The organism is Rhizobium sp. S152, assembly GCF_030380735.1.
Lineage (GTDB): Bacteria > Pseudomonadota > Alphaproteobacteria > Rhizobiales > Rhizobiaceae > Rhizobium.
Genome location: NZ_JAUDRZ010000001.1, coordinates 1 through 227195, shown reverse-complemented (window position 1 = coordinate 227195; position 227195 = coordinate 1). Strand labels below are relative to the sequence as shown.

The following is a 227195-nucleotide window of genomic DNA, read 5'->3' as shown; positions in this document are numbered from 1 at the left end:
TCGCGAACGATAGAGTCGTATTCCTCGCGTGGGACATAGACGATCACGGAAACGAACCGGTCGAAATGATCGATGCGTGGCAGCACTCGTACGCGAGGCCGATCGGCAAGTTCGTTAATCTGTTCGGCGAAGGTCGCGAGCTGCATGGTGTCAATCTGGAACAGGTCGTCGCGAGGGTAGGACTCGAGCGTATTGTCGAGCATACGGCCGGAATGGCTCATCGGGTCGAAGCCGAAATGCTCCTTCACCTTCTCCACCTTCGAGCGTAGTAGCGGAATTTCGCTGGCCAGGGATGTGTACGCGGTCGAAGTGAAAAGCCCGACAATGCGCAGTTCTCCCGTGACGTTGCCCTCCGCGTCGAAGCGCTTGACGCCGACATAGTCCATATAACCGCGGCGATGGACGACCGATTTAACGTTAGCCTTCGTAACGATCAGGAAATCCGGCCCGTCTAGGAAGGCGAGGATCTCAGGCGTGGTGGTGACGGCGTCTTTTCCGGTGCGCAATACGAGGACATCGGGATTGGATAGGATGCCAAGCCCGGTGCCCTTGTCGCGTTCGATCCTGGCATCGGCGCCCTTGCCGGAGTAGACATATTCGCGCATGCCCAAGAAGGTGAAATTGGCGTCGCGCAGCCATGTGAGAAAGGCCAGAGCCTCGTCGCGATCCGACTTTCTGCGGTTTACGCCGTATGTCGACAACTCATTGATCACGGTGTCGAGCTTGGCAAGCATCGGCTTCCAATCCGACACCGCAAGTTCGACCTGTTTCACGACGATATCGAGGCGTTGGATAAGATCGGTGGCTTGGGCAGCCGAAAGCGGGGCGAGATGCAACTGTATGTGGCTGATGCGGCTTTGCTGGTCGCTTGCCTGGTCGGCGGACAGGAATTCAGCCGCCTTGCCTTTGTCGGCTACAAGGATCGGGTGCACCGCCATATAGAGATCGCGGTAGCTGCTGGTCACTTCCCCCATGACCGACTCGTACAGAAACGGCATGTTATGGGCGGTTACGGAAAGGACCGATACCGGCATGCCGCCCGGCTCGACGTGCGCGATTGACGCTATGTTGATACGCGCATCCCTGCCTTTCCATGCTGCCAATTCGCTCGCGGAGTGCACAGCCGAAATTGCCAGCATTTCAGGAGTGTATCGTTCAAGATCGTCGCCACTGGCTCGGCCGAATAGAATTTCCGGATCAATGTAGTTATCACCCGTTGATGCAGCGACCTTGGCGGCGCCCTCCAGCTGCTTTTCGCGTTTTGGATTGTTTCGGCTGGCCATAGCAGATGCTCCCTCGCGTGCTTTGATTTGCAGACGTTAGCAGAAGAATTTACGAAAAAGTCTCTAAAATAAGGCGCCTGCCTATAGCTTTCGTACGTTTTTGCTCGATCGAGCGCAGTCATCGGAAAGAACTCGCAGTTGCTTACATGGCAATTTGCTCAATGATGCGACAGTTCCAAATTATGTCGGGACTGTTGACAGCAACCCGACACAGAGACGATCAAGACGCAACGAAATCGAGCCAGCACCATGTCGCAAGAAACAGGAACAGTGATCGTCATTTCGAGCCATGTGGTTCGCGGTTCGGTCGGGAATCGCGGGGCGGTATTCGCACTTGAAACACTCGGCCATCAGGTCTGGGCTTTGCCGACGATTGTCCTGCCCTGGCACCCGGGTCACGGGCGGTCTACCCGGCTAACTTTCGGCGAGGCCGATTTCGACAAAGCGATCGACGATCTGATCGGTGCTCCCTGGATCGGCGAGGTGAAGGCAGTGTTGACCGGGTACTTCGGCGACGCGGCGCAGGTGCGCTCGGTTGCCCGGCTGATTGCTGCGCTCAGGGAACGCGATCCTGACATTTTCTATCTCTGCGATCCCGTCATGGGCGACCTGGGCGGCCTGTATGTGCCGGAAGCAACAGCGGAGGCGATCCGCGACAATCTGCTGCCACTGGCGTCGTTGGCCACGCCCAATCGCTACGAACTTGCTTGGCTCGCCGGCGCGTCGCTTGATGATAACACGGCGATCATGGATGCAGCGCTTTCCCTTGGCCCTTCCCGCATGTTGGTTACCTCGGCGGTGGCGATGATGGCCGGCGGCACGGGAAACCTCTATCTATCCGGCCGGCATGCGCTGCTGGCCGAGCACCGCGCGATCGAGAAGCCGCCGAATGGCTTGGGTGACCTCTTGGCCGCCGTTTTTCTCTCACGGCTAATGTCCGGCATCGATGACGAGAAGGCACTCCAGTTGGCTACGGCGAGCGTCTACGAGGTGCTTGCGCGCGCGGTCAAGCGCGGAAGTGATGAATTGACACTGGCAAGCGACGCATCGAGCCTGTCTACGCCGATGGCCATGGTGCAGATGCGACGGCTTATTCATCCGGCCCAGAGACGCAAAGGCTGAGCCGGCATTTTGCTGCAGATGGTTGATCTTGTCGATTGCTCGCTGTAATCGAAGGGTATGCAACATTTTCCAAATACACTGCTGGACGGCTATCGCAACTTCATGAACGGGCGCTACGCCGACGCCCGCGAGCGCTACAGGATGCTGGCTGAGAACGGCCAAAGCCCAAGCACTCTCGTCGTCGCATGTTCGGACTCGCGTGCGGCTCCGGAGCTGATCTTCGATGCCGGACCGGGTGAACTATTCGTCATCCGCAACGTTGCGAATATGGTACCGCCTTACGAGCCGGATGGTCATTTTCACGCTACGTCCGCAGCGATCGAGTTCGCGGTCCAAGCGCTGAAGGTTTCCGACATCGTCGTTATGGGACATGGTCGCTGTGGCGGCATCCGCGCGGCGCTCGATCCCGATGTTGAACCTTTGTCCCCGGGCAATTTCATTGGACGTTGGATGTCGCTGGTCAAGCCGGCCGCAGAGCAGATCCAGAGCAATAACGTCATGACTCCGGCAGAACGGCAGACGGCGCTCGAGCGGGTCTCGATCCGCAATTCGATCGAGAATCTCAGAACCTTCCCCGAGATCAAGACGCTCGAGGAAGCGGGTGACATTCACCTTCATGGTGCCTGGTTCGATATCTCGACAGGTGAGCTATGGGTCATGGATTCAGTCAGCCGGGATTTCATTCGTCCCGAAATCTGAGCACAAAAAAAGCGCCCGACAAGGCGCTTTTTTCTTATCCCTGATGTGTCTGGCCTCAGCCGCCGTCGATCTGCTGACCTATATAAGCAATCGCTTGCTGGTAGACGGTTGCGGCATTCCAGCCCGCAATGGCCGAGAAATTCGGTTGGCCGGGCTGATAGCCGGCGCCGGGCTGCCAGCCGTGACCCCGGAGGAAGTTTGCCGTGGAGGCGAGTGCGTCGGCGCGCGAGCCGACCATGTCGACACGCCCGTCGCCATCACCATCCGCGCCGAAGCGCACGACGTTGCGCGGCAGGAACTGCGTCTGGCCGATCTCGCCGTGGGCAGCCCCGCGCGCCTGCGGGCTCAGGAAGCCTTCGCCGACGAGTTGGAGTGCAGCATAGAGCTGATCGGTGAAGTAATCCGAGCGGCGGCAGTCGTAGGCCAGCGTGGACACGGCTGACATGGTGTGTTGATTGCCCATATAGCTACCGAAGCCGGTCTCCATGCCCCAGATCGCGATCAGCGGTCCGGCCGGAACGCCGTACTTGCGTTCGATCGAGGCAAACAGCGCTGCATTGGCGCGCTTGACGCCCTTGCCGCGGGAAATGATCGTCTGGCCGCCACGCTTCTGCATGAAGGCATCGAAGGAGAGCTTGAAGCTCTTCTGGCCACGGTCGGCAGCAATCGTCGGCTTGTTGTAGACGACGTTGGCGAAGGCACGGTCCAGAACAGAACGGCTTACGCCGTTGGCTGCCGCCTCCTGCTTGAATTCGCTGACCCAGGCAGCGAAACCGGCGCCGTTGTTGCCACATTGCGGCGCGGCATTCGCCGTCATCGGAACTGCATGGAAAACTGCTGCAGCCAGAAGAAGTCTAGTGATACGCATGGAATACCCCGATCCCGATCAGCCCAGCCTCAAAGCGGGCTCAGCCCGTTATCGGCGATATTGTCTCGACCATCCGTTTGACAAGCGCGGAATGCCATATGTGGCGTCCCGCGCTTCTGAATAAGCCTTAACTGAAGTAACGGGCTTAACAAGACATGGTTAACAAAATACTCAGGCGGCCTGCTTGCGAGGCTTCACAAGTCCGCGATTAACAAGCAGTTCGGCAATCTGGATCGCGTTCAGTGCCGCGCCCTTGCGCAGGTTGTCGGAAACGACCCAGAGGTTCAGGCCGTTCTCGACGGTAGCATCTTCGCGGATGCGCGAGATGAAGGTCGCATCCTCGCCAGCGGATTCATAAGGTGTGATGTAGCCGCCGTTTTCATGCTTATCGATCACCTGGCAACCCGGTGCGTCGCGCAGGATATCGCGGGCCTGATCGGCGGTGATCTCGTTTTCGAACTCGATGTTGACCGATTCCGAATGGCCGATGAAGACCGGCACGCGCACGGCCGTGCAGGTCACCTTGATCTTCGGGTCGAGCATTTTCTTGGTTTCGGCCAGAACCTTCCACTCTTCCTTCGTGTAGCCGTCTTCCATGAAGCTATCGATATGCGGAATGACGTTGAAGGCGATGCGCTTGGTGAACTTCTTGTTCTCGATCGGATCGGCGACGAAGACCGCGCGCGTCTGGTTGAAGAGTTCGTCCATGCCGTCCTTGCCGGCGCCGGAGACGGACTGGTAGGTCGAGACGACAACGCGCTTGATCTTGGCTGCGTCATGTAGTGGCTTCAATGCCACGACAAGCTGCGCCGTCGAGCAATTCGGATTGGCGATGATGTTGCGCTTGGTGAACTGCTCGATCGCATCAGGGTTCACTTCCGGCACGATCAGCGGCACGTCTTGGTCGTAGCGCCAAGCCGACGAGTTATCGATGACGACGCAGCCCTGAGCACCGATCTTCGGCGACCACTTCTTGGAAACGTCGCCGCCAGCCGACATCAGGCATATATCGGTGTCGGAGAAATCGTAGTTTTCAAGGTTCATGACCTTGAGCGTCTTGTCGCCGTAGGAAACCTCAAGGCCCTGCGAGCGCGCGGATGCGAGCGCTACGACTTCTTCCGCGGGAAAACCGCGTTCCGACAGGATATTGAGCATTTCCCGGCCAACATTTCCGGTCGCTCCCGCAACTGCAACTTTAAAACCCATTTCTCAAGCTCTCTTTCTCTTCTCTCCTCTGTTCGGTGAGGGGGGAAGGCGCGCAACGATCGCGGCTTCCTGTCCCCAGCCGAGCCGGGGAGAGAGCGGCAGGCCAGAGACGTCAGACGGTTTTCGTCGTCGTTTTGGCCTTGGTTTTGGAAGAAACCGGAACAAGAAAATCCACCCCGGCAATCAATGCCCGGTCATTGCATGCGGCAATGGCGTGTTCTCGACGAACCATGGGTGTTCCTTTTCCAACGTTGCTCATAAGATGTTTTCCACAGGAGTCAAGGTTTTTGCGCACGTCTCGTGAGTGCCTGCGGTTGATCCTTATTTTCTGTTCGTGCCGCGGCTATTGTTGGCGCGTATCGCTACCGGTTGAGCCATAGCCTGCTGCGGGCGCTTTGCTATGCTTGCGGCGCGACCCTGCAGGCGTTTGCGTTCCAGGTGATAGGCGTACGCAAACTGAACAGCGAGGCCAAGAGCGACGAAGATCGGACCGACGACCTTGTCGCCGTTGTTGATGTAGAGAAGGACCTGGCCGATCATTGCAAGGATGGTGCCCGCCACGAAGATATTCAGCGAGTGGCGACCGAAAATGACCAGCGGGTTTGTTTCCGGACGTCGCAGCAGCGCCGATAGCGCCCCAATATTGAGCACGAGATAGCTCAACGCCAGCACATGTAGCAGACGCGGCAATGACAGGAAGGTCTTGTCGAAGCCTGTTATCACAGGTGGCAGGCCAAGCGACGCAAGCGTATTGCCGATGCCCCAAAACTGGCCCACGACCCAAACGAATGAGAGGAGTACATAACCGACGGCGAGCACGAGCAGCAGGGGATGCCTTGGCAGCTTGCCGCCGCGTCGAACGTGCATCATGCCGACGATGCCGATCGTGAATAGGAACTGCCACGAAAGCGGGTTCAGGAACCAGTAGCCTTCGATCAGCATATTGTGGGGAGCTATTTCATAGATACCCGAGACGAGCCAGACTGCGCCTGAAACCGCGAGCGCGAGCAATGGGCTTCTCGCTTCAAGCAGGAGAATGATCGGCACCATAAGCATCAGCGCGCCATACATGGGCAAGATATTGTTATAGCCGATCTGATGACCAAGCAGCATCAGCGACGGGATGCCGGCATGCGGATTGGTAAGCACCGCCAGAATGTTGATCTCGCACAAAAGCCCTGGGCGATGAAACAGCCAGGCACCCGTTATGAACAGCGCGAGCGTCATGAAGGTCGTGATCATGTGGGCGAGATAGAGCGTGAAGGCACGTTTGGTTGATTTTTTGGCCGTCTCGAACCAGGTGCCGACCTTGAAGCGCGCACCGTAAGCGATGCCGACAGCAATGCCCGAAATCAGTACGAAAGCTTCGGCCGCGTCGGAGAAGCCGTAGTTCTTCGTCGTCAGATGCTCGAAAATCTGGCCGGGGACGTGATTGATGAAAATGGTGATTAGCGCCAATCCGCGCAAAACGTCCAAGCGCGTATCGCGCTTCGACGCTGTCGGGACCGCAATACTACGGCCTTCGCCGAAGGCTCTCTCGGGCGTCGTTACCATTGACCTCTCCTGCTTCCATTTTGCAAACGCAGTTGCGGCCAAAAAGTTTCCCTTTTGGCCGCAACGAATCGCCGGATGGTTGGCCTGAAAAGTGCTGCTATCCGACCGGATATCCCTGATCGGGATCGGTGACTTCACGTCCGTTGACGGTCAGATCGTAGCCTCTCGGATGGGACGATTTTGAGACCGAAATGAGGTATTTAACCCCCGCGTGTTCAATCTCCGCCGAGAAGCCTTCCCATGTGCTCGGCAGCGCCGGTTGCACGTGGAGATGACCGTTCTTCACGCGGATACCGAGGATGCCTTCGACGGCGGCTCGGTAGAGCCAGCCGGCCGAACCGGTGTACCAGGTCCAGCCCCCTCGCCCGGCCAAGTCGCCTTCGCCATAGACGTCGGCGGCGATGACATAGGGCTCGACACGGTAGCGCTCGGCCGATACCGGGTCGCTTGCATGGCTGATCGGGTTGAGCAGATCGAAGCAGCGCAGAGCGTCATCGCCACGATTGAGCTCGGCAAGCGCCATCACCACCCACGTCGCAGCATGCGTGTACTGGCCGCCGTTTTCGCGGACACCCGGCGGATAGGCCTTGATGTATCCGGGATCCTTAGCCGAGTTCGCGAAAGGCGGTGTGAACAGCCGTATGATCCTGCTGTCGGCGTCCACGAGCTTGCCGAGGACTGAATCCATCGCCTGTTTGGCATGTGCCGGATCGCCCTCGCCCGACAGCACGCTCCACGATTGCGCGATCGAGTCGATCTGGCATTCGAGGCTCTCCTTGGAACCCAGCAGCGAGCCGTCGTCGAAGGTGCCGCGCCGGTAATAGGCGCCGTCCCAGGCCGAGGTTTCGAGCGCTGCCTTGAGTTCGGCGAGATGCTTCGTCCAGCGTTCGACACGTTCCGTATCGCCGCGTTCCTCGGCATAGGCCGTGAACGAGCGCAAAGCGCCGGCCAGGAACCAGCCGAGCCAGACGCTCGTACCCTTGCCGCCGATACCGACACGGTTCATGCCGTCGTTCCAGTCGCCGCCGAGGAAGAGGGGCAGGCCGTTGCCTCCCTTGCGTGCAATAGCGAGATCGAGAGCGATGGCGGCATGTTCGTAGATGCTCACCTTGTCCTCGGACGTCTCCGGTCGATAGAAGGAGTCGTGCTGGCCCTCTAGGAGTGCCGGACCTTCGATAAAGGCAAGCTGCTCGTCGAGAATACTCTTGTCGCTGGTGACGCTGCAATAGTGGTGGATCGCATAAGCAAGCCAAACCACGTCGTCCGAAATCAGCGTGCGGACGCCGGCACCCGTGCCGGGCAGCCACCAATGCTGGACGTCGCCTTCACGGAACTGGCGCGAAGCCGCGTTGACGATCTGCTTGCGGGCGATCGACGGCTCGTGCACCACGAAGGCCAACGTGTCCTGCAGCTGGTCGCGGAAGCCGAAGGCGCCGCTTGCCTGGTAGAAGGCTGTACGGGCCATGATGCGGCAGCCGAGGCTTTGGTATGGCAGCCAGGCGTTGACCAAGGTGTTCATGGCCTGGTCAGGCGTGGAGATCTGCAGCTTGCCGGTGAAGCCCTGCCAGAAGTCGCGGTTGGCTTGGACGGAGTCGTCGAACGATGCCTTCCTGATATCGGCGATCACGGCGCGCGCTTCGGCCTTGGTTGCGGTGTCGCCGAGATAGAACACGACGTCGCGTTCCTCGCCCGCGGCGATCTCGATATCGACCGCCAGCACCGCCGCCGGATCACCGTCGAGATCGGTCGCACCGGAGAGAGTGGTTGCTTGGCTCAAGGCTTGCGGCGACTGCACGGTGCCGGTCTTACCGATGAACTCGCGACGGCTGGTCGTAAAGCTGGATGGCTTTTCGCTGGCGACAAAGAAAGCGGTGCGACCGGAATAGTCGATACTGTAATTGTTGCCGGCGAATAGCGCACCGGTTTCGTCGTCGTGCTCGGAGAGAACGAAAGGCGCCGTCTTCTGCGCGTTGTTGCCGAGGATCCATTCGACATAGCCATAGAGCCGCAGTTTACGCGGCTTGGAGCCGGTGTTGCGCAGTCTGAGACGTTGAAGCTTGACCGGCTTTTCGCGGTGTACCGTCTGCGTCAGTTCGAGGCTGATTTCGTCCTGGATGCTGGAGAACGACGAATAGCCAAGACCGTGACGCGCTTCGAAGCGGGTGTCCGCCCGAAGGGAGAGGCCGGCGAACGGTGTCATGACAGCGCCGCTGTCGCGGTCGACCACGTAGATCGCTTCGCCGGGACGGTTGATCACGGCGTCGTTCGACCATGAGGTCAGCTGGTAGTCACGCGAGTTGGTGCTCCAGGTGAAGCCGGCACCCTCCGCAGATACGTGGAAGCCGAATTTCTCGTTGGAGATCACGTTGATCCACGGCTGCGGTGTGGCATGACCGCCCGCCAAGCGCACGACATATTCGCGGCCGTCGCCGGAGAAGCCGCCGATGCCGTTCCAGAAGTTGAGGTCGCCCTCCTCCTCGATAACGATCCTCGGCGTCGGTGCCAGCACTGCCGGGGCGACGCGCTTGGCGATCGCCTTCGGCCGATCGCCGCGTTCCAGGGCCTGCTGTTCCTCCTTGGAGGGAGCAAACAGGGCGGCGGCGCGATTGATCTGGTCGATGATCTTGCCGTTCTTGGCGTGGAAGGTCACGCGCGAGGCGGAGATCAGGGCGTGATAGGTCGCCTCTTCCATCAGATCCTTGCGGACCGTGAAGATGTGCTGGCGCAGGCCGTCGGCCTGGCCCATGCGGCGCACGTTTTCTGCCATCTGATCGACGGCATGCTGCATGTCCTGGGCATAGGACGAGGCGCGCTCGTTCATGATGACGAGATCGGCCGTGACGCCGCGCGAGCGCAGATATTCCTGCGCGAGCAAGGCTTCGCGCGCGATATCCAGGTCCATGTCGTCATTGATGCGTAGCGTGAAGATCGGGAAATCGCCCGAGATCGCCAGCGGCCAAAGCGAGGATTGCGACTGCATGCCGGACTGGACCGTGGCGGCATCGGCCCGCAAATGCATGTCGGGATAGACGAGATGGCGGCCGAGATACTGGAAGGCGGCCGCCTGCTGCGAGGTGACGCCGACGTGGCGCATCTGCACCTGCGTACGCGTCCATGCCTGGACGAGTTCGTGGTTGAACGCATCGGCGTGACGATAGCGATCAACGGCCTGGTCCACTTCGTTGCGACTAGGAGCGGCGATCGTCCAGAAAATGACGGTGACCTTCTTGCCGGCAGGCACGCGAACGGTACGGCGCAGAGACAGCACGGGGTCGAGGACGAAGCCGTCGGTGCCGGACAGGGTAGCGCCCGGATCGAAAGCAGCGGCATTGGCAAGGCTGCGGCCGCGGCCGAGGAACTTGCGACGATCGGTTTCGAATTCGGTGTGGCGCGAGGAGCCCGCGCTGTCGACGATCAGATGGGCGACCGCCATGCTCGGCTCGTTCGGGTCGCGCTTGTTGCGCTCGACGCGAATGACGTCGCCGCGCTTGCCGATCTCCGTCTTGACGAACATGCGGGCAAAGGCCGGATGCGCGTTGTCGACGTCGTCTGACGCAAGTACCGGTTCGAGGTATGACGTCACTTCGATGAAGCGATCCTCGTTGCCGGTATTGACCAGCGTCAGTCGGCGACCCTCGGCGTCGTGCTCGGTCGCGACAATGCACTCGACTTCGCTGGTGAGGTCGCCGACCGTCTTCGTGAACTCCGCCTTTTCGTCGGCGAAGAGAACCTTGACCTCTTCGCCTTCGACGCTCTTCGGTTCCGCCGTCGCGGACCACCACTCATTGGTCGTGGTGTCGCGCAGGAAGATGAAGTTGCCCCAGCGGTCTTCCGTCGGGTCCGCCTTCCAGCGGGAAACGGAGAGGCCGTTCCAGCGGGCATAGCCGGCGCCGGTGGCGGTGAGCATCATCGAGTAATGGCCGTTCGACAGGAACACGAGTTCGCGGTCGCGCGAGGCGGGGTCGAAGATCTTGCGCAGTTCCGGCCGCAGCAGGTCGTCCTGGATGCTGGCGGGCGTGTCGGATTCATGCTTGCCGCTCATGACCGGGATGTCACGCGGGGCCTTTTCCTGCAACAGCAGTTCGGCGGCCTCGATGACGGGATCCGAGTGGAAGAGTTCGCGCAGGTGGCCGTTGAAGGCGACGTTGGCGACAGCGGCGATCGACATGCCGTGGTGGTGGGCATAGTAGTTATAGACCACCGCGCAGGTCTTGCCTTCCGGCACGCGGGTCGGCGTGAAGTCCACGGCATCGTGGAAGCCGTACTTGCCGAGCGCGCCGAGCTTGCGCAGACGGCCGAGGTTTTCGAGTGCCGCTGGCGGGTTGTATTGGCTGGCGAGGATCGATGCGTATGGCGCGATGACGGCATTGTGGCCGAGGCCACGCTTGAGGCCGAGCGTCGGTACGCCGAAGTTCGTGTACTGATAGTTGAGGTTATGGTCGCGGGCGTTGAACGCAGCTTCCGAGATGCCCCACGGAATGCCCAGCTTGCGGGCGTAGTTCATCTGCTCGACCACAACGAGGTTGTTGGTCTGGTTCAAGATGCCGCCGCCACGCTCCTGCATTACGAGAGGCGGCATCAGATATTCGAACATGGAGCCGGACCAGGAGACCAGTGCGCCGCGCGAGCCGACAGGCACGACCTGGCGGCCAAGGCGGTACCAATGCTCCGTCGGCAGATCGCCCTTGGCGATGCCGAAGAGGCTGGTCAGGCGGCATTCCGAGGCGAGAAGATCGTAGCAGGCCTGGTCGAGCTCGCCGCTTTCAACGCGATAACCGATCGACAGCAGGCGGCGCTCCGGCCGGAACAGGAAGCCGAAGTCCATCGAGAAGGCAAGATCACGAGCCTTGTCGCGCAGCGCGATCAGGCGCGGACGCAGCGCATCGATGTTCGAGAGATCGAACGTGCTGTCCGAAATATGAGCTTCGCAGACCCTCACCAGCGATTCCGCCCAGCGGGTGATCTCGTTGCTCAGAGCCGACTTCACCTCGTGGTCCAGATTGGCGGCGAGCTTCTGGATGTCGCGCGCGAGAACCGTGAGGTTGATGATGCGGATTGAGGCGAACTCATGTTCGCGCTTGACGGCGGTGAGCGCGTTCTGGAAGCCGATGATACGTTCTTCCAGGCGACGGCGCAGCGGGCGAACGGTCTTGCGGTCGTCGGGCAGTTCCGCAAGCACTTCGGCCAAAATTCCGGCGGTATCGCCAATGCCATCCAGATTCCCCTGCATGTGCGCGGAGGGCGCTTCCGCCCAGTTGCGGCAGGCAGAGGAAATCGCGATCAGATGGCCGGCGAGGTTGCCGCTATCGACGGCCGAGACATAGCGCGGTCCGAGCGTTTCCAACGTATCGGTGTGGTACCAGTTGAACAGATGGCCGCGGAACTTCTCCATCTTGTCGATGGTGGCGATCGTCTGTTCGAGGCGTTCGATGGTCTCTTCGAAGGAGAACCAGCCGAAGTGGCGACCGGAAACGACGGAGAGGAGATAGACGCCGATATTGGTCGGTGAAGTACGCGTCGCGACGATGACGTGCGGCGTTTCCTGAACGTTATCGGGCGGCAGATAGTTCTGCTCCGGCGTCGTGAACGTCTCGAAGTAACGCCAGGTACGGCGTGCGATCTTGCGCAGCTCGATGGAGACGGAATCGGCGACTTCGAGCCGGTCCTCGGTCTCGGCAGACTGGCTGACGTAGTAGGCGACGAGAGGCGACAGGATCCATAGCAGAGTGAACGGAATGCCGACCAGATAGGCATTGTCGCCGGAGACGACCGCAAAACTCAGCGCCAGCAGCGCCAGAACCGGCGCGTGCCACATGGCCCTGTAGTAGGATAGGATCGTTCCCTGCTTGCCAGCCTGGACGCTGGCCGCGGTGCGCCACTGCAGCATCAGCTTGTGGCTGAAGAAGAGACGATAGAGCGACCGACCGATCGCGTCGGCCATCATGCAGGCGGCATCGGCGATGAAGACGATACGCAGGGCCACCTGCGCGTTGGCGGCGCGGATGTCCGACCAGACGGTATAGAGGTGCGCACGGGCTACGATATCGCTGGTACGCGGGATGATGCCGTTGATGAGCGAAAGCGTCGGGGCAACGAAGAGGCAGAAGATCAGCAGGATCTGCCAGACAAGCGCGCCGAGCGGGCTCATGAAATACCAGCCGAGCACCGATGCGAAGAACCAGGCAACCGGCGTCAGCGAGCGGCGAAGGTTATCGAACATCTTCCAGCGACCGAGTGCGGTGACGCCGTATTTCGGATTGAACATGTAAGGCAGCAGCTGCCAGTCGCCACGCGCCCAGCGATGCTGGCGGGAGGTTTCGACTTCGTAGCGGATCGGAAAATCCTCGACAAGCTCAAGGTCGGTTACCAGCGCGCAGCGCGCCATCGAGCCTTCGAGAAGGTCGTGGCTGAGAACCGAGTTCTCCTCGATGCGACCCTTAAGCGAAGCCTCGAAGGCATCGACATGGTAGAGGCCCTTGCCGGTAAAGGTGCCCTCGCCCGCGAGGTCCTGATACACGTCGGAAACGGTAAAGACATAGGGGTCGAGGCCGCGGTTGATCGAGAAGACGCGCTGGAACACGGAGGCGTCCTTGCCTGTCGTGAGCGATGGGGTGACGCGCGGCTGAAGAACGCCGTAGCCGCTTTCGACACGGCCGGTTGCCGGGTTGATGACCGGGCGGTTGATGGGGTGATAAAGCTTGCCGACGAGCTTGGTCACGGCATCGCGCATCAGACGCGTGTCGGCGTCGAGGGTCATGACATACTGCACATCGGCGGGAACCGTGTTGGCGCCCGGCAGATAGGTGGTGTCGCGGTCTCCGCGCAGAAGCATGTTCAGCTCGTGCAGCTTGCCACGCTTGCGCTCCCAGCCCATCCAGGCGCCTTCGCTCGGATTGTAGAGTCGGCGGCGATGCAGGAGGTAGAAGCGGGTCTTGCCGTCGAAAGCATAACGCGAGGACAGGTTGGCGACTTCGCGGCGGGCGTAGTCGAGAACCTCGAGGTCGGCCGCCGTTTCTTCCTCCTGGCTGTCCGGCCAGTCGCTGAGAAGCGCGAAGTAGATCTCGCCGCGCGGGTTTGCGAGATAGTGGACCTCGAGGTTGCGAACGAGCTCATCGACGCTGTCGCGGTTCGAGATCAGGCATGGAACGACGAGAAGCGTTCTGGCGTCTTCAGGAATGCCTTCCTTGAACTCGTAGCCGACCAGTCTTGATGGCGTGACGAAGAAGGAGAGAACGGTGTTGAAGAGGCCGGTGGCACCTTCCGATGCGGGCAGCGCGAACAGGACAAGAAAAAGAATGATCTCCAGCGGTCCCATGCCGGCACCGGCCATGAAGCGGCCGACGACGACCATTGCGAGAATGGTCAGCAGCAGAACGGGAACAGCGATCGAGAGCCAGTTGAACTTGCGCACGGCGCGGACGAAATGCTGCGTCAGCGTCGGGCGATAATTGGCGCGCGCTTCCAGCTTCGGCCGCTGGGCGCCGGTGAGGAAACCGCCGACATTCGGCTCATGCGGCTGCGGCTCCTCGGAGGCCTTCGCATCCGCCGTCATGTCGAGGGCGAGTTGGGCGATCTCCATTTCCGTGAGCAGCGAGCGCTTGGCCAGTTTTTCGATTTGCTTGCGGTACTTGTTGCGCGAACCGGAATCGAGAATCCCATAGTCGGAATTGTCCCAGAGCAGCTTGTCGACATGGCTGACCTGCTCGACCCAGACCGACCATTCGGTGTCGTCGATCTCGCGCAGGCTGCGGATGATGTTGCCCATCGTGACATTGCCGGAAGAGAGGCGGCTGTGCTCCGCCATCGTCGTCTCTTCACTGTCGCGGCCAAGCGCCTCGAGGCGTTCATCGAGCCAGGCGATCGCGGCGCTCGAGGACTGAGACCCATCGCGCATGCGATAGAGAAACTGCGTGGCGAAGGTGTTGTCTTCGGCGAGTGGCTCCAGCGTCTTCAGATATTCCGCTGTCTTGGCCGGATCATTCAGCCGCACCAGTTCGTCGGCGGCCTCGTTGGCGCGGCGGCGCACGCGGCGGCTGCGTTCCACACGGCTCGAGATGCGGCGCAGGTTTTCGACGAGGACGTAGCGCACGAGCGATGGCAGCGCCCAGAGTTCGCCGATTCTCAGCGTTTCATGCTGCTGGAAGCCATCGACCAGCGCCGTCAGGCTTTCCTGCGAAATCGTGCTGTGGGTGTGGGCGACGTAGAGCCAAGCAAGTGCCAGAGTGCGGGGGACCTGCGTACCGCCGAGGTTGATGGTCGGCAGTTCACGGTAGAACTTCTTCGGGAAATCGCGACGGACCTCCTGGATCGCTTCCTCGACGATGTAGTGGTTGTCGAGCAGCCATTCGGCCGCCGGCGTTATGGTTTCACCGGCTTCCACATCGGTGGCCGTGGTACGATAGACCCGAAGGATTTCCTTCTCGTTTTCCTTGTGCCGTGCGAAGAAATCGAACGGCGTGAAAGCAGGAAGCGCATCGACGCCATTGCTGGCGACTGAAGCGCCCATCGCCTTGATGTCTTCGATCGAGAGGTAGGTGGAGCGGATCGAATCGTTGTGATCGATCTGCTTTGCTTCGGACTCGCGGGACGGCGACGGAGACGTGACTGAAATGGTCATGGGTTCGGTTCTGGATCCAACGAAGTTATGATGATTTTGCTTAGCCTTTTGCACTGCCAAATATGACTGCCGCATGAACAGCGGGCAGGTCGTGAAGGGCTATGCGAAACGGTTTAAACGCGATTGCCTGTGTATTGCATGGGGATATGGCCATGGCGCGCCCTCAATCCTCGCAAAGCCATCCGTGAAAGTTGGACAGTATCGGGATAATTCAAGTGAAGCACTTCCAAACGCGATGGGCGATCACGCGAAAAGGCAGGAATATCGCGGTTTTTCGACGCGAAAAAGCCAACTCCCTCCCGGGAGTCGGCTTATCGCTCCTATATGGCTAGTTGTCAGGCTCGACGGAACAGACGAGCGACGAGCGAGACGACGAACAGCACCAGGAAAATGAAGAAGAGGACCTGTGCGATCGACGCCGAAGCGCCGGCGATGCCGCCAAATCCGAGCACTCCCGCAATCAGCGCTACGACAAGAAATACAAGGGCATAATAAAGCATGGCGATCTCCTTGGTCTTTACAGACCGGATAACGAGACGCCCGGCTTTTTGGTTCCATCGTGTATGAGTGCAGACCCTAGCTTACCGAAATGTGTCTTCCGTATGAAAAACGCCCCGCCCCGGAAACCCGGCGACGGGGCGTTTGGGAAACATTGGTCAATTAGGCAATGACGCCGCAAACGACAGCCGCGACAAAAACGAAGGCTGCAGCCACAAGAGCCGTATTGATTGCAAAGTGGAACTTGCCACGAGCAGTCAGCTGCCTTTTCACTCGAGCGGAACCGTACTGGTCCGCGTGAGTATGCGAGATACCCAAGTCTGCCATCTGTTGCCTCCGCCTGTTCAATGCCCTTCAATGGGCTTATTTTCCGATATTCTCTATCAGGTAGGTAGAGATAAAATTCTTTCCAGTGTCGATGGAATAGAAAATCCGTCCCGACACTTTGGCGCGCTGAAAGAAGCGCCTAGAAGAGCGTGCGCCAGGCCCACAACACCGAGCGTTCTATGGCGCTGTCGTTATCGTGAGACGGCGGCGTATCGAGATGACGCCGGTCCTTTTCGGACGGGATCGATGCGGAAGCAGCTTTCGCTTCCGCCTTGCGCGGGGGATGCAGATAACCCATGGTCATGCCGCCGAGAAAGAACATCGCTCATCTCCATGATCACGAAACCTAACGGTCGTTAACGGGATCATGACAGAAGTAAGGCAGCTGTCAATAGTCTAGTCGATTGGTCGTGTTTTAAGAATGCGTCAACCAAGCGCGGTTGACGCCTCTCAATATTTTCAAGGAGTTGAAAAGGCTGGACTTCAGGCTCTGACAAAGCCCTTGCTCGCGACCATCAAATTTTTCGTGTAGTCCTCGTGAACAGCGGCGCGTGCCAACTCAGCCGCGGTCAGCATTTCCACGACCGCGCCATTACGCATGACGGCCAGCCGTTCGCACATGTGGGTGATAACGCCGAGGTCATGGCTGACCATCGCGAAGGTCAGCTTCCGATCCCGCCGGACCTGTTCCAGAAGGTTCAAAACTTCTGCCTGCACCGATGCGTCAAGCGCGGAAGTCGGCTCGTCGAGAAGCAGGATGGAGGGCTCCACGATCAATGCGCGCGCAATGGCGACGCGCTGCCGCTGGCCGCCCGACAGCTGGTGTGGGTAGCGGAAGCGAAAGCCGTTGCCGAGACCGACCTCATCAAGTGCGCGCGCGATCCTTGCATCGCTGTCTCCAATGCCGTGTATGGCAAGCGGCTCCAGGAGAAGGCGATCTATCGTCTGGCGCGGATGCAGGGATCCGTATGGATCCTGGAAGACCATCTGAACCTGGCGATAGAAATCCTTGCTTCGCTTCGAACCGCTCAGCGGCTCACCATGGATGTTGATGGTGCCGCTCTTGACGGGCGCGAGGCCGGCGACGGCGCGCAGGAGCGTCGACTTTCCCGATCCGGATTCGCCCACGAGCCCGAAAGATTCCCCGGTTGCGATCTCGATGGTCACATCCTTCAGCGCGTAGAAGTGGTCGTAGACAACGCTGAGGCTTTCGACGGAAAATGCTGCGGTCATTCGGCCCACTCCGGTTTGCGGTCCAGGACAGGAAGCGGATGCCTGCTTTCGCCGATCAGCGGCATGCAGTTCAAAAGTCCTTGCGTATAAGGATGCTGCGCATTCTTCAGTTCGGACGCCTTCAGTTCTTCCACGACCTTTCCCGCATACATGACGATGACGCGGTCGCAGAAGGAAGAGACCAGACGCAGGTCATGGGAGACGAAGATCAGGCCCATGCCACGTTCGGCGACGAGGCGATCCAGGATGCGCAAGACGTCGAGCTGGACGGTGACGTCGAGCGCTGATGTCGGTTCATCGGCGATCAGGAGTTCGGGATCGGCAATCAACATCATGGCGATCATGGCGCGCTGGCCCATGCCGCCGGATATCTCATGCGGGTAGAGATCGAAGACGCGCTTCGGTTCGCGTATCTGCACGGCCTCAAGCATGGCAAGCGCGCGATCCCTCGCCTCGCGCTTGCCGATCTTCTCGTGCGCTCGAAGCGTCTCGCAAATCTGCTTACCGATGGTCACGACCGGATCGAGCGAATATTTCGGGTCCTGCAGCACCATGGCGATACGCTTGCCGCGCATCAGGCGGCGCTGCTTGGCGGAAAGTGAGAGCAGGTCGGTGCCATTGAAGTCGAGCTTATCCGCCGTCACGATGCCGTGCGGCGGTGTCAGGCCCATGATGGCGCGACCAGTCTGCGATTTTCCTGAGCCGGATTCGCCAACGATGCCGAGACGCTCCTTGCCGAGCGTGAACGACACGCCACGGACGGCCTCGATGACACCCGTACGGGTGGGATAGCTGACTTTCAGGTTTTCTACGGTGAGGAGCGCACTCATTGGCCGCTCTCCTTCGGGTCGAGCGCGTCGCGCAGACCATCGCCGAGCAGGTTGAAGCCGAGGCTGACGATCAGGATGGCGATGCCGGGCATGGCGGCAACCCACCATTGGTCGAGGATGAAGCGACGACCGGACGCGATCATCGCGCCCCATTCCGGCAGCGGCGGTTGCGCGCCGAGACCGAGGAAGCCGAGACCGGCCGCGGTCAGAATAATGCCCGCCATATCGAGCGTCACGCGCACGATCAGCGAGGAAATGCAGAGCGGCATGACATGGCGCACGACGATGCGTAGCGGCGACGCACCCATCAGCTTCACAGCCGAGATGTAGTCGGAGCGCCGTACTGTCAGCGTTTCCGCACGCGCAATACGGGCATAGGGCGGCCAGGAGGTGATGGCGATGGCGATGATGGCGTTCTGGATGCCGGGCCCAAGTGCTGCGACGAAGGCGAGCGCCAGTACCAGCTTCGGGAAGGCGAGGAAGATGTCGGTGATACGCATGAGCACCGCATCGACCCAGCCGCCGGCATAGCCGGAAATGGTGCCGACCAGCAGGCCGATGGGCGCCGAGATGATGGCGACGAGGACGACCACCATCAGTGTCAGGCGGGAGCCGTAGATCAGGCGCGAATAGATATCACGACCCTGGTCGTCGGTGCCGAGCAGATAACCGTCCGCGCCCGGCGGTAGCAGCCGGGCATTGCGGAGATCGCCGACAACGGGCGAGTGCGTCGCCAGCACATCGGCGAAGGCGGCCATGAGCAGCAGCGCGATGATGATCAGCAGGCCGACCACGGCAAGCCGATTGGCGGTGAATTGCCGCCATGTCACGTAGGCGCGCCCAAGGCGGGCCTGGGTGCGCGACTGTGGCCGGTCGGAAAGAAGCCATTCGCGGCGGCTCATGGGTCTTATTTGGTTCGCTTGCATCGTCATCGGCTTCGTGTCCTGGGATCGAGGGTCCGATAGAGAAGATCAGACAAGAGGTTGATGCCGATGAAGACGGTGCCGATGACGATCGTGCCGCCGAGAACGGCGTTCATATCGGCATTCTGCAGCGAATTGGTGATGTAGAGGCCGATGCCGGGCCAGGAGAACACAGTCTCGGTCAGCACCGAGCCTTCGAGCAGGCCGGCATAGGATAGCGCGATGACGGTGACGAGAGGCACCGCGGCATTACGCAAGGCGTGGCCCCAGATCACCCGGGTCTCCGAAAGACCCTTGGCGCGCGCCGCCACGACATATTCCTGGCTGAGTTCGTTCAGCATGAAGCTACGAGTCATACGGCTGATATAGGCGAGCGAGAAATAACCGAGCAGCGAGGCTGGCAGGATGATATGGCGGAAGACGTCGTAGAAGACATCCCACTGGCCCTGCATGGCGCTGTCGAGCAGGTAGAAGCCGGTGACCGGCGTAAACGTGTATTCGAAGACGATGTCGATGCGGCCTGGAAAGGCCACCCAGCGCAGCTTGGCGTAAAAGATGACGAGCGAAATCAGCGACAGCCAGAAGATCGGCACGGAATAGCCGATCAGGCCAATGACACGAACAATCTGGTCGGCGAAGGAGCCGCGCTTGACGGCGGCAAGGACGCCGAGCGGCACGCCGATCACCGAGCCGATGATCGTGCCGAGCGTGGCGAGTTCGATCGTCGCCGGGAAGACGCGCTTGATATCGACCATGACGGGATTGGTGGTCAACACCGAGGTGCCGAAATCGCCGGCCAGGATCCCTTTGAGGTAGATGTAGAACTGCTGGTAGAGCGGCAGATCGAAGCCCATTTCGCGACGGACGCGCTCGACCACGTGCGCGGGCGCGCGATCGCCCAGAATGGCGAGCACGGGATCGATCGGAACGACGCGGCCGATGAAGAAGGTCACGGCCAGAAGGCCGAGATAGGTTGTGACGGCGGCTACCAGAAAGCGGCCGACAGCCTTTGCAACAGGAAGAGCACGGCCGGGTTTCGGCCGTGCTTCCGTCTTTGTTTCGACGATGCTCAATCTATCAGTCCTGTCGGAATCATTCCTTGCCGATCATACCGACATAGTTGGTGTCGAAGCTCGGGCCGAGCTTGAAGTTGCTGATACCTTTGCGGTAGCCGGCGACTTCGGTCTGCTGAAAGATGAAGACGAACGGGCTGTTGGCCAGGTACTTTTTCTGGATGTCCTGGTACATGGCCGCACGCTTGTCGTTGTCGCGCTCGAGAAGAGCGGCCTTGGCTTCCTTGTCCAGTTCCGGCGCTTCGAAAGTGTTGCGCCAGGCGAGCGTCTTCACCGTGCCGGCATCCGAGTTGTCGGGGTTGCTGGTGAAGGTGTCGGCGTTGGAGTTCGGGTCGAAGTAGTCCGAGCCCCACTGGCCGATGTAGATGTCGTGCGTGCGGGCGCGGAACTTGGTCAGCGTCTGCTTGCCGTCACCCGGGATGATGTCCATCTTGATGCCAGCCTGGGCGACCGACTGCTGGATAGACTCGGCGATGCCCGTTACCGGCTGAGTGTTGCGCACGTCGATCGTGACCGAGAAACCGTCCTTCAGGCCGGCCTTGGCAAGCAGTTCCTTGGCCTTTGCGACGTCGAGCTTGTAGGGGTTCTCGTCGAGTGCGCCGAGCTGGCCCTTCGGCAGGAAGGTCTGGTGGATTTCGCCGATACCCTTGATCAGGGTGGCGCCAATCGCGTCGTAGTCGACCAGGTACTTGAAGGCTTCCTGGACTTCCGGCTTCTTCAGGTTCTCGTTCTTGGAGTTGAGGCTGATGAAGTACACGGTGCCCTTTGGCGCACTTTCGCTGGCGAGGTCGGCGTTCTTGGCAACGGCGTCGAGGTCGCCCGGCTCCAGGTTGCGGGCGATGTCGATGTCACCGGCTTCCAGCGCCAGGCGCTGAGCCGAGCTTTCCTTCATGAAGCGATAAATGACGCGGGCGAGCTTGGCCTTTTCGCCGTAGTAGTTGTCGTTGCGCTCGAGCACGACCACTTCGTTGGCGCGCCATTCGCGCAGCTTGAAGGCGCCGGAGCCGGCGTAGCCGGTTTTCAGCCACTCATTGCCGAAATCGTTGTCGTACTTGTAGTCGGCCGACGGGGTGACCGGCTTGACGTGGTCGAGAACCAGCTTCTTGTCGACGACGGAAGCAACCGTTGCCGTGAGGCAGTTCAGGACGAAGCTTGGCGCGTAGGGCTTGTCGACGGTAAAGGTGAAGGTGTTCTCGTCTGTCGCCTTGGCCTTCTCGGTTACGTTGTCGCCCGTGATGCCGAACTGGGTGATGATGAAGGCGGGGCTCTTGTCGAGCTTGACGGCACGCTCGAAGGACCATGCGACGTCTTCGGCAGTGATCGGGTTGCCGGAGGCGAACTTCATGCCGGGTTTCAGCTTGAAGGTATAGGTCAGGCCGTCATCCGAAACGGTCCAGCTTTCCGCGAGGTCGCCCTTGACCTTGGACGTGTCGGCCATGTCGAGGCGCACGAGCAGGCTGTAGGTGTTGCTGGTCATTTCCGCGGTCGAGAGCTCGAATGCTTCGCCCGGATCCATGGTGATGATGTCGTCGATCGCAAAGCCTTCGACGAGCGTGTCCTTCGGCGTTTCCGCGAAGGCGGCCGGAGCGGCAATCATTAGGAGGGAGAGGGCCGCGCCTGCGGAGAGGGCACGGAAGCTGCGGTTGAATTTGCTGATTATCATGATTTGTTCCCCTGTTCATGAACTAAACTGCAGTCTCGAAAGCTGGTTAGACGCGCTCTTCCCTCCACGCCGAAGCCAGAATTCTCAGCCAGTTCTCGCTGGCCAATTTCGTCAGATCGTCTGCACCATATCCAGCGTGCTGTAGGGCGGCAATCAGCTTTTGGTTGCCGGCAGCATCGCCAATCTCGTCAGGTATGGTTGCACCGTCGAAGTCTGATCCCAGCGCCACGCAATCGATGCCGACACGGCCGACCAGATAGTCGATGTGGCGGACCATGTCGCTGAGCGGCGTATCGCCGTCGGATCGGCCGTCATCACGCAGCATGGCGGTGGCGTAATTGACGCCCACGAGGCCACGGCTGTCCTTGATCGCGTCAAGCTGCTTGTCGGTGAGATTGCGCGCAACCGGTGTCAGCGCGTGTGCGTTGGAGTGGCTGGCGACCAGCGGCTGGTCGGTGATCTTGGCCACTTCCCAAAAGCCCTTTTCGGTGATGTGGGCGAGATCGATCATGATGCCGAGGCGATTGCACTCGCGCACCAGTTCGAAACCGGCGCCGGTGAGGCCGGGTGCGGTGTCCGGCGACATCGGGAACGCGAATGGCACGCCGTGGCCGAAGATGTTGTGTCGGCTCCAGACCGGGCCGAGAGAGCGCAGGCCGGCGGCATAGAACACTTCGAGCGCAGCCAGATCGGCGCCTATCGCCTCGCAGCCTTCGATATGCATGACGGCCGCAAATACGCCGTCGGCCATCGCCTTGCGAATGTCCTTTACGGTATGGCATAGCCGCCAGGCGCCGGCACGGTGCAGACGCAGCGCGATCGACGCCATCTCGGTCGTGATCCTGAGCGACGGCAGCGGATCGAGCGGTGCCGCAAGCGGCGTCACATAGTGACCGTCGCTGTCGGGCTCGGCGAAAACCAGATCGCCCGAGGGAACATAGATCGCGCAGAGCCCGCCTGCGAGCCCGCCGGCCTTGGCGCGCGGCGCATCAATATGACCGCTCGCTATTCCGTTGGCGAACTCGGCGACCGGATCGCCGCCCTCCCGTTCATGTGTCCATAGCCGGAGAAGAACGTCGTTGTGGCCGTCGAATACTGGTAGCATCTGTGTTCCTGTGCGCCCGTTGGGCATTATGAAGCGCGCAGAATAGAAAAGCTGGCGGATTACGCCACCCCTTCTGTGCAAATTATTTTCGGCGTTTTCCGAAAACGCGAGGTATCCCGCAGGCCGCCGCCATCTACCGATGAAAACGCCGCTTTTGCTTCCTATGTAGGCTCGGACGATCACAGTCGTCCGAGGCGTTCCAAGGAGGGACAGATGCCGATTTCAATGTACCGTCTAACCGTTCCGGTATTCCAGCGAGGGCTGGCCACGCTGGAAACCTACCTCGGCAAGGTCGAGGCTTTCGTCGGAGAGAAAGGGGTCGCGTCGAAGGACTTGATCGCCCAGCGGCTGTCGCCCGATATGCTGCCGTTCACCGGCCAGTATCAGCGCGCGACGGATAGCGCCAAGCTTGCGATCGCCCGGCTGACGGGCATCGATGCGCCGAAATTCGAAGACAACGAATCAACGATCGAAGAACTCTACGAGCGGGTGGCAAAGACCCGCCGTTATCTCGATGGAATTTCGCCTGATGCGATCGAGGGAGCGGAAGAGCGCGAGGTCGTGATCTCGCCCGGCGGCAATAAGGTGACGTTCCGCGGGGAGGACTATCTCCTGCAGTTCGCGCTACCGAATTTCTATTTCCATATTGCCACCGCTCACGCCATTCTGCGCAATCAGGGCGTTCCTGTCGGTAAGCTCGATTATCTCGGCCGCTTGTCCTAATCGGATCAGGGCCGGCGCGTGACCGGCCCTTTTTCCGTCAGTTCGGTATAGGCAAGCGTCTGGTCAAGATGGCGCGCCCGTTGTGATAGCAATTTCTCGGCATAGGCGAGACGCACGGACACGTAGGCTGGGTCCTCCGCGACATTCTCAAGCTCGTGCGGGTCTTTCGATAGATCGAAGAGCAGCGGCGGCAGCGCCGTAAAGTGGACGAACTTGAAGTGCCTGTCACGGATAACGGCAAGATTGCATTCGTTCGATTCGATCCCGAAATGACGCTCCGCATCGCCATGCGCGATGTCGCGAAAGTCGAATTCCCAGAATGCCGCCGTACGCCAGTCCTTCGGATCGTGGCCGGCTAGGAACGGCAGCAGCGAGCGCCCATCCAGACCATTTCTTGGCTCGACGCCGAGCCGCTCGCACAGGGTCGGAAATATATCCGCAGCACTCGTAAAGCGCTCGATGGTCGTGCCTGTCGCGGCCGCTTTCGGGTCGCGAATGACGAGGGGGACATGGTAGCTGCCGTCAAAGAAGCCGCCTTTGCCCAACATCCAGTGGTCGCCGGCCATTTCGGCGTGGTCGGAGGTGAAGACGATGATCGTGCTTTCCCAATCGCCCGATGCCCGCAATGCATCCCATATGCGACCAAGCTGCGCATCGACTTCGGCGATCATGCCGTAATAGATTGCCCGGATCGCGGCGAAATCCGTTTCGCTCCAATCGCTCACCCTTCCTTCGGCGCCTTGGATGAAGCTGCTCTTCTCGGCTCGCGGCATGGCGAAGGCGAGATACGGATGCGACGCTTCTTCCTGTTGACGGCTAGGCTGGCGGGCTCTCGTTGCTCCGTCATTGGCACCGAACATCGTGTTGTAGGGTTCGGGGACGGAAAAGGGCGGGTGCGGCCGCAGGAAGGAGACGTGCGCGAACCACGGCGCATCCTGTTCGCCCAGCCAACGGATGAATTCGCCGGTGAGGAAGGCGGTTTGCGTCTCGTCCTTCGAATAGGACGTCGGAGCGTTCGATATCTGGCCGCGCCGTGCTCCCTTGGGGATATGGATATCGCGGCTGGTCGCATTTTCATGACCCCGCGTCTTCAGCCAGGAAAGCCAGGGCTTCTCGTGCTCCGGCAGCAGCTGTCGGGTGCTGAAGCCGGGGAGGACACCTTCATAGGTCGTCAGGTGTGGATCGTTGGGATCCATGCCGCGCGGATCCGGCGCGGTGTCGGTGTAGCCGAAGAGGGTGGGATCGTAGCCTGCGCGCCTCGCGGCAAGCGCCAGATTGTCGAAGCGCGCGTCCAGCGGGGAGCCGTTGCGGCAGACGCGATGGTTCATCTGGTAGAGGCCGGTGTAAAGGCTGGCGCGGGCCGGCGAGCAGGGCGCCGCGCCGGCGTAATGCCGTGAAAACAGGACGCCTTGCGCGGCCAGCGCATCGACATTGGGCGTCCTGACATAGGGATGGCCAGCGGCCGAAAGGCAATCACCGCGCCACTGGTCCGCGGTGATCAGGAGTACGTTCGGTTTGATGGCCATGATCGCTCAGTGGTGGTTGGATTTCGTGTGCCAGTTCCACGCCGAGCTGATGATCTGCGAGAGATCGTATCTCGGCACCCAACCAAGTGTTTCGCGAGCCTTGTCATTGTTGGCGACCAGCGTGTGCGAATCACCTTCGCGGCGTCCGACATATTCGACGGGGAAGGGGCGTGCGGATACCTCCTCGATGGAGGTCAGCAGTTCCTTGACTGTGGTGCCGGTGCCGGTGCCAAGATTGAGGGCAACGGATTCACCACCCCTCAGCAGATATTCCACCGCGCGTACATGCGCGTCGGCGAGATCGAGCACGTGGATGTAATCGCGTACGCAGGTACCATCGCGGGTTTCATAGTCGCTGCCGAACACCTTGAAGCCGTCGCGGCGGCCAAGCGCGGCGTCGATCGCGAGCGGAATGGCGTGGGTTTCCGGCTGATGCCACTCGCCGATCCTGCCTTCGAAATCGGCGCCGGCCGCATTAAAGTAGCGCAGCATGACCGAGCGGAAGCTGGTGTACTGGTCGTAATCCGAAAGCGCCTGCTCGACGATGTACTTCGTGCGCCCATAGGGGTTGATCGGCACCTGGCGGTGCGTCTCGTCCAGCGGCACGCTTTGCGGCAGGCCGTAGGTCGCGCAGGTGGAAGAGAAGACGAAGGCCTTGATGCCGGCATCCTGGGCGGCCGCCAGAAGGGTCAGTGTGCCGATGACGTTGTTTTCGTAGAAAGCGACCGGATCCTTGACGGATTCACCGACTTCGATGAGGGCCGCGAAATGCAGGATGGCGGCGGGCTTGTGCTTTGCCAGAACTTCGTCAAGCCGGGCGCGATCACGGATATCACCCTCTTCGGCGGGACCCCATTTTACGAATTCCCGATGCCCGTTGGAGAAGTTGTCGAAGACAACCGGCTTATAGCCTTTGTTCGCCAGATCGAGGCACGTATGCGAGCCGATATAACCAGCACCACCGACGACCAGAACCGTTTCACCTGCCATGCACCACCTTTATTGCGTTACAAGATTCTCGCGAAACTAGAGCAGCTAAATGGCGAGAGAAAGAAGGAAACGCACGTTGTGCGACCCTTCATTCATTTTGTTGTAACGGCATTAGCGATTTCAAGAGTGCCATGCTGCGTTGCAGCATTCTGTTGTATCGTGTCGATACTGAATGGTTGTGCATAAAGTGTATTTCGCGTTTATATGGAGGAGATTGAGTATAAATTCGAACATTTCGTAATAAATGTTTGATATTGGTGAGTTGAAATTATCAAAACGTGATTATAACCTTTTCACAGAGGTGGAGATAAATTACCGAATTTCGAAAGAGAAGAAATAATGGATTTTCCTATCAGGAAGTTCATATTTCATGATCTTCAGTCAATTGACGGATATATCGATCCGCCGGATGCGCTCGTGTTCCTTTCGCTGCTGCGCACGCAGCAATCCGCTGGACTGGAAGGCGGTGTGGCGGAGATCGGAGTTTACTACGGCCGCTCCTACTTTCTGTTTCGCAAGATCTGCGGCGACCAGGAAAAGATCATCGCCATCGACTTGTTCGATGTCGATCAGAATGGCCGAGGGACAACTCAGTACGATCGCTTTCTAGACAATGGCCGGTCGCTCGATCTGCTCGTCGACGAGGAGCTGGTGATAAAGGGCGACAGCACGCTGCTCGCGGCCGAGGATATTACCGACAGGGCAGGGGTGATTCGCTTCTTCAGCATCGACGGTGGCCACATGCTGAACCACGTCGCGTCGGATAGCCGCCTTGCGGCCATGTCGCTTGCGGAGCACGGTATCATCGCCTTCGACGATACATTCAATCCTGCATGGCCCGAGGTGACGGTTGGTGTGGCGGATTTCCTGCGTGAGCAGGATGGCCAATTCGCTGTGTTCTGTCTCACCAAGTACAAGACCTACGTCTGCCGGCAAAGCTTCCATATGTTCTATTCGCGCGTGATAGAACAGTCGGAGGACCTGAAGGCCTTTGACCATGCCGAGACCGATTTTCTCGGGTCGAAAGCCGTGCGGCTGAACAATCCCGTGGGACGCCGGATCGTTCACGAGCTGCTGGCGCGTTCGGGTTTGGGATCGCTGTCCGAGCGCGTCTACCGGTAGGTCTATTATGTCTGCGGCGCGTCAGCCTCCCTCAGCCTGTATCCCACGCCGGTTTCGGTGGTGATATATTGCGGCTGATCCGGGCTCTGCTCGATCTTCTGCCGTAACTGGCGGACATAGACCCTGAGATATTGCACGTCCGCCGCCGGTCCCCAGATCTGCTTCAGCATGAATTGGTGCGTCAGAACCTTGCCGGCATGCTGGGCGAGTACGCGCAAGATGTCATACTCCTTCGGCGAGAGCTTTACCTCCCGGCCATCCACCTTGACGATGCGCTTGACGAGATCGATCGACAGTCCGCCCGCCTGAAAGATCGCCCGCTCGCCCTGCTGCTGCAGGCGGTGACGCAGGGCAACGCGGATGCGGGCGCCGAGCTCGTTCATTCCGAAAGGCTTGGTGACATAGTCGTCCGCGCCCGCCTCGAGCGCCTTGACGATGCCGCCTTCGTCGGTTCGGCTGGAGAGGATGACCACCGGTACCGTGAATCCGGCATCGCGCCATGCCTGTAGCAGCTCGTGGCCAGATGTGTCGGGCAGGCCGAGATCGAGCAGGATCAGGTCGGGCGGGTTGTCTCTTGCTGACTGTTCGGCAGTTGCGCCGTTTGTCGCCTCCAGCACGTCGTAGCCTTGGGCGGTCAGGCCGACGCGCAGCAATTTTCTGATCGGCGGTTCGTCGTCGACGACAAGGATTTTTACGGTCGAGCCGGTCATGTGAGTTCATCCATTTTCGGAATGTCGTTCGGCCGGGGTAGGCTGATGGTGAAGATCGCCCCTGCTCGGTCGGTACGGTTGCCGGCGGCAATGGTGCCGCCCATCGCTTCGATAAAGCCGCGGCAGATGGAAAGGCCGAGCCCGGTCCCGGCGCGCACCTGATCGCCCTTGCGGGCACGGTAGAAGGTGTCGAAGACTCGCTCCAGATCGTTGGGCGGGATGCCTGGCCCTTCGTCCGATACCTGCATGACGACCGTCTCGTGGTTTGCAGAGCCGCTTATGCTGATGGTCGAGCCCGAAGGCGCGTACTTGGCGGCATTGTCGATGAGGTTGAACAGCACCTGCTCGAACAGCACGGGATCGACGCGGATCATCGGAAGATCGGCGGGGATGGCCATGGCCGTCTTGTGGTCGGCGACGATCTTCGCGGCGCGGCGCAAGGCGCTTCCGGCAATATCGCCCGGATAGTGCAGGGCGTAGTTCGGCTCCATGGCGCCGGATTCTATCTTCGTCATGTCGAGCAGATTGGCGATGAAGCGGTTCAGCCGCTCCGATTCATCGACAACGGTCGACAGGAGATCGATGCGGTCTTCCGGGGACATCGAATCCAGCGTGTCGCGCAACATGCCGGCGGCGCCGAGAATGGCGGCGAGCGGTGTCTTCAGGTCGTGCGAGATCGAGGTGAGGAGCGCCGATCGCAGCCGGTCCGCTTCCGCGGCGAGCCTTGCGCGATCGACGTCGGCCACGAGCTGCACCCGTTCGATCGCCAGCGCGGCCTGATCGGCCAGGGCATCCAGCAGGCGTTGCTGCTCGGGCGTCAGAAGCGGTCCTTCGCCGCGATCGTTGTCGAGGCCAATGACGCCAACAGCGGTTCGGCCGGTGCGCAACGGGACATAGAGTCGCTTTGCCCCCGGCAGGGTATCGGCGCCGCGGCCGGCGGCGTGGTTGTGTTCCCAGGCCCAACGCGCGGCGGCGATATCGGCGTCGTCGAGCGTGTCGTCCGGCGGATAGCCGGCCTTGACGGAGATCGTGCCGTCTTCCGGCAATAGCAGGACGACGCGGACTTTCAGCATCGAGGCAAGCTGGAAGGCAGTCGCCCACAGCACGTCGTCAAGCGTGCCGGTGCCGGCCAGTTTCCTGGAGAAGAGGTAGAGATCCTCGGTCGTGCGGGCGCGCTGGCGAGCGAAGGCCGCCTGCCGCTGAACGGTTGCCGTCAAATTACTGGCGATCACCGCCACGCCAAGGAAGAAGAACAGCGCAAGCACGCTCTCGGGGTCGTTGATGGTCAGCGTGTAACGCGGCGGCAGGAAGAAGAAATTGAAGGAGAATGCGCTGAGGACGCAGGTGAAGAGAGCAGGGCGCAGACCATGGATCACGGCCGATGTCAGCACCGCCATCAGAAAGACGAGCGCGAGGTTACGCACATCGAGCACCTGATCGAGCACCACGCCGGCGCAGAGCGCGATCGCAACATAGACGGTCGCGAGAGCATAGGCTCGAAGGTTGAGGGGAGCAAAATCCGGCGCTGCCTTTACGCCACGCGGCGAGGCTCCATCCGTTTCGTTACCCGAGATGACGTGAACGCTGATATTGCCTGCGCTTCTGATCAGCTCATCGGCCGTGGAGCGCTGAAACCACTCCCGCCAGGTCGGCCGGCGGGGGGCACCGATCACGATGTGGGTGACATTGCTTGCAGCCGCATGACGAACAAGCTCCTCGGCAATCTCGCGGCCGGGAATGGTCAGTGCTTCGCCGCCCAGCTGTTCGGCGAGCCGCAACGTGCCGGCGACGGCATCGCGCTCAGCCTCCGACATGTTGATCGCGCGGTTGGTTTCGACATAGACGGCGGTCCAGGGCGCGCGCAGGCGCGCGGCCATCCTAGAGGCATAGCGCACCAGCGATGCCGAGCGGGGGTGATGGTCGACCGAGACGAGGACCCGCTCGCCAGCGGCCCAGGGTCCCGAGATTGCGTGCGCCTGCATGTGCGTCAGCAACTGGTCGTCGACGCGCTGCGCCGTCTTGCGGAGCGCCAGTTCGCGAAGGGCCGTCAGATTGCCTGAAGTGAAATAATTGGTCAGTGCGCGCTCGGCGGTTTTTGGCACGTAGACCTTGCCGTCGCGAAGCCGGCGGATGAGATCATCGGGGGTCAGGTCGATGATTTCGACATCGTCGGCCATGTCGATGATGGAATCCGGCACAGTCTCACGCACTCTGATGCGGGTGATCTGGGAGACGACATCGTTCAAGCTCTCGACATGCTGTATATTCAGGGTCGTATAAACGTCGATGCCGCGCGCCAGCAGTTCCTTGACGTCGAGATAGCGCTTGGGATGACGGCTGCCATCGGCATTTGTATGGGCGAGTTCATCGACGAGGACGAGGTCGGGCCTGCGGACCAGGATCGCGTCCAGATCCATCTCCTCCAGTCGCCGACCCTTGTAGTCCACGACAAGGCGCGGAACGATCTCGAAGCCATCGACGAGCGCCTGCGTTTCCCGGCGGCCATGGGTTTCGACGACGCCGATGACCACGTCGCAGCCGTCCGAGATCTTGGCGCGTCCGGATACCAGCATCTCGTAGGTCTTGCCGACGCCGGGGGCGGCGCCGAGAAATATCTTCAGACGACCGCGCGTTTCCTGACGTGCCCTCTCAAGCAGCGCGTCGGGCGATGGTCTGGCGACCTGATCACGGTTGTCGTCGGGCATGCGTGCGGACTTTCTTCACGAGCAAATCCCCGAGTACGCAGGCACCCGGGGACTTTCAGCCTAGTCAGACATAGAAGCATCGAGCGAGCGGTTCAATGCCAGAACATTGACGGTCGGTTCGCCCAGAATACCGAGTTCACGGTGGTGCGTGGCGGCGTCGACAAGCGATCTCACCTTTGTCTCATCCAGGCCGCGGGCCTTGGCGACGCGGGATATCTGGAAGTAAGCGGCGTCAGGGGAGATGTGTGGGTCGAGGCCGCTGCCGGATGCCGTGACGAGATCGATCGGAACGTCTGCCGTCGGGTTCGACGCCATGGCGGCTTCGTAGTCGGTTCTGACGCGGTCAATCAGCTTCTGGCTGGTCGGGCCTAGGTTAGAACCGCTGGAGGCGGCGGCGTTATATCCGTCACCGGCGGCCGATGGGCGCCCATGGAAATATTTTTCACTGGTGAAGGCTTGGCCTATGAGAGCCGACCCGATGACCTTGCCATCCTGCTCTATCAGACTGCCGCTCGCCTGGGTCGGAAACAGCGCCTGGGCGGCGCCAGTCATTGCGATGGGATAGAGGAGGCCCGTGATGGCGGTGGTGGCGAGGATCATCACGACTGCCGGGCGAAGTTCTTTCAACATTGTGGGTACTCCTTAGGCGAGGCCAATGGTGGTGATCAGCATGTCGATCGCCTTGATGAAGACGAACGGGACGATGATGCCGCCAAGGCCGTAGATCAGCAGGTTGCGGGACAGAAGCGCGCCGGCGCCGATCGGCCGATAGCGTACGCCTCTCAGCGACAGCGGGATCAGCGCGATGATGACAAGCGCATTGAAGATGATGGCCGAGAGGATGGCGCTTTGCGGCGACGAGAGACCCATGACGTTCAGGGCCGACAGCTGCGGGTAGAAGGTCAGGAACATCGCCGGAATGATCGCGAAATATTTGGCGATGTCGTTGGCGATCGAGAACGTCGTCAGCGCCCCGCGGGTCATCAGCAACTGCTTGCCGATCTCGACGATCTCGATGAGCTTTGTCGGATCACTGTCCAAATCGACCATGTTGCCGGCTTCTCGGGCCGCGACCGTGCCGGTGTTCATGGCGACACCGACGTCGGCCTGCGCCAGGGCCGGCGCATCGTTGGTCCCGTCGCCGCACATGGCGACCAGCTTGCCCTTGGCCTGCTCCTCGCGGATCAGCGATAGCTTGTTCTCGGGTGTCGCCTGCGCCAGGAAGTCGTCGACGCCGGCCTCGGCAGCGATCGCCGCGGCGGTCATAGGGTTGTCGCCGGTGATCATCACGGTTCGGATGCCCATGCGGCGTAGTTCCACGAAGCGCTCGCGGATGCCGCCCTTGACCACGTCCTTGAGCTGGATGACGCCGAGCAAGCGTCCGTCGCGGGCGACAGCGAGCGGCGTACCGCCCGACTTGGCGATCTCGTCGGAAATGGCCTGCAGTTCCCTGATCGTGTCGGTGTTTGCGCGAAGGGCGATGGCGGTGTTGCCTGATGTCGCCGTGGAGCCGGCGCCGACATAAGCGAGGACGGCATCGACCGCGCCCTTGCGGATGGAGGAGCCTTCGATATCGACGCCGCTCATGCGCGTCTGCGCGGTGAAGGGCACGAAGGCGGCCTTGATGCTTGCCATGTCGCGGCCGCGGATCGCGTATTTCTCCTTGGCGAGAACGACGATCGAGCGGCCTTCCGGCGTCTCGTCGGCCAGCGATGCCAGCTGCGCGGCATCTGCCAGTTCCTGCTCGCTCACACCGGCAACGGGACGGAAGGAGGTTGCCTGGCGGTTGCCGAGTGTAATCGTGCCGGTCTTGTCGAGCAGCAGAGTGTCGACGTCACCGGCTGCCTCGACCGAGCGGCCGGACATGGCGAGGACGTTGAAACGAACGAGACGATTCATGCCGGCGATGCCGATCGCGGAGAGAAGTGCGCCGATCGTCGTCGGGATAAGCGTGACGAAGAGGGCGACGAGGATGATGATCGGGATCGATCCGCCGGCATAGATTGCAAAGCTCGGGATGGTCGCCGTGGCGAGCACGAAGATCAGCGTCATTCCCGACAGCAGGATGTTCAGGGCGATCTCGTTCGGGGTCTTTTGGCGTTCGGCGCCTTCGACAAGCGAGATCATCCGGTCGAGGAAGGTCGAGCCCGCGGCGGCGGTGATGCGAACCTTGATCCAGTCGGAGAGCACCTGCGTGCCGCCGGTGACGGCGGAACGGTCTCCGCCCGACTCTCGGATGACAGGCGCCGATTCACCCGTTATCGCCGCTTCGTTGACTGACGCCACGCCTTCTATCACTTCACCGTCGGACGGGATGATGTCGCCCGCCTCGACGAGCACGAGATCGCCGACCTTCAGGCTTGTGCCGGGAACGAGCCGGTGGCCGCTGCCATTGTTGGCGGTCAGAAGTTTCGCCTGCGTCTCGGTGCGGGCCTTGCGCAAAGAATCTGCCTGCGCCTTGCCGCGACCTTCGGCAACGGCTTCGGCGAAGTTGGCGAACAACACCGTGAACCAGAGCCAGAGGTTGATCTGAAACGAGAAGCCCAGATTGCCGCTGCCGGTTAAGAGGTCGCGGATGAAAAGGATGGTCGTGAGCGTCGAAACCGTGGCAACCACGAACATGACGGGGTTTCTGGCAAGTGTGCGTGGATCGAGCTTTTTGAAGGCGGCGCCCACGGCGGGAATGAGGATGCGAGAATCAAGGATGCTCGCGGATTGTGCCTGGCTCATAAGAGGCTCCAGCTTGAATAGAGGAGGGTGATCGGTCTGCGATCAGCCGTGTAGAATCCTGAAGGCGGCGAGGATGACGAGGAGGCCGGCCATCATGATCAGAATGATGTCGGAGCCGCGCGTCATCCTTCCGGCGTCACGCCCCGGCGAACCGGGACGTGCGTTGAGGGATTTGCGAAGTCGGTGACGAAGGATCATGCTTCACCTCAAAAGGTTTGGCCGGCGATCATGACGAGGTGCTCGATCACGGGTCCGAGCGCCAGGGCCGGGAAGAATGTCAGGCCGCCGACGATGACGATCGTGCCGGTCAGCAGGCCGACGAACAGCATGCCGTCGGTCGGGAAGGTGCCTGCCGAAGCCGGGACCGTTTTCTTGGCGACCAGCGAGCCGGCGATTGCGAGCGCCGGAATGATCACCAGGAAACGACCGGCCAGCATGCCGATGCCGAGCGTGATATTGTACCAGGGCGTGTTGCCGGTAAGGCCGCCGAAGGCCGAACCGTTGTTGGCTGCCGCCGAGGCGTAGGCGTAAAGGATTTCCGAGAAGCCGTGCGGGCCAGCGGTCCCGATCGAAGCGACGGCGGAGGGAAGCACGGTTGCGATCGCCGTGAAGATCAGCATCGCGGCCGGAAGGCAGAGAATGGCGAGAACGGCCATCTTCATTTCCTTGGCCTCGATTTTCTTGCCAAGATATTCCGGCGTGCGCCCGACCATGAGACCGGCAACGAAGATGGCGATGATGACGAACAGCAGGATGCCGTAGAAGCCGGCGCCGACGCCACCGACGATCACTTCGCCGAGCTGCATGTTGATCAGCGGGATAAGACCGCCGAGCGCGGTGAAGCTTCCATGCATGGCATTCACGGCGCCGCAGGACGCGGCCGTGGTGATGACGGCGAACAGCGACGACATCGAAATACCGAACCGGACTTCCTTGCCTTCCATGTTGCCCCCCTGCAGGCCAAAAGCGTGCATCAGCGGATTACCTGCGGCTTCCGCCCAATAGGTCACGCCGACGCCGATGACGAACAGAATGCCCATCGTGGCGAGGATCGCCCAGCCTTGGCGCTGGTTGCCGACCATGCGGCCGAAGACGTTGGTGAACGCGGCGCCGATCGCGAAGATCGAGAGCATCTGGATCATGTTCGAGATCGCGTCCGGATTTTCGAAGGGGTGAGCCGAATTCGCGTTGAAGAAGCCGCCACCGTTGGTGCCGAGCATCTTGATGGCAAGCTGCGAGGCGACGGGCCCCAGTGCGATCGTCTGCCTGGCGCCCTCGAGCGTGGTCGCATCGACATAAGGACCGAAGGTCTGAGGGACACCGAGATAGACGTAGACTAGTGTCAGCACGATGCAGATCGGAAGCAGCACATAGAGCGTGCTCCTGAACATATCGACCCAGAAATTGCCGATGGCCTTGCCCGATGCGCGTGAAAAGGCGCGGATGAGCCCGATGGCGATGGCCATACCGGTTGCTGCGGAAACGAAGTTCTGCACGGTCAGGCCGGCCATCTGGGTCAGATAGGACATGGTGCCTTCGCCGCCGTAGTTCTGCCAGTTGGTATTGCTGACGAAACTGACGGCGGTGTTGAAGGAGAGCTCCGGCGGAACGGCCGCCATGCCTGCCGGATTATAGGGCAGCACGGCCTGCAGGCGCATCAGCGCGTACAGGAAGAGGACGCCGAGCAGATTGAACATGAGCATCGCGAATGCATAGGACGTCCAATGCTGCTCTTCGCGTTCGCTGGTGCCCGCCAGCTTGTAAAGTCCGCGTTCGATCGGAACGAGGACGGGTGAGAGAAATGTGCGCTCGCCTGTAAAGACGCGTGTCATGTAACCGCCGAGCGGTTTGACGAGCATGATGAGGATCCCGCAAAACAGCAGGATCTGGAGCCATCCGTTGAGGGTCATGGGAAGTAACTTTCAATACCCGATTGATTCAGCTGCGCTCGGCGCCGGTCAGAAGCGTTCGGGACGAACGAGAGCGTAGGTGAGGTACACCGCGAGGAAGGCGGTGACGGCACCACTGATGATATAGTCGAATGTCATGGTGCTTCTCCGGTTAGAGCCGGTCGCAAGCTTTGGCGTAAGCAAAGCATGCCGCGAAAAATAGGATCGCCGTGGCGAGGAGAATGATGTCCATCATGATCGTGACTCCGGTTTGTTGACGTTGGAGTCAGACAAGACGAAGGGCGCCATCGCTGGGATGGCACCATTCATGCTTTCTGGCGCGGAGAGTGGAAGTTTCTCTCGGACATCAATATGCGGCCGAAGCGCATAAGCGTTCGAGACCGACCGCGGCGCGCGGATATAAAAATCTTATAAATGAAGGGAAGAGAAAAATGCCTCGCCGAAGCGAGGCTAGTCCAGGGTCGCTTCGGGGAAAACAGAAGCGACGCGGCCTTTTCTATTGTCGACATCACCGTCTGCAAAGCGCACTTTTGTCATTTCCGGTACGCCTTTGTCACATAGGCGTGCCGCAGATCCGGAATTTGCTACCTTTGTGAACCGGCATCCTTGAGGCGCGCGACAAGATTGCCCCCGCGTCGCAGGGCTGTGAAGCCGGCGCCGATCGCGATAATCCAAAGCGCGACGGTCAGGATCTCGTTGCGGCCATTCCAGAGAGGCTCCAGCAAAGAAATGACGGCGGCGGCCGTGATCGTCGCCATGCGATGCTGCTTGGCCATCGGGCCGGAAAAATCACTCGGGTTGCCGGTGGCGCGTCCCAGTTCCCTGGTGTAGGCGGTCAGCACGGCGAAGGTCGCTGCCGCCCAACCCAAACCGGGCAACCCGATGCCATAGCCTGCGCCGGCCAGGATCAGGATATCGGCGATACGATCAGGGAACTCGTTCCAGAAGGGCCCATCCGCGGCGCCCTTTCCGCCTTCCACCGCAACCATGCCATCGAACAGATTGCAGAGCAGGCGCATCTGGCAGAACGCGGCCGCGAGCACGAGCAGCAGAATACGGGCAAGGCCATATTGCTGCCCGGCGAGAAAGAAGGCACCGCCGCCAGCGCCGCGGCGACCATGCTCGCCTGCGAAATCTGGTTCGGCGTCACGGATCGCGTTGCCAGCCATTGGGCGATGCGTCTTGCCCATTGCGTGTCTCGGCTTGCCAGCGGTCGGCGATCTCCGGATTCGGTCATTGTCTGCGCCTCCTTCGGGTCAGGGAATAGCTGTAGGCCGTTGCGTAGCTGGTGGAAACGGCGAGCGGCACGGCGATCGTTTTGAGGATCTCGGGCGTTCCGCTCAATGCATGGATCAGCACCAGGATGGTGGTGGAAGCGATGCAGGCGATCAGCGGTGGCGCCCAAAAGGGGGCGGATCCATCAAATTTTCCAGCGAGGAATTCGACCGCCTTCTTGAGGAACAGAGTGAGGCAGGCCGACAGTCCACCTTGGACAAGGCCCGCCAATCCGGCGCGCAAGGCTGAATGATCGCGGTTGGCGAAGACGGCCCAGCCGCCCATCGCGACGAAGGCAAAGAGCACATGGGTGATGCTGCTGGCCGCAATGCGCCTTATCGTTTCCATCAGGCGGCCGACCACCAATAGCGCACGATATGGAAGAAGATCGGTGCGGAGAAGACGACCGAGTCCAGACGGTCGATCAACCCTCCATGTCCCTCGATCAGATGGCCCCAATCCTTGACGCCCCGATCGCGCTTGATGGCGGACATGACGAGGCCGCCGAAAAAGCCCATCAACGTGATGATCAGCGCGAGAAGGCCGGCCTGGAAGGGCGTGAAAGGCGTTATCCACCAGAGTGCGGCACCAATCAGCGTGGCGCTTGCGATTCCTCCGACGAAACCCTCCACCGTTTTCGAGGGCGAAAGGTTGGGAGCGATCTTGGTTTTGCCGAACAGCTTGCCCCAGACATATTGTAACACGTCGCTCATCTGCACGATAATGACGAGAAAGGCGATCAAGAGCACGTTCCGACCTTCATAGCCGGCGATTTCAAGCGTCAGCAGCGCCGGCACGTGCGAGGCGCAGAAGACGCAGATCATCAGGGCCCACTGCACCTCGGCGATGCGCACGAGAAAGCGCTCGGTATCGCCGCGCAGAACCGAGATGATCGGCATCAGCAGGAAGGCGTAGACGGGGATGAAGATCGAGAAGATGCCATACTGCTTGAACCAGAGCAGTCCGTACTGGATCGGCAGCACAACGAAGAAGGCGGCGGCGAGGGCCCAGTGATCGGCCCGCTTGGTGTTGGTAAGCGTGATGAATTCGCGCAGCGCCGCGAAGGAGCAAAATCCGAACAGGACAAGAATTCCGACGCGGCCGGCGATAAAGGCAAGTCCGATCAGGATGACCATGACCCACCACGCCTTGATACGCGCATTCAGGTTTTCGATGGCGGAGTTCGCGTGATCCGGAGACAGACGCCGTTGCAGGACAAAGCCGATCGCCGAGGCGACCACGAGGACCGCGACTATGCCGAGGACCAGTGTCCAGAGATCGGAGTCTGCCGCGTTCATTCGCCACCGCCTGCGTGCTTGGGGGATAGATGCAGCAGCGCCTGCCGCGTTCTTTCGAGAAAGGCTTCCTTGGTTTCGCCGGACGCGATCGTCATCGGGCTGCCGAAGGTGACGGTGCAGATAAGCGGGATCGGTACGATCTCGCCCTTCGGCATGACCCGGTTGAGATTGTCGATCCAGACGGGAACAAGCTGGATATCGGGCCGTGCGGATGCCAGGTGAAACAGCCCGCTCTTGAATGGCAACAGCAGTGCATCAGTCTGATTGCGCGTGCCTTCGGGAAAGAGGATGAGCGAGGAGCCGGCATCGATCGCGTCCGTCATGACGGTAATCGGATCGGCCGTGCGCTTGTCGCGGTCGCGCTCGATCAGCACCGCGCGAAAAACGTCGCGGCCGATGAATCGGTTGATCGACGACTTCAGCCAATATTCGGCACCCGCGACCGGCCGCGTGCTCTTGCGCAAGGCCGGAGGCAGAACCGCCCAAACCAGGATGAAGTCGCCGTGGCTGCAGTGATTGGCGAAATACACGCAGCGCCCCGACGGCGCACCTTCGCCCGGCCATATCGCGCGCACGGCCGTTATCGCCCGCGCGAAAATCACGATAGCCGCCCCAACCGGCTTCGCCAGCAGTCTCTGCATTCCCAGCAACCCCCACCAACAGATTAAAATGTTAGCGGCAATCGCCGAACTTCGAAAGTCCCCGCGACCTGTGGATGCAATTTCCCTGCGGCGCCTCTCTCGATTTGGCACGGCATCCTAGGTTTCGTGGCGCGACGGAGGAAAGCGTTAACCATGGTCCGGTACTGATGAGGTCAGTGTAACGGAACGAGTCGATGTCAGTACAGTCAAACAAAGCCCCGAAGACAATGACCTCAAGCGGAATCGTCCTTTTCCCGGTCGCTTCGCGCGCCGGCGATATCGAGCGCTGCGCCGCCGAGCTGGACAGCCGGCACGGCGAAGAAGCCGTTCGTTTCTGGAAGACGGAATGCCGCCGCTTGGCCGACGAGTTGACAGGGCTCGGTCTCTCGGAAGCTGATATGCGTCGTCAGGTCATGACGTTTCAGGCCGAGGTGCAGACCGCACTGGTGCATCGCCATCAGGCGCGCGCCATCGCCGAAAGCCGCAGCGGCCGCGCCGTCAAGCGTTGATACACAGCTGTCGATTGAGTCTGTCGGGATGGTGGGCCGACGGAACTCGGCAAAACGGGCTCATGTCTCCCCAACATTCATGATCGACGGACTTGCGCCGCCCGACATGAACTGCGGTGATGCCATGGAGGCTTGGACCGAGAAGCTGATTTAGGCCGGATTGGAGACGTTTGTAGCCCTTCGAGCGCGGGTCTAAGCGCGGTCTGCGGAAACTTGGAAAATGGCGGAGAGGGTGGGATTCGAACCCACGATACGGTTGCCCGTATGCCGCATTTCGAGTGCGGTGCTTTCGACCACTCAGCCACCTCTCCGCTTGAGCATGATGACGCGTTGGTCAGCGCGGGCTGTCTCATAGCGAGAGTTTGCCGGGCTGGCAAGTCGGAATCTCAAGGCATTTCATCCTTTTGTCATCCTTTTACCTTGACAGTTTTTTTGCGCTCGCGTATCTGCGCAACCCAATAGGTGTGGATAAGTCTGCGCCTTGTCCGTCCTGCGCCTGCGTGGGACATCACCGGCAGCCAGAATTCCTGGGCAAAAGCCCTGAAATCCCTGCTCAACACAGACTGATAAAAAGACGGCCGCCTGTTTTGACGCGGGCCGAGCCGGAACGAACATGAAAGGATAAAAAATGTTCGCAGTCATCAAGACCGGCGGTAAGCAGTACCGTGTGGCGGCAAACGACGTGCTGACCATCGAGAAGCTTGAAGCAACCGCTGGCGACGCAATTGAATTCACCGAAGTCCTGGTCATCGGCGAAGGCGCCGACGCTGCGATCGGTGCTCCCTTCGTCAAGGGCGCTTCCGTCAAGGCCGAAGTGGTCGAGCACAACCGCGGCAAGAAGGTCATCGCCTTCAAGAAGCGCCGTCGTCAGAACTCGAAGCGCTCGCGCGGCCATCGTCAGCACCACACCGTTGTCCGTATCACGGACATCGTGGCTGCCAAGTAAGATCACGGGACTTAAGGTTTAAAGGAGAACTCCAATGGCACACAAAAAAGCTGGCGGTTCGTCGCGCAACGGTCGTGATTCCGAATCCAAGCGCCTTGGCGTGAAGAAGTTCGGCGGCGAAGCCGTCATCGCAGGCAACATTATCGTGCGTCAGCGCGGTACGCAGTGGCACCCGGGTTCCAACGTCGGCCTCGGCAAGGATCACACGATCTTTGCTCTCACCGCCGGCAATGTGAACTACCGTACGAAGGCCAACGGCCGCGTATACGTATCCGTGATGCCGAAAGCGGAAGCAGCGGAATAAGCCGGTAGCGCTTTATAGCAGCCGGTGTCTCATCGACCCGGCTGAGCGTACCAGGTTCAGTCAAGAAAAAAGGGGAGATGGGGCACCACCCATCTCCCCTTTTTCTTTACCTTCAAGGAGGACTGAACCATGCAAGGCGAATTGTTACGGAGAGACCAGAGGTCTCCCGAAGAACGGCTGAGGCCGGAACGGTTAAGGACCGATTGCCCCGTCTTACTGTCGGAAAGGCTCGTCATGCGCGCGCCGCACGAAGAAGACATCGACGCCCTTGCCCATCTCGCCAACAACGCCAAAGTCGCCACAATGGTGTCGCGCATGCCGCACCCGTATACGGCCAATGATGCCGCCGACTTCGTGCGACGCACGAAAAATGGCGAGATTGGCAAGTGCGTCTATGCGATTACCAAAGCCGAAAACGGCGCCTTCATCGGTTGCTGCGGGATCGAGCCGCATCTGGACGGTCGCACCGTCGAGATCGGTTACTGGCTGGGGGAACGTTTCTGGAATCAGGGCTATATGACCGAGGCATGCCATGCCCTGGTCGACATGGTCTTCCGCACGCGGCAGGATATCGAGCAGATCGATGCCCGTTGCCGGGTGATGAACATTGCGTCGCGGCGGGTCATCCAGAAGTGCGGCTTCCAGTTTCAGGGATCGGGCCTTGCCGCCTCGCTCGCGCTTGGCAGCAACGTTCCAGTCGAATGGTATCGGCTTGATCGCAAGACCTGGATGTCGCTCAGAAGCTGGGGGAGTGTCTTATGAACGCCCTCGATCTTCAGCGACCCCGGGTCCAGGCCGCAACGGCCGGCAGTCTGCCTGCCATCGTCACCGAACGGCTGACGCTGCGGCCGCACCGGCTCTCCGATGCCGATGCCATCGCGGAATCGCTCTCCGATTTCGCGGTGACGCGGATGCTTGCGCGGGTGCCCGCACCCTACGACAGGCAGGATGCGCTGGACTGGCTGGTGCCGGTTACCGCGCGCGGTGCACGTGACTGGCAGTTTGCGATTACTGATGGCGACGACGCCCATATCGGCGTCGTTTCGATCGAGCTGCGGCACGGCCGCTGGCACCTTGGCTACTGGCTGAACCGCTACTATTGGCGGCGCGGCTACATGAGCGAGGCTGTCGCGGCGACGCTGGAGCGGTTTTCACGCCGGATGCCCGAGACCACGGTGCATTCGGGCGTGTTCGCCGACAATCCCGCGTCGCTCCGGCTTCAGGAGAAGCTCGGCTTTCGCATGACCGGTTGCAGCGAGGTCTACAGTTTTGCGCGCAACACCATGGTCACGCATGTCGAGACGATGCTGAAACCTGGCGCCCTGCAGCTGCCAAGGAGCGCCTGACGAAACAAGAGCGTCTCCGGCTTTTGCTGGGGGCGCTTTTCTCAACCGTCGATTTCAAGCCAGACGGGAAAATGGTCGGATCCCATTGCTGTGGTATCGACGCTTGCGGATTTCAGCCGGCGCTCGAGGCCACAACTGACAAAGATGTAATCGAGATGCATGCGTTTGCCGGGATCCACGGGATCCATCCAGCTATAGCTATCAGGGGCGTAAGCCATCAGCGCCGCAAGCGCGTCGATCGGGGTGCCGATCCGTGCGGTGCGGCCGTAGTAGCCGTCGCTGGCGCCGGCGAAGCTGCAATATTCGGGCGATTCCGGCAGCATGTTGAAATCGCCCATGACGACATAGTCTTCCGGCAGCGGCAGGTCTTCGATGCCGAACTCCGTGGCTCCGGTGACCGATCCGCCTTCATGCGTGAAGGCGTTGATGCGGTCGTTCAGATAGGCGAGTTGCCGGATACGCTCGTCGTTGGAAACATGGTCGAGGTGGACGGAGTAGACACGAAGCGCGCCGCCGGGAACATCGATCACCGCCTCGGTCGCGCCGCGCTGCAGGTTGAGCTTGGAGATGGTGCGGCTGCGCGGCAGGAGCAGGGTTCTGGTCGACAGGATCGGCCAGCGCGACAGGATCATATTGCCGAACTGCATGCGGGTGTTGCGTGGTGCCGGTGCATCGCCCATCCTGTCCACGTGCAGATCGCAGGCGGGTCCATACACCCAGAAATAGTCGGGGAACAGGGCCGCGAGGTCGGCCACCATGTCCGCATGGCGGTTTTTGGAGAAGCCGCGCGTCACCTCCTGCAACGCGATCACGTCGGCGCTTCGCACACTGTCGGCGATTCGTGCGAGATCGTAGAACCCGTCGAGACCGAAGCCGTACTGTATGTTATAGCTCGCAAACCTAACGATAATCTTTGACCTCCGGCTGAACGGCCTATATCGATCAGGCCGAGACGGGCGTCCAACTGACACCGAATGATGGAAGTAAAATGAAATTTCTCGACGAAGCAAAGGTCTATATCAAGTCCGGGAGCGGTGGCGCGGGTGCCGTCTCGTTCAGGCGCGAGAAGTTCATCGAATTCGGCGGTCCTGACGGAGGTGACGGCGGACGCGGCGGTGACGTCTGGGTTGAGACCGTCAACGGTCTCAACACGCTGATCGATTTCCGTTTCCAGCAGCACTTCAAAGCGACGATCGGCACCCACGGCATGGGCCGGAACCGAACCGGCGCCAATGGCGAGCATGTGACGCTGAAGGTTCCGGTTGGAACGCAGATATTCGAGGAAGACCAAGAGACGCTGATCTGCGACCTGACGGAGGAGGGGCAGCGCTATTGCCTAGCCCGAGGCGGCAATGGCGGCTTCGGTAACGCCCACTTCAAGACCTCCGTCAATCAGGCGCCGGATTGGGCCAATCCTGGCCTCGAGGGCGAAGAAAAGACGATCTGGCTGCGCCTGAAGCTGATCGCCGATGCCGGTCTGGTCGGTCTGCCGAATGCCGGCAAGTCGACGTTCCTCGCGGCCGTTACCCGCGCGCGTCCGAAGATCGCCAATTATCCCTTCACGACGCTGCATCCCAATCTTGGTGTTGCGACGATCGACGAGCGCGAATTCATTCTCGCCGACATTCCCGGCCTGATCGAAGGCGCGCATGAGGGCGTCGGCATTGGTGACCGGTTCCTCGGCCATGTCGAGCGTACGCGCGTTCTGCTTCATCTCGTTTCCGCGCAGGAAGAGAATGTCGGCAAGGCCTACAAAACGGTTAAGCACGAGCTCAGGGCCTATAGCGACGAGATTGGCGACAAGCCGGAGATCGTGGCGCTGTCGCAGATCGATATTCTCGACAAGGCGACGCTGACGAAGAAGACTAAGGAACTGGCCAAGGCCTGCGGCAGCACGCCTTACCAGATCTCCGCGGCAACGGGCATGGGCATGACCGAAGTGCTGCGCGCGCTGCGCGATATCATCGTCGAGGCCAATGCCGAGGCGAATATCCAGGAAAAGCCGGCCAGAGCGCCTAAGCTGCGTCATCGCGATATCGTCGCTGATGAGGATGAGGCCAATGACTAGCCTCAAAGCGCTTGGTAGCTATCGCAGGATCGTCATCAAGATCGGTTCCGCGCTTCTCGTCGATCGCAAAGCCGGCCTGAAGAAAGTTTGGCTGGACGCGATGTGCGCCGATATCGCGAAGTTGAAGGCCAAGGGTGTCGATATTCTCGTCGTGTCATCGGGTGCGATTGCGCTTGGTCGCTCGGTGCTCGATCTGCCGTCGGGCGCGTTGAAGCTCGAAGAAAGCCAGGCGGCCGCAGCGGTGGGCCAGATTGCCTTGGCGCGCGACTGGTCGGAGAGCTTGTCACGCGACAAGATCGTGGCTGGTCAAATCCTTCTGACGCTCGGAGATACTGAAGAGCGTCGCCGCTACCTCAATGCGCGCGCCACGATCAATCAGTTGCTCAAGATCGGTGCGGTGCCGATCATCAACGAGAACGATACCGTCGCCACGAGCGAAATCCGGTATGGCGATAATGATCGCCTGGCGGCGCGCGTGGCAACGATGACCGGCGCGGACCTGCTGATCCTGCTTTCCGATATCGACGGCCTTTATACGGCGCCGCCGCATCTCGACCCCCAGGCGCGGTTCCTGGAAACGATCGCCGAGATCACGCCCGAGATCGAGGCGATGGCGGGCGGTGCGGCCTCCGAGCTTTCCAGGGGCGGCATGCGCACCAAGATCGATGCCGGCAAGATCGCAACGACCTCGGGCTGCGCAATGATCATCGCATCGGGCAAAACGGACGGCCCGCTTTCAGCCATCGAAAACGGCGCGCGCTCGTCGTGGTTCGCGCCTTCTGGCACGCCTGTGACCGCACGGAAGACCTGGATCGCCGGACAGTTGCAGCCTGCGGGCGAATTGCATGTCGACGATGGCGCCGTGACCGCGCTTGGAGCCGGCAAGAGCCTGCTTCCCGCAGGCGTGCGTAAGGTCGTCGGCTTGTTCAGCCGCGGCGACACCGTTGCCATCGTTGCGCCAAACGGGCGCGAGATTGCGCGGGGCCTCGCCGGCTATGACGCGGACGAAGCACGGCAGATTACCGGCCGCAAATCGGCGGAGATCGAGGCGATCCTCGGTTATGCCGGACGCGCCGCCATGATCCATCGCGACGACATGGTGATGACGTCGCAAGGAAAATCGAAATCGGAAAGGCCCAAGAAGGACGCAGCCCATGCTTGATACCGTTGCCCAGAGCCCTGATGTTGACGCGCTGATGAACGACATCGGCCGCAAGGCCAAGGCTGCTGCGCGACCGTTGGCCTTTGCCTCCACCGATGCGAAGAACCGAGCGCTGAACGCCATGGCGGACGCAATCCTTGCAAACAAGGACCGGATTCTCGCTGAAAATGCAAAAGATCTAGCCGACGTCTCCGGCACGGACATGCTCGCTTCCTTCATCGACCGTCTGACACTTAACGACGGGCGGGTGATCGATATGGCCGAGGGTATTCGCGCCATCGCGGCGCTGCCCGATCCCGTCGGCGAGATGATCGCCGCATGGGATCGTCCGAACGGGCTTAAGATCGAGCGGGTCCGCACGCCGCTCGGCGTCATCGGCGTGATTTTTGAAAGCCGGCCGAACGTGACGGCGGATGCGGGTGCGCTTTGCCTCAAGGCGGGCAACGCGGTCATCCTGCGCTGCGGTTCGGATTCGCGACGGTCTTCGCAGGCGATCCACGATTGCCTTGTCGAGGGGCTGAAGGTTGCCGGCCTACCCGAGCATGCGATCCAGTTGGTGCCGGTCGCCGACCGGGCTGCCGTCGGCGCCATGCTGCGCGGACTGGATGGTGCCATCGATGTCATCGTTCCGCGCGGCGGCAAGAGCCTTGTCGCGCGCGTTCAGAACGAGGCGCGGGTGCCTGTTTTTGCCCATCTCGAGGGACTGTGCCATATCTATATCGACGCTTCGGCGGATCTTGCGATGGCGCGTGATATCATCGTCAACGCCAAGATGCGCCGTACAGGCGTTTGCGGCGCCGTTGAGACGATCCTTGTCGATAGTTCTCTCGCAGAAGTCGATCTCTTGCCGCTTCTGGACGCGCTCTCGGGCGCCGGCTGCGAGGTTCGCGGCTCTGCCGCCGTGTTGAATGTGGCGCCTTCGGCAACACCGGCGACGGAAGAGGACTGGTCGACGGAATATCTGGATGCCATCGTTTCCGTTGCCATCGTGGACGGCATCTCGGGAGCCATCGCGCATATTCAGAAGTATTCCTCCAATCACACCGAAGCTGTCATCGCCGAGGATGCCGCCGTGGTGGCGCGCTTCTTCAACGAACTCGACTCCGCCATCCTGCTCCACAATGCCTCGACCCAGTTCGCCGATGGCGGGGAGTTCGGCATGGGGGCGGAAATCGGTATCGCAACCGGCAAAATGCATGCGCGCGGCCCGGTGGGCGTGGAGCAACTGACCTCGTTCAATTACCGCGTACACGGTACGGGGCAGACCCGGCGCTGATTTGACCAATATCGAAACCGACCGACTCTATCTTCGAATGCCGCATGCCGAGCGGGGGATGGTCGTCGGTCTGTTCGGTGGCTCGTTCAATCCGCCTCATCAGGGCCATGCGCTGGTCGCCGAGATCGCTATCAAGCGGCTGGGGCTCGACCAGCTCTGGTGGATGGTCACCCCCGGCAATCCGCTCAAGGAGCGCCGGGACCTGCTGCCGCTTGCCGAACGCATTGCACTGAGCGAGCGGCTGGCAAGGCACCCGGCGATCAAGATCACGGCTTTCGAACGCAATTTCGAAACGAGCTTCACTGCCGATACGCTGGCGCGCGTCAAGGCTCGCAATCCGCATGTGCATTTCATCTGGATCATGGGCGCGGACAGCCTGAAGACGTTTCACCGCTGGCAGAAATGGCAGGAGATCGCGCGGACTTTCCCGATTGCTGTCATCGACCGTCCTGGTTCGACCCTGTCGTTCCTCTCGTCGAAGATGGCCAAGACCTTCGATTTCGCGCGCGTCGACGAGGATGATTCCCGCGCTCTGTGGAAACGCCGGGCTCCGGCGTGGACTTTCATCCATGGGCCGAGATCCCGTCTGAGCTCGACCGCGATCCGCGCCAAAAACGTCGCTTCCAACTAAACTTGCTGATTGTTCATAAAGCAAAAGCCCGACGGGGGAGGATCCGTCGGGCTTTCTAAACTTGATCGACAACTGGGAGGAGGAGTGTTGCCGATCCATATCGAACGACTTTGGGAGGAGGAGATCGTCGTTCGATGAAGATGTTGTACCACAGATTCGGCGAGGAGAAACCCGTTGTGCTGCATTGCAGCAATGCGCTCGGTGCATGGTGGCCGCACCAGTCAGGCTAATCTGCTCGTTCTGTTGGCATTTCGACCTCTCGCGCTCCCCTATTCACAACTATGTGAACGGCGCGCAAGCGGTTTCGGTTGTGTTGTATTTCGTTGAACATATCGCTGGCCAAGTCGACGATCACGTTATATTTCTGAGAATATTTCGAAAATGGGGACTGAGGTATGATCAATCGTCGTCACTGGGTGAAGTTCGCGGCTGCGGCCGTATCGGTCGCGTTTCTGGGCACGGCTGCACTGCCTGCCATGGCTGCGGAAAAGGTCACAATCTTCGCCGCCGCCAGCTTGAAGAATGCGCTTGATTCCGCCAATGCGGCTTGGGCCAAGGAAAGCGGTAAGGAAGCCACCGCCTCTTACGCGGCGAGTTCGGCGCTTGCCAAGCAGATAGAAGGCGGCGCACCGGCCGATGTGTTCATCTCGGCGGATCTCGACTGGATGGACTACGTCGCCAAGAAGGACCTGATCAAGGCCGATACGCGCTCCAATCTTCTCGGAAATCGCATCGTGCTCGTTGCCGCCAAGGACAAGGCAAAGCCCGTCGATATCAAGCAGGACTTCGATCTCGCCGGCCTGCTCGGCGATGGGAAGCTGGCGATGGGCGAAGTCAAGTCGGTGCCCGCGGGCAAATACGGCAAGGCCGCGCTGGAAAAGCTTGGCGTCTGGTCCTCGGTCGAATCCAAGGTTGCCGGTGCGGAAAGTGTTCGCGCGGCGCTCGCGCTCGTCTCGCGCGGCGAGGCGCCCTACGGCATCGTCTACCAGACCGACGTGACGGCCGACCCCGGCGTCGCGATCGTCGGCACCTTCCCGGCTGAATCGCATGCGCCGATCATCTACCCGATCGCTATCCTTGCCGAGAGCAAGAACCCCGATGCCGCGGGCTATCTCGAATTCCTGAAATCGGAAAAGGCCGCGCATTTCTTCACCGAGCAGGGCTTCACCGTTCTGAAATGATTGCGCTTTCCCGGCCGGCATCCTAGCGTGGTGCCGGTCGGGGATGCTTTTACATGTGGGGATGATGGGCTTGGATGCACTTGGCCTGAGCAGCGACGAATGGACGGCAATTCTGCTCAGTCTGCGTGTTTCCGTTGTGGCGATGCTGGCTAGCCTCCCGTTCGGGATTGCGGTCGCCTTTTTGCTGGCTCGTGGACGCTTCTGGGGCAAGTCCGTTCTGAATGGCATCGTTCACCTGCCGCTGATCCTGCCGCCTGTCGTGACAGGCTTTATTCTGCTGGTTCTATTTGGTCGCCGCGGGCCGATCGGCGCCTTTCTTGACCAGTATTTCGGGATCGTCTTTTCGTTTCGCTGGACCGGCGCGGCGCTCGCCTGCGCGGTCATGGCATTTCCGCTGATGGTGCGCAGCATCCGCCTGTCGATCGAGGCGATCGATCGGAAGCTCGAGGAAGCGGCGGGAACGCTCGGCGCGGCGCCTCTTTGGGTTTTTTTGACTATTACGCTGCCTCTCGCCCTGCCGGGCATCATCGCCGGGATGATCCTCGCTTTCGCCAAGGCCATGGGCGAGTTCGGTGCGACGATTACCTTTGTTTCCAATATTCCCGGGGAGACACAGACCCTGTCGGCGGCGATCTATTCCTTCACCCAGGTTCCTGGTGGCGATGCCGGCGCTCTGCGACTGACGCTGGTCGCGGTCGCGATCTCCATGGCGGCTCTCCTGGCCTCGGAGTTCATGTCACGCGTCGTTGGCCGAAGGATCGAGCCTGAATGACGCTCGATGTCTTTGTAAAGCACAAGCTCGGGGCGTTTTCGCTCGATGCCGCCTTTACCTCGGAGCGCGGCATCACCGCGCTGTTCGGGCGCTCGGGATCTGGGAAGACGTCGATGATCAGGATCATTGCCGGTCTGACGAAACCCGACGAAGGACGCGTGGTGCTTGATGGTGAGGTGCTGACCGACACTACAAAGCGAACCATCGTGGCTAAGCACCGCCGGCGCTTCGGTTATGTCTTCCAGGAAGCGCGGCTGTTTCCGCACCTGAGCGTCCGCCAGAACCTCTCCTACGGGCGGTGGTTCGCTCCCCGCGGCAGTGCGACCGAAAGTCTGGACCGGATCGTTGGTCTGCTCGGCATCGAGGCCCTTCTGGAGCGCAAACCGCACCGTCTCTCCGGCGGCGAAAAGCAGCGTGTGGCGATTGGGCGGGCGCTGCTGTCATCCCCAAGGCTGCTGTTGATGGACGAACCGCTGGCGGCGCTTGATGATGCGCGCAAGGCCGAGGTGATGCCCTATTTGGAACGGCTGCGCGACGAGATGGATATTCCGATCGTCTATGTCAGCCACTCCATCGCCGAGGTCGTGCGCCTGGCCGATCAGGTCGTCGTCATGCGCGACGGCAAGGTCGAAGCGATCGGCGCGGCCACCGATGTGCTCAGCCATCCGCTCGCCGCGCTGGATCGCCGCGAAGCCGGGGCAGTGCTGACGGGGCGGGTGGAAAGCGTCGATGATCGCTTGGGGTTGACGACGATTGCCTTGAAGAGAGACAGCCTGCTTCTCCCTGGCGCGGTGGCACTCCCGGGAGCGCCGGTGCGCGTGCGCATTCCCTCGCGCGATGTCATGCTGGCGACCAAAAGGCCGGAAGGATTGAGTGCTCTCAATGTGCTGGAGGGCATAATTCTCGAGCTGACGCCGGCGGGCGATGCGACCGTCGATGTCAGAGTCGATTGCGGCGGCGATACGATTTCCGCGCGGATCACGGCCTTCTCTGCCGAGCGGTTGGCGCTGGTTGCCGGCATGCCCGTCTTCGCCGTCATCAAGACGGTGGCGCTCGAGCAGTAATCAGTCTTTGCCGTTTCCGTCGGGCGACTGATTGGCCCGCAGCCATGTCAGATCCTCCGCGAGCGCGACCCGTAGTGTCTGCTCCATATGCCTGAAACGGGCGAGCAGATCCTCGCCGAACGGCGTGACAGCGGCGCCGCCGCCTTTCTGGCCGCCGCGCTGGGAGGAGACGACGGGTTCCTTGAACATGGCGTTCATGTCGCTGACCAGCAGCCATGCACGGCGATAGGACATGTCCATGGCGCGGCCGGCAGCGGAGATCGAGCCGGTTTCCCTGATATGCTCCAGCAGTTCCATCTTGCCACGGCCAAGACGGTTGTCGTGCGGGAAGTCGATTCTCAAAATGGGTGACAGGCTTTTGTCTGCGGCGGTCTTCATGGGCGGCTCTTCGGACTTCTGGATGGCGCCGACACTTTACGCACCGGCGGATCGGCTGTACACAGCCCGCACCCGCGGAGTCGCACCGGCAATGCCTGTTCTCCGCCCAAATACGGCATTCATGCTTTGTGATCGGCAGCGTCTTGAAACGTTGATGATTCGGTGCCTATCTTAATCACGATCCGGTTCGCCGGATCAGTGATGTGCATAGTTTGTCATTCCGAGAAAGGGAAAGCACTGACAACAGTACACGCCAAGGGAAGAACGCCTGCCGTTGTTGTCCCGAAGAGCCCGGAACGTGGCGACGATGCCGCTGCCCGCGCCTTGCACGCCGTCCTCGTCAGCCTCGAGGACTCCAAAGCTGAAGATATCGTTTCCATCGACATTGCCGGAAAATCGGCGCTCGGCGACTTCATGGTAGTCGTCTCCGGCCGTTCGAGCAGGCATGTCATGGCGATTGCCGACCATCTGCTCACCGACCTGAAGGACGAGGGTTTCGGCTCCGCCCGTGTGGAGGGCAAGGATGCCGGTGATTGGATCCTCATCGATACCGGCGATGTCATCGTGCATGTCTTCCGTCCTGAAATTCGCGAGTTCTACAACATCGAAAAGATGTGGGCGGCTCCGGATCTGGACGAAACGCTGCACTGACACCCGTCTGGACGCTTTGACCGGCGACTGATACACGGCGGCCCGATGAGCCGGAGCTGATGCTCCGCTCGCAGCTGCGGCTGTGTCAACGGAATCGATGGCGGGAGCGGACGGATGCGCATTGGTCTTTTTGCCGTGGGGCGGTTGAAATCCGGCCCCGAGAAGGATCTTGCGGCGCGCTATTTCGACCGCTTCGCCAAGGCCGGCCCGGCCGTCGGGCTTGAATTCACCCGCGTTGCCGAGGTGGCGGAAAGCCGTGCTTCGAACGGCGAGACCCGCAAACGCGATGAAGCGGCTATGCTGCAAAAGTCTCTCGCCGAGGGAAGTATTCTCATCCTGCTCGACGAGCGCGGCAAGGCGCTCGACAGTGAGGCCTTCGCCACCCTTCTTGGAAACTATCGCGATCAGGGCAAGCGTGACCTGACGATTGCGATCGGCGGCGCGGACGGACTGGATCCGACGCTTTATGATCGCGCGGACGCCACGATTTGCCTGGGCAAGATGACGTGGCCGCACCAGCTGGTGCGAACGCTGATCGCCGAACAGCTCTATCGCGCCGTCACTATTCTTTCCGGCCACCCCTATCACCGTGTTTGATGCCATCTTGTTTCGGGTTGGGCCGTTCACGCAGACTTGCCTTGCGCGTGTGGGCGCGATCCCGCAATGCTTCTGGAAAAGCATGTCAAATCAGCTTAATCTTCGCGCGATTTGAGAGGACTTTCGGACGGCATGCCGAGCACAGCGTTCAAGCGTCGATACGTGATCCCGCCCGTCGTGGCGTTGGGTGTTGGCGCGTGCGTTCTCGGCTTATCCGGTCGCATCGTCGGACCTGAGGCCTTCGCGCAGGATGCGCCGGCACCGGTTGCGACGCCCGGGGTCGCCGAGCAGCAGCCACCCGATCCTGCAGCCGATCTGGCCAGGAAGCGTGACGAGACGCGGCTGGAACTGGAAACGCTGTCGAAGACGATCAACCTGTCCTCCGACAAGATGGCCGAACTTGAGAAAAGCATCGCCGACGTGCAGAAGGATACCAGCAGCATCCGGCAGGCGCTGATCGATTCCGCCGCCCGCCGGAAATCGCTGGAAAAGCAGATACTCGACGGCGAAAAGAAGCTGGCGGAACTCGGCGTCAAGGAAGATGCCGCCCGCCGGTCGCTGCACGAGCGACGCGGCCTGCTGGCCGAAGTTCTGGCTGCCCTGCAGCGCATGGGGCGTAATCCACCGCCTGCCCTGCTCGTGACGCCGGATGATGCGCTTGGCTCCGTCCGCAGCGCCATCCTGCTTGGTGCCGTGGTGCCGGGCATTCGCAAGGAGACCGACAAGCTCGCGGCCGATCTCGCCAACCTTTCCGCTCTTCAGGCCGCAAGCGCTGCGGAGAAAAGTAGCCTGACGACGACGGTAACGAACAGTCTCGAAGAAGAGCGGCGGATGAACCTGCTGCTCGCGGAGAACGAAAAGCTCAGCCAGAGCAATAACGCAGAGCTCGAAACCGAAAGAAAGCGTTCCGAGGAACTCGCCAGTAAGGCGACGAGCCTGGAAAGCCTTGTCGCCTCGATGGAAACAGAAATTTCATCGGTGCGCAACGCGGCTGCCGCAGCCCGTCAGGCCGAGGAAAACCGCAAGCTTCTGACCGACGAGCAGCGAGCCCAGGCCAGGGCCCTAGCCGAGAGTGGCGTGCCTGATAAAAACCGCATTGCCCCCGCATATCCGTTCGGAGATTTGAAGGCGAAGCTCGAGTTGCCAGTGGCAGGCGATGTGCTTCGCCAGTTCGGCGATGCCGATGGAACCGGGCACGAGGCCATGGGAATGACGCTTGCCACCAATCCGGAAACAGTGGTTACCGCGCCGGCGGACGGGCATGTGGTCTATGCCGGCGCTTTCCGTAGTTATGGACAGATGATCATTCTTGATACCGGGGATGGATATCATCTCGTTCTCTCGGGAATGGAGACCATTAGCACCCGCCAAGGCAAGTTTGTTTTCGCCGGTGAGCCGCTCGCCGTGATGGGCGCAAAAAGAGTGGCAAGCGCGACTGCATTGGCGCTGGAAACAAACCGACCAACGCTTTACATTGAATTTCGAAAAGACGGTAAACCGGTCGATTCCCGACCATGGTGGACCGCCAAAGACACCGGAAAGGCACGCAATGATTCGTAGGGCTTCTCTTGTTCTGGTTGGCGCATTGATGGGTGCGACTGCCATGAGCGTCATTTATTCCGCCGGCGTGCCCGCGGAAGCCGCCGGGGCCTCGACCTACAAGGAGCTTTCCGTATTTGGTGACGTCTTCGAACGCGTTCGCGCCCAGTACGTGACGCCACCGGCTGAGGACAAGCTGATCGAGAATGCCATCAACGGCATGCTCTCCTCGCTCGATCCGCATTCCAGCTACATGAACGCCAAGGACGCTGCGGACATGCAGACCCAGACGCGTGGCGAATTCGGTGGTCTCGGCATCGAGGTCACGATGGAAGACGAGCTGGTCAAGGTCATCACCCCCATCGACGACACGCCCGCTGCCAAGGCCGGCGTTCTGGCCGGAGACTATATCTCCGAGATCGATGGCCAGTCCGTGCGTGGCCTGAAGCTGGAAGATGCCGTCGAAAAGATGCGCGGTCCGGTCAACACGCCGATCAAGCTCACGCTCATCCGCAAGGGTGCGGACAAGCCGATCGAGCTGACGGTTGTTCGCGATGTCGTCGCCGTTCAGGCGGTCAAGTCCCGCGTCGAGGATGACGTCGGCTACCTCCGTGTCATCTCGTTTACGGAGAAGACCTATCCAGACCTCGAAAAGGCGATCGAGAAGATCAAGAAGACTGTGCCGGCTGATAAGCTGAAGGGTTATGTCCTCGACCTGCGCCTCAACCCGGGCGGCCTGCTCGATCAGGCTATCCAGGTTTCCGACGCGCTTCTGCAGCGTGGTGAAGTGGTTTCGACACGCGGCCGCAACGCTGATGAAACCCGTCGCTGGAACGCCGGTCCGGGTGACCTGACCGATGGCAAGCCGGTTATCGTGCTCATCAACGGTGGCTCGGCCTCGGCTTCGGAAATCGTTGCCGGCGCCCTGCAGGATCTGCGCCGCGCGACGGTTCTCGGGACGCGTTCGTTCGGCAAGGGGTCGGTCCAGACGATCATCCCGCTTGGCGAGAACGGTGCCCTGCGCCTGACGACCGCGCTCTACTACACGCCGTCGGGCCGCTCGATCCAGGGTACGGGGATCACGCCCGATATCAAGGTGGAGGAGCCGCTGCCGGATGACCTGAAGGGCAAGATGGTGACGGAAGGCGAATCCAGCCTGCGCGGCCATATCAAGGGCCAGAGCGAGACTGACGAGGGCTCCGGCTCCGTCGCCTATGTCCCGCCGGATCCGAAGGATGACGTCCAGCTGAACTACGCGCTCGACCTTTTGCGCGGCAAGAAGACGGACCCGTCTTTCCCGCCGAACCCCGACAAGGCGGTCAGCAGCGCCAAGTAATCGACGAATGAGGCGTCAGGCCGGATCGTGCATCCGGCCTGACGCCTTTTTGCTGCCTAGAGCTCCGGACCAGGAAAGACAATTGAACAGCGATCTCCACGCGCCCCTGGGACAGAACCGCAAGCCTGATGGCCAGCGGCCGGGTATTCTGCGCATCGGTCGCGTGGTCGCTGGCCTCTGCCTCGTGCTGATCGGCGGCTTCTCGCTCTATACGGCTTTTAGAGACGACGGCTTGTCTCGCAAGGAGCCCGCGCCGCAGGCGCAGACGGCGCCGCCGCCTTCCGGTGCTCCCAAGGTCCCTACCGCAGCCGAGCAGGATACACAGGCCAACGGCATGCCGCGATCGGATCCGCATTCGGGCGCCAACGTGCAGAAGATGGTGGCGCCAGATGGCTCGGTGGTCACGAAATTCAGTCCCAAGGGGCGCGACGGCAGCGGTCCCGTACTCGTCGATGCCATGCAGACTGGACAGGACCCGCGCATGGCGGCTCTGCCCAACGAGGCCCTGCTCGAGACCACGCCTGCCGGTCGCCTGCCGATCGTCGGCCCTGACGGGCGGCGGCCGATGGATCAATATGCTCGCCCTTGGTCCGGCGCGCGCGGCACGCGGGTTGCGATCGTTGTCAGCGGGCTAGGGCTCAGCCAGACCGGCACACAGCGCGCCATCAAGCAGTTGCCTGAAGAGATCACCTTCGCCTTTGCCGCCAGCGGCAATAGCCTGCAGCGCTGGATGCAGGACGCGCGTCGCGGCGGGCATGAGATACTACTGCAGGTTCCGCTTGAGCCATTCGATTATCCGGCGAACGATCCCGGCCCCGACACGCTGCTGACGTCAAAATCCGCCGCCAACAACATCCAGAGCCTGCACCGCTCGATGGCCGAGATCACCAACTATACCGGCATCATGAACTATCAGGGCGGCCGCTTCCTGTCTGATCCAAAGGCGATGGAGCCGGTTTTGCGGGATATCAGCCAGCGCGGGCTACTTTTTCTCGACGATGGAAGCTCGGCGCAATCGAAGACCTCGGTGATCGCCAAGGGGACCGAACTGCCTTATGCATTTGCAGACGTGCAGCTCGACAAGCAGCTTGATGTGAACGCCATTCTACAGAAGCTGGATGAGCTCGAGCGCGTTGCCAAACGCAATGGCCAGGCGATCGGCGTGGCGTCCGCGTTCGACGAGAGTATCGACGCAATTTCCCGATGGACGGAAGAGGCGGCTATGCGTGGGATAGAGATCGTCGGTGTTTCGGCTTTGGCCAACGACCCCAAGAAACCGTGAGCGAGGAAGGTATGAGTGAGATGACCGTGAAGGCCGAGGACCTGCCTTACCGCCCATGTGTCGGCGTGATGATCCTCAATCGCCAGGGGCTCGTCTGGGCGGGGCGGCGCATTCCCGAGGAGAATTCCGAATATGACGGTTCGCCGCAGCTTTGGCAGATGCCGCAGGGCGGGATCGACAAGGGCGAAGACGCGCTGGATGCCGCTTATCGTGAGCTCTATGAGGAGACGGGCATGCGCTCCGTGACCCTGCTTGCAGAGGCGCGGGACTGGATCAATTACGACCTGCCGTCGCAGCTGATCGGCATCGGACTGAAGGGAAAGTATCGCGGCCAGACGCAGCGCTGGTTCGCCTTCCGGTTCGATGGCGACGAGAGCGAGATCGCCATCAATCCGCCGCCCGGTGGGCATTCCGCGGAGTTCGATGCCTGGGAGTGGAAGCCGATGGAGACGCTTCCCGGCCTGATCGTGTCGTTCAAACGTGGCGTCTACGAGCAGGTGGTCGCCGAGTTTCGGCATCTTGCGGACTTGAGCGCCACTTAGGCTGGAAGCCGGCCGCACGTTGCGGCCGGAAACGCAAAAGCAGTGTTACTCGGCTTCGTTGGCCGAGTCGGCGTTCAGCTGGCCATACTTGGCTTCGCCGATCTTGCCGAGCAGCTCGAGCTGGGTTTCGAGGAAGTCGATATGGCCTTCCTCGTCCATGAGCAGCTCTTCGAACAGCTTCATGGAGACGTAGTCGCCTGCCTCATGACAGATGTCGCGGGACTTCTTGTAGGCCGTGCGGGCATCATATTCGCCGGCGAGATCAGCTTCCAGGACTTCCTTGACGTTCTGGCCGATGCGCAACGGCGCGAGGGTCTGCAGGTTGGGATGACCTTCGAGGAAAATGATGCGCGCGACGAGCTTGTCGGCATGCTGCATCTCTTCAATGGATTCAGCACGTTCTTTCTTGGCGAGCTTGGTGTAGCCCCAATCCTCGAGCAAACGATAATGAACCCAGTACTGGTTCACAGCACCGAGTTCCAAAAAGAGGGCCTCGTTAAGCCGCTCGATGACTTTTTTGTCGCCTTTCAATGTCCGCTCTCCTGTTTTCTTCATGGAAGTTTCTGAGGCGGGACATGAAATCAAATATTTCGGCGTCCGTCGAGTCGCGACGGGCGTGATATTCCTCGGTGGTCTGGATGATTATGTCGACTACATTGGGGAAACAACCGCAGCAACGACCGCGTTTTTCCATGGCGTGGTAGACTTTTGCGGGCACGATAAGCTGCCAACAGTCTTCATCGAGAAGGCTGTTGATAACCTCCCGGATTTCCGTGTCCGTTATGTAGTTGCAGCTGCAGACAAGCACGTCTTCATTCCAAACATGACAATCACTATCGTCTTTTGTGCTAAAGAAGACGCTCCTTGTCAAGAAAGATTCACATGTGAGTCCGGTTTGGATTTTCGACGTTCGCAGCATGGTCTCATCCCGCGGCCCCCTCCATTGGCCTTCCATCAGGCTGCTCGGCATTGCGCGGGACTGAAAATCAATGGAAATTTCGCCCCTTTGGCATCACCTCGGCAGTGCCGACGACGTTCTTTCTGGTGTCCTGCGACAACATACGTTTTTCCATAGCTGTCTTCTCCAGATGGTCAGCCAACTTTCGTTGCCTTGGATCGGCGGTCGGCCTCAGCGCTTCGTCTGACCGGTCGCAGACGCCGAACCTCTGGGCTTCCTTCTGCAGCAGTCCGAGAGCCGGCGTCATATCCTCGATGTGATCGACGACGGTGTGGATCACCCCGTTCTGGCTCTGCAGCTTGCCGCGGATCTTGACCAAGCGGGCACCCATGACGGTGGCGCGGTATTTCTCGAAAGCTTTTGGCCATACGATGGCATTGGCAACGCCGGTCTCGTCCTCCAGCGTCATGAAGATGACGCCCTTGGCCGAGCCGGGGCGCTGGCGCACCAGAACCAGACCGGCAATGGTCACCCGCCTGCCGTTTTCGACCCTGAGCAGATCGACATTGCGGGTAATGCCGATGCCGCGCAGTTCGTCTCGCAGGAAGGAGACGGGATGCGCCTTCAGCGACAGGGAAAGATACCGGTAGTCCTCGACCACCTGCTCTCCCGGCAACATTTCGGGGAGCTTGGTCCGCGGTTCCACTTGCAGGTCGGCATGGCCTGCCTGCTCGAACAGCGGCAGGCGCTCGGCCGCGCTTTTCACATCAAGCGCGCGGACCGCCCATAGCGCCTCACGCCGTGACAGGCCGATGCTGTTGAAGGCGTCCGCATCCGCCAGGCGTTCTATCTCGGCCTTGTCGAGACCGGACCGCAGCCATAGATCGCGGATCGAAGTGTAGCCCCCTCCCCGGTTCACCATCAGCCTCTCCTTGACCGCTGTCTCCGACAACCCCTTGACCTGGCGAAAACCCAGGCGCACTGACCGCTTCGCCTTGATGACATCGCTCATCTCGCGATGGCGGAAATCGATGCGGCGGCTGTCGAAGCGGCCGTCCTCCAGAAGGCAATCCCAATCCGAACTGTTGATGTCGACCGGTCGAATTTCGACGCCGTGTTCCCTGGCATCGCGGACCAACTGCGCCGGTGCATAGAAGCCCATCGGTTGCGAATTCAGCATCGCCGCGCAGAAGACGTCGGGATAATAGGCCTTCACCCAGGAGGACGCGTAGACAAGCAGCGCAAAAGACGCCGCGTGGCTTTCCGGGAAGCCGTATTCGCCAAATCCCTTGATCTGGTTGAAGCATTGCTGGGCAAATTCTTTGGAGTAAATCTCCTTGGCCATCATGCCATTGATGAACCGCTGCTCGAAATTGCCGATGGTGCCGGTCCGCTTGAAGGTTGCCATCGCTCGCCGCAGTTGGTCGGCCTCAGCAGGTTCAAAGCCCGCTGCAGTGATGGCAATCTGCATCGCCTGTTCTTGGAAGAGCGGAACGCCCAGTGTTCGCTCCAGGACACTTTCCAACTCCTTGCTGGGATAGATCGCCGGGATTCCTCGTCTCCGCTCTTCCCGGCGTTTCAAATAGGGGTGAACCATGTCACCCTGGATAGGTCCGGGCCGGACGATTGCGACCTCGATGACGAGATCGTAGAACACTCTCGGACGCAGGCGCGGCAGCATGCTCATCTGCACGCGGCTCTCGATCTGGAAGACTCCCAGCGTATCGGCCCGGCACATCATGTCGTAGACCGGTGCTTCGTCTTCGTGCGTGTCATTGCCAAGATCGGCCAGCGTCTTCTTCACGTCGTAGTGCAACAGCAGCAGATCGAAGGCCTTGCGCAGGCAGGTCAGCATACCGAGCGCCAGGACATCGACCTTGAGGATTTTCAGGTTGTCGAGATCGTCCTTGTCCCATTCAATCATATAGCGATCCGGCATGGCCGTATTCATGATCGGGACGACCTCGTCGAGGCGGTCGCGGGTGATGACGAAGCCGCCGACATGCTGCGTAAGATGGCGGGGAAAGCTCAGCAGTTCGGAAGCGTATTGCAGGACGTGGTTGGTTACCGGGTTTCCAGTGTCGAGGCCGGCGGCCCTTGCCTCCCGTTCAGATAGTTTGTCATCCGACCAGCCCCAGACCAGACTGCCGATCGCCGATTGCACATCTTCCGATAGGCCGAATGCCTTTGCGACCTCGCGACCTGCGGAACGGGTGCGGTAGCTGGTGACGGCGGCCGTCAGTCCAGCGTGCTCCTTGCCATAGCGCTGGTAGATATGCTGGATCACCTCCTCGCGCCGATCATGTTCGAAATCGACATCGATATCGGGTGGCTCGTCGCGGTCCGTAGACATGAAGCGATCGAACAGCAACACGCTTTTTTCAGGGTTAACCTCCGTGACCTCAAGACAGTAGCAGATCACCGAGTTGGCGGCTGAGCCGCGTCCCTGGCAGAGGATCTCGAGCTCATACCTGGCATGCATGATGATCCGGTGGACCGTCAGGAAATAGGGCGCGTATTGCTTCTGTTTTACGAGTTCCAGTTCGTAGACGATCTGCTCCCGCGTCTTCTTCCCGATGCCCTTCGGAAAACGCCGCGCCGCTCCCGCCCATGTCAGGCGCTCCAAAGTTTCGTAAGGCGTTTCACCCGCGTCGTTCTCATCCGGATAATTGTGTTTCAGTTCGTCCAGGCAAAAGGTCAGCCTGGCGAAGAACTTCTCCGTGTTTTCGACTGCGTCGGGAAAGTCGCGGAAGAGACGCCGCATCTCGCGCTCATCTTTCAAATAGCGCTCGGCATTCGGTGCCAGCAGGAAGCCGGCCTCGGGGATTGCTACATGCTCTCGGATCGACGTGACGATGTCGGAGAGAGGGCGGCGAGCGGTATCGTGGTACAGCGGTTGGTTGGTGGCGATAAGAGGCACGCGGCTGCGGTCAGCCAGCATGGAGATGGTTGCAAACATGCGCTTGTCGCGACCATCGTAGGCGGGGACGAGTGCCATATAGATGTCTTTCCGGAAGCGCTTTCTCAAGCGCTCCAGGCAGGCTTCGAAGGTCGCGTGGTTGTCATTGTCGGCAACAGACGGGTGGGGAAGGACCGCAAGCATCATATCGTCGCCCCATTGCATCAGATCCTCTTCCGACAGGATGCACTTACCCTTGTCGGCTCTCAGGTTTCCGGCGCTCAGCAAACGGCAGAGATGCGCCCAGCCTTGACGATTTCGGGGGTAGGCAAGAATGTCGGGCGTTCCATCCGTAAAGACGAGGCGGGCTCCGGGTTGAAAACGGATGGGATCGGGAATGATGTCGTTCTTTTCACGTTCCTCCAGAAGCCCGGCTTTCATTCGCTCGAATTTCTTCTGGATCGCCTTCGACTGCGCATGCGCTCGGACGACACCTGCAACTGAATTGCGATCGGCAATTCCAAGGCCTCCAAGCTTGAGAAGAGCAGCTTGAAAGACCATTTCCTCGGGCTTTGACGCGCCTTCCAGAAAGGTGAAATTGGTCTTGGCGCCGATTTCGAAGAAGGCGGACATCAGCCGATGATCCCGTGCATGAACCACCTTTGCGCCGTGTCTCGCTCATAATGGCCTTGGCGAAAGATCCAGAAACGTCGCCCCTTGTCGTCCTCTATCCGGAAGTAATCCCGATCCCTAGCGTCCATTCCCTCCACGCCGTCGATCCACCATTCCATTGCCAGCCGCTCCGGCCCCTCGCTCTTCAAGACACGGTGCTGCATGCGCCGCCAGTGAAAGCTCGCCGGTGCGCCATCCGGGATTTCGACGGCAAAGGCATCCATCGGCTCCGCTTTCTGCAATAGCCGGATGGGGCGCTCGCTCCTGGCCGGTGGCGGATGTCCTTCCCTGGTTTTCGGGGCAGACAGGTGATCGATTGCCGGCACTGGAACAGACGCTCTTTCCGGTACGTGGCTCTCCCGCAATTGGAAGGTTTGCAGGCAGTCTTCTCCGAGGCGGGCTGAAACCCGCTCCACGAAGGCGGCAAGAGATGCGTCTTTCTGCTGGCGGCTTTCGAAATCGCCTTGCGAGTTTACGAAGGTTTCGTGTCGCAGGACGTTGAGGCGCAGAATTTCAAATCCGTAGCCGGCATCGAGGTCGTCATATACGGCCTGCAGCCGCTCGGCGAAGAGGGTGGCGATGCGCCGGGGATCGCGCAGCGGCTGGGCAGTACCGGCGGAAATGCGGAAAACCCGGCCATCGACGCGGAAGAGGACGAGCTCGAAAACGCGTCCGCCGGCGCCGCGGGCCTCGAGCGAGGGCTTCAGCGAGACCGCGATCTGATCGGTGATTGCAAGGATGTCCTCCTCGGCGCCGACCGGTTCCATCAGGCGGCGCTCGGCCGAGAGGCTGGCGACCGGAAGGCGGGGCGAGATCGGCTCCTCGTCGGTTCCAAGCATCTGGCCCAGTCGCAAGAGCACGCTTGCGCCGAAACGGCGGGCAAGCGGCGCGCGTGGCGCTTCCATGAGGTCTCCGACATATTTCAGGCCCATCTTGCGAAGCGAAGCGACGGTGTCGTCGGCAAGGCGAAGCGATGCGACCGGGAGAGGGGCGGCTACTCGCTCTGCCTCACCCTCATCGATGACGCCCCCGTGGGCGAAGCGACTGACCGCCCAGGAAAGACCGGGCGAGGAGGTGATGGCGCCACGGGCATCGAGACCCATCTGCATCAGCCGCGGCAGAATATCCTCGAGGAGAGCCTCTTCGCCGCCGAAGAGATGGGCGCAGCCGGTGATGTCGAGAAACAGGCCGTCGTTTCCGTCGAGTGCGACCAGCGGCGTATAGCGGTCGCACCAGTCGGCAATGGCCTCGAGAAAGCGCAGGTCGGCGGCAGGATCTTCCTCGATTACCTCAAGCGTCGGAAAGATGGCGCGGGCTTCGGCAACTCCCATGCTTTTCTTCAGGTTGATCGCCTCGGCCGCTTCATCGAGTGCGGTCAGTCGCATGGTGTTGGCGTGGCGACCGGAACAGACGATCGGCGGTTTCCTAGGACGATCGCGCAAACGCCAGGAGAGGCCCCACTTCTTCCTTGATATCCGGTCGGTCGGCAGATGCGGGAAATGCAGCGCGAGAATACGTTGCGCGCTCGCCTGGAAAGCGAGTGTCGGCTGGTTGGCGGACAGGGAAAAACCGGCGGTCATGAGGGTTCCACTCCAGAAGGATGGAGAGTGGAGCCGGATTTCGGCTCTTCTCCAGTGTGAGACGAAAGATGGGATTGCCGATGCTGCCGCCTAGCATCGAACCATCCGGCATGGACCGCGCCTCAGCCGGCGCGGGTTCGGCAAGAAAGCGGAAAACGGCGCTGCTGGCCTCTTCCTCTCCTGCTTGCCGCAACAGGAAAAGCGGGCGTCCGGAGGACTTTGCCCGCAGGTTGAGACGCCGGCTTTCCGTCAGCCCGAAGGGTTTCGGATTGCCGCGGACCTCAAGAATGGTGGCCGGAAATACGCCGCTGGCAATGGCTGCTTCCGCAAGCCAAAGCGCATCCTCGAGCTTGCGCGGCGTTGCGTGCAGAAACAATCCGGGGTTCAAGCCGAAATCCCGCAGCCCGACGGCATAGGGGCGTCCAGCCTCGATGGAGGCGACGGTGTCCGCGATCCAGAGGATAGGCAAGGCGCTGCCTTGCTCGTCCTCAGTCTGCCGCTGCAGCATAGCGGCCAACGCCAGCACGAAGCCGCTGCTGGCACCTGCATTGCGCAGCTGCCCGGTGCGGACTTCGGTCAGCCCATCCAGAGGGAGGCCGCCCTCTAGGGCGTCGTCGATCATGGTTATTCCCAGCGGCAGGCGCGGCTCAATTTCTGCTTTCTTCCTGTCGCAACCTCGTTCGGCCAAAGCTTCGCTTTCCGCTGCCGCCAAGGCCGGCACCGGTTTTCCTTCAAGCTTTGCAATTGTTTCACGGAGCGCAAAAAGCTGCTCGCGCGCCACGGCCGACTGTGCCATGACGTCACTCCAAGGTTTAATGTTCCTGTTATGTTCTTATGGATTCCAGAGCTTGGCGGAAGAGTCAACAGGCGTTTGATGTGAATTTATTCCTGCCCTTGATTCCACTCTCGAAAATCGGCTGCAAAGGCTCTATATGGGCGGACAAAGGAAAGGAGCTTTTATGGCTCGCATAGACCAGAGCGACAATTGGCAGGATCGCCACGCTCCGACAATCAGCACGTTCGAGTCCCTGGCGATGGAGGCCTACAGCCACCTGCCGGATGAATTCCGTGCGCTGACGACCAATCTGACGATCGAAATCGAAGATTTTCCCGATGATGACGTGTTCGAGGACATGGCTCTGGAAACGCCGTTCGATCTGCTCGGCCTTTTCGAGGGACGCGGCATATCGGAGCGTTTCACCATGGAAACCGGCGAGCTGCCGAACCGCATTCGCCTCTACCGCAGACCGATCCTCGACTACTGGGCCGAGAACGACGAGACGCTGGGCGATATCATCACCCATGTGCTGATCCATGAGATCGGCCATCATTTTGGTCTGAGTGACGACGACATGGAGCGGATCGAGGCGAGCGCCGAAGAGGCGGCCGAGCGTTAGTGGCCGATCGCCGTTTCTGAGCGCTTACTGCTCGGAGAGCTTCATGTCGGGATGGTAATCCTTGCCTTCGACATGCTTGACGATTGCCTGAGCGCAGATCACCTGACCGGTCTGGGCATTGAAGGTGAGCGACGGCGAGCCGTTCAGCGACCAGCCCTTGTTGAGGGCGTCCGTTACGCGGTGGCAGAAAGCGGCGTCGTCCTGGCCGGTCAGAAGGCGGTAGAGTTTCATCGGGTCTTTCACTTCGTCTCTGGGCGCTTCGCCGATTGGCGTTCGGCAATCAGGCGGGCTTTATGAACCAGAGTTTCCGCCTGGACAAGATGCAGCCGCTCGATCATACGGCCGTTGGCGTTGATGACGTTCAGCCCATCGGCGGTGGGGTCGGCGAAGGCTTTTATGATCGCCTGCGCTTCGGCTATCGCGGATGCGTCGGGCCCGAAGTTCCTGTTGGCCGCCTCGATCTGCGCGGGATGGATCAGCATCTTACCGTCGAAGCCCATGGCGCGCGCTTCGGCGCATTCGGCGTCTAAGGCATCGCTATCCTTGAAATCGTTGAAGACGCTGTCGATCGCGCCAAGACCGTAGGCGCGCACAGCGAGGATCACCTGCATCAACCAGGGAACGAGGTACTGTCGGCCGGGCTGCGGCAAGACGCCGGTTTCCTTGCGCAGGTCGTTGAGGCCGACGACGAAGCAATCGAGCCTCGAGCCCGCCGTCCGGCCCGATTCCGCGATCGCCGCGGCGTTGAGGACGCCGCGCGGCGTCTCGATCATCGCCCAGATGCGCAATTCCTCCGGCGCATCTGCATCCGCGAGAATGTCGCCGACCGCCATGATGTCTTGCGGCTCATCGACTTTCGGTAGGAGAACGGCATCCGGCCCCAGGGTGCTTACGAGATCCATGTCGGCGCGGCCCCAGATGGTGTCGAGGCCGTTGATGCGGATGATGCGTTCCTTGCCTTCGAGCGGTTTGCCGCGGAAGAAGGCAGCCAGGTTTTCGCGCGCTTCGGCCTTCTTCTCGGGCGCTACCGAATCCTCGAGGTCGAAGATCACCGAGTCGCAATCGAGCTGATGGGTCTTTTCCAGGGCACGAGGGATTATCGCGGGAACGCTCAGCACTGAGCGGCGCAGGTTCATCGAGCGGGTGAGGGGGCTTTGGCTCATCACGAATGTGTGTCAAGCTTTGTGACGGATGGCAAGACAACAAAAAGCCATGCTTCCCTTGCAGAGAAGAAGACGAAGGACCACATTCCTTTCCTGAGAAAGGTTTAAAACCCATGCAGAATATCCGTTCCGTCTTCCTCCTGCTTGCCGGCATTACGGCATTCGCGGCACTGGCGCTTCTCACGTTTTCCGTGACGCTCGCCGTTGGCGGCATTCTGACGGTGCTGATGGTGGGCCGCGCGCTTTCGCTGAAGATGAAGCCGGCCGCCGTGCGTGCCACGGCCCAGTCCAAGGCCAAGGCCAATACCGGCGAAACCATGCGCATCTGGAACGACGGTCGCGGCACGATCATCGATCTCTGATCGTTCTGCTCGATTTCTTTTCCAACGGCTGTCGGCTCGTGCTCTTTCTGTGCGTCCTAGATGCGGCAAGGCTTTTGCCTGCCCAAGTATCACGCAATGGAGGACTGCATGGAAAGCGAAACGCAAACCGGCCAGACGGCCATGCCGCCGGTCAAGAACGGGCTACTGCCTTATATCACGGTCGATGGCGCGCTGAAGGCGGCGGAATTCTACGAACAAGCTTTCGGTGCCGAGCAGGCATTCGTCGTGCCGCCCGATGAAAAGGGGCGCACGATGCATGTGCATCTCTACATCAACGGCAGCTCGCTGATGCTGAGCGACGCCTATCCCGAGCACGGCCATCCGTTCCGGCCACATCAGGGTTTCTCACTGCAGCTCGTGGTCGACGACATCGATCTATGGTGGGAGCGGGCGGTCAAGGCCGGTCTCGAGGTCGTGATGCCCGTCGAGCGCATGTTCTGGGGCGACCGTTATGGTCAGCTGCGCGATCCCTTCGGCGTCTCCTGGGCGATGAACGAGCCCGGCAAGGCCGGCTAGATCAGCCGCACCGGGCCAGCCGAATCTTCAGGTGCTGGCCGGGGCTGCAGATTCCCCTTCATTTTGCCGGGAAACTGGACTAAACGCTGATCAACACACTATCTCTGCCGAACTGGAGGCCAGGCCATGGAAAAATTCACCAAGCTGACGGGCGTCGCCGCCCCTCTGCCGGTCGTCAATATCGACACCGACATGATCATCCCGAAGGATTACCTGAAGACGATCAAGCGCACTGGCCTCGGCAAGGGTCTCTTCGCGGAAGCCCGCTATAATGAAGACGGCACGCCGAACGAGGATTTCGTTCTCAACAAGCCGGCCTACCAGAACGCCAAGATTCTCGTCGCCGGTGACAATTTCGGCTGCGGCTCCTCGCGCGAGCACGCTCCGTGGGCGCTTCTCGATTTCGGCATCCGCTGCGTGATCTCCACCAGCTTCGCCGACATTTTCTACAACAACTGTTTCAAGAACGGCATCCTGCCGATCAAGGTCAGCCCGGAAAATCTGGAAAAGCTGTTGGACGACGCCTCGCGCGGCTCCAACGCGATCCTGACGGTCGATCTGGAAAACATGGAAATCACCGGTCCCGACGGCGGCTCGATCAAATTCGATCTCGATGCCTTCAAGCGCCATTGCATGCTGAACGGTCTCGACGATATCGGCCTGACGATGGAGAAGGGCAAGGAAATCGACCAGTTCGAAAAGGCCAACGCCGCTGCCCATCCCTGGGCTGCGTAAGCGCCTCGACAAGATACATGATCAAGCCGGTGGGTCCGCCCACCGGCTTTTTCTTTGGCTTCAGAGCAGCCGCTCTCGCCACATCTTAAGCTTATCCAGCGATACGCCGATGCCGCCGCACACTTCGATCAGCGGGTTTTTGAAGCGCGCGAGGAGATCGGGATGGGCGTCGGCTACTGCGAGCGCCGCGCCGCAGGCGGGTTCGACGAGGATACGATAGGCGTCGGCGAGTTTCAGGCAGGCGGCGACGGCTTCGGCGTCGGTCACCGTCACGCTCTCGATCGGATGATGCTTGGGCAGATCGAAGACATGCTGGGCGACCTGGCGCGCGCCAAGCGAGTTGGCGATCGAGGTGATGGCGGGCAGGGTTATGCGTTCGTCAGCTGCCAGGCTGGCGTGGAAGGACGCGGCACCTTCGGTCTCGACGGCGATGACGGGCACATTATCGAGACCATTGCGTTTCAGGCCGGCGACGATGCCGGCGAGCAGGCCGCCGCCGCCTACACTGGCGATGACACAATCGAATTCGGAGCCCTTGGCTACCACTTCGTCGACCAGCGTGCCGTGGCCTTCCCAGAGCAGAGGGTGGTCGAAGGGATGCACATAGGCAGCCTTACGCTCCTCTGCGAGATTGACCGCATGGGCGTTGGCCTCGTCGAAAACGGAGCCATGGACGAGGACGGCGGCGCCGGTCGCAGCGATGGAGCGGCGGACTTCTTCGGAGGTGGTTTCCGGCACGACGATGGTGACGGGAACGCCGAGCGCGCGGCCGGCATAGGCGGCGGCGATGCCTGCATTGCCGCCCGAGGCGCAGAAGATCTCCTTGGCGCCGTTTTCCACTTCGTGCTGGCACAATCTGCCGACGCCGCGCAGCTTGAAGCTTCCCGCCGGCTGCAACGCGTCCAGCTTCAGCCAGAGCGGCCTGTCAGCGGCGCTATAATCGGCGGCGGTGCGGAAGAGCGGAGTGTCGAGATGGAGTTGTGCGTCGGGCATTGGTGTTTTCCGGATCATGGTCAAGATAGCCTCTTGTTGCCTAGGCAAATCACGGGGTCAACCGAGGGCGATCCGGCATGTGTATAGCCCCAACCGTACCGAAACGGCCTCTTGCTCGCTTGAAATGCCTCTTGCCGGGGGATAATAAGCCGCAACCTGTTTTTCCGGAGGACTTCATGACAACGCGCAATCTTTTCCTGCTGCCTGGCGACGGCATCGGCCCCGAGGCCATGGGCGAGGTCCGCAAGATCATCGCTTACATGAACGAGGAAATGTCCGCCGGCTTCGTCACCGACGAAGGTCTGGTCGGCGGCAGCGCCTATGACGCCCACGGTGCGGCGATCTCCGAAGCCGACATGCAGAAGGCGCTTGCCGCCGATGCGGTTCTCTTCGGTGCCGTCGGCGGCCCGAAGTGGGACGACGTTCCGTATGAAGTGCGCCCGGAAGCCGGTCTGTTGCGCCTGCGCAAGGATCTCGAGCTGTTCGCCAATCTGCGTCCGGCGATCTGCTACCCGGCGCTCGCTTCCGCCTCGTCGCTGAAGCCGGAGCTGGTCGAAGGCCTCGATATCCTGATCATCCGCGAACTGACGGGTGGCGTCTATTTCGGCGAGCCGAAGACGATCACCGATCTCGGCAACGGCCAGAAGCGCGCCATCGACACGCAGGTCTATGACACCTACGAGATCGAACGCATCTCGGCGGTCGCCTTCGAAATGGCTCGCACGCGCCAGAACCGCGTCTGCTCGATGGAAAAGCGCAACGTCATGAAGTCGGGTGTGTTGTGGAACCAGGTGGTAACCGCGACGCACAAGGACAAGTATTCCGACGTCAAGCTCGAGCACATGCTGGCGGATGCCGGCGGCATGCAGCTGGTGCGCGCGCCGAAGCAGTTCGACGTCATCGTCACCGACAACCTGTTCGGCGACATGCTGTCCGACGTTGCCGCCATGCTGACGGGTTCGCTCGGCATGCTGCCGTCGGCTTCGCTTGGTGCGCCTGACGGCAAGACCGGCAAGCGCAAGGCGCTCTACGAGCCGGTGCATGGTTCGGCACCTGACATCGCCGGTAAGGGCATTGCCAATCCGATCGCGATGATCGCCTCGTTCGCCATGTGCCTGCGTTACTCCTTCGGCATGGTCAAGGAAGCCGACAATCTCGAGAAGGCGATCGCCAACGTCCTCGACAAGGGCATCCGCACCGCCGATATCATGGCCGACGGTGCCAAGAAGGTCGGCACTGTCGAGATGGGCGAAGCGATCCTGTCCGAGTTCAAGGCGCTTTCTGCCTGATATTTCACGTGAAACACCTTTCAGGCCCTTCGCATCCTACGATGCGGAGGGCCTTTGCATTGAAGGCACCTGCCGCAGCCCCTATCTCCCCCGTGCATTGAGAAAAGAAGCAGGGGCGGAATGAACGAGAGCGTCGATCGCGGGCCGAGTTTCTGGGGCTATCTGAAAAAGCGCTATCAGGCGCGCCGCACAATCCACCGCCGGGTGCCCTGGAAGGGCTTTGCCTTTTCCGCGATCAATTCCGTTGCCATCGCTTTTTTTGTGTTCGATCGCCCGCTCGGTCTGGCCGCCAAGGATCTGGCACCGCCGCTGATCTCGATCGCGGGCGATATAACCGATATCGGCAGGCTTGCCTGGATCCTTGGCGGTCTTTGCACCCTCTTCGCAACGGCCTATTTGGTCCGTCGTCGGCTATGGAAGGTACGCCGACGTTTCCGCATGATCTATTTCGGCCAGATGACGGCCTATGTGGGCCTCTCTGTCCTGTTTACCGCCATCGTCGCCAATGTCCTGAAGTTCGCGATCGGGCGAGCGCGGCCTTTGATCTATGATCAGGAGGGCATTTTCAGTTTCGCGCCGTTCAACATGGATTTCCTGCACCAGAGCTTCCCGTCGGGGCATTCGGCCAATATCGGCGCGCTGTTCATGGCGCTGGCACTGCTCTTTCCGCGGTTTCGTCTCGGTTTCATCGGGATCGGGCTGTGGCTCGGCGCGACGCGGGTGATCATCGGCGTGCATTATCCAAGCGACGTCGCCGCCGGCTTGGCGCTCGGTGCATGGCTCGCCTTCGCTACATCGATCCTGTTTGCGCGTTTCGGTCTGGTGTTTTCGATCGGGCGTGATGGCGGCTGGCCGACTCCGCGGCTCAGCCGATTACTCTAGTCATTTTCCAAAAGAAAACCCGACGCCTTCTGGAGCGCCGGGTTCACTGTCGCGGTCTTGAAGCACCTCAATCCATGGCGTGGATATCGCGATTCTTGGTTTCCGGCAGGAAGATCAGGCCGATCACAAGCGTGATGGCGGCGAAAATGATCGGGTACCAGAGGCCGAAGTAGATGTCGCCGGTGGCGGCACTCATCGCGAAGGCCGTTGCCGGCAGCAGGCCGCCGAACCAGCCGTTACCGATGTGATAAGGCAGAGACATGCCGGTGTATCGGATGCGGGTCGGGAAGAGTTCGACCAGCAGGGCCGCGATCGGGCCGTAAACCATCGTCACATAGAGAACCAGCACGAACAGGATGGCGATCGTGCCGATCCAGTTGACTCGGGCGGGGTCGGCCGCCATGGCGAAGGTACCGCCGCCGGCGATATTGTAGACCGCCATGTCGGTGACGCCATTGGCCTCATCGACCGTCAGCAGCTTGGCTGCCACCAGCTTGTCGGCCGGCATGGTTTCCTTGGCACCGGAGCGGATCGCGTCGGCATTCAAGGCAAGCTCCGGATTGGCGGTGATGAAGGCATCCAGCTTCGCGTCCGGCACCTTGATGGCACCGCGGTTCAGAGGATAGCCGCCATCGTGGAGCGCGATGTTGACGCTTTTTTCGAAGGCAGCGGTCAGGCCCTTGGCCTTGTCGCCGGCGGCAACCGAGTCGAAGCTGGTGATGGTTTCGTCACCGATCTTCACCGTTGCCGGCTGGCCGGCAGGACCGGGGACGACATCGTAGGGCACCGAGTTCTTGGTCAGGAAGGCTGTCGCGACGTCGCAGGAACTGGTGAACTTGGATGTGCCGGTCGGGTTGAACTGGAATTTGCAGTCCGCCGGATCGGCCGTCACCGTTGCCCTCACGGATGCCTGGGCCTCGGCGAGCGCCGGGTTGGCGGTCCAGGTCATGGCCTTGAACAGCGGGTTATAGGTGACCGCCGCAATCAGCAGGCCGGCCATGATGATCGGCTTGCGACCGATCCTATCCGACAGGCCGCCGAAGATGACGAAGAAAGGCGTGGCGAGGATGAGGGCGACGGCGACCATGATGTTGGCCGCTTGCAGGTCTACCTTGAGTACGTTCTGCAGGAAGAAGAGAGAGTAGAACTGGCCGCCATACCAAACGACCGCCTGACCCATGGTGGCGCCGAGAAGCGCGATAAGCGCGATCTTGGCGTTTTTCCACTGGCCGAAGGCTTCCGTCAGCGGTGCCTTGGAGCCCTTGCCTTCCGCCTTCATTTTCTGGAAGGCCGGAGACTCATTCATCCGTACGCGGATCCAGACGGAGACGCCGAGCAGGATGACGGAGACCAGGAAGGGAATACGCCAGCCCCAGGCGGCGAAGGCTTCCTTGCCCATGATGAACTGCACGCCGACGATGACGATCAGCGACAGGAAAAGGCCGAGCGTAGCCGTGGTCTGAATCCAGGAGGTGAAGTAGCCGCGCCGGCCGTTCGGCGCGTGCTCGGCCACGTAGGTGGCGGCCCCGCCATATTCACCGCCGAGCGCCAGGCCCTGCAGCAGACGAAGGCCGATCAGGATAATCGGGGCAGCGATGCCGATAGTGGCGGCACCCGGCAGGATACCGACCAGGAAAGTCGATAGACCCATGATCAGGATCGTCACCAAGAAGGTATATTTCCGGCCGACGAGATCGCCGAGGCGGCCGAAGACCAGCGCGCCGAACGGACGAACCAGGAAGCCGGCGGCAAAGGCCAGCAGCGTGAAGATGTTGCGTGTGGCTTCTGGATACTGGGTGAAGTAAGTCGCGCCGATATAGGTGGCGAGCGAGCCGTAAAGATAGAAGTCGTACCACTCGAATACGGTGCCGAGCGAGGAGGCGAAGATGACCTTCTTCTCCTCCGATGTCATCGGTCCGGCCTTCGCGCCACCGACGCTTGCGACATTTGCCATTGTCTGTCCTCCACAGAACGATGTGAAAATGCGGCGCGCGACCATACTCTCCTCAAAGCATACCCCTGGTCGCGGTTCGCCTGATAAGACTGTGACAGAAAAGACCTTCCTTAAAGAGAGCGGCTTTGGGATTATGACTTTAGTCTAATGCCTTTGCACAGATTGCAGCCGGCCATTCGGGGAGATCGAGAGCAGGCAGTCTCGTTGGCCACGAAAAAAGCCGGATGGCGGGACCATCCGGCTTTGATCGTTTTCGTGAAGTGCCTGTCTTAGGCGGCTTCCGTCGTGTGTGCCTTGCGGACTTCTTCGTCCGTCAGGATTCCGCTTGCGCGAAGCAGAGCGGCGAAGCGACCGTTGCTCTGGCTGAGCTCCTCGAAGCTGCCTTCTTCGACAACACGGCCGTTGTCGAGGAAGAGAACCTTGTCGGCCTCACGAACCGTCGAAAGACGGTGGGCGATGATGAAGGTGGTGCGGTTCTGACGAAGATTGTCGATCGCAGCCTTCACGCGGTTTTCGGTCTCGACGTCGAGCGCGCTCGTCGCTTCGTCCAGTACCAGGATCGGCGCATCCTTGAGGATCGCGCGGGCGATTGCCACACGCTGGCGCTCGCCGCCGGAAAGCCTGTTGCCGCGCTCGCCGACATGGGTGTCGTACTGATCTTCGCGAGTCTCGATGAAGTCCGAGGCGGCCGCGGCTTCAGCCGCACGGCGCATGTCTTCATCGGTGGCGTTCTCCCGGCCGAGGCGAATGTTGTCGCTGATCGAGCGGTTGAGCAGGCCGGCGTCCTGGAAGACCGTTGCGATATAGCGGCGCAGCGACTTGCGGGTGATCTTCGTCGTATCGTGACCATCGACGAGGATCTGGCCGCTATCCGGGTCATAGACGCGCTGCAGCAGGTTGATCATCGTGGTCTTGCCCGAGCCGGTCGGGCCGACGATCGCAACCGTCTGGCCGGCCTTGGCGGTAAAGGACACGTTGTGCAGGCCCTGTGCCGTGTTGCCGAAGCGGAACGACACGTTGCGGAACTCAACCTCGCCCTTCACGTCGGTGATGTCGGCATTGCCAGCAGGTTCTTCGCGTTCACGGACCGAGTCTTCGAGGGTATAGAAGTCCTCGAGCTTGGAACGTGCTTCGAAAATCTGCGAAGCGAACTGGCGCATCTGGTCGAGACGCGAGATCAGCAGGTTGGCAAAGCCGATGAATGCAATGACGTCACCGATGCGCAGTTCGCCGGCCTGGACCATGACGGTACCGATGACGAGGATGATCATCATGGCGATGGTCGATGCCATGCGGTTCATCGCGCCAGCCAGCGCCCACCAGTCGAGCACCGGATACTGGGCCTGCAGCAGGCGATCGGTGAACGAACGCAGCGCCTTGGTTTCGGCTTCGATACGGTTGTAGCTGTGCAGTACCGAGACGTTGCTGATGGAGTCGCTGACGTGCGAGAAAACCGTGTGATAGTGGTTTTCGACCGACGCCTGGCCATCCTTGGTGCGGCTCATGACGAGACGACCGATCAGCCAGTAGGCGATGCCGAGCACGACGAGCACGCCGGACAGACGCAGGTCCATCGAAACGGCGGTCGGGATCAGGATCAGGATGGCAACGGCAGTCGCTAGGTGATTGCGCATGAATTCGAGCCAGAGGCCGAACAGCGTTTCACAGGCGCGCAGCAGCGTATGCAGAGCGTTCGACGTTCCGCGCTGATGATGCCAGGACAGCGGCATCGAAATAATGCGGCCAAAGGCTTCCGTCAGCAGCGTTGCCCGACGTCCGTGTGCGAGCCGGTCCGCCTCGCGGGCGACGAGCACGAATGCGATCGTGTTGAAGACGGCGAAGGCAGCCCACATGAAGAGAATGGGCTTCACCTCACCTTTGCCGGAAATTGCATCTATGATACGGCCGAAAAGGATCGGCTCGGCGATGGTGATCGCGGCGAGCACGATGTTCGCGATAACGACCAGGGATACGCGGAACTTGTAGGCGCCGAGATAGCGCAAAGCTCTTGCATAGACCTTGAATAGCGACACGGCGATACCTCTTTGTGCATCTGCGAATGAGTGGATGTTGCGATGCTACAAAAAGTTACCTGAACCGACGATTAACGGGCCGTTCAGCTAGGTTTTTTCGGCTTTTTTGAGTGGTCGAAAGTCGAGCCTCATCCTGTGACGCCGGAAATCTTCAGGAGAAATTACAAACCCTCACAATTTTCGCTTGCGTTGATGCGCCATGCTGAGACACCATCGAATGGATCGCACGCTAATATTTTATCGCATCTATAATCGTTCTGCTATCGAGGCTTGTCCTTCTTTTGGCGGCCTTGGCTGGTGGCCCGAAGGGGCAGGGGCAATTTTGTGAATATTCATTATTTAATTCAACTGCTTGTCGTTCTGGAGGGGTGCCGCAAGGTTTCCGCTGTTGAGGAGGAACTTGCGCATGTCGCCCAGCTCTGTGGGTTCGACTATTTCGCTTTGACGCAATACTCAAAGGACACAGGCGAAGCCGCCGGCATTCTTCTTGCCGGGAAAATGCCGGAAACGTGGCTCCAAATATACAAAGCGAAGAAATATGCCGTCATGGATCCCGCGGTACGATATCTCGCACATGCACAAAAGCCTTTCCGTTGGCGGGATGGGTTGGCGGCTTTTCGGAAGGATCCCCATCACCGTCGCATGGAAATCGTGATAGCCGATGCGCAAGCTCACGGTCTCAGGGACGGTTACACATTTCCTATCCAAGGGCGAAAGGGGATCCTTGGCAGTCTTGTCCTTGCCGGAAATACCGTGGATCTCTCTCCTGTCGAAATATCCCTGTTCGATGCCGTTTCTCGCAAGGCCTTCTGGCGCGTCCTGGAGATCAATGGGAGTGGGCAGCCGATCGACAGTGTCTTGGGCATCGATGCGCGACTGACGCGACGGGAAATGGAGATCCTCCAATATCTAGCGGAAGGAATGACCTCGGTCGAGATCGGAAAGCTTTTGAAAATCTCAAATCACACCGTCGATTGGTACATGAATGGACTACAGGACAAACTGAAGGCCAAAAATCGACAGCACGCTGTTGCAATTGCCTTCCGGCACGGGCTCATCATCTAGTTTAGAGAAATTCAATTTGTCGGTGTTCGAGAAATTGAACTTTCCGTGACGCCGCGCTAAGACTCCTTTCGCGGGTGCAGCATTGCCCGTTCTTATGCCGTGAGGAGACTGCATTTGCCCATTTCCAAGATCCTTGTCGCTAACCGTTCCGAAATTGCCATTCGCGTGTTTCGCGCTGCCAACGAACTCGGGATAAAAACGGTCGCGATATGGGCTGAGGAAGACAAACTGGCGTTGCATCGCTTCAAGGCGGACGAGAGCTACCAGGTCGGCCGGGGCCCGCATCTGGCGCGTGATCTTGGCCCGATCGAAAGCTACCTGTCGATCGACGAAGTCATCCGCGTCGCCAAGCTTTCCGGCGCCGATGCGATCCATCCGGGCTACGGCCTTTTGTCGGAAAGCCCCGAATTCGTCGATGCCTGCAACAAGGCCGGCATCATCTTCATCGGCCCGAAGGCCGATACGATGCGCCAGCTCGGCAACAAGGTCGCGGCACGCAATCTGGCGATTTCGGTCGGCGTTCCCGTCGTTCCGGCTACCGATCCGCTTCCTGACGATATGACTGAAGTCGCCCGCATGGCGGACGAAATCGGCTATCCGGTCATGCTGAAGGCTTCCTGGGGTGGCGGCGGACGCGGTATGCGCGCCATCCGCGATCCGAAGGATCTGGCCCGCGAGGTGACCGAAGCCAAGCGCGAGGCGATGGCCGCCTTCGGCAAGGATGAGGTCTATCTCGAAAAGCTGGTCGAGCGCGCCCGCCACGTCGAAAGCCAGATTCTCGGCGACACGCATGGCAATGTCGTGCATCTCTTCGAGCGCGACTGCTCGATCCAGCGCCGCAACCAGAAGGTCGTCGAACGCGCGCCGGCGCCTTATCTCTCGGAAGCGCAGCGCCAGGAACTGGCGGCCTATTCGCTGAAGATCGCGTCCGCCACCGGCTATGTCGGCGCTGGCACGGTCGAATACTTGATGGATGCCGATACCGGCAAGTTCTACTTCATCGAAGTCAATCCGCGTATCCAGGTCGAGCACACGGTCACCGAAGTCGTCACCGGCATCGATATCGTCAAGGCGCAGATCCATATCCTCGATGGCTTCGCGATCGGCACGCCGGAATCGGGCGTGCCCGCACAGGCCGATATCCGTCTCAACGGCCATGCCTTGCAGTGCCGCATTACCACCGAGGATCCGGAGCACAACTTCATCCCGGACTACGGTCGCATCACCGCCTATCGTTCGGCGTCGGGCTTCGGCATCCGTCTCGATGGCGGCACGTCCTATTCGGGCGCCATCATCACCCGTTACTACGATCCGTTGCTGGTCAAGGTCACGGCCTGGGCACCGAGCCCGTCCGAAGCGATCTCGCGCATGGACCGCGCGCTGCGCGAATTCCGTATCCGTGGCGTCGCCACCAACCTGACCTTTCTGGAAGCGATCATCACGCATCCGAAGTTCAAGGATAACAGCTACACTACGCGCTTCATCGACACGACGCCGGAACTGTTCCAGCAGGTCAAGCGCCAGGATCGCGCGACCAAGTTGCTCACTTACCTCGCCGACGTGACTGTCAACGGCCATCCGGAAGCCAAGGATCGGCCGAAGCCGGCCGCCGATATCGCCGAGCCCGTTGTGCCCTACACCAACGGCGCCGGCATTCCCGATGGCACCAAGCAGTTACTTGACAAACTCGGCCCGAAGAAGTTCGGTGAATGGATGCGCAATGAAAAGCGCGTGCTGATGACCGACACGACGATGCGTGACGGCCACCAGTCGCTGCTGGCAACGCGCATGCGCACCTACGATATCGCCCGCATCGCCGGCACCTATGCGCAGGCGCTGCCGAATCTGCTGTCGCTGGAATGCTGGGGCGGCGCCACCTTCGACGTGTCGATGCGCTTCCTCACCGAAGATCCGTGGGAGCGTCTGTCGCAGGTACGCGAGGCGGCTCCAAACCTGCTGCTGCAGATGCTGCTGCGCGGCGCCAACGGCGTCGGCTACAAGAACTACCCTGATAACGTCGTCAAATACTTCGTTCGCCAGGCGGCGGCCGGTGGTATCGATCTCTTCCGCGTCTTCGACTGCCTGAACTGGGTCGAGAACATGCGCGTATCGATGGATGCGGTGGCCGAAGAGAACAAGCTCTGCGAAGCGGCGATCTGCTATACCGGCGACATCCTGAACTCGGCGCGTCCGAAGTATGATCTGAAGTACTACACCGATCTTGCCGTCCAGCTCGAAAAGGCCGGCGCGCATATCATCGCGCTCAAGGACATGGCGGGCCTCTTGAAGCCGGCCGCTGCCAAGGTGCTGTTCAAAGCGCTGCGCGAGGCGACTTCGCTGCCGATCCACTTCCACACGCACGACACGTCGGGCATCGCGGCCGCGACCGTTCTCGCCGCCGTCGATGCCGGCGTCGATGCCGTCGATGCGGCGATGGACGCGCTGTCGGGCAACACCTCGCAGCCGTGCCTCGGCTCGATCGTCGAGGCGCTGCGCGGCTCCGAGCGCGATCCGGGGCTGGATCCTGAATGGATCCGCCGCATCTCCTTCTACTGGGAAGCGGTGCGCCATCAGTACGCAGCCTTCGAAAGCGATCTCAAGGGGCCGGCGTCGGAAGTCTATCTGCACGAGATGCCGGGCGGCCAGTTCACCAACCTCAAGGAACAGGCCCGTTCGCTCGGGTTGGAAACCCGCTGGCACCAGGTGGCGCAGACATATGCCGACGTCAACCAGATGTTCGGCGATATCGTCAAGGTGACGCCGTCCTCCAAGGTGGTCGGCGACATGGCGCTGATGATGGTCAGCCAAGACCTGACGGTGGCCGACGTCGTCAGTGCCGACAAGGAAGTGTCCTTCCCTGAATCCGTCGTCTCGATGTTGAAGGGCGATCTTGGTCAGCCGCCGTCGGGCTGGCCGGAGGCGCTGCAGAAGAAGGCGCTGAAGGGTGATGCCCCCTACACGGCGCGCCCGGGCTCGCTGCTCGATGATGCCGATCTCGATGCCGAGCGCAAGACGATTGAGACCAAGCTGGAGCGCGAGGTCAATGACTTCGAATTCGCCTCCTATCTGATGTATCCGAAGGTCTTCACCGACTTCGCGCTAGCGTCGGACACCTATGGTCCGGTCTCGGTTCTGCCGACGCCCGCCTATTTCTACGGTCTTGGTGACGGCGAGGAGCTGTTTGCCGATATCGAGAAGGGCAAGACACTTGTTATCGTCAATCAGGCGATGAGCGGTACCGATAGCCAGGGCATGGTTACGGTGTTCTTCGAACTAAACGGCCAGCCGCGCCGCATCAAGGTTCCGGACCGCGCCCATGGCGCTACCGGCGCTGCCGCCCGCCGCAAGGCCGAACCGGGAAATGCCGCCCATGTCGGCGCGCCGATGCCGGGCGTCATCTCCCGCGCCTTCGTCTCGGCCGGCCAGACAGTCAGCGCCGGCGACGTGCTGGTGTCGATCGAGGCCATGAAGATGGAAACGGCAATCCACGCCGAGAAGGACGGCACGATCGCCGAAGTTCTCGTCAAGGCGGGCGACCAGATCGACGCCAAGGATCTGTTGGTCACTTACGCCGGCTGATCATTCATCACGACATGCAGAAAGGGCGGCTCTCGGGCCGCCCTTTTTATATTCGGATGCAGGTCTCAGATATCGTAGCTATGGGCGTCGGTGATGGTCGAGATGAAGCGCTTGGTGCGTTCGCGCTCGGGGGCGGTGAAGATATTCCGCGCGCTGCCTGTCTCCACCACGCTTCCGGCTTCCAGAAACACGACGTCATTGGCGATCTTTGAAGCGAGCCTCAGGTCGTGGGTTGCCATCACCATGGTCGTGCCTTCGCTGGCGAGGCGGCCGAGCACGTCGACGACTTCGGCCGAGAGTTCCGGATCGAGCGCCGATGTCGGCTCGTCGCAGAGAAGGACACGGGGCGAGGGGGCGAGCGCGCGGGCGATCGCTACGCGCTGCTGCTGGCCGCCCGACAGCGTAGAGGGCCAGGCATCAGCCTTGTGGGCCATGCCGACCTTGGTCAGTAGTTCCATGGCGCGGTCGCGGGCCTTGTCCTTAGGCCATTTGAGCACGGTGATCAGGCTTTCCATGACGTTTTCGATCGCTGTCTGGTGCGGGAAGAGTTGGAAATTCTGGAAGACCATGCCGGTCTGGCGGCGGATCTTCTGGATCGCCGGCCAGCTGGTCTTCTGACCGGGCTTGAAGGTCAGCGTTTCCTCGCCGAGGCGGATCGTTCCCGCCGTCGGGATTTCCAGAAGGTTTATGCAGCGCAGAAGTGTGCTCTTGCCGCCGCCCGAGGGGCCGACGAGCGCGGTGACGCTGCCTTCGGGAATGCGGATGCTGATATCCTTCAGGATGACCGCGTCGCCAAAGCGCTTTTCGATGTTATCAAGCTCGATCATGCGTTTGCCTCCAGCATGCCGCCATAGCGGGCGAAGCGGCGCTCCAGCCTGACCTGCAGGGCCGAGAGCACGGAGCTCAGCGCCAGGTAGATCAGCGCCGCCTCGATATAGAGGATCAGCGGTTCATAGGTGGTGGCGACGATACGCTGGGCTGCCTGGAAGAGTTCGGGCACGGTGATGGCGGCTGCCAGCGAGGTATCCTTGACCAGCGAGATGAAAGTGTTCGACAGCGGCGGCACGGCGACGCGGGCAGCCTGCGGCAGGATGGTGCGGCTCATCGCCTGGCGCCAGCTCATGCCGATCGAATAGGCAGCTTCCCACTGGCCCTTGGGCACGGAGGAGATGACGGCGCGGATGATCTCGGAGCTGTAGGCGCCGATATTGAGAGTGAAGCCGATCAGCGCTGCTGGAAAGGCGTCGAGCAGGATGCCGATGCTGGGCAGGCCGTAGAAGATCACGAAAAGCTGGACCAGAAGCGGCGTGCCGCGGATGACCCAGACATAGAAGCGAGCAATGGCCACCAGAGGAGCCGCGCCGAACAGGCGGGCGATGGCGGTTGCGAGCCCGAGGATTAATCCGAAGGTGAAGGACAGCAATGTCAGCGGAATGGTGAAGACCAGCCCGGCCCAGAGTAGAGGCACGAGCGAATCCGCCATCAGTTGAAGCCAGTGGGGCACGGGCGTTCCCTTTTTGCGGGGTTCATAAGGTTCGAGGTTGAATACCCCTCCCCAACCCCTCCCCACAAGGGGGAGGGGCTAAGAGGCGGCACCGTGCGTGCAAAGGCAATTACCGCCGGCGCTCATGTCGGATTTAGTTGCAAAGCGCCCAATAAAAAGCCCCTCCCCCTTGTGGGGAGGGGTTGGGGAGGGGATCTAGCTGATCGTTTCGAATTACTTCGAGACGTCCTGGCCGAAATACTTGTCGGAGATCTTCTTGTAGGTACCATCGGCCTTGATGTCGACGAGTGCCTTGTTGATCGCCTCGACCAGTTCCGGCTCGCCCTTGCGAACGATGATGCCGGAATAGTCGGCGTTTTCCTGCTGTGCAGCGATCTTCACCGGTGCGTCAGGCTTGTGCTTCTTGAAGTCGAGGAAGGACAGGCTGTCGTTGATCGTGGCGTCGGCGCGCTTGGTCAATACCAGCTGGATCGACTGGTCGAAGCCGTCAGTGCCGACGAGTTCTGCGCCGGACTGCTCGGCGAGCTTGCCGAAGTTGCTGGTCAGCGACTGCGCCGACTTCTTGCCCTTGAGATCGGCGAAGGTCTTGATGCTGTCGTCGCCATCGCGAACGATGAGCACGGCCTTGGAGGCGATATAGGGCTCGGAGAAGTCGTACTTCTGCTTGCGCGCATCGGTGATGCCGACCTGATTGATCACGGTGTCGTAGCGCTTGGCGTCGATGCCGGCGATCAGGCCGTCCCACTTGCCTTCGACGAACTCGGCCTTGACGCCGAGCTTGGCGGCGACTGCCTCGCCGATCTCGACGTCGAAACCAACAAGCTTGCCGCTGTCGTCATGGAAGGTGAACGGGGCGTAGGTGCCTTCGGTGCCGATCTTCAGCACGCCCGCGGACTGGATCGCGGCGAGGTTTTCGCCGGCCAGTGCCGGCATCAGGGCGGCGGCCTGGATCAGGGCTGCGGTGGCGAGGGTCTTCAGGAGGTTCATGTGTCTGTCCAATTCACCAGTGTGTTCGATGGCTGGAAAATCGCAGAAAAGCCGATGCCGCGATGCGTCAAAAACTGCAAAGAAAATCGGCAACTGCGAATATTTTTCTCATTTATCACGGATTTGGTGTTCAGTGTTTCACAATGTGAAGCGACGATTTGATGATCGCCGCTTGTTTGCACGTTTGTATCGGTTTATGCATGATTCAATCGAATTGAGATTGGTCAGGCTAAATACGGCATGAACACGAACGAACTTCTTCTGCAGGAGCGCAAGAGCGTCATTTCGCGCAAGCTGCAGACGCATGGGCGGGTGCTTGCCGCCGAGCTTGCGGCGGAATTCGGCGTATCCGAGGATACGGTGCGCCGCGACCTGCGCGAGATGGCGGCGGCGGGGCTCTGCGAGCGCGTATATGGCGGCGCGCTGCCGATCTCGCCTGCGGGCGGCAGCCTCAATCACCGGGTCGGTATCGCGCGCGACCGCAAGCAGGCGCTGGCCGCGGCTGCCGTCTCGCAGATCGCGCCCGATATGACCGTGTTCTTCGATGCCGGCAGTACGAACCTTGCGATCGCCATGGCGCTACCGATGGATCTGCCGCTGACGGCTGTCACCAATGCGCCTTCCATTGCCGCGGCGCTGATCGACAAGCCGCTCGTCAACGTCATCCTGATCGGCGGATTGATCGATCGGCAGGTGGGGGGTGCGCTGGGCGCCAAGGCGATGCGCGACATGGAGCCGCTGTCGCCGGATCTCTGCATTCTCGGCGCCTGCGGCGTCGATATCGCAGCCGGCGTCACCGTCTTCGGTTTCGAGGACGCGGAATTCAAGCGCTTCGTAGCGACCAAAAGCCGGCAGGTGCTTGTCGCCGTAACCTCGGACAAGTTCGGCACGGCCGCGCCGCATGGCGTTCTCTCTGCCGCCGATTGCGGCTGCCTCGTGGTCGAGCGCGATGCCGATCCTCAGATGCTGGCGCGCTACCGCGATCTCGGCTGCAAGACGCTGGTTGCCGGCGAAACCTAATAGATATCGTTCAATGACGCGCCGGACGAGGAGTGCCGGTGCCAGTGCATATGGGAAGAGATATGGATAATCACGTCAACACGGCGCTTCCGGTGAGAAGCGGCTACGTTACCAAGAACAGGACGGCGGTGTCGCTGCTGTTCCTGATCAATGGCTTCACGGTCGGTTCCTGGGCGCCGAAGATCCCCGAATTCGCCGAACGGCTGGAGCTCAGCAAGTTTCACCTCGGGCTGATGATCCTGGTGCTCGGCATCGGTTCGCTGACGCTGATGCCGATCGCCGGCGCGCAGATCGCGCGGCATGGATCGAGGCTCGTCGTGCTGGTCATGGCCGTTTGCCTGCTGCCGGGTTTGCTGGCGCTGACGCTTGCGCCCAACGTGCTGACGGCGGCGATCGCGATCTTCCTGTTCGGCGGCTTCATGGGTGCCATGGACGTCGCCATGAATGCCAATGCGGTTGCCGTCGAGCAATCGATGCGGCGGGCGATCATGTCGTCCTGCCACGCCTTCTGGAGCCTTGGCGGGTTGATCGGCGCCGGTCTCGGCGGACTTCTGATCGCGCATTTCGGCGTGCTCTCGCATGCCGTGGTCGCCACGGTTCTTGCCGCGATCACGCTTGCCGTTGCCTGGAACATGCTACTAGCCGACCAGCCGCATCCCGACACGAAGAAAGAGAAGACACGGCTGCCGATGGTGCCACTGCCCTGGCTGCTCGGCCTTGTGGCGTTGTTCTCGATGGTGCCTGAAGGGGCGGTGCTTGATTGGGGTGCGCTCTATCTCCGCGAGGAACTCGGCGCCTCCATCGCGCTATCCGGCTTCGGCTTCGCGGCCTTCTCGCTGACGATGGCTGTCATGCGCTTTGCGGGCGATCTGGTTCGCGATCGCTTCGGCGGTGTCAGGACGCTCAGGATTTGCACCCTGTTTGCCATCGCTGGCATGCTGCTGGCAGCCTTTGCTCCGAATGCCGAGATTGCCATCCTCGGCTTTGCCTTCTGTGGCATCGGTATTTCCAACATGGTGCCGATCGCCTTTTCGGCCGCCGGCAACATTCCGCACCTGAAGGCAGGCATCGGTCTCTCCGTCGTGACCACGATGGGCTATTCCGGCATGCTGGTGGCGCCGTCGGCCATCGGCTTCGTAGCGGAACATATCGGCTTCTCCGTGGTCTTCATGGCATTGCCGGTGCTTCTGCTTGTTGTGCTGGCGCTTTCCAATCTGGCGCGTTATGCCGACGGCATTTCCGGGGGCGGCCATTAAACCCGCAGTCAAACAAAGTGATAGGCGCCGCGGGTTGACAAGCGGGCGGTCATGATCCACCTGAAAGGCACGAAATTTAAGGGTTCAAGAGCTCTATCCATGTCTTCAGCTACGGATTTTGATCCGAAACCGCGCCGGGCGTCCGTCGCCGTCGATGTCGGTGGCGTCATCGTCGGAGGCGGCGCGCCCGTCGTCGTCCAGTCGATGACCAACACCGACACCGCCGATATCGACGCCACGGTCGCCCAGGTGGCCGCTCTCTACAAGGCGGGCTCCGAGCTTGTTCGTATCACCGTCGATCGCGACGAGAGTGCAGCCGCCGTGCCGCGCATCCGCGACCGGTTGCTACGTCTCGGCATGGATGTGCCGCTGGTCGGCGACTTTCACTATATCGGCCACAAGCTCTTGGCTGATCATCCCGATTGCGCCGAGGCGCTGGCGAAGTACCGGATCAATCCCGGCAATGTCGGCTTCAAGGACAAGAAGGACAAGCAGTTCGGCGACATCATCGAGATGGCGATCCGCTACGACAAGCCCGTGCGTATCGGCGTCAACTGGGGTTCGCTCGACCAGGAGCTGCTGACCGCTCTGATGGACCAGAATTCAGCCGCCGGCTCGCCGCTCTCGGCTCGTCAGGTCACCCGCGAGGCGATCGTGCAGTCGGCGCTGATCTCGGCCAATCTCGCCGAAGAGATCGGCTTGCCGCGCAACCGGATCATCCTGTCGGCCAAGGTCAGCCAGGTGCAGGACCTGATCGCGGTCTATTCCATGCTGTCGGAGCGCTCGGACCATGCGCTGCATCTCGGCCTCACCGAAGCCGGCATGGGGTCGAAGGGCATCGTCGCCTCGTCGGCCGCCATGGGATATGTGTTGCAACACGGCATCGGCGATACGATCCGAGTGTCGCTGACGCCGGAGCCGAATGGCGACCGCACGCGGGAGGTGCAGGTGGCGCAGGAAATCCTGCAGGTCATGGGCTTCCGCCAGTTCATTCCTGTCGTTGCCGCTTGTCCCGGCTGTGGCCGCACGACCTCGACCGTGTTCCAGGAGTTGGCGCAGAACATCCAGAACGACCTGCGCAAGAACATGCCGGTCTGGCGCGACAAGTATCCTGGGGTCGAGGCGCTCAACGTCGCGGTCATGGGCTGCATCGTCAACGGTCCGGGCGAGAGCAAGCATGCCGATATCGGCATTTCGCTTCCCGGAACCGGCGAAAGCCCGTCCGCACCCGTCTATATCGACGGGCAGAAGGCGATGACGCTGCGCGGACCGAATATCGCCGGTGATTTTGAGGCGCTGGTCGCCGATTACATCGAGAAGCGTTTCGGCCAGAGCAGGACGGCGGCGGAGTAATCCGCGCCGTCGCTTCTCTTATCCAAAATCAAATCCGGCTGGTGAGAAGCTTCAGCCCTGCGAAGCAGTAGAAGGCCGCCATGGCGCCCTCGATCCAGCGGCGCAGGCTGACGTAGATTTTCAGCGCCTGCGGTGTGGAGAACAGCACCGCGTATCCCATAAACACGACGAAGCCCGTCGTCAGGCAGATGCCGACGATCAGGCCGGCCACCGAGGCCGGCGCGCCCTGCGGCATGCCGAGCGCGATGATCGCCAGCCATGCGAAGATCGCCTTCGGATTGGTAACGTGGATGCCATAGCCGCGCAGGAGCAGCGCGCGCGTCGACATGTTCCTCGGCGCGGCTGTTTGCTCGATGTCGTGGTTGGCGCGCACGGCCTTGAAGGCCTTGTAGGCGAGATAGAGCAGGTAGAGGCCGCCGAAGACCTTGAGGATCTCAAGCGCGACCGCATAGGTGTGCAGGATGGTGGCCAGACCGAGTGCCGCCGCGCAGGCCCAGGTGAACGAGCCTGCGAAAATGCCGAGCGAGATCGTCATGCCGGCCTTGCGGCCATGCATCATCGATGTCGAGACGATGGCCATGATGGCGGGACCGGGGCTGATGACGGCAACGATATAGGCGATGTAGGCAGGCAGGATTTGCGGAAGATAGCTGAGGGTCTCGTGCATGGCGCGTCTCTCGGGATGGCCGCTCATCGTCGCGGCCTTGCCTCAAGTTCTAGGCGCGTCCTGCGGCATCAGGCAAGGGAGGGCGGCTGCGACAGGTCCGGAAAACTTGTCCCGGTGACGCTTTTCAGCTCTTGCGCTTGGCAGTGAAGCGGGCAGCGTCTGCCAGTATGGTGGCGGCGTTGCCATATGGCTGGAGCAGGGCTTCGGCCTCGCGCACATGCTCGGCGAGCGTGGCCTCCGCCCAGGCCATGCCGTTGAGGCCGACCAACGTGCCCTTGCCTCGGCCAGCATCCTTGCCGGTTGCCTTGCCCATGGTGACGCTGTCGGCTGTCAGGTCCAGGATATCGTCGGCGAGTTGAAAGGCGAGACCGATGCGTTCGCCGAAGCGGCGCATCCGCAAGCGGTCTTCCGGCGTGGCGCCGGCGACGATGGCGCCTGCCTCGCAGGCGAAGCGGATGAGGGCGCCGGTTTTCATTGCCTGCAGCGTGACGATGCCCTGTTCGTTGGGTGCCTGCTTTTCAGCGGCGAGATCGAGCGCCTGTCCGCCCGCCATGCCGCCAATGCCGGAGGCGCGCGACAGCGCCAGCACCAACGCCAGCTTGGCGTCGGCGTCGATACCTTCGGTCGAGGCGATGATGTCGAAGGCATATGTCAGCAGACTGTCGCCGGCGAGGATCGCCGTTGCCTCGTCATAGGCGATATGGACGGTCGGTTTGCCGCGGCGCAGGTTGTCGTCGTCCATGGCGGGCAGGTCGTCGTGGACCAGCGAGTAACAGTGAACGCATTCGAGCGCGGCGCCAACCTTGAGCGCAGCCTCGCGGTCGCCGCCGAGCATCGTGGCTGTTTCCACCACCAGAAACGGGCGCAGTCGCTTGCCGCCGTTGAGTACCGCATAGTGCATGGCAGAGCGAAGGCTTTCCGGCCGGGCGATCTCGTCGTCCAGCACCTGCGCGGAGAGCAGCGTGTCGAGCAATGTCTCGATCGCGTGCGCATTGGTTGCCAGTCTGGTCTCGAATGTCTCAAAGCTCTCGTTCATGGCCGCTGTTTGGCACGGCCGGGCTTTGGCTGGCAACGGAATTGTCGATGGCGGCACCAAGATTTCCTTTGTCTCTGGCTTTGATGGTTCGCAGAGGCTATGGAGAAAGGATAAGAGGGCTGGGTCGGGGAATTGGACATAACGCCGGAGAGAGAGGACCGAATGGCCATGCCGGCTTACCGGCAAGCGCTTCTTTGGCTGAAGAGTCGCCCGATGATAATGCGCATTGCCGTGGCTATCGCCGGCCTCGTCGTTATTCCTTACCTCTTGATCATTCTCTATCTCGTGCCCTTCATCCACCCGGTCTCGACGCTGATGCTTCGCGATCTGGTGCTCCTGCGCGGCTATGACCGGCAATGGGTGTCGATCGACGATATCTCGCCCGTCCTCGTGCAGTCGGTGATGATGTCCGAGGATGGGCAGTACTGCTTTCATGGCGGCGTGGACTGGGGCGAGATGCGCATGCTGGTGCAGGATACGCTGAGCGGCCAATCGACGCGCGGCGGCAGCACCATTCCGATGCAGACAGCGAAGAACCTTTTTCTCTGGAATAGCCGCTCCTTCGTGCGCAAGGCGCTGGAACTGCCGCTTGCCGTCACCGCCGATTTCGTCTGGTCGAAACGGCGGCTGATGGAAATCTATCTCAACATTGCGGAATGGGGGCCGGGGATATACGGGATTGAGGCGGCGGCGCGGCATCATTTCAAGGTGCCAGCATCGAAGCTCAGCAGCCGCCAGGCGGCGCTGCTTGCCGTATCGCTGCCCAACCCCATCGACCGCAATGCCGGCAAGCCGGGGCGCGGGCTACGGAGACTGGCCGCCATCATCGAACGGCGCGCGCGTGGCTCCGGTGACTACATCAGATGCATTTATGAATGAGATGAAAAGATGTCGTTGGTCATGACGGCTGTCATCTGACATTCGTGGTTGACGCCTATGGACGGGCATCCTGCCATCAACTCCGGATATGCGCGATGACCACCACCGTCTTTTCCTCCTCGCTTCTCGACTACTCCGCCGCCCGGAACTCTGCTCCGCCTCGCCATCTTGGCACGCGCTACGGCAGCGACGGTCATTTCCTGCGAGAACCCGGCAATACGGTTGTCAGTCATCTGGTCGAGGGCACGTCGTCGCAGCGCGCCGTGATCGAGGCACGACAGGCGCAGCTCGACATGCCGGAGGCATCGCAGTTCGCGTTCACGCCGATCTCCAGCCTGCACATGACGCTGTTCCAGGGGATCATCGAGTATCGCAGGGCGCTTCCCTATTGGCCCGGCGATATCGCGCTGGATACGCCCATCGACAGCATGACCGATGTTTTCCATGACCGGCTACGGACCTTCGCGGCTCCCGAACCGTTCAATGTGGAAGCCATCGCGGTCACGCCGGCCGGTTTGACGGTGGCGGGTGCAACGCAGGAGGATCGCCGGATCATGAAAGACTGGCGCGATGCGCTCGCCGGTTTCTTCGGCTATCGCCATCCCGATCACGACAGCTATGTTTTTCACATCACCTTCGCGTATCCTGTCCGTTGGCTCGATGACGCTGCTCTGCCCGCATGGCAGGACATGCTCGACAGGACGCTTGAGGACCTGCGGCGGAAGGCGCCGGTTATCGCACTCAGGCCGCCCGCCTTCTGCGCATTCGAAGACATGAACCATTTCACGGAACGTCTCGTACTGACGGCTGATTGGTAGAAAGGACAAATCCCTTGGACAGGTTGACGCTCTATATCGGCAACAAGAACTACTCGTCCTGGTCGTTCCGGCCCTGGATCGCCATGGTCGCGGCGGGCGTGCCGTTCGACGAGGTGGTGGTTCCCTTTGACTTTGCCGCCGGCAATCCGCGCTTCAAGGAGTTTTCGCCAACGGGCCAAGTGCCAGTGCTTCACCATGGCAATACCCGAATCTGGCAGTCACTGGCGATCATCGAATATGTGGCCGAACTCTTTCCCGAGGTCGGCATCTGGCCCAAGGAGCGCGAGAAGCGAGCGGTGGCACGTTCTATCTCGATGGAAATGCTGGCGGGCTTCAGGGCGCTGCGCAACGCCTGCCCTATGAACATCCGCAGGCCGAAGGCGAAAATCGCGCTCGCCGACGGCGTGATGGCCGATGTCGCTCGCATCGAAACCATCTGGCGAGATCTGCGCGCGCATTCGGGCGGGCCGTTCCTGTTCGGCGCCTTTTCCGCAGCCGATGCAATGTTCGCGCCTGTCGTCAATCGCTTCGATACCTATGATCTGGTTACTTCAGGTGAGACGCTCAGCTACATGGCGGCGGTGAAGTCGCATCCGGCCTGGGTGGCCTGGGAGGAGGCGGCGCGCGCCGAGCCCTGGATCGTTGCGGAAGACGAGCTTTAAGCTGTTGCAGCTTGAATTCTAAAAAATAAAGCTGGGGACTGGTCAAGCCCCTCGAAGGCATGTATAAGCGCGCAAAATTTCCGAAATCGCGATACGTCGTTTCGGCCGCCAGTCTGGCCGTTGGATGTGTTCGCCCGTGAAGTGGAGTAATTAAAATGGCTGTACCGAAGAGAAAAACAAGCCCGTCCAAGCGCGGTATGCGCCGCTCTGCAGACGCGCTGAAGGCACCGACTTACGTTGAAGACAAGAACTCCGGCGAACTGCGCCGTCCGCACCATATCGATCTGAAGACCGGTATGTACCGCGGCCGTCAGGTTCTGACGCCGAAGGAAAGCGCATAATTTATCTTATGCGTTCTGCTTCAGCAGGATTTGCGAGGCCGGCTTTCAGCCGGCCTTTTGCATTTCAGTCACATTATCCCGCATGAAGTCTTGAAGTTATGCGGCGTTTTGCGGCACTATTCTTTCCGTTGAGGGGAGAATGCGCAATATGTTCAACGCCGTGCCGCTGATGATCATTCCTTTTATTCTGTATAATATGGCGATGTTCGGATTAATGGGCAGCGGCGGTCTTCCGGCGCTTCAGAACGACATGTTCGTTCTCTCGATGATTTCAGGTGCGATCTGGAGCATGTCGCTCGGCGACCTTCTGATCGTCGTGGCGCTCGCCATTCTCTTCTTTGAAATACTACGCGCAACCCAACAGTCGGGTACGCGGCTTGCCAATCACATGTTGTCGATGCTGGTGTTCATCGCCTTTCTGGTCGAGTTTCTTCTCGTTCAGGACGCGGCGACGCAGGTTTTCTTCATCTTGATGATGATTGCACTGATCGACGTGATCGGCGGTTTCGCTGTTTCCATACGCACCGCCGGCCGTGACGTGTCGATCGGACTCTAGCTTAGAGATTGTCGAGCTTGGTTTGAAGCGCGCGCAGCTGTTCCTTTAGTTCGTCGATATCCTTCGCCTCGGCCTTGCGGCCTTCCTTGGCGGCAGGCGCCGGGAAGGGCGAGAACATCTGCATGGCCTGCTGGAACATTTCGGTGTTGCGGCGGACCTGCTCTTCGACCATCTGCAAGTTCTTGGTAAGCGGCGTGTCGCCGAAGGCCCGGGTCACCTGCTCGCGCATCTGCGCCTGCTGCTCGGTAAAGGCGCGCATGGAATGCTCCAGGAAGCTCGGAACAACCATCTGCATCTGGTCGCCGTAGTAGGTGATCAGCTGACGGAGGAAGGAGATAGGCAGCAGAGTATTGCCCGTCTTCGATTCCTGCTCGAAAATGATCTGCGTCAGGACCGAGTGGGTGATGTCGTCACCGCTCTTTGCATCCTGTACCGTAAAGTCCTCCCCCTTTTTTACCATCTCCGCCAGGTCTTCCAGCGTCACGTATGTGCTGGTTCCCGTGTTGTACAGGCGGCGATTGGCGTATTTCTTGATTACAATCTGTCCCTCATTCTTCGCCATATCAGTCTCCCGAAGCCCATCTGATTGTCATTGAAATTCCTCCACCTAGGAATGTAGACGCAAAAGAATGCCGGTGACAATCTCTTTGTGCGATGCGGCAACCCCTTTTGTGACAGAGATAATTCGCCTTCGCTTATAGGCGTCAAAGAAACGTCGGGCCGTTGTCTTGTCGTTTGACTCCGCGCGGAAGCTTTGTCAGTTTCAGCTTATATGTGGTGGAGCCATGAGGAGACCGTGATGTCCAGTTCGTCCATCGTAATCGCGAGTGCCGGCCGTACCGCTGTTGGTTCATTCAACGGCGCTTTCGCAACAGTTCCGGCCCACGAACTGGGGGCGGTGGCCGTCCGGGGCGCGCTGGAGCGTGCCGGTGTCGACGCCGCCGAGGTTGATGAAGTCATTCTCGGACAGGTGTTGCCAGCTGGCGAGGGGCAGAATCCGGCGCGACAGGCCGCGATGAAGGCCGGCGTACCGAAGGAGGCGACCGCCTGGGGCGTCAACCAGCTCTGCGGTTCTGGCTTGCGCGCGGTGGCGCTCGGCATGCAACAGATCGCGCTTGGAGACGCCAGGATCATCGTGGCCGGCGGCCAGGAATCCATGTCGATGGCGCCGCATGCGGCGCATCTGCGCGGTGGCACAAAGATGGGCGACCTGAAGATGGTCGATACCATGATCAAGGATGGTCTGACCGATGCCTTCTACGGCTACCACATGGGCGTGACGGCGGAGAACATAGCGCGGCAGTGGCAGCTTTCCCGCGAAGAGCAGGATCGTTTCGCCGTCTCCTCGCAGAACAAGGCCGAGGCCGCGCAGAAGGCCGGGCGCTTCGCCGACGAAATCATTCCCTATGTCATCCAGACCCGAAAGGGCGACGTGACGGTCGATGCCGACGAATATATCCGCCACGGCGCGACGATGGACGCCATGGCCAAGCTTCGCCCGGCTTTCGACAAGGAAGGCTCGGTGACGGCTGCGAACGCGTCGGGCCTCAACGATGGTGCGGCGGCCGCCGTCCTGATGAGCGAGGCCGAGGCGTCGCGGCGGGGTATCCAGCCGCTGGCCCGCATCGTCTCCTGGGCGACTGCGGGCGTCGATCCGCAGATCATGGGCACCGGGCCTATACCGGCATCTCGCAAGGCGCTCGAGAAAGCCGGCTGGTCGATCGGCGACCTCGATCTCGTCGAGGCGAACGAGGCCTTCGCCGCGCAGGCCTGCGCCGTCAACAAGGATCTCGGCTGGAACCCTGAAATCGTCAACGTCAACGGCGGCGCGATCGCCATCGGCCATCCGATCGGGGCATCCGGCGCGCGCGTGCTCAACACGCTGCTCTTCGAGATGAAGCGCCGCGGCGCGAAGAAGGGACTTGCAACACTCTGCATCGGCGGCGGCATGGGCGTCGCCATGTGCTTCGAGGCATTCTAATAGCTTGCAATTGATGTTCCAATGAACCCTGCCGGATAGTGGGGACATTGCAAATGGGGAGCGGAACATGAGCAGAGTGGCTATCGTTACCGGGGGCACGCGCGGGATCGGTGCGGCGATTTCCCTGGCGCTGAAGAACAGCGGCTACAAGGTCGCTGCCAATTATGCGGGCAATGACGAGAAGGCGAAGGCATTTCACGATGCCACCGACATTCCCGTCTTCAAATGGGACGTCTCCGACTACGCGGCATGCGGCGAGGGGATCGCAAAAGTGGAAGGCGAACTCGGACCGATCGAAGTGCTGGTGAACAATGCCGGCATCACGCGCGACGCGATGTTCCACAAGATGACCCCGCAGCAATGGCACGAGGTGGTCAACACCAATCTCACCGGTCTTTTCAACATGACCCATCAGGTGTGGGCCGGCATGCGCGACCGCGGCTTCGGGCGCGTCGTCAACATCTCGTCCATCAATGGTCAGAAAGGTCAGATGGGGCAGGCGAACTATTCCGCCGCGAAGGCCGGCGATCTCGGGTTCACCAAGGCGCTCGCCCAGGAAGGGGCCGCCAAGAACATCACGGTCAACGCGATCTGCCCCGGCTATATCGGAACGGAGATGGTGCTTGCGGTGCCGGAGAAGGTGCTGAACGAGCGGATCATTCCGCAAATCCCGGTCGGGCGGCTCGGCGAACCAGAGGAGATCGCGCGCTGCGTCGTCTTCCTCGCATCCGACGATGCCGGCTTCATCACCGGCTCGACGCTCACCGCCAATGGCGGGCAGTTCTTCGTTTAGCGGATGGAGGCGGTGTGGCTGTCGTCGCTGCGTGAATGGGCGCCGGACTGCCTGCCGCTTTCATATGGATTGAGATATGCGGCATAGACGGCGAGCGCGATCGTCACGACAGCGGCTACGCCGATGATTTTGGTCATTGTCCTACCCTCCCGATTCCGGTGACGCATTCGTCGTCCGGACCGGTGTCGATATTGGGGCCGATTTAAGGAATAATTTGGCTGTTGCTCAGCCTTTTGGGTGGCGTCGCGCCCGCACCTTCACAGGCACCTTTTGAAGCGCCCTGTCCTCGCCGCGAAGGGCGGCCGTCGCGGTTGCAAGGAAGCCGGCTGCGATCAGAATTGCGACCGCCGAATTCAGGAGAAGCTGGGTCATGCCAATGGTCCTTTCGAAGCGCGGATGGTGCGTGTCCATCTCGTCTTTGCTTGGGAAGGAATATGCGCTCGAGCGCGTATATTCGCCAGATTGAACTCTGACGACCGACCGTCAACATGCCGTTGACGGTCAGCTCCGGTTTTACAGATGCGGGTTTCGCGGCCGGTATCGCTTCACAAGTCTCTCGTTCACCGCCGCCGCACCCGGCATGTTCGCGCTGAGATAGATCGGCGCTTCTCCCGCCTTGGAGAGTTGGGCCGCGACATCCGCGAAGACCGCGTTGATGATGGTCGCGCCGATCGCGGTCGATACTGGACCCACCTTCAATTCCGTGCCGGCGAGATCGATCACCGCGTCGCCGGGCGGGAGCCCATTGTCCAACACCACATCGGCGATGTCGGCGAGACGGCGGCGACCCTTTGCAACAGCGGTGGAATAGGCAACTGATGTGATCGCAATCACCTTGGCGCCGATCTCCCGTCCATAATCGGCGGCCTCGATCGGGGCTGCGTTCACGCCGGAATTCGAGGCGATAATGATGACGTCGCCGGGCTGCATGCCATAGCGTTCCAGCACCGGTTTCACGAGGCCCTGCGTGCGCTCGTAGACGGAGCTGATGACGGCGCCCTCATGCAGCATCGCGGAGCCGACCAACACCGGTACGGTGAACGCGAGACCGCCGGCGCGGTAATGCACTTCCTCGGCCAGCATATGCGAGTGGCCGGTGCCGAAGACGTAGACGCGCTTGTCGTTTCGGGCAGCGTCCAGGATGGCGGCAGCGGCAGCGGCCATCGGGTCGGCAAGCGAAGTCTTCAGCGACTGAAGCCGTTCGATCAGGCCGGAGAAATAGAGGTCGGTTATTTCAGTCATGTTTCATCTCCGCCCATCAGGCCGCTTCGCCGCTGATCCAGGTGCGGGTGACCTTGATGTCATCGGTCAGATGCACGAGGTCGGCACGGGCGCCGGGTACCAAATGGCCCCGGTCGTCGAGATGCAGGAAGCGGGCGGGATAGAGCGTCGCCATGCGTAGCGCTTCGGCCAGCGAGAGATCTAGATAGGTGACGCCGTAGCGGATCGTGGATGCCATATCGACGTCGGAACCGGCGAGCGTGCCGTCGGACAGGACCAGCTTGGAGCAGAAGCCGCCGCGCTCGCGGCGAACCGTGCGGCCGTTCAGCGTGAAGCTGTCGCGTTCGGATCCGACCAGCGACATGGCGTCGGTGACAAAGAAAAGCCTACCCTCGCCGCGCTTGGCGCGTAGCGCGGTGCGCAGCGCCTTCGGATCGACGTGATGTCCGTCGGCGATGATACCGCACCAAACGGATGGGTGGTCGATCGCCGCGCCCACGAGACCGGGTGCGCGATGGCCGAGCTGGCTCATGGCGTTGAATAGATGAGTGACGCCGCGTGCGCCGGCATCGAACCGCTCCTCGGCGGCCTCGCTCGTGCAATCGGAGTGGCCGATGCTGACCGTGACGCCGGCTTCGCTCAGCTCGCGTACCTGGCGCGGCGTGACCTGCTCGGCGGCCATGGTGACCAGCAGGGTGCCGATCGATTGCTTCGCTGATATCAGCGCCTTGACGTCGGCGTCTTCCACCGGCCGCATGAGTTCTGCGAGATGGGCGCCCTTGCGTGCCGGCGCCAGATGCGGCCCTTCTAGATGCAGGCCGGCGACGCCCTTATTTGATGTCACGGCGTCTTTGGCCGCTTCGACTGCCGCAGCGGTTGCCGTCGACGTGTCGGTGATCAGGGTCGGGAGAAGCGCGGTGGTGCCGTAGGGACGGTGGCCGGCCGCGATCATGTACATCGAAGCAGCTGACGGCTCGTCGTTCAGCATTCGTCCACCGCCGCCATTGACCTGCGCGTCGATGAAGCCGGCGGAGAGCACGCCGCCTTCAAGCGCGATGTGCTCGCCATCGGGCAGGTCGTTGCCTGCGATGATCGCCTCGACCCTGCCGTCGGAAACGATCAATGCCCTGTCGTCGTGAAAGCGCTGGCCGTCGAAAATGCGCGCGCCGGTGAATATCTTGCGGGCCATCAGACCGTCTCCGTAACCTTCAAAAGGTTTGCCGGCTTGTCGGGATCGAAGCCCTTGCGGCGCGTCACCGACTCGATCAGGCGGTAGTAGACGAGCAGCGAGACCAATGGATCGAGCAGGCCGTTGCCCGTCGTCGGCACGCGTAGGTTGATGCCGGCAAGCGGCTGCGTCGAGAAGGGTACGGTGGTCGCGCCGAGTTTCTGCAGGCGCTCCAGCGCCTGGACGTTGTTGGCATAGGCAGAGTCGTCAGGGGTGAAGGCGACGATGGGAAAGCCCGGCTGGACGAGGCGCATCGGCCCGTGCATGAGTTCGGCAAGCGAGAAGGCTTCGGCATGCAGGCCGGCGGTTTCCTTGGCCTTCAGCGCCGCCTCCAGCGCGATGGCGAAGGCCGGCCCGCGGCCACCGGTGTAGAGCGAGGTGGCGTTGAAGAGCACGTCTTCGGCGGCTGCAGTGTCGATGCCCGATGTTGCCTCCAACGCTTCCGGCAGCTTTTCGAGAGCGTGCTGAAGATCGCGCTTGGCGCCGATGGCGGCGGTGACGCCGGAGAGCGCGGCAACCGACGCGATGAAGGACTTGGTTGCCGCGACGCTCTTTTCCGCGCCGGCGTTCAGGTTGAGCACCAGGTCGGCCTGCTTCGCCAGCGGGCTGTCGGTGACGTTGACGACCGCGATGGTCGTGGCGCCGCCGCGCTTGGCCGCATCCTGCAGCGCAACGATATCGGGGCTCGCGCCGGACTGCGATACGGTGAAATGAATGCCGCCCTTGAGGTGCAGCGGGGCGCCGTAGACCGAGGCTATCGACGGGCCGATCGAGGCAACCGGAACGCCGCAGGTGATTTCGAACAGATATTTGAAGAAGGTCGCCGCATGGTCCGAGGAGCCGCGTGCGGCCGTCGTCACGACGCTCGGCGCGCCCGTTGCAAACAGCCTGGCGATTTCGTCGAAGACCGGCTTTTCTTTCTGAAGAAGCGTTGCCACAACGTCCGGCGATTGGCCGGCTTCCTGCAACATCAGTGACTTGGTTTCACTCATAGGTCGTCTCCAATTCTCAATTCTGCAACGAAGTCATAGGCATCGCCACGATAGTGCGAGCGGGTGTATTCAACGACGCGCTGGTCTTCCAGGCGCGACACGCGTTCGATCAGCAGCGCCGGGGCGCCGGGTTTCACGTCGAGCGCCGCCGCCGAGGAGGGATCGAGCGTGACGGCGGTCAGTCTCTGCAAGGCGCGGACCGGGCGGTGGCCGCTTGCCGCCAGCGCCTCATAAAGCGAGCCTTCGCCACCCTCGTTTCCGCCCAGGAACTTGATGGGCACGACCGCGCGTTCGATCGCCAGCGGCAGTCCGTCTGCGAGGCGCAGGCGATCGAGGCGCAGCACCGGCTCGTCCAGTCCCAGGCCCAGCAGGAAGGCTTCCTCGGGAGAGGGCGTGTTGACGGCGCGCGAAATGATCCGCGCCGCTGGTGCGCGGCCGCGTGAGCGCATGTCGGCGGAAAAGGACGAGAGACGCCACAGCGATTGCTCCATTCGCTCCACCTTGCTGGAAACGAATGTGCCGCTGCCATGGCGCGATTCAAGGGTGCCTGCGCTCATCAGATCACGATAGGCGGTGCGAACCGTGACGCGGCCGATCTTCAAGGCTTCGGCGAGGTCACGCTCGCCGGGAAGCGCCGTTCCGGGCTTGAGCAGACCCTCCTGAACCAGGCCGGTCAGTGCCTGCGCAAGCCGCTTGTACAGCGGCCCGGTCAGCGCATCGTCGCGCAGGCCGCGGCTTTCGATCTCGGCGATGAGACTGGTTCTATCCATCTTTCAATAATAGAACCTATATGGAACCAATCGCAACCCCCAAAACATCCGATCACGAAAAACCTCCGCAGCGGGCTGCGAGGGTTTTGTCGACTTGGTTTGCGTACGACAGGTCAATTCTTCGAGAAGATGTAGTCGGTCTCCTGCCGCAGCACCTCACCGGGGCGCAGCACGGCGTTGGGGAAGCGCTCATGGTTGATGGCGTCAGGCCAGACCTGGGTTTCCAGGCAGAAGCCTGCGAACGGACCGTATTTGCGGCCGCCGATGCCGGGTACCGGAACGTCCATCTTGAAACCGGCATAGAACTGAATGCCCGGTTCCGTGGTGCGGACTTCCATCGATATGCCGGAGTGCAGGCTGCGCACCAAGGCGACGGAGCGCTTGGCGGTACGGTCGCTGGAGAGGCAGAAATTATGGTCGTAGAGCGCCTGCTCCGAGCCTTCGAAGCGCTTCATCGGCGCCATTTCACGGAAATCGAAAGCCGTGCCCTCTACCGGGCGAATCTCGCCGGTCGGAATCTGCAGATCATCCGTGACGAGATAGTTGTCGGCGGCGATCATGATGTCGTGGCCGAGAGCATCCTCTCGGCCGTCGAGGTTGAAATAGGCGTGCTGGCAGACATTGGCCAGCGTCGGCTGGTCGCTTATCGATTCGTAGGAAACCGAGAGCTCGCCGTGGCCATGAACGCGGTAGGTAACCTGGATCGTGCTGTTGCCGGGATAGCCGCCACGGCCATCGGCATCGACGATCTTCAACACCACGCGGTCGGCTTCATGCTCGACGATGGTCCAGTTGCGCTGGGCGATGTTGTCGAACCCGCCGTGCAAATGGGAGGCGCCGTTCTCGTTCAGATCGAGCTGATAGGTCTTGCCATCGAGCGTGAATTTGCCGCCGCCGATCCGGTTGGCGCAACGGCCTGGCGTGGCACCAAAAAAGGGGGAATGTGCGGGATAGCTGTCGAAGTCGTCAAAGCCGAGCGTCAGCGGCGCGTAATGGCCATCGAGCCGCAGATCCTGGATCACGGAGCCCCAGGTGATTACCTTCGCCGTGAGGCCGCCGCCGCTGATTCTTACGCGGTAGACATCTTCTCCAGATTTGGTCTTTCCGAATATTTCCCGTTCCAACTCTGTCGCCATAGCCGCCGTTCCTCCAATCCTGATTCAGGTGTCGGAAACTGCCCCCATTCTTTGGAAACCGCAACCTGCCGATAGTAAAAGAAATGCCGCGGCAAAGGCGCGCGGCATCCTCGTTTTCGTTGTCAGGCCGTCTTGCCGATCTCGTCGAGATAGTAGGGCGTCGTCTGGTAGATCTCGTTGATCCAGTTGCCGAACAAGAGATGCGCGTGACCGCGCCAGCGGTTCTGCGGCGCAAGCGACGGATCGTTATGCGGGAAGTAGTTATGCGGCATCTTGATCGGTACGCCGGCATTGACGTCGCGGAAATACTCGTCGGAAAGCGAGGTTGAATCATATTCTACGTGGTTGAACATGTAGAGCCGTTTGCCTTTGGTCTCATGCACCAGGCAGACGCCCATCTCGCTCGATTCCATCAGGACTTCCAGATCTTCCGATTTTTCGATATCGGCGCGGCGAACTTCCGTCCAGCGCGATACCGGCACCTCGAAGTTGTCGGAGAAGCCGTTCAGATAAACAGAGGACGGCTTGAGGTTCTGGTGGCGATAAACCCCGAAGGCCTTCTCCTTGAGCTCGTATTTGGGCACCCCGTGAAAATGATAGATTGCGGCCATGGCGCCCCAGCAGACATTCATCGTCGAGTGGACGTTTGTTTCCGTCCAATCGAAAATCTGCTGCATTTCCGACCAATAGTTCACATCCTCGTAGGGCATCAGTTCAATCGGTGCGCCGGTGATGATGAAGCCGTCGAACTTGCGATGCCTGACCTCCTCCCAGGTCTGGTAGAAGGAAAACAGATGGTCCTCGGAGGTGTTCTTCGCCTTGTGGTTTCCAACGCGAACCAGCGAAAGCTCCACCTGCAGCGGCGAAGCGCCGATGAGGCGCGCCATCTGCAGTTCTGTCTTGATCTTGTTCGGCATCAGGTTGAGGAGCCCGATCTGCAGCGGCCGGATGTCCTGGCGGATTGCCGCCGTTTCGGTCATCACGCGGACGCCTTCCTGAACCAGGGTTCCAAAAGCGGGCAGGGTATCGGGAATCTTGATAGGCATTGCGGTCACTCGACGAGAAAAACGAAAATATCGCTATCGGTCCGCACGCGGCCCTTTAGCAACTTCTTTAACGTGGCTGCAAGCCGGCCGGCCAAATCACCACGGAGTGGTTTAAATAGACCCAGTCGGGCCGCGAATCAATCTCCGAAACGTGCGGCGCAAACCGCCGCTGAGTAACTCACGCATTAAAGCGTGCTAAAATCTGTTGCTGGGACAAGCCGATGCACCATGTTATTGAGATGAAAAGACGGCTTAGGAAAGCATAATGGCAGATGACGTCAAAGGCACGCCGAGCAATCAAAGCCAGGACCGGGTAGGTTACGACCTCAGTCTGATCTTCCGCCTGAAGGTGATGTTCTCGGCATTCTGGAATTCCAGGGTGCGCGGGAAGGTGCTGCTGCTATCGACAGCCTTGATCGGTGTGATCCTGGCGACGGCCTATGCGACCGTTATCCTAAACCAGTGGAACGCGCCGTTCTACGACGCCATCTCGCGCCGTGATCTGCCGGGCTTCTTTCATCAGTTGAAGATCTTCGCCCTGATCGCCGGCATGCTGCTCCTGCTCAACGTCGTCCAGGCCTGGTTCAACCAGATGACGGCTCTCTACATGCGCGAGGGGCTGACGCGCGATCTTGTTGATCAATGGCTCCGGCGCAAGCGCGCTCTTCGTCTGGCATCGAGTGGACTGATCGGCGTCAATCCCGACCAGCGCCTGCACGAGGATGCGCGCAACCTTGCGGAAAGCACGACGGGCCTCGTCATTGGTCTCGTGCAGTCAACCATTCTTCTGGTCAGCTTCATCGGCGTGCTGTGGGAGCTCTCCAGCGGCTTCGTCTTCCACTTCGGCGACCGCAGTTTTTCCATTCCCGGCTACATGGTGTGGGCCGCCATTTTCTACGCGGCGTCGGCCTCGGTGCTCAGCCAGCTCGTCGGCCGCAAGCTCGTCAAGCTCAATGCCGACCGTTTCTCCAAGGAGGCAGAGCTCCGCTTCGCGCTGATGCACGCCAATGAGAATATCCCTGCGATCACCGCGGCGCGCGGCGAAGAGAACGAGCGCGGACGGATCAATACGGATATCACCTCGCTGCTCGATGTCCTGAAGAAGCTCGCCATGGCCAATGTCAACCTGACTTGGGTGTCGGCGGGCTATGGCTGGCTTGTTGTGGTCATCCCGATCATCGTCGCGGCGCCGGCCTATTTCTCCGGAAGCCTGACTTTCGGCCAGTTGATGATGTCGGTGGGGGCTTTCAACCAGGTGAATGCGGCCTTGCGTTGGTACGTCTCGAACTTCGGTCCGATCGCCGAATGGCGCGCCACGCTGATGCGCGTCACCGATTTCCGCCAGGCGCTGACCACCATGGGTGATGATGTCGATCACAAGGAGATGATCGCCTACGAGCGGAGCGCGCCCGACACGCTGACGCTCGACAATGTCAGGATCGCCGCCAAGATCGGTGAGGAGATCGACCAGTGCGGCGGTTTCCGGCTGCACGAGGGCAGCGTCACGATCAAGGCCGGCGAGAAGGTGATGATCAACGGCGATCACAGCGTCAACCGCAAGCTCCTGTTCCTGGCGCTGTCGGAACTATGGCCCTGCGGCGGCGGCAAGATCGGCCTGCCACCGACCGACGACATGCAGTTTCTGCCGCAGTCGGCCTATATTCCGGGTGGTACGCTGCGGGAGGCGCTGGCCTTCCCCGAACCCGCGGATAGCTACAAGACCGACGACATGGTGGCGGCTCTCGACAAGGCCGGGCTGCACAATCTCGTCGCCCGTCTCGACACCCGCGCGCGCTGGGACAAGCTGCTCGATTCCGACGAGCAGAGAGCAATCGGCTTTGCCCGTCTGCTTCTGGTACGCCCGCGCTGGATCTTCTTCGACGAAGTGCTGGAAGGCATGGAGCCGGAATGGCAATCGACGATGATGAAGGTGCTGCAAACGATGCCCGAGGCGACCATGATCTATATCGGCCGCTCCGAAACCTACGTCGAAACCTTCCATCCGCGCGTGCTGCATCTGGAGCCGCTGGCCGGGAAAGTGGAAGCCAAGCCCGCGACGAAGGCGCCGGGCAAGCCGGCGCCGGTCGACGGGTAATCCGCTCCGTTACATCGGCGGCACAAGGCCATTGGCACCGACGGTCACGCGGCTGGCGGTGACGGCGCCATCGGCCGCCTTCTCGCCCATGACGATGATGTGGGCGCCCGGCGTCAGGTCGCTCTTCTCGGCCGATGTCAGCGTCACGATCGGCGTCTCGTTGGCGATCGAGATGGTCTTCTCTTTACCCTGATAGGTCAGCGTGACGCTGTGACCATCGACGGACTTCACGGCCTTTGCCACGGTGGCGTTGGTCATGCTACTGTTCGGCTTCAAATCCCAGGGGCGGCTGCCTTCGCCGGTACCTTTCATGGCGGCAGGGAAGATCAGCACTTCAAGCGCACCATCGCCACCATCGGCTTTCGGCAGCGAGGCGATGCCGACGAAGTCGCCGGGCTTGATGTCCTCGACGGACGCCTTCCTGACGCCGCCGACCTGCCAGTCCGGCTTCAGGGTGATGGTCTGGTCGTTGCCCTCGCGGGTCTTGACCACGAGCTTGTCGCCGGTGAGGCTGGCGACGTCGCCACGCACGCGGACGCGCTCGGCATCGGCGGCATGGGCGGCTTGTGTGGCAATGACGAGAGTGCTTGCGGCGAAGGCAGCTGCCGCAATAGATCTGAGATAACGAGACATGGGTTTTCTCCTCGCGGCCCGGGGCATGGGCTCGCGGGAGAGCTTAGTCCCGCCCTTTCGGCGGTGACCAATCAATGAAACGTGAGGAAGACGCCGGCCTGCCCGAGACCGGGATCAGCCTTCCAGCTCTTCCCTCAGCATTTCGAGTTCCAGCCATTCCTCTTCCATCTTCACCAGGCTGTCGCGAAATTTTTCCATTTCGGCGGCCAGGCGGTTGAACGTCGTGGGGTCCTTGGAGAAGAGGTTGGGGTCGGCCATCTTTTCCTCGCGCTTGGCGATCTCGGCTTCGGCCTTCGCCATCTCCTTGGGCAGGTTTTCGAGCGCGAACTTCTGCTTGAAGGAGAGCTTCCCCTTGCCCTTGGGCGCTTCGGCGGCGGGGGCCGCGTCCTGCGCTTTCGCCTTTTCGGCTTTCTCCGCCTTCTTGCGTTCGTCGGCTGCACCCTTGCGCTGCGCCAGCATGTCGGAATAGCCGCCGGCGTATTCGATCCAGCGGCCATCGGGCGCGTCGGGAACGGCGGGTGCGATGGTCGAGGTCACGGTGCGGTCGAGGAAGTCGCGGTCGTGGCTGACGAGGATGACGGTGCCAGGGAAGCCAGCCACGACTTCCTGCAGCAGATCCAGTGTCTCGATGTCGAGGTCGTTGGTCGGCTCGTCGAGGATCAGGAGGTTGGATGGCCGCGCCAGCATGCGGGCGAGCATCAGGCGGGCGCGTTCGCCGCCCGAGAGGTTCTTGATCGGCGTGCGGGCCTGCTCCGGCTGGAACAGGAATTCCTTCATGTAGCCGGTGACGTGGCGCTGCTCACCGTTCACAAGCAGGTTCTCGCCGCGGCCGTCGGTGAGATAATGCGCCAGCGTGTCCTCGGGGTTCAGATCCTCGCGCTTCTGGTCGAGCGTGGCGATCTCCAGATTGGTGCCGAGCTTGATGATGCCGGTGTCGGGCTGAAGCTGACCGGTCAGCATCTTCAGGAGCGTCGTCTTGCCGGCGCCGTTCGGGCCGACGAGGCCGATGCAATCGCCGCGATGAACGCGGATCGAAAACGGTGTGACGATCGGGCGCTCGCCATAGGTCTTGGTGATCTTGTCGGCTTCGATGACCAGCTTGCCGGATTCCTGGGCGTCCGAGACAGTCGCCTGGACGGTGCCCTGCGGACCTTTGTGGCCGCGATAGTTGGCGCGCATCGTCTGCAGTTCGCCAAGGCGGCGCATGTTGCGCTTGCGGCGCGCGGTGACGCCATAGCGCAGCCAGTGCTCCTCGCGCTCGATCGCCTTGCCAAGCTTGTGCTGCTCCATCTCCTCGGCTTCGAGCACTTGGTCGCGCCAGGCTTCGAAATGGGCAAAGCCGCGGTCGAGGCGGCGCGAGTTGCCGCGGTCGAGCCAGACGGTGGCAGTGGAGACCTTTTCGAGGAAGCGTCGGTCGTGCGAGATCAGCACCAGTGCGCTGCGGGTCTTCTGCAGCTCGCCTTCCAGCCATTCGATGGTGGGCAGGTCGAGGTGGTTGGTCGGCTCGTCGAGCAGCAGGATATCGGGCTCGGGAGCGAGAACGCGGGCAAGGGCGGCGCGGCGCGCTTCGCCGCCGGAAAGGTTCTTCGGATCCTCCTCGCCAGTCAGGCCGAGATGCGAGAGGAGGTAGGTGACGCGGTATGGATCGTCGCCCGGACCAAGCCCCGCTTCCGCATAGGCCTGTACGGTGCTGTAGCCGGCGAAATCGGGCGCCTGTTCGAGATAGCGCACCGTCGACGACGGATGGCGGAACACCTCGCCGGACTGCGCTTCCACCATGCCGGCGGCGATCTTCAGCAGCGTCGACTTGCCGGAGCCGTTGCGGCCGACGAGACAGATCTTGTCGCCAGGCTCCACCTGCAGGGCAGCACCGGCCAGAAGCGGCGCGCCGCCGAAGCTCAGGAAGATGTCGTCGAGTTTAAGGATAGGGGGCGCCAAAAATCAGACTCCGGAAAGATCGTAAGGGCGGGCGAGCACGATGGCGCGGCCGCTTTCAAGCGAGAAGCGCACAGGCCCTTCCGCGACATTGGAAATGGTGCGCGACGAGCCAAAGGGCAAATGGAAATCGATGAGCGGATAGCGGGCATTCTCGATGAACAGGCCGTTAAGTTCGCTGAAGGCGGGAACCGAAAACAGGCTGTTCTTCGGCAGGTCGAGCGTGATGCTACCAGCGATCAGCGGCACGGCTTCTTCCGCGCCCGAGGTCAGGAGCACGTCGAGCCCGGTTTCGGCGAGACTGACGGCGTAGAGCAGATGCTGGAGCGCGTGGTCGGACCGGTCGCCGGCAAGCGCGCCCACGAAGATGAGCCGCGTGGCGCCGCGCGCGACAGCTTCGGATACCGCGATCTCGCCATCGGTGGCCGCCTTGGCGGCGGGGTATGGCTTTCTCGGGACATCGGCAAACGCGGTCGTCAGATCATCCGGCGTGGAATCGAAATCGCCAACCCAGAGCTCAGGCCTGACATCAAATGCCAGCGCGTGCCGCATGCCGCCATCGGCCGCGATGAAACGGCTGTCTGCTACGGCGGCGCGAAGGCGCTCCGTCATTCGCAGCTCGCCGCCGAGCAAAATGGTGAAGGTGGATTGGTTCATGGGCATTGCCCATAGCGCAAAGCAGGGGCAAAGGGAAAGGGCGCGGACATGGGTTTGTCAGCGCCCTAATGGTCTCCGCAGTTAGAAGCGGTAGCTCACGCCGGCGCCGATCAGCCATGGATCAAGCTTCGCCTTGCCGGACATATCGGTTCCGCTGACATTTACGTCGAAGTCGGGGCGCAGGAAGATCTTCTTGACGTCGACGTTGAGGCCCCAGTGCTCATCGAGCATGTAGTCGAAGCCTGCCTGGAGTGCGACACCAAATGTGTTCTTGATATCAAGGCTTTGGGCGCTACTGGCTTTTTCGTTGTAGAAGATCGTGTAGTTCAGACCGGCGCCAACATAAGGCTTGAAGTTGCCGAAGTCCGTGAAGTGGTATTGCAGCGTCACGGTAGGCGGTAGCAGCCAGGTCTTGCCGATCTTTCCGAGGCCGGCGATCGATCCGTCACCATCGACATTGGCGAAGGTGGTGCCAAGAATAAGTTCGGCTGCGATGTTGTTGGTGAAGAAATAGGTGACGTCGAATTCCGGCACCACGGTATTTGAGTAGGACAGGTCCGAGCCGGGAACGCCGCCGACATAGCCCGAATCCTGGGTGATGACGCCAAGCGCGCGCAGCCGGATCATCCACGGGCTCTGAGCCTCGCTCTTGGTTGCCTCGGGCGCCGTGTTCTGTGCGGTCAGGTCCGCCGAAAGGGCCGGCAGCGCGGCTGCGGCAAAGACGATGGCGGCGAACATGCCCTTGAGGGCAGCGGGGCGGCGTTTCATTGATTCTCTCCTGAGTTTCGAATTCTCAGGAGGTTTAGGAAATCACGCCGGGCAATAGATTGATTCAGATCAACCTTTGATTTTATTTTGACAGGCTGGGTGCCGGCGGCAGGTTCTTGTCCCTGACGGCGAATACGCGCTCGAAGCCGGTCATGAACTTGTCGAAAAGCCGGGCGAAGGCTTCCGCGTCTTCGGCGGACCAGTCGGAAACGACGTCCTTGATGATGGCGAGTTTCTGCGCTTTCAGTTCGTCGAGCAGGCGCCGGCCATAGGGCGTGACCATGACCACGATGCGGCGGGCATCCTGTTGCGAAGCGGCCCGCTGCAGGACATCGCGCCCGACCATGTCGGCGACGATACGGCTGGCGCGTGAGGGATCGATGCGCATCGCCTCGGCGATGGCGCCAACGGTGACCTCACCCTGCTCGGCGCAACGGCTGACGGCGTCCAGCACGTCGAGATGCGACAGTTCCAGATCCGGCGCGACCTTGGCGATGGCAAGCCGGGCAATCAGTCGCCGTCCGGTAATCATGCGCATGCGGCTCATGCTCTGGCCTATATGCATGATGTCATCGGTCGATGCAGCTGGTTCGGGGGCGGTCTTCACGATGTCGCTCATGGGAGCAGAATAGCAGAGCGAGCTGCGCAAGAAAATATGCTGGTGTCATTTATGTGACATTGACATTTATATGCTGATAGCACATAAATATGGCGAAACCCGGAAAGATCACCATGAATATGCAAGTTGCCGTCCAGCCGCTGGTCACGGATCCTCGTCGACGGCTCATCCTCTTTCTTTTCCTGATGGCCGCGCTTTTCATGGCGACGCTGGACAACCAGATCGTTGCAACGGCTTTGCCGACCATCGTCGGCGAGTTCGGTCAAATCGAACGGTTCGGCTGGATCGGCTCGGCTTATCTCCTGGCGGTCAGCGCCGTCATGCCGCTTTATGGCAAGCTCGGCGATCTCTTCGGTCGCAAATATGTGATGATGGCGGCAATCATCATCTTTACCGTTGGCTCGACGATTTGCGGATTGGCGATATCGATGGATACGCTGATTGCGGCGCGCGTGCTGCAAGGGCTCGGCGGCGGTGGCATCATGGTGTCGATCTTCGCCGTCAATGCCGATCTCTTCGAACCACGCGAACGCGCCAAGTATCAGAGCTATTCCAGCCTCGTGCTCATGGCATCGGGTGCAATCGGCCCGGTGCTCGGCGGCGCGATGAGCGACCTGTTCGGCTGGCGCTCGATCTTTCTCGTCAACGTGCCGATCGGAGTGATCGTGATCGCCGGACTGGCCTTCATGCTGCCTTACCGCAAGCCGAACCGCCGTCCGAAGATCGACTACGCCGGCGCGCTTCTTCTGGCGATGACCACGAGCTGTATCGTGCTCGCCGCTGATGGCAGCCAGCTTTTCGGCTCGCTGATCGCGCCGGCCAACCTCGCCATCATCGCGTTCGGCATCGTATGCGCCTTCGCCTGGGTGCTGGTCGAGCGGCGCGCCGCCGAGCCGATCATTCCGCTGTCACTGTTCCGCAACCCGACATTCGGCCTGCTACTGGTCATGTCGGTCATGGCCGGCGCCATCGGAATCGGCATGGTCAACTATTTCGCGCTGTTCCTGCAGACGACCACGGGTCTTTCGCCCTCGGCCGCCGGCGCCCTGTTCATCCTTCTGACCGGCGGCATCGTTTGCGGCTCGCTGTCGGCGGGCCGGATCATCTCGGCCACCGGGCGCTACAAGCCGTTCGCGATTGCCAGCCTCTCCATCGGAACCGTCGCATTCGCGCTGCTGTCGCAGGTGCATGCGGGAACACCTGTCATGATCATCGGCGCGATCATGGCGATGCATGGCATCGGTATCGGTCTGGCCCAGCAGGTGCCGATCATCGGCGTGCAGAACGCGGCACCCGCCCGCGACGTCGGCGCGGCGACCGGATCGGTCACGCTGTCACGCATGGGCGGCGCATCGATCGCGATCTCCATCTACGGAGCAATCGTCGGTTCGCAGCTTGGGCGGGCCGGGCTCTCCATCCCTGGTGTCGAGAACATCGAGCAACTGACGCCGAAGATGATGGCGGCTTTGCCGGAAGCGGCGCGGCAGGCGGTGGCCGATGCCTATGCGAGCGCCTTCGTGCCGTTGTTCATGACGTCGTGCGGCATCGCCTTCATCGGCCTCATGGCGGCTTTGCTCTTGAAGCCGGGGCAACTGCCTCGCGCCGAGGCTCACGCGCCGAAGCCGGCTGCCGAGGCCGCCGAATAAAGCGAATGGCGCGACCGGCGTCGCCCCTTGTCAGATGCCGGTCGCGACGATACATCTCTCCTCGCTCTAACGGGGTGCCTGAGATTCAAGGATGTCAGGCTGAGAGGCTTGCGAAAGCCAACCCGCGGAACCTGATCCGGCTAACACCGGCGGAGGGATTAGACGCGTGACACCAGGCACCGCCCTTTTCCCCTTCAAGAACACCAAGAGGAGAGGTGCCATGACCAGCTTGAAGACATATGCGCTCGCCGCAACCGTTGCATTTGCAGGCTTTAGCGCCGCTGCGCAGGCCGCCGACAAGACGCTTACCATCTACACCTATGAGAGCTTCACCTCTGAATGGGGGCCCGGCCCCAAGGTGAAGGCGGCGTTCGAAAAGACCTGCGACTGCACAGTCAATTTCGTGAGCGTCGCCGATGGCGTGGCGCTGCTGTCGCGTCTCAAGCTCGAAGGATCAGGCACCAAGGCCGATGTCGTGTTGGGCCTTGATACGAACCTTATCACCGAGGCAAAGTCCACCGACCTGTTCGATGTCAGCGGCGTCGATACCAGCGCGCTGAAGGTCCCTGGTGGTTTCAAGGACGACGTCTTCGTGCCCTATGACTACGGCCATTTTGCCGTGATCTACGATACGCAGACGATCAAGACGCCGCCGACGAGCCTGAAGGAAATGGTCGAAGGCGACCCGGCGCAGAAGATCGTCATCGAGGATCCCAGAACCTCGACGCCGGGCCTCGGCCTGCTGCTCTGGGTGAAGTCGGTCTATGGCGACAAGGCGCCGGAAGCTTGGGCGAAGCTCAAGAAGCGCGTGCTGACGGTGACGCCCGGCTGGTCGGAAGCCTATGGCCTGTTCACAAAGGGCGAGGCGCCCATGGTGCTCTCCTACACGACGTCTCCGGCTTATCACATGGTTTCGGAAAAAACGGATCGCTATCAGGCCGCGGCATTCTCGGAAGGGCACTACATCCAGATCGAGGTCGCCGGTCTCTTGAAGAACGCGCCGGACAAGGCGCTGGCCCAGGATTTCCTGAAATTCATGATCACCCCTGGCTTCCAGGACACGATCCCGACCAACAACTGGATGATGCCCGTATCGGCGACATCGGAGCCGCTGCCGGATGCTTTCGGCAAGCTTGTCAATCCGTCAAAGACCTTTCTTATGAGCCCGGATGAGGTCGCAAAGAACCGCAAGGCCTGGATCGACGAGTGGCTGGCCGCCATGAGCATGAACTGATGCTCTTTACTGCGGCCGATATAAGACGTGCGATGACAGGCGGGGCGCTCAGCCTCGCCGGCATTGCGTTTTTCGTCGGTCTGGCGATCACGGCGCTGCTCGTTTCGGGCGGGGCGTCGTCGATCACGGCTGCGGTCACCGATCCCTATATTCTCCGCGTGTTGCGCTTCACGCTGTTGCAGGCGCTGATCTCCACTGTCCTGTCCATTCTCTTTGCACTGCCGGTGGCGCGGGCGCTGGCACGGCAACCGCGGTTTCCGGGGCGGATCTGGATCATCCGGTTGATGGCCGTGCCGATGGGGCTGCCTGTGCTGATCGGCGCCCTCGGACTGATCGGCATCTGGGGACGGCAGGGCGTATTGAACGCGCTGCTCCTCAAGATCGGCTTCGCGGAACCGCTCAGCATCTACGGCCTTGGCGGCATTCTCCTGGCGCATGTGTTCTTCAACATGCCGCTCGCCTGCCGCCTCATGCTGGCGGGGCTGGAGCGCGTGCCCGGCGAATACTGGCTGATGGCCGGCGGGCTCGGCATGCGGCCTGCTTCCGTGTTTCGCTTCATCGAATGGCCGGTGCTCAGGGCCGTCATTCCCGGGATTGCGGGTCTGATCTTCATGTTGTGCGCCACGAGCTTCACGCTGGTGCTGATGCTTGGCGGCGGTCCGGCGGCAACCACGATCGAGGTGGCGATCTACCAGGCGCTACGCTTCGATTTCGATCCCGGCCGTGCGGTCGCACTGTCCCTGCTGCAGATAGCGGCCACGGCGGTCATTCTCGGTTTCCTCGCGCTGTTGCCGGGCGCCGGCGACGATGGCGTCACATCCGGAAAATCCGTCAGGCGCCCGGATGCGCAGATGATCGGTGTCCGGCTGGCGGATGTAGCGATGATATTCGTCTCGGTGCTGTTCCTGGGATTGCCGCTACTTTCGGTCGTCATCGCCGGCCTGCGCGCGGACCTCGCGAAGCTGGTGATGCAACCGGTCTTCTGGCGCGCCGCTGGTACCAGCCTTGCCATCGCGCTCTCCGCTGCGGTGCTGGCACTGGTATTGTCCGTGGCTTTGGTGCGGGCGCGTCACCTGCTTTCGTTGCGCGGGTCGGAGCAAAGGGTCAGCGGCGTGTTCTTTTCGAGCATGGGCGGTGCATCGTCGCTGGTTCTGCTGGTGCCGCCGATCGTTCTGGCGACGGGTTGGTTCATGGCGCTCAGGGAATTCGGAGATGCAACGTTTTTCGCGCCCGTTCTCGTGGTCGCCATCAACACATTGATGTCGCTGCCCTTTGTCATGCGCATTCTCGAGCCCGCCTACCGCATCCACCAGCACCGCACGCAAAGGCTTTCGGCCAGCCTCGGCATCCACGGGCTCAGCCGGCTCCTGCGGATCGACGGGCCGGCACTGATGAAGCCGCTCTTCACGGCCCTCTCTTTCGCGATGGCGCTGTCGCTTGGTGATCTCGGCGCGGTAGCGCTGTTCGGATCGGATGGGTTCATCACCCTGCCTTGGCTTGTCTACAGCAGCATGGGCAGCTATCGCACCAATGATGCAGATGGTTTCGCCCTGATCCTCGGCCTTGTCTGTCTGCTACTGACAATCGCCGGCACCACGGGTCAGGTGTGGCGGGAGACCCGGAATGGCTGAGTTGAAGGACGGCATAGAGGTGCGTGATGTCGGGCTGCGGCTCGGCGCACATGACTTCCGCTTCGATTGCCGGCTGCCGGCCGGAGTTGTCATCGCCGTCACCGGCGCATCGGGCGCGGGCAAATCCACCTTTCTCAACCTGCTTGCCGGCTTCGATGCGCCGGCAAGCGGCAAGATCCTCATCAATGGTACCGATGTCACGCACAGCCATCCGGCGCAGCGGCCGGTGTCGCTGGTGTTCCAGGAAAACAATCTCTTCGCGCATCTGGATGTGTTCACCAATGTCGGGCTCGGCATAGATCCGGCGCTGAAGCTTTCGGCACCCGATCGATCGGCCATTTCGGCGGCGCTGGAGAGGGTTGGGCTCGGCGGTTTCGAGCGACGCATGCCGGCAACGCTGTCGGGGGGAGAGCGCCAGCGTGTGGCTTTTGCCCGGGCGCTGGTGCGCAAGCGTCCGGTGCTGCTGCTCGACGAGCCCTTCGCGGCACTCGATCCAGCCTTGCGCAACGAGATGGCGGCGCTGTTGCTCGATATGCATCGGCAGTCGGGCAATACGGTGGTGATCGTCTCGCATGATCCCGACGAGGTTCGAAGGATCGCCGATTTCGCGCTGTTCATCGAGGGCGGACAGGTTGCCGTGGCCGCTCCCATCGGCGATTTCACCTCGCGCCGGAACCATCACGGCTTGGCGCAATTTCTTCAAGGTTGACGAATCTGTGTTCCGTAACGGCACTTTCGCCATAATTTGAAGCGACCGAAGGTTAACCGAAGACGTCGCCAGGCTTGCTAAAATACAACGGCGCCATATTTAGTCAGAGTCTCGCTATGCAATCGATGCGAAAATCAGCTAGAGCAATGGCTTGCGTTCTCGATTGTGCAGTGCAGAAGCGGGGACGGAACGCCTCTTGAAATCTATCGAGACCGACTTGGTCGCAAGCGCGCGCCGGCCGAAAAGCACGATGACCCGGAGAACCAGACTGGACAGCATGACGACGTGGAAATTGGCCGCGCCTTCCAGTGATGCGTTTTCCGTGGCGGGCCATTGGGCCCGGCGGGTGCTGCTCGTCTCGGTTTCGAGCCTCGCGCTGTACGGGTGCCAATCGGCGCTTGAACAATCCTATCAGCCTAGCGTCGGCCCCTCGTCCAATCCGCAGATCGTCGATGAGGTCCAGAAGAACGATCCGCGTGCGGCGATGGGGGCGCGCGAGCATCCGCGCATCGTTTCCAGCTATGGCGGCGAATACAAGGATGCAAAGACGGAACGTCTCGTGGCACGCATTGCCGGCGCCCTGACGGCAGTGTCGGAGAATCCGAGCCAGTCCTACCGCATCACCATCCTCAACTCGCCCGCCATCAACGCCTTCGCGCTACCGGGCGGCTATCTCTACGTTACCCGCGGTCTTCTCGCGCTCGCCAACGACGCCTCGGAAGTGGCGGCCGTGCTGTCCCACGAGATGGGTCATGTCACAGCGAACCACGGCATCGAGCGCCAGAAGCGCGAGGAGGCCGAGGTCATCGCAAGCCGCGTGGTGGCCGAGGTGCTGTCGAGCGATATCGCCGGCAAGCAGGCGCTGGCGCGCGGCAAGCTCAGGCTCGCCGCTTTCTCCCGCCAACAGGAACTTCAGGCCGACGTAATCGGTGTGCGCATGCTCGGCGAGGCGGGCTACGATCCCTTCGCAGCGTCGCGATTCCTGGATTCGATGGCCGGCTACAGCCGCTTCATGTCCGTCGATCCGGAGGCCGACCAGAGCCTCGACTTCCTCTCCAGCCACCCGAATTCGGCGCAGCGCATCGAGCTTGCCCGCGACCATGCCCGCGCCTTCGGGCAGGAGGGCAAGGTCGGGGATACGGGCCGGGATTACTATCTCGATGGCATCGACGGGCTGCTTTACGGCGATAGCCCCGAGGAGGGCTACGTGCGGGGCCAGACCTTCCTCCATGGCGGGCTCGGCATTCGCTTCGACGTGCCTGAAGGCTTCAAGATCGACAACAAGGTCGAGGCGGTCATGGCGACCGGCCCGAACGACGTCGCCATCCGCTTCGATGGCGTAGCCGATAGCCAGAACCAGACGCTGACGAACTATATCTCGAGCGGCTGGGTCACCGGGCTCGATCCGTCGACGATCCGGCAGATCACCGTCAACGGTATGGAAGCCGCGACCGCGCGGGCGAGCGCGGACCGGTGGGATTTTGATGTCACGGTGGTGCGCATCAACTCCCAGATTTTCCGCTTCCTGACGGCGGTGCCGAAGGATAGCCCTGTGCTGGAACAGACTGCCGATATCCTCAGGGCCAGCTTCCGGCGCATGACGCCCGAGGAGGCCGCTTCGCTCAAGCCGCTTCGCGTGCGCGTCGTCACCGTACGTCCGGGCGAAAACATCACCACCCTTGCCGCGCGGATGATGGGAACGGACCGTAAGCTCGATCTCTTCAAGCTTATCAACGCACTGCCCACCGGCGCTTCCGTTTCGCCCGGCGATCGCGTGAAAATCATCTCCGAATGAGAAAAAAGGCCCGGTTTGCACCGGGCCAGTCACATCACTGGGGGAGTAAGCTCGTTCAGGCCGATGCGGCCATGTAGGGGTCTGCTGTCACCAGGGCGCTGCGCAGCTTTTCCATGGCGCGGCTTTCGATCTGGCGCACGCGTTCCTTGGAAATGCCAAGGTCGGCGCCGAGTTCTTCAAGTGTCGCGCCGTCTTCGGCAAGCCGGCGGGCGCTGATGATTTTCATTTCGCGTTCGTTGAGATGTGTGAGTGCCGAGGCAAGCCACACGCGGCGGCGCTCGCCGTCGATCATGTTGGTCACCTGCTCATCGGGCAGCGGTTCGTTGCTGACGAGGAAATCCATCTTCTCGGCGCTGTCGGCGTCGCCGGAGACCGAGGGGGCCTGGAGCGATGCATCGTTGCTGGAAAGCCTGGCATCCATCGTTTGGACATCGGAAAGACTAACGCCGAGGGCGGCGGCGATTTCCTGGTGAATAGATTGCAGCGTGAGTTGGGTGTCGCCCTTGGCAAGCTTGGCGCGCAGCCGCCGCAGGTTGAAGAAAAGCGCCTTCTGCGCGGAGCTGGTGCCGCCACGCACGATCGACCAATTGCGCAGGATGTAATCCTGGATCGATGCGCGTATCCACCAGCTGGCATAGGTCGAGAAGCGGACGTCGCGCTCCGGCTCGAAGCGGGCCGCCGCTTCGAGAAGGCCGACATAGCCTTCCTGCACAAGGTCGCTCATCGGAAGGCCGAAGTTGCGGAACTTGCCTGCCATCGAGATGACAAGGCGCATATGAGCCATGGCGATCTGATTGCGCGCGCCACGGTCGTCATTGTTCTTCCATCTGATCGCGAGATCATGTTCCTCTTCACGCGCCAGGTAAGGAGCCGCCATTGCAATTTTGATCATGCGCCGGTCTGCAGACATGTTCTTCATCTCGGTCTCCTGAATACAGGCGTCGCGCCCGAAAAATGGGAAAAGAATTCTCGTTCCGGGCCAAGGCGGCCCGGATCCAACGGATGTCGTGAAGCTATTGGGGTCTGATACTCTGGACGTTTCCGGATCAGGCCCTAGTTTAGGCTTATGAGCCGGTCAGAAGGCCGGGCGGGACCAGTTTCTTCATGTTGCCGAGGCTTGGGCAATATGTGGAATGCATGATCCGCTCCTCAACGAATGTTTACAGATATGCGAACATTCGAGGGCATGGAGATTGCCGCAAGGTTCGCACCTACATTTCAATAACGCGCCAGATCGGAAAAAGTTCCAATAAAAAAACCCGGCTTGAGGCCGGGTTTTTTGGTAGGCAAAACAGAGCTTTGATTAAGCTGCTTCTTCTTCCTGGGCTTCGTCCTCGTCGACGGCCTTGCCACGCTTCGGACCCTTGTTGAGATTGGTCTCGACAAGGCGAACGGCTTCGGTTTCAGACATCTTATTCACGGCCGCGATCTCGCGGGCCATGCGGTCAAGGGCTGCTTCGTAAAGCTGACGCTCGGAATAGGACTGCTCCGGCTGATTTTCCGCGCGGTAGAGATCGCGCACGACTTCAGCAATCGAGATCAGGTCACCAGAATTGATCTTGGCATCATATTCCTGGGCACGGCGGGACCACATGGTGCGCTTGACGCGCGCCTTGCCCTGCACAACCTTCAGAGCCCGCTCGACGAAATCGGTTTCGGACAGCTTGCGCATGCCGATGCTCATGGCCTTTGCCACCGGCACCTTGAGGCGCATCTTGTCCTTGTCGAAATCGATCACGAAAAGTTCGAGCTTCATGCCTGCAACTTCTTGCTCTTCGATAGCGGTGATGGTACCGACGCCGTGTGCGGGATACACGATCGATTCACCGGTCTTGAAGCCGTGACGGGCGGAAGAAGGTTTTTTCTGCTGGGTCGTCATTCTAATCAAAAACTCCCTGTTACGCTTCCGGCATCGCCGGAGCCGGGTCAGTCAGGCCCGGATGAGACGGTAGGATCCGTCGGGTGACTTACTTCTGGTCCCACCGGACAGAAGCAAACATGTTCAGGCGCGCGATTTTCTGACCTCACAGCCCAAGGCGTTGATATGTCACGGAAACCGCGTGTGGATTTGTGTTGCTTTCGTGGTGGCTTGGGGCAAGCGATATGCCACAAATGGATCAGTGTGATAAACCTATCACAAAAATATGAGGAAATCAATAATTTACTGCGACTGAGTCATGCGGGCAACACATGTCACCCATATGCGTCAAGCAGGTTCAGGCGCGTCCGGCGCGCGCAAAAGCCGTTTTCCGGCTATGGAATCTCGGTCCGACTCAGTCGCCGGAACCGGGCTTCTCGGAGAAGTACTTTTCGAACTTCCCGGTCTCGCCGTCCATCTCCTTGGCCTCGGCCATGGCATCCTTCTTTACCGTGATGTTCGGCCAGATGCCGGCAAACTCGGCATTCACCTTCAGCCACTTGTCGAGGCCCGGTTCGGTGTCCGGCTTGATCGCCTCGGCGGGACATTCCGGCTCGCAGACGCCGCAGTCGATGCATTCGTCGGGATGGATGACGAGGAAGTTTTCCCCTTCATAGAAGCAATCAACCGGGCAGACTTCAACGCAATCAGTGTATTTGCAGCGAATGCAGTTGTCGGTCACGACATAGGTCATGAAGAACTCCAGGATTTCCATACAAGCGGGATCGGGCAACCTGGAACGTCGCGCCTCTACCCCAGCCGGGAAGCAAGCATTGGCGGGCTTCTCCGCCCACAATCCTGTCCGGCATGTTGCCCTGTGACCTATCGAGTTTGAGGGCGGATTTCAAGGATAAAGAAATCGCAAAAGGTGCCGGTTCGGAGCAGAGTTTTCTAATCCTCGTCCGACATGAGCCTGTCGATGGCGCGACGCTCTTTCTTGGTGGGCCTGCCGGCGCCTAAGTCGCGGGTCGCCTGCTCGTAAGCGGTGAGCCGTTTTGTCTCGTCGGGAGGCGGGCTCTGGTCGTCGTAGAGGAGGCGGGCCTCCTCGTAGGGGCCGCGCCGGTCGCCGCCCGACTTGACGATCAATACAAGGTCGCGCCGGTCGAGGCTGAGCTCCACCTTATCGCCGGGCTTCACCATATGACTCGGCTGGGCGATGCGCTGACCGTTGATGCGGACATGGCCGGATTGCACATGGGCCTGGGCCAGTGAGCGGGACTTCACCATGCGCGAGAAGAACAGCCACTTGTCGATACGCTGGCGCGAACCGTCTGATGGCTGTTTCTCCCCGCTCATGGCTTACTTCTTCATCTGCTCCTTCAAGGCAGCGAGCTTGGCGAAGGGCGAATCCGGATCCACCGGCTTCTCCTTGCGCGGGGGCTTTGCCTCGAAGCGCAGCGGCTGATTGCCGCCGCGGTTGTTGTTGCGATCGTTGCGATCACGGTTGCCGCCGCGATCCTGGCGCTCGCCACGCTGTTCGTTGCGGTCACCACGGCCCTGATGCGGCTTGCCGCCATCCTTGCCACGGTTCTGGCGGTTGCCCTCCCGGTTGTCGCCGCCTTCGCCGCCCTGGCGACGATGGCCCTGACCGCGATCCTGGCGTTCGCCTTGACCCTGACCTTGACCCTGGCGGTCGCCGCCACGGCGTTCGCCATGACCGCGCGCCTGGCGCTGGTTGTTGTCGGTGCGGCCGCCAAGGCGCCACAGGAGAACCGGCTTCGGTTCCTCGGTTTCCGTTGCTTCGGCGGCAGGTTGCACCTCGGCAGCGGCTTCCGGTGCAGATGCCTCGACAACTGGGGCTTCCGATGCCGGCGCTTCCTCGGATGCGGTATCCGCATCGTCGTGATCAGCCTTGTCGGCGGCTTCTTCCGTGCTCGCTTCCACGGTGGCGGCAGGAGCCGACGAAGCGTCCTGCGTGGCCAGATGAGCGGCGGCGTCCTCGGCCTTCACGGCGTCGGCGCGATAGCCGAGGCCCTTGAGGATTTCTTCCATGTCCTCGAGCGTGGCGCCGAGGATGGACAGCATGGCCGTGGTGGTCGTGAAGCGGCGGCCGTCATAGGCGCCCTCAGGGCGGTTCGGCTGGCCGGGCTTCCACTGCAGCAGCGGACGGATGATATCAGCCAGGCGCTCAAGGATATCGATGCGCACGGCGCGCTTGCCGAGGAAACGGAAGCCAGCGAGCTTGTAGAAGGTGCGCTCGTAGCTTGGATCGGTAACCACGGATGTGCGGCCGGCGGCCAGAACCGGGATGAGGTCGCCGTAGCCCGGCTTGTCGAGGCCGTCATTCTTCAGGCCCCAGAGCAGCGTGATAAGCTCGGCCGGAGCCGGCTTCAGCAGCGCGGGAACGAAGATGTGGTAGGCGCCGAAGCGAACGCCGTAGCGGCGCATCGAGGCGCGGGCGTCCTGGTCGAGCGACTTCACCTCCTCGGTCACGTCGCGACGGAAGAGCACGCCGAGATTTTCCACGAGCTGGAATGCCAGGCCCTTGGCGAGACCCTGCAGGTCTTCGGCGCGGGACAGATCGTCCAGCGGCTTCAGCACGGTCGAGATGTGATGGTTCACGAAGCGCTCGAGACGGGCGGCCACGTGGTCGCGGGCGTTGCCGGTCAGCTGCTCGTCGGCGAGCAGGATGACACGCGGGCGCATAATGTGGTCGCTGCCCGTCAAGCGTGCGACGGGATCGCCGAGCCAGCGGATCGCGCCATCGGAGCCGATCGCCAGATCGCTGTTGCCGGCGGCATGGATACGCGCTGCGCGCGCCTCGAATTCCAAAGCAAGCGCCTTCTGGGAAGCAGTCTGGACAGCTTTCGCGTCCGGTCCCTCAGCTCCTCCGATGGGCGTGAACCGGAAACCGGACAACTGCCCTACATGATGTCCTTCAACGAAGACATCGCCATTTACACTGATTTCAGCTTCCAGCATCGCATTCTCTCTCAGGCGCTTCATGAGCACAGACGTCCTGCGATCAACAAAGCGTTTCGTCAACCTTTCATGTAACGCATCGGACAATCGATCTTCGATTTCCCGCGTCTTTTCCTGCCAGTGTGTCGGATCGGCAAGCCAATTGGGCCGATTCGACACATAGGTCCAAGTCCTTATCTGCGCGATTCGCGCCGAAAGCGTGTCAATTTCGCCGTCTGTTCGATCCGCCCGGCGCACTTGCTCGGCAAGGAAGTCCTCGTTCACCGTGCCATATCGCACGAGATCAGAAAAGAGGGTCGAAATCAGATCGGCATGTTGTGCGGGGGCGATACGCCGGTAGTCGGGAAGCGCGCAGGCTTCCCAGAGCTTTTCCACCCGTTCCGGGGTGGTCGCCAGGTCGTTGATCTCGGGGTAGCGCGACAGGTGCTCCAGCGCCTGCTGATCGACTGCCGGCAGGGCGCGCGTCAGGCCGGTGACGCGCGGGCCGGTCTCGAGGCTCGCGCGCAGCGCGCGGATCGAGGCGTAGTCGAGCTCCTTGGTGCGCCACTGCAGCACCTTGACGTTATCGAACTCGTGGCCTTCGATGCGTTCAACCAGTTCCTCGTCGAAGGGATCGACGTGGCCGGTGACGCCGAAGGTGCCGTCGCGCAGATGGCGGCCGGCACGGCCGGCGATCTGGCCGAGCTCGGACGGATTGAGATTGCGGAACTGGTAGCCGTCGAACTTGCGGTCCTGGGCAAAGGCGACATGGTCGACATCGAGGTTGAGACCCATGCCAATGGCGTCGGTCGCGACCAGATATTCGACGTCGCCTTCCTGGTAGAGCGCCACCTGCGAATTGCGGGTGCGTGGGCTGAGCGCGCCGAGCACGACCGCCGCGCCGCCACGCTGGCGACGAATGAGTTCTGCGATCGCATAGACCTCGTCAGCCGAAAAGGCGACGATGGCGGAGCGCTGCGGCAGGCGCGTCAGCTTCTTCTGGCCGGCGTAGAAAAGGTGCGAGAGGCGGGGACGCTCGACAACGGTGATACCAGGCAGCAGTTGCTGCAGGATCGGTCGCATGGTTCCGGCGCCGAGCAGCAGCGTTTCGTCGCGGCCACGCAGATGCAGGATGCGATCGGTGAAGATATGGCCGCGCTCGAGATCGCCGGCCAGCTGCACCTCATCGATGGCGACGAAGGCGGCCTTGGTTTCGCGCGGCATGGCTTCGACGGTACAGACCGAATAGCGGGCCTTCGGCGGAGAGATCTTTTCCTCGCCGGTGACCAGCGCAACATTCTGGACGCCGACCTTCTCGACAACCCGCGTGTAGACCTCGCGCGCCAGAAGGCGCAACGGCAGGCCGATCACGCCGGTGCCATGCGCGACCATGCGCTCGATGGCATAATGCGTCTTGCCGGTATTGGTCGGTCCAAGCACCGCGGTCACCCCGCGCCCGCTCAGTATCATCGGCTGCGATGTCAGTGTCATGGTCCTGCAAGTGAGGCGGGAGCCTCAGGTCACGTCCGCTTCTATCAGAAGCCGAACACACATGGACAGCCACCTGAGCAAACGCAAGGGCTGAACTTCATTTAACGAAGGGATTTATAAGCGATCGGGGGTGTTTGAAACAAGATGGCTGCGAGCCGGAACAGTTTGAGAACGAATCGGAGACGAATCAGTGACTCCGGATGATTCAGGGTTTGTTCACGGCTAAGTATTGATTTTGAATCACTTTTTCCCACTAGATCGTGAATCTGCCGAAGTTTGACGGGCGGAACGGAGGATAGGAAGTGGCCTGTCAACGTAAATCGCTTGCCAACCTCGATTTTTCGCAAGATTCATTACAAGAACTTAGCTGGCAAGCGTTTTGGCCAAAAGCGGAACAAATAGCCGACGAATCAACGATATTTCCGGTTTCTCTGTTTGTGCATCGCAAAATATTGTAATTGCATGATAATTTAACCATACGACAAACGTCGAAGCCGCTATTTTCGGGAGCTCTTTGCCGATTTCGGGGAGCTTTGTGATGTTTTCCTGCCACACACATCGCAAGGCCATACGAAAGCGCGAAACTCGGCGGAACAAAAATCGCGGACGTGTGTTTTGTGTCCATTCGTATACACGACGAGTTGAGGACATAAACCATGCTTGGCACGATACTGCTCATCATCCTTATTCTGCTTTTGGTCGGCGCCTTGCCTAACTGGGGTTACAGCCGCAGCTGGGGCTATGGACCTTCCGGTGGTTTAGGACTAGTTCTGCTGATTATCATTATTCTGTTGCTCATGGGCCGTATCTAAGTGCCCGAAAAACCTGGGAGTTAATGTCATGATGAAGAAGATTGTTCTGATTGGTGCTCTGGTTGGCGCGCTTGCATCCTGCACGGCCACGGAACAGGGTACTGCCATCGGTGCCGGTACTGGCGCGGTTATCGGCGGCGCCGTTAGCCACAGCTGGGGTGGCGCTGCTGTCGGCGCTGTCGCTGGTGGCCTTGCTGGCGCTCTGATCGGCCAGTCGGTCGAACGCCGCGGTTACTGCGTCTATCGCGATCGCTACGGCCGCCGCTACGAGGCACGTTGCCCGCGCTAATTACAGCGCGTCACGCAACATTTCGAAAACACTCGAAAACGCCGGCTTAGCCCGGCGTTTTTTGTTTGCCGGCGACGAATCCAATAAAAAAAGCCGCATCGTTTCCGACGCGGCTTTTTCGATTTGGTGTGCGAGAGCGCTTAGTTCTTGGCGCGCTCGACGTAGGAGTTGTCTTCGGTCGCGATGACGACGCGGGTGCCGGCATCGATGTGCGGCGGTACCGAGGTGCGGATGCCGTTCGACAGCATGGCCGGCTTGTAGGACGACGAGGCCGTCTGGCCCTTCACGACCGGCTCGGTCTCGGTGATCTCGAGCGTCACGTGGCGCGGCAGCTGCAGGGCAAGCGCGACGCCTTCGTGCATGGACAGAATGCAGACCATGCCTTCCTGGAGATAGGCCTTCTGGTCGCCCATGGTTTCGATATCGACGACGACCTGATCGTAAGTTTCCGGGTTCATGAAGTGGAAGCCTTCGCCATCTTCATAGAGAAACTGGTGGTTGACGTCCTCGACAAAGGCACGCTCGACCTGCTCGGTGGTGCGCCAACGTTCCGACACCTTCACGCCGTCGACGATACGGCGCATATCAACCTGGGTAACCGGCGTGCCCTTGCCCGGGTGAAAGTTGTTGGCCGTCAGAACGACGTAGAGCTTGCCCTCGACTTCGAGGACGTTGCCCTTGCGGACGGAAGAGGCGATGACCTTTACCATAAGACTTCCTTGTAACTCGGCTGGTGGCGTCGTAGAGGACTGTCGAAATGGCCCCGAAGACGCAATTGATTGTTCTTTGGGGGCGCAACTAACCTAAAATCCGGCAAATAGCCAGCCCTCGCGTGGGTTACAAAGGTCAGGCATCATCGAATGAAAGCCCCGATCGTAACAGTGTCTCCCTGGTGGACGCCTAGCGTCCACTCGGATCGCCGCCCGTTCCTGATCGGACGCAACGCGATCCAGGCATCGTTGCGCGGCTATTTCGGGCGCGAGGATTTCATCGAGGTCGATACGTCGGCGCTGCAGATCTCGCCCGGCAACGAGGCGCATCTGCACGGTTTTGTCACCGAGGCGCTGACGACGGATGGGCAGGCAGCGCCCTTCTATCTGCACACTTCGCCGGAATTCGCCTGCAAGAAGCTGCTGTCGGCGGGCGAGCAGCGCATCGCCTGCTTTGCTCACGTCTATCGCAACCGCGAGCGCGGGCCGCTACATCATCCCGAGTTTACCATGCTGGAATGGTATCGCGTCGGCGAAAGCTACGAGAGCCTGATGATGGATTGCGTGCGCATCCTGGCGCTGGCGGCCGAAACCACGGGCACGCCGAAGCTCACCTTTCGCGGCCGGGAGTGCGATCCATTCGCTGGTCCCGAGCGGATCAGCGTCGCGGATGCGTTCCGCCGCCATGCCGATATCGACCTGCTCGGATCGGTAATGCCCACTGGTGAGACGGACCGGACGCATCTGGCCGCCGAAATGGCGCGGGTCGGCATGCGGATAGCTGACGACGACGGCTGGGCCGATCTGTTCAGCCGCGTCCTCGTCGAAAAGGTCGAGCCGCATCTCGGCTTCGGGCGGGTCACCATCCTCGATGAGTATCCGGTATCGGAGGCGGCGCTCGCCAGGCCGTCGGCGGGTGATCCGAGGGTTGCCGAGCGCTTCGAGGTCTATGCCTGCGGCGTCGAGCTGGCCAACGGTTTCGGTGAACTCACCAACGCCGCCGAACAGCGCCGCCGATTCGAGATCGAGATGGCGGAAAAGACGCGGATCTACGGCGAGGCCTATCCGATCGATGAGGATTTTCTCGCGGCGCTTGCGATCATGCCGGAAGCGAGCGGCATCGCGCTTGGTTTCGATCGCCTGGTCATGCTGGCAACCGGCGCATCACGCATCGATCAGGTGCTCTGGGCCCCGGTCGCGGAGTATGGCCGATGACGTCGGCACGATCGCTCAAGAGTGTTGAGGATCTCGACCGGGCAGGCCTGCTCGGCGCGCGGGATCGCGCCTCTCTGGAAGCGGTCGCCCACAAATATGCGATCGCGCTTACGCCCGATGTCGCCGGGCTGATAGACACCTCGGACCCGGCCGACCCGATCGCCCGGCAGTTCGTGCCGGATACATCGGAGCTTCTGCTGACGCCGGAAGAGCGGGTCGATCCGATCGGTGATCACGCGCACAGCCCGGTGGAAGGGATCGTCCATCGCTATCCGGATCGCGTGCTGCTCAAGGCCGTGCATGTCTGCCCGGTCTATTGCCGCTTCTGCTTTCGGCGCGAGATGGTAGGGCCGCAGGGACTGGGAACGCTCGATCCGGCGGCAATGAAGGCCGCATTCGATTATATTCGCGAGCACACGGAAATATGGGAGGTCATCCTAACCGGCGGCGATCCGTTGGTCCTGTCGCCGCGGCGGCTCGAAGAAATGCTTCGGGAACTGGCTTCCATCGATCACGTGAAGATCGTCAGGTTTCATACGCGTGTCCCCGTTGTCGATCCGGGCAAGGTCGATGCAGCACTGATCGCCGCGCTGAAGGCGAGCGGCAAAACCGTCTATGTCGCGTTGCATGCCAATCACCCGCGCGAACTGACCGACGCGGCGCGCGCGGCCTGCGGCAGGCTCGTGGATGCCGGTATCGTCATGATCAGCCAGTCGGTCCTGCTGAGAGGTGTGAACGACGATCCCGCGGTGCTTGCGGAGCTGATGAAGGGGTTCGTCGAAACGCGGGTGAAGCCGTACTATCTCCATCACCCTGATCTTGCGCCGGGCACCAGTCACTTCCGGATATCTATCGAAGAAGGGCAGTCGATCGTCTCCGCCCTTCGCGGCCGGATTTCGGGGCTGTGCCAGCCGACTTATATTCTCGACATACCCGGCGGGTTCGGCAAGGCGGATATTGCACGAACTGTCGTCCGAAAAACTGCCGAAGGTTGTTACTCGGTCAGTGATTTTCGTGGCGACGCCCACGACTATCCGCCAGCGGCGACCTAGGTCGGCGAAAGGCGTATTGTTTTCATCCAACTCTTCTTTCGCAGAAACGTTGGCGCATGAGGCGATGCAATCACTAAGTCATTGCTCGCGCTGACTAACTCAATCTTGACGGTTTCATTCGGTTAAGCTTTTAACATCAGTGATTAATTGGTTTTAACTACGTCATTTAGTGGAATATTGGCTTTTTCTGATTACGGCTATTGTGGACAGGCGGTCGGAACCGCCCTCGAGGCATGATGATCTTGGAGATTTCAAGCAATGAATACAACAATCCGTGAACTGTTGGTCAAATTCGGGAAACTCCCGGTAGCAATCGATCAGGTGGCGGATGATGCCGACCTTTACGCAGTTGGCCTGACCTCTTTTGCTTCCGTGCAGCTGATGCTTGGCATCGAGGAAGCCTTCGATGTGGAGTTCCCTGATAATCTCCTGAACCGCAAGTCGTTCGCCAGTATTTCGGCGATCGCAAAGACCATCGACATCATCAATGACAGCCGGAAAGTTGCTTAAATGAACTTTCCCGTCAAAATCACGGAAGCAGACCTTTCCGCAAGGGTCGCCCGCGTTGCTGCCATTGCGGCCAAGCACGCCGACGCCGTTGATTTTGAAGGGCGATTCCCGAGTGAAGCGGTCGAAGCTCTGAGGGCGGAGCGGCTGCTTGGCATCCAGATTGCGCGTGACCTCGGCGGCGAGGGTGCCAGCATCTCCGAGATCGCCGAACTGTGCGCGATGCTCGGACAGGCATGTGCTGCAGCGGCCATGGTCTTCGCCATGCATCACATCAAGCTCTGTAGCCTTGTCGAGCATTGCGATAACAGCGCCTGGCACCGTTCGCTGATGCAACGCATCGCCGCCGAACAGCTTCTGATCGCCTCGGCCACCACCGAAGGCGGAATCGGCGGCAATCTGCGCAACAGCATTTGCGCCATTGCCATCGATGGCGGTGTCTGCCGCCTGGAGAAGGACGCCACCGTCATTTCCTACGGCTCGCACGCCGACATGATCATGATTACCTCACGGGCGCATGCGGAAGCCGCTTCGTCCGATCAGGTTCTGACGGTTTTCCTGCGTGATCAGTACACACTGGAAAAGACTCACGTGTGGAACACGCTCGGGATGCGCGGCACCTGTTCCGATGGTTTCCTGTTCAAGGGAGAGGCGCCGGCTGAGCAGATTCTGCCAAAGCCGTTCGCCGAGATCGCGGCGCAGTCGATGCTTGCTTCCTCGCATCTGCTGTGGAGCAGTGTTTGGTACGGGATAGCGGTCGATGCCGTTGGCCGCGCACAGGCTTTCGTTCGGGCCGCGGCCCGTAAGTCGCCCGGCGCACCGCCCCCGGGCGCGTTGCGGCTGGCCGAAGCTTCGAACCTCCTGCAGATGGTGCGCTCGAATGTCGTTGCTGGTCTCAAATTCTACGAGGACGCAAAGGACAACGCCGACAAGCTTTCGTCGATGGGCTTCGCGGTCGCCATGAACAACGTCAAGATCGCATCGTCGGAGACGATTCTCGACATCATAAATCACGCGATGCTGATCTGCGGCATCATGGGCTACAAGAACGGCACGCCGTTCAGCATTGGTCGCCACCTGCGCGACGCCCATTCCGCGCAGCTGATGATCTCGAACGACCGCATTCTCGGCAACACGTCGAGCATGCTTCTTGTCCACAAGCAGGACACTAGCCTACTGGGGTGACGACATGGACGCGCAAACGACATTTCTGGACCGGCTGTTCGAATCCGGCCTTCTGATCGACATGGGCGTCGATGGCCTTTACGGCCGCAGCGGCCAGTTCGAGGATGTGATCGCTGCCTTTGAGCGCCTGATCGACCGTTTCGGCGGCGAGGACGGCGCGGAAGCGATGCGCTTTCCCCCGGGCATGAACCGCGAAATCTTCGAGAAGAGCGGCTATATGAAGAGCTTTCCGCAGCTGGCCGGCACCGTGCACAGCTTCTGCGGCAGCGAGCTCGACCATATGAATCTCCTGCAGTGCATGGAAGTCGGAGAAGACTGGACCAAGGGCCAGGAAGCGACCGAGATCGTGCTGACGCCGGCCGCCTGCTATCCGCTCTATCCGACGGTTGCCCGCCGCGGCAACCTGCCGAAGGACGGCGCGCTGTTCGACCTGCAGTCCTATTGCTTCCGCCATGAACCGTCGCGCGATCCGGCCCGCCAGCAGCTGTTCCGCATGCGTGAATATGTCTGCATGGGCACGGAAAAGCATGTCACCGATTTCCGCCAGAACTGGATGGATCGCGGTCTGGAGATGATGAAGCTCGTCGGCCTCGACGTCACCATCGACGTCGCCAACGATCCGTTCTTCGGCCGCGCCGGCCGCATGATGGTCAACAACCAGCGCGATCAGAACCTCAAGTTCGAGCTCCTGATCCCGATCACGTCGACGGCCAATCCCACCGCCTGCATGAGCTTCAACTTCCATCAGGATTCGTTCGGCCAGAAGTGGGGCCTGAATCTCGAGGATGGAAGCGTTGCCTTTACGGCCTGCGTCGGCTTCGGGCTCGAGCGTATCGCGCTCGCTCTGTTCCATCGCCACGGCCTCGACGTGAAGCAGTGGCCGGCCAGCGTGCGCCAGGCGCTCTGGGGCTGAGCGCCTTCATGTCTTCCGTTTTCCCGGCGATCCGTCCGGATGGCTATGTCCAGCATGCGCTGCATTCCAGCGAGCGCATGTGGCCGGAAACCAATTGCTATGTCGATCTCTGGATCGAGGTGCTGAACAGCTTCGGCGTGGCACCCGAGGCCATGCTTGGCTTTACGCTGATGCAGGATTTCGAGGGCGATCAGTTCACCTTCTTCAAGGTGCCGCTCGAGGATCTGGAAGCGCTCTACGATATCCGCGTGACGGAGCTCGCGATCTTCGATCGTGTCGAATCCCACATTCAGACGCAGATCGGCCGGGGCCGCCTGTGCCTGATTGAAATGGATTCGTTCTACATGCCGGATACGCAGGGCACGGCCTACCGCACGGAGCACGGCAAGACCACCGTCGCCGTCAATCGGCTGGATGTGGCCGGACGGCGGATCGAATACTTCCACAATGGCGGCTATTTCGAATTGCAGGGCGAGGATTTCGACGGGCTGTTCCAGATGCATCTGGCGGACGGCGCACCTCCGTTCCTTCCCTATACCGAGTTCGCCAAATTCCCGGCGCTGCCCCGCGATGAAGCGCATCTGCGCGAGACCGCACGTCGGCTGCTTGGGCTTCACTACGCTCGGCGCCCGGCAAGCAATCCCATCCGCGCCTTTGCGGAAGTGTTTCCAAAGCAGGTCGAAGCGCTGGCCGAGCGTCCTTTCGATTTCTTCCACAAATACGCATTCAACACGCTGCGCCAGTTCGGCGCCAATTTCGAGCTTGCCGGCGATCATCTCATCTGGCTCTCGCCGAACGAGTTTTCCGGCGCGGCGGAATCGGCACGGCGGATTTCCGAGGTGGCCAAGTCCGTGCAGTTCCAGCTTGCGCGCGCCGTGACCCGCAAGAAATACGATCCGCTGATAACGGCTCTTGATCCGGCCGCCGACGCATGGGATTCCTTGATGGCTTCGCTGGCGGAGCGCCTTTGAAGTCTGGAGCATGAGCATGAGCGGACGTCTGGCCAGTGTCGGAGCCGAGGAAACGCTGCTTTCCGAAGGCTGGAACCTCATCCTGACGGAACCCGGCGCCTGTGCCGGACCGCATGACATCCCGCTTTCCGCGCAGTTCATTCCCGCCGAGGTTCCCGGTACGGTCGCCGCGGCGCTTGAGCGCGCGGGTGAGTTCGACCGGGAGAATCCCGAGCCGCTCGATACGAGAGATGCCTGGTACGTCTGCCGCCTGTTCGATGCCGAGCCGGGCGAGGCGCTGCTGCGGTTCGAGGGGCTGGCGACGATCTGCCACGTCTTCCTGAACGGCCAGGAAATCCTCTCGTCGGAAAGCATGTTCACGCTGCACGAAATCCCGGTGACGCTTTCGGGCGGCGATGAACTGGCACTGTGCTTCCGCGCGCTGGCGCCGAAGCTTGCGGAAACCGGGCCGCGTGCCCGCTGGCGGCCGCAGATGATCAAGCCGCAGGGCTTGAAGAACGTGCGGACCACACTGCTCGGGCGCATGCCAGGCTGGTGCCCGGAAATCCATGCGGTCGGTCCTTGGCGGCCGATCACGCTGGTCCGCCGTGATGTCGTGTCGATCGATAACGTCGCCGTCCGCGCGGTGCTCGACGCCGATGGCGTCGGACGCCTCAGCGTTTCTCTTCATACCGATGTCGAAAGCCCCAACCTGTCGCTGCGTTGCGGCGATGCCGAGCAGGCTTTCGAAAAGGTCGGCGACCAGCATTACTCGGCGATCCTCAAGCTGAAGGACGTCGAGCCCTGGTGGCCGCATACACATGGAGCGCCGCGCCTCTATGACTATGCGATCCTGATCGATGGCGTCGAGCATTCGCTGGGGCGGACCGGTTTCCGATCGATCGAGGTCGATCGCGGCGCCTCGGGCGATGACTTCGCGCTTGTCGTCAACGGCGAGCGGGTGTTCTGCCGTGGCGCAGTGTGGACCAGCGTCGATATCGCAAGGCTTCCCGGCGCGCGGTCAGATTACGAACCTTTCCTGCGTCTGGCGGCGGAAGCGGACATGAACATGATCCGCATCGGCGGCACCATGGCTTACGAGACTCCGGAATTCTTCAAGCTCTGCGACGAACTCGGCCTGCTTGTCTGGCAGGACTTCATGTTCGCCAATTTCGACTATCCGAAGAACGACAAGGCATTCACCGCGCATGTGCATGCCGAGGTGGAGGAATTCCTGCATGGCGTTCAGGGCTTGCCGTCGCTTGCCGTGCTTTGCGGCGGCAGCGAGATCTATCAGCAGGCCGCAATGCTGGGATTACCCGCCGAATACTGGGCGGGGCCGATCACCGAGGAGATCATCCCGGCGATTGCCGCGCGCGTCCGGCCCGACGTGCCCTATGTGCCGAACTCGCCCTCCGGCGGCACCATGCCGTTCACGCCCAATGCCGGGGTCGCGCATTACTACGGGGTCGGCGCCTATATGCGGCCGCTTGAGGATGCGCGCCGCGCCAATGTGCGCTTCGCCAGCGAGAGCCTGGCTTTTTCGCACATCCCGCAGCAGAAAACCCTGCAGCGCCATCTCGACGTGCCGCCGGTCCATAGTCCAGCCTGGAAATCCCGTGTGCCGCGCGATCGCGGTGCGTCCTGGGATTTCGAGGATGTCAGGGATTTCTATCTGCAGGAACTTTACGATGTCGACCCGGCGCGGCTGCGGCGCGAGGATCCGGAGCGTTATCTTGGGTTTTCACGGGCGGTAACGGGTGAGGTGTCGGAAGAGACCTTCGCCGAGTGGCGGCGCAAGGGTTCCAGCTGCAACGGCGCACTGGTCTGGACCCTACAGGATCTTCTGCCGGGGCCTGGCTGGGGCGTGATCGATTCCACCGGCGAGCCTAAGCCGATCTGGTACGCGCTACGCCGCGGCTTCCGCCCCGTGCAGGTTCTGGTGACCGACGAGGGCACCAACGGGCTGGACGTGCATGTCTTGAACGAGACGCCCTATACGTTGCAACTCGATCTGGAACTGGTGTGCCTTCGGCAGGGCAAGCAGCAGGCGGTCGGCGGCGGGCGCATCCTTACGCTTCAGCCGCGCAGCAGCGAGACCTTCGCCTCCACCGACCTCTTCGGCGCTTTCTTCGATACCACCTATGCATACCGTTTCGGCCCGCCGTCGCACGACGTGACCGTGGCCCGGTTACGCCTGCCTGATGGCGGCGCGGTGGTCGCCGAAGCCTTCCACTTTCCATGCGGTCGCGCGCGGGCGCTGCACGACGCCGACATCCAGGCGTCGGCTGTGCTTGAGGACGGTCAGTGGGCGATCGATCTCGCAACGGACAGATTTGCGCAATCCGTCCATCTGTCCATCGATGGTTTCAGGCCCGATGATGACTGGTTTCACCTCGCGCCAGGCCCCGCCCGGCGCGTCCGGCTCACGCGGTTGCCGGGAACGGCCGAAGACGCCGTGCCAGCAGGCGACGTGACCAGCATCGGCGGTTCCCGATCACGCTCATTCTGATCGAAGCGACCAATTTCGAAAGATTTTCACTTTAGCATGTCCGCTTCCGAGCGGACTTGAACGGGAAATGCATGTCTAAGGGAATTATCGCGAACTCCGTCATGAACGGCGCGGCGGGCATGCTGCTGCTGCTGACGGGTTTCATCTCCTCCATCATCACCGCGCGGCTGCTCGGGCCGGAAGCGAACGGCATCATAGCCTTTTCTCTTTGGATGGTGGTGACGGGGGCGTCGATCGCCGAGCTCGGTTCCAGCATCACCCTTTCCAAGATCCTGCCGCAGCTGGAAGCCGATGGTTTCGATGCAAGAAGGCGGCGGGGGTTCGCGTCGCTGCTCGTGACCTTCATGCTGTGCTCGACGCTCGTGTTGCTCGGCTTCTACGCCATTTTCTTCCTGACATCGGAAAGGCTGCACTGGGCGGCGACGGCGCCCTCCGTCGCGCTGGTCACGGGCGCGCTGTTCTTCATCCAAGCCATCGGCTCTTTCGTGAAGTTCTATCTTATCGGCGAGCGCAGGCTGACCGATTTCTTCAAGCTCGCCATCGGCGTCTGCGTGCTTCAGCTGATCGGTGTTGCCGGTGGCGCTCTGATCTCCGGCGTCGAGGGGGTACTGATCGGCTATCTCTTCGGACAGCTCGTCTTTTTCGTCGCAACCTTGCCGATCCTTTTCACGCGCCGCGACCGCTGCGGCGTGTCGCTTCGCTATCTGGCGTCGTCGTCGATCTTCCTGTCGGCGCAGTTCATCATCGATTCCATCTTTCTTAATCGGCTCGAGCTGCTCTTCCTGCAGCAGTTCTGGTCGGTGGAGATGGTCGGCTACTATGCCGTCGGCCTGTCGGTCGCCAATATCGCGCTGCAGCTGCCGATCCAGATGACCGGCAGCCTTCTTCCCTACTACTCCGAGCGCCGTCACAGTAGCAGCGACCGGACGCTGCCGGTCGAGGTCTTTGCCGCAGTGACGCGCAGCATGGCCTACATCATCCTGCCGATGAGCTTCGGACTTGCGGCTATATCGAGCGAACTGGTGCTCGTCGTATTCGGCCCGGCCTTCGGGCCAAGCGGCCCTGTCGTGGCGCTGCTGGCGCTTGCTGCACCGGCCTATACCTTCATGCAGACGCTCAGCCTGTATCTCCTGTCGATGGAACGCACCCGTGATCGTGTCCTGGTCAGCGTGCTCGGCGCCGTCGTGATGACGCTTGGCTGCATCGCGGTCGTGCCCTTCTTCGCCGCAGAAGGTGCGGCGGTTGTGCGTATCGGCGTCTTCGTCGCGATGTGCGTGGTGATGGTGCGGCAGACGGGATTCGGCAGCCAGCTTTCCGGTCTCTATATCAGCCTTTTGAAGGCCATGCTTGCGGCAGTCTTTTGTGCTTTTATTGCCTTCGTGACTTTAGAGTTTCTTAAAGGTTCTATTGGACTTGTTATCGCGATACTGGCCGGGGGGCTGGGTTATATACTTGCACTCAAGCTGTTGAATGTAATTCCCCGCGAGGATGCCGAGGTTATGTTGTCTATAGTGCAGAAATTGCCTGCGGCGATGCAGGAGCCTGCCAGAAGGGCCGTGAAGTTCGTCGCCTCATCGGCGCCGGAGCTGGAACCCGCCGCGGCCGAGGCCCTGTCTCATGAAGCGGCGGAAGGCGCCGGCCGCGCGGCGGCATTGCCGTTTACACTTGATGGAACGGTTGGGCTGTTCATGCCGGAGGCATCAGGCGTCGCGAAACGCTCCACGGCCGTCCTCTTCCTCGCTCCATGGGGGCTGGAGGAGATGTGCAGCCACAAGTTCTTCCGCATCACCGCGGAGCATTTCGCCGATATCGGCGTTCCCAGCCTGCGGTTCGACTATCCCCAGACCGGCGATGCGCTCGATACAGGCGAGCCTGCGACACTCGCCACGTGGGAGCAATATGCCCGCAACGCCGCCGAAAAGCTGAAAGCCTTCAGTGGCTGCGACCGGATCATGATCGTTGCGCAGGGACTGGGCGCGACGCTTGCGCAGCGGGTGGCCGGCTCGATCGAGGGTGTCGACGGCATCGTCATGCTCGGACCGGTTGTGAACGGCCGCGCCTATCTGCGTGAATTGAGTGCATGGTCGAAGTTCATCAACTATCATCTCGGCCTGAAGGATGAGGATCTTCCTCAGGGCAATGTGGTCATCGCCGGTCTCGTCATGCCAGATCCGATCGCCGCCGAATTGCCGAAGATCAGGATCGGCGCGCCGGATTCCATCGCGGCTCCCCGCTACCTGATCCTCGAGCGACCGGCGCGCGCCGACGATACGAGCTTCGCCGACAATCTTCGGGCGCTTGGCGCGGCCGTCGAGCAGGCTGCGTTCGAGGGGTATGACGAACTCGTCACCGACCCTGTCTTTTCCAAGATGCCGCTGTCGACCGTACGTTATCTGGCGGAATGGATGTCGACGCAGACGTCGGTGGATCCCGAAGGCGCGCGTTCGGTAACGAGCATAGAGGCCGGCGCGATGGCAGGCGATGGCTTCGAGGAGCTGCCCGTCCGCTTCGGCGAATACCACCACCTGGTCGGCGTGGTAACGCGGCCGCTGGGGACGCTTACCGGAAACGCGGTTCTGTTTCTGTCGACGGCCTATGACCGCCATTGCGGCTGGGGCCGCACCAATGTCGATATGGCGCGCAACCTTGCCCGTCTGGGCGTTGCCTCGCTCCGCTTCGATTCCGCCAATGCCGGCGATAGCCCGCCGCGCCCGGATGCGCCGGACCAGATTCTCTATTCCGCGACACAGAACGAAGACGCCCGCGCGGGGCTCGATGTACTGGAGCGGTTCGCGCCGGGCCCGATGATGACGGTGGGCCGCTGCAGCGGTGGCTATCTCGCCCTGCGTACGACGGTCGAGGACGAAAGGCTGAAAGCGGCCGTTTCCATCAACCCCTTCGTCTATTACTGGGATCCCGATGTTGTCGTCGACGAGAGCAAGGTGGTCTCGGTGCCGCGAAGTTTCGAGGACTACGGTTCACGCATGGTCAGTGCCGATACCTTCAAGCGTCTCCTGAAGGGCGAGGTCGATGTGAAGGCGGCAGTGAAGAACGTTGTCATCGCGCTCGCCAGGCGCATGTCGGTCCGCATCGCGCCGCTCCTGCAATATCTGCCGACGCGCCGGCACGTCGCGGTCGCCGTCAAGAGGACGTTCTCGACAGTCGATCAGCGCAAGGTGCCGCTGACGCTGATGTATAGCGATGGCGACGTCGGGCTGGAGCATATGTATTTCCATTTCGGTCCCGGTGGCCGAAAACTGTCGCGCTATCCGAATGTGCGCCTAGTGATGCTGCCGAACGCCGACCACAATCTGACGCCGCCCATTACCCGCAAGACGGTGTTCGACGAAGTAGCGCGCCTCGCCAAGGCCTGATCTGCCTTGGTTCAGCTGGCCAGGATTTCCTTGTAGACGCTGACATAGCGGTCGGCGACGACATCCCACGAATAAGCGCGAGCGTCGGAAAGAAGTTTCGCTCTGACGGTCGCGCCATCGGAGACAAGGCGCTCGAACGTCCGGTCGAGCGCGTCGGCTACGCGCGCCGGTTGGCTGAAATCGGTTATGACGAGGTCGGAATGCCGGTCGGCCAGCGCCGCGAAGGCGGCGTTGCCATTGAGGACGGGAATAAGGCCGGCGCTCATGGCTTCCAGTGCGACGAGACCGAAGCCCTCGTAGTCCGAAGCCGATGCGAAGATAGAAGCCTGGCCGATGATCCCACGGATCGTGTCATTGTCGGCGGCGACATGGATCGACACCGCGTCCTCGATCTTCAGCCGTGCCATATGGTCGAGCAGGTCCTTTCGGCTGAGATCGTATTCGACGCCCATGATGTCGAGATGCCAGTTCGGATCGCGGGCGCGCAGCACCGCGATCGCTTCCAGCAGATTGTCGAGACGCTTGTTGGCGGAAAAGCGGCCAATGGTGACGATGCGGCGCTTCGGCGTCGGCGATGCGCCATCTGCGAATTTGCCGATATCGGCGCCGTTCTCGATCAGAATCGTGCGGTCGCCGGCGATACGGGAAAATTGCTGCAGGTCGGAAACGCTGCAGCCGATCACCTTGTCGTAGCCGAGGGCGGACAGGCGGGTCACGGTCTGGAACCAGACCTTCTTGATGGCGGCGTAATTGGGCGTGTGGAAGAAGCCGCCATGGGTGGTCACCACCATCGGCTTGCGATGCAGCAGGCGACCCCAGGCCAGCGCGTCGTAGAAGAAGTCGATCGCATGGACATGGATGAGATCTGCATCGGCGAGATGGCGGAAGACCTGCGGGGCGAGTGGATAGCGCGTGCTGCCCGACCAGGGGATGCGCACGACCTCGATCTCGCCGATATATTCGTGGTGCGGCAGCGTCTTCCCGCGCTCGGTAAACAGCGAATCGAGCGTCACGACGCGCACGCGAAAGCCGCGTGCGATCGTCTGTCGACCGAGATTGGAGACCACGTCTTCCAGGCCACCGCGATTCGGCAGGAACTGGCGGATGACGTGGACGATAAGCGGTCGCGCATCCTGCGAAGGAAGCGGCGCTTCGCGGCGAAAGGCATCGTCACGGGTGGTTTCTGCAACGGACATGGCTGTACCTCTTGGCCGCACGGGGCCGGAGAGTTGCGGTTGCCGCCACAAGAGCGCGTCTGGTGTTAAGGCCGGGTTTACGTCACCCCCGCCTTCTCCGTTTCTTGGAATGGAAGTTAACCGACCGTGACCCGGCCTCAGAATGCCCGGAAGGTCAGCGTGGTCAGCGAGCGGACGATGCCCGGAATGCTGGCGATCTGATCGTTAACGAATTTCCCGATGTCCTCGCCGTCCTGGAGATAGACCTTCAAAAGGAGGTCGTAGTCGCCGCTGGTCGAATAGAGCTCCGAGACGCGCTCGGTCTTGTAGATGGCGTCGGCGACCTCGTAGGTCTTGCCGGGAGCGCATTGGAGCTGGACGAAAATCGGCTTCATGGGAGTTTCCTGCATCGAATTCTGGTTTGGCGGCATAATGCGCGAAACGACCGGTGCGGCGCAAGCGGTTCCGTCAACCGGCCGCCTCGCGCACGATCCAGTCGCGGAAGGCTGAGAGCGGCGCATAATCGGCGCGCTCGGCGGGGAAGGCCAGATAATAGCGCTCCTTGCTCTCCATCTCGCGGTTCACGGCAGCGACGAGATCGCCGCGCTTCAGCTCGTCCTCGATGAGGAAGGTCGGCAGCAGGGCGACGCCGAGGCCGGCGATGGCTGCCTGGGCGGCTGTGGCGAACTGGTCGAAGAGCATGCCGTGAACGGTCTGCGGCGGCACCTCGTTGTCGGCGAACCATTGCTCCCATGCATCCGGCCGCGTGGTGAGATGCAGCAGTGGGACGTCGACGAGATCTGATGGCTGGCTAATGTCGTGGCGATCGCGGAAATCGGGGCTGCATGCGGGCACGGTCTTTTCCGACATCAGGAAGGTGAGCTCGGCGCCCGGCCAGAGCGGATGGCCGAAATGGATGGCGGCGTCGATCGAATCGAGCCGGAAATCGAAGGAGGAGAGGCGGGTGACGAGGTTGATGGTGACACCAGGATTGGCGGCGAGGAAGCGGCCTAGGCGCGGCGCCAGCCAGCGGGTGCCGAAGGTCGGTAGTATGGCGAGATTGAGCGTTCCGCCGTGCGGATTGGCGCGCAGGTTCAACGAGGCGCTGGAAATGCGCCTGAGCGCCTCGCGGATCTCGCGGGCATAGCCGTCGCCGGCAAGCGTCAGGCGCACGGTCTGGCGCTCGCGGATGAAGAGCTCGACGCCGAGCTGTTCCTCCAGCGTCTTGATCTGGCGGCTGACGGCGCTTTGCGTGAGGTCGAGCTCTTTGGCGGCCGCGGTGACGCTGCCGGTGCGCGATACCGCCTCGAAGGCGGACAGCAGGGCCGTGGAGGGCAGAAAACGGCGCGATGGCAGCATGGTCATTCCTTTTCAGAATGAGCTATTTCCAAAATGTCGATATTTATGGCCTTTCGCTACTTGTAAAGGGGCTTCGATAGGCAAATTCGGAATGAGTTGAGGTTACCCAAACATGGCAGGCTTCGTTTCCACAGACCGCATCCGCTCGCTGTTTACCGAAGCGATGTCGCAGATGTATCGCGCCGAGGTGCCGCAATACGGAACGCTGCTGGAACTGGTTGCCGACGTCAATGCCGAGGTGCTGGCGAAGGACAATGCGCTGCGCGAGCGCCTGACGCGGGCCGGCGAGCTGGAGCGCATCGATGTCGAGCGCCATGGCGCCATCCGTCTCGGCACTCCCGAAGAGCTCTTCACCATCCGCCGCCTCTTCGCTGTCATGGGCATGCAGTCGGTCGGCTACTACGATCTCTCGGTGGCCGGCGTGCCGGTTCATTCCACGTGCTTCCGCCCGGTCGATCAGGCGGCACTCAGCGTCAATCCGTTCCGCGTCTTCACTTCGCTACTCAGGCTCGAACTGATCGAGGACGAGGCCTTGCGCGCCGAGGCCGCCGAGATCCTGTCGAAGCGTCGCATCTATACCGACCGCGCGATCCAGCTGATCGAGAGTTATGAGCAAGTCGGCGGGCTGACGGAAGCGGAAGCCAAGGAATTCGTTGCCGAAGCGCTCGAGACCTTCCGCTGGCACGGCGAGGCGACCGTCAGCGCCGAGACCTACAAGCGCCTGCATGACGCGCACCGGCTGATCGCCGACGTCGTCTCGTTCAAGGGGCCGCATATCAACCACCTGACCCCGCGCACGCTCGATATCGACGCCGTGCAGGCCCGCATGCCGGAGCGCGGCATCACGCCGAAGGCTGTCATAGAAGGGCCGCCCCGCCGGGCCTGCGATATCCTTCTGCGCCAGACCAGCTTCAAGGCGCTGGAAGAGGCGATCGCGTTTGCCGGCGAGACCGGCGCGGTGAAGGGCACCCATACTGCCCGTTTTGGCGAGATCGAGCAGCGCGGCGTGGCGCTGACGGCCAAGGGCCGGGCGCTCTACGACCGGTTGCTGGCATCGGTTCGCGGCGAGGTGCAGGTCGGTGCGGCAGGTGCCAAGGCGGATGATTACGACAGCGAGCTTGCCGAGCGGTTCCGTGAACTGCCGGACAGATGGGGGGCGCTTCGGGCCGAGCAGCTGGCCTTCTTCCATTATTCCGTAACGCCTGCGGGGATCGCCGCCGCCGTCGATGGCGCGCTTCCCGATGATGCCGAGACGCTGATCGAGATGGGTTATCTGACCTTCGATCCCATCGTCTACGAGGACTTCCTGCCTGTGAGTGCGGCCGGTATCTTCCAGTCCAACCTCGGCACGGATCAACAGCAGAACTATGCGACCCGCTCCAACCGGTCTGCCTTCGAAGAGGCGCTCGGCGCCATCGTTACGGATGAGCTTGACCTTTACGCTGAACGTCAGGCACGGTCGCTGGATGCGGCGATCGATCTGCTCGGGCTTTCCGGCCTGCGCCTGAGCCATGTTGCCTGACGATTTGCGAACGGAGCTCTCCGATGCTGAATGATCCGCGCTCCCACGGCCTCTGGGAAAAGACCGCGCCGCAGCCGCCGGCAACCATGCCGCTTTCGGGCGCAGTAACCGCCGATATCGTCGTGGTCGGCGCGGGCTATACCGGGCTTTCCTCCAGCCTGCATCTGGCGGAGGCCGGCAAGTCGGTGGTGCTGCTCGAGGCCAACGACGTCGGCTTCGGCGGCGCTGGGCGCAATGTCGGGCTGATCAATGCCGGCATGTGGGTGATGCCGGACGATCTGCCTGGCGTGCTCGGCCCCATCTATGGCGAGCGCCTGCTTGACCTGCTCGGCAATGCGCCGAAGCTGGTGATGGAGCTGATCGACAAGCACAAGATTGCCTGCGAGCTTGAGCGCAACGGCACGCTGCATGTCGCCGTCGGCGCCGATGGCCTCAAGGAAATCACCGACCGCGCCAGCCAGTGGGCGGCGCGCGGCGCCGATGTCAGATTGCTCGATGCCGCCGAGACGGCACGCCGCGTGGGCAGCAGCGCCTATACCGGATCCCTGCTCGACATGCGCGCCGGTACGCTGCAGCCGCTCGCCTATGCGCGCGGCCTCGCGCATGCCGCCGTCAAGGCTGGTGTCTCGCTCCATACGTCGAGCCCTGTCATCGCCACCGAGAAGAACAGCAATCGCTGGACGGTGAAGACGGCGAAGGGCTCCGTCACCGCGGACTGGATCATCGTCGCGACGGATGCCTACAGCACCGGCCCTTGGGAGCAGGTGCGCAACGAGCAGGTGCATCTGCCCTATTTCAATCTGGCGACCCGGCCGCTCGGCGACAATCTGCGCAAGTCCATCCTTGCTGGCCGCGAGGGCGTCTGGGACACTAAGGAAATCCTGTCCTCCTACCGCATGGACCAGGCCGGCCGGCTGGTGTTCGGCAGTGTGGGTGCGCTGCGCAACACCGGGCTTTCCGTCCACAAGGGTTGGGCGCGGCGCGCGCTGAAGAAGCTCTTCCCGCAGCTCGGCGATGTCGAATTCGAATGCGAGTGGTACGGCAAGATCGGCATGACCGACAACGCGCTGCCGCGCTTTCACAAGTTCGCCGACAACGTCGTCGGCTTTTCCGGCTATAATGGCCGGGGGATCGCGCCGGGAACGGTGTTCGGCCGCACGCTTGCCCGCCATATTCTGGGCGAGATGAGCGAGGCCGAGTTGCCGCTGCCGCTGACTGATACCGCCGAGCCGCGCTTCCGCGCCGCCAAGGAACTATGGTACGAAGCCGGCGCCCAGGTCGCCCACTTCGCCGATGCCCGCTTTTAAGAACAATAAGGTTGGAACCACGACAATGACCATCGAAACGCTCGATCTCGCCACCGAAACCAAGACCCTGCTCGCCAAGCTCGGCGTCAACGCCGATCGCTTCACCGGCGGCACGCTGCGGGTGACGTCGCCCGTGACAGGAAAGGAAATCGGCGCGCTGAAGGAAGTGTCGGTCGCCGACGCCAAGACCGCGATCGATAATGCCCACAAGGCGTTTCTCGAATGGCGCGCCGTTCCGGCCCCGAAGCGCGGCGAGCTTGTGCGCCTGCTCGGCGAGGAGCTGCGCGCGGCCAAGGCCGAGCTCGGCCGGCTGGTATCGATCGAGGTCGGCAAGATCACCTCCGAAGGTCTCGGCGAAGTGCAGGAAATGATCGACATCTGCGATTTCGCGGTCGGCCTATCCCGCCAGCTCTATGGTCTGACGATCGCCACCGAGCGCTCCGAGCACCGGATGATGGAAAGCTGGCACCCGCTCGGCGTCGTCGGCATCATCTCCGCCTTCAACTTCCCCGTTGCCGTCTGGTCGTGGAATGCCGCGCTGGCGCTGGTTTGCGGCAACTCCACCGTCTGGAAGCCGTCCGAAAAGACGCCCCTGACCGCGCTTGCCACGCAGGCGCTGTTCGAAAAGGCGCTGAAGCGCTTCGTCGCCGAAGGGGGCACAGCGCCGGCCAATCTCTCGACGCTTCTGATCGGCGGTCGCGATGTCGGCGAGGCGCTGGTCGATCATCCGAAGGTGCCGCTGGTGTCGGCCACCGGTTCCACCGCCATGGGCCGCGCCGTCGGTCCGCGCCTGTCGCAGCGTTTTGCCCGTGCCATCCTCGAACTCGGCGGCAACAACGCCGCGATCATTTGCCCGACGGCCGATCTCGACCTGACGCTGCGCGGCGTCGCCTTCTCGGCCATGGGCACCGCCGGCCAGCGCTGCACCACGCTGCGCCGCCTGTTCGTGCATGAGAGTGTGTACGACGTGCTGGTTCCGCGCCTGCAGAAGGCCTACGGCTCCGTCAGCATCGGCAATCCGCTGGAAGCAGGCACGCTTGTGGGACCGCTGATCGACAAACAGGCCTACAGCACCATGCAGTCGGCGCTGGAGCAGGCGAAGGCGGCGGGCGGTACGGTCACCGGCGGCGAGCGTGTCGAAAACGGTGCGGCCGACGCCTTCTACGTGCGCCCGGCGCTGGTCGAGATGCCCGCGCAGACGGGTCCGGTCGAGAACGAGACCTTCGCGCCGATCCTCTACGTCATGAAGTACAGCGATTTCGACGCGGTTCTCGACGATCACAATGCCGTGCCGCAGGGCCTGTCGTCGTCGATCTTCACCAATGACATGCGTGAGGCCGAAACCTTCGTTTCGGCGCGCGGGTCCGATTGCGGCATCGCCAACGTCAATCTCGGCCCCTCGGGTGCGGAAATCGGTGGCGCGTTCGGCGGCGAAAAGGAAACCGGCGGCGGCCGCGAGTCCGGCTCCGACGCATGGCGCGCCTACATGCGCCGCACCACCAACACGATCAACTACGGCAAGACACTGCCGCTGGCGCAGGGCGTGAAGTTCGACGTCGAATAAGCGTCGCGGTCAATTGCTGCATTGCAAGAAGGGCGATAACGTAACCGCGTTATCGCCTTTTTTTATGACGTAGGTTCTTCATGCATCTGACACTCGCCGCCGCTGAAACCCTGGTTTTCGAAATCTTGACGAGAAACCGGGTCAGCGAGGCGAATGCCCGCTCGGTCGCCCGCGCGCTGGTGGCGGCGGAAGCTGTGGGGCAAGGCGGGCACGGGCTCAGGCGCGTCGAGGCCTATGCGAAACAGGCAAGGGCCGGCAAGGTCGATGGCTTCGCGACGCCCGCGCTTTCACGGCCGTTTCCCGCCGTCGTCCAGATCGATGCAAATTATGGATATGCTTACCCGGCTATCGATCTTGCGTTGTCCGTGGTTCCCGATATCGCGCGGCAGCAGGGCATCGCCGCCGCCGCATTCCGCCGCTCGCACCACGCCGGCGTGTTGGCCCTGACGGTCGAGCGCTTCGCCGAGATGGGGCTGGTGGCGTTGATGGTCGCCAATGCGCCGGCCTCGATGGCGGCCTGGGGCGGCCGCAAGCCTGTTTTCGGCACCAATCCGATCGCCTTTGCTGCACCCGTGCCGGATGCCGATCCCGTCGTCATCGACATGGCACTGTCGCGGGTCGCGCGCGGCAAGATCATGGCGGCGAAGCAGAAGGGCGTGCCGATTCCCGGCAACTGGGCCTTCGACCGCGATGGCCAGCCGACCACCGACGCTGTCGAGGCATTGGCCGGCACCATGGCGCCGTCGGGCGAGGCCAAGGGCGCGGCGCTCGCGATGATGGTCGAGATCATGGCTGGCGCGCTGACCGGCGCTAACTTCTCCTTCGAAGCGTCTTCGCTGTTCGACGATCAGGGGGACGCGCCGGCGCTGGGTCACATGCTTGTCGTCATCAATCCCGATGCCGCCGGCGGCGCGGTCGCCGCGGCGCGCATGGGCCAGCTGGCCGAGGAGATCACATCCGATCCCAATGTCAGGCTACCCGGCCGGCGCGGCCAGAACGCCCGGCGCGAGGCGATCGAAAACGGCATCGAGGTCGAGGACGAACTGATCGCCCTTATCCGATCGCTCTAGAACCGTTCTAAAATATACCAATTATTTCAATCCTTTGTGATGACCTTCCAGTCGCCTAAACTTGAAATCGAGTGCCAAGGAAAATATACCGCTGCAATATCATGGATATCGCAGATGAAGTGCCATGGAGGGCATCATGATCGTCTCCCTTAATCGTCTCTCGCAGGCGGCCGCTCTCGGCGCCATGCTTCTTGCCGCGACATCGCTCGCTTCGGGCGCCAAGGCGCAGGAGGAAGAGTCCGAGGGGATCGTCGTCTACAATGCCCAGCATCAGAGTCTTGGCCAGGAGTGGGTGGACGCCTTCACCAAGGAAACCGGCATCAAGGTGACGATGCGCCAGGGTAGCGACATGCAGTTCGCCAACCAGATCATCCAGGAAGACGAGGCGTCGCCCGCCGACGTGTTCCTCACCGAGAATTCGCCGGCGATGACGCTGGTCGATGCCGCCGGGCTGTTCGCGCCGATCGACAAGGCAACGCTCGACCAGCTGCCGGAAGAGTTCCGTCCGAAGGACGGCATGTGGGCCGGTATCGCGGCGCGCTCCACCGTCTTCGCCTACGACAAGACCAAGCTCACCGAGGACAAGCTGCCGAAGTCGATGCTCGATCTAGCCGATCCCTCGTGGAAGGGCCGTTGGGGTGCCGCTCCTGTCGGCGCCGATTTCCAGGCGATCGTCAGCGCGCTGCTGCAGCTGAAGGGCGAGGAGGCGACGGCCGCGTGGCTGAAGGCGTTGAAGGAAAACGCGACCTCCTACAAGAGCAACACGGTTGCTATGAAGGCCGTGAACGCGGGCGAGGTCGATGGCGCGATCATCTATCATTACTACTGGTTCGGCGATCAGGCGGCGACGGCTGAAAACAGCAAGAACGTGGCGCTTCACTACTTCAAGAACCAGGATCCGGGCGCCTTCGTCAGCCTGTCGGGCGGCGGCATCCTGAAGTCGAGCCAGCACCAGAAGGAAGCGCAGGCCTTCCTGAAGTTCATCACCGGCAAGGCGGGGCAGGCCATCCTGAAGAACGGCACGTCCTATGAATACGCCGTCGGCAAGGGTGCGGCTTCCAACGACAAGCTCGTGCCGATGGCCGACCTGCAGGCGCCTGATGTCGATGCCTCGCAGCTCAACAGCAAGAAGGTGGTCGAGATGATTACCGAGGCGGGCCTGATCTAGAGCCTGCAGCGTAGCGTCTTGGGCAAAACTGTTGCTTTTGCCTCAAGAAAACTTTAGGCCATGACGATACACGGCAACCGTCTGTCAAAGACGGTTGCCTTCCTTTTTCAGCGTGTCAAAGGCGCGGCCTTGCTGCAGGACAACAGATTGCTTGCTTCCGAGATGCCGGCGGCGCGGCCAGCGGCAGGGCTGGCGCGACCGCGCCGGGGCATGCCTTATGCGCCCGTCGTGCTTTTCGCCGCAATCGTCGCGCTGTTCAGCCTCGTTCCCCTCGGTTTCATCGGCTGGATTACCGTCGATGTCGGCTGGGAAACGGTGAAGCAGCTGGTGTTTCGCCCGCGCGTCGGCGATCTCCTCGTCAATACCGTGTTGCTTGAAGCCATCACCGTGCCGCTGTCGATCGTGCTGGCGGTGACGCTCGCCTGGATAACCGAGCGCACCGATGTTCCCTTCGCACGGCTCTGGGCCTGGCTCGCGGTGGCGCCGCTCGCCGTGCCGGCCTTCGTGCATTCCTATGCCTGGGTCAGTCTTTTGCCGGGCATGCGCGGGCTGCAGAGCGGTGTCTTCGTTTCGGTTCTCGCCTACTACCCGTTCCTTTATCTTCCCGTGGCCGCTGCCCTGCGCCGGCTCGATCCGGCGATCGAGGATGCCGCCGCTTCGCTCGGGCTTGGGCCCTGGGCGGTGTTCTTCCGCACCATCCTGCCGCAGCTTCGGCTCGCCATCTGCGGCGGCGCGCTGTTGATCGCGCTGCACCTGCTGTCGGAATACGGGCTCTTCGTGATGATCCGCTTCGACACGTTCGCCACTGCTATCGTCGACCAGTTCCAGTCCGCCTATAACAGCCCGGCCGCCAATATGCTCGGGGGCGTGCTGGTCGCCTGCTGCCTGCTTCTGCTGGCTATCGAAGTCCTGGTGCGCGGCAACGAGCGCTATGCCCGCGTCGGCTCCGGCTCGGCGCGCCCTGCCGATCGCCGTCGCCTCGGCTGGTTCGCGGTGCCTGCTGTGCTTCTGCCCGTGATCGTCGCGGCGCTGACGCTCGGCGTTCCCTTCGTCACGCTGGTGCGCTGGCTCTATCTCGGCGGTGCCGGCATCTGGCGGGTAGAGGTGGGCAATGCCTTCGTGCAGTCGATCGTGCTGGCGCTTGCCGGCGGCATTCTGGCGACGATCGCCGCTGCCCCGATGGCCTGGCTCTCAGTGCGGGCGCCGGGTCGCGTTCAGCGCGTGCTTGAAGCCTGCCACTATTATGTCGGCTCGCTCCCTGGTGTCGTCGTGGCGCTGGCGCTGGTGACGATCACCGTGCGGCTGGTGCTGCCGCTCTACCAGACATTCGCAACGCTGCTGCTCGCCTATATCCTGCTCTTCCTGCCGCGCGCCATGGTCGGCCTTCGCGCCAGCATCGCGCAGGCGCCGGTGGAGCTGGAGCGCGCCGCGATGGCGCTGGGGCGCACGCCGGGCCAGGCCGTGCGGCAGATCACCATGCGGCTGGCAGCACCGGGTGCCGCGGCAAGCATCGCGCTGGTGGCGCTCGGGATCACCAACGAGCTGACGGCGACGCTGATGCTCTCTCCCAACGGCGTCGAGACGCTGGCGACGAAATTCTGGTCGCTGACCAGCGAGATCGATTATGTCGCGGCCGCGCCTTACGCCTTCATGATGGTCGTGCTGTCGCTGCCGCTGACCCTTCTTCTCCATGCTCAATCGAAACGGACTGCCGGACAATGACGCTGCTTACGATCGAAGGTGCCAGCAAGCGTTACGGTCAGGTACAGGCGCTCGATAACATCTCGCTGGAGGTGACGGCGGGCAGCCGCACTGCCGTGGTCGGCCCCTCCGGCTCCGGCAAGACGACGCTGCTTCGTATCATCGCCGGTTTCGAACAGCCCGACCGGGGCCGCGTCACGCTCGATGGTGAGTTGCTTGCCGACGGGCCGGCGGCGGTTCCGGCGCATAAGCGCGGCATCGGCATTGTCTCGCAGGAAGGCGCGCTGTTTCCGCATCTCGACGTCGCCGGCAATATCGGCTTCGGCATTGCGCGCGGCGCGGCCGATCGCGACAAGCGAGTGCTCGACCTGCTCGATATTGTCGAGCTCGATCGCGGCATGCTAACGCGCCGGCCGCACCAGCTTTCCGGCGGCCAGCAGCAGCGCGTCGCGCTGGCGCGCGCGCTCGGCCGTGAGCCGCGGCTGATGCTGCTTGACGAACCCTTTTCGGCGCTCGACACCGGTCTGCGCGAAAACATGCGCAAGGCAGTCGCCCGCGTGCTGCAGGCGGCTGGCATCACCAGCATTCTCGTTACCCACGACCAGGCCGAGGCGCTGTCCTATGCCGATCAGGTGGCGGTGCTGCGCGATGGCAGACTGGTGCAGGCGGGATCGCCGCAATCGCTCTATCTTGCGCCGCGCGATCGCGAGACGGCGCTGTTTCTGGGCGACGCGGTGATGCTGCCGGCGATCATCCGCAACGGCCATGCCGATTGCGCGCTGGGGCACGTCGCCGTCGACAGCGAGCATCAGGGCAAGGTCGAGATCATGCTCAGGCCCGAACAGATCCGTGTCGTCACCGACAGCAGCGAACAGCCCTATGGCGGGCGCGTGGTCGAGGTGGATTTCGGCGGCGCCACCTGCACGGTCGCCGTCTCGCTCGACGGCGTGGCGCTGCCGCCGATCCTGATCAAGACGTCAAGCGTGGCGCTGCCCTCGCGCGGTGACCGGGTGCGGCTTGAGATCGCCGGCAAGGCGCATGTTTTCGCGCGCTGAAGGATGGCTTTGCGGCTCGCCGATCAGGCGATCTTGCGCTCTGCGTCTTCCGCCTCTTCTTCCAGCCAGCCACCGGTAAAGCCGGCGCGTTCCAGGCCGGTGCGGATGACATCCGACTTGCGCATCAGGCTCCAGATGAAATCGGAGCGGTCGTTTTCGATCGATATCACAAGCAACCCCTGGTCGATGCCCACGCAGCGGTCGTCCACCCAACCTTCCGGCCCCGCCGTCTTCACCGTCGGATTAAAGCCACCGGGAAAGCGGCCCTCGTAGCAGAGATCGGGATAGGCCTGGAGCAGCGCGCGCGTGCCTGATATGGCTGCTTCGCGGTCATAGGGCAGGGCGGCAAGCGCGCACCATGGCGCCAGCGTGCCATCATCAGGGCCAAGCGGCGCGCCGCGGGCGGCATAGCCGAGCACGCTCGGGCGCCGGTCGCCATGGCGGCTGCGCGACGGCGGCGGACCGTCGGACGCTGACAGCCCCCAGACATCCCGGGAGTAGCCGATGAAATTACCGGGGTTGCGCTCGGCGTAGTCGCGCTGCACCTCGACGCAGATCTGCGTATTGCGGAAATAATCGCTGTCGCGCGCGGCCATCGGCTTGTCGCGGATACCGCGAAAATCGATCCAGGCATGCGAGAAGAGATGGATGAAGAAGGGGCCGGCATAGAGATAGCACTTCTCGCCGAAGAGCATCCACGAATAGCTTGAGGTGAAGGCGTCGTAGCTCGATTGCGGGATCGGATGCGTCGGCGAGGCGAGAGCCAGCGTGTAGAGCAGTATAGCCTCGTCATAGCCCTGCCAGCGCCAGCGCAGGAAGCCGCTACCGGGCTTCCAGCCCATGCAGATGGTCTCGCCCTTGTTCAGCGCCCAGTGCCAGTCGATGCGCTCGTAGACCATATTGACGAGGCGACGGATTTCCACCTCGTTCGGGTCGTGTCCATCGAAATAGGCCGCCGAGGTCAGCATGCCGGCGACCAGAAGAGTCGTGTCGATGGTCGAAAGTTCACTGTTCCAGGCGCGGTGGCCCGTATCCATATGCAGGAAATGGTAGAAGAAGCCCTTGTAGCCGATCGCGTGGCGCTCGCGGCCCTGGTGGCCGTTGGCGAAGAAGCACAGCGTCTTCAGCGTCCGCTCGATCGCATCGGCCCTCGTCATCCAGCCGCGTTCGACGGCGACCGTATAGGACGACAGCGCGAAGCCGACGGCGGCGATGCTGCAGGGAACGCCCGCCACCGAGGTATCGGCGACGAGGCCGTTCTCGGGATTGTAGTGCTTCGGGAAATAATTGAATGCCGCCTGCTGCAGTCGATCGACCAGCGCGGCGTCGGTTTCCACGGTTCTTTGTAGCATCCGCTCCAAACCCAATTCGTTGTCCTACCCCTTGCTTCAACATGGGCGCGCCGCGCGCGCAAATCAATCTTTTTGGAGGCGCCGGGCGTGGCACCTCCCGTCTGCCTGCGCTCTGGCTATCGCCAGCTCTCGGTCGCCGCCAACCATTGCCGCGTTCTTTCGTCGGGATCGGCGTTGCGGGTGATGTCGGTGACCACAGCGGCGCTGTCGGCGCCGTGGGAGAAGACGCCGTCGATGCGATCGACGTTCAGGCCGCCGATCGCAACCAATGGCAGATCGCCGATCCGCGATTTCCATGCGCGCAGCCGCGGCAGGCCCTGCGGCGCCCATTTCATCTGCTTCAGGATCGTCGCGTAGACCGGGCCGAGCGCGATATAATCAGGCTCTGCGGCGAGGGCAGTTTGCAGTTCTGTCTCGTCATGGGTGGAGAGGCCGAGCCGGATGCCGGCGGCGCGGATGGCGGCGAGGTCGGCGGTCTCCAGATCCTCCTGGCCGAGATGGACGAAGTCGCAGCCCTCTTCGATCGCCAGCTTCCAGTAATCGTTGACGATCATCTGGCAGCGATGCTCCGCGCAGACCGCAAGTGCGCTGCGAATCTCATGGCGCAGATCGGCCTCGGAGCGATCCTTGACGCGCAGCTGCACCAGCTTGACGCCAACAGGGACCAGGCGTGCGATCCAGTCGGCGCTGTCGACGATGAGGTAGAAGGGATCGAGCTTCATGAAAACACCGCCTGTCCGATAACAGGGGTCGACGGCACCGCCATGTCGCGCGGTTCCAGCATTCCCGCCTCGAAAGCATGGCGACCGGCCTCGATGGCGCCAGAGAAGGCGGCGGCCATCAGGACCGGATCGCCGGCGCCGGCCACCGCGGTGTTGAGCAGAACGGCGTCGAAGCCGAGTTCCATGACAACGGTCGCGTGCGAGGGACGGCCGATGCCGGCGTCGACAATAAGAGGCACATCGGGGAAATGGGCGCGCATTGAGCGTAGCGCCGTGGGGTTGAGCGGGCCGGCGGCGCTGCCGATCGGTGCGCACCAGGGCATCAGCACCTGGCAGCCGGCTTCCAGCAGCCGCTCGGCGACGACCAGGTCGTCGGTCGTGTAGGGGAAGACCTGAAAGCCTTCGCCGACGAGGATACGGGTCGCCTCGACGAGGCCGAAGACATCCGGCTGCAGCGTGTCGTGGTTGCCGATCACTTCGAGCTTGATCCAGTCGGTGGAAAACAGCTCGCGCGCCATCTTCGCCGTCAGCACCGCCTCGGACACGCCGTGGCAGCCGGCGGTGTTGGGCAGGACCTTGACTCCGAGCGAGCGGATCGTGTCGAAGAAGGCGCCGCCATTGCGCCCGCCGGCCGTCTCCCGGCGAAGCGAGACGGTGACGATCTCGGTACCGGAGCGGCTGACGGCATCGGCCATGATCGACGGCGAGGGGTAGCGCGCGGTACCGAGCAGTAGGCGCGAGCACAGTTTGGTTCCGTAAAGTTCAAGCATTGTCAGCCTCCCTGCATCGGCGACAGGATCTCGATCCGGTCATCCGTGTTCAGCGAATGGGCCGGCCGGTCCTCGCGGTGCACGAGTTCGCCGTTGACGGCGGTCGCCAGCCAGTCGCTTTCGAAATCCATCAGCGCCAGCAGTTCTTCCAGCGTGGCTGCGGCGATCTCCTTGGGTTCGCCGTTGACGATCAGTTTCATGATGCGTGTCCTCCTGCGGTATCGGTGTTGAAGACAAGGTCGGCCGCCCGTGCCGCCATGGCGGGCGCGAGCAGAAAACCGTGGCGGTAAAGGCCGTTCAGCGAGATCAGCTTTCCGTGCTTCTCGACGCGAGGGAAATTGTCGGGAAAGGCGGGGCGGATGCCGGCGCCGGTTTCCACCACGGTCGCATCGGCGAATGCCGGGTGCAGCGCGTAGGCGGCATTCAGCAGTTCCATCAGCGAGCGGGCTGTGATCGGGCCGGAGAATTCCGTCTCGATCATCGTCGCGCCGACCATGAAGAGGCCATCCCCGCGCGGGACGATATAGACGGGGATGCGCGGGTGCAGCAGCCGCACCGGGCGGTCGAGAGTTATCTCGTCGGTCCTGAGGTAGATCATTTCGCCACGGACGCCGCGCAGCGAAGCGGTCTCGCCGATGCGCGACGCGCCGGTGCAATCGACGACATGGTCGAACTCCTGTTCGTCGGGGTTCGTATCGATGAACAGTATGCCGCGCGCGACCAGCTTCTCGCACAATGCGGTGAGCGTCCGGCGCGGATCGAGATGGGCTTCGCGCGGAAAGAACAACGCTTGCCGGAAGCGACCGGCTAAGGAGGGTTCGAGCGCCGCGATCCGCTCTTCGTCCAGCCATTGATACCCCGCCGTGCGGCCGGCGAAGCGCTTCAGCTCCGTCTGGTCGCGGGCGGAGGCCAGCACCAATGTGCCGTTCCGTTTGACTTCGCCCGGCAACATCGCCTCCCAGCGGTCGGGCGCATCCTGCCCTTCGCGCAGCACGGCCTCGTCGGCGCTTTCACGCTCGCACCAGGGCGCCAGCATGCCGCCGGCGAGCCAGGACGCTGCCGCCCGGAAGCTGGGATTGGGATCGAAGACGGTGACCTTCGCGCCGCGCGCGGCGAGCGCATGGGCAACGGTGAGGCCGGCGACGCCGGCCCCCTTGATGAGGACACGCATATCAGCCGGCCACCTGACCCTCGGCATCGACGGCCATGTAGAGATCGCCGCCGTCGCGGTACTTGGCCGCCATGGCGTCCAGCCCATCTTTCTGCGCTTCTGCGCGGATATCGTGGGAGATCCGCATGGAGCAGAATTTCGGGCCGCACATCGAGCAGAAATGCGCGACCTTGTGCGCTTCCTTGGGCAGGGTCTCGTCGTGGAAGTTGCGGGCCGTTTCCGGATCGAGCGAGAGGTTGAACTGGTCCTCCCAGCGGAACTCGAAGCGGGCGCGCGACAGCGCATCGTCGCGCAGCTGGGCGGCCGGGTGACCCTTGGCGAGATCGGCGGCGTGGGCGGCGATCTTGTAGGTGATGACGCCGGTCTTCACGTCGTTGCGATCAGGCAGGCCGAGATGCTCCTTCGGCGTGACGTAGCAGAGCATCGCCGTGCCGAACCAGCCGATCATCGCGGCACCGATGCCCGACGTGATGTGGTCGTAGCCCGGTGCGATATCGGTGGTCAGCGGTCCGAGCGTATAGAATGGCGCCTCGCCGCAGACGGCCAACTGCTTGTCCATGTTCTCCTTGATCTTGTGCATCGGCACATGGCCGGGGCCTTCGATCATGACCTGGCAATCCTTTGCCCAGGCGATCTTCGTCAGTTCGCCCAGCGTTTCCAGCTCGGCGAACTGCGCTGCGTCGTTGGCGTCGGCGATCGAGCCGGGGCGCAGGCCGTCGCCCAGCGAGAAGGAGACGTCATAGGCGCGGCAGATGTCGCAGATCTCCTCGAAATGCTCGTAGAGGAAGCTCTCGCGGTGATGATGAAGACACCACTTGGCCATGATCGAGCCGCCGCGCGAGACGATGCCGGTGACGCGGTTGGCGGTCAGCGGGATGTAGTGAAGCCGGACGCCGGCATGGATGGTGAAGTAGTCGACACCCTGTTCGGCCTGCTCGATCAGCGTGTCGCGATAGACCTCCCAGGTCAGGTTCTCGGCAATGCCCTCGACCTTTTCCAGCGCCTGGTAGAGCGGCACAGTGCCGATCGGCAGCGGCGAGTTGCGGATGATCCATTCGCGGATGTTGTGGATGTTGCGGCCGGTGGAGAGATCCATGACGGTATCTGCGCCCCAGCGCGACGCCCAGACCATCTTCTCGACTTCCTCGGCCATCGAGGAGGTGACGGCGGAGTTGCCGATATTGGCGTTGATCTTCACTAGGAAGTTTCTGCCGATGATCATCGGCTCGGCTTCGGGGTGGTTGATGTTGGCCGGAATGATGGCACGGCCGGCGGCCACTTCCTGGCGGACGAATTCAGGCGTGACGTGATCGGGGATGTGGGCGCCGAAGCTCTCGCCGTCGCGGATCATGGCTTCGGCCTTCGCCTTGCGGCCGAGATTTTCGCGGATGGCGATGAACTCCATCTCGGGCGTGATGATGCCTGAACGGGCATAGGCGAGCTGGGTCACCGCCTTGCCGTCCTTAGCGCGCAGTGGCTGGCGTTTGGCGGAGAATTCCGGCGTCAGGCGCTCGCCGCTGGCAAAGCCGTTGTCTTCGGGACGTACCTGCCGGCCGTCATAGGCCTCGACATCGTCGCGGGCCAGAACCCAGTCGCGCCGTAGCGCGGGCAGGCCGTGCTCGATGCTGATATCGGCGCCGTCGACGGTGTAGATGCCGGAGGAGTCGTAGACCGTGACCGGCGGCTCGCCGGACGTCGGGTGGACGCTGATCTCGCGCAGGGGAACGCGGATATCGGGATGGATTTCACCCGGGATATAGATCTTGCGGGAGGCCGGCAACGGGCCGGTGGTGACTGTGGGGGTGATGGTCTTTGCGGCGATATTCATGGTTGAGGCTCCAAGTTTGCGATTGGAGACCCAGTCCTCAGCCGGAATGATGAAAAGACGCCGGCACGGATTCCACGCGGGAATCCCGGCCTTCGAGCGCTTGCACCGTCCCTACGCCAGTATGAACTGGATCAGGTTCAACGGGTCACTGCGCCACGAACGGCCTAGGCCTTATCGTCCAGCAGTATCTCAGCCCCTTGCCGGGACCCCCCTGGTGAATGCGAAAAGGGTAGAGCGACGACGGCGACGCTGTCAAGCCGCCGACGGCCGCTACATGGAGAGGTCGAGCGCGCGGCCTTCGAAGAGGCGGCCCTGAGAGCCCTCGAGATGGCCTTTCATCAAGGCCTTCGCGTCGTCCGCGCGGCCCTCGACGATGGCCTGATAAATTTTCTGGTGCTCTTCGTAAACCTGCTCGAGACCCTGGCGCGGACCGAGTAGCGAGAGACCGTGAAGATGCATGCCGACGGCGATATGCGCCTTCAGCGCGTCGATCGAGGCGGTGTAATAGTGGTTGTTGGCGGCCTCGGTCACGGCGCGGTGGAACATGAAGTCGGCATCGGTGCGGTGCAGCTGGTGGCTGGTCGCCTCGCGCAGGTCCGCAAGGGCTGCGGCAATCTTCTGGATGGCGGCCTCGTCGCGGCGCTTGGCGGCGAAATAGGCGGCGGCCGGCTCGATCGTGAGGCGGAATTCGTAGCAGCGCTGGATGTCGGCGATGGTCTTGACGGGCGAATAGGAGAGCTGCGTCGTCGGCGAGCCGTGGGCGCTGACGAAGGTGCCGGCGCCCTGGCGCGCATAGACGATGCCCTGGTCGCGGAGCTTGGCCAGCGCATCGCGGACGACCGGACGGGAGACGCCGAGCATCGAGGCCAGCTCGTGCTCGCCGGGCAGGCGGGAATCGGGCGGATAGTTGCCGGAGCGGATGCGCTCCTGCAGCTGGTCGAGCACGCGATCGACCAGTTTCACGGCCTTGCCGCGCTCCGGCTTGCCTGAAGGTTGCGGATTTGCCTGTGCCCCGTTTGCTTCGTCCACGTCCATTCTCCCTGCCGGCATTCGTCTCATGCCGCCTGATTCTGCGGAATCACTCTTAGCAAACTCTCGGAATTCCCGAAGCCCCCGGACTTCACCGCGCAACGGAAACCGGCGCCATCGGCCGCCGTCACGTCGAACCACGGTACGCCCGCCTCGATCTCGCCCTTCGGCGACAGCACGCTGATACCAAGTTGGCGGAAGACGGCAAGGGCCGTATCGCCGCCACCGACCATCAGCATATCAGGGCGTGTATTCTCTATCACCGATTTGACGCCTTGCGCAAAGCGTCTCGCGACGCCGACCGCATCCTCGGTGATGGCGCCGGTGCAGCGGATGAGGACCGGTAAGCTCGGCTGGTCACCCTGCGCAAGCGCGCCCATGGGCGCTTCGATGGTCGCTGTCAGCATGCCGGATGCCTCGAGGCGCTGCATCTGCGTCGATGTGATCGGGTCGCGCGAGCCGAAGGCGAAGATGGTCTTGTCGGTCGCCTGGAAATTGCGGACGGGCTTGCCGGCGTGGCCGATACGGCGGGCGAGCGCACTGCCGATGCCGCGCGCGCCGACCGCGAGCGCCGCGGTCCAATCGTGCTCCGATGCCAGCCGGTCGAGATCGGCGTCGCTCTCGGCGTCGATGATGCTCACCCTATCGCTACGGCCTTTGAACAGGGCGGCGATCGACAGCGGCTTCTCGACACCACGGCCAACCACATGGCCGTCACGGGTGAAGCGCTCCTGATCAGGGATGGCCGGGGCGATGGTGATCTCGCGATGGCCGAAGATGGCCGCGATGGCGGCACTTTCAGCCGCCACATTGCCCTTCAGTCGGGAATCGATCTTCTTCAGGACGATTGCGGGATGTGCGGCAAGAAGAGCGCTGGCCGCGAGGCCGGCCCTTCTCGCCGCTTCCCCCTCCGGGAGGGCGCGCGAGGCGGTGTTAACAACTACCACCTCGCAACCGGTTGCCAGAGCGTCCTCGACAGCCTCGATCTCGATCGCCACGGCAACGGAAAGACCGGCGTCGACGAAGGGGGTTCCCGTGTCGAGCGCGCCGGTCAGATCGTCGGCGATGATCGCGACCTTGAGCGTCATGCAGCCTGTCCCGTGTCGACCGCGTGGCAGGCAACGAGGTGGCCGGGCTTAGCTTCCTTCCACTCCGGCACGACCTTGCTGCACACATCCATGGCGATCGGGCAGCGCGAATGGAAGCGACAGCCGCTCGGCGGGTTGAGCGGGCTCGGCACATCGCCCTGCAGGATCTGCCGGTTGCGGGTGCGCTCCAACTCCGGATCGGTTTCCGGCACGGCCGACAGCAGCGCCTTGGTGTAGGGATGCAGCGGGTTGTCGAACAGCTCCTCGCGTGTTGCCAGTTCCGCCAGACGGCCGAGATACATGACCCCGACGCGGGTGCTGATATGGCGCACGACTGCCAGATCATGGGCGATGAACAGATAGGTCAGCCCGTATTTTTCCTGCAGATCGAGCAGCAGGTTGATGATCTGCGCCTGGATCGAGACGTCGAGCGCCGAGATCGCCTCGTCGCAGACGATGAATTTCGGCTGGCAGGCGAGCGCGCGGGCGATGACGACACGCTGACGCTGGCCGCCCGACAGTTCGTGCGGATAGCGCTGGGCGAAACGTGTCGGCAGGCCGACGTCGGTCAAGAGTGCCGCGACGCGGTCCTTGAGTTCGGCCTTGGTGCAGAGCTTGTGGAACAGGATCGGCTCGCCGATCGCCTCGCCGATCGTCATGCGCGGGTTGAGTGTCGAATAGGGATCTTGGAAGACGATCTGCAGGTCGCGGCGAAAGGGCCGCATCTGCTTTTCGTCCAGCGTCGCCAGATCCTGCCCCTTGTAGACGACCTTGCCTGAGGTCGCCTTGTAGAGGTTGAGGATGGTGAAGCCTGTCGTCGACTTGCCGCAGCCGGATTCGCCGACCAGCGACAGCGTCTCGCCTTCCATGATGTCGAGGTTGATGTTGTCGAGCGCATAGACCGTGGCCGAGCGTTCGCCGAAGGCGCCGAGCTTGACGTGGAAATGCTTGACGAGGTTTTCGACCTTGAGCAGCGGTTGGGCACCCATCACGCGGCCTCCTGCATTTTCTGGACGACGAAGCAGGCGGTGCGGTGGTTTCCGGCGCCCTGGATCGGTTCGAGTTTCGGCACGCGCTCGTGGCAAACGGCTTCCGCCAGCGGACAGCGCGGGGCAAAGGGGCAACCCTTGGGCCGACGACCGGGCTCCGGCGGCGTGCCGCCGATCGAGCTCAGACGGCTTGCGGGCGCATCCGACAGCTTCGGGATCGAGGCCAGCAGGCCGCGTGTGTAGGGGTGGCTCGGGTGGGCGTAGAGCTCGTCGACCGGCGCATCCTCGACCACGGTGCCGGCGTAAAGCACGGCGACGCGATCGACGAGACCGGCGATCAGCGCCAGGTCGTGAGTGATCCAGACAACGGACATACCGAGCTTGGCGCGCAGGTCCTTCACCAGATCGACGATCTGCGCCTGGATGGTGACATCGAGCGCCGTCGTCGGTTCGTCTGCGATCAGGAGCTTGGGGTTACAGGCGAGGCCGATCGCGATCATCACGCGCTGGCGCATGCCGCCCGACAGCTCGTGCGGATAGGCCTGCAGCCGCTCTTCCGGGCCGGGGATGCCAACGAGGCGCAACAGTTCGACGGCGCGGGCGCGTGCTTCCGGCTTCTTCATGCCGCGGTGGTAGATCAGCGGCTCGCAGATCTGGTCGCCGATGCGCATGACCGGATTGAGCGAGGTCATCGGATCCTGGAAGACGAAGCCGATATCGCCGCCGCGCACCTTGCGCAGTTCCTTGTTCGACATCTTCTGCAGGTCGTGGCCGTCGAAGCTCGCCGAGCCCTTGGTGACCTTGATCTTGTTCGGCAGCAGCCGCATCAGGCTGAGCATCGTCAGGCTCTTACCGCAGCCGGATTCGCCGACGACGCCAAGCGTCTCGCCCTTGTTGACATGGAGGTCGATACCATCGACCACGACCGCCGGGCCGTTTCTGCCGTCGATCTCGACGGTCAGGCCGCGCACATCGAGCAGTTTCTCGTTGGAGCGTGTGGTGTTCATCACTTGGACCCCCGCGGATTGAGAGCGTCGTTGAGGCCATCGCCAAGGAAACTGAAGGCGACGGAGGCGAGGCCGAGGACGGCAGCGGGGGCGGCCAGCAGGTGCGGATAGTGCTGCCAGACGCGCAGGCCGTCGGAGATCATGTTGCCCCAGCTGGGGGTCGGCGGGTTGACGCCAACGCCGAGGAAGCTGAAGGCGCTTTCCAGGACCATCGCCGTGCCGAGACCAGCACTGACGGAGACGATCAGCGGGCCGAGCGCATTCGGCACGACATAGCGCTTCATGATGATCCAGTTCGACAGGCCGAGCGCCTGGGCGGCGGTGATATAGGGCCGGCTGCGGATCGACAGGACCTGAGCGCGGACGAGACGCGCATAGGGCGGCCAGGAGATCAGCGCCATCGAGCCGAAGACCAGCATGAAATCGACCCAGATCGTCTGGCGGTAGAAGGGATTGAGCGTCGCCAGATACTGCGCTTCCATCCATTTGGTGATCGGCGACTTCAGCGATGCGTTGATGACGACGACGAGCAGCAGGTTCGGCACCGACATGGTCATGTCGGTTAGCCACATGATGATGCGGTCGAACGGATTGCCGAAGAAGCCGGCGATGGCGCCGAGCACCGTGCCGATGAAGACGGCGATGACGGTGACGATGACGGCGACCAGGAAAGCGGTGCGGGTGCCGAAGACGACGCGGCTGAAGACATCTCGGCCGAGATCATCGGTGCCGAACAGATGTTGCAGCGAGGGCGCGGCGTTGCGGGCCTGCAGGTCCTGGCTCAGATAGTCGTAGGGCGTGAGGTAAGGTCCGAAGATCGCGGCGAAAGCGAGGATCGCGACGACGACGAGGCCGAAGACGGCGAGTTTGTTGCGCTTCAGGCGATACCAGGCGTCGCGCCACAGGCTGACGGGTGCCTCTTCCTGGGTGGCGACGGGGGAGAGAGGGACGGCGGACATGGTCAGCGGCTCCTTCTTGAATCGTTGGCACGCGGATCGAGCAGCGGATAGAGAACATCGACCAGAAGGTTCGACATCATAACCAGGAAGGATCCGATGAGGGTGATCGCCAGGATCACGGGATAGTCGGAATTGGTCAGCGCCTGCACGGTCAGGCGACCGAGGCCGGGCAGACCGAAGACAAGTTCGACGAAGATCGCGCCGTTGACGATGGTGATCATGATCAGGCCGAGCTGGGTGACAACAGGGGTCAGCACCGGCCGCAGGATATGCCGCAGCGCCACGACCATTTCAGGCACGCCCTTGGCGCGGGCGGTGCGGACGAAATCCTCCGACAGCACCTCGATGACGGCGGCGCGGGTCTGGCGCACGATCAGCGCTATCGGCTGGAAGGACAGGACCACCAGCGGCAGCAGGATGCGCACGTCGAAGACCCCGCCCCAGCCATAGGGAACACTGACGCCGGGAAGCAGCACGATCAGGCCGACCATCAGCAGCGGGCCGGCGACATAGGCCGGGATCGCCCAGAGGAACAGGGCCGAGCCGAGGATCGCGTAGTCCAGGCGGCTGTTCTGATTCATGGCGGCGATCATGCCGAGTGGGATGGCAATGACGGTGGTCAGGATGATGGAACAGAGCGCCAGCTTGAAGGAGACGGGAGCAGCGGCGGAGACCATGGCCCAGACCGAGCGGCCGGAGGTCAGCGAATTGCCGAACTGGCCATGCAGTAGGTTCCAGATGTAGCCGCCGAACTGCATGAGGAATGGTTTGTTCAGCCCTGCGCTTTCGCGGATGGCCTCGATGCGCTGCGGATTATAGGCGACATCGCCGGGCGCACGCAGAAAGATAAGCTTGATCGGATCGCCGGCGCCGTAGAAGGCCAGCGCGTAAACCGCCAGCATCACGATCAGAACCGAGGGAATCCAGATGGCAAACCGGGTCAGCACGTAGCGGAACAAGGTCACCTCCCACCTGTTGTGAGACATGCGCCGGCAACCATGCGCGGATGCGATGTCTTCTTGAAACTTGCGCGAAGGCCTTGCGGTCTTCGCGCGGTTGCTGAAAGGCCCATAGGGGCTATTTGCTCATGAATTCGGACCGGCTCAGCCGATCGAAATGTCCCAGGGCGCCACGACCTGCCAGTCGAGGTTCTTCTCCATGCCCTTGACCTCCTTGGTGGCCCAGCGCGACATCGCCTGAGAGTACCACGGAATGAAGGCCCAATCCTCGCGGAATGCCTTCTGGGCATCCTGCGCGAGCTTGATGCGCTCGGGATCGTCGGCAGCCTTGGTGGCGGCCTCGGCAAGCGCGGCATCGACCTTGTCGTTCTTGTAGCCGCCGAGCTTGTTCTGGGCGTTGGACGAGGTCGAGGCGATGCAGCCGGCGAGGTAGGAGACGGCATCAGGTACGCGGGTGCCGACGTCGTCGCGGAAGATCTGCACCGCGTTCTGGTCGGGACCGGCGTAGCTATCCTGCTGCGGCTTCATGTCGACAGCCGTGATGCCGAGGTTCTGGCGCCACTGCTCGGCGATGTACTGTGCCGCTGCCTGAATGGCCGGGGCGGAGATGCCGACGAAGAGGATTTTCGGCAGACGCTCGGGACCACCGTAGCTCGATTCGGCGAGCAGCTTCTTGGCGGCGGCCGGATCGTAGGGGAAGGGCTCGAAGCCGGAATTGTCGGCGCCGGGAACGGAGTTCAGAATCTGGTCGGCCTTCTTGTGCGGACCATCGGGATAGGACGCCTTGAAGAGGCCGTCGCGATCGATCGCCATGATCAGCGCCTGGCGAACCTTCGGATCGTCCATCGGCGCGCGGGTGACGTTGAACCAGAAGTGCTGGCTGGTCGGGATCAGCGGGCCGGCGGAGAATTCGGGGCCGAGATCCTGGATGATCGTCGAGGTGACCAGTTCGGTATGGGCATTGAACTCGCCCGACTTGATGAGCGACGTCGCGGTGACGTTGTCCTCGATCGAGGTGATCTCGATGCGTGCCAGCTTCGGCTTGGGACCGAAGAAGTTCTCGTTCGGCTCGAATACCAGCTTGCCGGCGTCGATATCGATGCTGGTGAGCTTGAACGGGCCGGAATAGACGGCACTGCTATCGGGCTTGTACCAGTCCGCCACTTCCTCGCCGTCGCTGCCGCGAGACTGCGCGGCCTTGGTGATCGGCGCGATGTGGTTGGCAAGGCGCATGAAGAAGATCGGATCGGCTTCCGTCAGCGTGACGACGACGGTGCCTTCGTCAGGCGTTGCGACGCCCGTCAGCTCGTTGCCGGAACCGGCGCCGATTTCCTTGTAACCCTGAACCTTGCTCAGCACCTGGTCGGCGCGCTGGCTCTTGGTGTTGGGCATGGAGGCGACTTCCCAGGAGCCCTTGACGTCGGCCGAGGTGATCTTGCTGCCGTCGGAGAACACAGCCTTGGGGTCGACCTTGAAGGTCCAGACCTTGTTGTCAGGCGATTCCCAGCTGGTGAAAACGTAAGGCTTGATCTTGCCTTCGCTGTCGAAATACATCGGCGAAGCCCACCAGATTGAATTCCAGCGGAACGGAACACCGCCGCCGCGCAGCGGCGACCAATCCTGGTTGAACGCCGGGTTGGCGACCTTCAGCACCTGGCCGTCGTCGGCGAGCACGATCTTGGCGTTGAGGCCGAATACGGTGAGGCCGACACCGGCGGCCAGGCCGAGCTTCAACGCTTCACGACGCGACATTCCATTATTCTTATCAGTCCGATCAGTCATTCCATCCTCCCATGACAAAATCGATGACGTCTCCATCTTTCGCTCCATCCCGAAAGTGCGTCATGACAATGGCGCAAACACTCGCTCGATAATGTAAATATGTCAATAGAAATTAATTCATGCGAAGCACGGCAAAATGATCAAAAAAATTTCCTATTTAATTTCAATGCGTTGAAAAATACGATCGATTGAAGTGCTTATTGTCATATTGACAACATGCGGAACGAGGATGAGAAAACCCGCATCTTGCAGGCAGGGTTTCCCGCCTTTTGCCGCCATATGCGGCGTTCATCCGAGGAGGACGACATGAACAATCACAAGATCACGGGTGTCTACAGCGCCGCCGCGACCCCACTCAATGCCGATGGGAGCCCTGATCTCGGTCTTTTCACCGAGCACTGCCAGCGCCTGCTTGCCGAGGGCTGCCACGGCGTGGCGCTTCTCGGCACCACAGGGGAGGCGAATTCGTTCTCGTCGAGCGAGCGCAAGGCGATCCTCGAGGCGGCGCTGAAGGCCGGCATTCCCGCCGACAAGCTGCTGCCGGGCACCGGCGTCGTCGCCATCCAGGAGACGGTCGATCTTACCAGGCATGCACTGTCGCTCGGCGTCACCAAGGTCGTTATGCTGCCGCCCTTCTACTACAAGGGTGTTTCCGACGACGGCCTGTTTGCAGCCTATTCGCAGATCCTTGAGAAAGTCGCCGACAACAGGCTGCAGGTCATTCTCTATCATATCCCGCAGGTTTCGGGTGTGCCGCTCTCGGTGCCGCTGATCGGAAGGCTGATCGAAGCCTTCCCGGACACGGTTGTCGGCATCAAGGAATCAGCAGGCGATTTCAACAACATGCAGGCGATCATCGCTGCTTATCCCGGCTTCTCGGTTCTCGCCGGCGCGGATCCGCTGCTGCTGCCGCTCTTGAAGGCCGGGGGCGCCGGTTGCATCACCGCGACCTCCAATCTGGTCGCGGATTCGCTGCGCACCGTCTATGACAAGGTGCACGACGAGCGCGAGGCGGCGGCGGTCGAGACCGCGCAGGCGCGCATCAACGCCTACCGCACGCTCTCCAACTCCTACGTACAGATCCCGACAATCAAGGCGATGGTCGGCCTGAAAACCGGCAACCCGGCCTGGAAGCGCACACGCGCACCGCTGATGCCGATCAGCGACGCCGATTACGCATCGCTTGCCGAAGCCTACAAGACGCTGCCGTAAGGAGGACGACCATGGCCTTCACGGGTTTGCAGCCGGATGCCGTTCCTGGCCTGATGACCGGCGAGATCGTCCCAAATCCCGCCCCTCCGGGACGGTCGGACGCCTATCTGCCGTCGCCCTGCATCCAAAACCACGCCGCCAACCTGGCGTTTCTGCCCGACGGGACGCTGACCTGCGTCTGGTTCGGCGGTACGATGGAGGGTATGGGCGATATCTCGATTTACATGTCGCGCCTGGCGCCGGGCGCCACGCAGTGGTCTCAGCCGGAGAAAATGTCCGACGATCCCGCCAAATCCGAGCAAAATCCGTTAATTTTCAAGGCTCCGGACGGAAATGTCTGGCTGCTCTACACCTCGCAGACCTCGGGCAACCAGGACGGCTCGGTTGTCAAATGTCGGATTTCCGAGGACGGCGGTAAGACCTTCGGCGCCGTGAACATGCTGTGCGATCTTCCCGGGACTTTCGTGCGCCAGCCGATCATCGTCAACGGCAAGGGCGCGTGGCTGCTGCCGATCTTCCGCTGCGTCGGCCTGCCCGGAGAGCGCTGGACGGGCGATGCGGATACGGCGGGCGTGTTGATCTCGCGCGACGGCGGCCGTAGCTGGGCGATGGTGGCGGTGCCGGACAGTCTCGGCGCGGTGCACATGAACATCGTGCCTGTCGAAGGCGATCATCTCGTTGCCTTTTATCGCAACCGTTTTTCCGAGAACGTGCTGTCCAGCCGCTCGCGTGATGGCGGCGAGAGCTGGAGCGCGCCGCAACCGATCGACCTGCCGAACAACAACTCGTCGATCCAGGCAGCGAGGCTGAATAATGGCGTGATAGCAATGGTTTACAACCATTCAAATGCGCTGACGTCGGACGCGCGGCGGCTGTCGCTCTATGACGAAATCGAGGGCGACGAGGCGGATGCACCGGCAGCACCGGTCAAGGCCGTCGAGCGCCGCAAGGCCATCTGGGGCGTGCCGCGCGCGCCACTCAGCCTGGCGTTCTCGACGGATAAAGGCGCCAGCTTCCCGCGTCACATCGATCTCGATACCGGCGACGGCTATTGCCTGAGCAACAACTCGAAGGAAGCGCTCAATCGCGAGTTCTCCTATCCGTCGATCGTCGAGGGGCCGGATGGGACCGTGCATGTCGCCTACACCTATTACCGCCGCGCCATCAAATATGTGCGGCTGACGTCCCAGGCGCTCGGCTGAGTGCAAGGCTGCTTGTCAGTTGTGAACGATTAGTCGCCCGGCGCGACCTCTTTCGAGGATTTTATCGCGCCAGGCGGCGTCGCTTGGGCGCTGTTTTGACAATTTTGTGGCGCCTGCGATCTTTGCTGCCTTGACGCAAGGAGCCGCGGTCGAAAGACACATGGACGGGGGAATATACAATATAAAACAATATAATAGGCTTACTTCTGTGCCTGGTGCGCGTGTTCTTGAATTCCATTCGATGATGAAATTATCGATGCGCTCGCGATCAAAGCTTGCCAAACAGAATGAGCTTGTATAACAAATTTACATCTTAGGCGGCGCAATGGCGTCGCTGTATTGCAGGGGAGGAATGGTCCAGTGGTCAGCTTGGATTCGCCTATCACAATCGTCCGGCCGCATCTGATCGAGTTCGGTGTCGGCACGGCGGAGCGTCTGGGCAAGTGGGCGGGCGACAAGGGCTATCGCCGCATCCTCGTGATTTCCGACGCCTTCAACGCGACGCGCGTCGACGCGCTTGGTCTTTCCGGCGACGTCACGGTCTTTTCCGATGTCACTCCGGAGCCTGATACCGCCAATCTCGACAAGGTGCTGGCAGCGGCGAATGACGCCGATGCGGAGCTTGTCGTCGGTTTCGGCGGCGGCAGCGCGATGGACCTCGCCAAGCTCGCGGCCGTTCTCGCCGGCTCGTCGCAGACGCTGCGCGAGGTGGTCGGTCCGAACAAGGTCACGGGGCCGCGCCGCGTGGCGCTGGCGCAGGTGCCGACCACGGCCGGCACCGGCAGCGAGGCCGGCATCCGGGCGCTGGTCACCGATCCCGAGACGATGGCAAAGCTCGCTGTCGAGAGCATTCACATGCTGGCCGATATCGCGGTCATCGATCCGGCGCTCACCTTCACCGTTCCGGCCCGCACGACGGCCGCCACCGGTGTCGATGCCATGGCGCATTGCGTCGAAGCGTTCACAAACCGCAAGGCGCATCCGATGATCGACCTCTATGCGATCGAGGGCGCGCGGCTGGTCGGCAAGTATCTGGCGCGGGCGGTCAATGATGGTTCCGATGCCGAGGCGCGCGCCGGGTTGTCGCTCGCCTCGCTCTACGGCGGCTTCTGTCTCGGCCCGGTCAATACGGCCGGCGGTCATGCGCTCGCCTACCCGCTTGGCACCCGCTGGCATGTGGCGCACGGTGCCGCCAACGCGCTGATCTTCCCGCATGTGCTCGCCTTCAACACGCCGGCCGTTCCCGAAAAGACCAGGGCGGTCATCGATGCGCTCGGCCGCAAGGCGTCGGATGACGTCGGTTCGGTGTTCGAAGCCGCCTATTCCTTCTGCGCCGATCTCGGCATCGAGATGAAGCTTTCGGGTCTCGGGGTTCCGGTGAGCGACCTCGACGCCATGGCGGACGATGCCTTTGCAATCCGCCGCCTGCTCGACAACAATCCGCGCGATCTCGCGCGTGACGATATTCGCTCGATCTACGAAGCCGCCTTCTAGGCGCGCGGCCATACATAAAGCCAATCAGGAAGGAAGAGGACTGATGGACAGAAATGCGAAAGTCGCGGTGACGCTGGGTGATCCCGCCGGCGTCGGCCCCGAGGTGATCGTCAAGGCGCTGGCGGCGATGCCCGAGCAGGAGCGTCGCGATTTCGTCATCGTCGGCAATACCGAAGCACTCGAGCGCGCCAACCGCACCACGAATGCCGGGCTTTCCTTCGCGCCATCGGATGCGTCAGGTGCAGGCAAGATCGCCGTCGACGAGGTCGATCTCGGCGCGCCGCTGCCCGAAATCGGCAAGGTCAGCCCCGTCGCGGGCGATGCCTCGGTGCGCTATATCAGCCGCGCGGTGGATCTCGCGCTGTCGGGGCAGGCGGATGTCATCGTCACCGCGCCGATCAACAAGGAAGCGATGAACCTTGCCGGCCATCACCATGACGGCCACACCGGCCTGCTTGCGCATCTGACAGGCTCGAAGAGCTCGTTCATGCTGCTCGCTTCCGAACGCCTGAATACGATCCACGTCTCCACCCACATCTCGCTGAAGGGCGCGATCGAGCGGGCGAAGACGGAGCGCGTGCTGGCGACCATCGAGGCGGGGCACAACCATTTCCTGCGGCTGGGGAAGAAGGCGCGCATCGCCGTTGCCGGGCTCAATCCGCATTGCGGCGAAAACGGCCTGTTCGGAACTGAGGACAGCGAATTCCTGGCGCCGGCTGTGGAGCTGGCGCAGGCCAAGGGCATCGACGTCGTCGGCCCGATCTCCGCCGATACCGTCTTTGCCCGCGCCTATAACGGTGCCTTCGATCTCGTCATCGCGCAGTATCACGATCAGGGCCACATCCCGATCAAGCTGGTGGCCTTCGACACCGCCGTCAACGTATCGCTCGGCCTGCCGATCGATCGCGTTTCGGTCGATCATGGCACCGCCTTCGATATCGCCGGCACCGGCCAGGCCAACCACGTCAACATGCTTTCCGCCATCGCCTATGCCCGGCTGATGGCCCGTTCGCCGCGCCGCTAGCGCGCCTGATCGTTTCAAGATCGCACCGATTTTGCCGACGGCGCCCACAGCGCCGCGGCTCCGCCATGCTCGCGGGAGGAGATGAGGATGGAAAAGACAGTCGTCATTCTGGGAGGGGACCTCGCGCCCGAGGGCCGCGCGGTGCTCGAGGCCGCAGGCGTCACCACGATCGCCACGCCGCCCTACATCGACAGATCGAAGGTGATCGCCGCCATGCAGGCGCACCGGCCGGATGCGGTCATTGTCCGGCTGCTGGCCGAGCAACTCGGCGCCGAGGAAATGGAGGCGGGCGGACGGCTGCGGCACATCGCCAAGCATGGCGTCGGCACCAATGACATCAACGTTGCGGCGGCCACGGCGCGCGGCATTCCGGTGACGATGACGACGGGCAGCAACGGCCATTCCGTGGCCGAGCACGCGCTGGCGCTGATCATGGCGCTCGTCAAGGACCTGCCCCGGCAGGACGCCCTGATCCGCGACGGGATCTGGGACAAGAACCGCTATCACGGGCGCGAGCTGCGCGGCCAGCATCTCGGCATCGTCGGCTTCGGCTTCATCGGCCAGACGCTGGCGCGCATGGCGCAGGTAATCGGCATGGTCGTCTCCGCCTTCGATCCGCATACGCCCGACCACGCCTTTGCCGATGGCGTCACGCGCGACATCGATCTCGATGCGCTTCTCGGAAAAGCCGATATCGTCAGCCTGCACTGTCCGCTGACGCCCGAGACCGTCAACCTCATCGACGGCAGGCGCATCCGCATGATGAAGCCGGGGGCGCTGCTCATCAATACAGCGCGCGGCGAAGTGGTGGAGGAGAGGGCGCTGGTCTCGGCGCTGGAAGACGGACATATCGCCGCCGCCGGGCTCGACAGCTTCGCGATGGAGCCGCCCGGCATCGACAATCCGCTCGTCCACCTCTCGAACACGCTGGTGACCCCGCATGTGGCGGGCGTGACACTCGATGCCAAGCGCGCCGTCTCGGTCATGTCGGCCGAGCAGGTGCTTGCGATTTTCAAGGGCGAGACGCCGGCGCCGCGCTTCCTCGCCCGCTGACCACAGGGGTCGCCGACAAGGCCGGCCCGATCCAAGGGAGATATCCGATGGGCGAAACGCCTGACACCCACCCATACCGGCCGGAGGCGTTGCGCGCCTTCGCGAAGTCGCTGTTTTCCGCCGCAGGGCTGGAGGAGGAGAAAGCCGCCGCCGTCGCGCAGTATCTGGTCGAGGCGGATTTGCTCGGACATACCACGCACGGTCTGGCGCTCGCCGGCTGGTATCTGCATAGCATCGCCGATGGGGTGATGAAGGGCAAGGGCGCGCCCGAGGTCGTCTCGGACCGCGGCCCGGCGATTGCCTGGCACGGCCAGCGACTGCCCGGCGCATGGCTGACATCTGAAGCGGTGAAGCTCGCCTGCGCGCGGGCGGAAACCTTTGGCACGGCGACTGTCACCATCGGCGATAGCCACCATATCGGCTGCCTGGCGGCCTATCTCACCATCGCGACGGATCGCGGCTATATGGTGAGCATCGCAAGTTCCAGCCCGTCCGGCGCGCAGGTGGCGCCCTTCGGCGGCACGCGGGGCATCTATACGCCCAATCCCGTCGCCCACGGCATCCCGACGCCGGGCGATCCCATCCTCATCGACATCAGCGCCTCGATCACGACGGTCAACATGGCGCAGCGGCTGCTGCGCGAGGGGCGCCACTATGATCACGATTGGCTGCTGGACGAGCATGGCGAACCGAGCCGCGATCCTGGTGTCATCGAGCGCGGCGGCACTCTGCTGCCGGCCGGCGGGCTCGATCACGGGCAGAAGGGCTACGGCATGGCACTGCATGTCGAGGCGTTCACGCAGGGGCTTTCCGGCCTCGGCCGCGCCGATGGCCTCAAGGGCACCAACGCCGCCGTCACCATCCAGGTCTTCGACCCGGACGCCTTCGGTGGGCGCGAGGCGTTCCTGCGCCAGACCGGCTGGCTTACCGACGCCTGCCACGCCAACCCACCCCGCCCCGGCGTCACCCGCGTCCGGCTGCCCGGCGAAAACGGCCTGGCGCGGAAGCGGCAGGCGGAGAGAGACGGCGTGGTGCTGCACCCGGCGATCATGGCATCGCTTAAGCCGCATGCGGAGCGGCTGGGGGTGGGGATGGTGTGAGGAGGGACACGGCGTGATTGATTAGAGGCTTTCAGTAAGATCGAAGTAGCCGATTCGGGTTGAGTTGTCGGAGGCACTAACAATCTGCTTGCCTTCGCTGATGTAATTCACCGCTTATCCCCGCAATTCACCGCTTAGCCAAGCATTAACAAGATGTTAAAGCGGTTTCTTGCAACGCGCTGATTCCAAAGCAAAATCATGTGGAAAATAATTTCTTTATTTCTAGCAGGGCTTTAAAATGCTGTGTTGCTCCACAGCGCGCGCCGTTCCTGCCCCTTGACGGAATCGGATGTTTTAAACTTTATATTGATCGTTCGGCTGGATTGTCTGGCGAATGAACACAAAAGCCGGGGCTGCAACCCCGGCTCCGTGTTGAAACTGTAAAAACCTTGGTCGGCTTACAGATCCCCTTAACGGCTCCGAACATACGCGGAGTGGGTAATCTGTCAAGTCGGGCGGGGGCTGTATAAGGTCCTAAACGATGAAGCATACGAACTACAGATTTTCGTTTGAAGACGCCGTGCAGGTCTGGTTGCGCCGTTGGAATGGCGAATACCAGCACCAAATCGCCGCCAGCTATGGCGTTAATCAGGGTCGCGTCAACGAGATCTTGAAGGGAAAAGCCCATTTGGGTTCAGAACAGATCGCGAAGAAGCAAACTCAGCACTGAAGTGGTTTAGCCGCCCGCCTTGTATGTGGTGGGCGGCGCCTCTTGATCCTCGAACTCTCGTAAGCTTTACTCTTCAGAGCGAAGGCAGTCGGCCTATACGTTCCGAGGCGATCCTTCGCATTCGTCAGAGCCAGCTTGGTGTCACCAACATCTGCCATAATAGTCACGGCCGCGGTGCGGCAAGCTGATTTCGCTGTGCCCGATAATTTTTGCCGCGTAACGCACGGCTCCATGTATCACAAATGATAAAAGGCCCGGATAACCGAGCCTGTAATCATCTGAATTATTTAAGAAAACTGGAGCGGGCGAAGGGATTCGAACCCTCGACCCCAACCTTGGCAAGGTTGTGCTCTACCCCTGAGCTACACCCGCTCAATCCGCACCGGTCCGGGGTAGTTGTGAGGACCGTGGGCGCCACCTTGCGGCGACGGGCGCTATATCGCCCAAGTGATTTTCAAATGCAACAGGGAAATGACGGAAAGTCGAAGAAAAATTCGGAGGCGTCCGGCGGGCCGATGAAATGGCCCGCAAATGCAGGGAAAAGCGTCGTTCGGAAAGATTGCAAAAGCGGGGCATGGGACTTAATCAAGGGCCACATTTTCTCACGCCAATGGATTCCGAGATGACCGAAACGACGCCGAAGACCCGTGACGAGCTGTTTGCCTTTCTCGATGGGCTGGGAATCAAGCACACGACAAAGGATCACGCTCCGGTCTTTACCGTCGCCGAATCGGTTTCGCTGCGCGACGAAATCCCCGGCGGGCATACGAAGAACCTCTTCGTGAAGGACAAGAAGGATCAGTTCTTCCTGCTGACGGTTGAGGAAAATGCCACGGTCGATCTGAAGACGGTGCACACGCTGATCGGCGCGGCGAGCAAGGTGTCGTTCGGCAAGCCGGAAAAACTGATGGAGTATCTCGGCGTCATTCCCGGCTCGGTCACGGCTTTCGGCGCGATCAACGATGGCGGCCACAACGTCACCTTCGTGCTCGACGCGGACCTGATGCGCGACGAGATCATCAACTGCCACCCTTTGTCCAACGACGCCACGACCTCGATTTCGAGCTCCGATCTCGTTCGTTTCATGGAAGCGACCGGGCACAAGCCGCTTGTCTTGAAAGTGACGTCCTGACATACGATTTTAGCGGAAGATAAAGCCGGTTGACCGGCGACGGGAGATATCCATGAGCGGCAACGACAATCCTTACAGCAACTCCTTCGGCCAGATGTCGGCAACGGCGAGCTATGGCGCGGCGCCTGCCGCGGCTCCCCCGGCCGGCGGTCTGATCAAGGATACGACCACCGCCACCTTTGCCAAGGATGTCATCGAGGAATCGCGTAACCAGCCGGTGCTGGTCGATTTCTGGGCACCCTGGTGCGGTCCGTGCAAGCAGCTGACGCCCGTCATCGAAAAGGTGGTCAACGAAGCCCAGGGCCGCGTCAAGCTGGTGAAGATGAATATCGACGACCATCCGTCGATTGCCGGTCAGCTCGGCATCCAGTCGATCCCCGCCGTCATCGCCTTCGTCGGCGGCCGCCCGGCCGATGGCTTCATGGGCGCTGTGCCGGAAAGCCAGATCCGCGAGTTCATCGATCGCATCGCCGGTCCCGCCGGCGCCGATCAGGCGGCCGAAATCGAAGCCGCGCTCGCCGAGGCCGACGGCCTGATCGCGAGCGGTGACGTCAATGGTGCCGCGCAGCTCTACGGCGCCGTCATGCAGGCCGATCCTGATAATGCAAAGGCGCTTGCCGGCATGGCCAATTGCATGATCGCGGCCAACCAGCACGAGCGCGCCCGCGAGGCGCTGGCCGATCTGCCGGAAGAGATGGCCAAGGATCCGGCGATCCAGGCGGTGGTCAAGAAGCTGGAGCAGATCGAGGAAGCCCGCAAGCTTGGCGATCCCGTGGCGCTCGAGCACGAGCTTGCGCGCAATCCGGATGATCACGAAGCGCGCATGAAGCTCGCCAAGATCCGTAACGTCGAAGGAAACCGCGAAGAGGCGGCCGAGCATCTGCTCTATATCATGCGCAAGGACCGGACCTTCGACGACGACGGCGCGCGCCGTCAGCTCCTGCAGTTCTTCGAGGTCTGGGGCTTCAAGGATCCGGCCAGCGTTTCGGGGCGGCGCAAGCTTTCGGCGCTGCTGTTCTCCTAAGTTTCGGGCAATGCCCTTGCGTTTTCGGTGCCGGGCACCACATTCCCGTTAGTGCCGGAGCGTGGTGTTGCGCCGGCCAAATATGCGGGAATGGCCTCTATGCAAGTGGGCAATGCACGATATCTCAAGCCTGGCGACCTGCCCGACACGGTCGCCGTTTTTCCCCTGACCGGCGCGCTTCTGCTGCCGACAGGACAGTTGCCGCTGAATGTTTTCGAGCCGCGCTATCTCACCATGTTCGACAATGCCATGGCCGGCAACCGCCTGATAGGCATGGTGCAGCCGGCGCTCGGCGAGCAGGACGAGACCAATCTGGCGCCGGTCGGCTGCCTCGGCCGCATCACCTCGTTCCAGGAGACCGGCGACGGTCGCTACATCGTCTCGCTGACCGGCATCTGCCGCTTCCGTCTGCTGGACGAGAAAGAGACGCACAGCCCCTTCCGCACTTTCCGCATCGCACCCTTCATTGCCGACCTATCGGCGCGGGACGAAGAGGAAACGGTCGACCGGGCAGCACTGCTCTCGGCTTTCAAGGCCTATCTCGACGCCAACAAACTGGAAGCGGACTGGGAAAGCGTCGAGCGCGCCAGCAATCTGACGCTCGTCAATTCGCTTGCGATGATGTCGCCCTTCGGTCCCGCCGAAAAGCAGGCGCTGCTGGAGGCTCCAGATTTGAAGACGCGGGCTGAAACGCTGATCGCGATCACCGAGATCGTTCTGGCGCGCGTCTTTGGTGACTCCGACACCGTCTTGCAGTAAGCTCTCGCGCATGGACGAAAAACTCAGCCGCGTCGATCCCAAGCTTCTCGAACTTCTGGTCTGCCCGCTCACCAAGGGCCGGCTCGTCTATAGCCGCGAACAGAACGAACTCGTCTCCGAAAAGGCAAAGCTCGCCTATCCGATCCGCGACGGCATTCCCATCATGCTTGTGTCCGAGGCGCGCGAGATCGAGGACTGACCGAAACGGTCAAATCGTCTCGCCCGCCAGCAGGCGCGGGTTTTCCTTCGCCGTGGTGCCGGCCGCCTGGCCGATGAAATAGGATTTCAGGCCAGGCAGACGCTCGACGATACCGAGTCCGAAGTCGCGGGCGATGCGGATCGGCGCGATGTCGTTGGAGAACAGCCGGTTCAGCACGTCCGTCGTCACGCCCATGCGGAAGGTGTCAAAGCGGCGCCAGGCTTGGTAGCGCTCGAGAATGTTGATCGAGCCGATATCGAGGCCGAGGCGATCGGCTTCGACGATGGTTTCGGCCAGTGCCGCCACATCCTTGAAGCCGAGGTTGAGGCCCTGACCCGAGATCGGGTGGATGCCGTGCGCCGCATCGCCGGCAAGGGCTATGCGCGGCGCCACGAAGGCGCGAGCGAGCGTCAGGCCGAGCGGAAAGGCGCGCTTGGGGCCGACGACCTTCAGCGTGCCCAGCTTGTGGCCGAAGCGGCGTTCCAGTTCCTCCTCAAAGATCAGGTCGTCGGAGGCGACCAGCCGATCGGCGTCATGTGTCCTCTCCGTCCAGACCAGCGACGAGCGGTTTCCGGGAAGCGGCAGGATGGCGAACGGGCCCGATGGCAGGAAGTGCTCCTCGGCGCAGCCATGGTGCGGGCGCTCGTGCTCGACCGTGGTGACGATGCCCGACTGGCCGTAGTTCCAGCTCACCGTCTTGATGCCGGCGAGATCGCGCAGATGCGAGCGCACGCCGTCGCAGGCGACGACGAGGCGGGTTTCGATGGCGCTGCCGTCGGAGAGCGTGACTTCGGCATGGGTGTCCAGAGTCTTCAGGCCGGTGGCGCCGAGGCCGTGGCGGATCTCGATGCCAAGGCGCTCGCAGGCGCCGCGCAGCGCGCGCACCAAGGCGAGGTTCGGCACCATATGCGCGAAGGGCTGGCCGTCCTTCACTTCACCGTCGAAGGTCAGGAAGACGGGGCGAACGGGATCGGAGGTCTTCGAATCGGTGACGATCATGCGGGTGATCGGCTGCGCCTCGGGTTCGATTTCCTTCCAGATGCCGAAAACATCGAGCATGCTGGTGGCGGCGGCGATGATCGCGGAGGCGCGCATATCCTTTTGCCAGACGCCCGCAGGCGCTGCTTCGACCACCACGACATCGAGACGCGGCGCCGCCTGCTTGACGGCGACGGCAGCGGAAAGTCCTACATAACCCGCCCCTACAACCAGCATGTCGTGCATAGCATCCAGTTCCGTTCTTTTAGAATATCGTGTTGATCTATATAGATCATCGCCACCGCACTTCCTACTGTCCGGAGTTGTACAAAATGACGCGCGCCCCCGAAAATCCGACCGCGATGGAAACCCTGCTCTCGACGCTTGATCTCGAGCCGATCGAGGTCGACATCTTTCGCGGGCGCAGCCCTCAGGTCGGCTGGCAGCGGGTTTTCGGCGGCCAGGTGATCGCCCAGGCGCTGATGGCGGCGCAGCGGACGGTGGAGCGCGAACGGCTTGTGCACTCGCTGCACGCCTATTTTATGCGGCCCGGCGATCCCTCGGTCCCGATCGTCTACCAGGTCGAGCACATTCGCGACGGCTCCAGCTTCAACACCCGCCGCGTCGTCGCCATCCAGCACGGCAAGGCGATCTTCGCGCTGTCGGCGTCCTTCCAGATCGAGGAGCCCGGCTTCGAGCACCAGATCGTCATGCCCGACGTACCCGCGCCCGAGACGTTGATGGACGAGCGCGAGATCGCCAAGCGCTATCTCGCCAACGCGCCGGAAGCGATCCGCAAATATTGGGGGCGCGAGCGGCCGATCGAGATCCGGCCGGTGTCGCTGACGCACTATTTCTCCGACAAGAAACTCGATCCGGTTCAGCATATCTGGGTGCGCGCCAACGGGCCGGTGCCCGACGATCGCTACTGCCAGGCGTCGGTGCTCGCCTATCTCTCCGACATGACGCTGCTCGACACGTCGCTCTATCCGCACGGCACGTCGATCTTCGATCAGACGATCCAGGTGGCGAGCCTCGATCACTCGATGTGGTTCCACCGCCCGACCCGGCTCGATGACTGGCTGCTCTATACGCAGGACAGTCCGTCCGCATCCGGCGCGCGAGGTCTGACACGCGGTAGTCTCTTTACGCGAGGCGGTGTCCTGATTGCGTCGGTCGCCCAGGAGGGTTTGATTCGTAAAAGGGCAAATGAATAAATAGTGAGCAACTTCGTCCATTTGTGTGTTTTTTGAGCGATTATTAGGCAATCATTTGCCTGTTTATTGGTTTCTCCAAATATAGAGTTTATTTTTCAATAACTTAATCACCCCATTCGAATCTGGCACGCCCCTTGAATGTAAAGAGGTGGTCGCTGACGGCAACTGCCTCGGCGTCAAGGAGAGTCGGCTCCGCGCCGAGGGTAACGAAGGATGGGAAACCAGATGAAAATTGTGATGGCCATTATCAAGCCGTTCAAGCTGGACGAGGTGCGCGAAGCCCTCACGGCGATCGGCATTCAGGGCCTGACCGTAACCGAAGTGAAGGGTTACGGACGCCAGAAGGGGCATACCGAAATCTATCGCGGCACCGAATACGCGGTCAGCTTCCTGCCGAAGCTCAAGATCGAAGTCGCCGTCGCCACGGAGATCGTCGACAAGGCCGTTGAAGCCATCGCCTCGTCGGCCAAGACCGGCCAGATCGGCGACGGCAAGATCTTCGTCTATTCGATCGACCATGCCGTTCGCATCCGTACCGGCGAAACCGACTCAGACGCGCTGTAAGAACGGTAGCAAGGAGCTTTTTTCTATGTCCATTTCCAAGATTTCTTCCACTTACGCGCGCCTTGCCGCTGCGTCCGCCGCGCTTCTCGCGCCGGTCGTCGCCTTCGCGCAGGATGCGGCCACGACCGCCGCTCCGGCCGCTGCCGCCGCACCGGTTCCTGACAAGGGCGACACCGCCTTCATGTTCATCTCCACGCTTCTCGTGCTGTTCATGATCCTGCCGGGTCTGGCACTGTTCTACGGCGGCCTGGTTCGCGCCAAGAACATGCTGTCGGTACTGATGCAGTGCACGATGGTTGCTGCTGTCCTGATGCTCATCTGGGTCATCTATGGCTATTCCTTCGCCTTCGGCGGTTCGGAAAGCGCATACTGGGGCGGCACGGCGAAGATGTTCCTCGCCGGCGTCACCAAGGATTCGACGGCTGCGACCTTCTCTGAAGGCGTCGTCATTCCCGAGTTCATCTTCGCGATGTTCCAGATGACCTTCGCGGCGATCACGCCCGCACTGATCGTCGGCGCCTTCGCCGAACGCATCAAGTTCTCGGCCGTCGTGCTGTTCTGCGCACTTTGGGCAACCTTCGTCTACTTCCCGATCGCTCACATGGTCTGGGACGCAAACGGCCTGCTCTTCAAGATGGGCGCGCTCGACTTCGCTGGCGGCACCGTCGTTCACATCAACGCCGGCGTTGCCGGTCTGATCGGCGCGATCATGGTCGGCAAGCGTACCGGCTTCGGCAAGGACATGATGGCTCCGCACTCGATGACGCTGACCATGGTCGGTGCCTCGATGCTCTGGTTCGGCTGGTTCGGCTTCAACGCCGGCTCCAACCTCGAAGCTTCGGGCGGCGCGATGCTTGCCACCGTCAACACCTTCGTCGCCACGGCTGCCGCCGTCGTTTCGTGGGCTGTTGTTGAAACGCTTACCCGCGGCAAGGCCTCCATGCTCGGCGGCGCTTCCGGCATGGTTGCCGGTCTGGTCGCCATCACGCCTGCTGCCGGCATCGTCGGCCCGATGGGCGCGATCATCATGGGCCTGATCGTTTCGCCGCTTTGCTACTTCTTCGTCTCCGTGGTGAAGAACAAGTTCGGCTACGACGATACCGCTGACGTCTTCGGCGTTCACGGCATCGGCGGCATGTTCGGCGCTGTCGCGACCGGCATCTTCGCCAGCGCATCGCTCGGCGGCATCGGCTATGCCGAAGGCGTCACCATGGGCGGCCAGGTCATGACGCAGATCACCGCAATCGCCACCACCATCGTATGGTGCGGCGTCGGCTCGGCGATCCTCTACAAGATCGTCGACGTCATCGTCGGTCTGCGCGTGCCCGTCGAAGCCGAGCGCGAAGGCCTCGACCTCGCAACGCACGGCGAAGCTGCCTACCACTCGTAAGCCTTACGGCCAGGCGGCGCTCCCATGCAGGGCGCCGCTACCATCCTTCCAAGACTTTCCGCGGCATTCAGCCGTCCCGGCCCGGACCTCCCAAGGTTCGGGCCTCTTTATTTTCGGGATACAAGATGTCGGGAGCGGATGGTTAACATCGCTTTAACCGTCCTTTGATTAGGTGGAGCGGACGCATTGGGCGCGAGGCGCATCCGCGATTCGCAAGCTTTCAGGCATTGGACGGGTACACACATGGCAAGAAGCACATCGCCAGCAATGGATGGCCGGCCGGACCGTTTCTCCCTCTCGGGGTTCGTGGTTCGCCAGGCGCAGAGCCTGTTGGGCTTCGCACTCTTCCTGCTGCTCGCGCTGGCGGTCGCCGCACTGGCGACCTGGAATGTCGCGGATCCGAGCTACTCTTACGCGACGGGCAACGAGCCGACCAACATCCTCGGCTACGGCGGCGCGGCATTCGCCGATATCCTGATGCAGTTCTTCGGTCTTGCCAGCGTCGTCGCGCTGCTGCCCGTCGTCGCCTGGGCGCTGGCGCTGATTTCCGGCCGCCGCTTCAGCCGCGTTCCGGCGCGTCTCGCCGCCTGGGGCGTGGGCTCTATCCTGTCCTCGGCCGTCCTCGGCTGCTTCCCGCCGCCGCTGACCTGGCCGATCCCCAATGGTATCGGCGGCGTCATCGGCGACATGATTCTGCGTTTCCCGGCGCTGTTCGTCGGCGCCTATCCGACCGGTGCGTTCGCCACCGCCGTCGGCGCCGTCTTTTCCATTCCGACTGTCTGGATGATGCTCTTTGCATCGGGCATCGTCGGCGCGGCATCGGACGAAGACGAGGACGAAGTTAATTATGCCGATACGCGATCCAGGCTTCCCTCCGTCGGCGACGAGGACGAAGACGAGGATGGCGGCGGCTGGCTTGCCTTCGGCGCGCTGACGCATGCCTGGTACATGAGCCAGGCGCGGATGCGCCGCATGCTCGGCATGGGTCCGCGCAAGCGCCGCCAGGACGATTTCGAATCGCCCTACGATTTCAATGACGACGAGTTCGGCAAGCTCAACGAGCCGGTGCGCGCCAAGACGCCCACGATGCGCGGCGAGCGCATGGATCCGTCGATGGAACCGCGTGGCGCATCGCCGCGCCGTATCGTTTCGGCGCCTTCGATCTCGCTCAACGACGACGATGACGACGACGCGCCGTTCGGCGACGACATGCCGCCGCGCCCGGCCGGCATCCTGCCTGACGACGATGACGACAACGGCTGGATGATGCGCGCGCCCGCCAGGCAGGCCGGCGGCCGTGCCGAACCGCGCGTGGTGCAGCCTTCCGCCCGCCCCAAGCCCGGCGCACGTGTCGAACGCGAGCAGCAGGGCTCGTTCATCCGCCCCGAAGGCTTCCAGCTGCCGTCGATGCATCTGCTTGCCGAGCCCAAGGCAGTGGTGCGCGATTCCACACTGTCGGCCGACGCGCTGGAGCAGAATGCCCGCATGCTCGAAGGCGTGCTCGAGGATTTCGGCGTCAAGGGCGAGATTATCCATGTCCGCCCAGGTCCCGTGGTCACGCTGTACGAACTGGAACCGGCGCCCGGTATCAAGTCGTCGCGCGTCATCGGCCTTGCCGACGATATCGCCCGCTCGATGAGCGCTATCGCAGCTCGCGTCGCCGTGGTACCGGGCCGCAACGCGATCGGCATCGAACTGCCGAACAACATCCGCGAGACCGTCTACCTGCGCGAGATGATCGCCTCCAGAGATTTCGAGAGCTCCAAGGCCAAGCTTGCCATGGCGCTCGGCAAGACGATCGGTGGTGAAGCGGTGATCGCCGACCTCGCCAAGATGCCGCATCTGCTGGTGGCCGGTACGACCGGCTCGGGTAAATCCGTCGCCATCAACACCATGATCCTGTCGCTGCTCTATCGCATGACGCCGGAACAGTGCCGCCTGATCATGATCGATCCGAAGATGCTCGAACTCTCCGTCTATGACGGCATCCCGCATCTGCTCTCGCCTGTCGTCACCGATCCGAAGAAGGCCGTCGTGGCGCTGAAGTGGACCGTGCGCGAGATGGAAGAGCGCTACAAGAAGATGTCGAAGATCGGCGTGCGCAACATCGACGGCTTCAATTCCCGCGTCGAGCAGGCGCTCGCCAAGGGCGAGGCGATCTCGCGCACCGTTCAGACGGGCTTCGACCGCGAAACCGGCGAGGCGATGTACGAAACCGAAGAGTTCGACCTGAAGCCGCTGCCCTATATCGTCGTCATCATCGACGAAATGGCCGACCTGATGATGGTCGCCGGCAAGGACATCGAAGGCGCCGTGCAGCGCCTGGCGCAGATGGCGCGCGCCGCCGGTATCCATGTGATCATGGCGACGCAGCGCCCGTCCGTCGACGTCATCACCGGCACGATCAAGGCCAACTTCCCGACCCGCATCTCCTTCCAGGTAACCTCGAAGATCGACAGCCGCACCATTCTCGGAGAGCAGGGCGCCGAACAGCTGCTGGGGATGGGCGACATGCTCTACATGGCCGGCGGCGGGCGCATCCAGCGTGTCCACGGTCCGTTCGTGGCCGATGGCGAGGTCGAGGACATTGTCGCCTATCTGAAGACGCAAGGGGCGCCGCAATATCTCGACGCCATCACCGCCGATGACGATGAGGATGGCGACTACGGTGGCGGGCCGGCCGGCACCTCCAACCTCTCCGATTCCGAGGATCCCTACGATCAGGCCGTCGCCATTGTTCTGCGTGACGGAAAGGCTTCGACGTCGTATATTCAGCGCAGGCTCGGCATCGGATACAATCGTGCCGCGTCGCTGATCGAGCGCATGGAGCAGGAAGGCATCATCGGCCCGGCCAATCATGCCGGAAAGCGCGAGATTCTGGTGCCGACCGAAGGTGATATTCTCGACCGCTGAGCCTGAATATTTTCAAACGACGCCGGCTTCACGGAAACCTGATCGCCCTGAAACCGTTACTTTCTGCAGGCCTGCGAAAGCCGCCATGATGGCGCCGCGTTTCGGCAGCATCCAGAAATGCCTAGAGGAGACCTAGATGAACAACTCCGAGACCTTCATGGACCGCATAACGCTGACCCGCCGCCATCTTCTCGGCGCCATGGCCGTCGCGGCGGCCTCCACCACGCTGCCGTTCAACAGCTTTGCCCAGGCGGCGTCCGCCGCATCCAACAACGCCACCGCCCAGGCGATCGCCGACCATTTCTCCAGCGTCGGCACGATGCAGGGCGAGTTCGTGCAATTCGGCCCGCGCGGCGAGCAGACCGGCGGCAAGTTCTTCATCCAGCGCCCCGGCAAGCTGCGCTTCAACTATGACGACCCGTCACCGATCCGCGTCATCGCCGACGGCAAGAATGTCGCGATCGGCAACATGAAGCTGAAGACCTGGGATCTCTACCCGCTGTCGAAGACGCCGCTCAGCCTGCTGCTGGCGCAGCGCATCGATCTCTCCTCCGGCTCGGTCAAGAGCGTCAAGCAGGAATCGGACCTCACGACGATCGCGCTTGGCAACAATACGGTGTTCGGCAATTCGACGATCACCATGATGTTCGACCCGAAGACGCTGGACCTGCGCCAGTGGACGATCACCGACAACCAGGGCAAGGACACCTCGGTCATGGTGTTCAACGTCAAGACCGGCGTACAGTTCGACGACAAGGTCTTCCGGGTTCCGTACGAGGTCATTCCTGGTACAGCCGCTTACCGCGACTGACCCGGGTACGGCGGCCTATCGCGACTGACGCATCCCGCTTGGTTAGAAATTGCTCACAAAACGCCTCGCTGCTCGCGGGGCGTTTTTCTTTGGGTGCATGCGTTCCATCGACGCAACCTTTGTTCTAAAGCCAATGTCGTTCGCATTTGAAAGGCATTGGAATGGGCTTCTCGGTCACCACGTGGAATATCAATTCGGTCAGGCTGCGCATGCCGATCGTCGAGCAGTTCGTCCTGAAGCACAAGCCCGACATCCTCTGTCTCCAGGAAACCAAGGTGCCGAACGAGCTGTTTCCCCTGGCGCCGCTCAGGGCCATGGGCTACGAGCACATCATCATCCACGGCCAGAAGGGCTATCACGGCGTCGCCATCGCCTCGCGTCTTCCGCTGACGGAAGATCACCGCCAGGATTACTGCAAGGTGGGTGATGCCAGGCACATTTCGGCGGTGTTCGAGCGCGGGGCAAAGCGCATCCGGCTGCATAATTTCTACGTTCCCGCCGGCGGCGACGAGCCGGATCGCACGATCAACCCGAAATTCGGGCACAAGCTCGACTTCATCGAGGAGATGAAGCTCCTGAAGGCCGACGGCGAGGGCAACACGTCCTCGATCCTGGTCGGCGACCTCAACATCGCGCCGTTCGAGCACGACGTGTGGTCGCACAAGCAGCTCTTGAAGATCGTCAGCCATACGCCGGTCGAGACCGACGGGCTGATCGAGGTAATGAAGCGCGGCCAGTGGCTCGACCTGATGCGCCAGAACGTGCCCGACAGCGAGAAGATCTATACCTGGTGGAGCTACCGCGCCAAGGACTGGGAAGCGGCCGACCGCGGCCGCCGTCTGGACCATATCTGGTCTTCACGCGATCTCGGGCCACACCTGCAGCGCATCGAAATTTTCAAGGAAGCGCGCGGCTGGGAACGGCCGTCGGACCATGTGCCGGTGACCGCGCATTTCAATCTCTAGCGATTCCAGGAAAAGTGCGAAGCGGTTTTCCATCCGGATTGCGTGAAAACAAAACGATGAAGCAGTTCCGCTATTCGCGGAAAGCGGAACTGCTCTAACTTGCAGTGCTTTTCAGGCGAAGCGGTGGAGCTCGGCGGCGGCACGCGCGGCGAGCGCGGCGATGTTGTCGCGGATGCGGTTTTCGATCAGCCGCGCGGCATCGGGATATTCCTCGATCAGCCGGTGGAAGAGCGAGCGGGTGATGCGCAGGACGCTGGTGTCGCTGCTGGCGACCGCGGTGAACTTGCGCTCGACCAGCGTGATCAGCGCCAGTTCCGATAGCAGCGTACCGGTGCCGGCGACTGCCTGCACTTCAGGCTGGCCGTTGCGGCCGGTGCTGATCAGTTCCATCTCGCCGCTCAGGACCACATAGGCGCACTCGGCCGGCGATCCCTCGCGAAACAGCATCTGGCCGGCGGAGATGGCGCGACGATCCGCGCCGAAGGCGATCAGCCGCAGCTGGTCCTCCGACATTCCGCCGAAGAGCGGAAGCTGCGAGAGCAGGCGGATATCGTCGTTCAGTGCCATCTTAGGGTATGATCTTGTAGCCGCCGTTTTCCGTTACCAGAATCTCGGCGTTGGACGGGTCGCGCTCGATCTTCTGGCGCAGGCGGTAGACGTGGGTTTCCAGCGTGTGGGTGGTTACGCCGGAATTGTAGCCCCAGACCTCTTCCAGCAGCACATCGCGGGTCACGACCTTCTGCTCGGCACGGTAGAGATAGCGGATGATCGCCGCTTCCTTCTCGGTGAGCCTGATCTTCTGGCCGTTTTCGGCGGTCAGCAGCTTCTGGCTCGGCTTGAAGATATAGGGGCCGACGCTGAAGGTGGCGTCTTCGCTCTGCTCGTGCTGGCGCAGCTGCACGCGGATGCGGGCAAGCAGCACGGCGAAGCGGAAGGGTTTGGTCACGTAATCGTTGGCGCCGGCTTCCAGGCCGAGGATCGTGTCCGAATCGGTGTCATGTCCCGTGAGCATGATGATCGGCGCCTTCAGGCCGCCCTTGCGCAGGAGCTTGACCGCCTCGCGGCCATCCATGTCGGGCAGGCCCACGTCCATGATCAGGAGATCGATCGGCGTCGCGCGTGCGCGTTCCACGCCCTTGGCGGCCGTTGCTTCCTGCAGGACCGTGAACTCGTCATAGAGCGAGAGCTGCTCCGTAAGGGTCTCGCGGAGGTCGTCGTCGTCATCCACCAAGAGAATGGTGCGTGCTGTCATGCGGCTATGTCCCTCGCCTTCGGTCCCGTCACTTTTACGCCAGTTCGGCACATAGGCAAAGATCGGGAGACCGCGCTGTTGTCGTATATGATGCTATATGATTTCAATCGTATCTCAGCAATTGCAAAGACATGTGAGAAAAATGGAGAAAACAAGGCGCTCGCCCGGCATACAGTCAAAGATCGTCCTCGTTCGCCCCGCTCCGGGCAAAAAAAGCCGGGCGATCGTGCAGTTCGGGCCGATCCGGGTGCCCGCCGCCATCGGTCGGTCCGGACGCACGGTGCTGAAGCGGGAAGGGGATGGCGCCACGCCGATCGCCTCGATGAAGCTGATTGCCGGCTTCAGGCGCGAGCGGCCAGTGCGACTGGATACAAAGCTTGCGATGCGTCGTATCCGCGGCGACATGCTGTGGTGCGACCAGCCTGACAATGCCAACTACAACCGCCTCGTCAAAGCGCCGTTCAGGCCGAGTCATGAGGAAATGAAGCGGGCCGACGGGCTCTACGACGTCTGCCTTGTCATGGACTGGAACGTGACATCGCGGGCGCGTCATCGAGGATCGGCGATCTTCATGCACCTGATCCGGCCGGGCTACGAGCCGACGGCGGGCTGCGTGGCCCTGCATCCGCGCGACATGCGCCGGCTGCTGCCTCATCTGAAAAAGGGAACCGTGGTGCGTGTCGTCTGACCGTCGACGGGGGTGATTATCCGGGGTAGCCGACCTATATGAAACTCGACCGGCGCTCGGGCTGCGATGCGTCTCGGGAAGCCGCAAGCGATCGCGGTTCAACACGCCCCCTGGTTTCATCGGATTTTCGGAGATCGATTTTGGCACAGCAATCCATCATTACGTTCCACGACGGCCATTCCATTCCGCAGGTCGGCCTCGGCGTCTGGCAGACGCCCGACGACATCGCCGCTCCCACGGTTCGCGCCGCCATCGAAGCCGGCTATCGCCATGTCGATACGGCAGCCGTCTATGAAAACGAGGACGGCGTCGGCGAGGGCATTCGCTCTTCCGGTATCGACCGCAAGGACATCTTTCTCACGACGAAGCTCTGGAACCAGGATCAGGGTTACGATTCGACGCTGAAGGCCTTCGACAAGAGCCTGAAGCGCCTCGGCACCGACTATGTCGATCTCTACCTCATCCACTGGCCGGCGCCGAACCGCAATTCCTATGTCGATACGTGGAAAGCCTTCATCAAGCTGCGCGAAGAGGGCCGGGCGCGATCGATCGGCGTGTCGAACTTCTATCCCGAGCATATCGAGAGGCTGATCGCCGAGACCGGCGTCGTGCCCGTCATCAACCAGATCGAGCTGCACCCCGACTTCCAGCAGAAGGCGGCGCAGGAGGCGCACCAGAAGCTCAACATCGCCACCGAGTCCTGGAGCCCGCTCGGCCAGGGCAAACTGATCGCCCACCCCACTCTCGCCGAGATCGCCGAGAAGCACGGCAAGACGCCGGCGCAGGTGATCATCCGCTGGCACATGGACAGCGGTCTCGTCGTTATCCCGAAATCGGTGACGCCGTCGCGCATCGTGGAAAACTTCCAGGTTTTCGACTTCAAGCTCGACGGCGACGACATGGAAAAGATCGCCAAGCTGGACAGCAGTTCGGCGCGGATGGGACCGGATCCGAAGACGGCGACGTTCTGAGCGCATTTGCAGACAGCAGGCGGGTGTCGAGGCGCGCCCGTCTGCCTGCCGCGGCGATGGCGTGAAAACCACAACCAAAGCCTTCAATTTTTCGGCCATAATGCGCCGATTTACCCCAAATGCGGGATGTGTGCCCATTGGCCCTTGATTATCATCGGTGTCGCGCCGCAGAGCGCGCCGCCATTGGGGATAATCATGATGCATGCATCCGCTTTTTCGATTGGCACCGCGCGTCTTGCGGTGGCGCTTGTTTCAATGGCCATGCTGGCCGCATGCACGACGCCGATCGAACGCGTGCCCGGTGATGCCGTGGTGGTCGAGGGACCCGATGATCTCAAGGGGATGACCAGGGAACAGATCGAGCAGAACGAGCGACGACTCGCGGATGCCGAAAAGATCCGGGCGCCATCGATCCAGACAGACTACCCGCGGCAGCAGGTTGCGGCGAGCGCGCCGCTATCCAGCGGCTCCGGCGGCACGCAGCTGTCAGGCTTTCCCTCACCGCCATCCGACAGCCGCGGCGATTGCGACGATGCGAACAGCCCATTCGTTCAGTGGATCAACACGGTGCAGCAAAGGGCAAGCAGTGGCGGCGCCTGCCTGAACTCCAGAGGAGCCTATCTGATCAATTCGGAAGGCGCCAGGAAGTCGCGCTATTGCGCGCAGTTCTATTCGGGAACGGAACGTGAGCAATCGATGCAGCAGGCGGTCGAATACGACCGCGTCGCCGCCGAAGCGCAGGAGACCATGCGTGGTACCTGCGGCTGAGCATATCAGCGATAGTCCGACGACCTCAAGTGTGTGAAATTTTCGGTCGCGAACATAAACTAATATAATTATTTCAACGACGTACATTTTTTCATCGTTCCCCTTCATCCCCGCGGTCGGCAACCACCTTACCCTAAGGGTGTCATCGGACAGGGAGCCGGGTTCGCGAACCGGTAACGCCAAGTTTGGTATCCGGCGTTCGATGATGGTTGTGAGAGGTGGGTAAAGGGCTGTCAGGTCTGATATCCATCCGGCAAGGAAAGGCCGAGAGACGCTCCTGTCGGCCCTGACGAACCGGAAACCTCGAAGCGATCGGGCAGGCGGAACGCCTGATACCCATACCACCCATACAATGCCGCCTGCCCATTCCCATTTTTGGGACTTGCCATCCAGCCGTCGCCGAGCCTTGCTCGGGCGCGGGATTTCGTGCTGTGTGCGATACCGATCAGCGCCTTTTCACACCACGGGCACGTCGAAAACCTCGCCCGCTCTCAGCGGCTGGAAACGCTCCGGTGCCACCCCCTGTTCCCGCAACGCGACCTCCAATGCCCTCACCGGCGCGTCCATCGCCTCGTCGGTCAACTGGAACGTCGCGAAGTGGTGGCCGGCGACGTGGGCGGCGTTGGCGAGTTGCATGCCGCGCACCGCCTCGTCGGGGTTCTGGTGCTGGCCCTTCATGAACCAGCGCGGCTCATAGGCGCCGAATGGCAGGATGGCCAGGCGGAAGGAACCGTGCTTTTCGCCGGCGGCCCGGTAATTGATGCCGTCGTGAAAGCCGGTGTCGCCGACGTGGTAGATCTTGCCTGACGGCGTCGAGATCACGAAGGACGCCCAGAGCGCCATGCTGCGGTCATTCGTGCCGCGCGCCGACCAGTGATGCGCCGGTTCGGCGTCGACGGTGATGCCGTCGGTGATCTCGATGCGGTCGCCCCAGTCCATGACAGAGATTTTGGTATTGGGCGCGGCGCGGCGGATGATCGTATCGTTGCCGAGGGGCGTGACGAAGCGGGGCCCGTGTGCGGCCTGCAACCGCTTCAGCGTCGCGACGTCGAGATGGTCGTAGTGATTGTGCGAGACGAGCACGAGGTCGATGGCGGGCAGGTCCTCGAAACGGATCCCGGGAGCGGTCACCCGCTTCGGGCCGGCGAAGGTGAAGGGGCTGACGCGATCCGACCAGACGGGGTCGGTCAGGATATTGAGGCCCGCCACCTGCACCAGCATCGAGGCATGGCCGACCATGGTGACCTTCAGCCCATCGCCCTCGATACGCTGGTCGGGTTTCGCCTGCGGGAAGGGGCTCGGCACCAGCTTCTGCCACGCCTGCCGCTCGCCGTTGAACTGCCAGCGCAGCATGGCGCGGAAGCCGAGAGGGGCGATGCCGCCAGGGTTGAAGAAGCGGGTGCCGTCGAAATGGTCGGTGACCGGGCCTTGGTAATAGGGATTCTTGGGTTTGGCGTTTGCCATGCGGTGGGAGCCTTGTCGCCGTGATACGTGATATATGCCGTGCGGGCTTCTGCATTTGGGTTGCCGTGCCGCCTTTTGAAAGGCCGCAAAACGCTTATTTGCCCGCTTTGCCTTGACTCTCCGCCCGTTTTCCTGTTTACCGCCGCTCAATCTGCGACGAGCTTCAAGACTCGAGCCACCGACCGGGACCCGCAAAGGTATAAATCGATCCCGGAGGTCCACACCCGACAGCGCGATGCGCCCTCGGGTGCTTTTTGGCTATGCGTCTTGTTTTCGTCAAGGAAAAGCACAAGGTTTCCCCGATCAGGAAATCACAAGGAAGAGCCGATGTTTGAAAACCTCCAGGACCGTCTTGGATCCATTCTGAATGGACTGACAGGCCGTGGCGCGCTTTCGGAAGCCGATGTTTCCGCAGCGCTGCGCGAGGTTCGCCGTGCGCTTCTGGAGGCCGACGTCGCCCTCGACGTGGTGCGCGCCTTCACCGACCGCGTTCGTGAGAAGGCTGTCGGCGCCGAGATCCTGAAGTCGATCAAGCCCGGCCAGATGGTCGTCAAGATCGTCCATGACGAGCTGATCGAGATGCTCGGCGGCGAAGGCGTGGGCGTTGACCTGCATGCCGCCGCCCCCGTCGTCATCATGATGGTCGGCCTGCAGGGCTCGGGCAAGACCACGACCTCGGCGAAGATCGCCAAGCGGCTCACCGACCGCGAGAAGAAGAAGGTGCTGATGGCGTCGCTCGATACGCGACGCCCGGCCGCACAAGAGCAGCTGCGCCAGCTCGGCGTGCAGACCAATGTCGACACGCTGCCTGTCATAGCCGGCCAGTCGCCGACCGATATCGCCGCGCGCGCCGTGCAGGCAGCCAGGCTCGGCGGCCACGACGTCGTCATTCTCGACACCGCCGGCCGTACGCATATCGACGAGCCCTTGATGGTCGAAATGGCCGACATCAAGAAGAAGTCGAACCCGCATGAAATCCTGCTGGTCGCGGATTCGCTGACCGGTCAGGACGCCGTCAACCTGGCGCGCAACTTCGACGAACGCGTCGGCATCACCGGCCTCGTGCTCACCCGCATGGACGGCGATGGCCGTGGCGGTGCAGCGCTGTCGATGCGCGCGGTGACCGGCAAGCCGATCAAGCTCATCGGCGTCGGCGAGCGCATGGGCGAACTGGAGGAATTCCATCCCCGCCGCATCGCCGACCGCATTCTCGGCATGGGTGACATCGTCAGCCTCGTCGAGCGCGCCGCCGAAAACATCGACGCCGAGAAGGCGGCCGCCATGGCCGCCAAGATGGCCAAGGGCAAGTTCGACCTCAACGACCTCGCCGACCAGCTGCGCCAGATGCAGAAGATGGGAGGCATGGGCGGCATCATGTCGATGATGCCCGGCATGGCTGGCATGAAAGACAAGATGGCGTCTGCCGGCCTCAACGATAGCCTGTTCGGCCGCCAGCTGGCGATCATCGGCTCGATGACCAAGGCCGAGCGCGCCAATCCCGACATGCTCAAGCATTCGCGCAAGAAGCGCATCGCGGCCGGCTCCGGCACCGATGCCTCCGACATCAACAAGCTTCTGAAGATGCACCGCCAGATGGCGGACATGATGAAGATGATGGGCGGCAAGGGCAAAGGCGGCATGATGAAGCAGATGATGGGCGGCCTTGCCGGCAAGATGGGCCTTGGCGGCCTCGGCGGTGGCATGGGTGGCATGCCCGATCTCTCCAACATCGATCCGAAGCAGCTGGAAGCGTTGCAGAAGCAGGCGGAAGCGGCCGGTCTCGGCAAGCCGGGCGGCGGGCTTCCCGGCCTTGGCACCGGTGGATTGCCGGGTCTGGGCGGCGCCAAGCTGCCGGGCCTCGGTGGTGGTTTCCCGGGCCTTCCCGGCCTGCCCAAGAAGAAGTGAAGGGGTCCTTTGAACCATGACCGATCCTGAGATCAAAGCCCAGCTCTCCAGCTATCGCCAGTCGATCGACAATATCGACGCGGCGCTGGTGCATATCCTGGCCGAGCGTTTCCGCTGCACCAAAGAGGTCGGCGTTCTCAAGGCCAAGTACAAGTTGCCGCCGGCAGACCCGGCGCGCGAGGAATACCAGATCGAACGCCTTCGCCGCCTGGCCAAGGATGCCAATCTGGATCCGGATTTCGCCGAGAAGTTCCTGAACTTCGTCATCAAGGAAGTCATCCGGCATCATGAGCAGATCGCAGCGGATCACGCCGAACAGGGCGCTGCTGCAAAGTAACCGATACCGCCCAGAAAGCGGTTCAGACACATCCAAGGAGTAACTAAAATGGCACTGAAAATTCGTCTCGCACGCGGTGGTTCCAAGAAGCGCCCGTACTACCACATCGTTCTCGCCGACGCCCGTTCGCCGCGCGACGGCCGCTTCCTCGAGAATCTCGGTTCCTGGAACCCGATGCTCGCCAAGGACAACGAAGCTCGCGTCAAGCTCGACGGTGACCGTATCAAGCATTGGATCGAGCAGGGCGCACAGCCGACCGACCGCGTTCTGCGCTTCCTGAACGAAGCCGGCCTCGCAAAGCGCGAAGCCAAGAACAACCCGGAAAAGGCAAAGCCCGGCAAGCGCGCTCAGGAGCGTGCAGCTGAAAAGGCTCAGAAGATCGCTGACGCTGCAGAAGCTGCTGCTTCGGCTGAATAATTCGAGGCTTCGGCCTTGATCGAACGGGCGGCATGGCGACATGCCGCCCGTTTTCGTTTCCATTCCGCCGTAACTCGGTTATGAGAAGCCAAACTCCGGCGCGATACGAAGGACACCATGACAAAGCTCGAAAATCCGGTGCTGATGGCAACGATCGGCGGTGCGCAGGGCATTCGCGGCGAAGTGCGCGCCAAGGCTTATACGGCCGATCCAACCGCGCTCGGCGATTACGGCCACCTGCACAGCATGGATGGCCGCACCTTCGAGGTGCTTGAAATCCGCGAGATGAAGAATGTCGTGGTCGTCCGCTTCCGGGGGGTCAACGACCGCAACGCCGCCGAGGCGCTGAACGGTCTGGAGCTTTATATCGAGCGCGACAACCTGCCGGACGACGAACTCGAGGACGACGAGTTCTTCTATGCCGATCTGGAGGGCCTGGAAGCGCTCGACGACCAAGGCGTCAGCTACGGCAAGATCACGGGCGTCTTCGACTTCGGCGCCGGTGATCTCCTGGAGATCAAGGGGCCGGGCAAGCGCCCGGTGCTGATCCCCTTCTCGGAGGCCTCGGTTCTGGAAATCGACCTCGAGGGCGGCAAGATCACCATCGACCCGGTAGCATCCGGTCTCGTCGACAGCGATGACGACGGCCCGAAGTTCACGCCGGACGAGCCTGCAAACGACAAGCCGAAAAAGAAGAAGTGAGCGACGCGATGGCATTCCGGGCAACGGTGCTGACGCTTTATCCGGAGATGTTTCCGGGCCATCTCGGCTATTCCCTTGCCGGCAAGGCGATGGAACGCGGCCAGTGGGCGCTCGATGCCGTGCAGATCCGCGACTTCGCCACCGACAAGCACCGCACCGTAGACGATACGCCGGCTGGCGGCGGCGCCGGCATGGTGCTGAAGCCTGATGTGCTCGCCCGCGCCATCGATACGGTTTCTGAAAATGACAGCCGCCCACGCCTGCTGATGAGCCCGCGCGGCAAGCCACTGACTCAGGAGCGCGTGCGCGAACTGGCGGATGGCGAGGGCGTCATCATCGTCTGCGGCCGCTTCGAGGGTGTCGACCAGCGGGTGATCGAGGCGCGCGAGCTGGAAGAGGTATCGATCGGCGACTACGTGCTTTCGGGCGGCGAGCCGGCGGCGCTGACCGTGCTCGACGCGATCGTGCGTATCCTGCCCGGCGTCATGGGCAACGATCTCTCCGGCCTGCACGAAAGCTTCGAGGGCGGGCTGCTCGAACACCCGCACTACACCCGCCCGCAGGAATGGGAAGGCCGCGAGATTCCGGCGGTGCTGACGTCAGGCAACCACGGTGCGATCGACAAGTGGCGCCGCGAGCAGGCAGTCCAGCTGACGCGCGAACGGCGGCCGGATTTGCTGGACGAGTAGGGTTTTCGGGACATCGACGGAGGGTGCCAGCCGTACCCCTTGCCCCACCATCCCGCCGGGTTTACCCTTCGCCATCCGCGCGGGGAGGCTGTCATGGCGTCGAGCTTCAATGTCAGTAGTGCAGGTGGATACGAGCAGCTGATGGGGCGGTGGAGCAAGCGGCTGGCGCCGCCGTTCGTCGATTTCGCCGGGCTTTCGGACAATGAGCGGGTTCTGGATGTCGGCTGCGGCAATGGCAGCCTGACGTTCTTCCTGCCGCAGGCGGCTAAGGTCAAGGAGATCGTCGCGATCGACTACTCGCCCGTCTTCGTCGAGGATATCGTACGCGCCAACACCGATCCGCGCATCAGCGTGCGGCAGGCGGATGCGATGGCGCTGCCCTTCGAGAACGGGAGCTTCGACCGGGCGCTCAGTCTGCTGGTGCTGCACTTCGTGTCCGATCCGGACAAGGCGATTTCAGAGATGCGGCGGGTGGTGCGGCCGGGCGGCGTGGTGGCCGCTGCCGTCTGGGACCACATGGGCGGGATGCCGGGGATGCGGATGCTGCTCGACACCGCCGCGATGCTCGATGACGACAGCCATGATTTTCGGCGCAACTATTGCTTCCGGCCGATGACGGGCCCCGACGAGATGAAGAACAGCTTCGTCGCTCAGGGCCTGGCGTCGGTCGAGCAGACATTGCTGACGATCCGCATGGATTACCAGTCCTTCGACGATTACTGGATGCCCTTTACCGGGGGCGACGGGCCGCTCGGGCAATATGTCGCCGGCCTTGAGGCCGGGCTGCGGGAACGGCTGAAAACGGCGGTGCGCGGCGCTTACGAGGCTGGACGGCCGGATGGGCCGCGCTCCTTCGCATCGGTGGCCTGGGCCTGTCGCGGCGTGGTGCCCGGCTGAGAAACCTTATGACGGCGGCAAGGAAAGATGCCCGGCCGAAGCCGGGCATGTCGTCTATCGCGATGCCGCGCCGACGGCCGAGCCGCGGGTGGTCATGCGCAGTAGATAGTAGACACCGCCGCCGATGCCGACGCCGAAGAACCAGCCATAGGTGCCCCACCAGTCCGGCAATACCGAGGTGAAGGTCGGCAGGATCGACGAGAACAGCGCGCCGATCGCAAAGGCGATGAAAGCGTTGACGTGCCAGCCGCTCTGGAAGCGGAATTCACCGTCTTCGCGGTAGAGTGCCGCGACGTCGAGCTCGCCTTTCCGGATCAGGTAATAGTCCACCATCATCACCCCGAAGATCGGCCCCATGGTCGAGCCGATGAAGTTGACGAAGTGGGCGGCACCCGTTTCCCAGGGGGCGAAGGGGTAAAGCACCAGCGCGATCAACGCGGCGATGTACCCGCCGCGCTTGAAGCTGATGTGGCGCGGAAAGACGTTGGAGAAGTCGAAGGCCGGCGAGACGAAGTTGGCGACGACGTTGATGCCGAGCGTCGCCACCGCGAAGGTAAGGGCCGCCAGAAGCGCCAGGAACCAGCTGTCGAACTTGGCCGAGATGGCTTCGGGGTGCAGCAGCACCTCGCCATAGACGGTAAAGGCTGCCGTGGTCGTGACGCCCGCCACGAGGCAGAAGGCGAGCAGGTTGATCGGCAGGCCCCAGAGATTGCCTCTGCGCAGCGTCTTCACGTCCTTGGCGTAGCGCGAGAAGTCGCAGAAGTTCAGGTAAAGTGCCGCGAAATAGGTGATCCAGGTGGCGGCGACGGCGGCGAGCGCCGGCACGGTGCCCGGTTCGTAGGGAATGCCGGCATCCCGGGTCTTTTCGATCAGCACGTCGCGCGGGATTTCACTGCCGAAGGAGAAGGTGCCTGCCTTGACCACGAGATAAACGGCCAAGACGAGCATCATGATCCAGACGGCGGGCCCCGCCCAATCCTGGAACTTGCGCACCGTTTCCATGCCGCGTTGGATGATCAAGAGCTGCAGCGCCCAGACGATGACGTAGCAGATCACCTCCAGCGTCGAGTGGCCGAGAAAATGGCTGTTCTGGTGGAAGGCGAGAATGCTCTCGTGGCGGATCAGCAGCGCCACGATGGCACCGGAGGCGGCAGCCGTCTGCGCGCCGTACCAGAAGCAGGCGACCACCGCGCGCACCAGCGCCGGCGCATTGGCGCCGAAGGTGCCGAACGAGGCGCGTGCCAGAACCGGGAACGGCACGCCGGTCTTGACACCGGCATTGCCGACCAGGCTCATCAGGAAAAAGATGACCAGCGAGCCGAGACCGATGGCGATGACGAAATTGACGAAGCTGCCGCACAGAAGAAAAAGGCTGGCGGCGAGATAATAGCCCCACAGGCTGTGAACGTCCGAGGTCCAGACGTTGAAGATGCTGAAGGCGCCCCACTTCCTCTCCCGAGCGGGCGCCAGATCCTCGTTGTACAACGAGGGCGACGGATTGCCAGATGTCATGTAATCCCCTCCTAGGATTGACAGGCCACAAAATGGCCATAATCCAATTTGCTCCCGGTTTGTGCATTTGACAAATATTTAATCAAATAATGCACAGCGGAACTGAGACCCCTCTGCACGTGGTATGAAGACCCCTCCCCAACCCCTCCCCACAAGGGGGAGGGGCTTGCTGGGGGCGCCCTCTTCGCCAAACTGACTTTTCTCATCAGGCGCTAGTGACATGAGATGGTATGAGCGATGACACGGGTTAGCCCCTCCCCCTTGTGGGGAGGGGTTGGGGAGGGGACTAAATGAGGGTTTCGGAGTGCCCCAATCACCACCACCCGCCAACGAATCTTCCGCTCAAGGGGTGACAAAGCCCGCGCGATAGGGTATGCGCACGCCCGGAATGGGAATCTCCCATCAACCAAGCAAAGAAAGACAGACGCATTCGCCCCTGCCTGATGAGGCATATGTCCGAGGCTCGACCAAGGATTGATCGCAGGGCGCTCTGGCTGTTGAACCAACAAAGAGGTTGAGTCATGAACATCATTCAGCAGCTTGAGGCCGAACAGGTCGCCAAGATCGAAGCCAAGCGCACGCTCCCGGAATTCTCCCCGGGTGACACCGTTCGCGTCAACGTCCGCGTGACGGAAGGTTCGCGTACCCGCGTACAGGCTTATGAAGGCGTCTGCATCGCCCGCTCCGGCGGCGGTCTGCAGGAAAACTTCACGGTCCGCAAGATCTCCTACGGCGAAGGCGTCGAGCGCGTATTCCCGATCTACTCCCCGGCTATCGAAAGCGTAGAAGTCGTTCGCCGCGGTAAGGTCCGTCGCGCCAAGCTCTACTACCTGCGCGACCGTCGCGGCAAGTCGGCTCGTATCGTTGAAGACACCGGCGTTCGCGCCCGCAAGCTCAACGACGCCGAGCGCGCCGCAATCGCCGAGGAAAAGGCACGCCTGGAAGCCGAAAAGGTTGCAGCAGCTCAGGCTCTGGCAGCCGAAAAGGCAGCCCAGGAAGCCGCTGAAAAGGCAGCCGCCGAGAAGGCCGCCGCCGAAGCCGCCGCAGCCGAGCCGGCAGCGGAATAAGCTTCGATCCGCATGGATTGACGAAAAGGCGGCCTTCGGGTCGCCTTTTTTTGTTTTGGGTGTTTGTGGGTGGGTTAAGACCCCTCCCCAACCCCTCCTCACAAGGGGGAGGGGCTTGCTGGGTGCGCCGCCTGCGACGATAGCAACCTTTCAAAAGCCGCAACGTATATTGCGAGCCTCGGGGTCAGCCACGGGTTAGCCCCTCCCACCTGTGGGGTGGGGTTGGGGAGGGGTCTTATGGTCGCTCACCGCCTCCAGCAGCCAGGCGATCGTGCGCTCCAGCGCCGGAGATTTCCGGTAGCGCGGCCAGACGAGGTAGAAGTCTTGGGGCGGACGGAAGCCTTGGGGGAGGGCCTGGAACAAGCGGTTTTCGACGATATCGCGGGCGACGAACTGGCGGGTGGCGAGGACGATGCCCTGGCCGGCGATGGCGGCATCGATCGCATGCGCCGTCGTGTTGAAGCTGATGCCGCGAAAGGAAGGTTTTTCGCGCGCCTGGCGGTCGCCGAAGTTGCGCTCGAGGAATTCGGGCCAGAAATTATGGGCGTCATGCAGCAGGGCGTGGCGCGCGAGGTCTTCCATCGACGCCAGCGGCTCGCCGGCGATGAGCGGACTGCAGACGGCGATGATCTCCTGCTCGAACATCAGCTCCGCGGCAAGGCCCGGACCGAAGGGCGGGCTGCCGTAGCGCACGGCAAGATCGACGCCGTCGTTCTGGAAGTTCGAGAGCCGGTCGGTCGCCAGGATGTGGATGTCGAGATCCGGATGGCGGGCGGTGAAATCGGAAAGCCTAGGGATCAGCCATTTCGAGGCGAAGGTCGGCGTCGTGCTGATCGTCAGGCGCACCGGTTGCGGCTTGAGATCGGCCGTCGCGCGGGCGATGAGCTCGAAGGCACGCCTGATGTCGGCAATGTAGAAGCGGCCTTCGCCCGTCAGCTCCAGCGTGCGCGGCAGCCGGTCGAACAGCCTGACGCCGAGTTCGGCTTCCAGCCCCCGCACATGCTGGGCCACCGCGCCCTGGGTGACGCCGAGCTCCTCGGCCGCCAGCCGGAAGTTCAGGTGGCGCGCGGCTGCCTCGAAGGCGCGTAGGCCGTTCAGCGACGGCAGTTTTCCGAGTTGACCGCTCATTCGATAGTTTTCCTACTGGCACACGGCAAGAGAACTGTTTCGCCTTGCCGTGGCGGAGATGATAATCTGCCGTTCCAAACCATCAGTGAATAGCATCGGCGAGAGAGGATAAAGGCGTGTCAGTAGAAAAAGTGGCAATTATCACGGCGGGCGGCAGCGGCATGGGGGCCGCGGCGGCGCGTCGGCTTGCGGCCGACGGCTTCAAGGTGTCGATCCTTTCCTCCTCGGGCAAGGGCGAGGCGCTGGCGGCCGAACTCGGCGGCATCGGCGTCACCGGCTCCAACCAGTCGAACGACGACCTGAAGCGGCTGGTCGACAAGACCACCGACAGATGGGGCCGGGTCGACGTGCTCGTCAACAGCGCCGGCCACGGCCCGCGCGCCGGCATCACCGAGATCACCGACGAGCAGTGGCATACCGGCATGGATGTCTACCTGATGAACGTCATCCGCCCTGTCAGGCTGGTGACGCCGATCATGCAGGCGCAGAAAGCCGGCGCGATCATCAACATCTCCACCGCCTGGGTGTTCGAGCCGTCGCCGATGTTTCCGACGTCCGCCGTCTTCCGCGCCGGCCTCGCCGCCTACACCAAGCTCTATGCCGATACCTTTGCCGCCGACAACATCCGCATCAACAACGTGCTCCCCGGCTGGATCGACAGCCTGCCGGCGACCGAGGAGCGTCGCGACAGCGTGCCCATGGGCCGCTACGGCACCAGCGCCGAAATCGCTGCAACCATCTCCTTCCTGGCGTCCGAGGGCGCGGGGTACATCACCGGGCAGAGCCTCAAGGTGGATGGCGGGTTGATGCGTGGGGTTTGAGGGGTATCCCTAAACCTTGCAATAAAGTCCCCTCCCCAACCCCTCCCCACAAGGGGGAGGGGCTTGCTGGGCGCGCCGCTGGTGGCAGACGCAAACTCTCAACAGCCGCAACGCCTGTTGTGATGTTGGGGAGTGCCTCGGGTTAGCCCCTCCCCCTTGTGGGGAGGGGTTGAGGAGGGGTTTTGACGGGGTTGGGGAGGGGCCGTCGACGGAGAAAACACCCCCGCGAATTTCCTTCCCCCAAACCCATGCTTTTTAAACCGCCATTCCGCATTTCCCTCATCCTCGCGCGCCGATCCCCTTGCCAGCGGCTTTACAACTATGACAGTTTCCGCGAGCGTTGTTTTGGGGAGATATTTCATGCTGTTTCGTCGCGCCGTGCTTGCCGGATTGACCGCTCTTGTCCTGTCGCCGTTGACGGCTCTTGCCGCCGAGCTTCCCGATCTCAAGGGCAAGACGGTCGTCGTCGTCACCGAGAACGCCTATCCGCCGCTGCAGTTCGTCGATCCGAAGTCGGGCAAGGCGATCGGTTGGGAATACGACGCGATGAACGAGATCGCCAAGCGGCTGAACTTCAAGGTCGAGTATCAGAACACCAGCTGGGACGCGATGATCCAGGCGGTGTCCGACAACCAGTACAATATCGGCATGACAGGGATCACCATCAAGGACGACCGCAAGGCCAAGGTGGACTTCTCCGACCCCTATATGCGCTCGCAGCAGTTCATGCTGGTGCGCGGCGACGAAAGCCGCTTTGCCGATGCCAAGACCTTCGGCGCCTTCAACGACGGCCTCGTCGGCGCGCAGCCGGGCACCTCGCCCTTCTATACCGCCGTCTACGAGATCCTCGACGGCAACGAGCAGAACCCGCGCATCAAGCTGTTCGAAACCTTTGGCGCCACCGTGCAAGCCCTCAAGGCCGGCGATGTCGACGTCGTCTTGACCGACAGCGTCGCGGCCAAAGGCTATGTCGATGCGTCGAATGGCGGGCTGAAGGTCGTCGGCGGGCCGCTCGGCACCGAGGATTTCGGCTTCATCTTTCCGAAGGGCTCCGATCTCGTCGGTCCCGTCAATGCTGCCATTGCCAGCCTCAAGGCCGACGGAACCTTCGACAAGCTGAACAAGACGTGGTTCCTCGACTACAAGATGGGTCAATGATCCCTCCGAGGAAGACCGCGTGATGGCCCCGCAGCCAAGCCCGCAGGGCCGAGAGAAGGGCGACTACCCGTGGTGGCTGGTCGCCCTTGTCGCGATCGGCCTCGTGCTCGCCGCCGTGATCATCGCCAACGACATCTATGCACAGGTGTTCCGCACCGTGTTCAACGGCGTCGGCATCACCATCTTCGTGACGCTGGTCGGCTTCGCGCTGGCGACGGCTCTCGGGCTCTGCATCGCGCTGCTGGGGCTTTCGGACAGTCTGGCGCTGCGCCAGACCGCCCGCTTCTACGTCGAGGTCGTCAGGGGCATCCCGATGCTGGTGCTATTGTTCTACGTCGCCTTCGTCGGTGCGCCGGCCTTCGTCGCCGCCTACAATTTTCTTCTGACGCCGCTCGTCAAGGCGGGGCTGGCGGAGCCTGTGCTGGTGCGCGAGTTCTCGCTGATGTGGCGGGCGATCATCGCGCTGATGATCGGCTACTCCTCCTTCATCGCCGAGGTCTTCCGGGCCGGCATCCAGTCGGTCGATCACGGACAGGTGGAGGCCGCCAAGGCGCTCGGGCTGTCGCGCTACCAGCGCTTCCGCCTGGTGATCTTTCCGCAGGCGATCAAGGTGATCTTTCCGCCGCTGTCGAACGATTTCGTGGCGATGGTGAAGGATAGCTCGCTGGTCTCGGTGCTCGGGGTGTCCGACATCACGCAGATGGGCAAGATTTACGCATCCGGCTCCTTCCGCTTCTTTGAAACCTATTCGATCGTCACCTATATCTACCTCATCCTGACGATCGGCCTGTCGCTTGGTCTGAGGCAGATCGAGAAGCGGATGCGTGGGCGCGATCAACGGCGATGACAGGCCGACGATTCAAATTGCCGAGCCGCGCAAAAATTGGTAAGTGACTGCTCATGGAATCCAAGTTCAGTTGCATTGGGGCGCATATTTTCGTGCTGCAGGATCACTACCGCCTGCCGGCACGTTTCTTTGCGACCGTTTCCGGTGCGCTCAACAGCCGACTTCGTTGATCCCTTTCTGATCGACCGACGGCCGGCGGCCCTGTCCGCCACCAAGCTCCATACCCCCTATGCATTCAGAAACGGATTATCGCCATGAGCGCACCGCGTACCCTCTACGACAAGATCTGGGACGACCACCTGGTCGATCAACAGGACGACGGCACCTGTCTTCTCTACATCGACCGCCACCTGGTCCACGAAGTCACCTCCCCGCAGGCCTTCGAAGGGCTGCGCATGACGGGCCGCAAGGTTCGCGCGCCTGAAAAGACGCTCGCGGTCGTCGACCACAACGTGCCGACCTCGCCGGATCGCCATCTCGGCATCAAGAACGAGGAAAGCCGCATCCAGGTCGAGCAACTGGCGATCAACGCGGCCGAGTTCGGCGTCGAATATTATTCGGCGAGCGACAAGCGCCAGGGCATCGTCCACATCATCGGACCGGAGCAGGGCTTCACCCTGCCGGGCATGACGATCGTCTGCGGCGACAGCCACACCTCGACGCACGGCGCCTTCGGCTCGCTGGCGCACGGCATCGGCACGTCTGAAGTGGAACACGTTCTGGCGACCCAGACGCTGATCCAGAAGAAGGCGAAGAACATGCTGGTGCAGGTCGACGGCGTGCTGCCTGAAGGCGTCACCGCCAAGGACATCGTGCTCGCCATCATCGGCGAGATCGGCACCGCCGGCGGCACCGGCTACGTCATCGAATATGCCGGCGAAGCCATTCGTGCGCTGTCGATGGAAGGCCGCATGACGATCTGCAACATGTCGATCGAAGGCGGCGCCCGCGCCGGCCTGATCGCCCCTGATGAAGTCACCTACGAATACATCAAGGGCAAGCCGCGCGCGCCGAAGGGCGAGACGCTCGACCAGGCGATTTCCTACTGGAACACGCTGAAGTCGGACGAGGGCGCGCACTACGACCGCGTCGTCACGCTCAATGCTTCCGAACTGCCGCCGATCGTCTCCTGGGGCTCCTCGCCCGAGGACGTCATCTCGGTGCAGGGCATCGTTCCGAACCCGGATGAAATCGCCGACGAGAACAAGCGTACGTCGAAGTGGCGCGCGCTCGACTACATGGGCCTGAAGCCGGGCACGAAGATCACCGACATCGCCGTCGACCGCGTCTTCATCGGCTCGTGCACCAACGGCCGCATCGAGGACCTGCGCGCTGCCGCCAAGGTTGTCGAAGGCAAGACCGTTGCCGGTACCGTCAGCGCCATGATCGTTCCGGGCTCCGGCCTGGTCAAGGAACAGGCGGAAGCCGAGGGCCTCGACAAGATCTTCAAGGCCGCCGGCTTCGACTGGCGCGAGCCTGGCTGTTCCATGTGCCTGGCCATGAACGACGACCGCCTGAAGCCGGGCGAGCGTTGCGCCTCGACCTCCAACCGCAACTTCGAAGGCCGCCAGGGCTTCAAGGGCCGCACGCATCTGGTATCGCCCGCCATGGCAGCGGCAGCGGCGATTGCCGGCCACTTCGTCGACATCCGCGAGTGGAACTGAGATTTTCCGGCCTTTCCCGGTGACGGGGGCTGGATTGCATGATTGGGAAAGGACAGGCTTGGCCTGTCCTTTTTCGTTTGTAGGCTTACACTTCGGCCTTTCACGGAGGGCACCATGACATCAGACACCACGCTCCCCCGATATCGCTTGCTTCTGCTTCGCCACGCCAAATCCGCCTGGCCCGATGGTGTAGACGATCACGACCGCCCGCTCGCCGGCCGTGGCCTGAAAGCCGCGCCGCTGATGGGGCGCTACATGGCGCGCGAGATGCTGGTTCCTGATCTTGCGCTGGTCTCGACGGCGCGGCGAACGCAGCAGACGTGGGCGCTGGTCGGGGCGGAACTGCCAGATACCCCGCACCGGGACGTGGGAGAGATCTACGAGGCATCGGTGGAGCGGCTTGCCGCCGTGCTGCGCGCGACCGATCCCGAGGTCAGGACATTGCTTGTCGTGGGGCATAATCCGGGGTTTCAGGATTTGGCGCTTTACCTTGCCGGATATGGCGATGGGCTTGACCAGTTGCGGGAGAAGTTTCCAACAGGTGCGCTTGCCGTCATCGATTTCGCCGTGGCATGGCGGGATGTGACCGCGGGCAGTGGCAGGCTGGAGCGCTTCGTGGCGCCGAGGTCGCTGTGAGGTGGTTGCGTTCGGTCCAGCCACTGGTAATTCCCGCGCATTTCCGCCATATACAGCCCAAACACACATGGACATGAGACAATGAGCGCAACGGTCGAATTCGCGAGGATGAACGGGCTTGGCAACAAGATCCTGGTTGTCGACATGCGCGGGCGCACGGACAAGGTGACGCCTGAGGCCGCGATCGCGCTCAATGCGGATGCCGAGACTGAGTTCGACCAGATCATGGCGATCCACGATCCGAAGGCCGCGGGCACCGATGCCTGGATCGATATCCTGAACTGTGACGGCACCAAGGCGCAGGCCTGCGGCAACGGCACGCGCTGCGTGGTGCAGGCGCTGTCTGCCGAAACAGGGCAGAAGGTCTTCACCTTCCAGACCGTCGCCGGCATCCTGAACGCCGCCGAGCACGAGGATGGAACGATCTCGGTCGACATGGGCAGGCCGGTGTTTCAGTGGGACAAGATCCCGCTGTCGGAAGAGTTCTTCGATACCAGCCGCATCGAGCTGCAGATCGGCCCGATCGACAATCCGGTGCTGCATTCGCCTTCGGCCATGTCGATCGGCAATCCGCATGCGATCTTCTGGGTCGACAGGGATCCGATGAGCTTCGATCTGGAGCGCTTCGGGCCGCTGCTCGAAAATCACCCGATGTTTCCCGAGAAGGCCAACATCACGCTGGCGCAGGTCACCTCAGACGCAAGCCTGCGCACCCGCACCTGGGAGCGCGGCGCAGGCCTGACGCTTGCCTGCGGTTCGGCCGCCTGTGCCGCCGGCGTCTCGGCGGCGCGCACCGGCCGCACCGGGCGCAAGGTCACGATCGACGTCGCCACCGCGCCGAGCCGGCAGCCGCTGGTCATCGAATGGCGTGAGGACGACCATGTGGTCATGACCGGTCCCGCCGAATGGGAATGGTCGGGCACCGTCGATCCCGTGACCGGCGCTTGGCAGCGCGATGAGGCGGTCGAGGCTGCGGGGGCGGAAGCCAAGTGAGCGGGGTCGAGGTCATCACCTTCGGCTGTCGTCTGAATACCTACGAATCCGAAGTGATGCGGGCCGAGGCAGAAAAGGCCGGCCTCAACAACGCCATTCTCGTCAATACCTGCGCCGTGACGGGCGAGGCCGTGCGCCAGGCGCGCCAGGCGATCCGCCGCGCCCGGCGCGACAACCCGCATGCCCGCATCATCGTCACCGGCTGCGCCGCGCAGACCGAGAAGGAGACCTTCGCCGGCATGGCCGAGGTCGATGCGGTGCTTGGCAATGAAGAGAAGCTCAAAAGTGCCAATTATCGCGCCCTGCCGGATTTCGGCGTCTCGGCGGAAGAGAAGCTGCGCGTCAACGACATCATGAGCGTCAAGGCGACAGCGCCGCAGATGGTCAAGCACATCGACGGCCACGTGCGCGCCTTCATCCAGGTGCAGAACGGCTGCGACCACCGCTGCACCTTCTGCATCATCCCCTACGGCCGCGGCAATTCACGCTCGGTGCCGATGGGATCGGTGGTCGATCAGGCGCGCAAGCTCGTCGAAAGCGGTTACCGCGAGATCGTGCTGACCGGCGTCGACGCCACCAGCTACGGCGCCGACCTGCCGGGCGAGCCGACGCTCGGGCTGCTGGCCAAGACGCTTCTGAAGCAGGTTCCCGACATCAGGCGCCTCAGGCTGTCGTCGATCGACAGCATCGAGGCGGACCGGCATCTCCTCGATCTCATCGCCGACGAAGCGCGCTTCATGCCGCATCTGCACCTGTCGCTGCAGCATGGCGACGACATGATCCTGAAGCGGATGAAGCGGCGGCATTCCAGCGCCGATGCGCTTCATTTCGTCAACGAGGTCAGAAGGCTGCGGCCGGAGATCTCGATCGGCGCCGACATGATCGCCGGTTTCCCGACGGAGACGGAAGAGATGTTCGGCAATGCCGTCAGGCTCGCCGAGGACGCGCGGATCGCCCATCTGCACGTCTTCCCCTACAGCCCGCGACCGGGAACGCCGGCGGCACGGATGCCGCAGCTCGACCGTGTGCTCGTCAAGGAGCGGGCGGCACGGCTGCGCGCCACTGGACATATGCTGCATCAGTCCCATCTCGACGAGATGGTCGGCACGCGGCAATGGCTGCTGGTGGAAAACAACGGATTGGCGCATACGGAAAACTTCACGCTTGTCGCAGCGCCGGGCTTAAGCCCCCGCGCGCTGGTCGAGGTCGACATCATCGGCCACAACGGCAAGCACCTCGACATGCAACTGACGGCCGCCTCCGCGGCCTGACCTGACGGAATTCTCATGGCGTTCAGCTTCATCAAAAAGGTCTTCACCTTCGGCCCGGACAAGACGGAAGAGCAGGCGCCGGATACGGTCGAGACCAAGGCTCCCGAGGTCGCGGTCGAGCCGGTCGCGGAGGCTCCTGCTGCCGAGGTGACGGCGCCAAGTGCGCCGGTGGACGAGTTGCCTGTTGCTGCCGATCCGGTGTTGCCGGAGGAGATGGAGACCCCGGGTGGGCCTTCGGCCGATGGCGAGGGTGCTGCCGAGGACGAGGTCTCCGAGGATTTGCCGACGGCGCTTGCGACCGATGATGTCGGGCTGGTGCCGTTGTCCTTGCTCGAGGCCGAGGCGGAGGCGGCGGATGTTGAAAAGACCCCCCCTACCCTGCCGGGCATCCCCCCCACAGGTGGGGGGATTGAGGTGGAGCATGACCTTCGCCAACCAGCTGACGACAGCGCGGATGAACCCGATGCTGACCTCGCCAAGAGCGAAGACGCTATCGAGGCGCAAGACGCCGCCGCGAGTCTCCCCCCACCTGTGGGGGAGATGCCCGGCAGGGTAGGGGGGGAAGCCACGGATGCCGACGCCTCGGATCCGACCGACTCCGACACCCCCATCCTCCCCAAAGGCTTCTCCACCGCCACCGCGGCCCCCGAACCCGTCACCATCGTGCCGCCGGCCAAGCTCAACTGGTTCCAGCGCCTGCGTGCCGGCCTCGCCCGCACCTCGTCGCAGCTGACCGGCCAGATCTCGGCGCTCTTCACCAAGCGCAAGCTCGACGACGACACGCTGCAGGATCTCGAGGACCTGTTGATCCAGGCCGATCTCGGCGTCGAGACAGCGCTGCGCGTCACCGATACGCTGGCGTCGGAACGCTACGGCAAGGATGTGTCGGGTGAGGACGTGAGCCGCATCATGGCGGCCGAGATCACCAAGGTGCTGAAGCCGGTCGCAAAGCCGCTGCAGCTCGATCTCAGCCACAAGCCGCATGTCATCCTGGTGGTCGGCGTCAACGGCACCGGCAAGACCACCACCATCGGCAAGCTGGCCGCCAAGCTTTCCGGGGCCGGGCTGAAGGTGATGGTGGCTGCCGGCGATACGTTCCGTGCGGCGGCGATCGAGCAGCTTAAGATCTGGGCGGACCGCACCAAGTCGGAGTTCATCGGCACCAAGCTTGGCGCCGATGCGGCGGGGCTTGCCTATGATGCCTTCGAGCAGGCCAAGCAGAAGAAATGCGACGTGCTGATCATCGACACAGCCGGCCGCCTGCAGAACAAGACGGAGCTGATGGCCGAGCTCGAGAAGATCGTGCGCGTGCTCGGCAAGCTCGATCCCGACGCGCCGCATACCGTGCTGCAGACGCTCGACGCGACCACGGGCCAGAACGCGCTAAGCCAGGTCGAGATCTTCCGCAACGTCGCCGGCGTCAACGGCCTGATCATGACCAAGCTCGACGGCACGGCGCGCGGCGGCATCCTCGTCGCCATCTCGGCCAAGCACAAGCTGCCGGTCTATTTCATCGGCGTCGGCGAGGGTGTGGACGATCTGGAGCCCTTCGAGGCCGAGGATTTCGCCCATGCGATCGCGGGGCTTGGAGATGCGCGGGCCTGATCGGGTTGGTGCCATTGCCGTCAATAGCGATTGATGCCACAGATATGCCCGCAACGGCGCGCAAGCGTCGCGGATAATGACTGACCAGGGAATGGATTAGGGACCTCATGACGACCGAGAGCGATATCACCCCTTCGGCGACTGACAAGCATCATCCGATGCTCAAGCTGGCGCTGGAGCTCGGGCCGCTGCTGATCTTCTTCTTCGCCAACCTGCGCGGCCCCTGGCTGGTGGAGAAATTTCCCGCTCTCGCCGCTCTCGGCGGCCCTCTCTTCGTGGCGACCGCGCTGTTCATGGCGGCAACGATCATTTCGCTTGTTATCTCCAAGGTCGTGCTCAAGCACCTGCCGATCATGCCCTTCGTCTCGGGCATCGTCGTCCTGATCTTCGGCTCGCTGTCGATCTATCTGCAGGACGAGACCTTCATCAAGATGAAGCCGACCATCATCAATTCGCTGTTCGGCTTGACGCTGCTTGGCGGGCTGCTGTTCGGCAAGTCGCTGCTCGGCTATGTCTTCAACGCCGCCTTCCAGCTTGATGCCGAAGGGTGGCGCAAGCTCACCGTCCGCTGGGGCGTGTTCTTCCTGTTCCTGGCGGTCTTGAACGAGGTTGTTTGGCGCAACTTCTCCGACGATACCTGGGTCGCCTTCAAGGTCTGGGGCACGATGCCGATCACCATCCTGTTTACGCTGGCGCAGATGCCCCTGATCGTGAAGCACACGATCGCGCCTGAGGGCGAGGCCGGCCAGTGACGGCGCTGCAGGCGACTGACAGGGCCAGGCACCAGACCTACTGGTTCATCGCCTGCCTTGGTGTGCTCATCGCGCAGATTGTCGCCGAATATCTGATGGGCCGCACGCCGATCTGCACCTGCGGCTACATCAAGCTGTGGGAGGGGACCGTCAATTCCAGCGGCAACTCGCAGCACATGTCGGACTGGTACACGCCTTCCCACATCATCCATGGCTTCCTGTTCTACGGCCTGGCGCATCTCGCGCTGCGCGGCAAGCCGATCGCGATGAAGCTGCTTCTGGCGTTGGTGATCGAATCCGGCTGGGAGCTGCTTGAGAACTCGCCCATCATCATCGACCGCTATCGCACGGCGACGATCTCGCTCGATTATTACGGCGACAGCATCCTGAACTCGGCGATGGACACGGTGTTCATGGTGCTCGGCTTCTTCTTCGCCTGGCGCGCGCCGGTCTGGCTGACGGTCGCGATCGCCGTCTTCTTCGAGATCTTCACCGGCTACATGATCCGGGACAATCTGACGCTCAACGTGCTGATGCTGATCTGGCCGCTGGAGGCGGTGAAGACTTGGCAGGGTGGGGTGTAGTGAAGGGTCTGTTGTGCCTGGTGGCCAAGTCCTCTCGCCAACCCCTCCCCTTGTGGGGAGGGACTTGCTGGGCGTACCGTCAGCAGAGACGGCAACCTCTCAACAATCGCAAGGCTTATGGTTGGTGACCGGGTGTGCGACGAGTTAGTCCCTCCCCCTTGTGGGGAGGGGTTGGGGAGGGGACTTTATTTCCCTACGACCCCGCCTTCCCCAGCGCCTTTTCCATCGCCGGATAAAGCCCTTCCTTCAGGCTGATATCGTCGAAGGGGCCGACACGCTTGTAGAGGATGGTGCCATCCGGCGCGACGAGGTAGCTTTCGGGGATGCCGTAGACGCCCCAGTCGATCGCGGCCTGACCCTTGGGGTCGACGCCGATCGCCTTGTAGGGATTGCCGAGTTCGCCGAGGAAGCCGAGCGCGTTGTCGTTCTTGTCCTTGTAGTTGATCGCGACAATATTGAGCCGGCTATCTTTTGCCAGTTCCTTGAGGATCGGATGCTCCTCGCGGCAGGGGATGCACCATGAGGCGAAAACATTGACCAGCGTCAGCTTTCCCTTGACGGCGGCGTCGGTAAGCGCCGGCAGGTTGCTGCCCTCGAGCGGCGGCAGGTTCAGCGACGGAGCCTTGGTGTTCAGCAACGCCGAGGGGATTTCGGCGATGTTCTTGCCGTGCACATCCTGGTCGTAGAGCATCTTGGCCGCGATGGCTGCGATGCCGGCGAAGACAACGAGCGGGATCAGCGCGAAGGCGTAGCGGCTCACGCCGCGTTTTTCCTGCGCTATTGCGGACGGCGCCGGCTCGGTGTTCGGCGCGCCGGTCATGGGTTGGCCTTGGGGTCGGGGTTCGACGTGCGGGCGGAGCGGCGGCGGATGCCGGAGGCTTCGAGCGCCGCCAGTTCACGGCGCCGGGCGCGGCCGTCGAGCCAGGTCCAGAGTGTCACGCCAATGGTGATCGCGCCAGCGAAGAGGTAGGAGCCGTAGACGTAGAAGGCGTAGGATTGCTGCATCGGCTCAACCCTCCCGGCTTGCCAGGCGCGCGGCGAGCCGCCGCTGGGCGGCAATCCGGCGACGCCAGATCTCGTTGCGGATAGCCATCACATGCAGCGTCAGGAACAGCATGGTGAAGGCTATCGCCATGACCAGCAGCGGCCGCAGGAATTCCGGATCGATCGCCGGCCCGTCCAGGCGGATGACGCTTGCGGACTGGTGCAGCGTGTTCCACCAATCGACGGAGAACTTGATGATCGGGATGTTGACGAAGCCGACGAGGATCAGGACGGCCGAGAGGCGGGCGGCCTTGCTCGGGTCTTCCATGGCGCGGTTGAGCGCGATCAGGCCGAGATACATCAGGAACAGGATGAAGACTGAGGTAAGCCGCGCATCCCAGACCCACCAGGTGCCCCACATCGGCTTGCCCCAGAGCGACCCGGTGACGAGCGCGATCAACGTGAAGGCGGCGCCCAAGGGCGCTGCGGCCTTGGCCGAGACATCGGCCAGCGGGTGGCGCCAGACGAGCGTGCCGATCGCCGACAGGCTCATGATCGTGTAGCCCATCATCGCCAGCCAGGCGGCCGGAACGTGGATATACATGATGCGGACGGTTTCGCCCTGCTGGTAGTCGCCCTCGGTCGTGAAGCTGAGATACAGCCCCACGATGAAACAGAGGGCGGTGATCCCGGCCATCCAGGGGATGAGGCGTTGAGCGAGCGCCAGGAACCGCGTGGGGTTGGCGAGATCGCTGAATTTGGTGATGGCAAGGCTGGTTTCGGTCATGCCGTCTCCTTTAGCGCGATCGATCGCCCCGGGCAATCAAGCCGATGATCAATCCGATGTGTTCCTGAGCGCAAGGGCTGCCGCGGCAGGCCCAATGACGGCAAAGAACAGCGTCAGCGCGATCAGGATCATGAAAGGCGGCAGAAAGGGCGAGGGGCCCTCGACGGCGGCATAAGTGGCGCTGACGCCGAAGATCAGCACCGGTATGGTGAGAGGGAGCACCAGGATCGACACCAGCAGTCCGCCGCGCGGCAGCGCGACGGCGACAGCGGCGCCGACGGCGCCGATCAGCGTGATGGCAGGCGTGCCGACGAGCAGCGTCAGCATGGTCGCGCCGATCGCCTTTTCGCTCATGTTCATGAACAGGCCGAGCAGCGGCGAGGCGATCACCAGCGGCAGGCTGGTGGCGAGCCAGTGGGCGAGGCACTTGACGAGGACGGTGAGCACCAGCGGCGTTTCCTGCATCAGCATCAGATCGAGCGCGCCATCGTCACGTTCCGCCTGGAAGAGACGGTCGAGGCCAAGCAAGGCCGCGAGCAGGGCGCCGATCCAGACGATGGCCGGGCCGATGCGGGCGAGAAGGGCGAGATCGGGGCCGACGCCGAAGGGGATGACGGCGACGACGGTGAGGAAGAAGAGCACACCGATCAGCGCGCCGCCGCCGGCGCGGATGGAGAGTTTGAGGTCGCGGAGGAGGAGGGCGGTCATGGGTGAGCCCTCTTTGGGGTGGGGTGGGTGATGGAGAAAGGTGTGCGTGTGGCCCCCTCATCTGCCTGCCGGCATCTTCTCCCCGTGGGGGAGAAGGGACTCGTGGCGGGCCGCTCGCGCCGACCTTCCCTTCGCCCCGACGGGGAGAAGGTGGCCCGAAGGGTCGGATGAGGGGGCGACGCGAGCCCGGTGGGTGCCGCTGAAGTCCCATCCCCAACCCCTCCCCACAAGGGGGAGGGGCTAACCCGGGGCGCTGTTGAACTCTTCCAATCCACCTTGGTGACGGTCGATAGGTTGCGGTCCTGCCGAGCGGTTGCCTCAAGCAAGCCCCTCCCCCTTGTGGGGAGGGGTTGGGGAGGGGTTTTCATTGCGAGCATCGCCATCATCCCCACACCCCAACACTCACCCCCGAAAACCCCGCCATCCGCAACTCCCTGGCATCGCTCAACCCCAACGGCTGATGCGTCGCCGCAATCACGATGCCGCCCGCAGCACGGTGCGCCTCGATCAACCCGGCGAAGAGCTGGTCGGCGCTGGCGTCGAGTGCGGCGGTCGGTTCATCCAGGATCCAGACCGGGCGGTGGGAGACGAGCAGCTTGGCGAAGGCGAAGCGGCGTTGTTGGCCGGCGGAGAGGTAGCCGAAGGGGAGAAGGGTGATGCCGGAGAGGCCCACGGCATCGGCGGCGTCTTCGATCGACATGCCGGTGCCGCCCCCAGCGTCGCCAAGATGGCTGTCGCCGAGGTAGCGGCGCCAGAAGGCGAGGTTTTCCTCCACCGTCAGCTCGCTCTTCATGGCGTTGCGGTGGCCGAGGTAGTGGCTGATCTCGGGGAGCCGGATATCGGTGCCGCCGTTCGCGTTCGTGACGGTGATCGTCCCCGTCTCCTGGCGCAGCAGGCCTGCCAGCACGCGCAGAAGGGTCGACTTTCCGGATCCGTTTTTGCCAGTCAAAACCAAGGCTTCGCCCGAAGTCAGGCCAAAGGAGACGCCTTCGAAAATCAGCTCTTCGCCCCTGCGGGCAGCGAGATCGGAGGCTTGGAGATGCATGGGGGTTCCGGGGTTCACGTTTTCAGTCATGCGATGCAAAAAAATCAGAAATGGTTGGTCCCTCTCTGGCAGCTTTTGCTGAAGTTATCTATATGTGGATTACCACGCCAGCGGTCGGCGTGAATTTCATCCTAGCGCCGAACATGAGGTCTGACTTCATGTGCGGACCGCGGAAATGGCCGTACCCGCATCCTGATGTGCCTTTAGTGCATAGGCGTCCGCACAATTGTGTTCGCGATCAGAAACGGGGTCTCTCGTGTCTAAATCACTTGATAGCTTCCACTGTCGTTCCGTCCTTACCGTCGATGGTAAGGACTATGTCTATTTCAGCCTGCCGAAGGCCGAAGCAAACGGCCTGCCCGGCGTTTCCAAGCTTCCCTATTCGATGAAGGTTCTGCTCGAGAACCTGCTGCGCTTCGAGGACGGCCAGTCCGTGACCAAGGAGCATATCCTTGGCGTCGCCGAGTGGCTGAACAACAAGGGCACGGTCGAAAACGAAATCGCCTATCGCCCGGCGCGCGTTCTGATGCAGGACTTCACCGGCGTTCCCGCCGTCGTCGACCTTGCCGCCATGCGCGACGCGATGGTGTCGCTCGGCGGCGATCCGGAAAAGATCAACCCGCTGGTGCCCGTCGATCTCGTCATCGACCACTCCGTCATCGTCGACGAATTCGGCACGCCGCAGGCCTTTTCCCGGAACGTCGAGCTCGAATATCAGCGCAACGGCGAGCGCTACCGCTTCCTGAAGTGGGGCCAGCAGGCCTTCCAGAATTTCCGCGTCGTGCCTCCAGGCACCGGCATCTGTCACCAGGTCAACCTCGAATATCTCGGCCAGACCGTCTGGACGAAGGAAGAGGACGGCGAGACGATTGCCTATCCGGATACCTGTGTCGGCACGGACAGCCACACGACGATGATCAACGGTCTCGGCGTTCTCGGCTGGGGTGTGGGCGGTATCGAGGCGGAAGCGGCCATGCTCGGCCAGCCGGTGTCGATGTTGCTTCCCGAGGTCATCGGCTTCAAGCTGACGGGCAAGCTCAAGGAAGGCGTCACGGCGACCGACCTCGTGCTGATGGTCGTGCAGATGCTGCGCAAGAAGGGCGTGGTGTCGAAGTTCGTCGAATTCTTCGGCCCCGGCATGGACAACATGCCGCTCGCCGACCGCGCGACGATCGGCAACATGGGCCCGGAATACGGCGCCACCTGCGGCTTCTTCCCCGTCGATGGCGAGACCATCAACTACCTCACCATGTCCGGCCGCTCGCATGACCGCATCGCGCTGGTCGAAGCCTATTCGAAGGCTCAAGGGATGTGGCGCGAGGGCGATGGTTCGGACCTCGTCTTCACCGATACGCTGGAACTCGATCTCGGCGACGTCGTGCCCGCCATGGCCGGCCCGAAGCGTCCCGAAGGCCGTATCCCGCTGGAAAACATCGCGTCCGGTTTCGCCGGCTCGATGGATGCCGACTACAAGAAGCCTGGCCAGCTCTCCAACCGTTATGCGGTGGAGGGTACGGATTTCGATCTCGGCCATGGCGACGTGGCGATCGCAGCCATCACCTCCTGCACCAACACGTCCAACCCGTCGGTGCTGATCGCCGCCGGCCTTCTTGCCCGCAACGCCGTTGCCAAGGGCCTGAAGACCAAGCCGTGGGTGAAGACCTCGCTGGCGCCGGGAAGCCAAGTGGTCGGCGAGTATCTGGCGAAATCCGGCCTGCAGGCCGATCTCGACACGCTCGGCTTCAACCTCGTCGGCTTCGGCTGCACGACCTGTATCGGCAACTCCGGCCCACTGCCGGCGCCGATCTCGAAGACGATCAACGACAAGGGGCTGATCGTGTCGGGCGTTCTCTCCGGCAACCGCAACTTCGAAGGCCGTATCTCGCCTGATGTCCAGGCGAACTACCTGGCCTCGCCGCCGCTCGTCGTCGCCTATGCGCTGGCCGGTACGGTGCAGAAGGATCTCACCAAGGAGCCGATCGGAGAGGACCAGAGCGGCAACCCCGTCTACCTCAAGGACATCTGGCCGACCTCGCACGAAGTGCAGGAGTTCATCCAGAAATACGTCACCCGCGAACTTTACGAGACGAAGTATGCCGACGTCTTCAAGGGGGATGCGAACTGGCAGGCCGTGCAGGTGCCTCCGGGCCAGACCTATGCCTGGGACGACGACTCGACCTATGTGCAGAACCCGCCCTACTTCGTCGGCATGGGCAAGACCGGCTCCGGCGTTTCCGACATCAAGGGCGCCCGCGTCCTCGGCCTCTTCGGCGACAAGATCACCACCGACCACATTTCCCCGGCCGGTTCGATCAAGGCGGCTTCGCCGGCCGGCGCCTACCTCCTGGAGCACAACGTCGGCGTCGCCGACTTCAACCAATACGGCACGCGTCGCGGCAATCACGAGGTGATGATGCGCGGCACCTTCGCCAATATCCGCATCCGCAACCACATGCTCGGCCCGAACGGCAAGGAAGGTGGCTACACCATCCACTATCCGTCGAAGGAAGAGGAGTCGATCTACGACGCGGCCATGCAGTACAAGGCCGAGGGCGTGCCGCTCGTCATCTTCGCCGGTGTCGAATATGGCAACGGCTCGTCGCGCGACTGGGCGGCGAAGGGCACCAACCTGCTTGGCGTCAAGGCGGTCATCGCGCAAAGCTTCGAGCGCATCCATCGCTCGAACCTCGTCGGCATGGGCGTCATCCCCTTCGTCTTCGAGGAGGGCACGACCTGGGCATCGCTCGGGCTAAAGGGCGACGAGACCGTCACGATCGAGGGGCTCGAGAACATCAAGCCCCGCGAGAAGAAGATCGCCAGGATCACCTATGGCGACGGAACCGTGAAGGACGTTCCGCTGTTGTCGCGCGTCGATACGCTCGACGAGGTCATCTACCTCAACAACGGCGGCATCCTGCAGACGGTGCTGCGCGACCTTGCTGCCTGATTGGCAACTGGGCCGCCTGATTTTTAACGCTCTTTGCTAATAATGAGCCGCCGGAAAGCGATTTCCGGCGGTTCTTTTATTGGGAGACGACGATTCCGGTCGCGCTCACGACGATGTGTTTCGACCCCAGGCTGCGCGCCGGTCGTCTCACCCGTTCGTGACTTTGCGTTTGAACCGGGAAAGTTTATCTCTACGGGCATAAATCGGAACCCGTGGCGCGACTGGCCGCGGGTGCTGAAGGGAAGGTGCAGGTCGATGTTGCCGCGGATGTTGATTTCTCTGGTTGCTGCTGTGGTTTCCGCAGGCCCGCTTTCGGCCGCGGATGCGCCGAAGGGCGTCGTCGAACTCTTCACCGCGCAGGGTTGCGCGTCCTGCCCGCCGGCCGATGCCGCCTTCCGCAAGCTGGTCGAGGACGGCAAGGTCATCGCGCTTGCCTATCATGTCGACTACTGGAACTATCTAGGCTGGGCGGATACGCTGAGTTCCAAGGAAAATACGGAGCGCCAGTATGGCTATGCCCGAACCATGGGCCGTGCCAACGTCTATACGCCGCAGGTCGTCGTCAACGGTCGCGATCATGTGGCGGGAGCGGATCTCGGCGCCATCGACAGGAAGGTCGACGACTACGCGTCCGAGGGCAAGGGGCTGCAGATTCCGATCAGCGCCCAGATGAACGGCGATGAACTCGAGATCAAGATCGGCGCCGGCCAGGGCAAGGCGAGCGTCGTCATGGTCTATTTCAACCGCGAGAAAACCATCGACGTCGAAAAGGGCGAAAACAGCGGCAAGAAGATCGCCTATCTCAACAGTGTTTCCGACGTGGAAACCGTGGGCATGTGGGACGGCAAGGAAGCCAGCCTTAAACTGCCGGCGAGCGTCATGCAGAAGCCGGATCTCGAGGGCTGCGCGATCCTGTTGCAATCTTCCACCACTGACGGAAATCCGGCGGCGATCCTCGGTGCGACCGTTGTGATGGCGGGGAAGAGCATCTAAGGAGCTTCATCTGCTTGCGCAGGTGGAAACGGGGCGGCCCGGCTAATCGTATTCGGGGCTGGGGTTAAGGTCGATACGGTCAGCCGGGCCCTTTGGCGCGCTGGCGCCAAACTTTGACATGTCTCCACGGGTCGATTCGACGTTAGAGAGCATGCATAAATTTCGAGCGCTGACAGCCCCGAAGGAGGCCGCAGCGCTTCGTGACGGAATTTCTCTTGTAAATGAGGCGCTGTTTTGACTGAATTGCGGCGCACGCGAGATTGCACAGCTATGCTTAACGCCGGTGATCGCACCTTGCAATTTACGAGGGCTCGGGCAAACTGTCATCCTGCTGTCATGAGCGGAGGCCCTTGAAGACTGATGACCGATGAACCGGATTTGCGGCACGGCAATAGCCGCACCGCCGAAAACAATTCCTCCGTCGTGGATCTCAAGGAATACAGACAGAACAAGGACCCGCTTCCGGTCACGTTCCACCGGCGCGAACTCGACGCGATCCTGTGGATCTATGGCCGCATGGTGGGCGAGGGCGAGTGGCGGGACTATGCGATCGACCACATGAAGGACAAGGCGGTGTTTTCCGTCTTCAAGCGCTCCGGCGAGATGCCGCTCTTCCGCATCGAGAAGAATCCGAAGCTCGCCGCCAAGCAGGGCGCTTTCTCGGTCACCAACACGCACGGCGTCATCCTCAAGCGCGGACATGAGCTGCCGCAGGTGCTCAAGGTCTTCAATAAGACGCTGAAGCTGGTCGAGAAGTAGAGCGCTTATTCCGAAAACAGCGTGTCGGGGTAGACGGACGGATCGGGATGGGTCGCGTTGCCGTCTCCCAGTGGCCGCTGCATCAGCATGGTGTCCAGCCAGCGGCCGAACTTGTAGCCGGTGCCCTTGAGCAGGCCGGTCTCCGAAAACCCCGAACTCCTGTGAACCGCGATCGACGCCGGATGCGCGCCACCGATGACGGCGATCATCTGCCGGAAGCCGAGCGCCGTGCAGCGGGCGATGAGCTCGTTCAGCAGCAGCTTGCCAATACCGCGCCCGCGTGCTTCCGGCGCGAGATAAATCGAATCCTCGACCATGAAGCGATAGGCCGGCCGGGTGCGGAAGGCGGAGGCATAGGCATAGCCGATGAGCGCGCCATTCTCGTCGACAGCCGCGATATAAGGATAACCCTTTTCGACGATGGCTTCGAAACGACTTTCCATCGTGGCGCGGTCCGGCGGCGTGATCTCGTAGCTGGCGGTGCCGTTCAACACGGATTCGCGATAGATGGCGGTGATGGCGTCTAGGTCTGCGGGCGTGGCATCGCGGAGAGATACGGGCATTCGGCGGCCGGTGTCTGGAGGGCTGATATGTGTGAAAAGCATCCCGGATGTCGGTTGGCAAGAGGAAAGGGGGCACGATGAAGGTTGTAAGCGATGCGGGTGGTCCACTGGGGACGAGCCCGAGGATGACGCCAAAAATGAGAAAATGTTTTTGTTTCAATACCTTATTGGTGGGCGCTTCATGCTCCAACGTCATCCTCGGCCTTGTGCCGAGGATCTGAGCATGCCTCCAAGAGTTCAACGCCAGTGGACACCGGGCGCCCGCGCGCAAAACAAGCACCCAAATATAGAAAAGCCCGCACGAGGCGGGCCTTTCGAAACCAAACCAGCAAATACCGCTTACTTCGAGAAATTGCGCTTGCCGAGCGTGCGCAGGCGCAGCGCGTTGAGCTTGATGAAGCCGGCGGCGTCCTTCTGGTCGTAGGCGCCCTGGTCGTCCTCGAAGGTGACCAGCTTGTCGGAGTAGAGCGACTTGTCGCTCTCGCGGCCGATGACCATGACGTTGCCCTTGTAGAGCTTCAGCGTCACTTCGCCCTCGACATGCTCCTGGCTCTTGTCGATCAGCGCCTGCAGCATCTCGCGTTCCGGCGAGAACCAGAAGCCGTAATAGATGAGCTCCGCATAGCGCGGCATGATCTCGTCCTTGAGGTGGGCGGCACCGCGGTCGAGCGTGATGCTTTCGATCGCGCGGTGCGCGGACAGCAGGATCGTACCGCCGGGGGTCTCGTAGACGCCGCGCGACTTCATGCCGACATAGCGGTTCTCGACGAGGTCGAGACGGCCGATGCCGTTGTCGCGGCCATAGGTGTTGAGCGCGGCCAAGAGCGTCGCCGGGCTCATCCGCACGCCGTTGATCGAGACGGCGTCACCCTTCTCGAAGCCGACCTTGATTGTTGTGGCCTTGTCGGGTGCGGCTTCCGGCGAGATGGTGCGCATGTGCACGTATTCGGGCGCCTCGACGGCCGGATCTTCCAGAACCTTGCCCTCGGAAGAGGAGTGCAGCAGGTTGGCGTCGACGGAGAACGGCGCTTCGCCCTTCTTGTCCTTGGCGACGGGGATCTGGTGGGCTTCGGCGAAAGCGAGAAGGTCGGTACGTGACTTGAACGACCAGTCGCGCCAGGGAGCGATGATCTTGATATCGGGGTTCAAGGCATAGGCCGAGAGCTCGAAGCGAACCTGGTCATTGCCCTTGCCGGTGGCGCCGTGTGCGATCGCGTCGGCGCCGGTCTTCCTGGCGATGTCGATCAGGTGCTTGGAGATCAGCGGACGGGCAATCGAGGTGCCGAGCAGGTAGACGCCTTCATAGACGGCATTGGCGCGGAACATCGGGAAGACGAAATCGCGCACGAATTCCTCGCGCACGTCCTCGATGTAGATCTCCTTGATCCCCAGCATCTCGGCCTTCTTGCGCGCCGGCTCGAGCTCTTCGCCCTGTCCGAGATCGGCGGTGAAGGTGACGACTTCGGCATTGAGCTCCGTCTGCAGCCACTTCAGGATGATCGAGGTGTCGAGACCGCCGGAATAGGCGAGGACGACTTTCTTTACGTCTTTGTGCGATGCCATGATGATGAGATCCGTTGTGCCAGGAGGGTCGCGGCCAGCCGCAAGACCCGGTATCGCCGGGCACTTTTAGCGAGATTGACGCCGGACGCAAGGGCAAGGGCGTCGAGAAACCGGGTCGCTAGAGGTGCTTTCGGCGTTCCGCCCGTTTTCGCTTGAGAAACGCGTCGAAGTCGAACTCGACCGGCTCTCCCGACCGCTCGCCCTCCATGATCGCTGCTTCGATCGCATCACGCTCGGCTTTGTGCTGCAGCACCCGCAATGCCGCATCGACGACTTCGTCGACGGAGCCGTAGCTGCCGTCCCGCAGCTTTGCGTCGATAAACTCTTCCATCTGCGCGTCGAGGCGAATGGTTTCCAACCTGCCCACGCTGGAGCTCCTAGCGGACATATTTGCGATGCATCTCCTTCAGGAACTCCTCGCCATCAAACTCTTGCTGCTCGCCTGACTCTTCGCCTTCGATGATGGCCGCCCGGATCGCCTCGATCTCGGCCTGATCGCGCAGACGCTGTGGGCCCGCATCGATGGCTCCATCGCCGAGCTGCTCTTCGATGAAATCTTCCGTGCGGTCATCGATCGTTACCGACATGATCTTGGCCATCTAGGGTCCCGCGATCCGCTTGCCCGTGGTTTGACTTGCCCTCCGAGATTACCATATCTGGCTGCGAGCGAACAATCCCAGGCGAAAGGCTCAAGCCGTGACCGATCTCACCAATATCATCAAGCCCTCCAATGTCGCCGTCATCACCGGTGGCGCCTCGGGCATCGGCCTGGCGGCCGCCAAGCACTTCGCAAGCAAGGGCATGAATGTCGTCATCGCTGATCTCGGCGCCGATAGACTGGCGGCGGCGGCAAAGGCGGTCGCGGCCGTTTCCGGCGACGACCGTGTCATGGCCGTCGAGACCGACGTCTCCGACAAGGCGGCCCTCAAGGCTCTGGAGCGGCAGGTCACGAAGCGCTTCGACAAGGTGCATGTGCTGATGAACAATGCCGGCATCGGCCCGGAGACCTCGATCTTCAGCGACGACAGCGGCTGGGACGCGATCCTTGGCGTCAATCTGATGGGCGTCGTCAACGGAACGCGCGCCTTTGGCCCCAATATGCTCGCCCATGGCGAACCCGGCCTGATCATCAATACCGGTTCCAAGCAGGGCATCACCACGCCTCCCGGTAACCCGGCCTACAATGTCTCGAAATCAGGCGTGAAGGTGTTCACCGAGGCGCTGCAGCACGAGTTGCGCAACACCGAAGGCGGCAGGATCTCCGCCCACCTGTTGATCCCGGGCTTCGTCTTCACCGGGCTCACCAAGGGCGACCGCGCGGAAAAGCCCGCTGCCGCCTGGACCTCGGAGCAGACGGTCGATTTCATGATCGAAAGCATCGAGAACGGCGATTTCTACATCCTCTGCCCCGACAACGACGTCGCCCGCCCGGTCGACGAGCGCCGCATGGCCTGGGCCGTTGGCGACATCATCGAGAACCGCCCGCCGCTGTCACGCTGGCATCCCGATTACGCCGAGCGCTTCAAGGCGTTTCTTGAGGGCAAATAACAGCCGAATCGATCCGCCTCATGAGAAGGTTTGATTGGTGCATTCCGTAAAAGCCGGATATGAGACATTGCTCTCACTACCGGCTTCAAGAGTGTGCCATGGATTTTCTGCCGAGCCTGCCGACGCTTCTCGCCTTCGCCGCCGCCACGCTTCTGCTGGCCGCCACGCCCGGCCCAGATATGACGCTGTCGATCAGCCGATCGCTGGCGCAGGGAACGAAGGCTGCCATGTTCGTGGTGCTCGGCACCAGCCTCGGCATAGTCGTCCACACCATGCTGGTCGCCTTCGGCATCTCGGCGTTGATTACTGCCTCACCCACCGCCTTCCTGATCCTGAAGACGGGCGGCGCCGGCTATCTTTTGTGGCTCGCCATCCAGGCGGTGCGCTATGGCTCGAAGCTGTCGATCAAGAAGGTCGACGAGGCCAAGGCGACGCCGCTTGCCAACATCTCCTCGGGCTTCTGGGTCAATCTGTTGAACCCCAAGGTCATCATCTTCTTCATGACCTTCCTGCCGCAGTTCGTCAGCGCCGGTGATCCTACGGTGACGCAGAAGCTGATCTTCTTCGGTTTCTGCTTCATCCTGATCGGCATGCCCGTCAACGCCGCCGTCGTCTTCGCCGCCGATTGGCTGGCCGGCTGGCTGCAGAACAACAGGAAGGTGCTGCGCGGGATGGACTACACGTTCGCCGGCGTCTTCTCCGTTTTCGCGGCGAAGATCCTGCTCACCCAGGCGCGCTGATTCCCGAACCTATCAGCCGATCAGCAGCGCGTCGTCGTCGAGCGTCTGGCCACGCATCTTGCGGAACATGTCGATCAGGTCCTCGACCTGCAAATCCTTGCGGTTGTCACCGGATACGTCGAGCACGATCTCGCCGCCATGCAGCATGATGGTGCGGTGGCCGTAATCCAGCGCCTGGCGCATGGAGTGCGTCACCATCAGCGTCGTCAGCTTGCGCTCCGACACCACCTTCTCCGTCAGCCCCATGACGAACTCCGCCATTCCGGGGTCGAGTGCTGCCGTGTGCTCGTCGAGCAGCAACACCTCGGAGCCGGCAAGCGTTGCCATGACAAGCGAGATCGCTTGTCGCTGGCCGCCGGACAGGAGGTCCATGCGGTCCTTCATCCGGGTCTCAAGCCCGAGATTGAGTTCGGCGATGCGTTCGCGGAAGTGTTCGCGCCGGCGTGGTCCGAGCGCCGAGGTCAGCCCCCGCCGTTCGCCGCGCCGTGCGGCCAGCGCCAGGTTCTCCTCGATCGACAGCGCGCCGCAGCTCCCCGTCAGCGGATCCTGGAAGACGCGGGCGACGAGGCCGGCGCGCGCCGCGGTCGGCTTGCGCGTCACGTCGGTGTGGCCGATCATCACCTGGCCTTCGCTGGCGAGCACATCGCCGGCGAGCACGCCCAACAGTGTGGACTTGCCCGCGCCGTTGGAGCCGATGACGGTCACGAACGAGCCTTCCTCGATCGTCAGGCTGACGCCATTCAGCGCCTGCTTCTGCAGTGGCGTTCCCTTGCCGAAGACGACCTTGATATCCTTGAGCGAGATCATGACGAAGCGCCTCCACGGCGAAGGCGGGGAAGGATGAGCGCCACCGTGACGAGAACGGCGGTAACGAAATTGAGGTCGGAGGCCTGCAGGCCGATCACATCGCTGGAAAGCGCCAGCTGGATGGCGATGCGGTAGAGGATCGAGCCGATGACGCAGCCGATCAGCGCGATCAGCAGGCCGCGCTTGCCGAGCAGCGTCTCGCCGATGATGACGGCGGCGAGGCCGACGACGATGGTGCCGACACCCGAGGTCACGTCGGCGAAGCCGTTGGTCTGCGCAAACAGCGCGCCGCCAAGCGCCACCAGCGCGTTGGAAATCGCCATGCCGAGATAAATCTGGCGGTTGGTGTCGACGCCCTGGGCGCGGGCCATGCGGGCATTCGCGCCGGTGGCGCGCATTGCCAGACCGGAATCGCTTTCGAGGAAGCGCCAGACGACGATGATGGCGATGACGACAAGCACGCCGACGAAGAGCGGCCGCACGTAGAAATCGCGCAGGCTATGGCCGAAAAATGGGCTGATCATCGTATCGGCATTGATCAACGCCACGTTCGGCTTGCCCATGACGCGTAGGTTGACGGAAAACAGCGCGATCATCGTCAGGATCGATGCCAAGAGATTGAGGATCTTGAAGCGCACGTTGAGCATGGCGGTCACCATGCCGGCCGCGGCCCCCGCCGCCATGGCGATCAGCGCCGCCAGCCAGGCATTGACGCCTGATATGATCAGCACCGCGGTCACGGCGGCGCCGAGCGGAAACGAGCCGTCGACAGTCAGATCCGGAAAATCGAGCACACGGAATGCGAGGTAAACGCCGAGCGCGACGAAGGCATAGACCAGCCCCAGCTCCACGGCTCCCCAGAATGCGATCTGACTCAAGGCTCTTGCCCTTTCTTGTGCTGTTTCCGTGGCAAAGACCCTCTCTGGCCTGCCGGCCATCTCCCCCACAAGGGGGGAGAAGACCCGTGGCACCCGCCTGCCTCAATTGGCGTCGAGGCTCGGCTAGGTTAAGCCCTCCCCCTTGTGGGGAGGGTTGGGGAGGGGTCTTTATTCCAAGGCGGTAAGGTCCGCTATCTTACTCGATTGGCTTCATCTCTATGCGATCAGCCGCCCCCGTGCAAACGGGAGCGGCTGATCATTCAGGTCTTGATGGTGACTGGATCAGTCGATCGTCTTCGTCGCGCGCTTCAGCACGCTCTCCGGCAGCGTCACACCCATCTTGGCGGCCGCCCCCTTGTTGATGACGAGATCGCTGCCGGCGGCAACCTTGACCGGGATATCGCCGGGGTTCTCACCCTTCAGGATGCGCACGACGATTTCGCCGGTCTGCTTGCCGACGTCGTAGTAGTTGAAGCCGAGGGCTGCGACCGAGCCGCGTGAGACGGAATCCGTATCGGCCGTGAAGAGCGGCAGCTTGGCTTCCTCGGCCACGGCAACCGCACCCTCGAGCGCCGAGATGATCGTGTTGTCGGTCGGAATGTAGATCGCATCGGCGCGGCCGACGAGCGCGCGGGCGGCACCCTGCACTTCGGCGGACTTGGTGGCGGCGGATTCGACGACCTTGAGGCCGGCCTTCTCAGCTTCCACCTTCAGCACAGCGAGCAGCGATATCGAGTTCGCTTCGCCGGAATTGTAGAGGTAGCCGATCGTCTTGGCGTTCGGCAGGATTTCCTTGATCAGCGCCACATGCTCAGCAACCGGCGACATGTCCGAAAGGCCGGTGACGTTCCCGCCGGGCTTGTCCATGTTCTTGACCAGCTGCGCGCCGAGGGGATCAGACACGGCGGTAAAGACGACGGGGATGTCGCGGGTGGAGGAGACCATGGCCTGCGCCGAAGGTGTCGAGATCGGCACGATGACGTTGGGCTCTTCGCCGGCGAACTGGCGGGCGATCTGGGCTGCGGTCGCCGGGTTTCCTTGCGCCGACTGGAATTCGAACTTCAGGTTTCCGCCTTCCTTGTAGCCTGATGCCGTCAGCACGTCGAGAACGCCCTTGCGGACGGCGTCGAGGGCCGGATGTTCGACGATCGCGGTTACCGCGACGGTGACGTCTTCGGCCTTGGCGGGAAGGGAAAGGGCAAGGGTCGCGGCAACGGCAGCGAGCAGTACGGAACGCATGGGTATCCTCCAATTATGCTTTTGGGCCGCTTTTAGGAAAAGCAGCCCTCAAAATCAATCATTAGAAGATGCTGAGAGGATCAAACTTGCTGATCAGTCGCCAGTACTCAATCGTCGCTGCCATGGTTGGCGATCATCATCGCCTCGAAGGCGAGGCGCTCGGTCTTGCGCATGCGTTCCGATTCCGACTTCAGCTGGCCGCAGGCGGCGAGGATGTCGCGGCCGCGCGGCGTGCGGATCGGCGAGGCATAACCGGCGGAGTTGATGAAATCGGCGAACTTCTCGATCTGCGCCCAGTCCGAACACTGATAGTTGGTGCCCGGCCAGGGGTTGAACGGGATCAGGTTGATCTTCGCCGGCACGCCCTTGAGCAACTGGATCAGCCCCTTGGCATCCTCCAGGCTGTCGTTGACATCCTTCAGCATCACATATTCGAAGGTGATGCGCCGTGCATTCGAGAGACCCGGATACTTGCGACAGGCGTCGATCAGTTCCTTCAGCGGATACTTCTTGTTGATCGGCACCAGGATGTCGCGCAGGTCGTCGCGCACCGCATGCAGCGAGATCGCCAGCATGACGCCGATCTCGTCGCCGGTGCGGAAGATCTCGGGCACGACGCCGGAGGTCGAGAGCGTGACGCGACGCTTGGAGAGCGACAGCCCGTCGCCGTCGGTGGCGATCAGTAGCGCCTGCTTGACGCTGTCGAAATTGTAGAGAGGCTCGCCCATGCCCATCATCACGATGTTGGAGACCTTGCGTCCCTCGGCCGGCATGATCGTGCCCTGCGGCGCCTCGCGATCGGGAAAGTCGCCGAGCCGGTCGCGGGCGAGCAGCAGCTGCGACAGGATTTCCTCCGCCGTCAGGTTGCGCACCAGGCGCTGCGTGCCGGTATGACAGAAGGAACAGGTGAGCGTGCAGCCGACCTGGCTGGAGATGCACAGCGTGCCACGGCCTTCCTCGGGAATATAGACCGCCTCGATCTCGACGGGACGCCCGGCGCCGCGGGCGGGAAAGCGCAGCAGCCACTTGCGGGTGCCGTCGTTGGAGACCTGCTCCTCGACTATCTCGGGTCTTGCGATGGTGAAGTGCGTCTTCAGCGTCTCGCGCATGTCCTTGGAGATATTGGCCATGTGGTCGAAATCGGAGACCCCGCGCACATAAATCCAGTTCCACAGCTGCGCGACGCGCATCTTGATCTGCTTGTCCGGCACGCCCTTTTCGCGCAGCGCCTGCCCCATCTCCTCGCGGGTGAGGCCGATCAGCGACGGCTTCGGCAGGGCTTCGCCGCGCGCGGGCTGGTTGCCTGCGGGCTTGAGAACGGTCATCGCATCCATGACGGACATTTAATCTAATCCCGAATTCAACATGCGATCCTCCCGATAGTCTCAATGACTGGCGGGCGGAACGGGCATGAAGGCAGAAATTGAGTGCGGAACAGGACGGCAAAGCTGCGATCGATCCGCTGTTATGCGCGCCTTTAGCATCATTTTCGCCGCGCGTCACTATAGATGGAAACGACGAAGGCCGGCACAAGGCCGGCCTTCGAAATTCTAAAGTTTGCTGACAGCGCTTACTTGCAGCTTTCGATCTGCTTCAGCGAAGCCGAAATACCGGCCAGCGAATAGCTGTAGGAGGTCTGCGTGCCCTTGCGCGAGGTGGCGTTGACGGTCATCGAGTGGCCGCCCTTCATGGCGGCGACCAGCGCCGGCTCCTGCGCGGCGTTCTCGACCCAGCCGGCCTTGTCCTTGGTGAACATCACGAAGGTCTTGTTGTCGATGACGACATTGATCTTCGAGGCATCCTTTACGGTGTAGCCCATCATCGCCTGCGGCTCGTAGGAAATGTTCTGGCCCGGGCGCTGCGAGACGATGAAGAAGTTGTCGCCATGGTCGATGCCGGCCGGCTTCTTCTCGGTCGGGACCGAGAGAACGTAGCAGACGGTGCTGGCGCCCGACTTATAGGAATAGGCGCCCCAGGCCTGGAACTGCTGGATGCGCGTCGGGGCCGAGGAAGCGGCGGCGGCAGGCTGCTGCGCGGCTGCGGGCTTCTTGGCTTGAGCGGATGCTATCCCAGCGCCGGCGAGAACGATGGAGAGGGCGATTACGGTACGTCTTGCAAACATGGATATCCTGCCGGTTCTTGCGCTTCGAGCCCGAGAAAACGAGCGGGCGGCGTAGTCACGATCTGCTTTATTTTGACTTAATTCAGGTTACCAAAACGTCAACGAGGCCCGCGAGAATTACCCGCCTGTGCCGTTTCCGTCCTGATATCATGGCTGGGCGCCGAACCCTCGCCCTCGATGATGACGTGCGGCGACATGAGTTTGTGTCGCCGTTGATGCATTTAAGACAGAAAGATTCAGGCAAGAGTTTGACGTTTTCGAAAAGCGCTGTAGGTCAATAAGTCGGGAGATCCATTGACGAATTCGCTGAGCCGGGACCTGTAACGGAATATGGATGCTGACGAGAGACAGCGCTTCGCCGCACTCGCCAGAGCGGTCGCGGACAACCGCGACCAGCAGGCATTCGCTGTCCTGTTCGATTATTTCGCGCCGCGCCTGAAATCGTGGCTGCTGCGGCAGAAGATGGCGGGCGGCGAGGCGGAGGAACTGGTGCAGGAAGTGATGATCGTGCTCTGGCACAAGGCAGGGCTCTACGATCCCGCGCGTTCGTCTCTCTCCACATGGCTGTTTCGCATCGCCCGCAACCGGCGGATCGACTTGCAAAGACGCAGCCGCGCCCGCGTGCTGGACGAGAAGGATCCGGTGCTGCAGCCTCCCGCCGAGCTCGGCGCCGACGAGATCGTCGCCAATGACGATCGCGACGCCCATGTCCGCGCCGCCGTCAATCGGCTCCCCGACGACCAGCGCGAGATGCTGCGTGCGGCCTTCTTCCTCGGCCAGTCCCACTCGGAGATCGCCGAGGCCACGGGCCTGCCGCTCGGCACGGTCAAGTCCCGCATCCGCCTCGCCTTCGGCAAGCTGAAAAAGGTCCTCGAGGCGGAGAGCGTGTAGTGCAGATGGTGCCAGCCGCTACACGGACTTCATGTTTTCGGGTTTCACGTTATCAAGCTTATCGTCGAGCGCCTTGTCGGCAGCCTCGTAGTGGTTGGGCCGGATATTGCGGCTGACCATGGCGAAGGCGGCCGAGAGGACGGCGATGTCGTCGGTAAAGCCGATGCCGACAAGCACGTCGGGGATCATGTCGACGGGCAGCACGAAATAGGCGAGTGCGGCGAGCAGCGTACCGCGCACCTTGAGCGGCGTCTGAGGATCGAGCGCGCAATAGAAGGCGGCGACGAGATCGCGCGAGAAGGGGATCCTGCGCGCGGCCTTGCGGAAGGTCGGCCAGAATTTCCGACGCACCGTTTCCTCGCGCCGGCTCTGGGTGTCTTCATCACCCGGAAGCAGGATTTCACCGTATTTGACGTCGTCCATGTCTCGTTGGCCCTTTCTGTCACGCAAGAATATGGGGGACGGCGCATCCCGATTCAATCAGTTCTACGTTGGGCGGCCTTTTCCATCAGCGCCGCCAGCTTGAAATCGAGTTCCGTCAGCCCGCCGGCGTCATGCGTATTGAGCTTCACCTCGACCTTCGAATAGACGTTGAACCATTCCGGATGGTGGTCGAGCTTTTCGGCGGCAAGGGCCGCCTCGGTCATGAAGCCGAAGGCCTCGACGAAGTTCTTGAACTTGAAGGATTTCGAGATCGACGCAGCGCCGTCGTCCAGAGTCCAGCCCTCCAATCCGGCCAGTTCCCGATCGATGTCAGGCCGTTCCAGTTTCTGCCGTTTCATGCGATGGTTCCTCCTCTTGTTCCAACGAGTCTCCCTATGAAACGCATCAGCATCCTGTTTGTTTGCATGGGCAATATCTGCCGTTCGCCACTGGCCGAGGGCATCTTTTCCCATCTCGTCGAAGAGGCCGGGCTCACCGCGCGCTTTTCGATCGATTCGGCCGGCACCGGCAGCTGGCATGTAGGCGATGGCCCCGATCCGCGCTCGGTCGCCACGGCGGCAAGTCACGACATCGATATCTCGGGTCAACGGGCGCGGCGGATAAGGGCCGAGGACTTCGGCGATTTCGACCTCGTCGTCGCCATGGACGCTGCCAATGTCTCCGAGCTTCGCCGGGTGGCGCCCAGGGCGTCCAACATCAGGCTCTTCGGCGACATCGCTCTTGGGACCGGCGAGAATATCCCCGATCCCTATTTCGGTGGCGAGGACGGCTTCGAGCTGGTCTATGCCAGGCTCTTGGCCGGCTGCAGGAAGTTGCTTGCGGAATTGGGCACCGACAGCGCCTCGCGCAACGGGAAGATTTCTTCCGTCAGATAGGGGCCGCCACCGACCGAATCGCGCGACGACAGAAGCACGAAGCGCGGCACGGTGAAAGCCGAGGTCTGGAAGTTTCCGCGCCCGGCAAGATAGTGCACGACATCATCGACGCGCGAGGATTTCAGCCGCGCAAGCGTGACATGCGGCGTGAACTTGCGCGGATCGGGGGCCAGGCCGATGCGCTGGCAGATGCGCTCGATCTCGGCTTGGAGTGCATACATCTCGGAATTGGGGGTCACTCCGGCCCAGACCGAATGCGGCTTCTTCGAGCCGAAGGAACCGATGCCGTCGAGCCTGATCTGGAATTCGGGCCTGTCGATCCGGTCGAGACGGTCGACGATCTCGTCCGCCGTTCGTCCGTCCACGTCGCCGATGAACCGCAATGTGATGTGGTAATTCTCCACATCGATCCACCGCGCGCCGGGAAGACCACCGCGCAACAATGACAGGCTCATCGCCGCATTGCGCGGAATTTCGAGGGCGGTAAATAGTCTCGGCATAACGAGCACTCCCCGAATCTTTTGCAGGTGCTCACACGGAATCACGCATTCCGTACCCGCGCAAGCCCCTAATTCTTCACAGACGGAAACGTTCCCATGAATTGCGTGATTGCCGGTTTCATCTTCTCGACCATCACATCCACGCCCCTCGCGTTCGGATGCATCCCGTCCTCGAGTTTCAGCCCGGCGTCGAGCACGACGCCGTCGAGGAAGAATGGGTAGAGCGCAACGCCATGTTTTTCTGCCAGTTTCCGGTAGATCGGGTTGAAGCGCTCGGCATAGTCGCCGCCCATGTTCGGTGGCGCCATCATGCCGACCAGCAGGACCGAAATTCCGCGCACCTTTAGCCGAGTAATCATCTGATCGAGATTTTTCTCGCTTTCCTCCGGCGGGATGCCGCGCAGCGCGTCGTTGGCGCCGAGCTCGAGGATGACGCCGTCGGTACCATCAGGGACGGACCAGTCGATGCGCGCAAGTCCGCCCGTCGTCGTGTCGCCGGACACCCCGGCATTGGCGACGGTTACATCCTTTCCATCAGCCTTCAGCGCCGCCTGCAGCTTCTCGGGAAAACCCTCGCCCGGCGCCAGCTGGTAGCCCGCCATAAGGCTGTCACCGAAGCCGACCAGATTGATGGTTCTTGCCTGCGCCGCCACCGAGAAGATGAGCGAGGCGACAATGACAGCTATGTGAAGGCCGGCAACTTTAAAACTCATTCCGCTTTCCCTAAATTGGCTGCACGTTTTGTGATCTATATAGGGCAAATACTGTTGGCAAAAACCATCATCGAGCTGAAGCACGCCGATTTGACCCTGGGCAGCGCCGCCGCCTCAGTCCATGTGCTGAAGGGCATCGACCTTGTCATCGAGGCGGGCGAGTCGGTCGGCATCGTCGGCCCCTCGGGCTCCGGCAAGTCTACGCTGCTGATGGTACTGGCCGGGCTCGAAACGCTCGACAGCGGTGAAATCAACATCAGCGGCACGCCGCTGCATGCGCTGAGCGAAGACCAGGTGGCCGATTTCCGCGGCCGCAACATCGGCATCGTCTTCCAGTCCTTCCACCTCATCGCCAACATGACGGCGCTCGAAAACGTCGCTGTGCCGCTCGAGCTTGCCAATGTCGCCAACCCGTTCGAGATCGCCAGGCGCGAGCTCAATGCCGTCGGCCTCGGCGAGCGGCTGAACCACTATCCCGGCCAGCTCTCCGGCGGCGAGCAGCAGCGCGTCGCCATCGCCCGGGCGCTGGCGCCGTCTCCGGCCCTTCTGATCGCCGACGAGCCGACCGGCAACCTCGATGCCGACACCGGCCGGCAGATCGCCGATCTCCTGTTTGCCAAGCAGGCCGAGCGCGGCATGACGCTTCTGCTCGTCACACACGACAACGGCCTCGCCAAGCGCTGCTCGCGGCAGATCCGCGTGCGCTCGGGCCAGATCGAAGGCGACAGCGCCGCCGATCGCCCCGCAGAGGCCGCCATTGCATGAGGCTCCTGACCCCGCGTGTGTCGCTCGCCTTCCGTCTCGCGCTGCGTGAACTGCGCGGCGGGCTGAGGGGTTTCTACATCTTCCTCGCCTGCATCGCGCTCGGCACGGGGGCGATCGCCGCCGTCAATTCGGTATCGCAGTCGATTACCGACACCATCGCCACGCGCGGCCAGGAGATTCTGGCCGGCGACATTCGCTTCGAGCTCAACAACCGCGAGGCCAACGAACAGGAGATGAACTTCCTGAACGGGCTCGGAAAGGTGTCGGTCTCGACCGGCCTGCGGTCGATGGCGCGCAAGCCCGACGGCACCGACCAGGCGCTGGTCGAGGTCAAGGCCGTCGATGGCGCCTATCCGCTCTACGGCACCTTCGAGGCCGAGCCTAACTACCCGCTTCCGGCGTTGCTCTCCAACCAGGGCGGAACCTATGGCGCCGTCGCCGCGCCGCTTCTCCTGGAGCGCATGGGGCTTTCGATCGGCGACGAACTGCTGCTCGGCAAGGTGATCCTCAACATAACCGGCACGGTGAAGACCGAGCCCGACGCCATCTCCGAAGGTTTCGGCTTCGCGCCGCGGCTGTTGATCAGCAGCGAGGCGATGAAGGCATCCGGGCTGGTGCAGACCGGCAGCCTCGTCGAACACGCCTACAAGATCCGGCTCAACGACCTTAGCCAGGCCTCTGGCATTCGCGACCGGGCGGCGAAGGAGTTTCCCGCCGCCGGCTGGTCGATCCGCAGCAGTGACCGCGCGGCACCCTCTCTGACAGAGAATATCGAGCGTTTCTCGCAGTTCCTGACACTGGTCGGGCTGACCGCACTCATCGTCGGCGGCGTCGGCGTCGCCAATGCGGTGCGCGCCTTCCTCGATGCCAAGCGCACGACCATCGCCACCTTCAAGTGCCTTGGCGCGCCCGCGGCGACGGTGGTCTTGATCTACCTGTTCCAGATCTCGATCATCGCCCTTGCGGGCATTCTGATCGGTCTCGTTATCGGGGCGCTGGCGCCGCTCGTCGCCGCGCAGTTCCTGGCGCAGGTGCTGCCGGTTTCCACCGATATCGTCTTCTATCCCGGCGCGCTGTCGATGGCGGTGCTCTTCGGCATGCTGACGACGCTTGCCTTCGCCATCCTGCCGCTCGGCCATGCCCGCGAGGTGCCGGCCACCGCGCTGTTTCGCGAGCAGGGCTTCGAGGCGCGGCGCCTGCCGTCCTGGCCCTATGTGCTGCTGGCGGCCGCCTTTCTGATCCTGCTTGCCGGCCTTGCAATCGTAACTGCGCACGACCGCTTCATCGCCGTGGTCTTTACCGGCGCCATCGCCTTTGCCTTCGTGGTGCTGCGGCTGGTGGCGGCCGGCATCGCCTGGCTGGCGCGGCGCAGCCCGCGGGTGAATTCGCCGGCGCTCCGGCTCGCCATCGGTAACATCCATCGCCCCGGCGCGCTCACCGCCTCGGTCGTGCTGTCGCTCGGCCTAGGCCTGGCGCTTCTGGTGACGCTCACCCTGATCGACGGCAATCTCAGGCAGCAGCTGACCGGGCGCATGGCCGAGGGGGCGCCGAACTTCTTCTTCGTCGATATCCAGGGATCGGAAGTCGAGCGCTTCCGCGAACTGGTCAAGTCTGAGGCGCCGGCGGGTAAGCTGGTCGAAGTGCCGATGCTGCGCGGCCGCATCCTTGCCTTCAACGGCGAGGACGTGACCAAGCGCAAGGTGCCGCCGGCGGGTCAATGGGTGCTGCGCGGCGACCGCGGCATCACCTATTCCGAGACGATGCCGGAGAACGCCTCGCTGACAGCGGGGGAATGGTGGGGCAAGGATTACAGCGGCGAGCCGCTGGTGTCCTTTTCCGCCGAGGAGGCCGGAGAACTCGGGCTGAAGATCGGCGATACAGTCACCGTCAACGTGCTCGGCCGCAATATCACCGCCAAGATCGCCAACCTGCGCAAGGTCGAGTGGCAGTCGCTGGCGATCAACTTCGTCATGGTGTTCTCGCCGAACACCTTCAAGGGCGCGCCGCATGCCTGGCTGGCGACGCTGACCGACCCGAGTGCGACGTCGACACAGGAAGCGGCGATCCTCAAATCCGTGACCAATACCTGGCCGACGATCACCAGCGTCCGCGTCAAGGATGCGATCGACATCGTCAACACGCTGGTCGCCCAGCTGGCGACCGCGATCCGGGCCGCCGCCTCGGTGGCGCTGATCTCCTCGGTCCTCGTTCTGGCGGGGGCGCTCGCTGCCGGAAACCGGGCCCGGACCCATGATGCAGTGGTGCTGAAGACACTCGGCGCCACGCGGAAAATGCTGATCCGCGCCTTCTGCTACGAGTACCTGATCCTGGGTGCGGCAACCGCGATCTTCGCGCTCGCCGCCGGCGGCATTTCCGCCTGGTTCATCGTCGCCAGGATCATGCGCATCCCCTCGCACTTCCTGCCCGATGTCGCCGGCTTCACGCTTCTGACGGCGCTGGTGCTGACCGTCGGCATCGGACTTATCGGCACCTGGCGCATTCTCGGGCAGAAGGCGGCACCCGTTCTGCGCGAACTTTAAGCGCCGTTGCGGGAAATTTTCCGACACCTTACGGCGATTTAACCCGGTCGCGGGTTGCAGGGGCCTTGTTTGCAAAGGGTGAAAGGCTCATATTGTGGACAGGCATGCTGAGGCTCCGCAGCGGCGCCCGGGTTGAAAATCCGACACCGTGTTCACATCGGAGCTTTAAAGAGGAAACAATGGCTGACCTTCGTAACTACCAGAGCCGTGCACAGACCGGCGAGATGATCGATCAGGGCCTGCGCAGCTATATGCTCAAGGTCTACAACCTGATGGGCATCGGTTTGGTCATCACCGGCCTGGCCGCCTATTTCGCATTCTCATTGGCCGTCTCCGACGGGCAGCTCACCGCATTCGGTGCCGCGATCTATACGAGCCCGCTGAAGTGGGTCGTTATCTTCGCTCCGCTGGCTCTCGTGTTCTTCCTGAGCTTCAGGATCAACTCGATGAGCGTATCCGCTGCGCAGACGACCTTTGCGGTCTATGCAGCACTGGTGGGCCTGTCGCTGTCGTCGATCTTCCTGATCTACACCGGCCAGAGCGTCGTGCAGACCTTCTTCGTCACGGCTGCTTCGTTCGGCGCGTTGTCGCTTTACGGCTATTCGACCAAGCGTGATCTCTCGGCCATGGGCTCGTTCCTGATCATGGGCCTCTTCGGCCTGATCATCGCCTCGGTCGTCAACATCTTCCTGCAGTCGGGTGCGATGGCCTTCGCCATCTCGGCAATCGGCGTGCTGATCTTCGCGGGCCTGACGGCCTACGACACGCAGCGCATCAAGGAAATGTACTACGCCGCCGACGACGCCACCATGGCCGGCCGCAAGGCGATCATGGGCGCGCTGACGCTCTACCTCGACTTCATCAACCTCTTCATGTTCCTCCTGCAGTTCATGGGCAACCGCAAGTAATCAGGAACGGAAATCGGAAAAGGCGCTCCTCGGGGCGCTTTTTTTGTTTGTGTGGGTTTCTGCGAGGGGGCCGGATGATCCACTCGCTTTTGCAAAGGGGTGGGTGAACCCGCGCGCGCTGTGATACGCCGTCGTTCCCTCCTTCTCGGCGTCGTCCTCGGGCTTGTCCCGAGGATCTAAGCACGCCTCCGCGAATGCAACGGTGCAGATGTAAGCAGCGGGTTCATCGTCCGCCGCCCGATACCGCCCGACCGGGTGCCAAGTGTCCATTCACGTCGAGCAAATGGAGCGACCGGCAGATGCTCGGCACAGGACCACTGCTGTCCGGTTTAAATTGGATGGACAAGGCGCACGGTGTTGATTCTACTCGTATTCGAACGTTTGGCGACGATCTCGGACACGAAAGAGGAACAA

212 protein-coding genes, 2 tRNA genes, 2 pseudogenes and 3 riboswitches (1 of these 219 running past the window's edge) are annotated in these 227195 nt (G+C 61.9%); of the genes and pseudogenes, 110 read left to right on the top strand and 106 right to left on the bottom strand.

The genetic code is table 11. The features are described from left to right. A protein-coding gene (locus QTL95_RS01080; protein WP_289718110.1) for an NAD-glutamate dehydrogenase crosses the window boundary here: on the bottom strand, positions 1–1283 show its 5' portion. Its footprint begins 3484 nt before the window's first position; only the first 1283 of its 4767 coding nucleotides appear in the window; the start codon lies at positions 1281–1283; its stop codon lies beyond the left edge, outside the window. Positions 1284–1532: 249 nt separating this feature from the next. Between QTL95_RS01080 and pdxY the strand changes: the two genes are divergently transcribed. Beyond that, a complete protein-coding gene (gene pdxY, locus QTL95_RS01075; protein WP_289718109.1) occupies positions 1533–2405 on the top strand; it encodes a pyridoxal kinase PdxY in 873 nt (290 codons plus the stop codon). Positions 2406–2462: 57 nt separating this feature from the next. Next, positions 2463–3104, top strand: a complete 642-nt coding sequence (locus QTL95_RS01070) for a carbonic anhydrase (RefSeq protein ID WP_289718108.1) — start codon at positions 2463–2465, stop codon at positions 3102–3104. A gap of 55 nt (positions 3105–3159) precedes the next feature. Here QTL95_RS01070 and QTL95_RS01065 read toward each other — a convergent pair whose 3' ends face one another. From QTL95_RS01065 to QTL95_RS01005, 13 genes are all read right to left on the bottom strand, one after another. After that, positions 3160–3972: a lytic murein transglycosylase gene (locus QTL95_RS01065; protein WP_289718107.1), complete on the bottom strand. Its 813-nt coding sequence runs from the start codon at positions 3970–3972 to the stop codon at positions 3160–3162. A 171-nt stretch (positions 3973–4143) separates the two neighbouring features. Then, positions 4144–5178, bottom strand: a complete 1035-nt coding sequence (locus QTL95_RS01060; RefSeq protein ID WP_289718106.1) for an aspartate-semialdehyde dehydrogenase — start codon at positions 5176–5178, stop codon at positions 4144–4146. A gap of 112 nt (positions 5179–5290) precedes the next feature. Next, positions 5291–5503, bottom strand: a complete 213-nt coding sequence (locus QTL95_RS01055) for a hypothetical protein (protein ID WP_289718185.1) — start codon at positions 5501–5503, stop codon at positions 5291–5293. Then, entirely contained in the window at positions 5500–6732 is a 1233-nt protein-coding gene (locus QTL95_RS01050; protein ID WP_289718105.1) for an OpgC family protein, read from the bottom strand. Before QTL95_RS01050 ends, QTL95_RS01055 begins: the two co-directional genes overlap by 4 nt. Before the next feature lie 97 nt (positions 6733–6829). Further along, positions 6830–15349, bottom strand: a complete 8520-nt coding sequence (locus tag QTL95_RS01045; RefSeq protein ID WP_289718104.1) for a GH36-type glycosyl hydrolase domain-containing protein — start codon at positions 15347–15349, stop codon at positions 6830–6832. A gap of 335 nt (positions 15350–15684) precedes the next feature. Further along, positions 15685–15849 carry a DUF1328 domain-containing protein gene (locus QTL95_RS01040; protein WP_112533181.1) on the bottom strand — a complete coding sequence of 55 codons (165 nt, stop codon included), beginning with the start codon at positions 15847–15849 and terminating at the stop codon, positions 15685–15687. 464 nt (positions 15850–16313) lie between these two features. After that, on the bottom strand, positions 16314–16496 hold the full coding sequence (locus QTL95_RS01035) for a hypothetical protein (protein WP_289718103.1): 183 nt from the start codon (positions 16494–16496) through the stop codon (positions 16314–16316). 161 nt (positions 16497–16657) lie between these two features. Continuing rightward, on the bottom strand, positions 16658–17407 hold the full coding sequence (locus QTL95_RS01030) for an ABC transporter ATP-binding protein (protein ID WP_289718102.1): 750 nt from the start codon (positions 17405–17407) through the stop codon (positions 16658–16660). Beyond that, entirely contained in the window at positions 17404–18237 is an 834-nt protein-coding gene (locus tag QTL95_RS01025) for an ABC transporter ATP-binding protein (RefSeq protein WP_289718101.1), read from the bottom strand. Before QTL95_RS01025 ends, QTL95_RS01030 begins: the two co-directional genes overlap by 4 nt. Beyond that, complete coding sequence (locus tag QTL95_RS01020) at positions 18234–19169, bottom strand: ABC transporter permease (protein ID WP_289718100.1); 936 nt, start codon at positions 19167–19169, stop codon at positions 18234–18236. The genes QTL95_RS01025 and QTL95_RS01020 overlap by 4 nt, the downstream gene beginning before the upstream one ends. Beyond that, positions 19166–20233 (bottom strand): ABC transporter permease, encoded by a 1068-nt coding sequence (locus tag QTL95_RS01015; protein ID WP_289718099.1) that lies wholly within the window; start codon positions 20231–20233, stop codon positions 19166–19168. Before QTL95_RS01015 ends, QTL95_RS01020 begins: the two co-directional genes overlap by 4 nt. Positions 20234–20252: 19 nt before the next feature. Next, a complete protein-coding gene (locus tag QTL95_RS01010) occupies positions 20253–21896 on the bottom strand; it encodes an ABC transporter substrate-binding protein (RefSeq protein WP_289718098.1) in 1644 nt (547 codons plus the stop codon). A 46-nt stretch (positions 21897–21942) separates the two neighbouring features. Then, complete coding sequence (locus tag QTL95_RS01005; RefSeq protein WP_289718097.1) at positions 21943–23001, bottom strand: dipeptidase; 1059 nt, start codon at positions 22999–23001, stop codon at positions 21943–21945. Between the two features lie 213 nt (positions 23002–23214). On the opposite strand from QTL95_RS01005, the gene QTL95_RS01000 reads away from it, so the two are divergent. Further along, positions 23215–23724, top strand: a complete 510-nt coding sequence (locus QTL95_RS01000; RefSeq protein WP_289718096.1) for a DUF1993 domain-containing protein — start codon at positions 23215–23217, stop codon at positions 23722–23724. 5 nt (positions 23725–23729) lie between these two features. Here QTL95_RS01000 and QTL95_RS00995 read toward each other — a convergent pair whose 3' ends face one another. Together QTL95_RS00995 and galE are read right to left on the bottom strand one after the other, a co-directional pair. Beyond that, the gene (locus QTL95_RS00995; RefSeq protein ID WP_289718095.1) at positions 23730–25250 is read right to left on the bottom strand and encodes an alkaline phosphatase family protein; all 1521 of its coding nucleotides are present in this window, start codon (positions 25248–25250) and stop codon (positions 23730–23732) included. Positions 25251–25256: 6 nt separating this feature from the next. Further along, on the bottom strand, positions 25257–26240 hold the full coding sequence (gene galE / locus QTL95_RS00990; RefSeq protein WP_289718094.1) for a UDP-glucose 4-epimerase GalE: 984 nt from the start codon (positions 26238–26240) through the stop codon (positions 25257–25259). 339 nt (positions 26241–26579) lie between these two features. On the opposite strand from galE, the gene QTL95_RS00985 reads away from it, so the two are divergent. Then, entirely contained in the window at positions 26580–27362 is a 783-nt protein-coding gene (locus QTL95_RS00985; RefSeq protein ID WP_289718093.1) for a class I SAM-dependent methyltransferase, read from the top strand. Between the two features lie 5 nt (positions 27363–27367). Here QTL95_RS00985 and QTL95_RS00980 read toward each other — a convergent pair whose 3' ends face one another. The 11 genes and pseudogenes from QTL95_RS00980 to QTL95_RS00930 form a co-directional block, all read right to left on the bottom strand. Further along, the gene (locus tag QTL95_RS00980; protein WP_289718092.1) at positions 27368–28072 is read right to left on the bottom strand and encodes a response regulator transcription factor; all 705 of its coding nucleotides are present in this window, start codon (positions 28070–28072) and stop codon (positions 27368–27370) included. Continuing rightward, entirely contained in the window at positions 28069–30777 is a 2709-nt protein-coding gene (locus tag QTL95_RS00975; RefSeq protein ID WP_289718091.1) for a sensor histidine kinase, read from the bottom strand. The genes QTL95_RS00980 and QTL95_RS00975 overlap by 4 nt, the downstream gene beginning before the upstream one ends. Positions 30778–30837: 60 nt before the next feature. Next, complete coding sequence (gene kdpC, locus QTL95_RS00970) at positions 30838–31407, bottom strand: potassium-transporting ATPase subunit KdpC (protein WP_289718090.1); 570 nt, start codon at positions 31405–31407, stop codon at positions 30838–30840. Positions 31408–31419: 12 nt separating this feature from the next. Continuing rightward, complete coding sequence (gene kdpB, locus QTL95_RS00965) at positions 31420–33507, bottom strand: potassium-transporting ATPase subunit KdpB (RefSeq protein ID WP_289718089.1); 2088 nt, start codon at positions 33505–33507, stop codon at positions 31420–31422. A gap of 42 nt (positions 33508–33549) precedes the next feature. Continuing rightward, complete coding sequence (locus QTL95_RS00960) at positions 33550–33705, bottom strand: hypothetical protein (protein ID WP_289718088.1); 156 nt, start codon at positions 33703–33705, stop codon at positions 33550–33552. Between the two features lie 8 nt (positions 33706–33713). After that, on the bottom strand, positions 33714–35417 hold the full coding sequence (gene kdpA, locus QTL95_RS00955; RefSeq protein WP_289718087.1) for a potassium-transporting ATPase subunit KdpA: 1704 nt from the start codon (positions 35415–35417) through the stop codon (positions 33714–33716). A gap of 48 nt (positions 35418–35465) precedes the next feature. Beyond that, a complete protein-coding gene (gene kdpF / locus QTL95_RS00950) occupies positions 35466–35555 on the bottom strand; it encodes a K(+)-transporting ATPase subunit F (RefSeq protein ID WP_289718086.1) in 90 nt (29 codons plus the stop codon). Positions 35556–36001: 446 nt separating this feature from the next. Further along, positions 36002–36654: pseudogene (locus QTL95_RS00945) on the bottom strand (CDP-alcohol phosphatidyltransferase family protein). Then, a complete protein-coding gene (locus tag QTL95_RS00940) occupies positions 36651–37040 on the bottom strand; it encodes a hypothetical protein (RefSeq protein ID WP_289718184.1) in 390 nt (129 codons plus the stop codon). The pseudogene QTL95_RS00945 and the gene QTL95_RS00940 overlap by 4 nt, the downstream one beginning before the upstream one ends. After that, on the bottom strand, positions 37040–37990 hold the full coding sequence (locus tag QTL95_RS00935; RefSeq protein WP_289718085.1) for a phosphatidate cytidylyltransferase: 951 nt from the start codon (positions 37988–37990) through the stop codon (positions 37040–37042). The genes QTL95_RS00940 and QTL95_RS00935 overlap by 1 nt, the downstream gene beginning before the upstream one ends. Then, positions 37987–38631, bottom strand: coding sequence for a lysophospholipid acyltransferase family protein (locus QTL95_RS00930; RefSeq protein ID WP_289718084.1), 645 nt, complete (start codon positions 38629–38631; stop codon positions 37987–37989). The genes QTL95_RS00935 and QTL95_RS00930 overlap by 4 nt, the downstream gene beginning before the upstream one ends. 194 nt (positions 38632–38825) lie before the next feature. On the opposite strand from QTL95_RS00930, the gene QTL95_RS00925 reads away from it, so the two are divergent. Continuing rightward, positions 38826–39140 carry a DUF6074 family protein gene (locus QTL95_RS00925; RefSeq protein WP_289718083.1) on the top strand — a complete coding sequence of 105 codons (315 nt, stop codon included), beginning with the start codon at positions 38826–38828 and terminating at the stop codon, positions 39138–39140. Between the two features lie 221 nt (positions 39141–39361). Here the strand turns inward: QTL95_RS00925 and QTL95_RS00920 are convergent. Continuing rightward, positions 39362–39451, bottom strand: a tRNA-Ser gene (locus QTL95_RS00920). Positions 39452–39768: 317 nt separating this feature from the next. On the opposite strand from QTL95_RS00920, the gene rplU reads away from it, so the two are divergent. The 4 genes from rplU to QTL95_RS00900 all read left to right on the top strand — a co-directional run bounded on the left by rplU (position 39769) and on the right by QTL95_RS00900 (position 41736). Beyond that, a complete protein-coding gene (gene rplU, locus QTL95_RS00915) occupies positions 39769–40086 on the top strand; it encodes a 50S ribosomal protein L21 (protein ID WP_007528566.1) in 318 nt (105 codons plus the stop codon). 34 nt (positions 40087–40120) lie between these two features. Further along, the gene (rpmA, locus tag QTL95_RS00910) at positions 40121–40390 is read left to right on the top strand and encodes a 50S ribosomal protein L27 (protein WP_004127267.1); all 270 of its coding nucleotides are present in this window, start codon (positions 40121–40123) and stop codon (positions 40388–40390) included. A 129-nt stretch (positions 40391–40519) separates the two neighbouring features. After that, complete coding sequence (locus tag QTL95_RS00905; protein ID WP_112533200.1) at positions 40520–41152, top strand: GNAT family N-acetyltransferase; 633 nt, start codon at positions 40520–40522, stop codon at positions 41150–41152. Beyond that, on the top strand, positions 41149–41736 hold the full coding sequence (locus QTL95_RS00900; protein ID WP_289718082.1) for a GNAT family N-acetyltransferase: 588 nt from the start codon (positions 41149–41151) through the stop codon (positions 41734–41736). The genes QTL95_RS00905 and QTL95_RS00900 overlap by 4 nt, the downstream gene beginning before the upstream one ends. A gap of 41 nt (positions 41737–41777) precedes the next feature. On the opposite strand, the gene QTL95_RS00895 is transcribed toward QTL95_RS00900, so the two are convergent. Beyond that, entirely contained in the window at positions 41778–42644 is an 867-nt protein-coding gene (locus QTL95_RS00895) for an endonuclease/exonuclease/phosphatase family protein (protein ID WP_289718183.1), read from the bottom strand. Between the two features lie 80 nt (positions 42645–42724). Here QTL95_RS00895 and obgE point away from each other — a divergent pair, with 80 nt between their 5' ends. The 7 genes from obgE to modC all read left to right on the top strand — a co-directional run bounded on the left by obgE (position 42725) and on the right by modC (position 49890). Further along, the gene (gene obgE, locus QTL95_RS00890) at positions 42725–43804 is read left to right on the top strand and encodes a GTPase ObgE (protein ID WP_289718081.1); all 1080 of its coding nucleotides are present in this window, start codon (positions 42725–42727) and stop codon (positions 43802–43804) included. Then, positions 43797–44966 (top strand): glutamate 5-kinase, encoded by a 1170-nt coding sequence (gene proB / locus QTL95_RS00885; protein ID WP_289718080.1) that lies wholly within the window; start codon positions 43797–43799, stop codon positions 44964–44966. Before obgE ends, proB begins: the two co-directional genes overlap by 8 nt. Next, on the top strand, positions 44959–46242 hold the full coding sequence (locus QTL95_RS00880) for a glutamate-5-semialdehyde dehydrogenase (RefSeq protein WP_289718079.1): 1284 nt from the start codon (positions 44959–44961) through the stop codon (positions 46240–46242). The genes proB and QTL95_RS00880 overlap by 8 nt, the downstream gene beginning before the upstream one ends. Before the next feature lie 37 nt (positions 46243–46279). Further along, positions 46280–46873, top strand: coding sequence for a nicotinate-nucleotide adenylyltransferase (locus tag QTL95_RS00875; RefSeq protein ID WP_289718182.1), 594 nt, complete (start codon positions 46280–46282; stop codon positions 46871–46873). Positions 46874–47268: 395 nt separating this feature from the next. Then, positions 47269–48054, top strand: coding sequence for a molybdate ABC transporter substrate-binding protein (modA, locus tag QTL95_RS00870; protein ID WP_289718078.1), 786 nt, complete (start codon positions 47269–47271; stop codon positions 48052–48054). A 70-nt stretch (positions 48055–48124) separates the two neighbouring features. Further along, positions 48125–48826, top strand: a complete 702-nt coding sequence (gene modB, locus QTL95_RS00865; RefSeq protein ID WP_289718077.1) for a molybdate ABC transporter permease subunit — start codon at positions 48125–48127, stop codon at positions 48824–48826. Next, complete coding sequence (gene modC, locus QTL95_RS00860; RefSeq protein WP_289718076.1) at positions 48823–49890, top strand: molybdenum ABC transporter ATP-binding protein; 1068 nt, start codon at positions 48823–48825, stop codon at positions 49888–49890. The genes modB and modC overlap by 4 nt, the downstream gene beginning before the upstream one ends. Here the strand turns inward: modC and QTL95_RS00855 are convergent, their stop codons facing one another. Next, entirely contained in the window at positions 49891–50268 is a 378-nt protein-coding gene (locus QTL95_RS00855; protein WP_289718075.1) for a winged helix-turn-helix domain-containing protein, read from the bottom strand. Positions 50269–50469: 201 nt separating this feature from the next. On the opposite strand from QTL95_RS00855, the gene rsfS reads away from it, so the two are divergent. The 6 genes from rsfS (at position 50470) to QTL95_RS00825 (ending at position 56215) form a co-directional block, all read left to right on the top strand. Continuing rightward, complete coding sequence (rsfS, locus tag QTL95_RS00850; RefSeq protein ID WP_197069527.1) at positions 50470–50919, top strand: ribosome silencing factor; 450 nt, start codon at positions 50470–50472, stop codon at positions 50917–50919. 114 nt (positions 50920–51033) lie between these two features. Then, positions 51034–51516, top strand: a complete 483-nt coding sequence (gene rlmH / locus QTL95_RS00845) for a 23S rRNA (pseudouridine(1915)-N(3))-methyltransferase RlmH (RefSeq protein WP_289718074.1) — start codon at positions 51034–51036, stop codon at positions 51514–51516. Between the two features lie 162 nt (positions 51517–51678). Then, the gene (locus QTL95_RS00840; protein ID WP_289718181.1) at positions 51679–53076 is read left to right on the top strand and encodes a murein hydrolase activator EnvC family protein; all 1398 of its coding nucleotides are present in this window, start codon (positions 51679–51681) and stop codon (positions 53074–53076) included. Then, entirely contained in the window at positions 53066–54391 is a 1326-nt protein-coding gene (locus QTL95_RS00835) for a S41 family peptidase (protein ID WP_037181625.1), read from the top strand. Before QTL95_RS00840 ends, QTL95_RS00835 begins: the two co-directional genes overlap by 11 nt. 82 nt (positions 54392–54473) lie before the next feature. Then, positions 54474–55673 (top strand): divergent polysaccharide deacetylase family protein, encoded by a 1200-nt coding sequence (locus QTL95_RS00830; RefSeq protein ID WP_289718073.1) that lies wholly within the window; start codon positions 54474–54476, stop codon positions 55671–55673. 11 nt (positions 55674–55684) lie between these two features. Next, a complete protein-coding gene (locus QTL95_RS00825) occupies positions 55685–56215 on the top strand; it encodes an RNA pyrophosphohydrolase (RefSeq protein WP_289718072.1) in 531 nt (176 codons plus the stop codon). Positions 56216–56260: 45 nt separating this feature from the next. On the opposite strand, the gene bfr is transcribed toward QTL95_RS00825, so the two are convergent. The 5 genes from bfr to QTL95_RS00800 form a co-directional block, all read right to left on the bottom strand. Beyond that, complete coding sequence (bfr, locus tag QTL95_RS00820) at positions 56261–56746, bottom strand: bacterioferritin (RefSeq protein ID WP_162698425.1); 486 nt, start codon at positions 56744–56746, stop codon at positions 56261–56263. Then, positions 56712–57134, bottom strand: coding sequence for a (2Fe-2S)-binding protein (locus QTL95_RS00815; RefSeq protein ID WP_289718071.1), 423 nt, complete (start codon positions 57132–57134; stop codon positions 56712–56714). Before QTL95_RS00815 ends, bfr begins: the two co-directional genes overlap by 35 nt. Positions 57135–57201: 67 nt before the next feature. Continuing rightward, positions 57202–60645 (bottom strand): error-prone DNA polymerase, encoded by a 3444-nt coding sequence (locus QTL95_RS00810; protein WP_289718070.1) that lies wholly within the window; start codon positions 60643–60645, stop codon positions 57202–57204. Further along, positions 60645–62126, bottom strand: coding sequence for a Y-family DNA polymerase (locus QTL95_RS00805; protein ID WP_336622269.1), 1482 nt, complete (start codon positions 62124–62126; stop codon positions 60645–60647). The genes QTL95_RS00810 and QTL95_RS00805 overlap by 1 nt, the downstream gene beginning before the upstream one ends. Further along, positions 62110–63060 (bottom strand): ImuA family protein, encoded by a 951-nt coding sequence (locus QTL95_RS00800; protein ID WP_289718069.1) that lies wholly within the window; start codon positions 63058–63060, stop codon positions 62110–62112. Before QTL95_RS00800 ends, QTL95_RS00805 begins: the two co-directional genes overlap by 17 nt. 163 nt (positions 63061–63223) lie before the next feature. On the opposite strand from QTL95_RS00800, the gene QTL95_RS00795 reads away from it, so the two are divergent. After that, on the top strand, positions 63224–63661 hold the full coding sequence (locus tag QTL95_RS00795) for a metallopeptidase family protein (protein ID WP_112533218.1): 438 nt from the start codon (positions 63224–63226) through the stop codon (positions 63659–63661). A gap of 24 nt (positions 63662–63685) precedes the next feature. Here QTL95_RS00795 and QTL95_RS00790 read toward each other — a convergent pair whose 3' ends face one another. Together QTL95_RS00790 and QTL95_RS00785 are read right to left on the bottom strand one after the other, a co-directional pair. Beyond that, positions 63686–63892: a DUF1737 domain-containing protein gene (locus tag QTL95_RS00790; protein ID WP_112429590.1), complete on the bottom strand. Its 207-nt coding sequence runs from the start codon at positions 63890–63892 to the stop codon at positions 63686–63688. Positions 63893–63900: 8 nt separating this feature from the next. Further along, positions 63901–64824: an HpcH/HpaI aldolase/citrate lyase family protein gene (locus tag QTL95_RS00785; protein ID WP_289718068.1), complete on the bottom strand. Its 924-nt coding sequence runs from the start codon at positions 64822–64824 to the stop codon at positions 63901–63903. A gap of 113 nt (positions 64825–64937) precedes the next feature. On the opposite strand from QTL95_RS00785, the gene QTL95_RS00780 reads away from it, so the two are divergent. From QTL95_RS00780 to leuD, 3 genes are all read left to right on the top strand, one after another. Further along, positions 64938–65186 carry a hypothetical protein gene (locus QTL95_RS00780; RefSeq protein WP_289718067.1) on the top strand — a complete coding sequence of 83 codons (249 nt, stop codon included), beginning with the start codon at positions 64938–64940 and terminating at the stop codon, positions 65184–65186. 108 nt (positions 65187–65294) lie between these two features. Next, positions 65295–65723, top strand: coding sequence for a VOC family protein (locus tag QTL95_RS00775; RefSeq protein WP_289718066.1), 429 nt, complete (start codon positions 65295–65297; stop codon positions 65721–65723). 126 nt (positions 65724–65849) lie between these two features. After that, positions 65850–66458 carry a 3-isopropylmalate dehydratase small subunit gene (gene leuD / locus QTL95_RS00770; RefSeq protein WP_183899991.1) on the top strand — a complete coding sequence of 203 codons (609 nt, stop codon included), beginning with the start codon at positions 65850–65852 and terminating at the stop codon, positions 66456–66458. Positions 66459–66518: 60 nt separating this feature from the next. Here the strand turns inward: leuD and QTL95_RS00765 are convergent, their stop codons facing one another. After that, complete coding sequence (locus QTL95_RS00765; protein WP_289718065.1) at positions 66519–67451, bottom strand: pyridoxal-phosphate dependent enzyme; 933 nt, start codon at positions 67449–67451, stop codon at positions 66519–66521. A gap of 176 nt (positions 67452–67627) precedes the next feature. Here QTL95_RS00765 and leuB point away from each other — a divergent pair, with 176 nt between their 5' ends. Next, positions 67628–68740, top strand: a complete 1113-nt coding sequence (gene leuB, locus QTL95_RS00760; protein WP_289718064.1) for a 3-isopropylmalate dehydrogenase — start codon at positions 67628–67630, stop codon at positions 68738–68740. A gap of 120 nt (positions 68741–68860) precedes the next feature. Beyond that, positions 68861–69622: a phosphatase PAP2 family protein gene (locus QTL95_RS00755; protein ID WP_289718063.1), complete on the top strand. Its 762-nt coding sequence runs from the start codon at positions 68861–68863 to the stop codon at positions 69620–69622. 67 nt (positions 69623–69689) lie between these two features. On the opposite strand, the gene QTL95_RS00750 is transcribed toward QTL95_RS00755, so the two are convergent. Together QTL95_RS00750 and QTL95_RS00745 are read right to left on the bottom strand one after the other, a co-directional pair. Next, the gene (locus tag QTL95_RS00750; protein ID WP_289718062.1) at positions 69690–71576 is read right to left on the bottom strand and encodes an MFS transporter; all 1887 of its coding nucleotides are present in this window, start codon (positions 71574–71576) and stop codon (positions 69690–69692) included. 269 nt (positions 71577–71845) lie between these two features. Then, positions 71846–73609 carry a glucan ABC transporter ATP-binding protein/ permease gene (locus QTL95_RS00745; protein ID WP_289718061.1) on the bottom strand — a complete coding sequence of 588 codons (1764 nt, stop codon included), beginning with the start codon at positions 73607–73609 and terminating at the stop codon, positions 71846–71848. Positions 73610–73933: 324 nt separating this feature from the next. On the opposite strand from QTL95_RS00745, the gene QTL95_RS00740 reads away from it, so the two are divergent. After that, positions 73934–74674, top strand: a complete 741-nt coding sequence (locus QTL95_RS00740) for a LuxR family transcriptional regulator (protein ID WP_289718060.1) — start codon at positions 73934–73936, stop codon at positions 74672–74674. A 114-nt stretch (positions 74675–74788) separates the two neighbouring features. Then, complete coding sequence (gene pyc, locus QTL95_RS00735) at positions 74789–78253, top strand: pyruvate carboxylase (protein WP_289718059.1); 3465 nt, start codon at positions 74789–74791, stop codon at positions 78251–78253. Positions 78254–78318: 65 nt separating this feature from the next. On the opposite strand, the gene QTL95_RS00730 is transcribed toward pyc, so the two are convergent. The 3 genes from QTL95_RS00730 to QTL95_RS00720 form a co-directional block, all read right to left on the bottom strand. Next, positions 78319–79080: an amino acid ABC transporter ATP-binding protein gene (locus QTL95_RS00730; RefSeq protein WP_289718058.1), complete on the bottom strand. Its 762-nt coding sequence runs from the start codon at positions 79078–79080 to the stop codon at positions 78319–78321. Next, positions 79077–79757, bottom strand: coding sequence for an amino acid ABC transporter permease (locus tag QTL95_RS00725; RefSeq protein WP_289718057.1), 681 nt, complete (start codon positions 79755–79757; stop codon positions 79077–79079). The genes QTL95_RS00730 and QTL95_RS00725 overlap by 4 nt, the downstream gene beginning before the upstream one ends. Before the next feature lie 213 nt (positions 79758–79970). Beyond that, positions 79971–80744: an amino acid ABC transporter substrate-binding protein gene (locus QTL95_RS00720; RefSeq protein ID WP_289718056.1), complete on the bottom strand. Its 774-nt coding sequence runs from the start codon at positions 80742–80744 to the stop codon at positions 79971–79973. Positions 80745–80984: 240 nt separating this feature from the next. On the opposite strand from QTL95_RS00720, the gene QTL95_RS00715 reads away from it, so the two are divergent. From QTL95_RS00715 to ispG, 3 genes are all read left to right on the top strand, one after another. Continuing rightward, entirely contained in the window at positions 80985–81764 is a 780-nt protein-coding gene (locus QTL95_RS00715; RefSeq protein ID WP_289718055.1) for a DeoR/GlpR family DNA-binding transcription regulator, read from the top strand. A 62-nt stretch (positions 81765–81826) separates the two neighbouring features. Next, a complete protein-coding gene (locus tag QTL95_RS00710) occupies positions 81827–83020 on the top strand; it encodes an MFS transporter (protein WP_289718054.1) in 1194 nt (397 codons plus the stop codon). A gap of 99 nt (positions 83021–83119) precedes the next feature. Next, the gene (ispG, locus tag QTL95_RS00705; protein ID WP_289718053.1) at positions 83120–84373 is read left to right on the top strand and encodes a flavodoxin-dependent (E)-4-hydroxy-3-methylbut-2-enyl-diphosphate synthase; all 1254 of its coding nucleotides are present in this window, start codon (positions 83120–83122) and stop codon (positions 84371–84373) included. A gap of 28 nt (positions 84374–84401) precedes the next feature. Here ispG and QTL95_RS00700 read toward each other — a convergent pair whose 3' ends face one another. Together QTL95_RS00700 and QTL95_RS00695 are read right to left on the bottom strand one after the other, a co-directional pair. After that, a complete protein-coding gene (locus tag QTL95_RS00700; protein ID WP_289718052.1) occupies positions 84402–85040 on the bottom strand; it encodes a LysE family translocator in 639 nt (212 codons plus the stop codon). Between the two features lie 124 nt (positions 85041–85164). Further along, positions 85165–86076, bottom strand: a complete 912-nt coding sequence (locus QTL95_RS00695; protein ID WP_289718051.1) for a polyprenyl synthetase family protein — start codon at positions 86074–86076, stop codon at positions 85165–85167. 213 nt (positions 86077–86289) lie between these two features. Between QTL95_RS00695 and mtgA the strand changes: the two genes are divergently transcribed. The 5 genes from mtgA to QTL95_RS00670 all read left to right on the top strand — a co-directional run bounded on the left by mtgA (position 86290) and on the right by QTL95_RS00670 (position 89332). Further along, a complete protein-coding gene (gene mtgA / locus QTL95_RS00690) occupies positions 86290–86955 on the top strand; it encodes a monofunctional biosynthetic peptidoglycan transglycosylase (RefSeq protein ID WP_442981239.1) in 666 nt (221 codons plus the stop codon). Between the two features lie 95 nt (positions 86956–87050). Further along, positions 87051–87773: a DUF1868 domain-containing protein gene (locus QTL95_RS00685; RefSeq protein ID WP_289718049.1), complete on the top strand. Its 723-nt coding sequence runs from the start codon at positions 87051–87053 to the stop codon at positions 87771–87773. A 14-nt stretch (positions 87774–87787) separates the two neighbouring features. Further along, positions 87788–88435 (top strand): glutathione S-transferase family protein, encoded by a 648-nt coding sequence (locus tag QTL95_RS00680; RefSeq protein WP_289718048.1) that lies wholly within the window; start codon positions 87788–87790, stop codon positions 88433–88435. Between the two features lie 155 nt (positions 88436–88590). Continuing rightward, positions 88591–88776, top strand: coding sequence for a 50S ribosomal protein L32 (gene rpmF, locus QTL95_RS00675; protein WP_003543812.1), 186 nt, complete (start codon positions 88591–88593; stop codon positions 88774–88776). Positions 88777–88924: 148 nt separating this feature from the next. Beyond that, positions 88925–89332 carry a hypothetical protein gene (locus QTL95_RS00670; protein WP_289718179.1) on the top strand — a complete coding sequence of 136 codons (408 nt, stop codon included), beginning with the start codon at positions 88925–88927 and terminating at the stop codon, positions 89330–89332. Position 89333: 1 nt separating this feature from the next. Here QTL95_RS00670 and phaR read toward each other — a convergent pair whose 3' ends face one another. Further along, on the bottom strand, positions 89334–89894 hold the full coding sequence (phaR, locus tag QTL95_RS00665) for a polyhydroxyalkanoate synthesis repressor PhaR (protein ID WP_289718046.1): 561 nt from the start codon (positions 89892–89894) through the stop codon (positions 89334–89336). 237 nt (positions 89895–90131) lie between these two features. Here phaR and QTL95_RS00660 point away from each other — a divergent pair, with 237 nt between their 5' ends. Continuing rightward, entirely contained in the window at positions 90132–91313 is a 1182-nt protein-coding gene (locus tag QTL95_RS00660) for an acetyl-CoA C-acetyltransferase (RefSeq protein WP_289718045.1), read from the top strand. A 67-nt stretch (positions 91314–91380) separates the two neighbouring features. After that, positions 91381–92106 carry a beta-ketoacyl-ACP reductase gene (locus tag QTL95_RS00655; protein ID WP_289718044.1) on the top strand — a complete coding sequence of 242 codons (726 nt, stop codon included), beginning with the start codon at positions 91381–91383 and terminating at the stop codon, positions 92104–92106. Here the strand turns inward: QTL95_RS00655 and QTL95_RS00650 are convergent. From QTL95_RS00650 to metA, 8 genes are all read right to left on the bottom strand, one after another. After that, a complete protein-coding gene (locus tag QTL95_RS00650) occupies positions 92103–92243 on the bottom strand; it encodes a hypothetical protein (RefSeq protein WP_197069530.1) in 141 nt (46 codons plus the stop codon). The two genes, QTL95_RS00655 and QTL95_RS00650, sit on opposite strands and share 4 nt — an antisense overlap. Before the next feature lie 88 nt (positions 92244–92331). After that, a complete protein-coding gene (locus tag QTL95_RS00645; RefSeq protein WP_289718043.1) occupies positions 92332–92478 on the bottom strand; it encodes a hypothetical protein in 147 nt (48 codons plus the stop codon). A 141-nt stretch (positions 92479–92619) separates the two neighbouring features. Continuing rightward, positions 92620–93348: an SIS domain-containing protein gene (locus tag QTL95_RS00640; RefSeq protein WP_289718042.1), complete on the bottom strand. Its 729-nt coding sequence runs from the start codon at positions 93346–93348 to the stop codon at positions 92620–92622. Between the two features lie 16 nt (positions 93349–93364). Beyond that, a complete protein-coding gene (gene nagA, locus QTL95_RS00635) occupies positions 93365–94516 on the bottom strand; it encodes an N-acetylglucosamine-6-phosphate deacetylase (RefSeq protein ID WP_289718041.1) in 1152 nt (383 codons plus the stop codon). After that, positions 94516–95547 (bottom strand): SIS domain-containing protein, encoded by a 1032-nt coding sequence (locus tag QTL95_RS00630; RefSeq protein ID WP_289718040.1) that lies wholly within the window; start codon positions 95545–95547, stop codon positions 94516–94518. The genes nagA and QTL95_RS00630 overlap by 1 nt, the downstream gene beginning before the upstream one ends. Further along, positions 95544–96317: a GntR family transcriptional regulator gene (locus QTL95_RS00625; RefSeq protein ID WP_289718039.1), complete on the bottom strand. Its 774-nt coding sequence runs from the start codon at positions 96315–96317 to the stop codon at positions 95544–95546. Before QTL95_RS00625 ends, QTL95_RS00630 begins: the two co-directional genes overlap by 4 nt. Positions 96318–96430: 113 nt before the next feature. Beyond that, positions 96431–97453: an aldose epimerase family protein gene (locus QTL95_RS00620; RefSeq protein WP_289718038.1), complete on the bottom strand. Its 1023-nt coding sequence runs from the start codon at positions 97451–97453 to the stop codon at positions 96431–96433. 122 nt (positions 97454–97575) lie between these two features. Next, a complete protein-coding gene (gene metA, locus QTL95_RS00615) occupies positions 97576–98499 on the bottom strand; it encodes a homoserine O-acetyltransferase MetA (RefSeq protein ID WP_289718037.1) in 924 nt (307 codons plus the stop codon). A gap of 35 nt (positions 98500–98534) precedes the next feature. Continuing rightward, a riboswitch (SAM riboswitch) is annotated at positions 98535–98612 on the bottom strand. 152 nt (positions 98613–98764) lie between these two features. Between metA and QTL95_RS00610 the strand changes: the two genes are divergently transcribed. After that, the gene (locus tag QTL95_RS00610; RefSeq protein WP_289718036.1) at positions 98765–100594 is read left to right on the top strand and encodes an ABC transporter ATP-binding protein/permease; all 1830 of its coding nucleotides are present in this window, start codon (positions 98765–98767) and stop codon (positions 100592–100594) included. A gap of 9 nt (positions 100595–100603) precedes the next feature. On the opposite strand, the gene QTL95_RS00605 is transcribed toward QTL95_RS00610, so the two are convergent. From QTL95_RS00605 to QTL95_RS00585, 5 genes are all read right to left on the bottom strand, one after another. Then, entirely contained in the window at positions 100604–101227 is a 624-nt protein-coding gene (locus QTL95_RS00605; RefSeq protein ID WP_289718035.1) for a DUF5666 domain-containing protein, read from the bottom strand. Between the two features lie 114 nt (positions 101228–101341). Beyond that, positions 101342–103165, bottom strand: a complete 1824-nt coding sequence (locus QTL95_RS00600) for an ABC-F family ATP-binding cassette domain-containing protein (protein WP_289718034.1) — start codon at positions 103163–103165, stop codon at positions 101342–101344. 3 nt (positions 103166–103168) lie between these two features. Beyond that, entirely contained in the window at positions 103169–103819 is a 651-nt protein-coding gene (locus QTL95_RS00595) for a thiamine diphosphokinase (protein WP_289718033.1), read from the bottom strand. An 81-nt stretch (positions 103820–103900) separates the two neighbouring features. After that, positions 103901–104587 (bottom strand): OmpW/AlkL family protein, encoded by a 687-nt coding sequence (locus tag QTL95_RS00590; RefSeq protein WP_289718032.1) that lies wholly within the window; start codon positions 104585–104587, stop codon positions 103901–103903. 82 nt (positions 104588–104669) lie between these two features. Further along, complete coding sequence (locus tag QTL95_RS00585; RefSeq protein ID WP_289718031.1) at positions 104670–105206, bottom strand: MarR family winged helix-turn-helix transcriptional regulator; 537 nt, start codon at positions 105204–105206, stop codon at positions 104670–104672. 113 nt (positions 105207–105319) lie between these two features. Here QTL95_RS00585 and QTL95_RS00580 point away from each other — a divergent pair, with 113 nt between their 5' ends. The 5 genes from QTL95_RS00580 to QTL95_RS00560 all read left to right on the top strand — a co-directional run bounded on the left by QTL95_RS00580 (position 105320) and on the right by QTL95_RS00560 (position 112221). Next, entirely contained in the window at positions 105320–106852 is a 1533-nt protein-coding gene (locus QTL95_RS00580; protein WP_289718030.1) for an MDR family MFS transporter, read from the top strand. Positions 106853–106912: 60 nt separating this feature from the next. Next, positions 106913–107027, top strand: a riboswitch (TPP riboswitch). Between the two features lie 45 nt (positions 107028–107072). Next, complete coding sequence (thiB, locus tag QTL95_RS00575; RefSeq protein WP_289718029.1) at positions 107073–108086, top strand: thiamine ABC transporter substrate binding subunit; 1014 nt, start codon at positions 107073–107075, stop codon at positions 108084–108086. Further along, positions 108086–109717 carry a thiamine/thiamine pyrophosphate ABC transporter permease ThiP gene (gene thiP, locus QTL95_RS00570; protein ID WP_289718178.1) on the top strand — a complete coding sequence of 544 codons (1632 nt, stop codon included), beginning with the start codon at positions 108086–108088 and terminating at the stop codon, positions 109715–109717. The genes thiB and thiP overlap by 1 nt, the downstream gene beginning before the upstream one ends. After that, positions 109710–110426, top strand: coding sequence for a thiamine ABC transporter ATP-binding protein (locus tag QTL95_RS00565; RefSeq protein ID WP_289718028.1), 717 nt, complete (start codon positions 109710–109712; stop codon positions 110424–110426). Before thiP ends, QTL95_RS00565 begins: the two co-directional genes overlap by 8 nt. Before the next feature lie 250 nt (positions 110427–110676). Next, positions 110677–112221, top strand: a complete 1545-nt coding sequence (locus QTL95_RS00560; protein ID WP_289718027.1) for a M48 family metalloprotease — start codon at positions 110677–110679, stop codon at positions 112219–112221. Between the two features lie 55 nt (positions 112222–112276). Here QTL95_RS00560 and QTL95_RS00555 read toward each other — a convergent pair whose 3' ends face one another. The 5 genes from QTL95_RS00555 to QTL95_RS00535 all read right to left on the bottom strand — a co-directional run bounded on the left by QTL95_RS00555 (position 112277) and on the right by QTL95_RS00535 (position 118531). Further along, on the bottom strand, positions 112277–113140 hold the full coding sequence (locus tag QTL95_RS00555; protein ID WP_037181738.1) for an RNA polymerase factor sigma-32: 864 nt from the start codon (positions 113138–113140) through the stop codon (positions 112277–112279). A 384-nt stretch (positions 113141–113524) separates the two neighbouring features. Further along, on the bottom strand, positions 113525–114100 hold the full coding sequence (locus QTL95_RS00550) for a CarD family transcriptional regulator (RefSeq protein WP_289718026.1): 576 nt from the start codon (positions 114098–114100) through the stop codon (positions 113525–113527). Positions 114101–114494: 394 nt separating this feature from the next. Continuing rightward, entirely contained in the window at positions 114495–114833 is a 339-nt protein-coding gene (gene fdxA, locus QTL95_RS00545) for a ferredoxin FdxA (protein ID WP_289718025.1), read from the bottom strand. Between the two features lie 197 nt (positions 114834–115030). Beyond that, positions 115031–115435 carry an RNA-binding S4 domain-containing protein gene (locus QTL95_RS00540; protein ID WP_289718024.1) on the bottom strand — a complete coding sequence of 135 codons (405 nt, stop codon included), beginning with the start codon at positions 115433–115435 and terminating at the stop codon, positions 115031–115033. A 3-nt stretch (positions 115436–115438) separates the two neighbouring features. Further along, a complete protein-coding gene (locus tag QTL95_RS00535) occupies positions 115439–118531 on the bottom strand; it encodes a helicase-related protein (RefSeq protein ID WP_289718023.1) in 3093 nt (1030 codons plus the stop codon). Between the two features lie 656 nt (positions 118532–119187). On the opposite strand from QTL95_RS00535, the gene QTL95_RS00530 reads away from it, so the two are divergent. Together QTL95_RS00530 and QTL95_RS00525 are read left to right on the top strand one after the other, a co-directional pair. Next, complete coding sequence (locus QTL95_RS00530; protein WP_289718022.1) at positions 119188–119343, top strand: DUF3309 family protein; 156 nt, start codon at positions 119188–119190, stop codon at positions 119341–119343. Between the two features lie 28 nt (positions 119344–119371). After that, the gene (locus QTL95_RS00525) at positions 119372–119632 is read left to right on the top strand and encodes a YMGG-like glycine zipper-containing protein (protein WP_018901871.1); all 261 of its coding nucleotides are present in this window, start codon (positions 119372–119374) and stop codon (positions 119630–119632) included. A gap of 140 nt (positions 119633–119772) precedes the next feature. On the opposite strand, the gene efp is transcribed toward QTL95_RS00525, so the two are convergent. Then, positions 119773–120342, bottom strand: coding sequence for an elongation factor P (gene efp, locus QTL95_RS00520; RefSeq protein ID WP_289718021.1), 570 nt, complete (start codon positions 120340–120342; stop codon positions 119773–119775). A gap of 150 nt (positions 120343–120492) precedes the next feature. Here efp and epmA point away from each other — a divergent pair, with 150 nt between their 5' ends. The 8 genes from epmA to QTL95_RS00480 all read left to right on the top strand — a co-directional run bounded on the left by epmA (position 120493) and on the right by QTL95_RS00480 (position 132050). Then, on the top strand, positions 120493–121557 hold the full coding sequence (gene epmA, locus QTL95_RS00515) for an EF-P lysine aminoacylase EpmA (RefSeq protein WP_289718020.1): 1065 nt from the start codon (positions 120493–120495) through the stop codon (positions 121555–121557). Continuing rightward, on the top strand, positions 121554–122609 hold the full coding sequence (locus tag QTL95_RS00510; protein WP_289718019.1) for a lysine-2,3-aminomutase-like protein: 1056 nt from the start codon (positions 121554–121556) through the stop codon (positions 122607–122609). The genes epmA and QTL95_RS00510 overlap by 4 nt, the downstream gene beginning before the upstream one ends. 258 nt (positions 122610–122867) lie before the next feature. Next, positions 122868–123119: an acyl carrier protein gene (locus QTL95_RS00505; RefSeq protein ID WP_289718018.1), complete on the top strand. Its 252-nt coding sequence runs from the start codon at positions 122868–122870 to the stop codon at positions 123117–123119. Continuing rightward, on the top strand, positions 123120–124301 hold the full coding sequence (locus QTL95_RS00500) for an acyl-CoA dehydrogenase family protein (protein ID WP_289718017.1): 1182 nt from the start codon (positions 123120–123122) through the stop codon (positions 124299–124301). A 4-nt stretch (positions 124302–124305) separates the two neighbouring features. After that, positions 124306–125214, top strand: a complete 909-nt coding sequence (locus QTL95_RS00495; RefSeq protein ID WP_289718016.1) for an amino acid--[acyl-carrier-protein] ligase — start codon at positions 124306–124308, stop codon at positions 125212–125214. Positions 125215–125222: 8 nt separating this feature from the next. Continuing rightward, a complete protein-coding gene (locus tag QTL95_RS00490) occupies positions 125223–126185 on the top strand; it encodes a DUF1839 family protein (RefSeq protein WP_289718015.1) in 963 nt (320 codons plus the stop codon). A gap of 16 nt (positions 126186–126201) precedes the next feature. Further along, positions 126202–128676 carry a glycoside hydrolase family 2 protein gene (locus QTL95_RS00485; RefSeq protein ID WP_289718014.1) on the top strand — a complete coding sequence of 825 codons (2475 nt, stop codon included), beginning with the start codon at positions 126202–126204 and terminating at the stop codon, positions 128674–128676. A gap of 71 nt (positions 128677–128747) precedes the next feature. Further along, positions 128748–132050: an oligosaccharide flippase family protein gene (locus QTL95_RS00480; protein ID WP_289718013.1), complete on the top strand. Its 3303-nt coding sequence runs from the start codon at positions 128748–128750 to the stop codon at positions 132048–132050. A gap of 11 nt (positions 132051–132061) precedes the next feature. Here QTL95_RS00480 and QTL95_RS00475 read toward each other — a convergent pair whose 3' ends face one another. The 3 genes from QTL95_RS00475 to QTL95_RS00465 form a co-directional block, all read right to left on the bottom strand. Continuing rightward, on the bottom strand, positions 132062–133246 hold the full coding sequence (locus QTL95_RS00475; protein WP_289718012.1) for a glycosyltransferase family 4 protein: 1185 nt from the start codon (positions 133244–133246) through the stop codon (positions 132062–132064). A gap of 137 nt (positions 133247–133383) precedes the next feature. Beyond that, positions 133384–133620 (bottom strand): Lrp/AsnC ligand binding domain-containing protein, encoded by a 237-nt coding sequence (locus QTL95_RS00470; protein ID WP_289718011.1) that lies wholly within the window; start codon positions 133618–133620, stop codon positions 133384–133386. Between the two features lie 73 nt (positions 133621–133693). After that, complete coding sequence (locus tag QTL95_RS00465; RefSeq protein ID WP_289718010.1) at positions 133694–134590, bottom strand: LysR family transcriptional regulator; 897 nt, start codon at positions 134588–134590, stop codon at positions 133694–133696. A 106-nt stretch (positions 134591–134696) separates the two neighbouring features. On the opposite strand from QTL95_RS00465, the gene hglS reads away from it, so the two are divergent. From hglS to QTL95_RS00430, 7 genes are all read left to right on the top strand, one after another. Then, a complete protein-coding gene (hglS, locus tag QTL95_RS00460) occupies positions 134697–136106 on the top strand; it encodes a 2-oxoadipate dioxygenase/decarboxylase HglS (protein WP_289718009.1) in 1410 nt (469 codons plus the stop codon). A gap of 23 nt (positions 136107–136129) precedes the next feature. Next, a complete protein-coding gene (locus QTL95_RS00455; protein WP_289718008.1) occupies positions 136130–137413 on the top strand; it encodes an NAD(P)/FAD-dependent oxidoreductase in 1284 nt (427 codons plus the stop codon). Positions 137414–137438: 25 nt separating this feature from the next. Then, positions 137439–138977, top strand: a complete 1539-nt coding sequence (gene amaB / locus QTL95_RS00450; RefSeq protein ID WP_289718007.1) for an L-piperidine-6-carboxylate dehydrogenase — start codon at positions 137439–137441, stop codon at positions 138975–138977. A gap of 80 nt (positions 138978–139057) precedes the next feature. Continuing rightward, positions 139058–140047 carry an Ldh family oxidoreductase gene (locus QTL95_RS00445; protein WP_289718006.1) on the top strand — a complete coding sequence of 330 codons (990 nt, stop codon included), beginning with the start codon at positions 139058–139060 and terminating at the stop codon, positions 140045–140047. 136 nt (positions 140048–140183) lie between these two features. Further along, a complete protein-coding gene (locus QTL95_RS00440) occupies positions 140184–141215 on the top strand; it encodes an iron ABC transporter substrate-binding protein (RefSeq protein WP_289718005.1) in 1032 nt (343 codons plus the stop codon). Between the two features lie 60 nt (positions 141216–141275). After that, positions 141276–142937 carry an ABC transporter permease gene (locus tag QTL95_RS00435; protein WP_289718004.1) on the top strand — a complete coding sequence of 554 codons (1662 nt, stop codon included), beginning with the start codon at positions 141276–141278 and terminating at the stop codon, positions 142935–142937. Then, entirely contained in the window at positions 142934–143971 is a 1038-nt protein-coding gene (locus QTL95_RS00430; protein ID WP_289718003.1) for an ABC transporter ATP-binding protein, read from the top strand. The genes QTL95_RS00435 and QTL95_RS00430 overlap by 4 nt, the downstream gene beginning before the upstream one ends. Positions 143972–143994: 23 nt before the next feature. Here the strand turns inward: QTL95_RS00430 and QTL95_RS00425 are convergent, their stop codons facing one another. The 13 genes from QTL95_RS00425 to QTL95_RS00365 all read right to left on the bottom strand — a co-directional run bounded on the left by QTL95_RS00425 (position 143995) and on the right by QTL95_RS00365 (position 157627). Then, positions 143995–145323 carry a glucoamylase family protein gene (locus QTL95_RS00425; protein WP_289718002.1) on the bottom strand — a complete coding sequence of 443 codons (1329 nt, stop codon included), beginning with the start codon at positions 145321–145323 and terminating at the stop codon, positions 143995–143997. 116 nt (positions 145324–145439) lie between these two features. After that, positions 145440–146045: a thiamine phosphate synthase gene (locus QTL95_RS00420; RefSeq protein WP_289718001.1), complete on the bottom strand. Its 606-nt coding sequence runs from the start codon at positions 146043–146045 to the stop codon at positions 145440–145442. Next, entirely contained in the window at positions 146042–146815 is a 774-nt protein-coding gene (locus tag QTL95_RS00415; RefSeq protein WP_289718000.1) for a thiazole synthase, read from the bottom strand. The genes QTL95_RS00420 and QTL95_RS00415 overlap by 4 nt, the downstream gene beginning before the upstream one ends. A 2-nt stretch (positions 146816–146817) precedes the next feature. Beyond that, positions 146818–147015: a sulfur carrier protein ThiS gene (gene thiS / locus QTL95_RS00410; RefSeq protein WP_289717999.1), complete on the bottom strand. Its 198-nt coding sequence runs from the start codon at positions 147013–147015 to the stop codon at positions 146818–146820. Further along, a complete protein-coding gene (thiO, locus tag QTL95_RS00405) occupies positions 147012–147986 on the bottom strand; it encodes a glycine oxidase ThiO (protein ID WP_289717998.1) in 975 nt (324 codons plus the stop codon). The genes thiS and thiO overlap by 4 nt, the downstream gene beginning before the upstream one ends. A gap of 1 nt (position 147987) precedes the next feature. Continuing rightward, complete coding sequence (thiC, locus tag QTL95_RS00400; RefSeq protein ID WP_289717997.1) at positions 147988–149814, bottom strand: phosphomethylpyrimidine synthase ThiC; 1827 nt, start codon at positions 149812–149814, stop codon at positions 147988–147990. Between the two features lie 90 nt (positions 149815–149904). Next, positions 149905–150037: riboswitch (TPP riboswitch) on the bottom strand. A 47-nt stretch (positions 150038–150084) separates the two neighbouring features. Further along, positions 150085–150843 (bottom strand): FadR/GntR family transcriptional regulator, encoded by a 759-nt coding sequence (locus tag QTL95_RS00395; RefSeq protein WP_442981238.1) that lies wholly within the window; start codon positions 150841–150843, stop codon positions 150085–150087. 26 nt (positions 150844–150869) lie between these two features. After that, positions 150870–151931 (bottom strand): four-carbon acid sugar kinase family protein, encoded by a 1062-nt coding sequence (locus QTL95_RS00390; RefSeq protein ID WP_289717995.1) that lies wholly within the window; start codon positions 151929–151931, stop codon positions 150870–150872. After that, positions 151928–152920 (bottom strand): ABC transporter ATP-binding protein, encoded by a 993-nt coding sequence (locus tag QTL95_RS00385; RefSeq protein WP_289717994.1) that lies wholly within the window; start codon positions 152918–152920, stop codon positions 151928–151930. The genes QTL95_RS00390 and QTL95_RS00385 overlap by 4 nt, the downstream gene beginning before the upstream one ends. Next, the gene (locus tag QTL95_RS00380) at positions 152920–153927 is read right to left on the bottom strand and encodes an ABC transporter ATP-binding protein (protein ID WP_289717993.1); all 1008 of its coding nucleotides are present in this window, start codon (positions 153925–153927) and stop codon (positions 152920–152922) included. The genes QTL95_RS00385 and QTL95_RS00380 overlap by 1 nt, the downstream gene beginning before the upstream one ends. Beyond that, on the bottom strand, positions 153927–154886 hold the full coding sequence (locus tag QTL95_RS00375) for an ABC transporter permease (RefSeq protein WP_289717992.1): 960 nt from the start codon (positions 154884–154886) through the stop codon (positions 153927–153929). The genes QTL95_RS00380 and QTL95_RS00375 overlap by 1 nt, the downstream gene beginning before the upstream one ends. Positions 154887–154888: 2 nt before the next feature. Continuing rightward, entirely contained in the window at positions 154889–155845 is a 957-nt protein-coding gene (locus QTL95_RS00370) for an ABC transporter permease (protein WP_289718177.1), read from the bottom strand. A gap of 144 nt (positions 155846–155989) precedes the next feature. Next, positions 155990–157627, bottom strand: coding sequence for an ABC transporter substrate-binding protein (locus tag QTL95_RS00365; protein WP_289717991.1), 1638 nt, complete (start codon positions 157625–157627; stop codon positions 155990–155992). A 306-nt stretch (positions 157628–157933) separates the two neighbouring features. Here QTL95_RS00365 and QTL95_RS00360 point away from each other — a divergent pair, with 306 nt between their 5' ends. From QTL95_RS00360 to QTL95_RS00330, 7 genes are all read left to right on the top strand, one after another. After that, the gene (locus tag QTL95_RS00360) at positions 157934–158839 is read left to right on the top strand and encodes a dihydrodipicolinate synthase family protein (RefSeq protein ID WP_289717990.1); all 906 of its coding nucleotides are present in this window, start codon (positions 157934–157936) and stop codon (positions 158837–158839) included. A gap of 11 nt (positions 158840–158850) precedes the next feature. Then, the gene (locus QTL95_RS00355; RefSeq protein ID WP_289717989.1) at positions 158851–160041 is read left to right on the top strand and encodes a sialidase family protein; all 1191 of its coding nucleotides are present in this window, start codon (positions 158851–158853) and stop codon (positions 160039–160041) included. A gap of 360 nt (positions 160042–160401) precedes the next feature. Beyond that, entirely contained in the window at positions 160402–161535 is a 1134-nt protein-coding gene (locus QTL95_RS00350) for an iron-containing alcohol dehydrogenase (RefSeq protein ID WP_289717988.1), read from the top strand. Between the two features lie 43 nt (positions 161536–161578). After that, positions 161579–162559 (top strand): 4-hydroxythreonine-4-phosphate dehydrogenase PdxA, encoded by a 981-nt coding sequence (gene pdxA, locus QTL95_RS00345; protein WP_112533287.1) that lies wholly within the window; start codon positions 161579–161581, stop codon positions 162557–162559. A gap of 87 nt (positions 162560–162646) precedes the next feature. Further along, positions 162647–163612 carry a hydroxyacid dehydrogenase gene (locus QTL95_RS00340; protein ID WP_289717987.1) on the top strand — a complete coding sequence of 322 codons (966 nt, stop codon included), beginning with the start codon at positions 162647–162649 and terminating at the stop codon, positions 163610–163612. Between the two features lie 47 nt (positions 163613–163659). Beyond that, the gene (locus QTL95_RS00335) at positions 163660–164712 is read left to right on the top strand and encodes an Ldh family oxidoreductase (RefSeq protein WP_289717986.1); all 1053 of its coding nucleotides are present in this window, start codon (positions 163660–163662) and stop codon (positions 164710–164712) included. A 481-nt stretch (positions 164713–165193) separates the two neighbouring features. After that, on the top strand, positions 165194–165382 hold the full coding sequence (locus QTL95_RS00330; protein WP_289717985.1) for a hypothetical protein: 189 nt from the start codon (positions 165194–165196) through the stop codon (positions 165380–165382). A 297-nt stretch (positions 165383–165679) separates the two neighbouring features. On the opposite strand, the gene QTL95_RS00325 is transcribed toward QTL95_RS00330, so the two are convergent. Beyond that, positions 165680–165754, bottom strand: a tRNA-Gly gene (locus QTL95_RS00325). A 250-nt stretch (positions 165755–166004) separates the two neighbouring features. Between QTL95_RS00325 and QTL95_RS00320 the strand changes: the two genes are divergently transcribed. The 4 genes from QTL95_RS00320 (at position 166005) to QTL95_RS00305 (ending at position 168496) form a co-directional block, all read left to right on the top strand. Further along, complete coding sequence (locus QTL95_RS00320) at positions 166005–166514, top strand: prolyl-tRNA synthetase associated domain-containing protein (protein ID WP_289717984.1); 510 nt, start codon at positions 166005–166007, stop codon at positions 166512–166514. A gap of 52 nt (positions 166515–166566) precedes the next feature. Continuing rightward, complete coding sequence (gene trxA, locus QTL95_RS00315) at positions 166567–167538, top strand: thioredoxin (protein WP_289717983.1); 972 nt, start codon at positions 166567–166569, stop codon at positions 167536–167538. Positions 167539–167637: 99 nt separating this feature from the next. Next, positions 167638–168297 carry an LON peptidase substrate-binding domain-containing protein gene (locus tag QTL95_RS00310; RefSeq protein ID WP_289717982.1) on the top strand — a complete coding sequence of 220 codons (660 nt, stop codon included), beginning with the start codon at positions 167638–167640 and terminating at the stop codon, positions 168295–168297. Positions 168298–168307: 10 nt separating this feature from the next. Beyond that, positions 168308–168496, top strand: a complete 189-nt coding sequence (locus QTL95_RS00305; RefSeq protein WP_112533294.1) for a Trm112 family protein — start codon at positions 168308–168310, stop codon at positions 168494–168496. Between the two features lie 9 nt (positions 168497–168505). On the opposite strand, the pseudogene QTL95_RS00300 reads toward QTL95_RS00305, so the two are convergent. Continuing rightward, positions 168506–169771 (bottom strand): annotated as a pseudogene (locus tag QTL95_RS00300) (ubiquinone biosynthesis hydroxylase); the annotation flags it as partial. Between the two features lie 35 nt (positions 169772–169806). On the opposite strand from QTL95_RS00300, the gene tesB reads away from it, so the two are divergent. From tesB to QTL95_RS00270, 6 genes are all read left to right on the top strand, one after another. Then, a complete protein-coding gene (gene tesB, locus QTL95_RS00295) occupies positions 169807–170691 on the top strand; it encodes an acyl-CoA thioesterase II (protein ID WP_289717981.1) in 885 nt (294 codons plus the stop codon). Between the two features lie 213 nt (positions 170692–170904). Beyond that, positions 170905–171255: a P-II family nitrogen regulator gene (locus QTL95_RS00290; protein WP_037181854.1), complete on the top strand. Its 351-nt coding sequence runs from the start codon at positions 170905–170907 to the stop codon at positions 171253–171255. A 25-nt stretch (positions 171256–171280) separates the two neighbouring features. Beyond that, complete coding sequence (locus tag QTL95_RS00285) at positions 171281–172645, top strand: ammonium transporter (protein WP_289717980.1); 1365 nt, start codon at positions 171281–171283, stop codon at positions 172643–172645. 243 nt (positions 172646–172888) lie between these two features. Then, positions 172889–175558 carry an FtsK/SpoIIIE family DNA translocase gene (locus tag QTL95_RS00280; protein WP_289717979.1) on the top strand — a complete coding sequence of 890 codons (2670 nt, stop codon included), beginning with the start codon at positions 172889–172891 and terminating at the stop codon, positions 175556–175558. A 136-nt stretch (positions 175559–175694) separates the two neighbouring features. Further along, complete coding sequence (locus tag QTL95_RS00275; protein ID WP_289717978.1) at positions 175695–176369, top strand: outer membrane lipoprotein carrier protein LolA; 675 nt, start codon at positions 175695–175697, stop codon at positions 176367–176369. Between the two features lie 161 nt (positions 176370–176530). Next, positions 176531–177334 (top strand): exodeoxyribonuclease III, encoded by an 804-nt coding sequence (locus tag QTL95_RS00270; protein ID WP_289717977.1) that lies wholly within the window; start codon positions 176531–176533, stop codon positions 177332–177334. A 111-nt stretch (positions 177335–177445) separates the two neighbouring features. Here the strand turns inward: QTL95_RS00270 and QTL95_RS00265 are convergent, their stop codons facing one another. Next, the gene (locus QTL95_RS00265; RefSeq protein ID WP_289717976.1) at positions 177446–177901 is read right to left on the bottom strand and encodes a cyclic nucleotide-binding domain-containing protein; all 456 of its coding nucleotides are present in this window, start codon (positions 177899–177901) and stop codon (positions 177446–177448) included. 1 nt (position 177902) lies between these two features. Beyond that, entirely contained in the window at positions 177903–178586 is a 684-nt protein-coding gene (locus tag QTL95_RS00260; protein WP_289717975.1) for a response regulator transcription factor, read from the bottom strand. Between the two features lie 142 nt (positions 178587–178728). Between QTL95_RS00260 and QTL95_RS00255 the strand changes: the two genes are divergently transcribed. The 3 genes from QTL95_RS00255 to QTL95_RS00245 all read left to right on the top strand — a co-directional run bounded on the left by QTL95_RS00255 (position 178729) and on the right by QTL95_RS00245 (position 181013). Next, positions 178729–179274, top strand: a complete 546-nt coding sequence (locus QTL95_RS00255; protein ID WP_289717974.1) for a L,D-transpeptidase family protein — start codon at positions 178729–178731, stop codon at positions 179272–179274. A 140-nt stretch (positions 179275–179414) separates the two neighbouring features. Then, on the top strand, positions 179415–180245 hold the full coding sequence (locus QTL95_RS00250) for an aldo/keto reductase (RefSeq protein WP_289717973.1): 831 nt from the start codon (positions 179415–179417) through the stop codon (positions 180243–180245). Between the two features lie 195 nt (positions 180246–180440). Beyond that, on the top strand, positions 180441–181013 hold the full coding sequence (locus QTL95_RS00245; RefSeq protein WP_289717972.1) for a hypothetical protein: 573 nt from the start codon (positions 180441–180443) through the stop codon (positions 181011–181013). Positions 181014–181469: 456 nt separating this feature from the next. Here QTL95_RS00245 and QTL95_RS00240 read toward each other — a convergent pair whose 3' ends face one another. Beyond that, complete coding sequence (locus QTL95_RS00240; protein ID WP_289717971.1) at positions 181470–182477, bottom strand: MBL fold metallo-hydrolase; 1008 nt, start codon at positions 182475–182477, stop codon at positions 181470–181472. A gap of 327 nt (positions 182478–182804) precedes the next feature. On the opposite strand from QTL95_RS00240, the gene ffh reads away from it, so the two are divergent. The 6 genes from ffh (at position 182805) to QTL95_RS00210 (ending at position 187424) form a co-directional block, all read left to right on the top strand. Further along, positions 182805–184382 carry a signal recognition particle protein gene (gene ffh, locus QTL95_RS00235; RefSeq protein WP_289717970.1) on the top strand — a complete coding sequence of 526 codons (1578 nt, stop codon included), beginning with the start codon at positions 182805–182807 and terminating at the stop codon, positions 184380–184382. Positions 184383–184398: 16 nt separating this feature from the next. Further along, entirely contained in the window at positions 184399–184719 is a 321-nt protein-coding gene (locus tag QTL95_RS00230) for a chorismate mutase (RefSeq protein WP_289717969.1), read from the top strand. A gap of 48 nt (positions 184720–184767) precedes the next feature. After that, positions 184768–185136, top strand: a complete 369-nt coding sequence (gene rpsP / locus QTL95_RS00225) for a 30S ribosomal protein S16 (RefSeq protein WP_289717968.1) — start codon at positions 184768–184770, stop codon at positions 185134–185136. A gap of 117 nt (positions 185137–185253) precedes the next feature. Then, positions 185254–185838, top strand: coding sequence for a ribosome maturation factor RimM (gene rimM / locus QTL95_RS00220; RefSeq protein ID WP_289717967.1), 585 nt, complete (start codon positions 185254–185256; stop codon positions 185836–185838). Between the two features lie 8 nt (positions 185839–185846). Further along, positions 185847–186527, top strand: coding sequence for a tRNA (guanosine(37)-N1)-methyltransferase TrmD (trmD, locus tag QTL95_RS00215; RefSeq protein WP_289717966.1), 681 nt, complete (start codon positions 185847–185849; stop codon positions 186525–186527). A 93-nt stretch (positions 186528–186620) separates the two neighbouring features. Continuing rightward, complete coding sequence (locus QTL95_RS00210) at positions 186621–187424, top strand: class I SAM-dependent methyltransferase (RefSeq protein WP_289717965.1); 804 nt, start codon at positions 186621–186623, stop codon at positions 187422–187424. A gap of 54 nt (positions 187425–187478) precedes the next feature. Here the strand turns inward: QTL95_RS00210 and QTL95_RS00205 are convergent, their stop codons facing one another. Beyond that, on the bottom strand, positions 187479–188936 hold the full coding sequence (locus tag QTL95_RS00205; RefSeq protein ID WP_289717964.1) for an NCS1 family nucleobase:cation symporter-1: 1458 nt from the start codon (positions 188934–188936) through the stop codon (positions 187479–187481). Positions 188937–189457: 521 nt separating this feature from the next. Here QTL95_RS00205 and rplS point away from each other — a divergent pair. Then, a complete protein-coding gene (gene rplS / locus QTL95_RS00200) occupies positions 189458–190003 on the top strand; it encodes a 50S ribosomal protein L19 (protein WP_289717963.1) in 546 nt (181 codons plus the stop codon). Between the two features lie 195 nt (positions 190004–190198). Here rplS and QTL95_RS00195 read toward each other — a convergent pair whose 3' ends face one another. Then, complete coding sequence (locus QTL95_RS00195) at positions 190199–191131, bottom strand: LysR substrate-binding domain-containing protein (protein ID WP_289717962.1); 933 nt, start codon at positions 191129–191131, stop codon at positions 190199–190201. Positions 191132–191247: 116 nt separating this feature from the next. On the opposite strand from QTL95_RS00195, the gene QTL95_RS00190 reads away from it, so the two are divergent. The 10 genes from QTL95_RS00190 to QTL95_RS00145 all read left to right on the top strand — a co-directional run bounded on the left by QTL95_RS00190 (position 191248) and on the right by QTL95_RS00145 (position 201462). Continuing rightward, positions 191248–191952, top strand: coding sequence for an SDR family oxidoreductase (locus QTL95_RS00190; protein WP_289717961.1), 705 nt, complete (start codon positions 191248–191250; stop codon positions 191950–191952). Positions 191953–192312: 360 nt separating this feature from the next. Further along, the gene (locus QTL95_RS00185) at positions 192313–193110 is read left to right on the top strand and encodes a transporter substrate-binding domain-containing protein (protein WP_289717960.1); all 798 of its coding nucleotides are present in this window, start codon (positions 192313–192315) and stop codon (positions 193108–193110) included. 22 nt (positions 193111–193132) lie between these two features. Next, the gene (locus QTL95_RS00180) at positions 193133–193957 is read left to right on the top strand and encodes an amino acid ABC transporter permease (protein WP_289717959.1); all 825 of its coding nucleotides are present in this window, start codon (positions 193133–193135) and stop codon (positions 193955–193957) included. Between the two features lie 254 nt (positions 193958–194211). Beyond that, the gene (leuC, locus tag QTL95_RS00175) at positions 194212–195621 is read left to right on the top strand and encodes a 3-isopropylmalate dehydratase large subunit (protein WP_289717958.1); all 1410 of its coding nucleotides are present in this window, start codon (positions 194212–194214) and stop codon (positions 195619–195621) included. Between the two features lie 114 nt (positions 195622–195735). Continuing rightward, the gene (locus QTL95_RS00170) at positions 195736–196257 is read left to right on the top strand and encodes a SixA phosphatase family protein (protein WP_289717957.1); all 522 of its coding nucleotides are present in this window, start codon (positions 195736–195738) and stop codon (positions 196255–196257) included. Between the two features lie 81 nt (positions 196258–196338). After that, entirely contained in the window at positions 196339–197250 is a 912-nt protein-coding gene (dapF, locus tag QTL95_RS00165) for a diaminopimelate epimerase (protein ID WP_289717956.1), read from the top strand. Beyond that, on the top strand, positions 197247–198521 hold the full coding sequence (gene mtaB, locus QTL95_RS00160; RefSeq protein ID WP_289717955.1) for a tRNA (N(6)-L-threonylcarbamoyladenosine(37)-C(2))-methylthiotransferase MtaB: 1275 nt from the start codon (positions 197247–197249) through the stop codon (positions 198519–198521). The genes dapF and mtaB overlap by 4 nt, the downstream gene beginning before the upstream one ends. Before the next feature lie 15 nt (positions 198522–198536). Then, positions 198537–200126 (top strand): signal recognition particle-docking protein FtsY, encoded by a 1590-nt coding sequence (gene ftsY / locus QTL95_RS00155; RefSeq protein WP_289717954.1) that lies wholly within the window; start codon positions 198537–198539, stop codon positions 200124–200126. Positions 200127–200233: 107 nt separating this feature from the next. After that, positions 200234–200878, top strand: a complete 645-nt coding sequence (locus tag QTL95_RS00150) for a septation protein A (RefSeq protein WP_289717953.1) — start codon at positions 200234–200236, stop codon at positions 200876–200878. Next, complete coding sequence (locus tag QTL95_RS00145; protein WP_289717952.1) at positions 200875–201462, top strand: DUF2585 domain-containing protein; 588 nt, start codon at positions 200875–200877, stop codon at positions 201460–201462. The genes QTL95_RS00150 and QTL95_RS00145 overlap by 4 nt, the downstream gene beginning before the upstream one ends. A 193-nt stretch (positions 201463–201655) precedes the next feature. Here the strand turns inward: QTL95_RS00145 and QTL95_RS00140 are convergent, their stop codons facing one another. The 5 genes from QTL95_RS00140 to ccmA form a co-directional block, all read right to left on the bottom strand. Continuing rightward, positions 201656–202282 (bottom strand): DsbE family thiol:disulfide interchange protein, encoded by a 627-nt coding sequence (locus QTL95_RS00140; protein WP_289717951.1) that lies wholly within the window; start codon positions 202280–202282, stop codon positions 201656–201658. Beyond that, the gene (gene ccmD / locus QTL95_RS00135; RefSeq protein WP_289717950.1) at positions 202279–202467 is read right to left on the bottom strand and encodes a heme exporter protein CcmD; all 189 of its coding nucleotides are present in this window, start codon (positions 202465–202467) and stop codon (positions 202279–202281) included. The genes QTL95_RS00140 and ccmD overlap by 4 nt, the downstream gene beginning before the upstream one ends. 4 nt (positions 202468–202471) lie before the next feature. Continuing rightward, the gene (locus QTL95_RS00130) at positions 202472–203233 is read right to left on the bottom strand and encodes a heme ABC transporter permease (RefSeq protein WP_289717949.1); all 762 of its coding nucleotides are present in this window, start codon (positions 203231–203233) and stop codon (positions 202472–202474) included. A 48-nt stretch (positions 203234–203281) separates the two neighbouring features. Further along, on the bottom strand, positions 203282–203941 hold the full coding sequence (ccmB, locus tag QTL95_RS00125) for a heme exporter protein CcmB (RefSeq protein WP_289717948.1): 660 nt from the start codon (positions 203939–203941) through the stop codon (positions 203282–203284). 382 nt (positions 203942–204323) lie between these two features. Beyond that, on the bottom strand, positions 204324–204986 hold the full coding sequence (ccmA, locus tag QTL95_RS00120; protein ID WP_289717947.1) for a heme ABC exporter ATP-binding protein CcmA: 663 nt from the start codon (positions 204984–204986) through the stop codon (positions 204324–204326). A gap of 256 nt (positions 204987–205242) precedes the next feature. Between ccmA and acnA the strand changes: the two genes are divergently transcribed. The 3 genes from acnA to QTL95_RS00105 all read left to right on the top strand — a co-directional run bounded on the left by acnA (position 205243) and on the right by QTL95_RS00105 (position 209685). Continuing rightward, the gene (acnA, locus tag QTL95_RS00115) at positions 205243–207933 is read left to right on the top strand and encodes an aconitate hydratase AcnA (protein ID WP_289717946.1); all 2691 of its coding nucleotides are present in this window, start codon (positions 205243–205245) and stop codon (positions 207931–207933) included. A gap of 255 nt (positions 207934–208188) precedes the next feature. Further along, entirely contained in the window at positions 208189–208926 is a 738-nt protein-coding gene (locus QTL95_RS00110) for a DUF1223 domain-containing protein (RefSeq protein ID WP_289717945.1), read from the top strand. Between the two features lie 360 nt (positions 208927–209286). Beyond that, the gene (locus QTL95_RS00105) at positions 209287–209685 is read left to right on the top strand and encodes a DUF2794 domain-containing protein (RefSeq protein ID WP_289717944.1); all 399 of its coding nucleotides are present in this window, start codon (positions 209287–209289) and stop codon (positions 209683–209685) included. 5 nt (positions 209686–209690) lie between these two features. On the opposite strand, the gene QTL95_RS00100 is transcribed toward QTL95_RS00105, so the two are convergent. The 4 genes from QTL95_RS00100 to QTL95_RS00085 all read right to left on the bottom strand — a co-directional run bounded on the left by QTL95_RS00100 (position 209691) and on the right by QTL95_RS00085 (position 212410). After that, positions 209691–210248 carry a GNAT family N-acetyltransferase gene (locus tag QTL95_RS00100; RefSeq protein WP_289717943.1) on the bottom strand — a complete coding sequence of 186 codons (558 nt, stop codon included), beginning with the start codon at positions 210246–210248 and terminating at the stop codon, positions 209691–209693. Between the two features lie 339 nt (positions 210249–210587). Beyond that, positions 210588–211811 (bottom strand): argininosuccinate synthase, encoded by a 1224-nt coding sequence (locus QTL95_RS00095; RefSeq protein ID WP_289717942.1) that lies wholly within the window; start codon positions 211809–211811, stop codon positions 210588–210590. 118 nt (positions 211812–211929) lie between these two features. Beyond that, positions 211930–212178: a type II toxin-antitoxin system ParD family antitoxin gene (locus QTL95_RS00090; RefSeq protein ID WP_289717940.1), complete on the bottom strand. Its 249-nt coding sequence runs from the start codon at positions 212176–212178 to the stop codon at positions 211930–211932. Positions 212179–212188: 10 nt separating this feature from the next. After that, positions 212189–212410 (bottom strand): type II toxin-antitoxin system ParD family antitoxin, encoded by a 222-nt coding sequence (locus QTL95_RS00085; protein WP_289717939.1) that lies wholly within the window; start codon positions 212408–212410, stop codon positions 212189–212191. A 97-nt stretch (positions 212411–212507) separates the two neighbouring features. Here QTL95_RS00085 and QTL95_RS00080 point away from each other — a divergent pair, with 97 nt between their 5' ends. Beyond that, on the top strand, positions 212508–213359 hold the full coding sequence (locus tag QTL95_RS00080) for an SDR family NAD(P)-dependent oxidoreductase (protein ID WP_289717938.1): 852 nt from the start codon (positions 212508–212510) through the stop codon (positions 213357–213359). A 98-nt stretch (positions 213360–213457) separates the two neighbouring features. Continuing rightward, a complete protein-coding gene (locus QTL95_RS00075; protein WP_289717937.1) occupies positions 213458–214099 on the top strand; it encodes a LysE family translocator in 642 nt (213 codons plus the stop codon). A gap of 12 nt (positions 214100–214111) precedes the next feature. Here QTL95_RS00075 and QTL95_RS00070 read toward each other — a convergent pair whose 3' ends face one another. The 5 genes from QTL95_RS00070 to QTL95_RS00050 all read right to left on the bottom strand — a co-directional run bounded on the left by QTL95_RS00070 (position 214112) and on the right by QTL95_RS00050 (position 219145). After that, entirely contained in the window at positions 214112–214906 is a 795-nt protein-coding gene (locus QTL95_RS00070) for an ABC transporter ATP-binding protein (RefSeq protein ID WP_289717936.1), read from the bottom strand. Then, complete coding sequence (locus tag QTL95_RS00065; RefSeq protein WP_289717935.1) at positions 214903–215784, bottom strand: ABC transporter permease; 882 nt, start codon at positions 215782–215784, stop codon at positions 214903–214905. The genes QTL95_RS00070 and QTL95_RS00065 overlap by 4 nt, the downstream gene beginning before the upstream one ends. Before the next feature lie 282 nt (positions 215785–216066). Further along, positions 216067–217023 carry an ABC transporter substrate-binding protein gene (locus QTL95_RS00060; RefSeq protein ID WP_289717934.1) on the bottom strand — a complete coding sequence of 319 codons (957 nt, stop codon included), beginning with the start codon at positions 217021–217023 and terminating at the stop codon, positions 216067–216069. Positions 217024–217130: 107 nt separating this feature from the next. Continuing rightward, positions 217131–218366 (bottom strand): 23S rRNA (adenine(2503)-C(2))-methyltransferase RlmN, encoded by a 1236-nt coding sequence (gene rlmN, locus QTL95_RS00055; protein ID WP_289717933.1) that lies wholly within the window; start codon positions 218364–218366, stop codon positions 217131–217133. Positions 218367–218593: 227 nt separating this feature from the next. Continuing rightward, entirely contained in the window at positions 218594–219145 is a 552-nt protein-coding gene (locus tag QTL95_RS00050; RefSeq protein WP_289717932.1) for an invasion associated locus B family protein, read from the bottom strand. Between the two features lie 330 nt (positions 219146–219475). Between QTL95_RS00050 and QTL95_RS00045 the strand changes: the two genes are divergently transcribed. Continuing rightward, the gene (locus tag QTL95_RS00045; RefSeq protein ID WP_289717931.1) at positions 219476–220036 is read left to right on the top strand and encodes a sigma-70 family RNA polymerase sigma factor; all 561 of its coding nucleotides are present in this window, start codon (positions 219476–219478) and stop codon (positions 220034–220036) included. An 18-nt stretch (positions 220037–220054) separates the two neighbouring features. On the opposite strand, the gene QTL95_RS00040 is transcribed toward QTL95_RS00045, so the two are convergent. Together QTL95_RS00040 and QTL95_RS00035 are read right to left on the bottom strand one after the other, a co-directional pair. Further along, positions 220055–220459 (bottom strand): YkvA family protein, encoded by a 405-nt coding sequence (locus tag QTL95_RS00040; RefSeq protein ID WP_289717930.1) that lies wholly within the window; start codon positions 220457–220459, stop codon positions 220055–220057. Between the two features lie 53 nt (positions 220460–220512). Continuing rightward, positions 220513–220818, bottom strand: coding sequence for a 4a-hydroxytetrahydrobiopterin dehydratase (locus tag QTL95_RS00035; RefSeq protein ID WP_289717929.1), 306 nt, complete (start codon positions 220816–220818; stop codon positions 220513–220515). A 36-nt stretch (positions 220819–220854) separates the two neighbouring features. Here QTL95_RS00035 and QTL95_RS00030 point away from each other — a divergent pair, with 36 nt between their 5' ends. Next, a complete protein-coding gene (locus QTL95_RS00030) occupies positions 220855–221355 on the top strand; it encodes a low molecular weight protein-tyrosine-phosphatase (RefSeq protein ID WP_289717928.1) in 501 nt (166 codons plus the stop codon). Here the strand turns inward: QTL95_RS00030 and thpR are convergent. Beyond that, positions 221262–221855, bottom strand: coding sequence for an RNA 2',3'-cyclic phosphodiesterase (thpR, locus tag QTL95_RS00025; protein ID WP_289717927.1), 594 nt, complete (start codon positions 221853–221855; stop codon positions 221262–221264). The two genes, QTL95_RS00030 and thpR, sit on opposite strands and share 94 nt — an antisense overlap. A gap of 68 nt (positions 221856–221923) precedes the next feature. Beyond that, a complete protein-coding gene (locus QTL95_RS00020) occupies positions 221924–222568 on the bottom strand; it encodes an arylesterase (RefSeq protein WP_289717926.1) in 645 nt (214 codons plus the stop codon). Between the two features lie 54 nt (positions 222569–222622). Here QTL95_RS00020 and QTL95_RS00015 point away from each other — a divergent pair, with 54 nt between their 5' ends. The 3 genes from QTL95_RS00015 to QTL95_RS00005 all read left to right on the top strand — a co-directional run bounded on the left by QTL95_RS00015 (position 222623) and on the right by QTL95_RS00005 (position 226781). Further along, entirely contained in the window at positions 222623–223333 is a 711-nt protein-coding gene (locus tag QTL95_RS00015) for an ABC transporter ATP-binding protein (RefSeq protein ID WP_289717925.1), read from the top strand. Continuing rightward, positions 223330–225873, top strand: a complete 2544-nt coding sequence (locus QTL95_RS00010; RefSeq protein WP_289717924.1) for an ABC transporter permease — start codon at positions 223330–223332, stop codon at positions 225871–225873. The genes QTL95_RS00015 and QTL95_RS00010 overlap by 4 nt, the downstream gene beginning before the upstream one ends. A gap of 179 nt (positions 225874–226052) precedes the next feature. Further along, entirely contained in the window at positions 226053–226781 is a 729-nt protein-coding gene (locus QTL95_RS00005) for a Bax inhibitor-1/YccA family protein (protein ID WP_289717923.1), read from the top strand. The last annotated feature ends 414 nt before the right edge of the window (positions 226782–227195 follow it).

Excerpts from the sequence above, each read along its gene's own strand:
- QTL95_RS00720 (WP_289718056.1), bottom strand. The coding sequence starts at position 80,744 with ATGAACCTCCTGAAGACCCTCGCCACCGCAGCCCTGATCCAGGCCGCC.
- QTL95_RS00365 (WP_289717991.1), bottom strand. The coding sequence starts at position 157,627 with ATGACTGATCGGACTGATAAGAATAATGGAATGTCGCGTCGTGAAGCG.
- QTL95_RS00060 (WP_289717934.1), bottom strand. The coding sequence starts at position 217,023 with ATGCGTTCCGTACTGCTCGCTGCCGTTGCCGCGACCCTTGCCCTTTCC.
- QTL95_RS00940 (WP_289718184.1), bottom strand. The coding sequence starts at position 37,040 with ATGGAAACGATAAGGCGCATTGCGGCCAGCAGCATCACCCATGTGCTC.
- QTL95_RS00095 (WP_289717942.1), bottom strand. The coding sequence starts at position 211,811 with ATGGCATCGCACAAAGACGTAAAGAAAGTCGTCCTCGCCTATTCCGGC.
- leuB (WP_289718064.1), top strand. The coding sequence starts at position 67,628 with ATGACAACGCGCAATCTTTTCCTGCTGCCTGGCGACGGCATCGGCCCC.
- QTL95_RS00750 (WP_289718062.1), bottom strand. The coding sequence starts at position 71,576 with ATGGCAAATGTCGCAAGCGTCGGTGGCGCGAAGGCCGGACCGATGACA.
- QTL95_RS01050 (WP_289718105.1), bottom strand. The coding sequence starts at position 6,732 with ATGGTAACGACGCCCGAGAGAGCCTTCGGCGAAGGCCGTAGTATTGCG.
- modC (WP_289718076.1), top strand. The coding sequence starts at position 48,823 with ATGACGCTCGATGTCTTTGTAAAGCACAAGCTCGGGGCGTTTTCGCTC.
- QTL95_RS00710 (WP_289718054.1), top strand. The coding sequence starts at position 81,827 with ATGGATAATCACGTCAACACGGCGCTTCCGGTGAGAAGCGGCTACGTT.
- ccmB (WP_289717948.1), bottom strand. The coding sequence starts at position 203,941 with ATGACCGCCCTCCTCCTCCGCGACCTCAAACTCTCCATCCGCGCCGGC.
- QTL95_RS00650 (WP_197069530.1), bottom strand. The coding sequence starts at position 92,243 with ATGACCAAAATCATCGGCGTAGCCGCTGTCGTGACGATCGCGCTCGCC.
- mtgA (WP_442981239.1), top strand. The coding sequence starts at position 86,290 with ATGATAATGCGCATTGCCGTGGCTATCGCCGGCCTCGTCGTTATTCCT.
- QTL95_RS00795 (WP_112533218.1), top strand. The coding sequence starts at position 63,224 with ATGGCTCGCATAGACCAGAGCGACAATTGGCAGGATCGCCACGCTCCG.
- QTL95_RS00475 (WP_289718012.1), bottom strand. The coding sequence starts at position 133,246 with ATGTCCGTTGCAGAAACCACCCGTGACGATGCCTTTCGCCGCGAAGCG.
- QTL95_RS00605 (WP_289718035.1), bottom strand. The coding sequence starts at position 101,227 with ATGTCTCGTTATCTCAGATCTATTGCGGCAGCTGCCTTCGCCGCAAGC.
- QTL95_RS00385 (WP_289717994.1), bottom strand. The coding sequence starts at position 152,920 with ATGGGTGCCCAACCGCTGCTCAAGGTCGAAAACCTCGTCAAGCATTTC.
- QTL95_RS00980 (WP_289718092.1), bottom strand. The coding sequence starts at position 28,072 with ATGACCGGCTCGACCGTAAAAATCCTTGTCGTCGACGACGAACCGCCG.
- QTL95_RS00455 (WP_289718008.1), top strand. The coding sequence starts at position 136,130 with ATGCTGAATGATCCGCGCTCCCACGGCCTCTGGGAAAAGACCGCGCCG.
- QTL95_RS00775 (WP_289718066.1), top strand. The coding sequence starts at position 65,295 with ATGGAAAGCGAAACGCAAACCGGCCAGACGGCCATGCCGCCGGTCAAG.
- phaR (WP_289718046.1), bottom strand. The coding sequence starts at position 89,894 with ATGGCGAAGAATGAGGGACAGATTGTAATCAAGAAATACGCCAATCGC.
- QTL95_RS00780 (WP_289718067.1), top strand. The coding sequence starts at position 64,938 with ATGCAGAATATCCGTTCCGTCTTCCTCCTGCTTGCCGGCATTACGGCA.
- QTL95_RS00045 (WP_289717931.1), top strand. The coding sequence starts at position 219,476 with ATGGATGCTGACGAGAGACAGCGCTTCGCCGCACTCGCCAGAGCGGTC.
- rplS (WP_289717963.1), top strand. The coding sequence starts at position 189,458 with ATGAACATCATTCAGCAGCTTGAGGCCGAACAGGTCGCCAAGATCGAA.
- QTL95_RS00110 (WP_289717945.1), top strand. The coding sequence starts at position 208,189 with ATGTTGCCGCGGATGTTGATTTCTCTGGTTGCTGCTGTGGTTTCCGCA.
- QTL95_RS00085 (WP_289717939.1), bottom strand. The coding sequence starts at position 212,410 with ATGGCCAAGATCATGTCGGTAACGATCGATGACCGCACGGAAGATTTC.
- QTL95_RS00380 (WP_289717993.1), bottom strand. The coding sequence starts at position 153,927 with ATGAACACCACACGCTCCAACGAGAAACTGCTCGATGTGCGCGGCCTG.
- QTL95_RS01025 (WP_289718101.1), bottom strand. The coding sequence starts at position 18,237 with ATGAGTGCGCTCCTCACCGTAGAAAACCTGAAAGTCAGCTATCCCACC.
- QTL95_RS00525 (WP_018901871.1), top strand. The coding sequence starts at position 119,372 with ATGATGAAGAAGATTGTTCTGATTGGTGCTCTGGTTGGCGCGCTTGCA.
- QTL95_RS00265 (WP_289717976.1), bottom strand. The coding sequence starts at position 177,901 with ATGGCACTGAACGACGATATCCGCCTGCTCTCGCAGCTTCCGCTCTTC.
- trxA (WP_289717983.1), top strand. The coding sequence starts at position 166,567 with ATGAGCGGCAACGACAATCCTTACAGCAACTCCTTCGGCCAGATGTCG.
- QTL95_RS00585 (WP_289718031.1), bottom strand. The coding sequence starts at position 105,206 with ATGAGCGACATCGTGAAGACCGCCCCCGAACCAGCTGCATCGACCGAT.
- QTL95_RS00975 (WP_289718091.1), bottom strand. The coding sequence starts at position 30,777 with ATGCCCGACGACAACCGTGATCAGGTCGCCAGACCATCGCCCGACGCG.
- QTL95_RS00730 (WP_289718058.1), bottom strand. The coding sequence starts at position 79,080 with ATGATCGAGCTTGATAACATCGAAAAGCGCTTTGGCGACGCGGTCATC.
- QTL95_RS00030 (WP_289717928.1), top strand. The coding sequence starts at position 220,855 with ATGAAACGCATCAGCATCCTGTTTGTTTGCATGGGCAATATCTGCCGT.
- QTL95_RS01060 (WP_289718106.1), bottom strand. The coding sequence starts at position 5,178 with ATGGGTTTTAAAGTTGCAGTTGCGGGAGCGACCGGAAATGTTGGCCGG.
- QTL95_RS00360 (WP_289717990.1), top strand. The coding sequence starts at position 157,934 with ATGAACAATCACAAGATCACGGGTGTCTACAGCGCCGCCGCGACCCCA.
- QTL95_RS00100 (WP_289717943.1), bottom strand. The coding sequence starts at position 210,248 with ATGCCCGTATCTCTCCGCGATGCCACGCCCGCAGACCTAGACGCCATC.
- QTL95_RS00040 (WP_289717930.1), bottom strand. The coding sequence starts at position 220,459 with ATGGACGACGTCAAATACGGTGAAATCCTGCTTCCGGGTGATGAAGAC.
- QTL95_RS00645 (WP_289718043.1), bottom strand. The coding sequence starts at position 92,478 with ATGACCCAGCTTCTCCTGAATTCGGCGGTCGCAATTCTGATCGCAGCC.
- QTL95_RS00930 (WP_289718084.1), bottom strand. The coding sequence starts at position 38,631 with ATGCAGAGACTGCTGGCGAAGCCGGTTGGGGCGGCTATCGTGATTTTC.
- ispG (WP_289718053.1), top strand. The coding sequence starts at position 83,120 with ATGTCTTCAGCTACGGATTTTGATCCGAAACCGCGCCGGGCGTCCGTC.
- QTL95_RS00355 (WP_289717989.1), top strand. The coding sequence starts at position 158,851 with ATGGCCTTCACGGGTTTGCAGCCGGATGCCGTTCCTGGCCTGATGACC.
- QTL95_RS00905 (WP_112533200.1), top strand. The coding sequence starts at position 40,520 with ATGCAAGGCGAATTGTTACGGAGAGACCAGAGGTCTCCCGAAGAACGG.
- QTL95_RS00555 (WP_037181738.1), bottom strand. The coding sequence starts at position 113,140 with ATGAAGAACATGTCTGCAGACCGGCGCATGATCAAAATTGCAATGGCG.
- rlmN (WP_289717933.1), bottom strand. The coding sequence starts at position 218,366 with ATGTCCGTCATGGATGCGATGACCGTTCTCAAGCCCGCAGGCAACCAG.
- QTL95_RS00580 (WP_289718030.1), top strand. The coding sequence starts at position 105,320 with ATGAATATGCAAGTTGCCGTCCAGCCGCTGGTCACGGATCCTCGTCGA.
- fdxA (WP_289718025.1), bottom strand. The coding sequence starts at position 114,833 with ATGACCTATGTCGTGACCGACAACTGCATTCGCTGCAAATACACTGAT.
- QTL95_RS00755 (WP_289718063.1), top strand. The coding sequence starts at position 68,861 with ATGAACGAGAGCGTCGATCGCGGGCCGAGTTTCTGGGGCTATCTGAAA.
- QTL95_RS00620 (WP_289718038.1), bottom strand. The coding sequence starts at position 97,453 with ATGGCGACAGAGTTGGAACGGGAAATATTCGGAAAGACCAAATCTGGA.
- QTL95_RS00530 (WP_289718022.1), top strand. The coding sequence starts at position 119,188 with ATGCTTGGCACGATACTGCTCATCATCCTTATTCTGCTTTTGGTCGGC.
- tesB (WP_289717981.1), top strand. The coding sequence starts at position 169,807 with ATGACGCGCGCCCCCGAAAATCCGACCGCGATGGAAACCCTGCTCTCG.
- amaB (WP_289718007.1), top strand. The coding sequence starts at position 137,439 with ATGACCATCGAAACGCTCGATCTCGCCACCGAAACCAAGACCCTGCTC.
- QTL95_RS00180 (WP_289717959.1), top strand. The coding sequence starts at position 193,133 with ATGGCCCCGCAGCCAAGCCCGCAGGGCCGAGAGAAGGGCGACTACCCG.
- QTL95_RS00765 (WP_289718065.1), bottom strand. The coding sequence starts at position 67,451 with ATGCCCGACGCACAACTCCATCTCGACACTCCGCTCTTCCGCACCGCC.
- QTL95_RS00050 (WP_289717932.1), bottom strand. The coding sequence starts at position 219,145 with ATGTTTGCAAGACGTACCGTAATCGCCCTCTCCATCGTTCTCGCCGGC.
- QTL95_RS00640 (WP_289718042.1), bottom strand. The coding sequence starts at position 93,348 with ATGACTGAAATAACCGACCTCTATTTCTCCGGCCTGATCGAACGGCTT.
- QTL95_RS00625 (WP_289718039.1), bottom strand. The coding sequence starts at position 96,317 with ATGGATAGAACCAGTCTCATCGCCGAGATCGAAAGCCGCGGCCTGCGC.
- QTL95_RS00925 (WP_289718083.1), top strand. The coding sequence starts at position 38,826 with ATGTCAGTACAGTCAAACAAAGCCCCGAAGACAATGACCTCAAGCGGA.
- QTL95_RS00465 (WP_289718010.1), bottom strand. The coding sequence starts at position 134,590 with ATGACCATGCTGCCATCGCGCCGTTTTCTGCCCTCCACGGCCCTGCTG.
- QTL95_RS00170 (WP_289717957.1), top strand. The coding sequence starts at position 195,736 with ATGACATCAGACACCACGCTCCCCCGATATCGCTTGCTTCTGCTTCGC.
- QTL95_RS00700 (WP_289718052.1), bottom strand. The coding sequence starts at position 85,040 with ATGCACGAGACCCTCAGCTATCTTCCGCAAATCCTGCCTGCCTACATC.
- dapF (WP_289717956.1), top strand. The coding sequence starts at position 196,339 with ATGAGCGCAACGGTCGAATTCGCGAGGATGAACGGGCTTGGCAACAAG.
- QTL95_RS00255 (WP_289717974.1), top strand. The coding sequence starts at position 178,729 with ATGGAGAAAACAAGGCGCTCGCCCGGCATACAGTCAAAGATCGTCCTC.
- nagA (WP_289718041.1), bottom strand. The coding sequence starts at position 94,516 with ATGGCCCGCAAGATATTCACCGGCGCGCGCATTTTCGACGGCCAGCGC.
- QTL95_RS00230 (WP_289717969.1), top strand. The coding sequence starts at position 184,399 with ATGACCGATCCTGAGATCAAAGCCCAGCTCTCCAGCTATCGCCAGTCG.
- thiO (WP_289717998.1), bottom strand. The coding sequence starts at position 147,986 with ATGCGTGTCCTCATCAAGGGGGCCGGCGTCGCCGGCCTCACCGTTGCC.
- QTL95_RS00590 (WP_289718032.1), bottom strand. The coding sequence starts at position 104,587 with ATGAAACGCCGCCCCGCTGCCCTCAAGGGCATGTTCGCCGCCATCGTC.
- QTL95_RS00310 (WP_289717982.1), top strand. The coding sequence starts at position 167,638 with ATGCAAGTGGGCAATGCACGATATCTCAAGCCTGGCGACCTGCCCGAC.
- ccmD (WP_289717950.1), bottom strand. The coding sequence starts at position 202,467 with ATGCAGCAATCCTACGCCTTCTACGTCTACGGCTCCTACCTCTTCGCT.
- galE (WP_289718094.1), bottom strand. The coding sequence starts at position 26,240 with ATGGCAGGTGAAACGGTTCTGGTCGTCGGTGGTGCTGGTTATATCGGC.
- rpmF (WP_003543812.1), top strand. The coding sequence starts at position 88,591 with ATGGCTGTACCGAAGAGAAAAACAAGCCCGTCCAAGCGCGGTATGCGC.
- QTL95_RS00660 (WP_289718045.1), top strand. The coding sequence starts at position 90,132 with ATGTCCAGTTCGTCCATCGTAATCGCGAGTGCCGGCCGTACCGCTGTT.
- QTL95_RS01070 (WP_289718108.1), top strand. The coding sequence starts at position 2,463 with ATGCAACATTTTCCAAATACACTGCTGGACGGCTATCGCAACTTCATG.
- QTL95_RS00875 (WP_289718182.1), top strand. The coding sequence starts at position 46,280 with ATGCCGCATGCCGAGCGGGGGATGGTCGTCGGTCTGTTCGGTGGCTCG.
- hglS (WP_289718009.1), top strand. The coding sequence starts at position 134,697 with ATGGCAGGCTTCGTTTCCACAGACCGCATCCGCTCGCTGTTTACCGAA.
- QTL95_RS00320 (WP_289717984.1), top strand. The coding sequence starts at position 166,005 with ATGACCGAAACGACGCCGAAGACCCGTGACGAGCTGTTTGCCTTTCTC.
- kdpA (WP_289718087.1), bottom strand. The coding sequence starts at position 35,417 with ATGACCCTCAACGGATGGCTCCAGATCCTGCTGTTTTGCGGGATCCTC.
- QTL95_RS00270 (WP_289717977.1), top strand. The coding sequence starts at position 176,531 with ATGGGCTTCTCGGTCACCACGTGGAATATCAATTCGGTCAGGCTGCGC.
- QTL95_RS00655 (WP_289718044.1), top strand. The coding sequence starts at position 91,381 with ATGAGCAGAGTGGCTATCGTTACCGGGGGCACGCGCGGGATCGGTGCG.
- QTL95_RS01030 (WP_289718102.1), bottom strand. The coding sequence starts at position 17,407 with ATGACCGCAGCATTTTCCGTCGAAAGCCTCAGCGTTGTCTACGACCAC.
- pdxY (WP_289718109.1), top strand. The coding sequence starts at position 1,533 with ATGTCGCAAGAAACAGGAACAGTGATCGTCATTTCGAGCCATGTGGTT.
- QTL95_RS01035 (WP_289718103.1), bottom strand. The coding sequence starts at position 16,496 with ATGTTCTTTCTCGGCGGCATGACCATGGGTTATCTGCATCCCCCGCGC.
- QTL95_RS00140 (WP_289717951.1), bottom strand. The coding sequence starts at position 202,282 with ATGACCGGCGCGCCGAACACCGAGCCGGCGCCGTCCGCAATAGCGCAG.
- QTL95_RS00610 (WP_289718036.1), top strand. The coding sequence starts at position 98,765 with ATGGCAGATGACGTCAAAGGCACGCCGAGCAATCAAAGCCAGGACCGG.
- rpmA (WP_004127267.1), top strand. The coding sequence starts at position 40,121 with ATGGCACACAAAAAAGCTGGCGGTTCGTCGCGCAACGGTCGTGATTCC.
- QTL95_RS00670 (WP_289718179.1), top strand. The coding sequence starts at position 88,925 with ATGTTCAACGCCGTGCCGCTGATGATCATTCCTTTTATTCTGTATAAT.
- QTL95_RS00835 (WP_037181625.1), top strand. The coding sequence starts at position 53,066 with ATGATTCGTAGGGCTTCTCTTGTTCTGGTTGGCGCATTGATGGGTGCG.
- QTL95_RS00490 (WP_289718015.1), top strand. The coding sequence starts at position 125,223 with ATGTCTTCCGTTTTCCCGGCGATCCGTCCGGATGGCTATGTCCAGCAT.
- QTL95_RS00800 (WP_289718069.1), bottom strand. The coding sequence starts at position 63,060 with ATGGCACAGTCGGCCGTGGCGCGCGAGCAGCTTTTTGCGCTCCGTGAA.
- QTL95_RS00540 (WP_289718024.1), bottom strand. The coding sequence starts at position 115,435 with ATGAGCGGGGAGAAACAGCCATCAGACGGTTCGCGCCAGCGTATCGAC.
- rimM (WP_289717967.1), top strand. The coding sequence starts at position 185,254 with ATGACAAAGCTCGAAAATCCGGTGCTGATGGCAACGATCGGCGGTGCG.
- QTL95_RS00210 (WP_289717965.1), top strand. The coding sequence starts at position 186,621 with ATGGCGTCGAGCTTCAATGTCAGTAGTGCAGGTGGATACGAGCAGCTG.
- QTL95_RS00510 (WP_289718019.1), top strand. The coding sequence starts at position 121,554 with ATGACGTCGGCACGATCGCTCAAGAGTGTTGAGGATCTCGACCGGGCA.
- QTL95_RS00420 (WP_289718001.1), bottom strand. The coding sequence starts at position 146,045 with ATGAAGCTCGATCCCTTCTACCTCATCGTCGACAGCGCCGACTGGATC.
- thiC (WP_289717997.1), bottom strand. The coding sequence starts at position 149,814 with ATGAATATCGCCGCAAAGACCATCACCCCCACAGTCACCACCGGCCCG.
- QTL95_RS00535 (WP_289718023.1), bottom strand. The coding sequence starts at position 118,531 with ATGACACTGACATCGCAGCCGATGATACTGAGCGGGCGCGGGGTGACC.
- QTL95_RS00375 (WP_289717992.1), bottom strand. The coding sequence starts at position 154,886 with ATGTCCGCCGTCCCTCTCTCCCCCGTCGCCACCCAGGAAGAGGCACCC.
- ftsY (WP_289717954.1), top strand. The coding sequence starts at position 198,537 with ATGGCGTTCAGCTTCATCAAAAAGGTCTTCACCTTCGGCCCGGACAAG.
- QTL95_RS00185 (WP_289717960.1), top strand. The coding sequence starts at position 192,313 with ATGCTGTTTCGTCGCGCCGTGCTTGCCGGATTGACCGCTCTTGTCCTG.
- QTL95_RS00900 (WP_289718082.1), top strand. The coding sequence starts at position 41,149 with ATGAACGCCCTCGATCTTCAGCGACCCCGGGTCCAGGCCGCAACGGCC.
- metA (WP_289718037.1), bottom strand. The coding sequence starts at position 98,499 with ATGCCTATCAAGATTCCCGATACCCTGCCCGCTTTTGGAACCCTGGTT.
- QTL95_RS00495 (WP_289718016.1), top strand. The coding sequence starts at position 124,306 with ATGGACGCGCAAACGACATTTCTGGACCGGCTGTTCGAATCCGGCCTT.
- QTL95_RS00105 (WP_289717944.1), top strand. The coding sequence starts at position 209,287 with ATGACCGATGAACCGGATTTGCGGCACGGCAATAGCCGCACCGCCGAA.
- ffh (WP_289717970.1), top strand. The coding sequence starts at position 182,805 with ATGTTTGAAAACCTCCAGGACCGTCTTGGATCCATTCTGAATGGACTG.
- obgE (WP_289718081.1), top strand. The coding sequence starts at position 42,725 with ATGAAATTTCTCGACGAAGCAAAGGTCTATATCAAGTCCGGGAGCGGT.
- QTL95_RS00550 (WP_289718026.1), bottom strand. The coding sequence starts at position 114,100 with ATGACGACCCAGCAGAAAAAACCTTCTTCCGCCCGTCACGGCTTCAAG.
- QTL95_RS00305 (WP_112533294.1), top strand. The coding sequence starts at position 168,308 with ATGGACGAAAAACTCAGCCGCGTCGATCCCAAGCTTCTCGAACTTCTG.
- efp (WP_289718021.1), bottom strand. The coding sequence starts at position 120,342 with ATGGTAAAGGTCATCGCCTCTTCCGTCCGCAAGGGCAACGTCCTCGAA.
- QTL95_RS00630 (WP_289718040.1), bottom strand. The coding sequence starts at position 95,547 with ATGAGTGAAACCAAGTCACTGATGTTGCAGGAAGCCGGCCAATCGCCG.
- QTL95_RS00785 (WP_289718068.1), bottom strand. The coding sequence starts at position 64,824 with ATGAGCCAAAGCCCCCTCACCCGCTCGATGAACCTGCGCCGCTCAGTG.
- QTL95_RS00935 (WP_289718085.1), bottom strand. The coding sequence starts at position 37,990 with ATGAACGCGGCAGACTCCGATCTCTGGACACTGGTCCTCGGCATAGTC.
- QTL95_RS00195 (WP_289717962.1), bottom strand. The coding sequence starts at position 191,131 with ATGAGCGGTCAACTCGGAAAACTGCCGTCGCTGAACGGCCTACGCGCC.
- QTL95_RS00330 (WP_289717985.1), top strand. The coding sequence starts at position 165,194 with ATGAAGCATACGAACTACAGATTTTCGTTTGAAGACGCCGTGCAGGTC.
- leuC (WP_289717958.1), top strand. The coding sequence starts at position 194,212 with ATGAGCGCACCGCGTACCCTCTACGACAAGATCTGGGACGACCACCTG.
- QTL95_RS00505 (WP_289718018.1), top strand. The coding sequence starts at position 122,868 with ATGAATACAACAATCCGTGAACTGTTGGTCAAATTCGGGAAACTCCCG.
- QTL95_RS00485 (WP_289718014.1), top strand. The coding sequence starts at position 126,202 with ATGAGCGGACGTCTGGCCAGTGTCGGAGCCGAGGAAACGCTGCTTTCC.
- QTL95_RS00435 (WP_289718004.1), top strand. The coding sequence starts at position 141,276 with ATGACGATACACGGCAACCGTCTGTCAAAGACGGTTGCCTTCCTTTTT.
- QTL95_RS00205 (WP_289717964.1), bottom strand. The coding sequence starts at position 188,936 with ATGACATCTGGCAATCCGTCGCCCTCGTTGTACAACGAGGATCTGGCG.
- QTL95_RS01010 (WP_289718098.1), bottom strand. The coding sequence starts at position 21,896 with ATGATAATCAGCAAATTCAACCGCAGCTTCCGTGCCCTCTCCGCAGGC.
- QTL95_RS00715 (WP_289718055.1), top strand. The coding sequence starts at position 80,985 with ATGAACACGAACGAACTTCTTCTGCAGGAGCGCAAGAGCGTCATTTCG.
- modA (WP_289718078.1), top strand. The coding sequence starts at position 47,269 with ATGATCAATCGTCGTCACTGGGTGAAGTTCGCGGCTGCGGCCGTATCG.
- kdpC (WP_289718090.1), bottom strand. The coding sequence starts at position 31,407 with ATGTTGAAAGAACTTCGCCCGGCAGTCGTGATGATCCTCGCCACCACC.
- QTL95_RS00245 (WP_289717972.1), top strand. The coding sequence starts at position 180,441 with ATGATGCATGCATCCGCTTTTTCGATTGGCACCGCGCGTCTTGCGGTG.
- rpsP (WP_289717968.1), top strand. The coding sequence starts at position 184,768 with ATGGCACTGAAAATTCGTCTCGCACGCGGTGGTTCCAAGAAGCGCCCG.
- epmA (WP_289718020.1), top strand. The coding sequence starts at position 120,493 with ATGAAAGCCCCGATCGTAACAGTGTCTCCCTGGTGGACGCCTAGCGTC.
- leuD (WP_183899991.1), top strand. The coding sequence starts at position 65,850 with ATGGAAAAATTCACCAAGCTGACGGGCGTCGCCGCCCCTCTGCCGGTC.
- QTL95_RS00275 (WP_289717978.1), top strand. The coding sequence starts at position 175,695 with ATGAACAACTCCGAGACCTTCATGGACCGCATAACGCTGACCCGCCGC.
- QTL95_RS00415 (WP_289718000.1), bottom strand. The coding sequence starts at position 146,815 with ATGCTTGAACTTTACGGAACCAAACTGTGCTCGCGCCTACTGCTCGGT.
- thiS (WP_289717999.1), bottom strand. The coding sequence starts at position 147,015 with ATGAAACTGATCGTCAACGGCGAACCCAAGGAGATCGCCGCAGCCACG.
- QTL95_RS00290 (WP_037181854.1), top strand. The coding sequence starts at position 170,905 with ATGGGAAACCAGATGAAAATTGTGATGGCCATTATCAAGCCGTTCAAG.
- QTL95_RS00790 (WP_112429590.1), bottom strand. The coding sequence starts at position 63,892 with ATGAAACTCTACCGCCTTCTGACCGGCCAGGACGACGCCGCTTTCTGC.
- kdpB (WP_289718089.1), bottom strand. The coding sequence starts at position 33,507 with ATGAGCCAGGCACAATCCGCGAGCATCCTTGATTCTCGCATCCTCATT.
- QTL95_RS00430 (WP_289718003.1), top strand. The coding sequence starts at position 142,934 with ATGACGCTGCTTACGATCGAAGGTGCCAGCAAGCGTTACGGTCAGGTA.
- QTL95_RS00880 (WP_289718079.1), top strand. The coding sequence starts at position 44,959 with ATGCTTGATACCGTTGCCCAGAGCCCTGATGTTGACGCGCTGATGAAC.
- QTL95_RS00240 (WP_289717971.1), bottom strand. The coding sequence starts at position 182,477 with ATGGCAAACGCCAAACCCAAGAATCCCTATTACCAAGGCCCGGTCACC.
- QTL95_RS00075 (WP_289717937.1), top strand. The coding sequence starts at position 213,458 with ATGGATTTTCTGCCGAGCCTGCCGACGCTTCTCGCCTTCGCCGCCGCC.
- QTL95_RS00280 (WP_289717979.1), top strand. The coding sequence starts at position 172,889 with ATGGCAAGAAGCACATCGCCAGCAATGGATGGCCGGCCGGACCGTTTC.
- QTL95_RS00010 (WP_289717924.1), top strand. The coding sequence starts at position 223,330 with ATGAGGCTCCTGACCCCGCGTGTGTCGCTCGCCTTCCGTCTCGCGCTG.
- QTL95_RS00005 (WP_289717923.1), top strand. The coding sequence starts at position 226,053 with ATGGCTGACCTTCGTAACTACCAGAGCCGTGCACAGACCGGCGAGATG.
- QTL95_RS00445 (WP_289718006.1), top strand. The coding sequence starts at position 139,058 with ATGCATCTGACACTCGCCGCCGCTGAAACCCTGGTTTTCGAAATCTTG.
- QTL95_RS00825 (WP_289718072.1), top strand. The coding sequence starts at position 55,685 with ATGAGTGAGATGACCGTGAAGGCCGAGGACCTGCCTTACCGCCCATGT.
- pdxA (WP_112533287.1), top strand. The coding sequence starts at position 161,579 with ATGGACAGAAATGCGAAAGTCGCGGTGACGCTGGGTGATCCCGCCGGC.
- QTL95_RS00695 (WP_289718051.1), bottom strand. The coding sequence starts at position 86,076 with ATGAACGAGAGCTTTGAGACATTCGAGACCAGACTGGCAACCAATGCG.
- thpR (WP_289717927.1), bottom strand. The coding sequence starts at position 221,855 with ATGCCGAGACTATTTACCGCCCTCGAAATTCCGCGCAATGCGGCGATG.
- QTL95_RS00020 (WP_289717926.1), bottom strand. The coding sequence starts at position 222,568 with ATGAGTTTTAAAGTTGCCGGCCTTCACATAGCTGTCATTGTCGCCTCG.
- kdpF (WP_289718086.1), bottom strand. The coding sequence starts at position 35,555 with ATGACATTCGACTATATCATCAGTGGTGCCGTCACCGCCTTCCTCGCG.
- QTL95_RS00150 (WP_289717953.1), top strand. The coding sequence starts at position 200,234 with ATGACGACCGAGAGCGATATCACCCCTTCGGCGACTGACAAGCATCAT.
- QTL95_RS01000 (WP_289718096.1), top strand. The coding sequence starts at position 23,215 with ATGCCGATTTCAATGTACCGTCTAACCGTTCCGGTATTCCAGCGAGGG.
- ccmA (WP_289717947.1), bottom strand. The coding sequence starts at position 204,986 with ATGCATCTCCAAGCCTCCGATCTCGCTGCCCGCAGGGGCGAAGAGCTG.
- QTL95_RS00985 (WP_289718093.1), top strand. The coding sequence starts at position 26,580 with ATGGATTTTCCTATCAGGAAGTTCATATTTCATGATCTTCAGTCAATT.
- proB (WP_289718080.1), top strand. The coding sequence starts at position 43,797 with ATGACTAGCCTCAAAGCGCTTGGTAGCTATCGCAGGATCGTCATCAAG.
- QTL95_RS00595 (WP_289718033.1), bottom strand. The coding sequence starts at position 103,819 with ATGAACCAATCCACCTTCACCATTTTGCTCGGCGGCGAGCTGCGAATG.
- QTL95_RS00565 (WP_289718028.1), top strand. The coding sequence starts at position 109,710 with ATGGCTGAGTTGAAGGACGGCATAGAGGTGCGTGATGTCGGGCTGCGG.
- QTL95_RS00130 (WP_289717949.1), bottom strand. The coding sequence starts at position 203,233 with ATGACCGAAACCAGCCTTGCCATCACCAAATTCAGCGATCTCGCCAAC.
- QTL95_RS00285 (WP_289717980.1), top strand. The coding sequence starts at position 171,281 with ATGTCCATTTCCAAGATTTCTTCCACTTACGCGCGCCTTGCCGCTGCG.
- QTL95_RS00070 (WP_289717936.1), bottom strand. The coding sequence starts at position 214,906 with ATGATCTCGCTCAAGGATATCAAGGTCGTCTTCGGCAAGGGAACGCCA.
- QTL95_RS01045 (WP_289718104.1), bottom strand. The coding sequence starts at position 15,349 with ATGACCATTTCAGTCACGTCTCCGTCGCCGTCCCGCGAGTCCGAAGCA.
- thiP (WP_289718178.1), top strand. The coding sequence starts at position 108,086 with ATGCTCTTTACTGCGGCCGATATAAGACGTGCGATGACAGGCGGGGCG.
- QTL95_RS00470 (WP_289718011.1), bottom strand. The coding sequence starts at position 133,620 with ATGAAGCCGATTTTCGTCCAGCTCCAATGCGCTCCCGGCAAGACCTAC.
- rplU (WP_007528566.1), top strand. The coding sequence starts at position 39,769 with ATGTTCGCAGTCATCAAGACCGGCGGTAAGCAGTACCGTGTGGCGGCA.
- QTL95_RS00425 (WP_289718002.1), bottom strand. The coding sequence starts at position 145,323 with ATGCTACAAAGAACCGTGGAAACCGACGCCGCGCTGGTCGATCGACTG.
- rlmH (WP_289718074.1), top strand. The coding sequence starts at position 51,034 with ATGCGCATTGGTCTTTTTGCCGTGGGGCGGTTGAAATCCGGCCCCGAG.
- trmD (WP_289717966.1), top strand. The coding sequence starts at position 185,847 with ATGGCATTCCGGGCAACGGTGCTGACGCTTTATCCGGAGATGTTTCCG.
- QTL95_RS00995 (WP_289718095.1), bottom strand. The coding sequence starts at position 25,250 with ATGGCCATCAAACCGAACGTACTCCTGATCACCGCGGACCAGTGGCGC.
- QTL95_RS01020 (WP_289718100.1), bottom strand. The coding sequence starts at position 19,169 with ATGACGATGCAAGCGAACCAAATAAGACCCATGAGCCGCCGCGAATGG.
- rsfS (WP_197069527.1), top strand. The coding sequence starts at position 50,470 with ATGTGCATAGTTTGTCATTCCGAGAAAGGGAAAGCACTGACAACAGTA.
- QTL95_RS00335 (WP_289717986.1), top strand. The coding sequence starts at position 163,660 with ATGGGCGAAACGCCTGACACCCACCCATACCGGCCGGAGGCGTTGCGC.
- QTL95_RS00440 (WP_289718005.1), top strand. The coding sequence starts at position 140,184 with ATGATCGTCTCCCTTAATCGTCTCTCGCAGGCGGCCGCTCTCGGCGCC.
- QTL95_RS00685 (WP_289718049.1), top strand. The coding sequence starts at position 87,051 with ATGACCACCACCGTCTTTTCCTCCTCGCTTCTCGACTACTCCGCCGCC.
- QTL95_RS01005 (WP_289718097.1), bottom strand. The coding sequence starts at position 23,001 with ATGCTACCAGTATTCGACGGCCACAACGACGTTCTTCTCCGGCTATGG.
- QTL95_RS00855 (WP_289718075.1), bottom strand. The coding sequence starts at position 50,268 with ATGAAGACCGCCGCAGACAAAAGCCTGTCACCCATTTTGAGAATCGAC.
- QTL95_RS01040 (WP_112533181.1), bottom strand. The coding sequence starts at position 15,849 with ATGCTTTATTATGCCCTTGTATTTCTTGTCGTAGCGCTGATTGCGGGA.
- QTL95_RS00500 (WP_289718017.1), top strand. The coding sequence starts at position 123,120 with ATGAACTTTCCCGTCAAAATCACGGAAGCAGACCTTTCCGCAAGGGTC.
- QTL95_RS00480 (WP_289718013.1), top strand. The coding sequence starts at position 128,748 with ATGTCTAAGGGAATTATCGCGAACTCCGTCATGAACGGCGCGGCGGGC.
- QTL95_RS00340 (WP_289717987.1), top strand. The coding sequence starts at position 162,647 with ATGGAAAAGACAGTCGTCATTCTGGGAGGGGACCTCGCGCCCGAGGGC.
- QTL95_RS00390 (WP_289717995.1), bottom strand. The coding sequence starts at position 151,931 with ATGACGCTCAAGGTCGCGATCATCGCCGACGATCTGACCGGCGCGCTC.
- QTL95_RS00260 (WP_289717975.1), bottom strand. The coding sequence starts at position 178,586 with ATGACAGCACGCACCATTCTCTTGGTGGATGACGACGACGACCTCCGC.
- QTL95_RS00815 (WP_289718071.1), bottom strand. The coding sequence starts at position 57,134 with ATGCTGCGAACGTCGAAAATCCAAACCGGACTCACATGTGAATCTTTC.
- QTL95_RS00035 (WP_289717929.1), bottom strand. The coding sequence starts at position 220,818 with ATGAAACGGCAGAAACTGGAACGGCCTGACATCGATCGGGAACTGGCC.
- QTL95_RS00960 (WP_289718088.1), bottom strand. The coding sequence starts at position 33,705 with ATGATCCTTCGTCACCGACTTCGCAAATCCCTCAACGCACGTCCCGGT.
- QTL95_RS00810 (WP_289718070.1), bottom strand. The coding sequence starts at position 60,645 with ATGTCCGCCTTCTTCGAAATCGGCGCCAAGACCAATTTCACCTTTCTG.
- thiB (WP_289718029.1), top strand. The coding sequence starts at position 107,073 with ATGACCAGCTTGAAGACATATGCGCTCGCCGCAACCGTTGCATTTGCA.
- QTL95_RS00560 (WP_289718027.1), top strand. The coding sequence starts at position 110,677 with ATGACCCGGAGAACCAGACTGGACAGCATGACGACGTGGAAATTGGCC.
- QTL95_RS01065 (WP_289718107.1), bottom strand. The coding sequence starts at position 3,972 with ATGCGTATCACTAGACTTCTTCTGGCTGCAGCAGTTTTCCATGCAGTT.